Origin of the sequence: Nocardia sp. CA-128927, from assembly GCF_050955855.1 — a bacterium.
Taxonomy (GTDB): domain Bacteria; phylum Actinomycetota; class Actinomycetes; order Mycobacteriales; family Mycobacteriaceae; genus Nocardia.
Genome location: NZ_CP192087.1, coordinates 5,325,046 through 5,551,905, shown reverse-complemented (window position 1 = coordinate 5,551,905; position 226,860 = coordinate 5,325,046). Strand labels below are relative to the sequence as shown.

Below are 226,860 nucleotides of genomic sequence, written 5' to 3'. Positions count from 1 at the left end.
GTCCGCCGTGCCCGCTGTGTGGCGAGCCGCTGTCGTCCAAGGGGCACATGTGCGTGCGCACCAACGGGTACAAGCGCGGCGATATCTTCGGCGCGGCCGAGCTAGAGGAGTGATCGGTGACGCGGGCCGGGGACCGGTTCCACAGCGGCGAGCTGACGGTGATCGGGCGGATCAGCACTGCAAGTAACGTGACCCTGGTCTGCGACATCCTCGATGAGGTCGAAGCGCCACTGCGGGTGGTCTACAAGCCGGTGCGCGGTGAGCGGCCGCTGTGGGACTTTCCGGATGGCACGCTCGCGGGGCGGGAGGTGGCGTCGTATCAGATCTCGGCCGCGGTGGGCTGGGGGGTGATTCCGGAGACGATTCTGCGCGAGGGGCCGTACGGGGTCGGGATGGTGCAGCGTTGGGTCGAGGGGGTGGACAACCACACCGAGCAGGGGGACCGGCTCGATCTGGTTGATCTGTGTCCGCCCGGGGCGGTGCCCAGTGGTTTTCATGAGGTGTTGCGGGCGCAGGATCCGGCGGGCAATGAGGTGTCGTTGATTCACGCCGACGATCCCAGGCTGCAACGGATGGCGGTGCTTGATGTCTTGTTGAACAACGCTGACCGTAAGGGCGGTCATGCGTTGGAGGGGGTGGACGGTCAGGTTTACGGGGTAGATCACGGCATTTGTTTGCACACTGAGCACAAACTGCGCACTGTGCTGTGGGGGTGGGCGGGGCAGCCGCTCAGTGATGCACTCGTGGCCGATATCACCGCGTTCGCCAAGGAACTGCCTGGTGCTGTTGCCGACGGCCTTTCTGAGCACATCACGGAGGCCGAAATCGAGGCACTGGTCGACCGGACGCAAGAGTTGGTCGACGATCCGGTGATGCCGACACCCCGTACGTCGCGGCCGATTCCGTGGCCCGCCTTCTGAATCTGGTTGCCGCTGAGAATGATTCCGTCACCTGAATGGCAGTGAATGCGGAGTTGCAGACCGTGCCGAATAAGGTGCGATTCTTCGCAATTCGCTGCTGACATGTTCTGCTGACTCGGATCGGCCAGCGGGCGCACCATGATTCATGGCTCGCAGCGGCAGGCGGCACCGATTGGGTGAGGCGATACCGCCGCTGCCTGCCGAACGTACTAGCGCCCGTTGGCATTTGTGCCAGGCTGGGTCAGCTCGTGAAGCAGTACGGACCGAAGCGCCCCCAGGCGATGAAGACCGCTAGAGCGAGATACACGAGATTCACCGCCACGAACTTGATTTCACCCTGCCGATAATGGGTGATCATGGCGCCGACCATCAGCACGACCCAGCAGACAGCTGTCACCGGCACCAGAACCGGCGCGATATCGAGCACAGCGGGCAGAGTCAGCCCGACCGCGGCCAAGAGTTCGAGGACTCCGAGCGTCCTGACGAACCCGACACCACCGATTTCGGTCCATTTCCCACCAGGCGCCGCGGCGAGTTTATCCATCGGCACGAACGTCTTGCTGATGCCGCCGCCCAAGGCGACAGCGGCCAGCAGTCCGGTGGCGATCCACAACGTGAGGTTCATCAGTTTCTCCTTGCGAGGGCGTCTGGCGCCGGTGGTAACTCGTCGGCATAAGACGCCGACGACCCGAGCCGCGTGACGCCTCTCGTGCGTGACGTGCGCCATAGACGGGCGGACATGCCCAGCGCCGCAGTTTCGTGCGAGGTCTATTCGGGCACCGTCAGCGCTCGAAGAGCACCGTCACCGGCGGCGTGGCCGGGTCGAGCGGAATCGCCCCCGTGTACCGATGAGTTGTGAGCTGTCGGCGTCGACAAATGTCATTGCAGTACAAGCTCATTGGCGCGCGCGGCGTCGTTTCGAAGCGAATCGGCATCGAGTGCGGGGCTGCGTGCTGTGCCGATCGCGGGTGCTGGCACCATCGATCGGCCTGGGATTTCCCGTTGCCCTTGCGCGGCCGGGACGCTACCGTCGGCGGTTGATTCGGTGGCGCGCGGTGCCGCGGCGTGTTCGCGGGCGGGGATCGGCCGACAGCTGATTCTGCGAGAGCGAAAATCTTGACATCCCATGATTTGCTGAAAAACGCAGGTCGGGAGAGGCAGGTCAGGGGCGTAAGGCGGGCGCAGGACCGGGGCGGGGGGCGATGACCTCGACCACACCTTTACCCTCGAATCATGCAGTCCTGGTCCGATACCGCCCTACCCACCATCCCCGGAGCAGGGCCACCGTTGCGGTTGTACGACACCGCCGACCGTCAGGTACGGCCGGTGACACCCGGTGCCACCGCCACCATGTACGTCTGCGGGATCACCCCTTATGACGCCACCCACCTCGGTCACGCCGCCACCTACCTGACCTTCGATCTGGTCAACCGAGTGTTGCGCGACGCGGGCCACGAGGTGCACTACGTGCAAAACGTGACCGACGTGGACGACCCGCTGTTCGAGCGGGCCGAGCGCGACGGCTTGGATTGGCGCGAGCTGGGCACCCGTGAGATCAATCTGTTCCGCGAGGACATGTCGGCGCTGCGCATCGTGCCGCCGCGGGAGTACGTCGGCGCCATCGAATCCGTCGATGAGGTCGTCGAATTCGTGCAGAAGCTGCTGGCCTCGGGCGCGGCCTACATCGTCGATGACGCCGAGTTCCCCGACGTGTACTTCCGTGCCGATGCCACCGAGCAGTTCGGCTACGAATCCGGCTACGACCGCGCCACCATGGAACGCCTGTTCGCCGAACGCGGCGGCGACCCCGACCGCCCCGGCAAGCGCGACACCATCGACGCGCTGCTGTGGCGTGCCGAGCGTCCGGACGAGCCGTCCTGGCCGGCCCCGTTCGGCGCGGGCCGCCCCGGCTGGCACATCGAGTGTTCGGCGATCGCGCTCAACCGCATCGGCCCCGAGTTCGACATCCAGGGTGGCGGCAGCGACCTGATCTACCCGCACCACGAGTACTCCGCCGCGCACGCCGAGTCGCTCATCGCGGGCCGCCGCTTCGCCCGCCACTACGTGCACGCCGGTCTGATCGGCCTCGACGGCGAGAAGATGTCGAAGTCCAAGGGCAACCTCGTGCTGGTCTCCACCCTGCGCCGCAGCGGCGTCGACCCGGCCGCCATCCGCCTCGGCCTCCTGTCCGGCCACTACCGCCAGGACCGCATGTGGACCGACGCGGTACTCGTGGAAGCCAAGACCCGTCTCGACCTGTGGCGCCGCGCGACCGCCCTCGCCACCGGCCCTGACGCCACCGATACCATCGCCCGCCTCCGCCAGCACCTGGCCGACGACCTCGACACCCCGAAAGCCCTGGACGCCCTGGACAATTGGGCCCGTCAGGCACTCGACTACGGCGGCTCCGACCCCGAGGCCCCCGCCTCGATCGCCGCCGCCATCGACGGCCTCCTCGGCATCAGCCTGTAGTTCGCCCTCGCACATCCGATCGTTGCCCCGCGCAACCCGCAGCACGCTGAGGGGTATGCGATGCGACGGACAGATGTGCGAGGAAAGATGCGCTACACCCGTGCGGCCGGTCGCGCGTCGACGAGCGTTCCTCTGCGAGTTGACGCCCCTCGTCGCGGCTGGTGTAGGACAGCGTGTCGGCGATAGGCGTGTGAAGGTTCGGATCGGCGAGATCGCCGAGTGATCATGTAGCGAGCGAAACGACCGCGCAATTGGGCGGCCGCGTAGAGCGTTGCCGGTCGTCGGCCAGATGAGCGCTCACAAGCGGGGTGTCGGCCAGCCCGTCGTGGCCGAGGACCAACGATCTCAGCCTGCCTTGTCGTAGGGGACCGGCTGATCGGCCTCGGCGTCACCCGACGGCGCATTTGGTCGGCCTGATGTGATCGACACCGAGGTGCAGGCGACACCCACGGGATCAGCTGAAATGGTTGCCGGGGGTGGCGTTCCGTGATGTGGTACTGCGGTGTGCAACATTCCTGGGCGGGGTTTGATCGGGCGGCGGACGATGTTGGGCGGTGCGCTCGGGGCCGGGGTTTTGCTGGCTGCGGGGCGGTTGACGGCGTCGGCTGATCCGGCTGCGCCGCAGACTGTGGCCGCTCGGCAGCGGTTCTTCGGGGTGGACACCGTCGATGCGGCAACCGGTGCGGTGCGGGCAGACCGGGTAGTGCTGGCGTGGGTGGGATGCACGACGTATGCGATGGCCATCGGCGGGTCGGTGTTCCTGCTGGACGCGTGGGTGCCTCGGCTCACCAGCACCGGATATGTGCCCGCCACACCGCAGGATCTGGCGGACCTCGCGCCCGAGGCGATCTTCATCGGGCACGGGCATTTCGATCATGCCGGTGATGCTGGGCGGATCGCGCAGGTGTCCGGCGCGGTGATTTACGGGACCGCCGACCACGGCGTGAGTATCCGTGCGCAGGTGAATGATCCGGCGTTCCGGACCGTCGCCCTCGGGGACGCGAATTCGATACCGGGGGAGCGACACGACTTCACCGTCGGCGCGGTCGAGGTGACCGCGATCCGGCATATACATTCCGCACCCACCGCCCCGGAGCGACCCGGCGGCTCGTCTCCGTTCTTCCCGATGCCGGAACTCTGTGCCCTGGTACAACATCCACCGACCCTGGCGGGCGTCTTGCAGAGCGTCCCGCGGCTGAACGACCCCGAGGGCGGATCGCTGCTCTACCAATTCCGCGTCCCCGGTTTCTCCTTGGTCTGGCACGATTCCACCGGCCCACTCACCGAGAAGGCCCCGAACGTCTTCGACGTCTTCGCCGCGCTACCCCCGACCGACCTCCAAATCGGCGCCGTCCAAGGCTTCAACCAGATCACCAACGGCCTCCGCGACCCTCGCCGCTACATCGAAGCCATCACCCCCACCCTCTTCGTCCCCACCCACCACGACAACTGGCTCCCCGGCATCACCGCAGGCGCCGCCACCTACGACCCACCCCTCCGCGACGAACTGACCCGAATCCCCACCCCGACCCGCCCCGAACTCCGCTCCCTCCACGACCCCACCGGCTACATCCGCCCAGACCGCCTCACCTTCCCCCTATAGCCGCCCCACGAACGGCCGACCGGCACATGGTGCGGTCGATCACGTGGGCTGCCGCCGGTGAGTGGCACATGGCTTTTGGTGGGGGCTGCTATTGGCAACAGCCGCACCTTTTCTCGGGATCTGCACTGCCTTAGTACTGCAACGGCACCTATGTGAGTGAGTGCTGGTAGATCTGGTGTGTGGTGTTGGATCGTGTTGTGGCCGAGTTGGATTCGTTGATGTCACGGATTGCGGGCAGGTTCGCCCGGTCCGAGCCGCGGGAGCGGGCGCGGGAGTATGTGTCGGGGCTGTTGGCGGGTTTGGAACGCAAGAACGGGTGGACGCTCGCTGAACGTGCTGGTGAGGGCAGTCCGGACGGGATGCAGCGGCTGCTGCGCAAGGCTGATTGGGACGTCGATGCGGTGCGTGATGATGTGCGTGACTATGTGGTCGAACATCTGGGTGATCCCGAGGCTGTGCTGGTCGGTGACGAGACCGGATTCCTGAAGAAGGGCGTGAAATCTGCTGGGGTGCAACGCCAGTACTCCGGCACTGCCGGTCGCACGGAGAATTGCCAGATCGGGGTGTTCCTGGCCTACGCCTCGCGCCACGGGCATGCCTTGATCGATCGTGAACTCTATGTTCCCGAGTCGTGGACCTCGGATCGAGACCGCTGCCGCGACGCCGGGATCCCCGACGAGGTCGAGTTCGCGACCAAAGCGCGGCAGATGATCGCCATGCTGCAACGGGCGCTGGCCGCGGCAGTGCCGTTCGCGTGGTTCACCGCCGACGAGGTCTACGGACAGGCGCCCTACCTGCGGGACTGGCTCGAGGACCAGGACGTGTCCTATGTGCTGGCCACCCGCTGTGACCACCAGCTGAGCACCCGCGCCGAGCGCACCGCACGCGCCGACGAACTGATCGCCGACCTCGCCGCAAGCAAGTGGCAGCGGCTCTCGGTCGGAGCCGGCGCGCACGGACCCCGCGAATACGACTGGGCACGCCGCCCGATCGAGGGGACCTGGGCCCGCGGGCGCGGGCACTGGCTGCTGGCACGACGCGCGTTGAGTCCCAACAGCAACGGCGTCTACGAGATCGCCTACTACATCTGCTACGGCCCGCACCGATCCCGCCTGGTCGACCTGGCCTGGGTCGCCGGGTCACGCTGGCATGTGGAGGAGGCGTTTCAGCAAGCCAAGGGCGAAGCCGGGCTCGATCACTACCAGGTCCGCAGCTGGCGGGCCTGGTACGCCCACATCACCCTCTCGATGCTCGCACTCGCCTGGCTGGCAGCGTCGAAAACCCTTGCCGCAAAAGGGGAACCAGCGAACTCGAGCAAGACATGATCGCGCTCACGCTACCGGAAATCCGCCGCCTGCTCATCGCGTTCGTGCTCACCCCACACCATGTCGCCGATCACATCTGGGCCTGGTCGAGCTGGCGGCGACGCCGCCAGCACCAAGCCCGGTTATCGCACTACCGGCGGCGCGGCCACCCACTCACCTGAGTGCCGTTGCAGTATTAGGGCCCTATTGCGAGTGCGGATCCCGAGTCAGGGTGCGGATTTCGACGCGGATCCCACGGAATACCTAGGCGGTCAAGGCCGTGCGCCGAACGGGACAGCGGCGGAACGTGAGCCGCCTGCGCGATGTCTCGCTGAGCGGCCAGGTGCGGTGTCGCGGTTGCATGCGACGCATACTCGCGTTGCACGCATCGGCGCCTGCGTGGGATATGTTGCGCCAGAACGTGAGTGGGCGCTCCGTTCGGCTAGCCGATGGTTGTTGTTTCGGCGGGGACGGTGGGTTCGTGGACTCCGGGGGCTAGCTCGGGGGAGTACAGGCGGTCGATGTCGGGGGCGTATTTGTTGGCGATGGGTTTGCGGCGGAGTTTCATGGTGAGGGTGATTTCGTCGCCGCCGGGTTCCCAGAAGGCGGGGAGGACGGTGAAGCGTTTGATCTGTTCTACCCGGGACAGTTTGGTATTGCCTGTCGCGACGCCGCGGGCGATTTCGGCGATGACGGCGGGGTCGCCGGCGAGGGCGGAGGCGGAGGCGTCGGGTAGACCGTGCTGGGCGGCATAGGGTGCGGCGGTTTCGGCGTCGATGACGATGAGTGCGGTGTTGAAGGGGCGGCGGTCACCGATGGTGGCGATGGAGCCGATCAGCGGGGTCGCGGCTTTGATGGCGTTCTCGATGTTGGCCGGGGACATGTTCTTTCCGGCGGAGTTGATGATGAGTTCTTTCTTGCGGTCGACGACGCGGAGGTACCCGTCGGCGTCCTGGGTGAGGATGTCGCCGGTGTGTAGCCAACCGTCGGCGTCGAGGGCTTCGGCGGTCTTGGCCGGTTCCTGGCGGTAGGCGCGCATGATCGAGGGGCCGCGGATGAGGAATTCGCCGTCGTCGGCGATGGTGGCTTCGAGGCCGGGCAGCAGCCTGCCGACCGTGCCGAGCCGGGCTTCCTGAGGTGGACTGACGGTGGCGATGCAGGTCACCTCGGACATGCCCCACACTTCCGAGATGGGAATGCCGAGGCCGAAGAAGAAGCCCAGCGTCTCCGCCGGGATGGGCGCGGCACCCGACATCGCCCACTTCACTTGATCCAGGCCGAGTTTCGCGCGCAGCTTGGACAGCACGGCGGCATCGGCCTTCGCCCACTCGGCCGCGAGCGCGTCGTCCATGGGTTCGCCAGCGAGTTCCGCGGCGGCCTTGCGTGCGGCGACACTCAGCCCCCACTGCAGGCCGGCGCGGGTGGCGTCGTCGGGTTCGTTGGCGGCCGCGAATTCGAGTGCGGCCTTGAACTTTTCCCACACACGCGGGACGGCGCCCCAGATGGTGGGCCTGGCATCCAGTAGTGCGGCGAGCACTTGGCTGCGATCGGGCACCACGGTGATCTGAATGCCGAACACCTCCTGTAGGTACAGGTTGGTGAATCGGTCGGCCATGTGCGCGGTCGGCAGGTACGAGGTTTGCCGGTCACCGAATTCGACTGGTAGCGCCGTGACGAAGGCGTGCGCGTCGAACAGCAGGTTGGCGTGGGTGAGCTCGACGCCCTTCGGGTTGCCGGTAGTTCCGGAGGTGTAGCACAGCGTCACCACGTCGTCCGGTTGCACCGCGCGCCAGCTTGCCTCGAAGTCGAAATCGCTGCGCCCCAACGACTTCAGCTCCGCGACGCTGATCGTGCCGTCCGGCGCACCGTCGAGGCAGACGATGGTCTCGATCGGCACTCCGCACGACCGGATCCGGTCCACGTACTGCGCCTCGCAGATCACCACCCGGTTGCCCGCGTTGCCGAACACGTAGTTCAGTTGCTCGGGGACCAGCGTGTTGTACACGGAAAACGAAGTGGCTCCGGCGTGCTGCGCGCCCACCTCGAGCGGATAGAACTCGACTCGGTTGGCCATCATCAACGCGACCGTGTCGCCGCGGCCGATCCCGAGCGCGTTCAACCCCGCCGCGATCTCCCGGACCTGCGCGGCGTAGTCCCGCCAGGTCAAACTTTGCTCGCCGCCGATCGACCGGACCGCAACCGCGTCGGGATCTATGGACGCAACCCGCTGAAACGCGGCACAGGAGGTAGTTGGTTCGGACATCGCAACCCCGTTCAGAACAGCTGTCTATCTCTCTGAGACGGTAAATGCCGCGAACCGACACGGGGGACGTTTCGGTCGATTTCCGCGCGGTGGGGTGCTGTTGGCGTGCTAGCCGGTCGAATGCCTCGGCCGGGTGCGGAGGTGCGGGATACATTGCGGGACAAGTGGAGTGGTGCACGCGTGGACGAGTCCGCCAAGGATTCGTCTGTCTTGCTTTGCGGGCTACGGAGTGAGCGCCATGCGTAGGGCCGAAGCCCAGCGCCACGCGTCGGGCTGAAGTCCAGCGCCATCTGTAGCGCCGAAGCCCAGTGCTATGCACCGGGCCGAAGTTCGCTAGCGGGCTTCGGTCAGGGCCGCGGGGGCGTCCAGACGTACGGTGTCGTGGTGGTGACGGCGTGGAAGCCGAGGCGGCGGAGGATCGGAGCGCTGTCGTCGGAGGCGTCTACCTGCAGGTATCGGATGTCGCGGGCGATCGCGAGTTCGGTGCGGGCGGCGACCAAAGCTCGGTAGATTCCCTTGCCTCGCCAGGCGGGCAGGGTGGAGCCGCCCCAGAGACCCGCGAATTCCGTGCCTGGGCTGACGACCATCCAAGCCGCCGAGACCACTTCGCCGTCCGCTTCGGCAACGAGGACGGTGGTGTTGTCGGGGGCGGCGGCGACACGGCCGATGAGGTCATCGCCGAGCCAGCTCATGTCCTGACCCCAGACGGTCGATTCCATGGCGGCGATGCGGTGCAGATCCGGTGCTGCGGCAACCTCTCGAATGCGGACACCGTCAGGAATGACCGCTTCGGCGGGCAACTCCGAAGCCGTGGCGATGAGGATGGTCTCCTGATCCTCGGGGGTGAATCCCGCGGCCAGCAGATGATCGGGCAGGTCCTCGGGCAGATCGTGCCCGCGAGTCGTCCACTCCACAGCCTCGCCGCGGGCCGCGAAGTAGTCACGCTGCCGCTCGATCAGCCGATCCAGTTCTGCGCCAAGGACTCCCACATCCGGCGGAGCGCTGACGTACCCGCGGAACCTCCCGACGACGCGGACCACCGGACCATCCTGCTCCCAGGTCACGCCCGCGGGCAGGTTCTGCGGTGCCCCGCGCATCTGCTCGTCGTAGGTCGCGAGCAAGCTGGTGATGTCTGCCACGGGCTAAACAGTACGAGCCCGTGACAACTGGTTTTCGCGCTTCGGCGTCGGCGATTCATATTAGACACCTACCCCGTAGGGGTATATGGTCGAGCTGGCCGACGGCACGCCTCGACTCGATCAATCGAGCCGAGCTTTCCGAACGAGGAGTGAAGACGTGAACCACGACCCGCAGGACCGCAACCCGGCACACCGCACCGCCGTCCTCGACGTGCGCGGCGTCCGCTGGGCCAGCCAAGGCAACGTCGTCACCGCCGTACTCCGCCGCAGGCCGGGCGTCCTCGACGTAGCAGCCAACCCGACCGCCCAAACCGCCACGGTCGCCTACGACCCCACCCGCACCTCGGTCGCCGAACTCGCAGGCTGGGTCCGCGACTGCGGATACCACTGCGCCGGGCGCTCAGTCCCGAGTCACATCTGCGATCCACTGGTCGAGCCGCACGCCGACGGTCACGCGGCAGACTCTGACAACATCGCGTCCGCGGGGACAGCCGCCGCCCATGATGGATCCGGCACGCATGGCGATCACGCCGCGCACGCGGTACGTGCCGCGCACGTCGATCAAACGAAGCCAGACGCACATGCCGGGCACGCAGTACTTGATGGGCACGTCGTTCGCGACGCACGCATAGACGTCGCCGATCGCGATGTGACCGGAAGGCATGTCGCACATGCGGATCACGGCGATCACATGAGCCCAGACGCACATGCCGGGCACGACTTGATCAATGAGCACAACGGTCACGCCGATGACGGCGCGCACGGTGGAGCTGCTGGCCACGACGGCCACGGTGACCACGGCGGATCCGGTGGGCATGCGGGGCATGCCGGGATGTCTATGGCGGACATGGCTGCTGATATGCGGAATCGGTTTGTGGTGGCGGCTGTGTTCGCGGTGATGGTGATGCTGTGGTCGCCGATGGCTACCGACATGTTCGGGGTGCACCTGCCGGTGCCGTTCGGGATGCGGCAGGACATTTGGGCGTTGATCTCGAGTTTGCCGGTGATCTTCTATTCGTCGGCGATCTTCTTCACCGGCGCGGTGGCGGCGTTGCGGGCGCGCACGTTGGACATGATGGTGCTGGTCGCGGTGGGAATCGGGGCAGGTTGGTTGTATTCGCTGGCGATCACGCTGACCGGCGGCGGGGAGGTGTTCTACGAGGCCTCGACGATGCTGGCAACCTTTGTGCTGCTTGGTCATTGGTTCGAGATGCGGGCTCGGGGCGGGGCGAACGACGCCATTCGCGCGCTGCTGGATCTGGCGCCGCCCAAGGCGGAGGTGATTCGCGACGGCGAGCCGGTCGAGGTGCCCACCGCGGAGGTGGTGGTCGGTGACCTGTTGCTGGTGCGGCCGGGCGCGAAGATCGCCGTCGACGGTGTCGTCGAGGAGGGCGACAGCGAGGTCGACGAGTCGATGGTGACCGGCGAGAGCATGCCGGTGCACAAGGAAGCGGGCGCGACGGTCATCGGCGCGTCGTTGAACACCAACGGCACCCTGCGGGTGTGCGCGACCAAGGTCGGTGCGGACACCGCGCTGGCGCAGATCGTGGAACTTGTTCAGCAGGCACAGAATTCGAAGGCACCCGGCCAGAAGCTGGCTGACCGCGCCGCATTCTGGTTGGTGCTGGTCGCGCTGATCGGCGGCGCGCTGACGTTCGCGGTGTGGCTGCTGGTTGGTGCCTCGTTCGCCAAGGCGATGCTGTTCGCGATCACCGTCGTGGTGATCACCTGCCCCGACGCCCTCGGTCTCGCCACCCCGACCGCGATCATGGTCGGCACCGGCCTCGGCGCGAAACGCGGTGTGCTGTTCAAGAATGCGCTCGCCTTGGAATCCGCGGCACGCATCCAAACGGTAGTGATGGACAAGACCGGCACCCTGACCAAGGGCGAACCGGAAGTCACCGATGTGGTGACCGCCGAAGGGTATTCGGCCGACGAGGTGCTCCGCCTGGTCGCCGCCGTCGAACGCGAATCCGAACACCCCCTCGCCGCCGCCATCGTCCGGCACGTCGAAACTCTCGGCGCCGCAACCCGAGTCGGTAGCGCATCCGGCCACGCAGGCGCCTCCGGTCATGCGAGGTTGTCCGCCGACAAGTTCGAGAATGTGCCCGGTCACGGCGCTATTGCTGAGGTCGACGGACATCGCGTCGCCGTCGGCAACCGACGATTGCTGGAGCGTGAGGGCATCGACCTCGGATCGCTTGCCGCGCAACGTGATCGGCTGGCCGACTCCGGCCACACTGCCGTTCTCGCCGCGATCGACGGGACTGCCGTCGCGGTGATCGCACTCGCCGACGCACCGCGCGACACTTCTGCCGCCGCGGTCGCCGAGCTGCATGACCTGGGCATCGAAGTGGTGATGTTGACCGGCGACAATCGCGCCACCGCCGAGCGCATCGCCGCCGATCTCGGAATCGATACCGTGATCGCGGAGGTTCTCCCCGGCGACAAGGCCGCGAAAATCGCTGAGCTGCAACGTGATGGCCGCAAGGTCGCCATGGTGGGCGACGGTGTGAACGACGCCCCGGCGTTGGCGGGTGCCGATCTGGGCATCGCCATCGGTGCGGGCACCGACGTCGCCATCGAAACCGCCGACCTCGTCCTGATGCGCTCCGATCCACTCGACGTCCCCACCGCCCTGCGCATCGGCCGCGGCACCCTGCGCAAGATGCACCAGAACCTGGCTTGGGCGGTCGGCTACAACACGATCGCGCTGCCGATAGCCGCGGGCGTCTTCGTCCCGGCCTTCGGTTTCACCCTGCGTCCTGAGATCGCCGCCATGTCGATGTCGGGTTCCAGCATCATCGTCGCGCTGAACGCGTTGGCCCTCAAACGCCTCCGCCTGCCCGGTCAGTCCTCGACCGCCGACTAGTGTGAGGATGGTGAGCCAGCCCGTCAAACGCCCCAGACAGCCGCGAATGCAGCTGGAGGTCCGGCGCGAGCAGGTACTCGACGCCGCACTGCGGCTGGTCACCCGGCACGGCTACGCGGCGATCACCATGGAGGCCGTCTCGCGCGAGGCCGAGTTGGCCAAACCGCGTGTCTACGCGGCCTATCCGGGCGTGGAACCGCTGCTGCTCGCACTCTTCGACCGTGAAGGGCAGCGAGCGCTGGCGACACTGGCGGAAGCGATGCCCGTCTTCACCGACGACGCGGACTTCGACGACATCCTCGTCGCCGCGATGATGAACCTGCTCACCGCGGTCCTCGCGAACCCGGATTCGTGGCGTCTGCTGCTCCTGCCCGCCGTCGACGCCCCGAGCCAGGTCCGGGAACGATCCGAGGCAGCCATGCAGTTCGCGCTGGATCAGCTGCGCGCGCTGCTCGAATGGGGGCGCGATCGACGCTCCGGCCTCGCCGACATGGACCTCGAACTGCTGGCCATGTCCCTGCTCGCGGCGGGCGAGCGCGCCGGGCACCAGGTCCTCACCGACCCTGAGCAGTTCAACATTGCCCGCTACGAACGGTTCGCCCGCAGCATGCTGGCCGCCCTCGCGCCCGAGTGATCGGCTAGTCGGCAGTTAGTGCTGTACATGTCTGAGACACTGACCTAGATTCGGTGGGCATGAAGACGATTGAGCTCACCGCGCCCGATGGACGGCTCGAAGCGGTACTGGCGCGCCCGTCCGGGGACGGGCCGTGGCCGGGCGTTGTGGTGATCCACGACGGGGTGGGATTCAGCGCTGATTTGCGGCGGACCGTCGATATGCTGGCCGACTACGGCTACCTGACGATCGCGCCGAACCTCTTCTCCCGAGGGCGAGTGCGCTGCATTCGGACGATAATGCGGTCGCTGATGTTCACCGGTGACGGGCCGCCGGTGCGTGATGTGCTCGCGGCGCGTGACCGGCTGGTCGCCGAACCCGATTGCACCGGCCGCACCGCAGTGGTCGGTTTCTGCATGGGCGGTGGATTCGCGTTGCTGGTCGCGCCGAAGGGTTTCGACGCGTCCGCACCGTTCTATCCGTCGCTCTACGGCGACTACCGAGCCATGCTCGACGGTGCCTGCCCGGTGGTCGCCAGCTACGCCCAACGCGACCCGATCCTGATCGGCGCGCCACGCAAACTGGACGAAGCGTTGACCGAGCTCGGCGTCGAGCACGACATCAAGGTCTATCCGAAGGTCACCCACGCCTTCGCCAACGTCACGCCCGTCGACCCGCTGCTGCGCGTCACCGGCCTCGGCTACAACGAGGACGCCTCCCGCGACGCCTGGCAGCGCATCTTCAGCTTCTTCGACACCCACCTCACCGGACCGCGTTCATGATCAGCGGGAACTGGTGCTGCTGGCCTCTGGCGATACCAGCACCAATTCCCCCTGATCATGAAAACCGGCGGAGTTACTCGCCGCGCCACTGCAGGGGGCGCTTTTCGGCGAAGGCGCGGGGGCCTTCGAGGGCGTCCTTGCTGATGAACACGGGGCCCGCTTCCTCCAGGCTCATCTGCCAGATCGGGGTATCCCAGTCGGAGCCGAAGTCGTTGACGCGGTGCATGATTCGCTTGGAGGCGCGAACCGCCATCGGTGCGTTCGCGGCGATGGTCTCGGCCAATTCGAGTGCGGTGGCCAGCACCTGATCGGCGGGCACCACCCGGTTGACCAACCCCCACTGCGCGGCACGCGCCGCATCGATCGGGGCACCGGTCAACGCCATCTCGAGCGCGATCTTCGGCGGCACCGCACGCGGCATCCGCAGCAATCCGCCTGCCGCAGCGACCAATCCGCGCGTCACCTCGGGCAACCCGAGGGAGGCCTCCTCGCACATCACCGCGAGATCGCTGGCCAGCACGATCTCGGTGCCGCCACCGAGCGCGAACCCGTTGACCGCCGCGATGAGTGGCTTGTCCACGAAATGCTGTACCAGCCCGGCGAATCCGTACTCCGGATGCGCCGGATCGTGAATCACGTTGCCGCGCGCCAACTCTTTGAGATCGGCCCCGGCGCAGAACGCGCGCCCGGCCCCGGTGATCACCCCGACCCGCAACTCCGGATCGGCGGCGAGTTCGTCCAGCGCGGCACCCACCGCACTCGACAATGCGGCATTGACCGCATTCATCGCCTCGGGGCGATTCAGAGTGATGACGGCGATGTGCCCCTTGCGTTCCAGCACGGCTGCGGCGGTCAAAGTGTGCCCTCCTTCAGAAGATCATTCGAACCTACCGGGACAAAGCCGGGCGGCACGGCGACATCCCGGTCAGCGGACGGCGTCTGCCCGGCGATCCGACCCGCGCCGCGCGGCGCGCAATGACCTGCTCGGGCCTCGGCCTCGTGCAAGACTTGGCGCGTGAGTGGGCCGAGCGAAGACATTCAGCACAACACCAGCAAGCCTGGCGAGCAGCCGGACAAGAGCGGCGGCAGTCACGCGGTGCCTGATCGCGGCGACGTGATCGGGTCCGGCATCATCTGGCTCGCGAAATGGGCGCTGTGCATAGTCACGATCGCGGCGGGCGCGTGGGTGCTGATGTATCTGCTCGCGAAGCTGTGGGTGGTCGTCTTGCCGGTGGCGCTCGCGATCGTCGTCGCGACCGTGTTGTGGCCGCCCACTCGTTGGCTCACCCGGCACGGCTTGCGTCCCGCGTTGGCGGCGAGCATCACGATGGTCGTGTTCATCGGAGCGCTGGCCGGAGTGATCGCGCTGATCGTGCCGTCGGTGGTGGACCAGGCGCCGGACCTCGCCGACAAGTCCACCGCCGGTGTCAATCAGGTGCGCGACTGGATGCAGGGGCCGCCGTTGCGGATTCGCGACGAGCAGCTCAACTCCGCGGTCGACGCGATCGTGTCCCGGTTGCAGTCGAGTGCCGCGCAGATCGCGGGTGGCGTGTTCAGCGGGGTGTCGACGGCGACGTCGGTGTTGATCACCCTGTTCCTGGTGCTCGTACTGAGCTTCTTCTTCGTCAAGGACGGGCCGCGGCTGCTGCCCTGGCTGCACGCCGTGCTCGGCAGCCGCAGCGGCCGTCATGTCGAGGAGGTGCTGGATCGGATCTGGGGCACCCTCGGCGGTTTCATCCGGACGCAGGCGCTGGTCAGTTTGATCGACGCGGTGTTCATCGGTGCGGGGCTGGTGATCCTCGGGGTTCCGTTGGCGTTGGTGCTCGCGGTGATCACGTTCATCGGTGGCTTCGTGCCGATGGTCGGTGCGTTCGTGGCCGGTGCGCTGGCCGTGCTGGTCGCGCTGGTCGGCAACGGGTTCACCACCGCGTTGATCGTGCTCGCCATCATCGTCGCGGTGCAGCAGTTGGAAGGCAATGTGCTGCAACCGGTTTTGCAGAGTCGCAGCATGAAGCTGCACGCGGTGCTGGTGTTGCTCGCGGTCACCGCGGGTGGGTCGCTGTACGGCATCGTCGGTGCGTTCCTCGCCGTCCCGGTCGTGGCGGTGGTCGCGGTGATCGTCCGCTACGTCGGTGAGCAGATCGATGTGGTCACCGCCGCGCCCGCGGAGTCGGACGACGAGGTCCAGCCCGCACCGGAGTAGATCAGTCGGTCTGGCGGGCCGCCTTAAGGGCAGTGAGTGCGCTGGCGAACATCGTGTTCTTGATGGCGCCGAGGGTGCCCGAGTCCTTGCCGCCGAGCGGAGCCAGCAGAGCGAGGGCGGTGTCGGTGATCGCGCCCTCGGCGGCGGTGGCGTCGACGATATCGACTGCCAGCGCGTCGGTTCCGCCGAAACGACGGCCGGTGGTCATCGAGGCGACCGCGGCTTTCGGGGTGAGCTTGGCCTGGATGAGCGCGGCCATGCCCTCGGTGAACGGGATGCGGATGTCGACCTCGGGGAAGCAGAAGTAGCCGCGATCGGCGCGCATGACGCGGTAGTCGTGGGCGATCGCCAGCATGGCGCCGGCGCCGAAGGCGTGACCGGGCAGGGCCGCGGCGGTGGGGACGGGCAGGGCGAGTACCCGCGCGAACAGGGCCTGGACCTCGCCGACGTACCACTGGGTGCGGTCGCTGTTGCCGCCGAGCCAGTCCAGGTCGAGACCGTTGGAGTAGAACTTTTCGCTGGCGGTGGTGATCAGGCCCTGTGCGCCGTCGGCGAGCACGGTGTCGAGGTGGGCGTTCACCGCATCGAGAAAGGTTGGCGTGAAGCGGTTTTCGTCGTCGCCCAGGTTGAGGACGGCGATCTTGTCGTGGTAGCTCAGGATCGGCATGAGATTCCTTAGGTGATGGGTTTCGTGAACGTTGTTACTGTCTCGGTGGTGGACCCAGCGCGAGGACAGCTCGCACTGCCGCGCTGAGTTGTTCGCGGGCAAGGGGATTGGTGAACCGTTTGCGGCGCAACAGGATCGCGGTGGGCAGGTCGACCAGGCACAGGTTGAGTACGTCGACCGCGCGACCGTCGCCACGATCCCACAGGTGGCGCGACAGCCGGATCATCAACTCCACCAACACCTTGTCGGTATCCGCGAGCTCGGTCGCGATGTCATCGGGCACCTCGCCGAGTAGTTCATCGCGCTCGATGGTGAGCAGCAATCGGGACGAGGTCGGGAACTTCTCGGCGAACACCACGGGTGCCTCGGCTGCCGCGACCACCGCATCGACACCATCCTGCCGATCCGGTCCGTCCAACGCGCCGTCGACCAACGCGGACTGCAACGCCAGGAACCGATGCGCGGCCCGCAACCAGGTGCGCCCGAGTAACTCCGACCGTGAACCGAACGTGTGATAGATCGCGCCGTTGGACACTCCGGTCGCCGCCGCGACGGCGCGGGTGGTCACCGCCGCCGGTCCCGATTGCACGGCCAGCGACTCTGCGGCATCGAGCACGATGTCGGGATCGTGGGTGCGGGGGCGAGGCATGCGACCACAATAACAGAGCGAGCGCTCTGCTATTTGACCGAGGGCTTTCGATCTTCGCGCGCGATCGGCCTGTGGTGTACGGCGTGCGTGCTGCTGGTCGGCCTCGCGTGCACACAGTTGGCTGCCGGTAGCTGGGCGTGCCTGCGATTCGTTTCCGGGAATTCGTGCGTGAGCCGTCGCTTGCCTCCGGTGTCGGCCTGTCTCAGGTAGTCACGCGTATCTCGGGCCGCTCGGCCTGCTTCGGCAGACGTGTATGTCTTCGGTCGAGTCGGCGATTCTTGTGCGCTATCAGTTAGCTTCGAACGGTCAGGCGCTTGCGGCAGCTTCTCGACCTTCGAGTGCGCTTTCAGCGGTCTCTCGATTTGCGCACGCGCACTACGTATTTCACCAGGTAACAGGTACTTGGGGTCGCCGGAACGGGGGGCGGTGGCTTGGCTATCCTCGTACGAGCCGACGAGACAATGGGGTACTGTTCGGTCCTCGCACCCCTGCCCGAACGAACAGAACGGCGCCCGGCATGTCACGTGTGGTCACCAAGGAGCAGTACTTCGACACGGCTCTGGAGGTGCTCGCCGAACTCGGGTTCAAGGGGCTCAACATCGGCGTGCTGTGCCGTCGGCTCGGGGTCACCAGCGGCTCGTTCTATCACCACTTCGGCAGCTGGCAGGGGTTCGTCGACGTGTTACTCGAGCACTGGGAGAACCGGCAGGTGCTGATCCTGCGCACGCTGAAGTTCAACCAGGGCAACCCGGACGACGACATTCGCGCCATGTCCGACCTCGCCGCCGGCCTGCACCACCGCGCCGAAGCCGCGATCCGTGCCTGGGCCGCGAACGACGAATCGGTGAACCTGGCACTCAAGCGGGTCGACGAATCCCGCAGGCGCACAGTGCAGAAGGCGATCAAGGGTGTGGTCGGCGACGACGACACCGCCACCGTGGTGACCTCGCTCGGCATGGCGATGTTGATCGGTTACCAGCAGATCGCCGCGGGTGGCGACGAGGTCTCCCTGGACAAGCTGCTCAACGAATACGCGCGCCTGATCTACTCGCACGCCCGCCGCTGATCGTCGCGTACTGCTCAGCCCAGCAACTCGTCCACATAGCACCAGCGCCACGCCTCGCCGGGCTCCACGCTGCGCATGACCGGGTGCCCGGTGCTGCCGTAGTGCTTGGTCGCGTGGTTGCCGACCGAGGAATCGCAGCAGGCAATATGCTTGCAGGACAGGCACATTCGCAGATGTACCCAGCTCAGTCCCTCGGCGAGGCATTCTTCACAGACATCCGGGCCGCTCGGCTCCATGACCAGCGGGGCGGCCTCCAGGTGCGCGCAGGTATCGCCCGCGTTGGGCGCGGAGAGCGGTTCGAGGGGCTCTTCCTCGGTCTCGTCGTATCGGTCGATCATCGACTCCTCGAGATCGAGCCGGGACAGCACGTATTGCAGGATTTCGTAGTCGGCCCCACCGGAATCGCGTACGCGCAGAACCGTTTCCCGTTCCGCGCGCAGCATCTCCAAGCGCAGCCGCCGGTACTCCGCGGTCGGTGTGGCCAGCTCGGATTCGGCGCGGCCGAGGCGTTCCCAGGCGGCATTGGTCTTCCAGGTGACCCGGTCGCGCAACGAATCGACCACCGACGCGGGCGTTTCCGGGGTGATCCACTTGTCGAGCTCGATCAGGCCCGCCGTTGTCGCCTGCTGGAGCAGGTTCGCCTTCTGTAGCGCGTTCTCGGCGCGACTCGGCCCGCGCAGGTGCAGCAGTCGCACCAGCCAGGGCAGCGAAGTGCCTTGCAGCAGTAGCGTTCCCGCGACGACAACCAGCGCGAGCAGCTTCAGCACCGGCAGCTGCGGGGTGTCCTCGGGCAGCAGCAGTACCGCGGCCAGGGTGACGACGCCACGCATGCCCGCCCAGGACACCACCGTCGAATGCCCGATCGGCACACCTCCGGAATGGTGTCCGAGTCGGTGAATCAGCAACGACCACGGGAAGATCCACAACGGTCGCGCCAACATCGTCGCCAGCAGCACCCCGATCGCGGCCACCACCACGGTCCCATGATCGAGCCCGCTACTCCACGCACCCTCGAGGATCGCGCGCACCTGCAACCCGATGATCACGAACACCGAGCTCTCCAGAATGAACTGGATGGTGCGCCAATTGGTGCGTTCCGCGATCCGCGACGCCGCGCTCTGCCACACCGGCGCGCCGTGCCCGAGGATCATGCCGCAGGTGACCACCGCGATCACCCCGGACGCGTGGATCCCTTCAGCAGGCAGGTACGCAGCGAACGGCGCGAGGAACGACAGCGTCGTATCCAGCACCGGGTCGGTGATCCGACGACGAAGCAGCGCAAGCAGATACGCCACGACCACGCCGACCGCGGCGCCACCGCCCGCCGCGAGCAGGAAGTCGCCGCCCGCCTGCCACACCGACACCGTCCCGGCCGACGCGGCGATCGCGGTGCGCAACGCCACCAGCGCGGTCGCGTCGTTGAACAGCGACTCGTCCTCGAGGATTGTGACGATCTGCCGCGGCATCCCGATCCGCCTGGCCACCGCCGTCGCCGCCACCGCGTCCGGCGGCGCCACCACCGCGCCGAGCGCGACCGCGACCGCGAACGGCACCGGCAGCAACCACCACACCACGGTCGCGACAGCGAACGTGCTGAACAGCACCAACCCCACCGAAAGCGACGCGATGGTGCGGACGTTGGCGCGGAAATCCACCAGCGAGGTCCGGATCGCCGCCGTGTACAGCAGCGGCGGCAACAACCCGAGCAGGATGATCTCCGGATCGGGATGGATCTCCGGCACGAACGGCAGGTACGACGCCACCACCCCGGCCAGGGTCAGGACGAGGGGTTCGGACACTCCGAATCGGCGGGCCAGCGCCGCGAGCGCTGCCGCTGAAGCAACAAGAACCACTAGGCCGATCGCGACATGCACTGTCGCATTCTCGCAGAGCGCATCGACGGCAACTCTGCCCGCAGTAGATGACACGTCCGGTGTCGACGGATTTCCTGTGCAAGAGGGGTTCAGGGTCCATGCTTGTCGGCGACAAGGAGGTAGGCATGGAGGAGTTTGCGTCCTGGCGGGCGAACGGCAGGCGGTTCACCCACCGCGGTCACCAGATCTTCTATCGCGACGACGGCGGTGGTGCCGACGGCACGCTGGTCTGCATCCACGGGTTCCCGACCGCGTCCTGGGACTGGCATCGCATCTGGCCGGGGCTGTGCTCGCGGTTCGCTAGGGTGCTCGCGCCGGACATGATCGGCTTCGGCTGGTCCGCCAAGCCGCGGAATTACCTGTACTCGATCGCCGATCAGGCCGATATTCACGAGAATCTGTTGCGGGAGCGGGGGATCGACCGGTTCCACATCCTCGCCCACGATTACGGCGACACCGTCGCTCAGGAATTGCTGGCCCGCGATAGTGAGCGCCGCGCCGCGGGTGACGAGTCGCTGGTGATCGAATCGGTGTGTCTGCTCAACGGTGGGTTGTTCCCGGAGACGCATCGGGCCCGGTTGGTGCAGCGGCTGCTGGCGAGTCCGCTCGGGCCGTTGGCCAGTTTCTTGGCGACCGAGCGCGCGTACACGGCGAGCCTGTCTTCGGTGTTCGGGAAAGACACCAAACCGACCCGGGAAGAACTCGATCAGTTCTGGACGCTGTGGTGCAGTAAACGCGGTAAGCGCAACGGGTACAAGCTGATCCGCTATATGGGTGAGCGTCGCAAGTACCGTGAACGGTGGGTCGGTGCCCTGCGTGACACGCCAGTTCCGCTGCGCCTCATCGATGGTTTGCTCGACCCGGTTTCCGATGCCCACATGGTGATCCGGTTCCGCGAACTGATTCCGAACCCCGATGTGATCGAACTGTCGAAAGTCGGCCACTACCCGCAGGTGGAAGCGCCCGACGAGACTCTCTCGGCGTTCCTTGATTTCCATGCCACCCGGGTGCCGCACCGGACAGCCTGACAACGAGCTGGCAGGGTGGGCCCGGCGCTCGGGTCTGCCCAGCCACCGGCGTTCTCCCTGGTTGTGGGGCGACGGTGGCCAGTTGAGGGACGGCGGAGACCGGCCAGATCCAGACAGCGGTGTAGGTGCCGTGTCATGTTTATGGCATATCCCATAACATGGCGGTATGGCAGGGACACGCCGAGCGCGTAGTGAGGGTGCTGTACGCCCGCGTCCGGGTGACGCGCGGCGGCGGATGATCGAGGGGGCGGTCGAATCGTTGCGGGTGCATGGCGCCAGCGCGACGAGTGTGGATCGGGTGCTCAGTACTACCGGGGCGCCGCGTGGGTCGGTGTATCACCACTTTCCAGGTGGACGCACGGAGCTGATCAACGACGCGGTCGTGGTTGCGGGGACCATCATGTCCGAGTTCATCGAGCAGCTGACCCGCGAGAACGATCCGGTGACCGCGCTCGATCAGTTCGCGACGCTGTGGCGGCAGACGTTGGTCGACAGCGAGTTCCGGGCAGGGTGCCCGGTGTTCGCCGTCGCGGTCGAAACCAACGACGACGCACCGGAATTCGCCCGCGCGGCCGCCGATGTGTTCGCCCGCTGGGAACGTGCCCTCGCCGAAATGCTTGTCCGGGATGGGATTTCCGAGACCCGCGCCCGCAGCCTCGCCACCCTCACTGTCGCCGCATTCGAGGGTGCGATCGCGCTGTGTCGGGCACAGCGTGACATCACGCCGCTGGACAACGTCATCGGCGAACTCCGTGAACTGATCCCGGCCGTCACCCGCGTCGAATAGCCCTGGCCGTGGTCTTCGGAGTGGGTGGTACCTCTTGACACACCTATTATGGTGGACACCATAATAGGAAACGGTTTCGGGTTCGAGTGAATCGGGTTTGCGCCGAAGCATTCTCGTGAACCCGCCGTTGCCATGCGCATCGAAGGAGCCGCCGATGTCCGCCGCCGATCTCCAGCTGGAGACCATCAAGTTGGTCCAGGACGGTCGGGTGCTGACGGCACGGGTCGTCGCGCCACCGCTCAACTTCGCCACTCCCGAGTTCGTCCGCGATCTGGATGTGCTGACCGCCGCGGTCGACGCCGACGACACGGTGGGCGCGGTCGTGCTCACGGGCGGGCTGCCCGGCCGGTTCCTCACCCACGCGGACCCGCGTGCGCTGATCGGCATGATCGAGCTGCCGCATCCGTTCGTCCCCGCCCGGGCCGCGGCACCGTTCCTGCGGGTCGGCGATCTGGCCATGCGGTTGCCGGGTGCGACGCGACTGGCGGAAAGGTTCGGTGGCGGGCTCGGCGCCGGACTGGTGTGGGGACACCGTTGGAAGAAGACCACGCTCCGGATGAACCGGTCCGGTGTGGTGTATCTGGCCGCGATCAACGGTCCCGCGCTCGGCGGCGGCCACGAGATCGCGCTGTCCTGCGACCTGCGGTATGCCGCCGATGCCGATCACGTCAAACTCGGTCAGATCGAGACCCTGGCCAACCTGATCCCCGGCGGCGGCGGAACTCAACGCCTGTCCCGACTCTTGGGTGCCGCCAAGGCGATTGAGATCACCCTCGAAGGCGCACCGCTGTCCGTGCAAGAAGGCTTCCGGCTCGGACTGGTGCATCGATTGGTCCCAGAGGATCAGCTGCTGGCCGAAACTCAAGCGACCGCAGCGAGATTGGCCACCCGCAACCCGGTCGCCGTCGCAGAAGCCAAGCGCGCCATCTACTTCGGCACCGACAAGTCACTGTCCCGCGGCCTCGATCGTGAGCAGGCCGGGTTCATCTCCGCAGGCACCACCGCCGCAGCCGCCCGCACCACTTCGGCTTTCCTCGATGACCTCGAGCGCCTCGGCGACACCCCGTTCCTCGCTGAGCTCGAGCCCTGGCTCGACGGCACCCGCGTCGACCAGGTCAGCAAATGACCGCCTCCGGTGGCAACACCGTGTCTCGCGACGCAGCCGCCCAGGGGGAGTGGCACAAGACCGCCTGCATCCTCTGCGGAAACAACTGCGGTCTGCTGATCCAACTCGACGACCGGCGCTTCGCCAAGATCCGCGGCGACAAGGAGCACGTCGCCTCCGCCGGTTACACCTGCAACAAGGCGCTGCGTCTCGACCACTATCAGAACGGCGGCGCCCGCCTCACCTCGCCGTTGCGCCGTGAAGCCGACGGCAGTTTCACCGAAATCGACTGGGATACCGCAATTTCCGAAGTCGCCATGCGCCTCATCGAGGTCAAGAACCGCTACGGCGGCGACAAGATCTTCTACTACGGCGGCGGGGGACAGGGCAATCATCTGGGCGGCGCATACAGCGGCGCCCTGCGTCGCGCGGTTGGTGCCCGCTACCGATCCAGCGCCTTGGCGCAGGAGAAGACCGGCGAAGGCTGGGTCGACGGACACCTCACCGGCGGCCACACCACCGGCGACTTCGAGCACGCGGAAGTGTCGGTGTTCCTCGGCAAGAACCCCTGGCAGTCGCACGGCGTCCCGCGCGCCCGCACGGTGCTGCAGCAGATCGCCAAGGATCCCGCCCGCAGCATGATCGTGCTCGATCCGGTGCGCACCGAAACGGCCGACCTCGCCGACATCCACCTGCAAGTCCGGCCGGGCACCGACGCCTGGTGCCTGTCCGCGATGCTCGCCGTCCTGGTCCAGGACGATCTCGTCGACCACACCTTCCTCGTCGAGCACACCACCGACTCGGCGGACGTGCTGCGGGACCTGTCGGGTATCGACGTCGCCGCCTACGCCGAAATCTGTGGCATTCCCGAACATCTCGTGCGCACCGCCGCGCATCGCATCGGTACCGCGACCAGCGTCGCCACCTATGAAGACCTCGGCGTGCAGCAGAGCCCGAACAGCACCCTCATCTCGTATCTGAACAAACTGCTCTGGCTGCTCACCGGCAACTTCGCGAAACGCGGTGCCATGAATCCGCATTCGTGGATGGCGCCGCTGGCCGGGTACAGCCGCGACATCAAACGCACCCCGGTCACCGGCGCGCCCATTCTCGGCGGCATGGTGCCGTGCAACTCCATCGCCGAGGAAATCCTCACCGACCATCCGGACCGGTTCCGCGCGATGATCGTCGAATCCGCCAATCCCGCACACTCGCTTGCCGATTCGGCGAAGTTCCGGCAGGCGCTCGACGCACTCGATCTGGTCGTGGTGCTCGACGTCGCGCTCACCGAAACCGCGCGCCATGCCGACTACGTGCTGCCCGCGGCAAGCCAATTCGAGAAGTGGGAAGCCACCTTCTTCAATCTCGAGTTCCCGCACAACACCTTTCACCTGCGCGCGCCGGTGCTCGATCCGTTGCCGGGTACTTTGGCCGAGCCGGAGATCTACGCCCGGCTGCTGCGTGAGCTCGGTACGGTCGGTCGTGGCAAACTCGCCGTGCTGCGGACGGCCGCGAAACTCGGTCGCCGCCCGTACAAATGGGCGTTCGCCGCGCTGCTCGTGCTCGACAAGTCTCTCGCGGGTGTCGCGCCCTACGTGCTGTACGAGACGCTCGGCCCGACCCTGCCCGGCAACGCCCGTGCCGCCGCGGTGCTGTGGGCATTGGCGCAACGCATCGCCAAGGTCTATCCCACCGGGATGCGTCGCGCCGGACATCGCAGTGCCGATTCCCTCTTCGACGCCATCCTCGCGGGCCGCTCCGGTGTCACCTTCACCGTCGACGACTACGCAGACGCTTGGGACTATCTGTCGTACCCCGACAAGCGAATTCCCTTGGCAATACCGGAGTTACTGCAAGCCGTGCGCGACCTCGCGACCACTCCGGCCACCCACACCAGTGCCGAGTTCCCCTTCGTCCTCGCCGCGGGGGAGCGCCGCTCGTTCACCGCCAACACGATCTTCCGCGACAACACCTGGCGCCGCCGCGACACCGACGGTTCGCTGCGCCTCAACCCTGACGATGCCGCCGCCCTCGGCCTGATCACCGGCGACCACGCCCGCATCACGACCCGTCGTGGCACCGCCATCTCGACCGTGGAAATCAACGACCGTATGCAACCCGGCCACGTCTCCCTGCCCAACGGCCTCGGCCTCGATCTCCCGGACGGTGCCGGCACCGAGCGCACCGGCGTCGCCGCCAACGAACTCACCGACGTCACCTGGCGCGACGCCATCGCGGGAACCCCATGGCACAAACACGTTCCGGCCCGCATCGAGCGCCTCCAGGACGCCTGAGGCCCGGACGCGTGAACGCCCCGGCCGCGAACGTGTCTCCGTTGACACGTTCGCGGCCGGGGCGTTCACCTGAAATGCCGTTCGCGAGCCCCTCATCGACTCGCGAAGTGCATCGGACTAGGGCGTGTTGCCCTGGATGTCGATGCCGCGGGTGGCGAGCCAGGGGAGCGGGTCGATCGGCTCGCCGCTGGGCAGGTGGATTTCGTAGTGCAGGTGCGGGCCGGTGGAGAAGCCGCGGTTGCCGACGGTGGCGATGATGTCGCCCGCGCGGATCTGCTGGCCGACGGTGGTGAGGATGTCGTTGACGTGGCCGTAGATGCCGATGGTGCCGTCGTCCTGCTGAACGCGGACCCACATGCCGAAGCCGCTGGCCGGTCCGGCGTCGATCACGACGCCATCGGTGACCGCGGCGATCGGCGTGCCGATCGGGTCGGCCAGGTCCAGGCCCGCGTGCAGTGCGCCCCAGCGCACGCCGAAGGTGGAGGTCAGGATGCCCGCGATGGGGCGAACGGTCTTGGGCCGGGCAGCTTCGACGGCGAGACGGTTCTGCGCCCACACGACGTTGTCCGGCACGGTCTGCGGCATCTGCGCTTCGCGTGGGGTGAAGGCGGTGAACATGGCCTGCGTTGCCACATCGGCGTCGGCGGCGGCGTGTTTTCCGGCGGTGAGGTGGCCGGAGGTGTTGGTCGACTGCTGGTCGGCGGCGGCTAGCACACCGAGCGAGGCGCTGACGACCGCGGACACGGCCACCGCGCGGGTGGCGGCACGGTGGCGTCGGGTCCGGGTCGCGCCCCGACGGGAAGATAACGGAACGGTCACGGGCATGGAACGAACGTACGGGAGGCAAATGCTGGTTCCGCAATCGTGTGGTTACCGTCACAGCGGTGCGAAAGCCCAGTTCGCGTATTACAACTATGTAACGCAAACGTCCGCCTCGCGTGTTCACCTGGGGGAATTCCGTATTGCGCAGAGTTGACCAAATGGTCGCTCGTTGATCACACTATTTCAGTGGCGACTAATGGAGTTCGCGCCCTCATGGCGCTGTCCGACCCGACCCGCCGCGCCATCTTCGAGGCGCTCCCGCAGGCCCCGCGCGCGGTCGGCGAACTAGCAGAACTCACTGGCGTAACCAGCTCCGGCGTCTCCCAACACCTGCGCGTCCTGCGCGAGGCCCGCCTGGTGATGATGCGCCCAGACGGCAACCGCCGCCTCTACTCCCTCGACCCCCGCGGCCTCGGCGACGCCCGCGACTACCTGGACCAGTTCTGGCCCAGTGCCCTGGCTGCTTACTCCGCCGCGTTGCAGACCGCCCGCACCGACAGCAGCCTTTAGTGGGTCGAACGCGCGCTGTCGCGTCCGAGCCTTCCGCTAAATCGTTGGCGCGCATGAGGTCTCGGTCCCTGACGAGTCTCGGCAGGTAGCTGCTCGCCGCCGCGAGGAACACCGCGCGACGCGGTTGCCCGGGAGGCTACGTCGCACACGTCCATAGCGCATCGCACGCAACAGGCGTCCGCTGGACGTGGGGAGAACCGACCTCGTCTGCGAAGTCGACGAGGAGGTTGCCGGTGATGTGGTTGTGCGAGTCGGCTGCGGTGGGTGGGTCCGTCAGCCGACTCGGCGATAGGGGGTGCGGCGGGGTTGGGTGCCGGTGCCTGGCCAGTTGCGCTTGTTGAGTTGTTTGTCCACGGCGTTGATGACCTCGGTGACGCCGATGCGCAGCAGGCCGGGATCGGGAGTGTCGGCGTCCGGGTCGCCGAGCTGGCCGGCCCAGAGCACGGCGTGCCGGTTCAGCAGGTGCGGGGGCGGTCCACCCCAGCGCGGGGGCGTCGGGCCGAAGATGAGGACGGTGCGGGTGCCGAATGCGGTGGCGAGGTGGGCGACGCCGGTGTCGCCACTGATGACGAGTCCAGCCTCGGCGATCGTGGCGGCGAGTTCGATCAGGTTCTGCTCTCCGGCAAGCACCCGCCCGATCGGCAGACCTGCCCGCGCCGCGATGTTCAGCGCGATCTCCCGCTCGTATTCATCCCCGGTGAGCACGACTTCGCGACCGAGCACCAGCAGATGCCGGACCACGGCCGCGAACCGGTCGGGCGGCCAGCGGCGGGCGGGTGCGCCCGCGCCGACGTGCACGACGACGCAATCGCGATGGCTCGTGGTCGACACCGGCGGCACCAGGCCGAGATTGCGCCGGTCCGCGACGATCCCGTCGGATTCGAGTAGGTGGCACCAGCGGTCCACGTCGTGCATGTCCGTCTGCCACTCGGGGCCATCCAGCTCGGGGAACGCCGGATTGCGGTAGCTGAGGATCCGGCCCGGGTCCGTTTTCTCCAGCTGCACAATGCTTTCGGTGCTCGGTCCATGCAGGTTGACGGCGAGTTGCGGGCCGGGCGCGTCCCAGCGGAGTCCGCCGATCTCGGCGGTCGGCACCATGGCGTCCACCGAGGCGATCAGGTCGACGATCGGCTTCAGCCGGTGCGGCGCGGCGAGCACGATGCGGTCGTGTGGCTTGGCGCGGCGTAGCGCGCGGAGGGCAGGGACCCCGGTAAGTAGATCACCAAGGCCCCGCGCCTGCAGCACGAGTACAACCGCCACCCTCTTCTCCTAGCCACCCGAGACTCACGATTCCGACCCACCCGCTGCACCCCATGGGCGTACACGACGAGAGTCACTTAGGTATGACTACCCGAGCCAAACCGGCGATAAACCCCGCTAGCGATCGCCCCGTGTGCTTTGGCGCACTAACCTCGTGGCATGACCTCCCGGCTCAACCCGTACCTCAGTTTCGGCGACACGGCCCGCGCAGCTCTGGAGTTCTACCGCGACGTGTTCGGCGGCACCCTGACCATCAGCACTTTCAGCGAATTCAGCGATCAGGACGCACCCGGCGCGGACCTGGTCATGCACGGCATCCTGGAGACCCCGAGCGGCTTCACGTTGATGGCCGCGGACACCCCGCCCGGCATGGAATACAAACCGGGAAGCAGCATTTCGATCAGCCTCAGCGGCGAGGACGCCGGCGAGCTGCATGGTTACTGGGAGCGGTTGTCGGAGGCGGGCACGGTGTCGGTGCCGCTGGAGAAGCAGATGTGGGGCGACGAGTTCGGGCTGTGCCAGGACCGGTACGGCATCACCTGGATGGTCAATATCGCGGCGCCCGCGGCGGCGAATTCAGGCGTGTCGACCGCCGATGAATCGGTCGTTTAGCCGGACACGGCTGCCGCACAGGCGGATAATTCGATGGGTAAGCCCACTGGACTTGCGAGTTGCGTGGGCAAATGTCCAGGAAACTCTACTGGCAAGGGCATAGCATCGAATTATGACGACAAACAGCGTGCTCGAGGGTCCTTTGCAGTCTCTTGCCCGCAGTGCGTGGCAAACCGTTCTGGTCACCGGCTTACTCTCGGTGATCCTCGGCGTGATCATTCTCGCCTGGCCCGGCGTGACGCTACTGGCGGCGGGCGTCCTGTTCGGTATCTATCTGGTGGTCAGCGGCTTTCTGCAGCTGATGGCCGCGTTCGGCGCACCGGCCAGCACCGGAATGCGGGTGCTGGCCTTCATCAGTGGCGTGCTTTCCATCGCGATCGGCGTCTTCTGCTTCCGTGACGAGCTGACTTCGATTCTGCTGCTTGCGATTTGGATCGGCATCGGCTGGTTGTTCCGTGGCGTGTCCGCGGTCGTGATCGCGGTGTCCGAGCCTGCCGTGCCCGGTCGCTGGCTGGCCGTGTTCTTCGGTGTGATCACCGTGATCGCGGGCATCGTGTTGATCGCCTGGCCGTTGACGTCGGTGGCGACGCTGGCGGTCGTGGTCGGCGTGTGGCTGATCGTGCTCGGGATCATGGAGGTCATCCTGGCGTTCGGGATTCGCAAGGACGCCAAGGCGATCCACGGCGCGACCGGTATCTGACGGATTCACTCGGCCCGCGGCCGCCGCGTCTACTCGGCGCGGCGGCCGCCGCGTGTTTGCGGGATCTTCCCGTCCGACATCATGATTCGAACAGCGACTGCCCGAGGTACCCGCCCGGCGCGGGCACACCCGGCGGGATGACGAACACCGCCGAGCCCACCGGAGTCGTCCACACATTGAGTGCGTCGAACTCCGCCAGGCGCCTGTTGGACCGGCAAGAATTGGGCGTCCACGTCGCGCTGGTAGGCGGCGAAGAGCAGGCCCGAATTCGAGTTCCGGCCCGGTGCGGGCGCATCGTCGTAGTTGTAGCCGCGGCGCAGGAACCGCTCGCCGTCGTGCGTGTGGTGCGCGCGGGCGATGTGCGAGGACTGGCGAATGACCGGGATGCCGTTCGCGTCGACGGCGGCGAAATTCGGTTCGTCGAACTCGTCGGTGCCGGTCAGCGGCGCGCCGGTGGCGACGGTGCGGCCGACGGTGAGTTCCCTTCCCTCCTGGTCGATTTCGTCCCAGGTGTCCAGGGTCATCGCGATTCGGCGCAGTACGCAGGACGTACCGCCCGCGAGCCTGGGTTGCGCGGCGCCGTCGTCCCAGACGAGCCGATCGAAATCGGTGCCCGGGGCGATGTTGACGGTGCCGTCCACCTGGCCCATCAGATTGCGTGGGGTTCGGCCGGGTTCGGCGTTGCGGAATCCGCGCTGCACCCAGCGCACCGTGACCAGTGAGGACACACTTCGGCACAGCACGCGCACCGCGTGCGACACCGTGGTCGCCTCGTCCGCGCAGACCTGGACCAGCAGATCGCCGTCGCTCCAGGCTGATTCGAGGCGGTCGATGTCGAACGATGGCAGCGGGCGGAGCCAGGGCGGGCGTCTGCGCTCGAGGCCCGCGGCGGTGAATACCGCGGGACCGAGGCCGACGGTGATGGTGAGCCGCGCCGGGCGTTGCGCCAGTTCCGGTTCCGTGTCCGCCAAGGCGGCGCGGCCCTGGGTGAGTCGCGCCGCGTCGCCGGTCCAGATCTTCAGGATGCCGATGATGTCGTCCCTGGTGACGCCCGGCTTCAGATCGAACCCAACGAAAGCCGCCTGCGACTGCGGGTCGGTCGCGATCCCGGATTGATGTGTGCCGTAGAACGGTTCGGTCGCCGAGGTCCGCGGTGCGTCGTCGCGGCCGGTCAGTGCGACCGCACCCCAGCCGATACCCGCGGCACCCGCAGCGGCGGCGCCACCACCGAGCAGGCGCCGCCGGTTGAGACGTCCCGGGCGCGAGCCGGTCTCAGCCACCGTGCGCCGGTGCCTGCGCACCGCTCGCGTGATCGGGCGCGTAGTTCTCCTGGTTGCCCGAGAAGTCGCGCACCTGCGCGGTGAACGTGGTCGTCGACCCGTCGTCGAAGGTGAGCGTGACGGGCGTTTCGGTGCCGGTGCGCAGCGGACCGGTGAGCCCCATGAACATGATGTGGTCCCCACCCGGCCGCAACTCGACCTTCCCGTGCGCCGGAATCACGAACCCGCCCGCCTTGGGACGCATCGTCTTGGTCCCGCCCGCATCCGCAACCACCTCGTGCAGCTCGACTTTGCTCGACGCGGGACTCGTCGCCGACACCACCGTGCGCGCCTTGTCACCCGCATTGCTCAGCTCACCGAACGCCGCCGACATGCCACCGTCCGCCGCCTTCACCCACTGGTCCTTGATGGTCACGGAGTCGGCAGCCTTGGCCTCCGCCTTGTCGTTGGACGAACAGGCGACGAGGAGAAGTGGAATCGCGAAAGCCGCTGCGGCGCCGCGCAGTACACGGCGGACGTTGGGTGTCGAGTTGCTGGTGAGGGTAAGCATGGAATCTCCGATAATGGGGAATGTGTTGTCTCGCCGCGAGTTGCCGCATCGACGTTGTCGGCGGGCAGCAATCAGCACCGGACGGCCTGGAATTATGTCGACCACCGATAGGTCGGCAAACGCTCGTGGCTCGCTCCCGTCGGGTGCGAGATGCGGCGGAGCGCCCAAAGTGACGGTGGCACGGCGCAATAGACGCGCGCGGGGGTTATGCCGCTGCTCGCCTCGAACTTTCGGTGTTGCTCGACCAGGTATCGGTCGTCTCGACAGCACCGAACCGGGCGTTCGCCTCGGATGCGACGCGTTATCGCGCGGGAATGAGTTGTGCAACAGCAGAACTGGTCGATGGCGCGCAGCCGGAAGAAGATGGGCTCAGCGGTGTGCTGGCGGCCCGCGCAGGCCGTATCCAGAGCTGAACAGCAATCGGCGCGGTGCGGTTAGCGGGCCGACGGGGACGGCGTTATGGAATACAAAGACATCCCAGGAGCTTGAATGTCAAGCAGCGGACTGCTGAGCTGGGTCGGGCCAGGCTGTGGTCTCGTTGTAGAGGGTTCCGGTTTTGAGGCAGCCGTGCAGGATCCCGACGAGTCGGTTGGCGAGCTGGCGTAGCGCGGCGTAGTGACCGACACCGCGGGCTCGCTGACGGTCGTAGTAGTCGCGGGCGCCCCGGGACCACATCAGCGCGGATTGCGCCTGGGTGGTGAGGGCGTCGATGAGCCGGTCGTTGTGTACGAACCGGGCCAGGGCGACCTTCTTCTTGCCCGACGCGCGGGTGATCGGGGAGGTGCCCGCGTAGTTCTTGCGGGCTTTGGCGCTGCGGTAGCGGTCGGGGTCGTCACCGAACTCTGCGAGCACCCGGGCACCGAGGACCTGTCCCAAACCGGGCTGGGACGCGATGATCTCAGCGGCCGGGTGCTGCCCAAAATGCGCCTCGACCTGCCCCTGCAACGTCTTGATCTGGGTGTTGAGGACAGTCAGGACCGCCAGCAGCGCCTGGACCGAGGCTGCGTAGGCCTGCGCCACGACCTCGGGCTGGCCGAGCTGCTCGCTGCGCAGTGCGGCCGCAATAGCGGTGGCTTTGTCGGCGACGTTGCGGCGGCGCGCCCGCTTCAACGCGGCACTGATCTGGGGGATCGTGAGCCGGGCCGCCGCAGCTGGGGTGGGTGCTTTGGCGAGCAGTTCCAGGGTGTCGGCGGCGTCGAGGTCGTCGAACGCGGCCAGCGCGGCGGGGAAGTAGTCACGCAGAGCGTGACGCAACCGCTGGGTGTGGCGAGTTCGGTCCCAGATCATCGTCTTGTGAGCACGGGCCACCACCTTCACGGCCTCGGCTCGCGCGGAATCCCCAGCGACAGGTCGCAATTCGTGGGAATGGGTGCGGACCATATCCGCCAGCACGTGAGCGTCACCAGCGTCGCTTTTGGCACCCGAGACTCCCAGCCGGTCCCGAAACCTGGCCGCCTGCAATGGATTCACCGCCAGTACCGTGTATCCGGCGGCGACCAGCGCCCCGACCCAGGGACCGCGGTCGGTCTCGATCCCGACCAGGACCTCGACCTCGTCGGCGTCGTCGACCAGGCCGCCGAGGATCGCGTGCAGTCTCGCCATTCCGGCGACGCCCTCGGGCACGCGCGCTTTGGCCAGGCGGCGCCCGGCGGTGTCCATCACCTCCACGTCGTGGTGGTCTTCAGCCCAGTCATCTCCTACGAACAGTCGCAACAATCCTCCAATTGCTAATGCCGATCACCGTCGAGCAGCCAGCAGGAGAACCATCAGCGACCTAATCAAGCAGTGCTCACGCCCATTCGGGCGGGCACGACATCCCAGCAGCGATCAACTCTCCCGGCCTACCGGCAGGGGCACGGTCTTTCTCCAGGACTCGAAGTCCAGGGTGCGAAAGTGCTCACCTACCGGCCGGCTACTACCAGGAGTGTGCCGGATAGCTCACTCCCAGAACTGATTAGGGTGCGGCGGGGCGGGTGGCGAGCACTCGGACGGCGCGGTCGGCGGCGGATATGGCTCGTACGAGGGCGATTTCGGCGCCTCGGATGAGTACAGCTCCGATTGGGATGGCTGCGAGGTGTGCCGCGACCATCACCGAAGTCATCCCGGTGCTGTGGTGGTGGCCGGGCGACATGGTCAGCGCGACGTGACCGGCGGCCTGTCCGATCGCGAGCAACACCATCACTTCGGAGACTCCGAAACGAGCGCGCCGCGTGCCGACGACCACCCCGACAATCGTGCAGGCAGCAATCAGCAAGCCGGTCGAAGATTGACCGGGGGAGACGGTGCCACCACCGAGGGCATGCGCCGCGATACTCACCGCACCGGAAGCGGAACCAACGAACGCACCACGCAGTCGCGCCGTTGCCTCCGCCGATGTTCGCACCGAGCCATACTACTTCCGGTCGTAGTGCCCGATTGCACCGGTTTGACCGGCCACTCAGGTCACGCGCCGACCGTTGCGACGTGCCTGCTGCGCCGAGCGGGACATAGCGGCGCGAAACGTCGGGTAAGCCCGCCACTAGTCCCGCTCGCGGCCAATGCGGGTCACGCCGCGTTGGCAGCTGATTAGGGCAGTACGTCCGTGCGTTCAGGTCCCGATCCACGCCAGCGAACGCACGGACGGCGCGGGCGTTTTACAGCACACTCCTCGACGGCAGCGAATCTGCGCGGGCGCTGTGGATTACGCCAGCACCGGCAAGAGCTCTGGGCGTTTGGGTTCCCGATCGGTCCCGGAGGACGCACCGCGCAGGCGGCGGCCGATCCAAGGCGCCAGGTAGTGGATGGCCCAGCCGAACTCTGTTGCCACCGTCCCGGTGAAGGATCGATCGACCGGGGGCAATGGTTCGCGCCAGCTGTCGTCGGCGCCCGGGACCGTGAGCGCGGCGGCGAGGGCGCGGGCGACGATGTCGTGGCCGATGGGGCTCAGGTGTAGTCGGTCTTCGTCCCATGCGGCGGGGTGGGTGGCGGCGGCGACCGGTTCGAAGTCGACGAGGGTGACGCCGTTGCGGGCGGCGAGGGTGCGGAGGTCGGCGTTGAGGGTGCGTACGCGCGCGGAGAGCGGGCGGGCGAAGGGGGCGACGGCGCCGATGTCGGGGAAGGTGAACGTCACCACCTTGGTGCCGATCCCGGTGAGTGCGGTGAACATTGCCTCGATGTCGGCGAGCAGCGCGGCGCGGTCGAAGCGCGGGCGGAGGATGTCGTTCATGCCGGCGACCACGGTGGCGAGGTCCGGTTTCAGGGCGAGGGCGGGTTCGAGTTGTTCGGCGCGGATCTCGGCGGCGCGACGGCCACGGACGGCGAGGTTGGCGTAGTGCAGGGCCGGGTCGGTGGCGGCGAGCAGGGTGGCGAATCGGTCCGCCCAGCCGCGGTATCCGCCGTTGCCGTCGGGATCGCCGATGCCTTCGGTCTGGCTGTCGCCGAGGGCGACGAAACGGGCGAACGATTGACCTTGGGTCGGCTCCACGTCGAGCTCCTGTGGTGTGCGTCGGACGGGGAATGCCCCACCGGCGCCCCGCTTTTCGGCTCATCGTCGCACGCGCTCAGAGCGGCCGGAATCCCGACCCGACGCCGCCGCCTCGATCGATGTCGTCGAGCACCATGCCGATCTGGGTCGCCACGGCCGGATCGTGCAGCGGCGCGACCGGCGGGTGGCACACCATGTCGAACACGGTGACGCCGACGAACCGCACGCCGATGTGCCCGACGTTCATGCCGACCAGCCGATCGCCGATGGTGACCGGTCCACCGGAATCACCCGGCTGGGAGCAGGACTGGTTCTGGAACCACCACTGATGCGTATCCCACACGACGCCGCAGTTGTACCCGGAGGTCCGCCCGTTCTTGCACACCACATCACCCTGCTGCGGGGGCGTGCCGATGCCGCCGATCATCGTCGCGGCGACCTGCCGGACCGGCATGACCTTGGCTCGATCGAATTCGAGCACCGCGTAGTCGTCGTAGTGATCGACCGCCGCGACGGTGCCGACGACACCCGCGTCCGGCGACCGCTCCGATCGCACCGACATGCCGATTTCTGTGCAGTGTCCGGCGGTCAGCCCGACCAGCCGGTCGGCGCGGTCGTATCCGATGGTGGTCAACGTGCACACCCCGCGCCCGAGCAGAATTCCCGAACCGCCGCCGAGTGACGCCATCGGCACGGCCGTCGCGACACCCTGCATACCGACGGCGGCGAAGGTCATCACCGCAACGCCGAGAGCCAATCGAATCCCGAACCGTCTCAGAGCGACCACGTCGCACCCTTCATCCCGGGGATGTATCAGGTCACGATCATTCAAGCGGTGGAGACGGTCTGATCCTTTCAGACCGACCGGTCTCTACGGCCTTCGGCAACCGTTCCGTGACCAGATCTTGGGTCAAGTGCAACCAGGGCGGTCGCCTAGTTCTGCAGAGGGATGCGGCTTAGCTCCGTGGCGGGATGTAGGTAGGCGTGATGCGTGGCTAGATTCCTCTGAACCCGAGGGAGAGAACATGCGCTACACAGTGGTGACGGTGGCACTCGCGCTGGTTGTCGCGTCAGCCGGATGCCAGTCGGCGCCGGCGGAGAACGTCTTGCGGCGAGATGTCGACGCGATCGTGGCCATCGGTGTGACCGGTGTGCAGGCACGAGTGGTGGACGGTGGCGGCGACCGGGTGGCAGTGGCGGGCAAGTCGGATATCGCAGCGGCGGAACAGGTTTCGCCTAACGGTTTCTTCCGGATCGGCAGCGTGACCAAGTCGCTGGTGGCGACGGTAGTCCTCATGCTGGTCGGCGAGGGCCGACTCGGACTGGATGACACCGTGCAACGTTGGCTGCCGGACATGGTGCGCGGCAACGGGAACGACGGCGACCTGATCACCGTCAGGCAGCTTCTCCAGCACGCCAGCGGTATTCACGACGTCATGCCCGACTTCTCCACCCCCGAAAGCTATTACCGCCTTCGTTACGAGGTGCGAACGCCGGAACAGACGGTGGCGGCGGCGATCGGGCACGCACCCGATTTCGCGCCGGGCACCGGCTGGTCTTACGCCAATTCCGGCTACGTGTTGCTCGGCATGATCATCGAGCAGGTGCGCAAACGTCCCTGGTACGACGAGGTTCGGTCACGGATCATCGAACCGCTCGGGCTACGGGACACTCGCTGGCCGGGCGATTCACCTACGCTGCCCGCTCCGCACGCGAAGGCCTACCAGCAGTACGAAGTCGACGGGCCGCTGACGGATGTCACCGAGGTCTTGGATGCCGATGCCTCCGACGGCTACCTCTCCACCACTGCGGATATCGGCACCTTCTATCGAAGCCTGTTGAGCGGAAAGCTATTACGTCCCGAGCGGCTGGCCCAGATGCAAGCGACGGTGCCGGTCGACGGTGTGATCGGGCAGGTCTGGCCCGGCATCCGGGACGGTCTCGGCCTGTTCTCGGTGCCCTTGTCGTGCGGTGGCACCTACTGGATGCACAACGGCGGGCTGGAGGGATACATCACCGAGACCGGCGTGACCGCGGACGGAAGCCGCAGTGCTGTCGTATCCATGTCCACCGCCCTCGCAGCGGGCGAAGACATTACGCGCAGCAAAGGATTCGAGCAGCAGCGCGCGGCCACCGCGCTGGTCGATCGCGCACTCTGTGCCGAATAGCGGCGTATCTCAAAGGAAGTCGGCCAGGTGCGCCAGCAGGGCTTCGGGCCGCTCCTCGGCGATGAAGTGCCCGCAATCGGGGATGGCGGCGCCGCGCACGTCTTCGGCGTATCCGCGCCAAATGTCCAGCGCCGGAATGTCTTCGAGGAAGCTGGCTGCGCCCCAGAGGGCGAGCACCGGCATGGTGAGGAGATGGCCCGCGGTCGTGTTGTCGTGCTCGGTGTCGAGGTCGGCGGCGCGGTAGTCGTCGAACGCCGCGCGCAGTGCGCCGGGTGTGCTGAAGGCGCGGATGTACTCGTCGATGGCCTCGCCGGGCAGGCCGTGTCGGTTGACGGTCCAGGTTTCGAAGAAGTAGCGCAGATAGCCGGGAATGTCATGGCCGACAAGGCGTTCCGGTAGATCCGGTTGCAGGTGGAACAGCCAGTGGAAGTAGCGGCGGCCGAGTGTGGCGTCCATTCGGCGCCAGGTTTCCCTGGTGGGAATGATGTCGAGCACGGCGAGCTTGCGGACCTGGTCCGGGCGGTCCAGGGCCCAGCGGTGCGCGACCCGTGCGCCGCGGTCGTGTCCGACGACGGCGGCCGAAGTGAAACCTAGGGTTTCGATCAGGGTGGCCACGTCGGCGGCCATGCTGCGTTTGTCGTAGCCGGTGGTCGGCTTGTCGGTGTATCCGTAACCGCGCAGGTCGGGGGCGATCACGGTGTGGCGCTCGGCCAACGCGGGCAGCACCTTGCGCCAGCAGTAACCGGTCTGTGGCCAGCCGTGCAGCAACACCAGCGCCGGGCCCGAACCGGCACGGCGGTAGTGCATATGGATGCCGTTCACGGTGGTGACGCCGCGGCTGATCTCGACCATAGGAGCATTGTCGGTTGGGTCGGACATCGGCGGCAGTGGAATTGCGTCAACTGCCTGCCCTGGCCGCGAATGTTGGGGTGGGCGAGGGATTCCGGGGTGTGCGCCGGTCGCCCGCGCCGACGTCACAACGCGAGCGTCGCCCGCACCAGGTTGTGATCGGACAGACCGCCCGAGTCCTCGACCACCACCTCACGCACCGGCACACCGCGCACAGCCACATGATCGATGAACTGCGACTTGGCGCCCGAGGTCCGCGGACGCGTCGCAAGTGAACCCGGCGGCACATCGGCGACGGTGAACCCCTCGCCGAGGCTGGATGCGACCGTCTCCCGGTCGGTGTTGAAGTCGCCGAGCAGCACAGCCGGGTATTCTGGTGTGGCGGAAGCGAGTTCGGCCAACCGGGCGAGCTGTTTCGCGCGCCGCCGATCCCCGGTCACGTGCGTGGCGACGAACACGACACCGCCCGCGCTGACCGCGATCGCGCCCTTGCCTGGATCGTCGGCGAACGACTCGGCGGTGATCTCCCGGCTCGGCCCCTCGACGATGAGCGCCAGGTGCTCGCTCGGATCGCGCAGCACGCTGGCATGTCTGCGGGCGGTCGGCACGCGCAGATACTGCATGGAGTGGATGGTCCGGCTGGGCAACGCGGCCCGCAGGCTGAACAGTTGATCGCCGCTGACCTCCTGGAGCGCGATGACCCGCTCGGTCCGCGCCGCCACGCACGCGGTGACTGCGTCGATGCGCGCCGCCTCGTCCGGCCACCGGCTGGAGACGTCCTCGTACCAATTCTCGGCGTGGATGCGGTGCAGAACGTTCCACGTGGCAACGGTGATCACAGGTCGCGATGCTAGGGGACCGCGTTCGGACGCCGTCTGGCGGAGCGCCGTCCGCTCAACTGATGTCGTGTGTATACAGGGAGCGTGGGTGCTCGGCTCGCCGCCGATCAAGTCGAAGCCGTTGTACCGTCGTCGGTTTCGTCGACGGCCCGATCGAGGCGCGGATACAGCGGTCCTTGATCAACAGCAGCACGGCCGCGGCGACCGGAATGGCGAGCGGCGCGCCGATGATGCCGAGCAGCGCGCCACCGAGCGGGACCGCCACGACCGTAGGCAAAACAGTATCTATGCATACATGGCGATCTATGCATATGATGTTCGCATGAGCACAGAGGAGCGAGGCGAGCACGGGCATGGGGCGGCACTGCTGGGGGAGCGGTCGGAGCTGATCTTCGCGATCGCCTCCGGTGTCACCTATGCCGGAGGCATGACGGCGAAGTACCTGGTGTCCGCGCCGGAGTGGGTGGCGATCGTGTTGTTCGCGGCGACCTACTTCTTCGGCGGCTACTTCACCATCCGCACCGCGATCGCCACCGTGCGGCGCGGCCGGTTCGAGGTCGATTTCCTGATGCTGGTCGCGGCGGTGGGCGCGGCCATGGTCGGCAAGTGGGCCGAAGGGTCGGTGCTGTTGTTCCTGTTCAGCCTCGGGCACGCGCTCGAGGAGTACGCGATGGGCCGCGCGCAGCGGTCGATCGAGGCGCTCGCGGAGCTTGCTCCCGACACCGCGCTGGTGCGCGGTCCCGACGGACTGGTGCGCGAGGTCCGGGTGGACGAGCTCGCGATCGGGGACGTGGTTGTCGTGCTGCCGAATTCGCGGCTCGCCGCCGATGGTGTGGTGGTCGATGGGGCGAGTAGCGTCGACGAGTCGTCGGTGACCGGTGAGAGCATTCCGGTGGAGAAGGCGCCGATCGCCGATGCCGCCGCCGCGTTGGCGAGTGGTACTCCCGTGCCGGAATCGCATCGGGTGTTCGCGGGCACGATGAACGGCTCCGGCGCGATGGATGTGCTGGTGACCAGTCGCGCCGCGGACAGCATGCTGGCCAGGGTCATCACGATGGTGCGTGAGGCCGATACGCAGAAGTCGCCCACCCAGCGGTTCATCGACCGGTTCCAGCTGTTCTATGTGCCCGTTGTGCTCGCGGGAGTGCTCGGTGTGCTGGCGTTCGGTGTGTTCGCGGCATCGGAACCGTTCGCCGACAGCTTCTATCGCGCCATGGTCGTGCTCGTCGCCGCAAGTCCGTGTGCACTGGCGATCGCCACGCCGAGTGCGGTGCTGGCGGGGATCGCCCGCGCCGCGCAGGCGGGTGTCCTCGCGAAGGGCGGCGGGCCGCTCGAAACTCTCGGCCGCGTGCGGTCGATGGCGTTCGACAAGACCGGCACGCTCACCTGGGGACAGCCGAAAGTCACCGATATCGTCGCGGCCCGTCCGGAACTGCGCGACGAACTGATCGCCACCCTGTTCGCGGTCGAGTCCTACAGTGACCATCCGCTGGCCGGTGCGATCACCCGCGACCTCGCGCTGCTCGTGCCCGCGGGCACCGAACGCACTGCGACGTCGGTGAACTCGGTGACCGGTCGCGGCGTCACCGCTCTCGTCGACGGTCGCGCCACCGAGGTCGGCAACCGCACCATGTTCTTCGAACTCGATCCCGAGGGCGTGCCCAGCGAGATCGTCCGGATCGTCGACGAACTGCACGAGCGCGGTCGCACCACGATGATCGTCCGGCACGCGGGCGTGTACCTCGGTGTTGTCGGCGTGATGGACATCCCGCGCGCCGAGGCAGCACCGGTCGTCGCCCGACTGCGTGAACTCGGCATCGACGACATCGTGCTCATCTCCGGCGACAACCAGCGCGTCGCCGACGCCGTCGCCGCGGATATGGGCCTGAACGCCGCGCACGGTGGCCTGCTGCCCGAGGACAAGGTCACCATGATCGGCAAGCTCGGTGGCCGCAACGGCACCGCCATGGTGGGTGACGGTGTGAACGACGCCCCCGCCATGGTCAACGCCTCGGTCGGCATCGCCATGGGCGCAAGCGGTTCGGCCGTCGCACTGGAAACCGCCGACATCGCCCTGATGGTCGACGACATCGGCCGCCTACCCTTCGCGGTCGCCCTGAGCCGTCGCACCGCCCGCATCATCCGGCAGAACCTGACCTTCTCCCTACTGATAGTCGCAGCCCTCGTTCCCGCCACCCTGATCGGCCTCCCCATCGGCCCGGCAGTCTTCATCCATGAAGGCTCCACCCTCCTGGTGGTCGCCAACGCGCTGCGGCTGCTGCGATTCCGTCGGGGTGCCGAGCACGAGGGGATCGACCACGAGCCCCGCCCCACCAGCTGACCGCATCGCCTATCGGACCGGGATTCGACTGGCACACAGTGCGAGAAAGCATTCGATGCCGAATGTTCGAACAGCCCAGATGCGCCGAACGCCAAGGTCATCGGCTCTGAACCCGGCTCCGCAACCTGGTGGGCCGCACGCCAGTTGGGCATGACTCGCACGCCGTGCCGGAATGCGCTCGATGCCATTTCGGGCTCAACGGTCGTTGCGCGGGATAGATGTCACATTTGATTAGTAGTTAGTAACTAGTAACTTATCGAGCATGGCTGAACGGATGAGCGGCACAGCACGACGCACCCAGGTGCTGGGCATCGCGGCGAAGGAGTTCGCCGAGCACGGGTTGCACGGAGCGTCGACCGAGGCGATCGCCAGAGACGCGGGGATCACGCAGGCGTACATCTTCCGGATGTTCGGGACGAAGAAGGCGCTGTTCCTCGAGCTCGTTCGGGCGGCGTTCGAGCGGCTCAGCGACGGGATGCGGGAGGCGGGCGCGGAGAAGACGGGACTGGATGCGCTCTCGGCGATGGGTGCTCAGTACTTCGACCTGCTGGCCGATCGGACCGGATTGTTGTTGCAGTTGCAGGGCTTTGCCGCGTGTGGCGACCCGGAGGTGCGGGACGCGGTGCGGGAGTGTTTCGCCCGGATGTGGGGCACGGCCGAGGACGGCACCGGACTCGAACCGGTCACCGTGAAGACGTTTCTCGCCTTCGGGATGCTGCTGAATGCCGGTGCCGCGATGGACGTCGAACAGGTCGACGCCACCTGGGCCGACGGTGTCCGCACCCGGATCCAGTCGGGACTGTTCACGCACATCACGACCGAGGCAAACCGATGAGCGCCCGCGTGGACGTCAGCAGTGACGCCGACCGGCGTCTGAGTGTCGCGCTCGTAAGTACAGCGCTGGCGGGCGCGGTAATCGGCAGTGCCGGCGCGCCACTCATCACCGCGGTGGCCACGGGCATGCACGTGTCCCTCGGCGCCGCGCAATGGACGTTGACGGTGACACTGTTCGTCGGTGCGATTGCGGGTCCGGTGCTCGGCAGACTCGGCAGCGGCCCCTACCGGCGCGCGACGATCCTGGCCACGCTGGCACTGGTGACACTCGGCGGGCTGCTGACGGTGCTGCCACTTCCGTTCGCGGCGTTGCTGATCGGCCGCGGATTGCAGGGGCTCGCGGTCGCGGTCAGCGCGCTGTTGATGAGTGTCGCCCGCACGCACCTGCCAGCGGAACGCTCGACGTCGACGATTGCCGCGTTGTCGGTCGCATCGACGGTAGGTATCGGGGTCGGCTATCCGGTGATCAGCCTGCTCGACCAACTCGCGGGCCTGCGCGCCGCATACGGATTCGGGTTCCTGCTGTCCGGCGTCGCGCTGGCCATCGCCTGGCGGACACTGCCCGCCGAAGTGCCCGGGGAGCGGCCGCGGATCGATGTCACCGGTGCGCTGCTGCTTGCCCTCGGAACTCTCGGACTGCTCCTGGTCATCGCCGAACCCGCGCTGTGGGCAGCGCCCGGGGTGGCCGGCGGCATCCTCGCGGGATCCGGCGCGATTCTCGCGATCTGGGCATTCATCGAATTGCGCACGAAGACGCCGCTGGTGAACCTGCGACTACTCGGGCAAGAGCACATCCTGCGTGCGAACCTGGCGATCCTCGTCGCCGGAACCGGGTTGTACCTGCTGTTCAGCCTGTTCACCCGCTACGTGCAGACCCCCGCGGACGCGGACTACGGGTTCATGCTCCCCGGTGTCGCGGCCGGTGCGGCACTGATCCCGTTCTCGCTGCTCGGGTTCGTAGCCGGAAAGTCGGTGCCGCAGCTGATCGCGCGAATCGCCGAAAGGTGGACGTACACGCTCTCGGCCGCGATCGCCATCGCCAGCGCACTGCTGTTCGCCGCGTGCAACCAGTCGCTCCTGGCCGTCCTCGCCGCGATCGCCCGGCTCGGCTTCGCCGTCGGCGGTGTCTTCGCGGTCAGTCCCAAGCTCGTCCTCGTCGGTGTGCCGCACGACGAAACGGCCAGCGTGCTCTCGATCAACCAGATCGCCCGCAGCATCGGAATGAGCATCGGCAGCGCAGTCGCCGGTTTCCTGCTCGCCACCGCCACGCCGGACGGTGCCGTGCTGCCCACCCGGAACGGCTACATCACCGCGGCACTGTGGGCACTGCCCGCACTTGCCGTCAGCGCATTCATCATTGCCACACAACGATCCGCGCGACAGCCTGTTCGGGCGTCGTCTTGACCCGCGACAACCTGTGGCGATCCGCCCGCTTGCTAGAGCGTCGACAGCGTCCCGACCCGCGACAACCAGTGCATCGCAGCGCGGTGATGTCCCGTTCGCCAGGTGTACTTGCGAACCGACTGGTCCAATCGGCAGTTCAGTCGCTCGATCGGAGGATCAGTTCGTACTCGTGCGCCACCGTTGAACGAGATCAGCGACGGCTTCGGCGCGGCTCAGGTACGGCGAGTGGCTGGTTTCCCAGGTCTCCGACGTCTCGCAGCGGGCGGCGAAGCGGCTGATCAGCTGACCGGGAATGGTGTGGTCATCGCGCCCGGCGATGTAGATGGTGGGCGTGTCGTGCCAGCTCACGCGGGTCGGTGTGGTGCCGAAGATCGACGGCGGTTCCGGACGCAGCAGCTCGATGGCGCGCGCGGCCGCGGATTCCTCGACGTCGCCGTAGAGGTTCTTCCGTGCATCGGCGGGATCGAGGTGCAGCTTGCCGTCGCTGTCGGGTACAACCACAAGTCCCGCACCGGTTTCCGGCCCGACTTCTTCGAGCAGCTGCGCGGGCGACTCGCCGACATCGAGAAGCCAACTGGTCAAGAAGATCAATCCGGCTGCGCCACGGACCGTTCCGGCGGTTACCCCGCCGAAGGAGTGCCCCAGCACCAGCGGCGGCCGCGTGGACCCGGCGACGATGTCCTCGACCAGGGCGGTGCTGTCCTCGAGCGACAACTCGTAGAGATCAGGCACCTCGACACTCGAGTCTCTGGAACGCAACAGCGCGGCAAGGTCGTCGTAGTGAGCGGGTTGATGCCAGGCACCGTGCAGGATGATCACGTCGGTCACGGCGGCAGTACACACCATGCCGCCACGGCAGAGTCAAGCCGTACCCCCGCCCCGAAACCTGCCGGCATTCGCACCTCGGCTGATCGGTGTGCATGATCCGGTGTTCGAGCGAGATCGGGCCCGTCAACACGGAATCTCCACATTTGGTGCCGGACCTCTCCACAGGGGGTGGCTAGGGTTCCGGGCATGGAACAGAGCGGAGCGGCTGGGGGACAGCTGACGCGGCGGATTCTGGTGGTCGATGACGAAGTGACCATCGCGGAGTCTGTCGCGGCGCGGCTGCGGGCCGAGGGGTTCACCGTTGACCTGGCGCACGACGGGCCGGGCGCGGTGGCCGCCGCGTCGGCGCTCACTCCTGATCTGGTCGTGCTCGATGTGATGCTGCCGGGGTTCGACGGACTCGAGGTGTGCCGGCGGATCCAAGCGGAACGCTCGGTGCCGGTCCTGATGCTGACCGCGCGCACCGACGAGACCGACCAGCTCATCGGACTCGGTGTCGGCGCCGACGACTACCTCACCAAACCGTTCTCCCTGCGCGTCCTCACCGCCCGCGTGCACGCACTGCTACGCCGCATGGACCGCGCCGCCGACCGCGACGGCGACACCATCATCGTCGGCGACCTGCGCATCGATGTCGACCAGCGCCGCGTCTGGCGCGCCGACGTCGAAGCCCAGCTCACCCCACTCGAATTCGAACTACTCGCCCGCCTGGCCCGCCGCCCCCGCGTGGTCCTGGCCCGCGAACGCCTACTCGAAGAGGTCTGGGACTGGGCCGACGCCGCAGGCACCCGAGCCGTCGACAGTCACGTGAAAGCGTTGCGCCGCAAACTCGGCGCCGACCTGATCCGCACGGTGCACGGAGTGGGCTACGCGCTGGAGGCGCGATGAGTGCGGACCCAGGGATGCCGGATGAGAGGGGCGCACGGAACGACGGTGCTGTCGTCTCGGTGCCAGCGTCGGGCTCCGATGATCGCCGTGCGGCGGATGACAAGCGGTCGGCGGCCGATGGCAGGGTCGGTCAGGCTCGGGACAAGGGGCCCACCGGGATCCACGCGGTCATCGAACGATTGCGGGTGCTGTCGGACAAGGTGGCCGAGATATTGCCACGCCCGTTGGATCCGGTGCGGTCGATCAAGCTGAAGCTGGCGATTCTGATGTTGTGTGCCGGTGGGATCGCGTTCGGGTTCTTCCGGATCAAGATCGGCTGGTTGCCGCCGAAGACCACCCTGGCCGCGGTCGGGATCGCGCTGGTGACCTCGCAGTTCCTCGCACACGGGATCACCAGGCCGCTGCGTGAGATGACGGCGGCGGCCAAACGTATGGCGCACGGGGACTACACGCGACGGGTGCGGGCGACTTCCCGCGACGAGGTCGGGCAGCTGGCCGAGGCGTTCAACCAGATGGCCGCGGATCTGGCGGCCGCCGACCAGCAGCGCCGTGATCTCATCGCGAACGTCTCGCACGAACTGCGCACGCCGATCACCGCACTGAGTGCGGTGCTGGAGAACCTCGTCGACGGTGTGTCCGAACCGGACCCGAAGACGTTGCGCACCGCGCTCGCCCAAACCGAGCGGCTGAGCCTGCTCGTCTCCGAACTGCTCGACCTGTCCAGCATCGAGGCGGGCGCCTTCCCCCTCGACCGCGAAAGCCTCGACCTCGCACCGCTGTTGGCCGAGGTCGTCGCCGAGGCCGACGTCGCCGCTGCGGCCCTGGGACGCGGCGTCCGCTTCACGACCGACGTACGGCCCAGCACCGTAACCGTTTTCGCAGACCGTGCACGTCTGCATCAAGTGCTGCTCAACCTGCTCGACAACGCCGCCCGGCACGGCCCGGCAGGCGGCGAGGTCCGGGTCACCGCGCGCCGGCAATCCGGCAAGCTCGTGATCGAGGTGTCCGACGACGGCCCCGGCATCCCATCGGCCGAACGCGCCCGCGTCTTCGACCGCTTCACCCGCGGCGGCCGCACCGCAGGCGGCGGCACCGGACTCGGCCTCGCCATCTCCCGCTGGATCGTCGACCTGCACGGCGGCACCATCGCCGTCGCCGACCCCGGCTCCCGCATCCGCGTGGTCCTACCCGGCCACTGACCCAAGCCACACCCACCAGCCCCGACCGTACGAGGTCCCGGGGCGATCCCGCACACCCTCAGGAGGGGAATTCATGCCCGAAACACCCGAAACACCAAGACCTCCGGCACCTGACGAACCCGCATCGGCGCTCGGCGAATCCGCATCGGGGCACGCGGCACCCATCTCAGGAGGGACGCTGTTGTCGGCCGAACCAAGGACGGACCATCCGGCGGACGCGACATTGCCCGGTTGGGCGACATCAGCACCGAGGCCGCCGAAGGGCTCTCTGAACGAGCCGATGCGTCCGGTGCCGTCGCAGCTGCCGAGGTGGCGCCGCGTTGCCTGCCCGCCGGGGGTACTACCCGCAGCCTGCCTCGCTGGATTCACCGGCGCGGCGTTGATCCCGTTGGACCGCCCCGGAATCGGCTGGTTGCTCGCCGGTTCGGTCGCCGTCGGCGCGGTCTACCTGGTGGATCGCAACGCTCGTAAATCGGCGCAGAACGTGACCGTCATGCCGAGCACGGATGAAAACGTCGGAGCCGAAGTCGATTCGGGTCCGGTGCTCAGCCAGCCATCGGCTGCTGTTGCCACACCATCCACGGCGACGTCGAATCCCGGAGGGGAGGATTCGACGTTCGCCGTGCACGCGGACCAGATCCATGACACCAACGTCGGTGAAGCGGACCCTGCCGTCGCGAATCCGCAACCCGGTCGGCTTGGGAAAACCCCGGATTCAACTACGGCGAGCTCACTTGATGAGGGCGCCGCGAAACCAGATGCGCCGGTACCGAATACCAGTGCCGAGCATGCAACCCTGGCCGATGCCGCCGATGCCGCCGATGCCGCCGATGCCGCCGATGCCGCCGATGCCGCCGATGCCGCCGATGTGCGGTCGGCTGAGCCGGATCCGCAGACAAGTGGGCTCGGCGAATCCGCAGACAGCTCGGCCGCTGTCGGCGAGTTGAAGGCCGGAGCGGTGGTGCCGAATTCCGTAGTAGCGGGTCCGACGACCGAGGGCGAGACAGTCCGACGCGGACTCGACGGGATGTCCGCGCGGATCTGGTGGACGGCACTGCTGCTGGCGCTGCTCGCGGTCGGCACCTTCCGTGCGGCGGGCTGGCTGTTCACGCTGTGCGTGTTGGCAGCGTGTGTGGCGGCGTCACTGGCAGTTGTGGGGCGGCGGTCGGTGAACGGGGTGGTTTACGACGTGATCGCCGTGCCGCTTGCGGCCTTTGCCGGTCTGCCGTGGGTGTATGCGGGGGTTGAACGGATGCGCGGGAGTAAGTCGCAGCGGGAGTGGCGAATCGGATTGTCGGTGACGGTGACCATCGCCTTGCTCGCAGTGTTCGTTCCGCTGCTCGGCGGTGCCGACGCGACGTTCGCGAAGCTGTTGGAGTCCGTGACCCCGGAGCTCGACGGCGCACAGACCTTCCAATGGATCGTGCTGTTCGCAGTCGTCGGCCTCGGTGCGCTCGGCGCAATGTATGTGCTGGCCGGTCCGTTGTTGCCCGCATCGGAATCCATCGAGGGAGAGCCGGTTCGGTCGCTGCGCCGCCTGGAGTGGGCACTGCCGGTCGGCGCGCTCACCGCCCTGTTCGCTGTGTTCGTCGGCGCCCAGTTCGTGGCACTGTTCGGTGGCGACGACTACGTGCAGCGCACCGCCGGGCTCACCTATGCCGAATACGCGCGCAGCGGATTCTGGCAACTGTCGGCGGTCACCATCCTGACCCTCGCGGTGATCCTGGTCGTCCTGCGCTGGGCGGCAACGGACTCGGCGGCGGACCGCCTGTGGCTGCGTGTGCTGCTGTGCGCGGTGAGCGTGCTCTCGCTGATCATCGTCGCCTCCGCACTCGGCCGCATGTGGACCTACCAGCAGGCCTACGGCTTCACGGTGCTCCGGCTACTGGTCGAGGTCTGCGAACTCTGGCTCGGCCTGGTCTATCTGCTGGTGCTCGCGGCGGTGCTGAGCCTGCGCCGGGCGTGGCTGTCCCGCGCGACGATCGGCACCGCCATGGTCACCCTGCTCGCGCTGGCAATCCTGAATCCCGAACGCCTCATCGCGGACAAGAACATCGACCGCTGGCAACAGGGCAAGCATTTCGACTCCGAATACCTGTCGCAACTCTCGGCCGACATCCTTCCCGCCGTCGACCGGCTGCCCGAACCGAAGCGCACCGAGATACGCGACAGCGTCCGCGACCACCTCGACCCCGACACCTGGCACAGCTGGAACCTGTCCCGCGCGAATACCAGGTGATCAGCGTGCTCGAACTGGCCGGGTGCAACCGGACTGGCGCTCAACCGAACTCGCCATTGGACGGATCTTCAGCTCGATGGGCCGTTCGGCCGGGCCAGGGCGGCCATACCGGCGCCGACCCGCTGTGCCAGTTCATCGCGCTCTGCCTGTGGGATGACGAGGTAGTCGGGTGTGTCGACTGCGGCGAACTGCTGTTCGCGGAAGGGCGTTCCGGGTGGGAGCGGTGCCACGTGCCAGTGCACGTGGGCGACGCCTTGCATGCTGCCGAAGCTGAACACGTAGAGGCGTTCGGTGGGCGTGATCTGAGCGAGAACCCGGCCGAGGCGATGGATACGTAGCTGGAGTGCGAGGTAGTCGTCCTCGGTGAAGTCCGCGACGACGTTTGTCGCGTGGCGTCGGGGTGCGAGCAGACAGTAGGCGTAGAGGCGAGGAAAGGGTGGAATGAACACGATGCAGTGTTCGTCGCGGTAGGCGACGGTTTCGCGGGTGCGAGTTGTCTGCTCGTCGGCCAGTTCACAGATGAAACACTGACCGGCGGCGTTCTCGGCTTGGACTCTGGCTACGTAGGCGTTGGTATCGATCGTCCCTGTCTGCCTGCCGTCGACCGTGCTGGAACTGCGTGTTCCAGGGTGTTGTGCCGATGCGTTCGGTGGCTCCATGACTGCGATGCTCCCATTCGTGGTGTGACTGGGAACCTACACTCGCGGCCATTGCGGTGCGAAGGTCGAAAAGGTGCGTGCGACAACGGAATCGGTACACATCGGATAATGCCACGGCCGATACGAAGCCGTCCGTGGCCACCGAATACGTCAGGCAGACAAAGGAACCGCCGAGTCAGTCCAGGCAGAACTCATTGCCCTCGGGGTCCTGCATGACGATGTGCCCGGCACCCATCGGCGGCTCGGGGTCGTACCGCTTGACCCGCGTCGCCCCCAGCGCGACGAGCCGAAAACACTCGGCCTCCAACGCCGCCATCCGATCCGCTCCCTGAAGTCCGGGAGCCGCACGCACATCCAGATGGAGGCGGTTCTTGGCGACCTTGTCCTCCGGCACCTGCTGGAAGAACAGTCGCGGGCCGTCCCCGTCCGGGTCCTCGATGGCCGATCGCGTGTTCCACTGGTCCTGCGGCACACCGATACGTGCGAGGAACTCGTCCCACGCGCCCAGCGGATCGGCATCGGCGGGCAGCTCGACGCCGGGCGGCCCGGGGTGGACGTAGCCGAGCACGTCGCGCCAGAAGGTCGACAGCGCCTTCGGGTCGTGGGCGTCGAAGGTGACCTGGAACTGGCGGCTCATCGGTTTACTCCATTCGTAGCGGATTGCGTGTGCAGGTAGAGGTCACGCAGCAGGCAGACCTCGGACAGATGGTGGATCAGTTCACGGTGGATGTGTAGCACCAGGTCGGCCATGGCCAATTCGGGATAGGGCTCCTTGTCACCGACCTTGACCCGGAGCCCGGCATCGCCGAGGCTGCGCACCCCGGCCAGCCAGGTGTCGAGCTGTGTTTCGAGCTGATCGAGTGCCATCGCCGCGCTGTCGGCATACTGCCAAGTTTCGTATGACGCGTCGGGAGCACCGAAGTGTGCCGCGTTGCGCGCGGCGAGCACACCGACGATGACGTGACCGAGTCGCCAGGCGATCGTGCTGAACGGTGCGGGATCCGGTTGGGGGAAAGCGAATTCGATCGTGAAGTCGCCGGCACCGGCCTGGATAGGTGCGGTCGAGCTGCCGCGCGGGCGCACGCTCCACGCGTCGGGCACCGGCGACCAGAAGTACTCGTCGTCGGTGAGGCCATCGAGCCGGGCTCGCAGCTGATGATTCCAGTGGAACTCCCACTGCTCACGCAGCGACTGGTTCCAGTCGAGTTCGTCCATATGGCTACTCTGACATCCCTAACGGACAGATCCGGTCCGCTATTTCTGGCAGCCTTGTGAGGTGGACATGGCAGGCGGTGACGAGCGGGGTACCACCGAGCGAGTGCTCACCCTGCTCGGGCTGTTGCAGCAGCGCCAGGTCTGGACGGGTCCCGAGCTCGCCGATCGTCTCGGGGTCACGCCGCGCACGATCCGGCGCGATGTCGAGCGGCTGCGCACTCTCGGGTATCCGGTGCAGGCCAGCCAGGGCGTCGGCGGTGGATACCAGCTCGGCGCGGGACAGGACCTGCCACCGCTGCTGCTCGACGACGAAGAAGCGATCGTCACCGCGGTCGCCCTGCTGGTCGGCGCGGGTGGCGCGGTCGTGGGCGCCGGTGCCGCCGCACTGCGGGCCCTGACCAAACTCGACCGGGTGCTGCCGACCCGGTTGCGACACGAGGTGCGCGCGCTCGCTGGCTCGGTGCAGTCCTTCAGCGGCGGCCGCTCACCGGTCGACGCCGACGTGCTCATGACCCTGGCCCGAGCCTGCCGCGACGAGGTCGAGGCCGACTTCGACTACCCGTCCGGAAACGAGGTACGACGACGCCGCGTCGAGCCCTACCGCCTCGTCGCCTCCGATCGCCGCTGGTACCTGTTCGCCTACGACCTCGACCGCGACGACTGGCGCAGCTTCCGCGGCGACCGGATGACCGAGGTCGCCGCCCGAACCTGGCGCTTCCGCCCCCGCCCCGGCCCCGACGCCGCGACCTACGTGCAGGAAGGCGTAGCGAGCCGGGTCTACCCGCACCGAGCCCGCTTCCTCGTGCACGCATCAGCCGACACCGTGCGCGCACAGCTCCCTGCGTCGGCGGCCGTCGTACGCCCGCATGGCCCCGAACACTGCGAGGTGCTCAGCGGCGCCGACAACAGTCTCGACGCCGTTCTCATGTACGTGCTGCTGCTGGGGCACGACTTCGAGGTACTCGACCCGCCAGAGCTCGCGGCCCGCTGTCACGTACTGGCGCAGCGATTGCGGACGGCGGGCGCGACGATCTCACCGCCGCCGGATGCAGCGGGGTCGTGAGCGGCGCACGAGATTCCCGCGGGCCGATGCGGTCATGAGAACCGGTCTACTTGGTGAGCAGCTGGTCGAGCTGTGCGGCGAATTCGTCGGCGGCGGTGACGTATCCGATGTGGTCGCGAGGGAACTCGATGACCTCGAGTCCGAGTTCCTCGGCGAGGACGGTGTTGGGGCGGGCGGGGAAGGTGTCCTTCGAGTCGTGTCCGACGCCGAGTACGAGCTTGTCGGCGGAGGGTCGCAGGGCGGCGAGATCCGGTGTGTAGCGGACGTATTGGCGCAGTTCGTGCTCCATCCAGAACTCGAGGTTCTGCTGGATCCGGGCGATCATCGGCGCGCTCGCGGGCGGCAGCTCGACGTTCGGCGGGCCCGGTCGCCGCAGTCCCATCGCCTCGGCGAAGGCACCCATGGCCGCCATGTTGCCCTCGGTTCGGCTGGTGCGGTAGATGCCGTCGAAGAACTCCAACCACGTTGCGGAGTCGGGCAGCAGCGTGGCGATCGGCGGTTCGTGCGCGACGACCGTGCGCACCAGTTCGGGGCGCTTGCTGAGCAATTCGAGTGCCACGATCGCACCGGAGCTGCTGCCGAGCACGTAGGCGGGCTGGTCGCCGAGGTGGGTGAGCAGCGCCGCGGCGTCGGCACCGTCGTTGACGATCCGGTCCTCCGGCGGTCCCGCGAGCGGGCTGCGCGCGAAACCGCGCCGGTCGTAGGCGACGACGGTGTACCGATCGGCGAGACGCTCGGCGAGCGCGTCGTACACACCCGCGTCACCATTACCGCCGGTGATCAGCAGCAGCACTGGCCCGCCGCCGCGGATCTCGTAGTAGAGGGTGGCGCCGGGGACGGCGAGGGTGTGCTGGGTCGGGACATCCATGGGAAACACTCCTGGGAGAAAGGACAGCTGCCGCAACGCCTCTCGGATCACCGGCAGCATGGGAATCGGCGGGTCGGCATCCACCCACCGATCGATGGCGACTTGCAATGCCGACGCGACGGCGCCGGCCATGATGCGCGGAAACATGTCGGCGTCGAGGTCGTGACCGGTGCGTCCGGCGATGGCCTCGGCGAGCGCCGCCTCCATCACCGCCTGCGCTTTGCGATGTTCACCCTGTAGCGCGGGCGCACTGGCGATCAGCCGCACCCCCGCTGTCCAGGCCGGATCGGGTGCTTCGGCGTCACGGAACTCATCGAGCGCGGCATGAATGACCGCGGGCCACAGTGCTTCCGTGCCCGGACGCTCCCGCAGATTGTCCGCGATCCGGCGCGCCCGATCGACCGCCACCGAGCAGACCGCTTCGTACTTGCTGGCGAAGTAGTTGTTGAACGTCCGCGGCGAAACCCCAGCCGCCGCAGCAATGTCCTCGACCAGCACCTCGTCCACCCCGCGCTCGACCGCCAACCGCAACGCCGCAAACCCGAGCGCCTCCCGCGTCGCCAGCTTCTTGCGCTCGCGCAGTCCGAGTACGAATGCCACGAGCTCCACCGTAGCGAAACTTGCGTGCCACGCAAGATTGCGTGATCGGAAAGTTCTGGCGGATAACGCGATCGAAGGAGCCCGCAATCGAACCTCTTCGAGATGGCAGCTGGCTGTTCGCCCGATTGCTCGCCCGACATCGCGGTATCGATCTGGACCGTGACCTGGCACCCGAGTCGTTGTTCCATGCCTGCGTGCTGCACGACCTCGGATTGACGACGCGAGGCGATGGCCACCAGCGTTTCGAGGTAGACGGCGCCGACTACGCGGCCGAGTTCCTCACCGGTCAGGGCATGGCGGCCAAGGATGTGGACGCGGTCTGGGAGGCCATCGCGCTGCACACTTCCGCGGGCATCGCCGAACGCATGGGCGGACTCACCGAACTCACCCACGTCGGCATCGGCACCGACTTCGGCTTCCGCAGCGACTTCATCACCGACACGCAAGGAGCCGAAATCCACCGCGCCTACCCCCGCCACGCGATGGCGACGTCGCTGACCGACGAAATCATCGCGCAGGTCCGTCGCCGCCCGGCGAAGGCACCGCCGTACACCATGGCCGCCGAGCAACTCCGGGAACGCGACACCCCGCCCCACCTCACCGCGTTGGAAGCCGCCGCCAACGCGAGCCGCTGGGGCAACTGACTACGCGATGCTAGATCGCGTCCCCGAGTGCGCTGGCGACCGCGTCGGCAGGGTCGGTCGCGGGAACGGCTGCCGGGGAGTGATTACTCGACCGTTGCCACCACTGTGTCCCACCCGGCAGCGTATTGATGCGACGGCACGAAGCACGCGGGTGGCGAAGGCCCTCAGGTCCCACAGATCTCACCTGCGCGCGGTAGCTGGCCGCGCCCGCTTCCCACCCGGTGCCGCGAACCGAACGGAGTCACGAAAACCGGCAGTCCGGTCTGTGGCTCATTCGGCCAGCATGCGTGGCGCAGGTGTGCAATGTTGTTACTGCGCAACGGCATTGAGGGGTCGCCTGCGGCGCTGAGTAGGCACCGGTAAAGGGGGTGCGGCGGAACTATGTCGTCGTCCAACGTTTCCGGGGGGAGTGCCGCCGCACACCGCGGGCGGCACAAGGCGGTCGTTCCGTTGTGGCCGGGCATGATCCCGCCGCGACAGCAGCGCTGGCATGTGCAACGCAGGAGTCGACCCTGGCTGGTCGGCTCGGCCGCGGTGGTCGGTTCGATGGCCGCGGTGGCGGTGGTCATGGTGTACACGGCGTCGGCGAGCGCCCCGCGCCAGTCGGCCACTTACACGGATCCGGTACTCGGCGGCGGACCCGGCTGCCAGCCGACCAGGAACGAACAGCTGGTGCGCGGCAACGGAACCGGTTCGACCACCTCGGGACCGGACGTCATCCTGGCCTTCCAGTACGCCTACTACGTGGCCCGCTCGGGAGCCGACGCCCGCGCGGTGACCACGACCGACGCGTCCGTGCCATCGGCCGAGGTGATCGGCGCGGGTATCAAGTCCGTCCCGGCGGGCACCCAGCACTGCGTGATGATCACCCCGATGGCCGACGGCCGCTTCGATGTGGTCATCACCGAGGTCCGCCCCGACGCCGCCGTACGCACCTACCGCCAGTTCGTGACCGTCACCGCAGGCCCGGGCGCCGTCTCCATCGCCAAGATCGCACCACCGGCGTGATCGGGGAGGCCCGATTACGTCGTGACGATCGCCAACTGCCGCGACTGCGCCACCAAAGTCCCTGTGCTGTCCCAGATCTCGAACTCCTCCTCATGGAATCCATCGATCAGATAGCTGGTGGACACCCGGCAGGCCAGCCAGCCCGGCGCGGGCCGATTGCGGATGTGCACGGTGAGCTCGATCGTGGCGGACCCGGCGATACCGAGATCGAACACGATCGGAGCCGCCGAGTCGACGAGAAACGCCAGCGCGATCGGGTCCGCGTCGCGACCATCGGCCAGCCGTAGCCAGAACTCGGTCGAGGTGGCCCCGCCGGGCTCGCCACGCCAGAACCCGGGAACTTCCGCCATCCGCGCCTCGGTCCGCTGGGAGATCGGCGGCCGTTGGTTCTCGTAGGCGGCGAACGCGTCGACGCACTGCTCCGGCGGCGGCAACGCTGGCGGTTTGCCGCTGACCAACGTCGGCCCATCCGCGGCGGACAGATCAGTGAAAGTAGCCAGCACGCGCAGTATTTCACGATCATCGCGCCGCAGCGTCGCCTGCCCGGTCGCGGTACGCCGCCCGATCCGGGCCACATCGGTGGTGATCCGCGCGGGCCCGGGACTACCCGGCCGCAGGAAATGCGCGGACGCGGACAGCAAATCAGGTTGCGGCAACTCGTGGCGCAGCGCCTGTAAACAGCTGGCCAGCAGATACCCTCCATTCGAAGTGCCGATGAAGGTGGTCCACCGGTCCGTCAGCGTCAGCCCGAACTCGTGCTCTCCGACCCGTTCGCTGGCCGTATCGCTGTCGAACACGAAACCCGCCGTAGTAGTCATCCCACGATCCTGCCTGTCGAAGGGGACATGAGCGAGCGCGTAATCGACGTCCGCGGCGAGAATGTCCGGTTCGGCAAGAACTAACCAGTCCGTTGCTGGCTGCGTTGCGAAGTACTGGTGAGGCTATTGGACGTGCGCTCGACGAGCGCCCCGGCGAAAGGAACAGACAGATGCAGACGGCTGCCACGTATGCCGATATCGCTGATTGCCGGATAGATCCGGGCCCGATGACCGAAGCACGGGCACATCGGGCGATGCAGATCCACCTGGATTGCTCGGTGGACACCTGCCGGGTTCGCCGGCGCGCCCGCGGCACCCTCGTGCAGGCCGGGTCGATGGTCCTCGACCCACGCGCGGACCGTTAACGCACTCTCAGAAACTGCCAGGAGATTCGACCCATCCGGGCAGGCACCCCAGGCGAATTCCGTTCCGTCCAATCCCCAGCACGGCTTCGAGCCGTATCGACGGAAGCGAAAGACAACGATGACTGTAATGCGACGTTCGGTCGTGGCGGCGATGATGCTGACCGCGGTGGTGGGTGCCTCGGCCTGTTCGAGCGACAACAAGTCCGACGACACCGCGGCCCCGTCCACCACCGCGGCGATGACTACCTCGACGCCCGCGTCCGGCGATCTGGTCGGCGCGGGCTGCAAGGCCTACGCCCAGCAGGTGCCGACCGGCGCCGGTTCGGTCAGCGGCATGGCACAGGACCCGGTTGCCACGGCGGCCTCCCACAACCCGATGCTGACGACGCTGGTCGCCGCGGTATCCGGTCAGCTCAACCCACAGGTGAATCTGGTCGACACGCTCAACGGCGCCCAGTTCACCGTGTTCGCGCCGGTCGATTCGGCGTTCGCGAAGATCGATCCGGCCACGGTGGAGTCGCTGAAGACGGACTCGGCCACGCTCACCAAGATCCTCACTTATCACGTGGTGCCGGGCCAGATCGCGCCGGACAAGATCGCGGGCACGCACAAGACCGTCGAGGGCCAGGACATGACGGTCACCCGGAGCGGTGACGACATCAAAGTCGGTAACACTTCGGTGATTTGCGGCGGCGTGAAGACGGCAAATGCGACGGTATACATGATCGACAGCGTGCTGATGCCGCCTGCGGCGTAACCTCGCCACACCCGAAGTTCGGAATGGTCCTTACATCAGGAGTCGTGCTCGACGTGTTGCTGCCGCAGATCCATTCCCGGTCCGTCCTCGCCAGTGAACGACGCGGAGGTGAGCATGCAGAATGAATCCAAGCTCGCCGCGATCCGCCTGCGCCGCAACACCGGCGGGGGCGGACCGCCGGTGACCCCGTCCTGCTCGACCGGTATCGATCCGGAGGAGCTGGCGCGGACGCGGCGACTGCTCGAGCTGCTCGACTCGATCGCGACCGGCGATCGCGATGCCTTCACCGAGTTCTACCGCGCGACCAGCCACCGGGTCTTCGGCTTGGCGTTGCGCATCCTGCGCAGTCACGCGGCGGCCGAGGAGATCACCCAGGAGGTGTATCTGCAGGCCTGGTCGCTCGCGGCGGGGTATGACCGGAAGCTGTCCAGTCCGATGGGTTGGCTGATGATGCTGACCCATCGGCGGGCGGTGGACCGGGTCCGCCGCGAGCAGTCCGCCGCCAGCCGCGATATCGCCTATGGCCAAGCGAATCTGGGCCGGGACCACGATGTCGTCGCCGAGGAGGTCGGGCAGCTGCTCGACGAGCAGTCGGTGCTCGACTGCCTGGACACGTTGACCGCGATCCAGCGCCAAGCCGTCGCGCTGGCCTACTACAGCGGCCGGACCTACAGCGAGGTTGCCGAACACCTCGAGGTCCCGCTGCCCACCATCAAGAGCCGCATCCGCGACGGTTTGAAGCGGCTCGAGAACTGTCTGACAGGAAGTGATACCCCATGAGTGAGAACGGGCGGCCCGCTACGGACCTGCTCGAACTGGCCTACCCGTACGCCATGGACGCGGTCGCCGAGCTCGAGCGCCGCACCATCGAACACCGGCTCCGCGACGCCGACCAGGCCACCGCGGATGCCTTCGCCACCATCGTTTCCGGGGTGCGCGAAACACTGGCCGCGCTGACCGTGCTGGATGCGACCTCGCCGCCGCCCGATCTGGAGACGACATTGTTGCGGGCGCTCGACGAAGCGACCGGGGTGTCGGGGAAGTCCCGTCACCGGTTCGAGCGGATGCGCTGGCTGGCGGCCGCGGTCGCGGTGGTCGTCGCCATCGCGGCGGGCGTGGGTGTGCTCGTGCAGCGCAACACCGATCCGGGCCGACCGGAGCTCACCGCGCAGATGGTGCTCGAACAGCCCGACGTGCTGGTGAAGTCGGTGCCGGTCGCGGGCGGAGGCACCCTCACCGTGCGCACCTCTGCTCGAATCGCCGCCGCGACAGTGTCTTTCGAGTCCGTCTCGGTGCCGCCGCCGAACCACTCCTATCAGGTGTGGCTGATTCCGCTCGGTGGGACGGCCCGCTCCGCCAAGGTGATGACCGAGCTGCCTGCCACCGGTCCCGCCATGGTGACTCGCTTCGACGCGATCGACACGTTGGCCGTCACAGTCGAACCGACCGCCGGTTCACCGCAGCCGACGACCGACGCGATCGCCAGCGTGAATCTCACCTGACCCGAGCTGCCCCCGCGAACGCGGGTGTCGCAGCCTCTCCATCCCGACGATCGACAAGGGAAGCTGCGATGAAACAGCGTGTGGCACAAGTACGCCCGAAACAGGGGTTCAATCGAGCCGCGGCGGCTCTTACCGGGGTCTTGGCCGCGCTGACCGTACTGGCAGTCGGCCACCTGGTCGCCGCGCTGATCGATCCCGCCGCCTCACCGTTCTACGCGATGGGCGCCTCGGTGGTCGACCACACGCCACATGCGTTGAAGGACGCCGCGATTCGTCGTTTCGGCAGTAACGACAAGCTCGCACTGTTCGCATCGATGGCCGCGGTGATGATCGTCTTCGCCGCGATCCTCGGCATACTCGAGCGCCGCCGCCCACTGGGCAGTGCACTGCTGGTCCTGCTCGGGGGAGTGGTGCTCGGCGCCGCACTGCAACGCCCAACGGCCACACCATGGTTCGCGCTCCCGACACTCGTCGGCGTGGTGGCCGGGGTCGTGGTCATGCGCTTGCTCATCAGCCGAGTCGCGGATGGTGGTCTCCGGCTCAGCGCGGAGTCCGCGGCCAGTGTCGAACCGACATCGGGCGGTGATCCGGAACTCGGACAGACACTCGCGGGCTCGCGGACGGTCGGAACTCCGTCGGCGCCGAGCGAATCCGAGGCGAATCGCGGATCGGCGGCGGGCGGCGACGTGAGCCAGTCCCCGAATCGGATGGCGGAACTGGGTCGGGAAGCTGGCGAGTCAGCGCCGGGCTCGGCCGCGTCGAAAGGTGGTGCGTCGCGACGGCGCTTTCTCACGCTGGCCGCGGGGGTGGGCGCTGTGGCTGTGGGAGCGGCCGTTGCCGGGCAGTGGATCGGTGCCCGGCTACGCGATGTGGTGGCTGACCGGGCTGGGTTCGTTGTTCCGCGTCCGGTTGGGCCGGCGCCGCTTGCCGAACCCGGTGTGCGGCCGTCGGTTCCGGGGCTGACGGAGTTCGTTACGCCCAATGATCGGTTCTACCGTGTCGACACCGCACTGCAACTCCCGGCGTTGACGAGCAGCGCGTGGCGGTTGCGGATTCACGGAATGGTTGATCGCCCAATGGAATTGGATTTCGACGATCTGCGTCGACGGGTGGCGGTCGAGCGATTGATCACCATGACCTGTGTATCCAACGAGGTGGGCGGCGATTTGGCGGGCACTGCCGTCTGGACGGGGTACCCGCTGGCCGACTTACTCGCCGAGGCGGGTGTGCGACCCGAAGCCGACATGCTGCTGTCCCGTAGCATTGACGGATTCACCGCGGGCACCCCGGTTTCCGCGGTGACTGACGGTCGTGACGCGCTGCTGGCGGTGGGCATGAACGGCGAACCACTGCCGATCGCGCATGGCTATCCCGCACGCCTGATCGTGCCCGGCCTCTATGGCTACGTGTCCGCCACCAAATGGGTTATCGATCTCGAACTCACCCGCTTCGACCGCGTCGAGGCGTACTGGACCCAACGTGGTTGGGCCGCAAAGGCACTCATCAAAACCGCGTCCCGCATCGATGTCCCCGCCGCCTTCGCCACCGTCCCTGCGGGCGACCTCACCGTCGCCGGAGTCGCCTGGGCCCAGCACCGCGGCATCGACGCCGTCGAAGTCCAAGTCGACAACCAACCATGGCAACCAGCCACCCTCGCCGACGAGTACTCCACCGACACCTGGCGCCAATGGACCTGGCGCTGGACCGCCACCCCCGGCCCCCACACCCTCCGCGTCCGCGCCACCGACCGCGCAGGCACCCCCCAAACCGACAACCGCACCCCACCGTTCCCCGACGGCTCCACCGGCTGGCACAGCCGCGTAATCACCGTGCGTTGAGCATCGGTTCCGGTGGCCGATTACCTCTGAGGTAATCGTCGTGGCGTCGGGCTGTTCGTAGGATCGGGGAGTGAGTACCCAAACGGCTGGTGATTTGCTGCGGCATTGGCGGCTCGAGCGCAGGCTCAGTCAGCTGGAATTGGCGGGGCGCGCGGAGACGTCGGCGCGGCATCTGAGTTTCATCGAGACCGGTCGTGCGACGCCGAGCCGGAACATGCTGGTGCACCTGAGCGAGCACCTGGAAATCCCACTGCGCGAACGCAATCGGCTGCTACTGGCCGCGGGATACGCACCCGCCTACGCGGAACCGGCCCTCGATACTCCCGCGATGGACGCGGTCCGCAGCGCGATGCGGCAGATCCTCGTCGGCCACCAGCCCTATCCCGCGCTGGCCATCGATCAGAGCTGGACCATGATCGACGCCAACTCCGGCGTCGCACTGCTGCTCACCGACATCGACCCCGCACTGCTGACCCCACCGATCAACGCCCTGCGCCTGAGCCTGCACCCCGACGGCATGGCAGGCCAGATCGTCAACCTCGCGGAATGGCGCGGCCACGTGTTCACCCGCCTGACTCGCCAGATCGAGGTCACCGGCTCACCCGACCTGGCCGAGCTACGCGACGAACTGCTCGCCTATCCCGGTGGCGAAATCGACCCGGCCCTACCCGAACCCGACCAATCCGTCGTCCCGCTGCGCCTACTCCGCGACGGTCACGAACTGTCCTTCCTCAGCGTCACCAGCGTCTTCGGCACCCCCATGAACGTCACCGTCGCCGAACTCGCCATCGAATCGTTCTTCCCCGCCGACGAGGACACCATGAAGCGACTCACCGCCCAAACCCCATGAGCCTCACCGACCATCTCGCCGAACTCCTCGACGTCCCCGTCCGCGCCATCACCGACCTCGGGTCCAGCCATGCATGGACGCTGCACCGCGCCACCCTGACCGACGGCACCGATGTCTTCGTAAAGGCCTCCGCCGAGCCGACGACAGTCTTCGCCGCCGAAGCCGCAGGACTCCGCTGGCTTGCCGCCGGGACTGTTCCCGGAGCGCCCGGCGAACGACGCGGCATGCGTGCGGGCCAGGCCGACCACAATCATCGAGCCCCGCGCACGAGCCAGGCCGGTCACGATCGTCCAGGCAAGGCTGATCACGGTCGGCGATCCGATCCGGAATCGGTAGGTCGATTGCCTGCCGACGGAGCGCTGTCGATTCAACGTGGGCGAGCTGACGAGCAACAACAGGTAGCCGAGGACCGCCCAGTCCGCGCGTCGAAACTTCTCGCCGAAGTGTTGGCGGCCGACGATCGAATGATCGTGCTGCCGTGGCTGAATGACGTCGGGGCGACACCCGCCACAGCCGAGCAGTTCGGTCGGGAACTAGCCGCGTTGCACGCGAACTCCGCCGAGATGTTCGGCGCACCATGGCAAGGTTGGATCGCCGAACTGCCCCTCGACAACACGCCATCTGCCGGTCCATGGGGACAGTGGTACGCCGAACGCCGACTCGCGCCTTACCTCCCGCGCGCCGCTCCTCACCTCGGCGACGACGGAATCCACTTGCTGGAGCAGGTAATCGACCGCATCGACACCCTGGCAGGCCCACCAGAACCACCCACCCCTATCCACGGCGACCTATGGTCCGGCAACATCCTCTGGACCCCCGACCGTGCCACCCTCATCGACCCCGCCGCCCACGCAGGTTACCGCGAGACCGACCTCGCCATGCTCACCCTCTTCGGCGCACCCCACCTGGACCGAATCCGCGCCTCGTACAACGAAACCCATCCCCTAGCCGAAGGTTGGCGCACCCGAATCCCCCTGCACCAACTCCACCACCTGCTCGTCCACGTAGTCCTCTTCGGCCCGAGCTACCGCTCCCAAACCCTTACAGCCGCCAGCGCAGCCCTAGCGAGCTAGGTCATGTCACCCAATCGAGTTCGCTCGAGCCGGGCGCGGGATCGGTAGTTCATCCCGGCTCCACTCGTCGGTATCGAGCAACTGCTCGCGTTCGGTAGCGCGCAGTTCGCGGCCGACAACGCTGTGGAACGATGTTGCAAAGCGCCGGAACTGACCGTCTGCTTCAGGTGAAACACGAAGGCGCCGTTAGGGTACTGATGGATTCAAAACGAACCCGCCGCAAGGTCGTTGACCCCGATCGCTCCTCCCATCAGTGGCTGCTGGCGCGTATCCAGACCCCGGCCGTCCGCGAACGCGCAACGACGCCGCGGACAGCAATAGCGACACTGGCGCTCATGCTGGTAGCGGCGGTCGCGCTAGCCGGGTCGATAGCAGCTGCTTACTTCGCTCTCCCGCTGCTCTCCGAATTCAGCGATGGGTGCCGGAAGCTGTCGGATAGGGACGTCATCCGTGTGTTGGACGAAGGAACGACGATTGACGCGTCCGATTACGAGCCCGCGTCTTCCGCCGCTCCGGCCCGGGCCATGAACGTGCTGGAGGAAGGGGACACCTGCGCTCGGTATGTCAGCGGATGGAAGGACGGCGACCGCGTGGGCAGCGGCTCGGTGTTCGCGAGGACGCACACCAGGAGCGATGCGTCAGCTGTATTCCGACGTGAGCGGGAAGAGGCCCGCACCCGCGATCCTCAGGACACGGGAACGCTGAGAACCTTCTTCCTGAACGACGCCCGGCTCGGCGACGAAGCGTTCTGCGCTGTCACGAAGGACGCCTACTACCCCGCGCACGGCGTGCTGGTCCGTTTCGACGACAAGGTCGTATACGTCGGTGTCCCGACCGTCAGCACCCTGACCGATCGCCAGAACTGCGATCGAGCCCGACGACTCGCCACCGAACTCCGTTGATCATTGCAAGGCTCAACCTCCGACGCGGGCGATGACCTTCTCGGCGAAGCGGGAGAGGTTGGCGATCTTGGTGTCGAGGGGTTCGGTGTCCTGTTCGAGGGTGTAGGGGAGTCGGAAGCCGACGATGACGTCGGTGACGCCCTTGTCTTCGAGGCGTTTGATGCCGTCGACGGTGAATCCGTCGAGCGAGATCACGTGTACCTCGAAGTCCTTGCGCGTCCCGTATTCGGCGCGCAGCGCATCCAATTCGACGAGTAGCTTGTCGAGTTCGGCCCCGTCGCCGCCCGCGTGCATCCACCCGTCGCCGCGCTGGGCGGCCCGCCGCAGCGCGGGCTTGCTGTGCCCGCCGATGAGGATCGGCACGGGCTCGGTCGGCACCGGACTGATCTTGATCGGCGGAATGTCGTAGAACTCGCCGTGGAATTCGAAGTACCCGCCCGCCATCAGCCCGCGCACGATGTCGATGCACTCGTCCATCCGCGCCCCGCGCTTCTCGAACGACACGTCCATGATCTCGAAGTCGTCGGGCCACGGACTGATCCCGACGCCGAGCCCGAACCGGTTGCCGCTCAACGCGGCCACCGACGCGGTCTGCTTGGCGACCAGCACCGGCGGCCGGATCGGCAGCTTCAGCACGAACGGCGTGAACCGCAGTGTCGTGGTGGCCGCCGCCATCGCCGCGCTGAGCACGAACGCCTCGACGAACGGCTTGTCCTCGAGGAACTCCCGGTTCCCGTCGGGGGTGTACGGGTACTTGGCGTCGGAGTCCCGCGGATAGGCGATGCTGTCCGCGACCGCCATGGACGTGTACCCGGCCTCCTCGGCCGCGCGGGCCAACGGCACGTAGTACGCCGGGTCCGTCATCGTCTCGGCATAGGTGAAGCGCATATCAATCGCCTTCCTGGCGCCGCAGCGCCGCGTGCGCCCCGGCGCTGCGCCCGAAGAACGAGCCCTCACCGAGACAGGTTCCACTCGAATAACCGCCGGTGTCCTGCGCGATGTTCGATGCGCAGGCTCCGGCGGCGTACAGCCCCTCGATCGTCGAACCGTCGGCCCGCAGCACCTCGCCGTCGACGCTGGTGCTGAGTCCGCCGAGGGTGAAGCCGACGTAGGTGGCGGTGCCGGGCGTCAAATCGAAAGCGCCCCACGGTCCTTGGGTCAACGGGGTGACCCAGTCCGGATGCTTGCCGAGCTCGGGGTCGTGCTCGTCGGCGGCGGCCACGTTGTAGTTGGCGAGGGTCTCCTGCAGCGCGCCGACCGGCATGTCCAGCGCGGCCTCCATCAGCGCGACCGTCTCCCAGCCGTCGATGAACTTCACCATCGGCAGCTCGGGCCACGCCATGTGCTCGCTGTCGACGATCAGGTACGCCGTCGAATCCGGTTGCGCGACAACCTCTCCCGCTGTGCGCCCGTGGTAGGAGTCCTCGGCGACGAATCGTCGGCCCGCCTTGTTGACGATGATGCCGTGCAGCAGGACGGCGGGCGGATAGAACGAGGCGGTCAGGAACGCGCCCGCCATGTGTGCGGTCGCCGCGCCCGCCGACTGGCCGAGTCGGATGCCGAGCCCGTCATCGGACGGCACGCCCAGCGGCACGAAATGCGATGCGAGCCGTGAGGTGTAGGCGGCGAGCATGTCCGGGTTCATCACGTAGCCGCCCGCAGCCAGCACGACCGCACCCGATGCCGTACCGCCGGGCCAGCTCACCCCGACGACCCGATCGCCGTCGGCCACAAGATGATCGACCTTCGTCTCGTAGCGCACCCGAATCCCGAGCTCACGCACCCGCGCCGCGAGCACCCGCATCACTTCGTTGCCGCCACGCTCCGCGGGCACATTCACCTTGTGCCCGCGCGGCGCCGGTCGCGCCTGTTCGAGATAGGGGGAGACCTTCTCGTTCCCGGTCCACATCAACCCCTCGGTGCCCGGCTGCACTACTGCCTTGCCGGGATAGAACGACCGCTCGAAGGTCAGCCCTTGTGCCTCCAGCCACGTGAAGTGCGCGACGCTGCCCGCGCAGTAGGCATCGATCTTCACGTGATCGGGCTCGGGCGAGACGGCAGTCAAGTAGTCGCGCATCGCGTCCACGCTGTCCGCATGTCCAGTGGCCTGCTGCACCGGCGTCCCACCACCGAGATAGAAGTGCCCGGCCGACAACGCCGAAGCCCCGCCCGCCGCGCCGGTGCGCTCCAGGATCAGCACCTCCGCACCTGCTTCGGCCGCACTGATCGCCGCACAGGCACCGGCGATTCCGAAACCCACGACGAGCACGTCCGCGGCGTCGTCCCACCACCGCGGACTCGACACCAACTGCGGGACTTCGGTTCCTACTGCCATGGATTCGCGAATCCTTCCGGAATCAGCGCATCGAACATCGCCTTCATCTCATCCGACAACCGCATGAGTTCGAAGCACGGCCCGATCGGCCCACCATCGAGATACGCGAACTCCATTCCGACCCCCGCGAACTTCCCCCGCGCCAGCACCTCGATCCCTGCCGCCCGCGCTTCCGCGAGCGCACCGTCATAGTCCGCAGGCACCCACGCCGCATGATGCAGTCCCGGCCCGACCCGATCGAGATGCTCGCTGTACAAACTGATCCCACCTCGCGGCTCGATCAGCTCCAACTGCTGCCCACCTGCATATCCCAGCCCAACCGTAATCGTGTAATCGGCTGGCACACCCCGCAATTCACACAGCTCCGGCCCGAAATGCACGTCCGGAATCGTGAACCACTTCACCACCCCGTACCGCTCACCGAACTGCCGCTGCGCCGCCGCCATATCCCGAACAACCCAGCACAGCTGAAAGATCGGACCGTCCGCGATCATCGGACCGGCGCGTTCGGATGGCTTCCCACTTCTTCAACTAAACACGCATGCTTAACCCAGTCAAGGCTAGGGTTTAGTACAGTCCAACTATGCTCATCGCCGATTCGCGTGCGTCCCTGCTCGACGCGGGGGAGCGACTCATCGCCGAACGCGGGGTCGAAGTACCGCTGCGCGAGATCGCCGCAGCCGCGGGCCACCGCAACAACTCAGCGGTGCACTACTACTTCGACTCCCGCCACGGACTGATCGAAGCCATCGTCGACCGCCGGATGAACTGGCTCGAAGAACGCCGCATGCACCTGCTCGCCACCCACGAGGCCGACGGCACCGCCCACCAGATCGACACCCTGGTCACCATGCTCGCCGCGCCGATCCTCGAACTCATCGCCCAGGACGACGTCACCCACTACGGCCGCTTCCTCGAAGTGGTCCGCGCCCATCCGGTCGTCGCCGACCCGCGCCGCCTCGCGGGCACCGACCGCGCCGCCGTGCGCATCCTCGCCACCCGCCTCGCCGCCGCCCTACCCCAACTCACCCCGCGCCGACGCCGCCAGCGCCTGGAAACCATGGCCACCGTCATGTTCGCCCTCATCGCCGACTACGAACGCACCCTCGAAGCAGGCCTGCGCAAACCCCACCCCGACGACACCGCCGAAATCACCGACATGATCGTCGCCATGCTCACCGTCCCCACCCGCGACACCAAACCCGCCAACCGCCGCCGCTGAACGCTGCCGCACTGGTCCTCGCTCACCCACGGAGATACGCGAGCTGACCGAGTGCGTGGCACCGTGCATCATTACCACCGTCACCTCGGTACCGACGCACACCTGGTGGGGTTGTCCAGAACCACCCTCCCGCTGGGATACGGTCGCGTAGTGGAACTCCTAGGCATTCATCACGTGGCGATCATCGCGTCCGACTATGTCCGGTCCAAGCGGTTCTACGCCGAAACCCTCGGCCTCGCGGTAATCGCCGAGCAGTACCGCGCCGCCCGCCGCTCCTACAAGCTCGACCTGGCCATCCCGGGCGGCAGCAGAATCGAACTGTTCTCCTTCCCCGAACCCCCCGACCGCGCGAGCTGGCCGGAGGCGGCCGGGCTGCGGCACCTGGCGTTCGCGGTCCGCGACGTCGCCGCGACCCTCGACGAACTGTCCGCCAAGGGCGTCCGCACCGAAGAGCTGCGGGTCGACGAGGTCACCGGAAAACGCATGGCGTTCTTCTTCGACCCCGACGGCCTGCCGCTCGAACTCTACGAAGTCTGATTCATCCCGCGCGCCCGCCGCGCCAATTCGACTGTCGCCGCCCGCAACTCATCGATCGCGTCGATCGGCGCCGCATAACCCACCCGGGTCCGCGCCACCCCACGCGGCGTCACCACCCGCAGGTCCAGCCCGTACCGGTCGGCACGCTCACAACTCGCCTCGGTCGCATCCGGATACCCACCCAGCGCCTGCGCCATTGCCAGCAACGCAGGGGCATGATCTTCGTTGAGGTGCACGATCGCAGGCGCCGCGCCCGGCACGATCGGATCCGGCGTCACCTCCGAGTACTGCTCAGCGGTCGCCGAATCCATCCGCCCGTACCCGCCGACCCACCGAACGCGCCGCACCCGCAGTATCCACACCGAGAAATCGCTGTAGTCGATGTAGAACTTCGCCGCGGGCACCGCCGCCAGATGCGCCTCCCGGGCGGCATCGGCCTCGGCACCCACCGGCCGCTCCACCACACCGGCCAGGGTGATCCTGGTCCCTGCCAGCGGATCCGCGGGCGCGTCCGGCGCCACGATCGCGACGCTGGCCCGCTGATCGCCGATCAGGTTGCGACCGTGCTCGGCCATCCGGGATACGCACAGCACCGGCTGTCCGTCCAGCAGTCCGTACGTGACCAGCGACGCCCACGGCGTCCCGTCCTCGCTCAAACTCGCCAACGTCGCGGTATTCGTCGCGGCGGCAACCGTTCTCGCCTCCTCGGCGGCGGACGGGCGGGCCGGATTCGCCACCGGTCCGGTCGGCTGCGGGATCGAAGGAGCGTCGCCGGGGTCACCGTGGTCGAGAGTCATGTCGTCCATCCTCTCCTGCCCGTCCGACAAAGATGCCAACGGGTGCGGGCCTGTATCCAGCGTGCCACGTCCAATCGGCATGCGTAGTACGGCCAATGGATCGGATTGACCGCGCGGATCGCGCCCGGATAGACCAGACTTGCCGAGTGACCCGATACGCATTCGACGCCGACCACAACGTGCTCGTCGCCATCTGGGCGACCGGACGCGGTGACCTCGCCCAAACGGTTGCCTCACTGCCCCGGACGGTAACCCGAGATCAGGCAACAAATCTGGCGTCGAACCTGACCACGCTGTCGCGGTTCCATTGGCGCACCTACACCCACCCGGCCAGCGCGGCCGGCGACCCCGACATCCCCAACAGCGAGGCCTGGCGCCGCGCCGAAGAACGCCGCAACTTCAAAGAGGTCGAGGCAGGCATCCGCACCCCCAACCTGCCCTCCGAAGAAGGACTCGTCGTCTCCTACAGCGGCGTCGTCGAATCCGCGCACCGCGTCGGCCGCACCCTCTACGACATCGACGACCTCACCCTGCGCGACGCCATCGCCGCCGAAGTCAGCGACGAACAAGCCGCCATCGAATCCGCCGAACGCGGCGACCTATCCGGCCGCTCCCGCCAAGCCGTCGAACTGTCCCGCCCCGACGTGTCCCCGGCCCAGGTGCAGGCCGCCGACGACCTCTTACGCGCCGACCCGCTCGGCTCCATCGAACTGTTCACCGAACTCGACCCCGCCTCCGCCTCCGTCGCCGCCGCACACTGGCTGCTCGCCGCAGCCGAGGTCGCCGGGGAAATGGCCGGCGTGCCATGCACCGACGTCGTCGTGGAAGCCGACGACATCGAGGCCCTCCAAGTCGAGACCCCCACCCTGGTCCTGGAACGGCTCGACGCGGGGGAGAGCCCCACTGAAGTCGTCGTCGACCTGATCGCCGAAGCCATGGCCGTCCACGAAGGCCGCGTGCCCGCCCCGTGGGCCGTCGTCGGCCGCGTCGCCGAAATCGAAGAGCAGGCCCGCAAACTCGAGGTCGACGCCGACACCCGCGAGGCCATGCTCGCCGGCTTCCGCATCAGCCGCCTCGACCCCTCCCGCCCCGCCCTCGACCTCCTCGAAGACCTCCTGGACGGCATCCGCGGCTGCCTCCTCCTCTACGCAGCCCACACCGACGACCCCGACGTGGAAACCCTCTTCACCGCCGACGTCCGCCTAGAAGCTGACGCCGACCCCGAACACCTCCTCTGAACCCAGCGGCACTGACAAGCAGGCCGGGCCTCGGATAGAAACCGAGACCCGGCCTGCTGCCTACGTCACCCGAATCCACTGGCACCAGCCCGCGGCGTCACAATGCCCGCGCGACGCCCTTTGGCGAGCCTCGTGGTCGAGGGCGCACAATCGCGGCATCGGCTGCAATGATGCGCCGCGCGCCACTCATGTATCGGCTGAGCGGCACCGCATCTCCATGGCGCCTACTCGTTCGACAATCCGACCCTGGACGACCCTTCCGCCGAACGGGACATGGTGACGCCGAAACGCGGGTCACCACTCCGTCATGTCCCGCTCGGCGTCCTACAGCGGATGGCCGGCGCGCGTTGAGTGGCACATGGCTGCGGCGAAACGCGAGAAGACCTCACGATGGTGTGCCACCCACGGGGCGGGTGGGCTACTTGGCCACCTGGTCGGCGGCGGTTTCGGGGTCGGTGCTGAGCCAGTGGAGGAGGCCCTCGTAGACGGCGTGGTGGTTGAGGAGGGTGAAGTGGTTGGCGGCGGGGATGTGTAGGCCGTTGGAGTCGTCGAAACCTATGCGGCGGGCGCGGTTTCGGCCCGCGGCGCTGGGGGTGAGGACCAGGCCGTCGCCGATGATGCGGCCGAGGGGGTGGCGGGGGCTGCGGGTGATGCAGGCGGTGACGAAGTAGTGGTCGGCACCCGCGAGAAGGGGGACTTCGCGAATTGCCCGGCGGGTCAACGCGTCCGTGTCGGCGCCGCGCCAGTCCTCGTCGACCAGGGAGCCCTGGCGCAGATCGCGGATCCCCGCGCTACGACGACGCAGTAGGTGACCGAACGGGCGGGTCTCGGGCACGCGAACCAGCGCGGCAGACGCGTAGTGCACGAGCTGCTCCAGCGGCGCACCCAGATGCGGGGAACCGAGACAAACCAGATGGCGAACCTTGCCCGCCCACGCCAGCCCGGACTCACTCGCATCGAAGCACGCGCCACGGGCGATCAATCCACCCATCGAGTGCCCGACCAACGACAGCTGCTCGATCTCGACCGGCCAGTGCGCGACAAGCCGTTCCACCAACTCACTCAACTGACGAGCATTCTCGGAGATGTGCAGACCGCTGTTGTACCGGATCTGCAAGGTGCTGTACCCGAGATCCTGCTCGATCCCTTCGGCGTAGCTCGTCCGCCCGCCCAGCCGCCACGCGTGCTCGGTCTCCACCAGCCCGTGCAGGAAGACCACCACCCGCCGACTCGGCTGCGCGACATAGTTCCCGATCTGCTCGGGCGCCACCGGATCGCCGTCCACCCGCAGCGTCATCGGCCCGGCGAGGATGGGCCGCGCGTCCTCGAGGTTGTCGCCGATCAGTCCTTGCAGAGCACCGAGGAAGCCTGCCCCGAACACTGTCCGCGAAGGCGCCTCGGCGCCAGGCAGATCCACGGTCCGCTCGGCCAACCGCCCGGCAGCGACCGCAGTCCCGCTCACGATCCGATACACACCGTCGGTGATCGCGTCGTGCACCACCTCCACCGGCGCCACGGCCGGCCCGACCCCGATCCGCACCGCCGCGAAGACCCGCCCGGCGATCGCCTTGTGCACGGCCGCGATCCCGTCCACCGCGCCGCCGAGCTCGTCGCCCGCCAACCGCGCGAGGGCCCGGACCTCGGCCTGTCGCTGGTGCGTCTGCTCAGTCATCATTTCAGTGTACAAGCGTGCACTGAAATCGTCCTGTCGATGGAGCCCGTTGTTGGATAGCTACGGCACCCGGGTAACGCCCACCGCAGATTCGGTGAGACTGCCCAGATACAACGCCCCGTCTTGCTCCACCACGCCGGTGACCATCGCGAGGTTCGTGCCCTCGGTCTGTAAGTCGTGCACCACGTTGCCGTCGAAGTCGACCGCCATCACCCAGATGGTCTTCGCCGGTTTCGGCTGCACCCAGTCGGGCAGCATCCACACGACCTGCCGCAAAATCCCCGGCAGCGGAAGTAACCGGTCCAGCAACGGGTTTCGTGCGGTGGGCAAAGCGATCCAGACGAGTCCGTCGCTGCCGAGGCTCATGTTGTCCGGGAACCCGGGCAGGTTCTCGATGAGACGTTCGCGCGTGCCCGCCTTCGGCCCCGTGAGCCAGTAGCGGGAAACCCGATAGCCGCCGGTCTCCGCCACGAGCACGCACGAACGGTCCGGGGCCAGCACCACCCCGTTGGCGAAGTCCAGGTTGTCGAGCAGCGTCTCGACCTGCCCGGACGGGTCCCGCCGGAACAGCCGACCGGTGCCGGAATGCTCGAGAATGTCGCCCATGTACTCGGCCAAGGAATAGCGGCTCGTCGAGGACGAGAAGTAGATGGTGCCGTCGTCTTCCCGAACGACGTTGCTTGCGAAGGGAAGTGGCTCGCCATCGATCTCGTCGACGAGCACCTCCAGCGCACCGTCCGGACTCAACTGCAGCAGCCCGCGTTCGAAATCGCAGATCAAGACGGTGCCGTCGGGATCGGCGTGCAACCCCAGCGGCCGCCCACCGGTGTTCACGAGCCGCCGCACGTCACCATTGGACGGATCAATGCTCAGGATCGAGCCGTCGGCGATTCCGGCGATCAGCCGCCCATCGGGCCCGAGTACGACATCTTCGGGTCCGGCCCCCGGCAGCTCGAGCCGCGTGAGGTCGGGAAGTGGTGGCGTACTGCGGGATTGGCGGGCCCGCGGGGGAGCGGGCGGCGGTGTCCAGCGTTGCGGGTTCATCGTCGATGTGGGCACGCCTCAGATTAACGCCGAGTTCCTGAACTCCCCGGCGTAACGGCGGGGTAGGGGAGGGTCGTGCTGGCGGGAGGTCGAACAATCGGTAGGTACCGACGGCCGTCCAGGGGAGCTCTCACCGGAACAGTCGGGCTCAATAGAACAGCCGCACCTCCGTCAGGGTCCAAGCAAGAAATAACATGTTGATACGTAGATATGCGCATCTACCTATATGATGCCGATCAGACCGAAACTCACCACATTCAGTGGTTCCGACCAAAGACTGCACAGAGGCAAGGGCGCTGCCCGAGGGCTAGGGGAGCGCGGTTCGTCGCGCCCCGGGCCCGCCACGATTGGGATCAACGGCGGCGGACCCGAGCGTGTGGCCGCGGGGAACCTACGGCTGATGGGTGATCGAGTACCACAGCACCGCGAGCGTCCCGAGCACGAACAGCGGTGAGAGGATCCAGGTTTCGAGCTTGTTCCCGGTCCGATCGATGATCGGCACCCGGGTGCGGAGCTTGAACGGCCAGAACAGCCGGCAGCCGCGGTCGGTGAGGCAGTCGCCGACCAGGTGCACCAGTGCGCCGAGGCCGACGGAGAACGGCAGCCAGACGGGCTTGTCCGAGATCCAATGGTCCATCGCGAAGGTTCCCGCGACCGCGAGCACGATGATGGTGCCCCAGGCCTCGATCCCGTCACCTGGTGGGCACAGGTGCAGTGCCCGCACGGCGAGCGCAAGCAGGAAGAAGACGAGCCCGAGCGTGAACCAGCGCCCGATCCAATGCTCACCCGCCCACGTGCCGTACGAAACGGCGGCGACGAAGGCGAAGGAGTGGGTGGCGTGCCGATGCCCGCCGGAGATCCACGAGATCAACTTGCACAGATAGTAGGAGAGCGGACCGAGCACATGCGCGATCGTTCCTTCCGGGTGATCGGCGTCTGGCAACAGCGCCGCACCCCGGAATTTGTCAAGTCAAGTGAGACAGTGCTGATCAGTTGATTTGGGGTTGGGGTGTGGGTTCGTTGATGTAGAAGATGGCCGGTATTTTCGGTGGGGTGGGTCGGCGGCCGAAGCGGGCGGGGTTGGCGTGGTAGGCGGCGGTCAGGGTGATCTGGCGGGCCTCGTCGATCGCGTCGGCGGTGCCGAAGTGCACTGATGCGGGGGTGTGCCAGCCGATACCGGAGTGGCGGTGGATGTGGTTGTACTCGTTGAAGAATCCTTCCAGGAACAACCGCGCATCCGCCAGGGAGGCAAAGGACTTCGGGAAATCATGAAGATATTTGAGGGTCTTGAACTGCGCCTCACTGAAGGGGTTGTCATTGGATACCCGTGGCCTGGAATGGGATCGGGTGACACCGAGGTTGGTGAGCAGCTCCGAGACCAGCCCCGATGTCATCGACGGGCCGCGGTCGGCGTGGACGGTGTGCGGGATGGCGCCGTTGCGTGCGATGGCCTCGTCGATGAATTCTTGTGCCAGTTCAGCGCTTTCGTGGTGGGAAACGATCCAGGACGGGTTGTAGCGGGAGTAGATGTCGATGAGCACATACAGGTGGAACCAGACACCCTTGGCAGGGCCGCGTAGTTTGGTGATATCCCAGGTCCACACTTGTGACGGGCCGTCGGCGAGGAGTTCGGGTTTCACCTTCGCCGCATGGGTGGCCTGTCGTCGCCGTTCCCGGTTCTGACCGGCGCCCGCGGCGATGCGATACATGCTCGACATCGAGCACCAATAGTTACCCTCGTCGAGTTCCCGCGCCCAGATCTGGCATATCGCCAGGTCGGCGTAGGGCGCTGAGTTGATCACCGTGAGCACATGGGCGCGTTCGGTGGCGGTGAGCCCTTGACCGTTACCCGGGACCGCCCGCGCGGGTTTGGGCCCCTGGATCGGTGGGCGCTGATGGCGGTAGTGGGTGGCTCGTGCCCGCCCGATCAGCGTGCAGGCCCGGCGGATAGGGACCTCGACGGCCCGTAGGTCGCCGTAGGCGTCGGTCATGGCTTGGTCGGTCGCGGCGCTGTGCCCGTGCTCTCGGAGATGGATTCCAAAAGCACATGCAGTTTTCCCATGATCTCGAGCGCGGCCTCCGTCTGCTTCAATTGCTTTGCCAGACGGGCATTCTCACGCGTCAAACGTTGGTTCTCCCGACACCCGGCCGTGTCCACGGCCTGGGATGCGACCGCTTCACTGGATCGCCGGGCAGCGTGCTGGGCGGCGCCGGAAAGCTTCGCGGCGCGGGCCTGGGTCCACTCGGCGATCTGGGATTGGTAGAGACCCTCACGGCGCAGGACCGCGGACTTCTGCCCGTGCGGGGCGTCACGGTACTCCTCGATGATCTTGTCGCGGTACTGGGCGGTGAAGGTCCGCCGCGTCGGCTTCGGCGCCGGATCAACCGGCCCACCACCTCGGGCCGCGGGGTTCGGGCTACTCATGGGGATTGCTGCTCCAGTCATGCCCTCAAACAGTGAACTCAGGGAAGTCCGAGTGTCTCACCACAGCCTGACAGAGAGGGCCCGCCGTCAGAAATGTTCCGAGGAGCAGATCGACGGGGCCGAGATGTCCTGATACACCTTGGATTGTCGGATAGGTCAAGATCGCGACGGGCAGCGCCGCTGCTGCCCCCGACCAGGCCAAAGCGCCACTGGTCGCATGTGAATGTCCTAGCACCGGTTGAAGATTAGTTCACCTCAGCATCGTTCAGCGAATGCCGGTTCAGTGATCTTGTGCGGCGGTTGAATTGGGGGATGGGCAACCCGTGGCGATCGGGATCGGCTGTGCCGCAGGCGCGATGGACGCTGTACTGGTGAGACAGGGGAGTGGCCTCAGTGGATTCCGTAGGGCGCGTGTATATCTGGAGTGCGACGCCCGGACACTAGGTTCGAGCTACCAGTTGGCACGCTATGCGTCCGGTACCGTTGCCTCTACCGATACTGAAGTAGTAAATAAGCATTGCGGTACGAAGATGTGCGTATATATGCATATAAATGGTATCGCTCACTCACTATCGACTGAACGTTCCAGTACAACTACCGCAAAGACGGCGAGGGGCAGTCATCGACGAGCTCCTGCTCGGGCAACTGAATCCGGAACGGCTGCAAGGACTGTCCCGTCACGGCCGAGCGTGCGGATTGACGATCCGATCGAGCGCGTGCAGATCGGATTCGAGCGTGTAGAAGACGCGCAACGTGCCGAGGAAGAGGAACAACCCGCACACACAGAGCGCAACGATCGACGCGATGACCGTCTGCTGCTGGGTGGGGTCGAGGAACGCAACACCGGCGGCGACGCCGAACAACGGGACCGAGGCGGCGATGCCGAGATAGATCCGGCTGCGCCGAGCCAGCCGCCGCAGCTGCGCCGACTCATCGGGAGCGCTGAGCCCGGCGGCCACCAAGCCCGGGTAGTACCAACGAAGTACGAAGAACGTCACCGGGAAGTAGGTGTACACGACGGCTACAGCGGCCGCGACCAAGTGCGAGGAGATCAGGTTGAACAGCAGCCCCGCGGACAGGTCCGCGATGGCGTGCAACTTGAACAGGAACGCCACCAGCGCAAGCAGCCACCCCGTGAACGCCACCGCCGCGATGCGGTCGCTACAGGCAAGGGTGTCCGCCCGTGCCTTGGCCAGGGTCTGCTCATCGTAGTGCTTTCCTTGCCGCAGGCCGTGCGGAACCAGGAACACCAGCCGACACCAGTACAGCAGGATCGCGATCCCCACCGGATAGCCGATGGCGGCCGCGATCAACGCGAGCCTGGTGATTTGCGCCTGCCCGTCGGCGCCGAGTTCGAGGTTCAGCAGTTTCGTGTTGTGCCCCGCGAGATACAGCCCGCCCAGCAGCTGCCCGAGCGCGCTGGACAACGTCACCACCGGCATCGGCCGCATACGCAACCGGCCGCGGAGACTGCGCGACGGCGGGTCGACGAGGTCGCGGGCGGTCCGGTCCAGGGTCAGCTCGAGGTGCTGGGCGAGGTCGGCGCCGGTGGTGTAGCGGTCGTCGGAGTTGGGGGATAGGCAGGTGAGGATCGCGTGCCGCAGGATCTGTGGGCAGTCCGCTGGTGCGGTGGCCTGTAATCGGTCGTCGATCGGCTGGCGGCGCAGTTCGATCATCCTGGTGAGTGAGGTGTCGGATTCGCCGATGCCGAGTTCGTCGGTGAAGGGGAGCCGCCCGGTGAGGAGCTCCCACAGCACGACCGCGAGGGCGTAGAGGTCGCTGCGGGTGTCGAGGTCGGCGGCCGTGGTGGCCATGTTCGGGTGGCAGGCTGCGAGCTGTTCCGGGGACATGTATGCCAGCGACCCGCCGAAGTAGGCGACCGGGCTCGCACCCGGAATATGGGTGCTGAAGCTGATATTGAAGTCGGCGAGCTTGGGTTGACCGTCGGCGGTGAGCAGCACGTTGGCCGGCTTGATGTCGCGGTGCAGAACTCCGGCGCGGTTGGCGTAGTCCAGCGCGGTGGCGAGTCGGCTGCCCAGCCAGGCGACGGCTTCGGACCAGCTCAGGCGCGCGAGCTCGGCCCGGGTGGCCGAGGGTTGCGGGGTCAGCACACCACCGGAGGTGACTGAGGCGTCGACGGCGTCCAGCAGCAGTTGACCGGTGCGTTTCGCAACCGGCGTGCTGCGGACCAGGCGGAGCACGCCGAGCAGGGTGCCACCGGGCACGTACTGCATGTACATCAGCTTGAGGTGTTGTTCCTCGATCTGTCGTTGATCGAAGACACGCACGATGTGCTCGTGGTCGAGTTGCGCGAGGGTCTGCGGCTCACTGCCTCGATCGCGCGAAATCTTCACCGCCACAAGCCGTTGCATCGAGCGCTGCCGCGCGAGGAACACCCGCGCGAACGCGCCCTGACCGAGCGCGATCAGCAGATCGAAGTCGTCGATGGTGGCGCCGGGGGCGATGGTGTCGAGCGCGTTGACCGCCGTGGGGTCCGAGAGCAGTGTGGTGCGGAAGTTCTCGGCGGCCAGGATGTCGGTGTCGAGCTGGGTGGCCAGCTGCGCCATCTGTGCGGCGAAGTCCTGCTCGTATTCGCTGAGGTCGAGCGCGGGGTCGCCGCGGCTGCGCGCGGTGATCTCCCCGTAGATCAGGTCCGGTGGCAGCGGGGCCGCGTCGAGTTCCGGGAACTGGGCCCGGTATTCCGCGAGGCGTTTCCCGTTGCGGGTCTCCTGCCAGCGATGCTGCAGGTCCACTTTGATCAACTCGATCAGCGCCGAGCGTCGCAGCCCGCCTTCGGCAGGCAAGTGCGCCGCCAGGTCCGGTGGAGCTTCTGCGTCCTCCCAAGCACTGTCGAATCCAACAACCAGCCGCGTCAACGCAGTCTGCGTCGCCGCCACCCGGTCCATCTCCATGTGGCCCACCCGATCAAAACAATGGCTTCCCGAGCCCCCCACCGAGAATAAACGATCATCACGACGGTGACCGCCGAATTACCTGCTACCGCAGGTTCCGCGGACGTCGTCCGTGCTAGCTGCAACCCGAGCAATGCGCAACAAAGTGTTGCGCGTCCGGTCTTCGTCGTCTAACGTCATGCGCAACAAAACGTTGCGAGTTAGAGGAGTTGATATGGAACACGGGCGAATTGAGCGGACGATGTACGTCGAAGCCACCCCGGAGGTGGTCTACGAGGTCATCAGCAGTCCCACTCACCTGAAGGAGTGGTGGCCCGACGACGCCGACCTGGCGCCCGTCCCCGGCGCGGTCGGCACCATCTCCTGGGGCGAAGGAGACGAACAGCAGATCGTCCCGATCACCGTGATCGATGCCCAGCCACACCGGTTGTTCTCCTTTCGCTGGACTCATCCGGTCGACGAAGCGGCGGCCGTCGGCAACTCACTGTTCGTCACCTTCGAACTCGCCCCATCCGGCGACGGCACCACGGTTCGGATGACCGAGACCGGATTCCGCGAAATGGGCTGGGAGATCGCCGTTCTGGAGCAACAGTACAACGAGCACATCCACGGCTGGGACACCCATCTGCCGCGGCTGGCCGAGTACGTCGCACGACTGGTCGCGAGCCGATGAACAGCACCGTCGACGACGACCTCTGGTCCGCGATCGGCGACCCGACCCGGCGCCGAATGCTCGACCTGCTCCTGGCCGACGGGGAGGGGACCGCGACCAGCCTCAGCGAACGACTACCCGTCACCCGCCAGGCCGTCGCCAGACATCTCGGCGTCCTCGACCGCGTCGGCCTCGTACACGGCAGCCCCGAGGGCCGCGAGCGGCGTTACCGGGTCGACGACGCACAACTCGCCCGCGCCGTAGCGCAACTCAACGCCGTCGGCTCCACCTGGGACGCCAGGCTCCAGCGCATCAAGCGCATCGCCGAAGCCATTCAACGCAGCAAGCAGCAGTAAGAATCGAGAGGAAATCGAAATGGTGGACATTCTGCACAGGGTCGGGGTCGTATCGCCGTCCGTCGACGACGTGTACGCGGCGTTGACCTCGGTCGACACCCTTGCCGGTTGGTGGGCTAGCGACACTCGGGGCGACGCGGACACCGGGGGAGTAATCCAGTTCCGTTTCACGGCAGGCGGATTCGACATGAAGGTGATCGACCTCCAACCCGGGAAACGAGTCCTGTGGGAGGTCGTCGACGGGCCCGAGGAATGGATCGGGACCGAGGTCGTCTGGGATCTCAAACGGGAGGATGGCTACACGATCATCCTGTTCAAGCACCAAGGCTGGAAGGAGCCCGGCGAGTTCATGCACCACTGCAGCACCAAATGGGCGATCTACCTGATGAGCTTGAAGCAGCTGGTCGAAACCGGAGCGGGCGCACCCGATCCCCACGACGTCCAGATCAGCAACTGGCACTGACGCGGGAGCTCCCGAATATCGTTGGATAACGGCTGATACAGCTGTATATGGTGCGAACCATGGAGATTCGGGAGGTCATCGAGTCCGACTGGCCGCAGGTGTGGGCGATCATCCACGACGTGGTGCGGCGGCAGGAGACGTTCACCTACGACCCGGTGATGGGCGAGGGGGAGGCGCGGGGGATTTGGATCGAGCGGCCGCCGGGGGTCACGGTTGTGGCTGTTGAGGGTGACCGGGTGCTCGGGACGGCCAAGATGGGTCCCAATCGTGCGGGACCCGGGGCACATGTATCGACCGCGAGCTTCATGGTGTATGGCGAGGCGCGGGGACGCGGGGTCGGTACGAAACTGTGTGAGCAGGCGTTGGGGTGGGCGCAGGGGAGTGGGTACGCGGGGATGCAGTTCAATGCGGTGGTCGAGAGCAATCGGACAGCCGTAGATCTGTACCGTCGCCTCGGGTTCGCCGTAATCGGTACGGTGCCAGGCGCATTCGAGCATCCAACGCTGGGCCGAGTAGGTCTGCACGTGATGTATCAACAGTTCTGACACGCTTACTGTCCGTCGAGTGTGTGCAGGCCACACCCCTGCACACCCTCGAGCACGGTCAGCTAGCGCAGCGACCGGAATCCCGCGCGAACCTCGTCCACGAAGAGCTGCGGCTGCTCCCAGGCCGCGAAGTGCCCGCCCTTGTCGAGCCGGTTGTAGTGAATGAGCTTGGGATACGCCTCCTGCGCCCAACTCTGCGGAGCCTGGTAAAGCTCATCGGGAAAGACACTCACCGCAACCGGGATGGAGACACCCTTGACGGTCAGGAACGGCAGCTTGTTCTCCGCATACAGACGCGACGAGGAAAGCGCCGTGTTCGTCAGCCAGTAGAGCGTGATGTTGTCGAGGAGATCATCTCGGGTCAGCCCCTCGGGGTGTCCGTCGAAGACGCGAGAGATCAGCGCCAGACTGGCCACATCGTGGTCGATCATGAACGCCGCCAAGCCAATAGGCGAGTCGACCAATCCGGTCAGCGTCTGTGGGCGTGACGCCATCATCTGCGCGTAGGCGGTGTGCTTATAGAAGAAGGCCAGCTGCTCGCAGGCGCGCCTCTCGTCATCGGGGAGACCGGACGGAATCGGTTTGCCCAACTGCAGCGCCTGGTCGATCTCCGGCGGAACCGCAGCGGGCATGTTGGTGTGGATGCCGATCAACTCCGGTGGTGCCTCGACCGCGATCAAATCCGTGATGATCGCGCCCCAGTCACCGCCTTGCGCCACGAACTGCGAGTACCCGAGGCGCTTCATCAACTCCACCCAGGCCCGGCCGATCCGCTCGGGACCCCAACCGGTCGCCGTCGGCTTACCCGAGAACCCGTAACCAGGAATCGACGGAATCACCAAATGGAAGGCGTCCACCGCGGCGCCGCCGTGCGCGGTGGGATCGGTGAGCGGCCCGATGATCTTCAACTGCTCGATGATCGAACCGGGCCACCCATGGGTGACGATGAGCGGCAACGCATCCTCATGCTTCGACCGAACATGCAGGAAGTGAATGTCCAACCCATCGATCTCGGTGATGAACTGCGGCAGTGCGTTGAGGCTGGCCTCGCACTTGCGCCAGTCGTGCTCTGCCGCCCAGTACCGCGCAAGCTCCCGAACAGTGGCGAGCGGGGTGCCTTGCGACTGATCGGAGACAGTCTCCTTCTCCGGCCAACGGGTGGCCGTGATCCGCCCGCGTAGCACCTGGAGTTCCATCTCGGGGGTCTCGAAGGTGAACGGCCGAATCGCTGCGGATGTGACAGACATGAGGGTTCCCTTGCTGTGCTGATCGATAGCCGAGCAGGGCTCAAACCCATCCACCGCGAAAGACGGCACCCATTGGCATCTCTCATGAGGGGCAATCTCGTGACGAAGCCCGCTCAGACTCTGCTGGTAGGCACCAGGCGTGCCGCCGGTGGCCGGAGACGCCTACAGGAATGAGGTTCCGCCGAGCCGGGGTGCACGTCAACCCTCCAGGGAACATTCCGGAAATCTGTACATAATCTCGCCGAAAAGCACGCCAACGGTACAGCTTGGCTGCGAAGTGCGTTGGCTGGCAAGCGAACCAGGGTGGTCGACCGCGGCTGGTCGGCGAACAGGGGGAGTAGGACCGAACGGTACGAACGACCATCGGTTACTCGCTCGTCGACTCACCGGTCGGGCTGCTGGCCTGGATCCTCGACAAGTTCGCCGAGTGGACGGATACCGAAGACAGCCCGTTCGAGACGATTTCGATCGACCGCGTGCTCGACGACGTCACCCTGTATTGGCTGACGCGGACCGGTGCATCGGCGGCCCGCATCTACTACGAAAGCCACAACTCGCTGGACCCCGAACTTCGGGTCGACGTCCCGTCGGCAATCACTGTGTATCCTCGCGACATCGAGAAGTATCCGCGTCCGTGGGCACAGGAGCGGTTCCGGCAGATCGTCCGATGGGGGTCGCCCGAAAGTGGCGGGCATTTCCCGTCGCTGGAGGTTCCCGAGTACTTCGTCAAGGATCTGCAGGAAGGCCTCGGGGCAGTGCTGGCCGCTAGTCGGTGAACCCGTCGAGATGAGCTTTACTTGACATAATGTTGATTATCGGCGTAGAAACGGGCGTGGATAATCAGGGCTGCGCCGTTCGATCATGTTGGTATGTGCGGTGTTTCGTGCGCACCATCGCCCTGGGCCCCGGACGCTCTGCGCCTACCCTCGCGGATGTCAGTGTTGCGCGGGCGGGATCGGTGTTGATCTCCCCTTGGCTGGATTTGCCGCTGATGTAAATCTTCCTGTTTGTGCCTGATTGGCCGGAAAGTATTGAGACGGTTCCGGATTGGGATTTCAGGGCTTCTCCCCTGAGTCCACTGACCCTACCTTCAAAACGTCACAGTGACGTTTTGAAGGTAGGGTCAGTGGACTCATGAATTCCGTTGCGGGTCAGCCGTTCTGGCTAGATACCACCGTTGCCGCCGTAGTAACCACCGAGGAGCCGACGGCGGCGCTTGCGAACCTTCTCCGCGTCCACGGCAGTCGACTCGGCGGGTTGCTCATCGGGCTCGTTGGTGGCTTTGCGGAAGATGCCCATGATGATCCTTACCTCGTTGTCCGGCGACTTATGTTGTCTGCCAGTCTGTTCGGGCGCGCTCGGGATCGCATCGGCCGAAGGTATGGTGTCCTGGGTACGCTGCCGTAGGTAGTTACCCCTGCGACTATCTGAGGGTTCGGTCCACCCGTGGGTCCGGTTGTAAGGCCAGCTGTTGTTGACTGGCTCTGTTTTCAGATGCCAGTAGTCGGTCATGCTGGGCGGGTGTTGATGCGTCGGCTGGTTGCGCTGTATGTCGGGTTGTGGTTGTACGGGTTCTCGATGGCCGTGATGGTGCGGGCCGGGCTCGGGTTGGATCCGTGGGATGTGTTCCATCAGGGTGTGGCGCGGCACGTGCCGATCAGCTTCGGCGCGGTGACGGCGCTTACCGGGATCGCGGTGCTGCTGGCGTGGATTCCGTTGCGGCAGCGGCCCGGCCTGGGGACGGTGAGCAATGTGGTGGTCATCGCGGTGTCGGTGGATGTCGGGTTGTGGCTGTTGCCTGCGTGGGAGATGATCCCGGCGCGGGTGGGTGCGATGGGTGCGGCGGTGGTGCTCAATGCGATCGCTACGGTGCTGTACATCGGTGCTGGGATGGGACCTGGTCCGCGTGATGGACTGATGACTGGACTGGTTCGCCGGACCGGGGTGTCGGTGTGGGTGGTGCGGACGGCGATCGAGGTGACGGTGTTGTCGATCGGTTGGGTGCTCGGTGGCAGCGTGGGTATCGGGACGCTTGTCTATGCGTTCGGTATCGGTCCGCTGATTCAGCTCTTGATCCCCGCGGTGAATCGTCACCTGCCGGGCTTCCAGGACAAGCCGGCGGATGAGCCCGCCGTTGTCCCGGCGTGAGTGCTTCATGATCAACGGTGGGCGTGGCTCGGGAAATGCCTCCGCTTGCGCCCATGCACCCCTCTATGGCGATGGTCGACTCCCCCGCCGTTCGGACTATAGGCAGGAAAACCCCACCTTGAAACGTCACTGTGACGTTAAGTGGGTGAGGGACAGTCGCCTAGAGTTCCGTAGATTCCGCAAGTCGTGCCGGTTCGGTGGCTTGTGCGGGTCGCCACCACGCCCACGCGCGCACCATGATCACCAGGACGATCACGAGCGCGGTGTGCAGCGCCCACAGCGCGAACCACGGCCTCGCGAACCCCACCTCGGTGTACTGGCCGCGGTCACCGACGCAGTACATCGAGTAGTTGGTGCTCTGCCCCTCGGAGTCGTGGAAGGTATCGGAAACGACGATCGGCTCGGTATAGGGCACCGCGCAGAACAACGGTGCGGTCAGTTTCGCCTCGCCGGGCCAGATGGCGATCGGCAGTACGCAGCCGAGGATCGCGGTCCCGGCGAGGATTACCGCCAATGTCGCCAGGATTCTCGGGGACCGTCGCGGGACCCGATCCGACAGCTGCTCGTCCGTGTGGTCGGACCGGTACTCCTCGCTCATGCCTGACTCTTCCGCAGAAATGTTCCGGCACGGTCGAATTGGGTGACGACGGTGGTGCGCGGTGAGCTGACGTTGACGGTTATCACCGTGTCGGGTCCGATGCGGTTGACCATGGCCGACGATACGTAGCCGTTCTCCACGGCGGCCTGGGTGAGCGCGGTGTCGAGGATTTCCTCGAGCCGCAGCAGGCCGGAAACGTCTCGCACATCGAACATCTCGTCGTCCGGGTCGTCGGAGGCCGACACGTGTACCGGTGTGGGTCCGTGCAGGGTTCCGTTGGTGAAGGTGTAGTCGTCTTGCTGGTCCGGGCGGCTGGGTACTCGGATGCGCAGGTGGGCTGCGGTGTCCTGGTTGGTGAGGTTGCGGTTCTCGTTGGAGAAGCGAGTGACTTGCGGCGGCTGATCGAGCATGGTCAGGCGGAAGTTCTGGGATCCGGGTGCGGCGAGCAGGATGACGCTGGCGTGGATGTCGGTGGCGCCGAGGCGTTGTCGGAGGGTGTCGATGGCGGCGGTCGGCAGGGTGGAGACGAGTCCGCCGCCACGGGCCTGGATGACCTTTTCGAAGTCGGCGCGGTCGACGGCGCCGATGCAGCCGGTGGTGGTGACCGCGATGAGGAGCGCTCCGCATAGGGCCACGAGGCGGGAGCGGCGGTGTGGCATGGGCTGCATCGTATAACCATTGGGTGACTTGGAGATTGCTGTGTGCGGGTGGATGTTAGGTTCACCGATGTTGGGCGTCCGGCCAGCTGGGTCGGGTCGGTGGAGGCAGTGGTGCGGAAGACGTCGCGAGCTGTGATCGCTTGTGCGGCATTGGGTGTGGTGTTGCCGCTGGGTGGCGCTCCGATGGCGTCGGCGGCGCCCGGGTTCGGTGAGTATGTGGCGCTGGGCGATTCGTGGGCGGCCGACGCGTCGTTGGTTCAGGCGACCGACGATTTCGTGCCGTTGGGTTGTGCGCAGAGTCAGGGCAGTTATGCCAAGCAGGTGGCGGCCGCGTTGGCGGTCCCGGTTTTCCGGGATGCAACCTGTGGTTGGTGGGGCGATGACGAAGAACCCCCGCCAACGCCCATTGTCGAAATGAAAAACCATGCATGACATCAGCATTACCCCGGTCCCGGCGACCGGGATCGATCGACTCCCCGGAATCCTGGCCGAGCGCGCGAAAGGCGCACTGCTGCGGAAGCTCGAAACCTATCCGGCACATCCAGCCGACCCGTATCGCGACCAGATGGCACTCACGCGCGAATCGGTGGAACGACTGCCGGATGGCGACTTGGCGCACGCGGTGAGCCACCCCTTGTTCAAGAAATGGTCGGTGTCCGACAGCAATGCCACCGATATTCAACCCCTCGACCTGAACCGAATACTGCTGGCTACCTTGATCGAACGAGAAGCGGTACCGGACCGCGGGATGATGGTCCCGTTAGCCGAGGGCGATCTGCGCGGCCCCGGGCTTCGCCCCAGACGCGTCGCCGCCACCCCGGACGAACCGTTCACCTTCATCCGCATCAACGGGGACGAGGCGCTGCTCGACGCCGGGCCGAACCACCACGGCGTCATCTCCCGCGAATTGCTGCACCACGGACTGCGCCCACTCCCGGACGCCGATCTCGTTCTCGACGCGGGTGATCCGGTGTTCCGCCGATTTCTCGCGCGCATGAACGCGGTTCCCGGAGTAGGTACGGATGCGCATCGAGATCTGAAACCGGTCATACAACCGAACTCGGCGCTGATCGACGCCTACCGCACTGTTCTCACGCAGCTCACGGAATGCTGGCCGGAGGCGGCAGCCGAGCTGTTGCGTTACGTGCGCGTCATCGTCCCGTTCGACAGCGAGCTGCTCCTCGGCTGGGCGACCCCCCTGTTCCAAGGCGCGGTATTCGTGCGCTCCGCGCCCGACGATCTACTCTTCACCTTCGAGCGCTTGGTACACGAGGCCGCACATCTGCGACTCTTCGCAATCCAGCACACCGGCAAACTGCACAACGACCCGCCGGACACGCGACTGGTTTCCGTGGCCCGACCCGATCCCCGGCCCGTCATCGGTGTCTATCACGCATCCTTCGTGTACGCCCGCCTGTGCGAGGCATTCGCGAAGGCAATCGACCACGGCGCGGACGAGCGGTGGTCGGCCCGGCTCGACACATTGCTCCTGCGATTCCGATCCCTGTCGCGAGCATTGCACGAGGGAGCGACACTCACGCCGCTGGGTGAGAGCATCCTCGCCGAACTCGACGCGCGCATCAATGCCATCTTCACCCGCTGAAAACGTGAAATTACACGGGATGGATAGCTACCAATCGGTTCCTGCTTCGCGCAACACCCCAATATTGCTGATAACCGACCCGTCCGATGTATCAATCCACACAGGCAACTCATCGATCAATTGCGCGGTCAGCAGATTCCAACCCCTACTGGGCCAATGCACAACTTCTAGGCCACCGATGAGTTCAGCCTGAGCCACACCAGCCGCCCATACGGCTGCCACCGCACATGATGCATCCATCGATATGCCTTCACGCTTGACCCAGTAATCGCTCCCACCGGGGCGCAGCCATCCCAGCCCAACGGTGTAGCTACGGTCGATCGAGAGTTCCCACACCAAATCACCGCTGTCGAATCGGCCCCCGTACTGCAGGCATCGAATGTCCCGCGAAACGGCATGCAACGCCTCCACCCAAGCTCCCGGCGGGCTAATACCGTCAGCGTCAAGTACCGGCACAGCACCGGATTGCATCGGTATATGCCACACCAGCATGTCCGAGTCAGAAAAGTTTCCAAAATCCGGCCACCCCATCAGGCCATTGTCGCATCAGAGTGCGAGGAGCCTGCTCGCCATGATCGAAGAATTCGCCCGCGACATCCTCCGCGAACAAATCGATACGGCAAACGCGGCCGGTAGGTGACGGCGGCTAGGCGGGGCGCGATTCCAAACCGTCACGCAGTAGGTCGAAGGCGTGGTTGGTGGCTTGGACGGCGTGTGGGTAGCGGGTTGCGGCGGACTCGCCTTTGACCAGGGATTCGTGGTTCATGAGGGTGAGTTCGCGGTGGATCACGATTACCTGGGCGGCGAGGAGGCGGGCGGTCAGGGGGTCGAAGCCGTTGTCGCGCAATGCCTCTGCCAAGGTCGCGACTCCGCGGGAGGAGTAGCGCATCAGCCTTGCGGCGAGGGCTTCTGTGCCGGAGACCAATTGGAGGAAGGACATTATTTCGGGGGTGTCGTTGAGGCCGGTGTTGGGGTCGCGCCGGCGCAGCGCCTCGAGGTGCGCTTCGCGCAGTGCGTCCAGGGGTGGTTGATCGGGGCGGCGCGCGCGGACGGTTCGGGCCGCTTCGTCTTCGTGGTCGGCGAACCGTTGCAGGACAAGGTCTTCCTTCGTGGCGAAGTACGCGAACAGGGTGCGGCGGGAGACGTCGGCCGCCCGAGCGATGTCGGTGATCGAGACCTGGTCGAAGCCTGATTCGAGGAACATACGGATCGCCGTGGCCGCGATCTGTTCGCGGATGCGGATCTTCTTGCGTTCACGCAGTCCCGTCGGTTCGGTCATGTCTGCACTCTAGCGCATTGGTAGATCGAGTATATTGTTGCATCGAGTCTACTTTTGGAAGATGGCGTGGAAACCGAAGTGATCGTGATCGGGGCAGGTCCGACCGGGCTGATGCTGGCCAATGAGCTGACCCTGGCCGGAGTACCGGTAGTGGTGCTGGAGAAGCGGCTCACACCTAGTGCGCAGTCCCGGGCCAGTGGGCTGCAACCGCGCACCGCGGAGGTGCTCGACCTGCGTGGCATGCTCGATCCGTTGCTCGATCGTTCGCTGCCGCGGGGCGAGTTCGGCGGGCATTTCGCCGGGTTACCGGTCGAGTTGGATTGCCGGCCGTGGCAAACTCGCCATCCGTATCCGGTGGCCATCCCGCAGACTCGATTGGAGGCATTCCTCGAACAGCGCCTCCTCGACCAGGGCGTGCCGGTGCTGCGCGGAGTCGAAGTGACTGCCATCGAACAGGATTCGGCCGGAGTCACCGCCGGGGATATTCGTGGCAGCTATCTCGTGGCGTGCGATGGCGGGCACAGCACGGTTCGCAAGCTGCTCGGCGTGCCGTTCCCCGGCACCGCGGGCACGATGTCGTCGGTGGTCGCCGATCTCACGCTGGCGTCCCGATCCGACACCGTGCCAACCACTTCCGAACATTTCAGCCGCCACCTCGAGACGGCCAACGGGTTCTTTACCACCCTGCATCCCCTCGAGGATGATCTGTACCGGTTCATCTTCGGCAAGCTCGCCGAGGTGCGACCGGATCGTGAAACGCCCATCACCACAATGGAAGTCAACGAGGCACTGCAGGCGGTGTATGGATCGGAGACGCAGTTGGGCGAGTTGCGCGAGGCCTCGCGATTCAGTAATGCCACCCGGCAGGTCGAGCACTATCGCGAAGGCAGAGTCATTTTCGCCGGCGACGCGGCGCATATTCACCTGCCGATCGGCGGCCAAGGCGTGAACCTCGGCATTCAGGACGCCGTCAATCTCGGTTGGAAACTCGCTGCGACAGTGCGGGGTTGGGCGCCCGAGGGACTGCTCGACAGCTATCACGACGAGCGCCATCCGGTCGCCGCGCGAGTACTGCGCACCACCCGCGCGCAGGGCGTGATCATGAACTCCGCCCAGAACGCGAACCTCGCCGCCGTCCGCGACATGTTCACCGACCTGCTCCGGCTACCGGACGCCAATTACTTTGTCTCCGGGATGATGTCGGGCCTCGACACCCAGTACGCCGGTGTCGGCCCACGCATGATCGATCTCGATCTGACCACGACTGACGGTCCGACCCGCGTGAGCCGGCTGATGCATTCCGGTCGCGGCCTGCTGCTCTCACTCGATGACACGCCCCGGTCGATCGACCGGTGGTCCGACCGCGTCGACCATGTCGCCGCCAAGGCCGACGACTCCCCCACCGTCCTTATCCGGCCCGACGGGTATATCGCTTGGTCCGCCACCGACGAACAACCACTCGAAACGGCCCTCACTCGCTGGTTCGGCTGAACGCCGCATTCGATGTCAGACCCACTGGTCACCAATTACATACGCTCACAAACTTGCGCAGCAAGCCCCGACGCTGGTCAATGTGGTTATCTGACTGTTTGCTGACGAGTGCGCGTGCGGTGCGGCAGCATTGCTACAGCTGGGCGGATGCCCACGACGCGCCGCGTCGAGCCGCTCGGCCCCGAGGAGGAACGCCATGCCGGACCTATCGGAATCGGCGATCAACGAGCTCAACGCGGCCATCCAACGCCAGGTCGGGTCCATCATGTCGACACCGACCATGCAGCAACTGGCCTCAGTTCTCCAGGAGAAGGCGGCCGAAGCGGGGCTGTCGAAAGCGACCGTGTCGGAACTGACTGCGAAGTTGCAGTCGATGGGTGATCTCGCGTCCAAGGGCAGTGGCGGCAAGGGGGCGATGGATCTCAGCACGTTGCTCGGTACGTTCGGGCTGCTCAACAACGACGCTTTCAAGAACGCATCGTCCGCGTCGAAGCGTGCTGACGATGCGTCGGCGCAGCAGGATCAAGTCCCGTCGTAGGGGCTCGGCGTGAACGGGGTGCGGCAAGGCTGTCGGCGTGCCTACGCGGACATGACGCGCGGTGAGTCGGCGGAGAGACGAGGCGGGGATCCGCAGGTCGTTTCCTTCCGCACCCCAACGAGCTCCATAACGAGCCACTCCGCAAGGGGTGAGACGGGTGGCAAGGTCGTCGGCCGGTGTCGATCGCACGGCCCGCACGCGCGTCACGGCGCGGGCAACCCTTCGGAATTCGGTTTTCAGCCGAGCGCGTCGATATCCGCGGTGAGGTGTCGGGTGTCGCCGAGCCGGACGACTTGGCGGTTGTGGAAGTAGTCGTCCTCGCCGAGTTCGGTGATGCTGCCGGACGGGCCGTTGAATCGGGCGTAGGCGAGTGCCTCGATCGGCAACCTGGTCCACGACGCGACGGCGAAGGTGATCGCGCCGCCGTGTGTCACGACGATCTGATGCGCACAGTCGCTCGACTGGATCGCATCCATCGCCGCATACACGCGTTCACCGAATGCGCCCATCGTCTCCGACCCCGAGATGCCGTCATGATGTCCCATCCGTTCCCCGACAGCCGGCGGCGTGACGAACCGTTGCCTCAGCCAGTCCTGAGGCTTACCTTCGGCTTCGCCACAGGACTTCTCGCGCAGTCTTTGATCGAGGACCGGGGGAACGTGCAGCAGCTCGCCGATGACCTCGGCGGCCTGGGCGGCGCGTTGCAGATCCGACGAGTACAACTCCACCTCGGCATGCGCGGGGATCGCCGCGCGCAGCGATTCGGCGATCGCGGCCGCGGCGCGTAACCCCGCCGGAGTCAGCGGTGAGTCGTACCACCCGCCCACCAATCCGTCGATGTGATGGGTCGATTCCGGATGCGCGATGACGTACATGGTTCGCACTTCGTCTGTCCCTCTTCCTTCTCGTCATGAGACGGACGAATCATCCACGAGCGGTGCGGTTTACACCAAGCGAGCAGGTCTACCCCGTCACGACGGTCACCCGGTAGCCGAGCCGGATCTCGCGGCCGATGTGTGCGGCGCCGCTGAGATAGAGCCAACGGTCGGTGCCGCCGCGCGGGTCGGGGAGGTACGCGGCTTGGACATGTTCGACGCCGAACGGGAAGTTGCCGGAGATCGATGTCGCGATGCCCGTCATCAGGTGCGCTTCGGCCAGCAGTTGTGGTTCCGGGGTGGCCGCGGGCAGTGGTGTCGCGGTCGGGATGAAGAAGCCGAACTGTTCGGGTAGTGCACCGGAACCTTGGACAAGCATGCCGGTGACGAACAGTCGCGCGATTCCGGTGTGGACCAAGCATTCCGGCGTCATCTGCAACGGTGGAGTCGGCCGCAGCTCGAGTTGGAACGCCATGCGCGGAACTTTACGGTCACCGGTCACCGCTGTCCTCGCGACAATCGTCGGCCGGTTCGAGGCCTGCATTGCCGCACCGGTCGGCTCCCGCACCGGAGAAACGCGCCGTCGCAGCCGCATTCAGCCCGCCCGTTGCGGTCGATGCAGACATGCACCCACTGCATGAAGCCGACGCGAACGACGTTGACGCACTTCGTATTTCACCGTCTGCACCAGCGGTTCCACGTGAATCAGCCCGACCGCTCCGCTGCGCGCCTGAAGTGAACTGGGCGCAGCGTTCCATCGGCCCCGAGTAGCGCTCGACTCACTTTCTGAGCAGCACCGCCGACCTCAGCCGTCCTTGCCCTGCGACTCCTGGTAGCTGGTCTCGATCTTCTCGCGCAGGTGCCTTTCGGTGTGCCTGATCGCCGGTCCGATGAACGCCTGAATCACCCGGTCCAGAGCCCGCCCGGCCAAGCCGCCAGGCACCCGGTAGTCCGCAGTGGCGCTGACCTTCGTGACTTCCGCGCCGAGGGATGCGAAGTCCCACCGGATCGTGCCTTCGATGCCTTTGATCGCGCGCATCGTCACCCGGGAACCGTCGATCCATTCGGTCGTATCCGCACGCAGATGCAGCGTCGTCGGCCCGAGATGCAGGGCCGTGTCGAACACCGCACCCACCCCGAAGGTCTGCTCCCCCACCGGCGTGAAGTGCCGTATCCCGAACATCCATTTCGGCACGTTCCGATAATCCGCGACATAGGTGAACGCGAAGTCCACCGGCGCCGCACACGTCGCACTGTGCTCGACATGCCCCATGACTACCCCTCCGCCTGCTGCGATCCTCCTCCCGACCCTAGGCCACCCCCGCGATCTTCGCCCACGATGAAGTCCGTTGACAGCCAATCACTTACACCGCAAACTCCGCCCCCGCAGCCCAGAACCATCCGCGATCAACAGGACATGAGAGGCGGAGGGGCCCGCTGCTCGGGGCGACTCGGCCGATAGGGTCGGGTGGTGACTTGGACGGTGGGCTTCGACCTGGATATGACGCTGATCGACTCGCGACCGGGCGTCAGCCGGGCCATCGACATCCTCGCGGCCGAGTTCGATGTGCCGGTGCGCGGCGCCGATTTCGCCGCTCGGCTCGGCCCGCCGCTGGCCACGATGCTTGCCGAGGCCGGTGCACCCGAGGAGCTGGTTCCGTCGATGGTCACGCGGTATCGCGAGCTCTATCCGACGATCGTGTCGAGCATTCCCGCGATGCCGGGCGCGGAGGCGGCGCTGGCCGCGATCGAGGCACGCGGCGGGCGGGTACTCGTCGTCACCGGTAAGCACGGCCCGCTCGCGCAGTTGCACATCGACGAACTCGGTTGGCGGATAGACCATCTCGCCGGTGACCTGTGGTCCGCGGCCAAAGCCACCGTGTTGCAGGAGGAGCGGGCAAGCATCTTCGTCGGCGATCACGTCGGCGACATGCGTGGCGCGCAGGCGGCGGGTGTTCTCGCGGTAGGTGTCACCACCGGGCCGTGCGACGCCGACGAACTGCGCGCCGCCGGTGCGGACGTCATCCTCACCGACCTCACCGAGTTCCCGCAGTGGCTCACCGACGAACTCGGCCCGGTCGCCGACGCGAGTTAGCAATTCCGGTGCGTCTCACGAATCCGCTCCTGGTCGAACTACTTTCAGCACCGAATCCCGGAAACTTGCCGCGCGAGTTTCCCGATCGCTAGCCTGCAAACGAGTCGCCGCGCCCGCAGCGCGTTCTGAGAGGAGAACGAATCCATGGACCGTTTCACCGACAAGGTCGCCGTGGTCACGGGTGCGGCACAGGGCATCGGCGCGGCCACCGCGCTGCGGCTCGCGGTCGAGGGAGCCAGCGTCGCCGTGCTCGACCGCAACACCCCCGACGCCACCCTCGAACAGATCACCCGAGCTGGCGGCAAGGCGCGTGGCTACGTCTGCGACGTCACCGACCGCAACTCCGTGCAGTCGGTATTCGACCAGATCGCCACCGAACTCGGCGACCCGCACATCCTGGTGAACAACGCGGGCATCACCCGAGACGACCTGTTCTTCCGGCTCTCCGAAGACGACTGGAACGCCGTGCTCTCGGTCAACCTGACCGGCGTCTTCCACTGCTCCCAGGCCGCGCAGAAATACATGGTCGCCCAGCGCTACGGAAAGATCGTCTCCCTGTCGAGCCGCTCGGCCCTCGGCAACCGCGGCCAAGCCAACTACGCCGCCGCCAAAGCAGGCATCCAAGGCTTCACCGCCACCCTCGCCATCGAACTCGGCCAGTACAACATCAACGTCAACGCAGTCGCCCCCGGCTACATCGCCACCGCCATGACCGACGCCACCGCCGAACGCGTAGGCATGTCCCCCGAAGACCTCCAACACTCGGTCGCCGAACGCACCCCCCTCGGCCGCGTCGGCCAGCCCGACGAAGTCGCCGCCGTCATCGCCTTCCTCGCCAGCGACGAAGCCTCCTACGTCAGCGGCCAAACCCTCTACGTCAACGGCGGCGCCCGCTGACCCCAGCCACGGACATGGCCTAGCCACTCTCGACTGGCAGACTGGTTCCCATGCGCGCGAGCAGGCTGGTCTCGGCTCTGTTGCTGCTCCAGACCAAAGGGCGCATGACCGCTCAGCAACTCGCGACGGAACTCGACATCTCGGTCCGGACCGTCTACCGGGACATGGAATCGCTACTGCACTTGCCGATTCCTACTGGTTGATGATGACCGTGCGGGTCATCGCGGCGCTGGCCGCCGCGGCGTTCACCCCGGCGTGCTCGGCGACGGCCGCCGCCATCGCTCCCGAGGGACAGCGTGGTCGGGCGCTGGCCACGGTCGCCGCGGGCATCAGTCTGGCCACCGCGTTCGGTGTGCCGCTCGGCGCGTTGGTCGGCGGTTGGTTCGGCTGGCGGGTCACCTTCATCGGCGTCGCCGTGCTCGGCGGCATCGTGACCATCGGACTGGCCAAGCTGCTCCCCACCGTCCACACGCCGCCTCCCGCCAGCCTCGGCGCTCGCGTTGCGGTCGCCAAGGTCCGTGGCGTGCCTGCCTCGCTCGGCGTGACCGTGTTGTGGATCGCCGGGCGCGTTCACCGTGCTGACCTACATCAGTCCGATGCTGGAAGACCTCGGCGGGGTGCGTGGTTCCGCGCTGAGTATCTGGCTGCTGATCTTCGGCCTCGCTGCGGTCGCCGGGAACAGCGTGGGTGGCCGCCTGGCCGACCGGTTCGACACCACCGGACTGGCCGTGTTCAGCACCCTCGGCCTGACCGTCGCGCTGGCATCCTTCGGCGTGCTCGGATCGCTGGGCGTACATGGTCTGGCGGGTGCGATCGCCTGCGGTGTGGTGCTCGCGGTCTGGGGCGTGTTCGGCTGGTCGTTCATGCCGATCCAGCAGCACCGGATGGTCCAGCTCGCGCCCAACGAAGCCGGAATTGTCTTGTCGCTCAACGCGAGTGCCACCTACCTCGGCATCTCCCTGGGCGGGTTCGCCGGATCGGTCGCGCTCGCCGGGTCCGGTGTGGTCGCCGTCGGCTGGACCGCGGGCGGCATCGAACTGTGCGCCGTGCTCGCCGCGTCGGGCATCGCCGTGACGCACCGCCGCCAGGTGCGCGGGCATCGGAGCGTGCCGATGCCCGTCGGCTGATCCTGACCCCGTTCAGCTCACCACGGAACTGCGCCTTGGCGGTCGAAGTAGCCGCCGGTGGGGCCGTCGGCCTCGATGGTGGCGAAGCGGACGATCGCGTCGGTGCCTTCGGTGAGGGTTTGGGGGCCGGCGTGGGCGTTGAAATCGGTTGCGGTGTAGCCGGGGTCGACGGCGTTGATTTGGATTCCGGGTAGGGCTCGGGCGTATTGCGAGGTGATCATGTTCAGGGCTGACTTGGACGACGTGTAGGGCAGGTTCAGCAGTGTTGATTCGAGGCGGTTCGGGTCCGAGGTGATGGTCAGTGAGCCCATGCCGCTCGATACCATCACGATGCGCGGCTGGTCTGCGGCTTGCAGCAGTGGCAGGAACGCGTGGGTCATCTGGACCGGTGCGAAGACGTTGGTCTCGAACACTGCGCGGAAGTCCGCGGCCTGCGTGTCTTGCGGTGGCATGAACCCGCCGGAGATTCCGGCGTTGTTGATGAGCACGTCCAAGCGGGTGGCCTGGTCGCGGATCGTGTCGACCGCGGCGGTGATCGATGCGGTGGACGTGACATCCAGGTGGACGAATTCGACGTTCAATCCTTGCTCGGCGAATTCAGCGGCGGCCTGTTTGCCGCGGTCGGCGTCGCGGGCACCGAGGAAGACCTGCCAGCCGAGCTCGGCCAGCCTGCGTACGGTTTCGTGGCCGAGCCCCTTGTTCGCTCCGGTCACCAGAGCGATTGTCGTTGAGTTCATGCACTCAGCCTCGACGGGTTTGCCGACCCTGGGCAGGACTGACTCGTCCTGGGATCGGTGGTACCACCCCGCGCGGGTCCGGCTGCGGGATGATCGAGGGATGGACCGATCGGAACTCGCGGCGCTGTTGCGTCAGGCGCGCACTCGGGTACAGCCGCGCGATGTCGGCCTGCCCGCGGGCTCGCGCCGTCAAGTGCACGGACTGCGTCGCGAAGAGGTCGCCCAGCTGGCCGGAGTCAGCGTCGATTACGTCGTGCGGCTCGAGCAAGGTCGGGGGCCGCGTCCCTCGACTTCCGTGCTCGCCGCACTGTCGCGGGCGCTGCGGTTGAACGATGACGACCGCGACCTGCTGTTCCAACTCGCCGGATCGGCACCACCACAGGCCGGGCGGATCGCACAGGTGGTGCGCCCCAGCGTGTTACGGCTGCTGGACCGGATGGTGGACCTGCCGACACTGGTGATGTCCGCGAAAGGTGACGTACTGGCCTGGAACCCGATGGCCGCCGCACTGCTCGGTGATTTCTCGGCCTTGCCGCCTGCCCGGCGCAACATCATCCGCGAGTGTTTCCTCGGCGCGGAACCGGCCCGCGTGCGCTTCACCCTCGAGGAATTCCGGATGGTCGCCGCCTACGGTGTCGGCACCCTGCGCAGCGCCAAGGCCCGCTACCCCACTGATCCCGACCTGGACCGCCTCATCGCCGAACTACGTTCCCGCAGCGACGATTTCGAACAACTCTGGCGTGAACGCCCCTCCGCGCAATGGCGCAGCGCCACCAAAACCATCGCCCACCCCGAACTCGGCACACTGGTGCTCGAATGCGACACCCTGCTGGTCCCCGATGCCGACCAAACCGTCGTCGTCTACTCCGCGGCGCCGAACACCCCAGCGGCCTCCGCTTTGGACCTGCTCCGTGTCACCGGCACCCAGCAGTTCACCGACCACGCTTGATCGATTCCCGCTGACGCACTGGTCAGACGCAGCAGGCTCGATCCAACGGACCGAGCCTGCCGCGCGCGATGGTGACTACTTCTTGTCCGCCACCAACCCGTACTCTTCGAGCATCACGCCGATCTCGGTCGAATCCAGCTTCTGCATCAACTTCTTCCGCACCAGGTCCGGTCCGGGAATGTGCAACTCGTCCCCGTCACGTAGTCGACTTGTCGCGGCCAGCAGTTTGCGCACGTCGTAGGTCGAGTTGTAGACCTCCGGTACCCCACGTTCGATGCCGAGCAGCTGATAGGTCGCCTCCATCGCCGTGCGCACCGAGTACTCGGTGGTGAAGATGCAGTCACGCGTGCTCTCCGCGAACTGACCGATGAACGCGAAGTTCACCGACCCCTCCGGCACCACATCCGGACGGTCCCCCGCCTGACGCGGCATGAAGAACGCGGTCACGTACGGCATCATCACCGGCACACACTTCGCCGAATTCGCGGCCAGATCAGCGATTTCGTCCTCCGGCACACCCATGTGATACAGCCATTCCTGAGTGATCTCCTCGCCGGTGCATTCACTCATCGGCTTCTGCACATAGTCACCGGGCACATCCACGAACAGCGAATACACCCAGACCACGATCTGATCCTCGGGCTGTTGCTTGAAATGCGGCTGCCGATTCACCGTCCAGCTCATCAGCCAACTCGAATCCCGCACCGTGACAATGCCGCCGGTAACGACCTTCCCGCTGAACGGATCCCGCTTACAGATCTTCTGGATATAGCCGGGAATGCGGTCGTCGAGCGTGGTGACCGTCGCCGACTCCCACTTGGTCTGCTCGATGTGCCCACCGAACACGTCCGGATGCCCGAACGACGGATCCTTTGCCGCGATCCGCCGCCACAGATCCCACGCGGGCGCCGGGCCGTCGAGCAACTTCGCCGGAGTGTGGTGATCGCCGTCGTCGGAATTCTCGGTCAGCGAACCGATCGTGGTGAAGACCAGATCATGCTCACCCAGATCGACACTGCCCTCAGCCCCATCGGACACCCAGTGCAGCTTCGTGGCCTGCTTACGTTCCTTGGTGAGGTGGAAGTCGATATCGGTGATCTCGGTATCGAACCGGAAACTCACCCCCTGATCGAGCAACCACCGATACAACGGCAACACCAGCGACTCGTACTGGTTGTACTTGGTGAACTTCAGCGCCGAGAAGTCCGGCAGCCCGCCGATGTGGTGAATGAAGCGGTGCAGGTACAACTTCATCTCCAGCGCGCTGTGCCATTCCTCGAACGCGAACATGGTGCGCCAGTACATCCAGAAGTTGCTCTGCAAGAAGTCGGCACCGAAGACCTCATCGATGCGCTTGTTCTCCATCTCCTCCGGCGTCGCGAGGAAGACCTTGATCATGTCCTTCTGCGCCTTGTTGCTCAGCGTGAACAAGCCGTCGGTGTGCGCGTCCTGGCCGCGTTTCTCGGTGGCGCGCTGCAACGAGGAGTTGGGGTCGTCCTTGTTCAGCCAGTAGAACTCGTCCAGCACACTCGCCCCGTCGATCTCCATCGAAGGCACCGACCGGAACAGATCCCACAGGCACTCGAAATGGTTCTCCATCTCGCGGCCGCCGCGGATCACGAAGCCCTTCTTCGGTTCCTTGATGCCATCGAGCGCGCCGCCGGGCAGCTTCAACCGCTCGAACACGGTGATCTTGTCACCCGACATTTGACCGTCGCGGATCAGGAACGCCGCACCCGAGAGCGAGGCCAGACCCGCGCCGACGAACCACGCCGTCTTCTCCTCGACACCGTCGGGCTTGCGCGGACGGGCGAAGGCCTCGTAGTTGCCGCTGCTGTAGTACATGTGACTCCTCTCCTGATACTGGCTCGGAATGACTTGCCGCGCATGCGGTTACGAGTACTTGTAGAAACCCTCACCACTGGACACGCCGAGCTTGCCCTGGTCGATGTAGTTGTCCTTGAGCCACGCGGCGAGCTTCTTGCCGTTCTCGTCGCTGTTGACCAGGATGTTGTAGGGGGTGTTCAGGCCGATGACGTCGATCATCTGGAACGGGCCGAACGGGGCACCGGTCGCGATGCGCCAGGTCTTGTCGACCGACTCCGGATCGGCGTAACCGCCCGCGCTGAGCGCCATCGCCGAATTCAACAGCGGCACCAGTAGCGAGTTGACCACGTAACCGGCCTTCTCCTTGAGCAGCTCGATCGGCACCATGCCGATCGCGTCGGCGAACTCGGCCACCGCGCGGAACACCTCGGGGTCGGTGTCCTTGGTGCCCATTACCTCGGCGGTGTTGTAGCGCCACACGTCGTTCGCGAAATGCAGGGCCAGGAACCGGTCGGGACGGCCGGTGGCATCCTTGAGGTCGCTGGGCAGCAGGGTGGAGGAGTTGGTGGCGAAGATCGTCCGGTGCGGCGCCAGTTCGCTGAGCTTCTGATAGGTCTCCTGCTTGATCTTCAACACCTCGGGCACCGCCTCGATCACCAGGTCGGCGTCCTTGACCGCCTCGGCGAGATCAGTGGTCAAAGCGATAGTGCCGGAGGTCTTTTCGACTTTGCCGTCACCGGCTCCCTCGACCTCGTCGCGGTAGATCGACACCAGTTTGGTGAACCGATCGCGCGCGGCCTGGAGCGCGTCGTCGTTGATGTCATAGGCCGTGACCTCGAACCCGTGGAACGCGGTCTGGAATGCGATCTGCGAACCGAGGACCCCGGTTCCGAGGACAGTCACCTTGCGGATGGTCATGATGTCTTCCTTCCTGCCGGAGGCGAGGTTCGCCCCTCGGCGGTCCACTCACTCGATCGAGGCGAAGAAACCCGCCACGATCTGGGCAATCTGGTCGCGCAGATCGCCGGTCGCGTCGCGGCCGGGATGCGCGCCGGTCGAAGGCCGGGCCAGGATGAGATGCAGCACAGCGAATACGCTGCGGCCCGCTAGCAATGCACGGGCGAACAGGTCCTTCTCGTCGCCAGACATTCCCGCGGTGAGCCGCTCGGCGATCATCGTCTCCAGCCGGGTGACCAACGCGAGCCCTTCGGCGCGGTACTGCTCGGTGGGTGCACCGAACAGCAACTCACGCTGGTAGGCCACCGTGTTCTCGACCCGGCGATCGGCGGCATCAAGAATCGGGCGCACCATCGCCAGGACCGCCTGCGCGGCATCGCGCTTGTTTCGCGACTCCTGTTCGCCCAGTTCGAGAGCCGCCCGGAACTCCTCGTTGTAGACCATCAGCAGCAGCTCGCCCTTGGACGACGCGTACCGGAACAACGTCCCGGCCGCCACATCCGCGCGATCGGAGATCTGCTGAGTGGTCACGCTGTCGAACCCACGCTCGGCGAACAGCGCGGCCGCGGCCTCGAAAATGCGGGCCTGCTTGTCCCGCATAGTGCGCAACCGGCGGCCGTCCTGCGCCGCCTCGGGCGTGGTCATCATCCTGGAACCTCCCAATAATGAGTGGACTCATTTCTGAGCGTACTCCTAGTTATGCATGAGGCAACCCCTGGACTCCTGCCGAAGTACCCACCGCCCGCGTGATCACCGCCGAACCCGCAGCCGGGATTCCGCTGTTCGGATCGGCGGACCACCGCCTCCCGCCACGCACCGGAGGGTCGCGCAGTCGCTCGGCATCGACGATGCCGATAAGTCCGACTCCGGTGCCATCGCCGAACGACCCTCCCGCCGACGAAGAGCCCCGACGCGGCGGTGCGGCCCGGGCGACATCCGTTCAACGCCGAACAGGCAAACCAACTCCATTGGGGCAGTGCGAGATTGGTTGTCCTAGCGCCGCGCCACGCACCTGCCGGACCGCGCCAGAGTGTAAGCTGCGCGAACACGTCGCCACCACGCACCCACGGTGCCATCGCTCGAGTGCCGCGGCTGAGCCCACGCTCGGCCGGCCAGCAGGTGGACGATGAACGCCAATTCAGTGGCACACCACGGCGGGACCCTCTCGACGTTTGCCGCCACCATGTGCCACTCGATCACCCGGATCGGCGCTGCCGGGCCGGGTGTCGAACCGATCAGCGCGGCGACGGGAGGCCGTGCACCGCGACCGTAGTGGTACCGCGGCCGTAGCGCGCCCGTACGGTCGCCGACCTGAGCCCGCGCTCCAGGTCTGCGAACATCGCGGCAAACCCTGCCGTTTTCAGGTCGGCCGTACTGACGAAGCGCACCGCGTATTCGAAAGTGCCGTAGCCGATCACGGTCATCGCCATCCCTGGCTTGCCGTCCGCGGTTCCGGGGACGAACCAGCGCGTCAGGGTGGGGGCCGCCGCTCGGATCAACTCGTCGGTTCGCCGCAGATCCACCTCGCGGGCGGGATCGAAGGCGAAGTACTCGTCTACCGAGGCGGCGGCCACCCGGAACATTGCGCTACGCCGCCTTGTACTTACGTAGGTACTGACCGGTCAACGAGATCGGGTCATCGAGCAGCGCCGCAGGAGTTCCGGTGAAGACGATCTCGCCGCCTGCCTTGCCGCCGTCGGGACCCAGGTCGATCACCCAGTCGGAGTGGGCGACGACGTCGAGGTTGTGTTCGATGACGATCACCGTGTTGCCGCGTTCGACCAACCCGTCCAACAAAGCGAGCAGGGTATCCACGTCGGACATGTGCAACCCGGTCGTCGGCTCGTCGAGCACATAGACCGAACCGGTATTGCCCAGCTGGGTGGCGAGTTTGATCCGCTGACGCTCACCACCGGACAACGTGCTCATCGCCTGCCCCAGGCTCAGGTAGTCCAATCCGACCTCATTCATGGTGCGCAACTTGGCATTCAATGCCTTCTCCGGGAAGAACACCAGCGCCTCCTCCGCAGTCATCTCCAGCACATCGGCGATCGACTTCTCCCGCAAGGTCAATGCGAGCACGTCATCGGAGAAGCGGCGACCGTCGCAGGCATCGCAGTGGGTGGTCACCGGATCCATGTAGGCGATCTCGGTGATGATCACCCCGCGACCCTCGCACTGCTTGCACGCACCGGCGGAGTTGAAACTGAACAGCCCCGGCGACTCCCCGGTGGCCTTGGCGAACAGTTTGCGGATCGGATCCATCAACCCCAGATACGTTGCCGGCGTCGAACGCGAGGACGCGGCAATGGCCGACTGGTCGACGAAGATCGCCTCGGGATGCTCGACCACGAACACATCCCGGATCAGACTGCTCTTACCCGAACCCGCCACCCCGGTGATCGAAGTCAGCACACCGGTAGGAATCCCGACGCTCACATCCTTGAGGTTGTGCACGCTCGCATGCTCGATCAGCAACTCACCCGTGCCCGCCCGGAAGGTGTCCTTCACCGTGAACGGACGGCGCAGCCCGGCCCCGGTCGGAGTGTCGGCGGCACGCAACTCCGCGAAGCTGCCCTCGAACACCACCTGCCCGCCGTGCAGTCCCGCGCGCGGCCCGACATCGACGATATGGTCGGCGATCTGGATGACATCGGGATCGTGCTCGACCACCAGTACCGTATTGCCCTTGTCCCGCAACGCCTTCAGCAGATCGTTCAACCGCCCCACATCCCGCGGATGCAGCCCGACGCTGGGTTCGTCGAAGATGTAGGTCATCCCGATCAACGTGCTCGACAGATGTTTGATCATCTTCAACCGCTGCCCCTCACCACCGGACAGCGTCGAGGTCGGCCGATCCAGGCTCAGGTACCCCAGCCCGATATCGGCCACCCGCTGCAGCGAGGTCCGGATCGCGGCCGCCAGCCCCGCCGCGGCCGGATCGGTGATCTCCTCGAGCACCACCATCAGATCGGTGATCTGCAACCCGGCCCAGCCGGCGATATTGCGGTCGTTGATCTTCGTGGCCAGCGCCGCCGCGTTGAGCCGCGCACCATGACAGGTCGGACAGATCCCTTCGGTCAGGAACTGGCGCATCTGCTCGCGCGTCTTCTCACTCAACGTGGAGGTGTCGCGCTGCAGCCGGGTGCGGGTGAACTTGGTCGCGATGCCCTCGTAGTTGGCCTTCCACGTGCCCTTGGCGAAGGTCAACTCGACCTTGCCGCCGGTGCCGTACAACAGATCCTGGAACTCCTCGGCCGTGTACTCGGTGAGTTTCTTGTCCGGATCGAATCGTCCCGAGTTGCCGTACAACTGCCACTCGCCGCCGACGCCGTACCCGGGCAACAGGATCGCGCCCTCGTTGAGCGACTTGGTCCGATCGAGCAGCCGATCCGGATCCGCGCGCACCGTGATACCCAGTCCGTCACAATCCGGGCACATGCCCTGGGGCACGTTGAACGAGTAGTTGTAGACGAAACCGGCCGAGGGCGAACCGAATCGGGCGAACATCGCCCGCACCATCGAGAAGATGTCGGTCATCGTCCCGACCGTCGAACGCGGCCCGCCGCCGACCGGCTGCTGATCGATGATCACCGGCGCGGTCAGATTCTCCATCGCCTCGGCATGCGGGCGTTCATAGCGCGGCAGGAAGTTCAGGATGAACGCCGGAAACGTCGCGTAGAGCTGACGTTGCGACTCCACCGCGATCGTGTCGAACACGATCGAGGACTTGCCGGAACCGGACACACCGGTGAACACCGTGATCTTGTTCTTGGGGATCTCCAGCGACACATTGCGCAGGTTGTGCTCGCCGGCTCCGAGGACTCGGATGACATCGGCAGAAACGGTGGATTCGGCGAGAGGCATACCGAACACCATGCCATCGGGTACCGACAAAACGCGCAGCGTAATGTGACGCAAGTCACACATATTGGCTCATCTTTCGATCCGGGATCTGCTCCTGCCCGTACTGCACGGGGCGTGTGCAATCCCGCCGGGAACCTGCTCTGGCGCAAACCCGCCTAGCGCACCCCTCGCTGGCGAAACTCAGCCGCGATACAGTCTTTGTATGGCGTCTCGGGAGCAGAAAACACGGAAAGTCACCGTCACGCTGCCCGACGAACTCCTCGCGACCCTGGAAGCCTGGCGGGCGGGCGGACGCATCGAATCGGTCTCGGCCTTCGTCTCCGAGGCCGTCCAATCGCGGATCAACCGCGCGCAGTCGCTGGCCAAGCTCGAACAAGTCCTCGGCGGCCGCCCGCCGCTGGACCTGATCAACCGCGCCCGCGCCGCGCAGGGCCTACCCCCGTTATCCGAGGAAGAGGCAGGCGGCCCACACGCCGGCGCCGCGTGATCACCGCGGCACTGGGCGGTGTCGTATTCGACACCGCCGCCGTCGTCGGGTTCGCCAACCAAGCCAACTACGCCCAAGCCGTGGTCTGGGCCACCGTCAACGCGGGCAACACCATCGTCGTCCCCGCCACCGTCCTCGGCGTCGCGCGCGCCCACATCGCCGCCGACCGCCTCGACATCCTCGCCGCACTGCTCGAACTACCGCACACCATCGTCCCGGTCTTCGACCGCGCCGCCGCCGAACGCCTCGGCACCGCCCTCGCAGGCAGCGCGAATGCCGAGGCACTACTACCCGCCGGCCACGCCACCCACGAAGCCATCGCCCGCGACTGGCCCTGCCTCACCGCCCGCCCGAAGAAGCTGCGCCAACTCGACCCCCGCGTCATCATCGACCCGCTGCCCTGACAACCTGACGCGGCCCGCAGCCGCCACCGCACGGCTGTCGATCTCTCGCCCACGAAATCGTCGACGATTCGGCCCGCGCGAAATCAGAAGGTGCGCGCCATGACTCGGCAGCACGACCTCGGAGCGGTAGCGCGATCACCAGGGCGCGCTGCTCGAGCACGGTGATGTAGCTCATCCACTTAGGATCTGTCAAATCGGGGCGGTAGGTTTCTCGCCGGAACCTTCCGGTGGCGGACTGCAGCGGTGACAAGAGCGGGGTGCACTCGGATGCTCCCTGAAGTAGAGAGCGATGAAATGGCTCAACCGAAGACGTCGACTTTGGTCGGTCTGACGGTGGTGGCGCTGTGCGCCATCATCATCGGCCTGGTAGCGGGAATCGTCGCCGGGCTATCCGGTACCGAAGTCCCGAACGCAATCCTGGTGGGCGGCGGCGCCGCCATGACTGCGTCGGGGGTGGGCATCGCGGCTCTCAAGGTCCTACTACCCTGAGTCACCAGAACCTTTGTGTCGCACCGGTCTCCGAGTCGGCGAGGGCGACAGGCCCGATCTCAGCGCAGCAACTCGATCACTGGCGCGAACTGCTCCATGCTGTGCTCGAGCACGGTGATATAGCTGAAGCCGTAGCGATCGCGGTGCGCGCGGACGCGGTCGGCGATCTCTTCGGGGGTGCCGATCAGCAGGGTCGGCAGGTCTTCGGGATTGTCGGCGACGTCGTCGGGTAGGGCGGGGCCGAACAGTTCGAGTACGGCGGTGCGTTCTTCCGGTGGCACCACGCGCTGGATCAGGATGTTGAACTCGACGCTGTCGGCGCGGCTGCCGAGCAGACCGCGCACGTAGTCGACCTTCTCGCCGACTTCACCGACTCCGGCCAGATGCAACGGCCCGCCGTTCTCGGTGGCCGACGCACCAGGGAAGGCGATGATGTCGGCGTGTTCGGCGGCCAGGCGCAGCAACCGGTTACCCCAGCCCGCGATCAGCAGCGGCGGCCCGGACGGTTGCGCGGGACGCGGCTGATACTCCGGATCGGAGAACAAGGTGCGCAGAGTGGTGACGGTGTGTTCCAGATGTGCGACGCGCTTGCCGCCGCTCTCGAAAGGGATACCGGCGGCCTCGAATTCGGCCTGCACATAGCCCGCGCCGAGACCGATCTCGACCCGGCCGTCGGTGAGCTGATCGGCACCCGCGATATCGCGCGCCAGCAGCACCGCATTGTAGAACGGCGCATTGAGCACGAAGGTGTTCAACCGCACCCGCTCGGTCGCCTCCGCGGCCACCACCATCGACGGGAACGGCGCCGGGCAGCCCAGATGATCGGCCACCCCGATCACGTCGAAACCCAATTCCTCAGCCCTGCGGCATTTCTCGATCCAGTTAGCCCTGGAGTCCGGGGTCACCATGTTGACACCGAAACGGAATGCACGCTGCGCAGTCACCGTTCCTGTCTACCAGCAGGCGGCGCGCGGCAACAGCACAGTCATCCCGGCACCGGTTCCCCTTCTGCCCTAGAGTGGACGCCAGAGATTTGCTGAACGACTGCTGATGCTCCGCCACCTGATCCGAGAGAGGTAACCAGATGACTGAGCTAGATCCCGTGGTGCAGGAATTCGTCGACGCGCTCAACGCCAACGACCAGGACCGGCTCTTCGCCGCACTCACCGACGACGCGACCATGTCCGACGACGGCGTGGAACGCAATGTCGGCCAGTGGACCGACTCGGAGGTCTTCGGCAGCAACGGCCACATGAACGTCGAGTCCATCGGCGACGGCGGCACCGAACTCGTTGCCGACTACACCAATTCCCGCTGGGGTTCGATGCGCACGAGCTGGCGGTTCACCGTGCGCGACGGCAAGGTCGCCCGCTTCGAAACCGGCCAGGCCTGAACCGGCGCGACGAAAGCCCGGCCGAGGTTATGAGCTTGCCTGCGCCGCACCGATCTTGAGAGTCTGAGCCTCGTGTTCAACGCGCCCCGTTACGGTACGGGTTCCCTGGCCGATCTGTTCCCTTCGCTGCTCGCCGGATTCGGCGTGCCCGGCGAGACCGATCGGCTCGGACTCGGCATCACCGCCGACCGGGTCTGTGTGCTGCTCATCGACGGGCTCGGCGCGAGCGCATTGGCGGCGAACTCCGGTGCGGCGCCGTTCTTGTCGGACCTGACCTCGGCCACGCTCACCGCCGGATTCCCCAGCACAACCGCCACCAGCCTCAGCTCCCTCGGCGTCGGTGTGCCACCCGGCGAGCACGGCATCGTCGGCTACCTGCTGCGCGTGCCCGGCCAGGACCGCCTCATCAACACGCTGCGCTGGCGCCCGCACGGCGAAGGCCCCCGCGTCGACCTGCTCGATGAGCTGGTTCCCGAGCAATTCCAGCCCACCGCAACGGTATTCGAACGCGCCGCCGCACACGGCATCACCGTCACCCAGGTGGCCCCGAGCTATCAGAACGGTTCCGGACTCACCCGTGCGTCGCTGCGCGGCTGCGAATTCCGCGACAGCTTCTCCGTCGGCGACCTCATCGACGGCATCGGCATCGCGCTCCGCACCGGCAGCCGCTCGCTGGTCTACGCCTACCACGCCGACCTCGACACCACCGGACACGCCCGCGGACCCGCATCGGACGCCTGGCTCTTGGAACTGGCCCACGTCGACCGCATCGCCGCCGAGATCGCCGAACGCCTGCCACCCGGCGCCGCGCTGCTCGTCACCGCCGACCACGGCATGGTCGAACTCGACGACCGCATCGACTTCGACCACCACCCTCAACTGCGCGACGCGGTACGCCAACTCGGCGGGGAACCCCGTGCGCGCCATGTCTATACCGAACCCGGCGCCACCACCGACGTCACCGCCGCCTGGCGCGAGATCCTCGGCGCCGACTTCGCCGTCCTCCCACGCGCCGAGGTGATCGAGCGCGGCTGGTTCGGCCCCACCGTCGCCCCGCACATCGCCGACCGCATCGGCGACATCGTGGTCGCCGCCCAAGGCACGGCCGGCATCATCCGCAGCGGCGCCGAACCCATCCAATCGATGATGATCGGCCACCACGGCTCCCTCACCCCCGCCGAAGTAGACATCCCCCTCTGCACCTTCCGTTCCTGAACACTGGACGCATGATCACGAGGAACTGGGTGTCGGCATCGCGCGAGAAGCCAACAGCACCAGTTCCCCCTGATCATGAACGCGCCGCCCGGCCTCGAGGATCCGCACCCTAATCTCGGGATCTGCACTCGCTTTAGGGCCCTTGAGGCAGTGCAGATCCCGAGATTAGGGTGCGGCTGTTGCCAACCGCGACCCGCCGGAGGCCGGGCGGGCGCAACGGGTGCGCGGGGGGCTCTAGGCTGAACAGCGATCGCCGCGGATAGCCGCGCGACGAAGCATTCAGGAGGAGCACATGAACGCCACGCTGTCACGGACCGGACGAACCGGCCTCGCGATCGCGGCGGTCGCCCTGATGCTCGCCGGGTGCACCGACGTCCAGCGCGCACTCAATCGCGGCGGCGACACCCCGTGTAGCGAGTACGTCAAGCAGAACCAGGACGACAAGCGCATGACGATCACCAAGTTCGTCAAACAGCAGACCAACGACGACCACGAGCCCGCGGGCACCGTCGTCGACGCCACCATGGTCTCGGTCGACGTCCTGTGCGGCGGCCAGCGCAACGCCGAAACCCCCATCAAAAACGCCGACGTCGCAGGCATTTTCATCAACAAGTGAGCTGCGGTGCAGTCGATGCACCATCACATCGACTGCACACTTCACTTGGCCGGATGCGCGGCCGACCAGTCGGTCGCCCGCTTACGTGACGCCCGAGCCAGCCAAGCGTCCTGCACCACCTCGGACAACTCACCGAGGCTGAGCTCACCGATCCGGCTGCCGCGCACCAACACCGACGGATGACCGTCGAAATGCGCGGTAGTGAAGAACGGCAGCCCTGGATCCTGCACCAGCGCCTGCTTATCCGACTCCGACGGCACCCAGAACACGATCACATCGGCATAGCGCTCACCGGTATCCACATCGAACGCATCCGGTCGCGGAGTACGAAAGAACACGAACGACTTACCGCCGACCTGATACACCGGATTGCCCGCGGGCCCGTCGACCCGCGTCACATGTGGCATGCCGGTGGCCAGTTCGTGCACGTCGGCGACCTTGGCCCGCCGCGAAACGGTAGCCATACCAGCAGCATAACGGCGCAACTGCGGAGACGAGCCGAGGGCGCGGTGTACACCACGTGGGCGAAACCGCAGCCTTTCATCATGGTGGCCGCGCACATCGCGCACGCCGGACCTGGTCGGCGCACCGGCCTAGCGCGGCCACACCGCTCCCAACGGCAACGCACCCTCACTCCGCCGGGCGCCGAACAACCAGCCCGCCGCCGAATCCCCACTAAGTGGAGCCGATTCGAAGGCAACACACCTACTGTGCCGCCCTGGACGCTTGATCATGGGAACTGGTGTCGGCATCGCGCCCGAGAAGCCAACAGCGCCAGTTCCCCCTCGCCACTCGGGCGGCCGACGACCACGAAGCCGAAAGCGCTCGAGGCCCGCGGCAGCAGCGGGTCGCGACGTCGGTCGAAACAGACCGCGCGACCCCGCAGCCCGCCACGCCGATACAACCCCAACCCCTGACATGGGGACCGTTCGGTTTGCCCCCAAACCCTCCCGCTCCTGTCGTGCGTACGCCAGAATGAGAGAGCGAATGTGAGCTCACACGACGATGGGGTTCCCCGAAGTGGCACAGTTCCGCACCCTGACCCAGCAGCGGGCCGAACTGGAGAAGGAGTGGGAGCGCTGGGCGACGGCTCCGAATATCGCGACACCTCCGGCCCGAACGACGTTGCTGCGCACCGACGTCGCACAATCCTGGCAACGTTCGCTGCACACTGTCGACCCGGCGGTCACCGTCGCGCCCGGCCTGGACGACATCGGCGACACCTGGTCGCGGTCACCGCTGCGCACCCCGATCACCGAGCTGTCCGCCGACCTGCGCGGCATCACCGAGGACGCGGGCTACCTGGCCGTGGTCACCGATGACGCGGGCACCATCATGTGGTCCTGCGGCGACCGCACCCTGCGCAGGCAGGCCGAGGACGTGAACTTCGCTCCCGGCGGCTGCTGGGACGAAACCCACATGGGCACCAACGGCCTGTCCCTCGCCCTGCACGACGACCGCCCCTGCTCGGTGTTCTCCGCCGAACATCTCGTCGCCGCCCTGCACGGCTGGGTCTGCTACTCCGCGCCGATCCACGCCCCCGACGGCCGACAGGTCGGCGTGCTCGACCTGTCCAGCTCCTGGGACCGCTCGCACCCCGCGGTGATGACCTCGGTGCGCGCCCTGGTGACCGCCGTCGAAACCATGCTGCGCGCCGCCCAACCCGCGCCCACCCCAGGTGTGCGACTCGAATGTCTGGGCACCGCACGGCTGTTGCGCGACGGCCGCCCCGTCCCGCTGCCGCCACGCCAGCTCGAGATCCTGGCCCTGCTCGCCCTCGAACCCGACGGCTTCACCCCCGAGCAACTACACGCCGCCGTCTACGGCGATCGCGCCGTCTCCACCAGCACCCTCAAAGCCGATGTCTCACACCTGCGCCGGGCCACCGGCGGCGAGATCACCAACCGCCGCTACCTGCTTACCGGCCCGGTCGCCTGCGATGCCGTCGACTTGCTGGCCGCAGTCGCCGCTGGGGACACGACCTCCGCGGTGTGGCTCTACCGCGGCCCGCTGCTGCCCGGCTCCGATACTCCCGGCGTGGTGCAGTGGCGCGCGTATCTCGATGTGGGCGTGCGCAATGCGGTGCTGGCCAGCGACAGAGCCGAACACGCGGTGGCCTTCGGTGAACGCGCGCCCGGCGATATCGAGGTGCACGAACACGCCCTGCGCCTGCTGCCCCTCGACGACGTCCGCCGCGCCGTGGTCGCCGCCCGTTTGCACACCGCGCTGCGCACCTGAACCCCGCAGGTCCGAAGGTTGAAGATCACGGCTGCGCCTCGCTAGCGCTCGGCTCCGTCGTGCCCTAGGCGCTGTGTCTTCGGTTCGCTCGCTGACGCTCGCTCACACCACCAACCTCGCACCAACCTTCACCGTCCATAGTTGCCCTCTCAGAGTAAATCTGTGAGGAGCGAAGCCATGATCTACGCCAGACCGGGGTCCGACTCCGGCATAGTCAGCTACGCCACCCGGTACGACAACTTCATCGACGGCGACTGGGCCGCACCCATCGAGGGACGCTATTTCGACAATGCCTCGCCGGTCGACGGCGAAACCTTCTGCACGGTAGCCCGTTCCAGCGCCGCCGACATCGACCTGGCCCTGGAGGCCGCACACGCCGCCGCGGGCCGCTGGGCCGCCACCTCGCCCGCCCAGCGCGCCGCCATCCTGCACCAGATCGCCGACCGCATCGAGGCCGCCGTCGAACCCCTGGCCGTCGCCGAAACCTGGGACAACGGCAAACCGGTCCGCGAAACCCTGGCCGCCGACCTGCCCTTGGCGGTCGATCACTTCCGCTACTTCGCCGCCGCCATCCGCGCGCAGGAGGGCAGCGTCGCCGAAATCGACGGCGACACCGTCGCTTACCACTTCCACGAACCCCTCGGCGTGGTCGGGCAGATCATTCCGTGGAACTTCCCGATCCTGATGGCGGCGTGGAAGATCGCGCCCGCGCTGGCCGCGGGCAACTGCATCGTGCTCAAACCCGCTGAGCAGACACCGGTCTCGATCCTGCTGGTCATCGAGTTGATCGCGGACCTGCTGCCGCCCGGAGTGCTCAACGTGGTCAACGGATTCGGCGTCGAAGCCGGAAAGCCCTTGGCGTGCAGCGCACGGGTGGCCAAGCTCGCATTCACCGGTGAGACCACCACCGGGCGCCTGATCATGCAGTATGCCAGCGAGAACATCGTCCCGATCAGCCTGGAGCTGGGTGGCAAGAGCCCCAACATCTTCCTGCCCGACGTGCTCGCCGACGACGACGCCTACCTCGACAAGGCGATCGAGGGTTTCCTGATGTTCGCGTTCAACCAGGGCGAGGTGTACGCGTGCCCGTCGCGCGCGCTGATCCACTCCTCGATCTACGACGAGTTCCTGGCGCGCTGCGTGGCCCGCACCGAGGCGATCATCGGCGGCGACCCGCTCGACGACACCACCATGATCGGCGCCCAAGCCAGCAACGACCAATACGAGAAGATCCTGTCCTACTTCGACATCGGCAGACAGGAGGGTGCCCGCGTCCGCACCGGCGGCGAAGCACGCAAGGTCGAGGGACTACCCGGCGGCTACTACATCCAGCCCACCATCTTCGAGGGCAGCAACACCATGCGCGTGTTCCAGGAGGAGATCTGCGGACCGGTAGTCGCGGTGACCCGGTTCGACACCGTCGAGGAAGCGGTGCGCATCGCCAACGACACCCTCTACGGCCTCGGCGCGGGCGTGTGGACCAGGGACGGCAACACCGCCTACCGGATGGGCCGCGCCATCAAAGCCGGCCGGGTGTGGACCAACTGCTATCACGCCTTCCCCGCGCACGCCGCGTTCGGCGGCTACAAGAAATCCGGCATCGGCCGGGAAAGCCACAAGATGATGCTGGATCACTATCAGCAGACCAAGAACCTGCTGGTCAGTTATTCACCGACGAAGCTGGGGTTGTTCTGATGCAGCAATCTCGAACCCACCGCGTCGCCATCACCGAGAAGGCCCGGACCGTGTTGCGGCAGTTGATCGAATGCCACGGCGCGGTGCTGTTCCATCATTCCGGCGGCTGGTGCGACGGCAGCTCACCGATGTGTTTACCGGTGCGCGAGTTCCGCGTCGGCAGCGCGGACGTGCTGCTGGGCTATCTGCCCTGGCACACCGAATTCTGGATGAGCGCCGAGCAATACGAGGTGTGGAAGCACACCCACATCACCGTGGACGTGGTCAGCGGGCGCGGCAGCCACTTCTCCCTGGAGGCGCCCGAGAACGTGCGTTTCCTCATCCGATCGCGGCTGCTCACCGACGAGGAGGTGGCCACCCTGCCGCCGCCGCGCACCGGTGCCGATCGGATGACCTAGAACCCTCGGATCTCCGAGCCCGCACGGTCGAACCGGACGACCAGACGGCACGGGCGTCGCTCCGCAATCGCCGCGGCCATGTGCGGATCGGAGGACAACGGCTCCCGTCGGGGAAACCGGCGGCGGCGTCCGCCGGGTGGCGCACGACCACCCGGCGGACGCCGGTATCACCGACCGGGCAGGAACCGCAGGCTGCGGGTGACCGTCATCAGGAACCGCTGCCACTTGTCCTGCGAAATCATCGGCGGCGCATCCAGATTCATGAACCGGGTGACCACGACGGTCTGCGGCTCGGTGAACTTCAGCAACCCGTCCGGGCCGTGCCTGCGACCGACACCGGAGATGCCCATGCCGCCCATCGGCGCGGCCGTGCTGCCCCACGCGGGGGCGTAACCCTCATCGACACACACCGTGCCCGCGTGCAGCTGCGCGGCGATGCGCTCGCCCTCGGACTTGCTCGCCGCCCACACGCTGGCGTTGAGCCCGTACTCGGTGTCGTTGGCCAACCGGATCGCCTCGTCGACGGTGTCGACCGGGTAGATCGAGACCAGCGGGCCGAAGGTTTCGTTGCGCCCGCACTCCATCTCCTCGGTCACCTCGGAGAGCACCGTCGGCTCGAAGAACAGCGGACCCAGATCCGGGCGGGCCTTGCCACCGGCGAGCACCTTCGCGCCCTTGGAGGTGGCGTCGGCGACGTGCTTGGTCACCGTCTCGAGCTGCGCCTCGGAGATCAGCGAACCGATATCGGCCGAATAGTCATAGCTCGCACCGAGTTTCGCGGCATTGACCGCGGCGACGAACTTCTCGGTGAACTCCGCGGCGATCGAACGCTCGACATAGAGCCGCTCGATCGAGATGCACAGCTGCCCGGCGTTGGAGAAGCACGCGCGCACCGCGGCCTTGGCGACCTTGTCCAGGTTCGCGCCCTTGGCCACGATCATCGGGTTCTTGCCACCGAGCTCGGCCGAGAAACCGATCAGCCTGCGTCCGCACTGTTCGGCGAGGGTGCGCCCGGTCGCGGAGGAGCCGGTGAACATCAGGTAGTCGCACTTGTCGACGATGGCGGTGCCGACCACGGTGCCCGGCCCCGGCACGACGGCCAGGAGATCGCGCGGCAGCCCTGCGCGGTACAGCAATTCGGCGTTGGCCAGCGAGGAGAACGGTGTCTGACTGTCCGGCTTGACGACCACCGCGTTGCCCGCGATCAGCGCGGGAATCGAGTCACCGATCGAGAGCAGCATCGGGTAGTTCCACGGCGCGACCACGCCGACGACACCCTTGGGCTGGGTACGCACCGAGGTGCGGTTGAGGACCGGGAACGCGCCCGGAACACTGTGTGGGGCAAGCAGATTCGCCGCGTGCTTGGCGAAGTAGCGGGCCGCGAAGATCAGGCCCATGATCTCTTCCTGCGCCGCCCAGCGCGCCTTGCCGGTTTCTGCCTGCACCACATCCATCAGGAACTCGCGGTTCTCCACGATCAGCGCCCGATACCGCTCCAGCACCGCGGCGCGATCGGCGGCCGACCGCGCGGCCCAGCGCGTCTGCGCGGCCTTCGCCTTCTCGAACGCGGCGGCCACATCCTCGACGGTGCCCACGGGCACGCTGCCCAGCGTCGTGCCGGTGAACGTCTCGGCGATCGTCTTGCGCGGGCGATCCTCGGGCCGGTCGATCGCGGCCAGCGCGCTCAGACGGTCGAAGACTGCGGCTTCCGGCGCGGGCATCGTTGCCTCCTACGTGTGTGTCGATGCGATCTCATGTAACCGCGAGGTACACACAATCTACGCCGGACATGCCCTTCTCAGAAGCCACCGCCCGGCACGTCGGCGGCAATTCGCGCCCTTTTGGCGGAATATGCCGACTCCGGCGGGCCTCAGCGCGGTCGTGGCGGCAAAGTCAATTCCAGTCCCACTCACCGGGACACAACGGCCGTGCGGTCCGTTTTGTGGTTTAGGTTGTGCCGATGTTCAGAGCGAGGCTCGGGGTTCGTACGCGGATTCTGGCAATCGCGCTCATTCCGAGCTTGACTCTGCTTGTAGTCGGCGTGGGCGCAGCGGGGTATCTGGTAGCCGAGGGGACCAAGGCCAAGGAATGGGCGGTTCAGAATCAGAACGCCATCCCGCACACCAGGGAGTTGATGGAGGCGGTCCAGCAGGAACGCCGCCTGACCCTGGCCCAGCTCGCCGGTGACGACACCGCGCCCCCGGCGCTGGCCGCGGCGCGGATCCGCCTCGACGGTGCCATGCGCGGGCTGATCGAGGCGTCGACAGGTCTGCGCGAGGTCGACGATTCCAAGATCGGCGACGACGTCGCGGGGTTCAACACCCTGCTCAGCCAGATGACCCAGGTGCGGATGGCCACCGACGCGGGCCAGCTGCAACCCTCCGACGCGTACATGTTCTACAACCGCATCCTCGACGTCATCTCCGTCGGCACCGAAATCGCCGAACAGTCCGCCCCCGACACCGAGATCGGCGTCGCCATCGCCGACGGCATGCGCTTCCTCAACGTCGCCGAGTCGATGGCGCGCAGCAACGCCCTGGGCGTCATGCTCGCCACCACCAACGGGCCCACCCCGATCCCGATCGAGGAGTTCCTGCGCCAGGTCGGCTTCTACCACAACGAAATCGGGAACCTGTCCACCGAATTCCCCTCCGGGCCCATGCATCACCGACTACAGCAACTCACCGGAAGCAACGCCTGGCAGCAGCTCTCGCAGATGGAAACCGCGCTCGCCCAACGCTATTTCGCCGCACAGGCGAACGCGGCGAACAGCGCCAACAGCTCCAGTGGATCGAACTCCTCCAGCAGTAGCTCCGCCGGCACCGCCAAGCAGTCGTTGCAGACGCTGCCGCTGTCGACGACGGACTGGCAGAACGCCGCCGCCGAGGTGAACCGCTCCCTGATCGATGTCTGGATCTCCCAGAACCGGCGCTCCCAGGAACTGGCCGAGGACAAAGCCAATACCTCCGCCGCCAACTCCCTCTACGCCGGTGGCGGCGTCCTGGTCGTCTCCATCGCCGCGTTTCTGATCGCACTTGTCCTGGCCAACAGGATCATTCGCCGCCTCAAGCGCCTGCGGAAGCAGACCTTCGCCCTCGCCGACGAGCGACTACCCGAGACCATGCGCAGGCTCAACGAGGGCGAAACCATCGACCCCGCCGCCGAAACTCCGGTCCTGGACTTCGGTCACGACGAAATCGGCCAGGTGGCAAGGGCTTTCCAGCACGCGCACGCCGCGGCCATCGGCGCCGCGGTCGCCGAGGCCCGCACCCGCGAAGGCGTGAAAGCGGTGTTCCTCAACATCGCCCACCGCAGCCAGATCGTGGTGCACCGCCAGCTCGAGATCCTCGACGAAGCCGAACAGCGCCAAGAAGATCCGGCCATGCTCGACACCCTGTTCCGGCTCGACCACCTGGCCACCCGCGAACGCCGCAACGCCGAGAATCTCACCATCCTCGGCGGCGGCCAGCCCGGCCGTCAGTGGCGCAACCCGGTCCCGCTGATGGACCTGGTGCGCAGCTCGGTCGGCGAAACCCTGGACTACGCCCGGGTTCGGGTGTCGCGGCTGCCGGAGGTGCACGTCGTCGGCACCGTCGTCGCCGACCTCATCCACCTGCTCGCCGAACTCGTCGACAACGCCACCGCCTTCTCCCCGCCGCAGTCGCGAGTCGAGGTCAGCGGCAACGTCGTCGGCAAGGGTGTGGTCACCGAGATCAGCGACCAGGGCATGGGCATGTCCGACTCCGAACTCACCCGATTGAACGACATGTTGCGCACCCCACCGGATTTCGGTGTCGCCGCGCTCTCGGCCGACTCCCGGCTCGGACTGTTCGTGGTCGCTCAGCTCGCCGTGCGCCACGGTGTCACGGTGCGGCTGTCGGAGTCCGACTACGGCGGCATCAAGGCGATCGTGCTCATCCCCTCCGCGCTGATCGTCAACGAATCCATCCCCGCGCCAACACCTTCGGAGCTGACCGACCCCGGCCGTCGTCGGCGCCTGACCGCCCCGATGACCGCCGAACCCGTCGAATCCGCCCAGCCGGTCACCGGTTCGGTCTCGACGCTGGCCATCGAATCCCCGGCGCCCTACAGCCCGCGCCCACACCTGCCACCCGCGCCGCACCCCGACAGTGACGGCCGCCCCGCCCTGCCCCGCCGGAGCAGGCAAACCAATCTGGTACCGCAACTGGCCGAGCCCGCACCCGAGCAGCCCGCCCCCGCGGCGCCCGCTCGGTCCGCGGAACAGGCGCGCGATCTGATGTCCGCCATCGAGAACGGGACCAGGCAGGGCCGACGCTCCGCCGGCGTCCCGGACGAACAGGAAGGTTAGGGGTGTCCTCTTCTCCCACAGGTGATCTCAATTGGCTGCTCGACGATCTCGTCGACCGGCTGGCCGGGGTGCGCCACGCGGTGGTGCTGTCCACCGACGGACTCTTACTCGGCCGCTCCAGCGCGATGACCCGTGAAGACGCCGAACACTTCGGCGCGATGTCCTCCGCGCTGTACGGACTCGCACGCAGCGCGGGCAACCGATTCGACGGCGGCGGCGTACGCCAGGCCGTCATCGAACTCGACCGGGCCGTGCTGTTCGTCACCTCCGCGGGTGACAACGCATGCCTTGCGCTGCAAGCGATCGAGTCCGCGAACCTGGGCATGGTGGCCTACGAGATGAACCTCACCGTCCAACGCGTCGGCAACTACCTGTCCACCACGCCACGGCGCGACCTCGTCGGACAGGGTGAGTCGAATCTGCCATGACCCACCCGCGTGAGCCCTGGTTCGACGAAGCGGCAGGCCCGCTGGTCCGCCCCTACGCCGTCACGCGTGGGCGGACCACCGGAGGCGGTCCCGAACTGGACATGCTCACGTCGGTGGTCACCGACGAATCGGCGAGCCCCTCGCGCCGGATGGAACCCGAATACGCCGATATCCTTCGGCTGTGCCGTGTTTCGCAATCGGTGGCCGAAGTGTCGGCACAGTTGCGTTTACCGCTCGCGGTGACGAAGATCCTCGTCGGCGACCTAATCGGCGACGGGCAACTCATATTCCGTGCTCCCGTCCCGACGGAAGCCGGGCCCGAAGACCTCAACATATTGCGAGCGGTACTGGATGGAATCCGAAAACTTTGACCCCAGCGGCACGCCGCACCTGGCCGCCTCGGTCAAGATCCTCGTCGCCGGCGGGTTCGGTGTCGGCAAAACGACGATGGTATCGGCGATCAGCGAGGTCGCGCCCCTACGCACCGAGGAACTGATCACCGAGGTCAGCACCGGCGTCGACGATCTGTCCGGCGTGGAGCAGAAGACAACGACCACGGTCGCACTGGACTTCGGCAGGCTCACCATCGACCGAGACTTGGTGCTCTACCTGTTCGGCACGCCCGGACAGGACCGGTTCTGGTTTCTATGGGACGAGCTGGCTCGCGGCGCGCTAGGCGCGGTCGTGCTCGCCGACACCCGGCGCCTCGGCAATTCCTTTGCCGCCGTTGACTTCTTCGAACGACGGCGGCTGCCGTTCATCGTCGGGGTCAACTGCTTCGACGGGGCGCCGGTCTACACGATCGACGAGGTGCGCGACGCGCTCGATCTCGACCCCAACACCCCGGTGCTGCTGTGTGATGCCCGTGATCGTGGGTCGTGCAAGACGGTGCTGATGACCTTGGTGGAACACCTCATCGAACGCGTGCAGCGTCCGGCCGTCACCACCTGAGCAACCGACAGCCCCGACAGCTCGGGGCTGTCGGGGTTTCACCGTTCGAAGGGAGTCGGGTTATGCGGATCGAGCGAACCGTTGCCGCCGTGGTCGTTTCGGGCGCACTGGTGCTGTCGGCCGCGGCACCCGCCGTCGCCGCACCCGAGGCCGCGCCGGTGGCGCAGGACTCCGGGTCGGCCACCTACGCACGCGAATTCGTCTTCCTCGTCGTGTGCTTGCTGAAGGGGCAGTTCGTCGGCTCGACGTTCCCGCTCTGCTGAACTCACGCCTGGTGTAGCCAGGCGACGAACAACAGCACGCCCCCGGCGCACACCAGCACCGCCGCCGCAACCGGCCAGCGCGGCCCTACGCGCCCGAGAACGGCGCGGGTGAGGTTCACCTGCAGCGTGCCCAATCCGGCGAGCACCAGCAGCCACACGGGCACCAGCGCGGCACCGATCAACAGGTGCACCGACCACGCACCGGCCAAAGTCGGCCCACCCCAGGCATTCGCGTAGCTGTCGGTGAGCAATGGATACAGGGCGCCACGCACCGCGCCGAGCACGGCAAGGAACACGAAGAACCAGGTCACCACCGCGAGCGCGCCACTGACCATCGAGTGCCACACCGCACGCACTGCCGAATACCTACGCGGATTGACGGATTCGCCAAGCAACCGCCGAGGCACCCGTAGCCGGGGCGGGACCGGGCCGACCGCCAGCGGCAGCGCCCACAGGGCGAAGGCCGCCGCGCGCAGCCATGCCGGGACCGAACTCATACCGCCGACGGTAGCGCGTTGTGCCTGTGGCTCAACGCAGTTGGCCCGCATCCGCGAGATCGTCGAACAGCAGTTGATCCACCGGCGGGACCTGAGCGCGATCGGCGTAGCTGAACCACGCCATCTCCTCGATCTCGCTGCTGGCCGCGAGGGTGCCGTGGTAGTCGGCGGTGTAGCAGCTCATCCGCACGACGAGGTTCTGTTCGGGGGCGTGCACGGCCTCGTAGGTGCCGACGTGGGCGACTGTCTCGGGGAGCAGGGCGACGGTGAGTTCTTCTTCGATCTCGCGGACCAGGGTTTGCAGATCGGTTTCGGCGCCCTCGCGTTTGCCGCCGGGGATGTAGAAGACGTCCTTGCCGCGTGGGCGTGCGCACAGGATGCGTCCGTCCTCGATTCGCACCCATGCCACTGTGTCGATCAGCCGCGCGTTCACCCACGCACCCTAACCATCCGTCGTGGTGTGCGGCGAACTCGACACCAATGAGTCGACTGCTGATGGCCAGGGCCTACTGCGAGTCGGGAGTGAGTGCCTGGGCCAACCTCGGGTCGGGACCTAGTGGACGGGCACCGGGAGCAGCGCCGGGGTCTTGGCGCCGGGGCCGAGGACGGCTTGCAGATCGGAACCGGTGACGTGTTCACCGCAGTGCGAGCAGACCGGTTCGATCACCGCGGTGCGCCCGCAGTCCTTGTGCACAACCTCCAGCGGCGGACCGTCCGGAGCGGCCCACTCATCGCCCCACTGCCGCATCGCGTTCACGACCAGCCACAGCGAACGACCCTTCGGGGTGAGGCGGTAGTCGTGGCGAACGGGGTTGTCCTGGTAGGGCTCTCGGGTCAGGATGTCGTGCTCGACCAGGTGCTCGAGGCGTTGGGTGAGCACGTTGCGGGCGATGCCGAGGCGGTCGCGGAAGTCGTCGAAGCGGGTCACTCCGAACAGCGCGTCACGCACGATCAGCAGCGTCCACCACTCGCCGACCACCTCCAGACACTGGGCCAGCGAGCAGTTCATGTCTTCGAAGCTCGTCCTGCGCATACCGCACAGCATAGTCGGTTGCTTCATAGAACTCACTGGCTTATGGTTCGTTGCATGATGCAACTCACTGCGCGGTCGGTCAGCGACGCGTTCGCGATCGTCGAGACCGATTACCGCGTCTGGCAGGCGCACGTGGACAAGTCGTGGCGCGGCTGGACCGGTCCGCACGGCGGGGTGATCGCCGCACTGCTCATCGAGGTGGCCCGGCGTGCGGGCGGCGGTGAGTTGCCGGTGCGCGCGGTGGATCAGCGGTTCCTCGGGCGACCGACCGAGGGCGCGTTCACCTTTCGGGCCACCGTGCATTCGGTGGGGCGCAGCACTGCGGTGGTCGACGTGCAGGCCTTTCAAGGCCCGGGTGTGATCGCTTCGGCGTCGATCACCTTCGGCCGCACCATCCCGACGGGCGTCGCCGAGCACACCGGGGCCGTCGCGCCCGAGGTAGTCGCACCTGAGCAATGTCAGAGCTTTGCGCTGCCGCCCGAAATCGTCCCGGTAGGAGCGCATTTCGACATCCGGCCCGCGGCGGGTCCACTGCCGTTGACCGGCGCGGCCGAATCCGTGATGTGCGCTTGGATCGCGATAGTGCCCGGAATGCCGACCGACGCGGCGACGTTGGCGATCCTGGCCGACGCGTTGCCGCCCGCCTTCTTCCCCACCCTCACCGCGCCCGTCGCGGTGCCCACCGTCGCGTTATCGATGCACCTGCACACCGATCTGCTCGACTCCGCGCCGCAGCCGGTGCTGGTGCGCACCACCAATGTCTCCACCGGTGGCGGCTGGTCCGTCGACGACATCGATATCTGGGATCGGGGCGGCCGAATGCTGGCCTCGGCCAGGCAAACCCGCCGCGTGCTCGGCTGAATCGGAGAGATCGTCATGACCTTCACCCCGAACGCTCGGCCTGCCGCCGATTCCCGGATCGTGTTCGCCATCGTCTCGATCGGCGTCCTGCTGTCGAGCCTGGACCTGTTCATCGTCAATGTCGCACTGCCCGACATGGCCACCGATTTCGGTGGTGCCGATATCGCCGGATTGTCCTGGGTGCTCAACGCGTACGCGATCGTGTTCGCCGCGCTGCTGGTGCCCGCCGGACGTCTCGGTGATCGCGGCAGCAACCGGACCACCTTTCTGATTGGACTCACGGTGTTCGTGATCGGGTCCGCGTTGTGCGCGACCGCATGGGATGTCGGATCGCTGGTCGGATTCCGCGTATTGCAGGCCATCGGTGCCGCCATGCTGATCCCCACCTCGCTGGGTCTGGTGCTGGCCGCGACCGCACCGCAGCGGCGGCCTGTCGCGGTGCGGCTGTGGGTGGCCTTCGGCGGACTCGGTGCCGCGCTCGGCCCGGTGCTCGGTGGGATTCTGGTCGAATTCGGTTGGCGCTGGGTGTTTCTGGTGAACGTCCCGTTGGGCATCATCGCCGTGGTCCTCGGGCTGCGGTTGCTGCCCAACCCACCCGGAGACGGTGGACGCCTGCCGGATCTGTTCGGCGCGCTACTGCTCGTCGGCACCATCGGGGCGTTCATCCTCGCGCTGGTCAAGGGCGAAGACTGGGGATGGTCCTCAGGCGCGGTTCTCCTCGCTTTCGCCGTCGCCGTCCTGCTCACGATCGCCTTCGTCGTCTCCTCGGCCCGGCACCACAGCCCCGTCGTCGACCCGGCGTTGCTGCGCGCGCCCAATTTCGCACTCATGGCCGGGAATTCGATCTTCTTCAACATGGCCTTCGGCGCGATGCTGCTGTCCTCGGTGCTCTGGGCGCAGAACGTCTGGGGCTGGTCGGCCCTGCGCACCGGCCTCGCCATCGCCCCCGGCCCCCTCGTCGTCCCGATCGTGGCGATCCTGGCGGGCAGACTCATCGCCCGCATCGGCGCGGGCCCCGTCATCGCCGCAGGCGGAATCACCTTCGCCGCGGGCATGCTCTGGTGGGCCCAGGCCATCACCCTGCACCCCGACTACCTCGGAGGACTCCTCGGCGGCATGCTCGTCAGCGGACTGGGCGTCGGCCTCAGCCTCCCCACCTCCTTCGCCGCCGGCACCAGCGGCCTCCCACCCCAACGCTTCGCCACCGGCTCAGCGGTCCTGAGCATGGCCCGCCAAATCGGCCTAGCCCTCGGCGTTGCCCTCTTCGTCGCAGTCCTCGGCACCCCCGCCGGCCCTGAGGCGACACTCGACGCCTTCCATCGAGGCTGGTACGTCACCGCCGCCGTCGCGGTGCTCGCTGGTCTCATCGGATTGGCCGCCAAGATGCCGCAACCTGCTGTGCGGCAGCCGGATTCGTTGGCGGCCGGGTCACCCACGGACCCTCGCCAACCACAGGTCTCGACAACTCCCGCACCAAGCTGAAGTCTTCGCCCTGGGCAAAGCGCCACGGCACCCCACCGCAAGATCTGCCCTCTGTCTCGGGATCCGCACCGAAAATAGGGCCCAGAAGCCGGGCAGATCCCGCCGACAGCGGTGCCCACCCCTTCGTTGCCAAGCCGCACACCCTTTGTGTGAGCCACACACCCCCTATACCGGGTGTGCGGCTCACACAAAGGGTGTGCACTCCCCTTTCGACCACTCGCCCGACAGGAAAGTCTCGAAAACAGCACCACAGCCAGGCCCCACGTCGAAAACCACCACCTCACCCAGGCCGCGGAAGAGCAAGTCGGGGACCCCACCTGACGCGCTCAGCACTACTCGGGCATCCCACGAACTGCCGAAAACCTTGGGGCAGTACACCATCGGACTTCTCTGAGCACGCGACCTCGGATCAGTGCACCTAGAGATCCTGGGGAATGTGCACCTACCGGGTAGGTACTTCCAAGGACTCCCAAGCAGAGCAGTCCATAGAAGCTGAAGACCTACCCACGTTTTCCCGCGAGTAGTGCTGAGCGCGTCGTGTGCCGTACCCGGCTTTAGTTACCGGTCAGGTGCGCAGCTTGGAAGTTCCAGCGTGGTCATCTGGCTGTGGTTACGTCACAAGCGCTTCGGACAAGAGCGGATAGTCCGCGGTCTGCCCTCGAGGGAGCGATGAGGTGTCGGCGCGCATGAGTTGTGCAGGTGCGCTCGAAATTGCTAGCAATTTCGTGCGCAGCCTGCGAAAACGAGCGCGGGAGGTGGCTTTCGCAGCGTTGAGAGGTGCTCGGGTACGCCTTATGCGGCGCGGACTGTCAGGGCGTCGCGGCCGAGGACCGCGCCGAGATGATCGACTGCGGCTTTCAGACCCTTCTTCGGCAATGGCGCACCGTCGAACATGGATACGGCGATCGCGTCGTCGGCGAGTTCCCGCGTGCCGACGATGCGGCCGCCCGCGACGACGATCGGGGAGATCCAGCCTGCGGTGCGGCTGACCTTTGCGCGGTGATCACCCGGCAGCAGCACGGTATCGCCGGTGCCGGGGCCCAGGACGTACTGGTCGAAACCGCCGAGCAGGTGGACCGATTTCGTGGGCTTGGTCGCGGCCAGTTCGTCGAGGTGTTCGCTCAGCACGTAACCGTGGCGGCCTTCCACTTCGACCTCGACGAGGGTGTCCCCCAGTTCCGAAAACCAGCGGCGCAGTACGGTTTTGCGCAAGCTGCCACGACTGAGCCAGGCGTCGAACGTTTCCGGAGTCGCAGGACCGTAGGCGCCGAGGTAGGCGGTGATCGCCAGTGAAGCTGCCGCATCGGGTTCAGGCAGGCCGGGCCAGTCCTTGATCAGTTGTGCAGGGTTCGCGAAGGTGATCTTCGTGCCCTGGGCCGGGCCGTGGCAGATCGCGCCTTGCCAGGCAAGAGGTTTCAGCAACGCACCCCAACCGGAGCGCAGTTGCTCACCGAGCCGATGGAAGGCGGGATCGGCCAGCAGGGCGTCGACCAGTTCCTCGCGAGTGAGCACGGAACCGTCGAGGACTCGGCGCAGCTCCTCGGTCAGTGCCGCGACCTCGGCCGGTGAGGCGCCGAAGTTGCGCTCCCACGCCGGTTTCTCCCAGGTGCGCGCCGAGGCGAGCAGAGAAAGGCAGGCGGCGGCGAGATCTGGAGTGAGCGCATGCAGGGTGCCGCGCATCGCCCACGTTTTGATCAAGGTGCCGTCGTTGAGTGCACCGACCAGCGCACCGGCCTCCGGCACCGAACTGCGCAGCGCCACCGCCATTTCCGCGGCCGAGGTGACCTGCGCCTGCACACCACACAACCGCGCGACGATCTCGGACACGCTCGCCGCTCGCGGCTCGACATACTGCCGCCGCAACCGCCACGCGAAAACCTGATCCCAAGTGAGGCGCACGGGATCGTCCTTCGGTACTTCAGCCCAACACAGCGCTGCAGAACGCTACCGTAGCCGCGACGAACGCCAATCCCGTTACCGTCGCCGCGATCACACCGAGCAACGCGGTGCGGGTGGTCGCCCGCCGCATCCGGCTCACCGGATCCACCAGACGCTCGGCCCGCGCCAACACGGCGGTCCCGGCAGCGGCCAGCGCACCCGAGGGCACCGCCCCGGACACCCCGAGGATCACCAGCAACCCACCGAGCAGCGGCTCCGAACCATGCTTGTCGGCCGCCTTGTCATCGGCACACATCTCCAGCAACCGCGCGATCTCCGCGGCACCCGCGGTAACCAGACGCAACCCCGGCAAGGTCGTGGCGATCGCCCGCAACACCGCCGTCAACGGCGCATGCCGCCCCGACAGATGCGCACGCTCATGAGCGAGCACCGCGGCAAGCTGATCCGGCGCCAACGCATCGAGCGCGGCACTGGTGACGACGATCGTGTCGGGCCGCCCCGGCACGCAATAGGCTTGGCGCTCCGGCGAATCCAGCACCAACGCACCCAGCCCGGGCACCCGCCGCCCGACCAACCGCAACGCCTTCGCGTGCGCATGGGTGCGTCTGCGCATCTCCCGCACCACCGACACCGCCCGCGCCACCACCGCCATCGTGCAGGCCGCGACCAACGCGCCGACCGCGAAGGTGACGGCCTGGGTCGCGCCGCTGCCGTCCTCGTGGATCGGGTTCCACATGATCGCGAAGCAGGCGCGCAGCGCGTCGTGCGGATGTCCCCAGTAGGTGGCGAATTCGACGGTGAGCATGGTCGCGGCCGCCGCCCACGCGCCGAGGGTGCCGACGATCGCGACGACCCAGGCGATGATGCCCAGCCGTGGCGCGTTGCCGCGCCGGGTCAGTCGCCGCAGCACCGGCGGGCCGAGCGTGGCCACCGTGGCGCCGTACAACATCAATGCGATGGCCAGCGTCACGTCGCGGCGCCCGGCGGTGCGTCGGGGGTCTTGCGGGCGGTGAGCCTGCGTAGCGCGGCGCGCAATCCGGCCGATTCCTCGGCGCTGATCCGGTCGACGAAGTGGCTCAGCACCAGATCGGAGCGTCCGCCCGCGCCGAGCGCTTCGAGCATCAGCCGGGCACTGTGCTCCTCGCGGGTCAGGGTCGGCCAGTACTTGTAGGCCTTGCCGGAGCGCTCGCGCGCGAGCCAGCCCTTGCGGTGCAGGTTGTCCATGGTGGACATGACGGTGGTGTAGGCGATGTCGCGCTGGGCGGACAGTTCGTCGAAGATCTCGCGCACCGTGGTGTCCTCTGCGTCCCGATCCCAGATGCGGTCCATGATCACCGCCTCCAGGTCTCCAAATCCGCGCACAGTACCGACTCCCTCATCCAAAACGTGCCCTGCTGTCGGGCCAGCGTACCGGTTCGTCCGGATTGCTACGTAGCCAAGCCGTAGATTAGGCGGTTTTGGTCAATGACCAGGGTTCCGCTTGCCGGTGGGTCATGCGAACATATGTTCGTGTCCGACGCACCCGCATCCCGCCCGCGGATCGTCGCGCGGGCCGAGTCCTCGATCCTGCACGCCGACCTGGATTCGTTCTATGCCTCGGTCGAGCAGCGCGACAATCCCGGGCTGCGCGGCAAACCGGTGATCGTCGGCGGCGGGGTCGTGCTGGCGGCCAGCTATGAGGCGAAGGCGTTCGGGGTGCGCACGCCGATGAACGGCGGGCAGGCGCGGCGGCTGTGCCCGCACGCGATCGTGGTGCCGCCGCGGATGTCGGCCTACGCGGAGGCGAGCAAGGCGGTGTTCGAGGTCTTCCACGACACCACGCCGCTGGTCGAGGGTGTCTCGATCGACGAGGCGTTCCTCGACGTCGGCGGCCTGCGGCGGATCGCGGGCGAACCGATCGGCATCGCCGAACGCTTACGCGCCCGGGTGCGCGACCAGGTCGGGCTGCCCATCTCGGTGGGCATCGCCCGCACCAAGTTCCTGGCCAAGGTCGCCAGCGCGGTCGCCAAACCCGACGGCCTGCGCTTCGTCCCGCCCGATGGCGAACTCGACTTCCTGCATCCGCTGCCCATCGAAAGACTTTGGGGCGTAGGCGAAGTCACCGCTCGCACCCTGCACGAACACGGCATCACTCGCGTCGGCCAACTTGCAGACCTCGGCGAAAGTCCCTTGCGCGACATCCTTGGCCCGGGCGCCGCCCGCCACCTCTATGCCCTGTCCTGGGCTCGCGATCCCCGTCGCGTTGAAACCGGCGTGCGCCGACGTTCCATCGGTGCTCAACGCGCCCTGGGCCGCCAACACCACCCACCCGATGAAATCGAGGCCTACCTGCACGGTCTCACCGACCGCCTGGGCCGCCGGCTGCGAGCCGCGGACCGCATCTGCCGAACTCTGGTGCTGCGCATGCGCTTCGACGACTTCACCCGAGCCACCCGCTCGCACACCCTGCCCGAGGCCACCGACCACACTGAAACCCTGCTCTGCGCAGCCCGCTCGCTACTGGCCGCCGCCATGCCCACGATTCAAGAACGCGGCCTGACCTTGATCGGACTAGCACTCACCAACCTGGCCGACGCCGACCCCTTCCAGCTGTCGCTCCCCTTCGAAGCGCGTGCCACCAACACCCTCGACGCGACACTCGACGACCTACGCCACCGCTTCGGCTCCGCCGCCGTCACCCGCGCCGCGCTGTTGGGCCGCGGCGAAGGCTTGTCGGTTCCGCTGCTACCGGACTGAGCGTCAGGACGCCGACTGTGCCTGCGCGGCCGCCAAGGCTTCTTCCTGGATCCGCGGGAACTGGGCGCCCATGGCCTCGGACAGCGCCTGCGCCGCGGACAGCGGGCGGACCATGACGGTGAGGCTGTCGATCTTGCCGTCGTCGTCGTAATGCAGGAAGTCGCAGCCGTTGACGGACTTCCCGTCGACCGAGGCCTCGAACACCAGCGCGTGGTCGCGCCCGTTCGGGTCGGCGATCTCGCGCACGTAGCGGAAGTCGTCGCCGAACACCCGCAGCACACCGCGCAGAATCGCGGCGGTGATCGCCTTGCCGGGATACGGCTTGAAGGCAACGGGGCTGGTGAACACGACGTTGTCGGCGAGCGTCGCCTCGAGCGCGGCGCCGTCCCTGGCTTCGACGGCCTCACGGAACGTACTCATCACTGCACCTCGCATATGCAACTCGTTGAATAGGGTCCGTTCGAGAGTAACGCAGAACCGGGACGATCAGCGAGAGCGCTTCGGTCGCTTGTCCATCAGGCGCAGGATCAGCGGCGTGAAGATCAGTTGCATGGCCAGTTCCATCTTCCCGCCGGGCACCACGATGCAGTTGGGCCGGGACATGAACGAGTCGTGCAGCATCGACAGCAGATAGGGGAAGTCGATCACCTTCGGATCGGCGAACCGGATGACGACGAAGCTCTCATCCGCGGTGGGGATGCTGCGAGCGATGAACGGATTCGAGGTGTCCACGGTCGGCACACGCTGAAAGTTGACGTAGGTGTGCGAGAACTGCGGGCAGATGTACTTCACGTAGTCGGGCATCCGGCGCAGGATCGTATCGATGACCGCCTCGCTGGAATACCCACGCTCGGTCTTGTCCCGGATAACCTTCTGAATCCACTCGAGGTTCACGATCGGCACCACACCGACCAACAGGTCCGCGTATTGCGCGACATTCACACTGTCGGTGACCGCGGCACCGTGTAATCCCTCGTAGAACAGCAGATCGCTGCCGGGCGTCAGATCCGCCCACGGCGTGAACGTGCCGGCGGGCTGCCCGTGCGGCTTGGCTTCGAACTCGTCGTGCAGATACTTGCGCACCGAACCGACCCCGGTCTCGCCGTAATCGCGAAACAACGTCTCCAGCTCTTTGAGCAGATTCGCCTCCTCCCCGAAATGCGAGAAGGTCAGATTGCGGTGCTGTTCGGCCTCCGCCATCGCCAGCTTCATCTCGTTGCGGTCGTAGCGATGGAACGAATCCCCTTCCACGACAACCGCATTGATGCCTTCACGACGGAAGATCTCCTGGAATGTCCGTGTGACGCTGGTCGTTCCCGCACCGGATGACCCGGTGATCGCGACGACGGGATGCTTGACCGACATGACACCTCCTCGATTGCCGGACAACAGATTTCAGTGCGGCGCCGGGCGAAACAGCGACCGCGACCCGAACAACGAGCTGTCGAAGACATGCCCCTCGTCGGGTTCGCTGTGATAGCGCTCGATCCGCTCGACCTCACTGCGCGACCCGAAGATCAACGGCACCTGGTGGTGCACATGCTCCGGCGGCACTTCCAGCACCCGCTCGCCACCGGTGGTCGCCCACCCACCGGCCTGCTCGACGATGAACGCGATCGGATTGGCCCCGTAGAGCAGCGCCACCCGTCCCGGGCGCACCGGCGGGCGATTGTCGTGCGGATACAGATAGACCCCGCCCCTGGTCAGAATGTGGAAGGTGTCCGCGACCAGCGACGCCACCCAGCGCATATTGAAATCACGCCCGCGTGGGCCCTCCACGCCGTCGAGGCACTCGTGCACATAGCGGCGCACCGGCCGCTCCCAGAACCGCTCGTTGGCGGCATTGATCGCGAACCCGGAGGTGTCCTCGGGGATGCGCATCCGTGGATGAGTCAGCACGAACGCACCGATCTCCCGGTCGAGGGTGAAACCGTCGACACCGCTGCCGGTAGTGATCACCAGCATCGTCGCCGGACCGTAGAGGGTGAATCCGGCACAGACCTGACGCACACCCGGCTGCAGGAAATCATCGGCGATAGGCGAGCCATTCTCCCGCTCCGGAGCCCGCAGCACACTGAAAATCGTTCCAACAGGCAGATTTACGTCGATATTGGACGATCCGTCCAGCGGATCGAACGCCAGCAGATACTTACCGCGCCGATGCGCGTCGGGCACCGGATGAATGGCCGGCATCTGCTCCGACAGCAGCGCGGCCAGATGCCCGGTCCACTGAGTCTCGGCCACCATGACGTCGTTGGCGATGGCATCGAGCTTGCGATGCACGGTCGGTGGCAGATTGTCCGGCTCGGCGGCGCCCAGCGAACCGACGATGGCACCCCTGGTCACCTGGTTGGCGATGATCTTCGTGGCGGTCGCGACGACATTCACCAGGGCGGAGAACTCACCGGACGAGCCGGGGTGCCGATGCTCCTCCTCGATCGTGTACCGGGTGAGCGTCTTCAGTCCTTCTGGCATGGGCGCCTCGATCTCGTCACGCTGGGGCCCGCGCGCTCGGCCCGTCCTGCGGTTCGGTGCTGTCGCTGAATACGCTGCTGCCGTAGACATCCCGGTCGGTCAGCGTGATCAGATCGGTCTTGGTCAACGGCCGATGCAACTCCACCAGCCGCTTGGCCTGCCGCAACCGGCACCGGTCCAAGGCGTTGCGCACACTGCGCGCGTTGGAGAACCGGGGCCGGGTCATCCGCAGTTCCAGGTATTCGGCGAAGGCGGCCCGCGCGGGCTCGTCGAAGTGGAAGTTCTCCCGCGCCACCATGAGTTCGGCGATGCCCATCAGCTCGGCGTGGGTGTAATCGTCGAACTCCAGATGATGGGCGACCCGTGAGGACAGGCCGGGATTGGCGGAGAAGAACCGCTCCATCCGATCCGGGTAGCCCGCGAAGATCACCACCAGGCTGGCGCGCTCGCTTTCCATCTCCTGCAACAGGATCTCGATCACCTCCTGCCCGTAGTCCCGCTCGTTCTCCGGGCGGAACAGGTAGTAGGCCTCGTCGATGAACAGCACCCCGCCGGCCGCCTTGGCGAGTGCCTCCTTGGTCTTCGGGGCGGTGTGGCCGATGAACTGACCGACCAGGTCGTCGCGGGTGACGGTGTGTACCTTGGGTTTTCGAATGTAACCCAGCGCGTGCAGCATCTCGGCCATGCGCAATGCGACGGTCGTTTTGCCGGTGCCCGGGCCGCCGGTGAAGCTCATGTGCATGGTGGGCCGCGACGAGCTCAGGCCGAAACGTTGCCGGGCGCGGTCGATCAGCAGCAGTGCCGCGATCTCGCGCACCCGGCGTTTGACGTTCGCCAGCCCGACGAGTTCGGCATCGAGCCGGTGCAAGGTGTCCTCGACGTCGTTGCCCGCGATGTCGGTCGAAAGATCCAGCACCGCATCGTCATCCAGGATCTCGGGCTCGGCAGGCGGGTCGGCGGGCTCGGCGCGCACCGGCCTGCCGTCCCCGGTGCCGGGACGGTGTAATCGGAAACCGTTGGCCTCAGCCGCCATACCGCTGTCCCTGGCGGTCATCGGTGGCGTAGGAGTGCAAGCCGTACTTCTGCTGACGGTCCGGTCCTTCCGAACGGGTCAGCAGGAAGCCCGGTTCGTCGGCCGGGCGCTGCACGAGGAAGCTCAGCGCGGTGGTCTGCCTGCCGAAGCGGGCGTCGTAGGCGAGCACCCGCACGTAGTGGCGCGGGAAAGTCGCACGGCAGGCATTGATCTCGGCGAGTACGCCGTCGGGCTCGTCCAGATCGAACAGCGGCAGGCCCCACATCTCCCAGTACGCGTTGCGCGGGTGGGGGTCGTCGGTGTACTCGATCGACACCGGCCAGCTGTTGAGCAGCGCGTACCGCACCTGGGCGGAGATCTCCGCGTCGGTGAATTCCGGCAGATACGAGAATGTTCCGTGACGCAGGTACATGTTGTGTGCTCCAAGGGATTTCAGCGAGTGGCCGTCGGCACCGCATCCGGTGCGTCGGTGGAGGTGTAGTCGAAGGTGACATCGCCCCAAGTCGCCAGCGCGACCTCGAGCGGACGGCAGATCTCGGCCGCCTTGCGCAACACATCCGGGCCTTCCTTGAGCAGATCGCGACCCTCGTTGCGGGCCTTGACGACTGCCTCCAGCGCCACCCGGTTCGCCTCGGCACCGGCCGCGATACCCAGCGGGTGCCCGATGGTGCCACCACCGAACTGCAAGATCACGTCATCGCCGAAGAGGTCGAGCAGCTGATGCATCTGCCCGGCGTGGATACCACCGGAGGCCACCGGCATCACGCCGGGCAGACTCGTCCAATCCTGATCGAAGAAGATCCCGTTGCCCGGATTCGCGGGAATGTGGTTGTCCCGCAACGTGTCATAGAAGCCCCGGGTCGTCGCCGGATCACCCTCGAGCTTGCCGACCACGGTGCCCGCGTGCACATGGTCGACCCCGATCAGCCTGCACCACTTGGCCAGCACCCGGAAGCTCACGCCGTGCGTCTTCTGCCGGGTGAAGGTGGAATGCCCGGCCCGGTGCAGGTGCAGCAGCAGTCCGTTGCGCCGCGCCCAGTGCGACATCGACTGCATCGCCGTATATCCGACGGTCAGATCGATCATGACAACGACACTGCCCAGTTCCTTGGCGAACTCGGCCCGCTCGTACATGTCCTCCATCGACGCCGCGGTGACGTTCAAGTAGTGGCCCTTGATCTCACCGGTCTCGGCCATGGCGCGGTTGACGCCCTCCATGGCGAACAGGTACCGATCGCGCCACCGCATGAACGGCTGGGAGTTGATGTTCTCGTCGTCCTTGGTGAAATCCAGCCCGCCCTTGCAGGCCTCATAGATCACCCGGCCGTAATTACGGGCCGACAGACCGAGTTTCGGCTTCACCGTCGCCCCCAGCAGCGGGCGACCGTACTTGTTCAGGTACTCACGTTCCATCACCGTGCCGTGCGGCGGGCCCTGGAAGGTCTTCACATACGCCACCGGAATCCGCATGTCCTCCAGGCGCAGCGCCAGCAACGGCTTGAAACCGAACACATTACCGATCACCGAGGAGGTCAGGTTGGTGATCGAGCCCTCCTCGAACAGGTCGAGATCGTAAGCGACATAAGCGAAGTACTCCCCCGGCCGCCCCGGCACCTCGTCGACCCGATAGCACTTGGCCTGATACTTCGAGTGCGCGGTCAGCCGGTCGGTCCACACCACCGTCCATGTCGCCGTAGACGATTCACCCGCGACCGCGGCCGACGCCTCGATCGGATCCACCCCCGGCTGCGGAGTCACCCGGAATACGGCCAGCACATCCGTGTCCGACGGCTGATAGTCCGGCGCGTAATATCCCATCGACGCATACGATTGAACACCCGGATCCCACCGGTCCCGCTCGGTTTCTTCGGCCATCATTCCTCCTGGCAGTCGTTACTGCGGGACACCCGCTAGCGGGGTCAGGTTGTGCGCCTTACGAATTCCAGGATGACGGCAGCGTTGACAACAAACAATTTGATTGTTCCTGCGAAAGCCCAACGGAATAGTCAGGTTTCGCGCGACCACGATCAGGGTATGGAGAGCCGCGGGCGACGGAAAACTTCCGGAACCCGCAGCGAATACCCCGGGACGCGCACCGTCCCGGGGTATTCGCGCGCAGCGCGGAAGGGGAGTCACGCGCCGCCGTCGGGTTGACCTCGACACCATCGATGTTTCCACAGATCACCACCCCTGTGGGGCCGTCAATTCCGGTGGCACCGGAGTCACGGTCGATGGTTTGCTACCGTCGGCAGATGGGAGCGGTCAGTGCGGCCAGGATGGAAACATTCCTGGTGGTCGCCCGCCTCAGCAGCATCCGCCGCGCCGCCACCCAGTTGCACATCACCGAGGCCGCCGTCTCCGCCGCCGTCGCGCACATCGAAAAACAGCTGGGCGCCAAGCTGATCGCCAAGTCCGGGCGCGGGATCGTACTCACCGAGGCCGGGCGGATCTACGCCGAATACTGCCGCAGCATCCTCGGGTTGATGAAGGAAGCCCACGCCGCGGTCCAGCAGGCCGAGACCGGGCGACTACGCATCGGTGTCGTCGCCACCGCGGGTGAGTACGTGCTGCTGCGGCCCCTCGCCTCGTTCCGCAATCGCTACCCGGACATCGAACTGAGCCTGTCCGTGCATCCGCGTGACGTGCTGTTCCTCGAATTGCAGCATCACGAAACAGATCTCGTCATCGCAGGCCGCCCGCCACGCAACACCGGACTCGTCGTCCGGGCCCGCAGACCCAGCAACCTCATCGTCGTCGGCGCCGCCGATCACTGCCCCGATCCCCTGCGCACCACCTGGTTGCTACGCGGGCGTGGCTCCGGCACCCGTGATGCCACCCTGGCCCTGCTCGACCAGCTCGAGATCACCCCGCCCACCCTCACCCTCGGCAGCCACGGAGCGGTGCTGGCCGCCGCCCGAGAAGGTCTGGGCGTCACCCTAATTCACAGTGATGCCGTCTCTCAAGATCTGGAATCCGGTGCCCTGCATATACTTCCGGTCACCGGCACCCCGCTCGATCGGCCCTGGCATGCCATCACCACGCGCACGCCTACTCCCACGACGCGGTTGTTCCTCACCCACATCCTGGACCCCGACGAGGTCGGCGCCGACGCCTTCCATTCCGCTTGATACACGCGGAATGCTCTCCAGCACAACACTTCTGAGTCGCTCGCTGTGCAAGATTGCACTGTGACGCTGGCCACAATGGCGACCGGTCGGTGTTGTGCCAAACTGGCCGGATGACTGGCGGGCAAGCACCGATCTCCAATGTGTCGGACACCGCGCGGTGGGTCGCCGCCTACCGAGCGCGCGAAACGGCACGCCCCGACGCGCTATTCCAGGAGCCCTGGCCGACCGGCTAGCCGGACCGCAGGGATACGCGATCGCCGACGCCGCACCGCGCATCATGCGCAACGGCTGGCCATTGATCGCCCGCACCAAACTCATCGATGACCTCATCGCCACATCCATCGCCGAGGGCTGCGACCGAATCCTCAACCTGGCCGCCGGACTGGACACCCGCCCCTACCGCCTGGACCTCCCCGCCGACTTCGTCTGGATCGAAGCCGACCTCCCCGAGATACTCGCGGAAAAGGAACACGCCCTCGTAGGCGAAACCCCACGCTGCACCCTGATCCGCCGCGCGGTAGACCTCTCCGACCACGAAGCCCGAGAGAAGTTCCTCGACGAAGCCCTCGGCGCCATCGACCACATAACCACCCCGCCACCAAAGCCCTCATCCTCACCGAGGGCCTGCTCCTCTACCTCGACGTCGACACCGCCGCCGAACTCATCTCCGCCCTCACCCGCCCCGAAGTCGCCTGGTGGATGACCGACACCAACCTCAGCGCCATGCCCATCCGCGCCAACCCCCTACTCGATAACGCCCCCATGAAATTCGACCCACCCGGCGGCCTCGCCTTCTTCGAAAACCTCGGCTGGCACCCCCTCGAAATCGAAGAACTCCTCCTCAACGCCCGCAAATTCCACCGAGCCCCCTGGTTCCTCCGCCCAGCCACCTACCTCCCCCAACCCGACCTCTACAAACCCATCCGCCGCCCCTGGCAAGGTGTCCTGCGCTTCCGCCAGAAGTAGTCACAAACGCCATCGGTTCACGCGCCTTCCCCGAGAAACGGAAACGCGTACGAACGCGCATAGGTGTACTGCGGAAACACGGTAATCACGTCACACACCCGCACCACCCGCTCCGGCACCTTCCCGCCAAAATGCTCCGCACTAGGCACAACGACAGCTTCAGCCGCAACAGCGCGAACCACATTCAACAAGCGGTCCACGGGCTCATCGGTATCCGACCCGAACATCACCGTCTTCGCCAACTCATACCCCAATCGCTGTGCCAGACTGCGAATCTGAGTCTCGTGCCACGGCTGGGAGACCCCCGAAACATCGCGACGCAAATACCCGATCGCCCGTGGCCGCTGCCTCATCGCGTCACCCCGTCCGCGCAATCGGACAGAAACTCGCGATAGATCGGCGCAGCCAACAACGCACGCCCGCGGCCCGTGATCCGCCACCTCCGAGCGCCGTTCGCGAACCCGTCATACGAGTGCACACTAAGCGCCGTCCGCACAGTCAAAGCCGCGAAACCAGTTCTGTCACATAACTGCCGCACCGTCAGCGCCTCGGTAGGCCGCAAACCCACCAATGCGGCAAGAACCTTCACTTGCGTTTGAGTAAGTGGCACAGCGACCCCCTGCTGTCGACGTTGGGAAGGCGACTCGCGATCAGATCGAGTCCACGATCCTGAGCGCCAAAACCGACACTATGAAGCGGACTGCGGACCGTCCATCGACTTGCGGAAACTTGCGCAGCAGTTGCCAACTCCTGGCGAATGATTCGCATGTCAGAGACTATTGAAGCCAGAACACAAGTATCCGCAAGCACTTAGATGGGAGCTAAGATCATGCGTTTACGATTCCTCGGCAAAGGCGGTTCGGACAAGACGAACTGTAAACATTCAGCGCCGTTGCTGACCTGCGGTTTTCGGGTGTGAGGGTGTGCCCGGCCGGTGTGCGGTCGGGTTGCTGTCTGGGAGTGGTTAGCCTCGATCTTTCGCCGGGTTGATGTGCTGGCCTGATCGGGTTCGGATTGGGTGTTTCGGTCGTAGTTTTCCGGTTGCGGGCAGGGCAGCTGGCCCGCGCAGCGGGCTGGCTGCCGGGTTCCACTGGCCCGGGTGGTTGGTTTCCTTGGTTGCAGGGACGGTTTCTGGCTGGTCAGCCGGGTTGCAGGCGTGCTGCGGCGGTGGTGAGCAGTTCGGTGTAGGGGGCGTGCCGCGCCAGGTGCAGTGTGGTTTTGCGGGCATGGCGGGCGATGCGTCCGGCGGCTGAAAACAGCCGCAGCCGTAGCGTTTTCGGTTCCCAGCGACGTGCGGGGTGGTCGTGCAGGGCGAGTGTCTGCATCCAGGCGGTCAGGTCGAGTGCGAGCGCGACGACGGCGAGCCAGATGCGGTTGGCGTCGAAGCTGTGGAACGGAAGATTGCGCAGGCCAGTGTCTTTCGCGTTTCTGATCCGGTCTTCGCAGCGGGCCCGCTGGCGGTGACGCAACTCGAGGTCGGGCAGCTGGCCGCGGGTGGTGTTGGTGACGAACGCGGTCAACCGCATCCCGTCGCGGTCGGTGAACCGCAGCTGAGCACCGGGGTGTGGTCTCTCTTCCTGACGATGAGCCGCATGCCGGGCGGCCATCCGGTCAACTCGGTGATGCCGGTGACTTCCACGACCCAGGCGCCGTCGCGGACCTCGCCGTCTGCGTCGTAGGCCGGTGTCCAATCCTGCGGATTCAGGTGGGTGCCCATGGCGGTGACGATCTCGTCGGTGAGAGTGAACCCGACCGAGTACTGCAGCCGGCGGCGGTGGCAGTAGTCGAGGAACTCGTGGGTGCCGCCACCGGAATCGGTGCGCACCAGCACTTTCCGGCCGACCCGCCATCCCGGCTGCCACGGCAGCTGAGCGAGGGCATCGCGGAGAACCTGCTTGTGGTCGGCAGCGGTATTACTACCGGCGTTGCCCGGCCGCAGCATGGGCGCGGCGGGCTCGCCGGTGCCGGTGCGACCGTGGTCGATGAACGACCACAGCGAGTGGAAGCCGAAGCCCCGCTTGAACGTCGGTGTGGCGTTCTGTTTTTCCGAGTGCGCGTCGGTCAGGGTGGCGTCGAGATCGATGATTAACGGATCATCGATGTTGATCCCGTGACCGGGGGCGTTCGGCCCAGCCACGGCCCACGCCTGCGCCCGCGCGTCCGCGCGTGCAGAAGCGATGGCGGCCAACGCTTTCGGTGCCTGGGCAGCCAGCGCGGTGATCGTCCGCGACACCGTCGGATCCGAGGCCACCAGACCGAACACGCCCGGCTCGGCCCGTAACAACGCCACATCCGCGGCGCAGTCACCACCGACCGCGAGTGTCACCGCCAAATCCAGCACGATCTTGCCCGGGTCGTGGACAGCCATCGGTTTGCGCCACGGCCCCAACTGTTCCGACAAACCCCAGGTCAAACCAGTTATCTCGGCAGTACGCAGCAGCAGTGCCGCACCTGCGTGTGACACCACGCCCGCACCGTCACCGTCGATGGTCAGCCGCGGATACGGCGATATAGACTTGCCCACCAGAAAGGTGCTCCAAAACCTCGATCAATTCAGCCTTCGCAAGTCGAATTATCGCAGGTCGGAGCACCTTTCGCCATTCCCGCCGCAGGTTAGGCGCCATTACCATGATTGGCCGAGGTTAGACGGGGACAGGATCGGGTGGGATCCAGGGACGTCCGGTCAGGGCGTCGCGTAGGACGTCGAGGGCTGCGTGACCGTGTTTAATGGCGGTGGAGACGTATCCGCGGATGCGCCACCGGTCTTCGGTGCGGTCTTCGCTGGTGAGGCGCCCGGAGATGTTCTGCTGAATTTTCGCGGGCCGCAGGTCGCGTTCGGCTTGGTTGGAGGTGGGTGGGACGCGCAAGTCGGTCGTGAAGCGCAGTACGTCGGCTTCGCGGTCGCGCAGGCATTGCAGCAGCAGGCGGGCTTTGCGTTCCCCGGGCCGGTCACCGTGGCGGACGGTTTCGGACAACCCGACTTTCACCCCGTCCCGCAGCCGGGTGATCAACTCCTGGGCCGCGCCCTTCTCGATCGCCGAAAGGTTCTCCGCGCGTGCCAGATTGGCGTGATGGATCAGCCCGCGCAGGGAGTCCGCGACCTGGGTGGGCCATTCGGCGTCGGGATAAACCTCGGCCGCGCCGGTGAGATCTCGGAGAAGATGGGCGCAGCACAACTGGTGGATGAGCGCTCCGAGGTGGTCGGAGTCGTAGTTGACGTAGCGGTCGTGCACCACGATCGCGCCGGCGGCGGCGAGGTCTTTGAGCACGAACGCTTTGAACGTCTCGAGGTCACGGCCACCGAGCAGGTAATGGGTATAGAGATCGGTGGCAGCGACCAGCAGATACTTGTCGGCTTTCTTCTTCCCCGCCTTCGGGGCGGCCGGGCCGACCCGGATCGGTGTTTCATCGCAGCACACCACGTGCGACACCACGATCAACGCCCGGATGCGTGCCTGCACCGCACCCAATGTGGCCGCGGTGCGGGCCAGCATGGCGTGCACGAACCCCGCACTCGGTGCGGCACCGGTCAACGCTGCCAGCAACGCCACACATCGTTGGACCGGAAGATGATGTACGACAAGGAGATAGACGGCCAGAGCTTGCAGATTCGGGCCGTAACCCACCGGGCCCGACCGGGCTCCGTCCGGGCGCGACGCGGCGTGGGTGCGCCCGCACCCGCAGGCGACCTCGTGGCAGTCGAACTGGGTGACGCGCACGGTCACCTCCGGGATGTCGTGGCGCTGATACCGGTCCACTATTCCCAGATCCTGGCCACCGGCCAGGTCCGCACCACAATCGCATGTGCCTTGCGGGAACAGGTTTTCCGTCGCGTTCGGGTCTTGGGTCCACGCCAGATTCGTGCCAGGGGACCCCGGCTGCTTGCCCCGTTTACGCTGCTGGACAGCAGGGTTCGGCTTCTTCTGTTTCTCCGCCGGGGGTTTGTGGCCCGGATCGTCGTCCCGCGACGGCGGCATCGAGGAGTTACCCGAGTTCCGAGTCAGTAAATGCTCGAGCCGCGCTACCCGAGCGACCAGTTCCGCATTCGTCTCCGACAACGCCGTCACTGCCGCGGTCAGCGCCGCGATCTGCTCATCACGTCGGTCAACCTGCCGATCACGCTGCGCCAGAAGCTCTCTGAGCTCCTCGACTCCCAGCTCAACCGGCACCCCCACATCGTGCACCACCAGCACCGATACCACCAACTGCGACACCGCACGCCCCCGACAACCATCCAGCTACCGAACCGGCTGAATGTTTACGACGAACTGTCCCTCGCTGTATGCAACCGATCAGTCGAGTCTGCTGGTGCAGGGTTGGAAGACCGACATGCCGGAGGTAGTGGAGATACCGCACCTGCTGCTCGGGTTCGCCGAGCCGGATACGTTCGTCGGGGCAACGATGACCGACACCGGCCGGGGTACGTTCACTCTGACAGGTCGAGCGGTGACCGAGCCTGAAACACTGGCTCAACTCGAGCTGGCCGACAACGAAACGGCGATCGAGGTACCGAAGGCTGAAAGGACTTTCTACGGTGGAATTTCGCCACAATGATTCCTGGATGGACCTCATCCTGAGTGCTCGAGTGTCTGCGTTCCACATGGAGGTGCGGGATACCTATGCGGAGCCGGAGGAGTCGGAACCATTGCGGCGGTTCATCAATGGTGAGCCCGAACCATCTGATGGCTACGACAAAGACGATTGGATCGACCTGGTCGAGAAGATGACCGGGCGCGGAGTGACGATGAGCCGGGTTCGGGTTGTTACCGTGCCGCACAGCGATTACCAGCGATGGCTGCTCTCGGTAGCAGGGAGCAGTGTCGCTGCGGGCGAAGACATTCGTTACCTTCCGCGCCACCTTGTCGGTCCCGAAGATGTACCGTCCGATGACTGGTGGCTACTCGATGGCCAGCAGGTTGCGTTCAATCTGGTTGACAGAGACGGGCGGCCTGCCGGCGCCGCAGTAACCACGGACCCGGAGATCATCGGGTACTGCGAACGCGTGAAAGATCGCCTCTGGCAATTGGCTACGCGGTATCGCGAGTACGCCAGCGGGTCGACGGCCGAAAACCGGTAGTGACGGATTCAGCGCAGGAGGCACGCGAAGCTCTCGGTCAACGACTCCGAGAAATGAGGCGCGACGCCGGAATAACCGGCCGAGAGCTTTCCGCTCGCCAAGGCTGGCACGAGTCCAAGATCTCCCGGATCGAGCACGGGAAGGCCAGACCATCGAGCGACGACATCCGCGCATACTGCGACCAATGCGGGACAAGCGATCAACTTGCCGATCTGCTGGCCACGCTGCACAACATCGACGCCGCGTACATGGAGTACCGGCGGCTACTCAGTGGCGGTGTCAAACGCGGGCAGCAGCTGACGATGAAGCTCGAGGCCGCTGCGACATTTATCCGGAACTACGAGCCGCAGATCGTTCCCGGCCTACTACAGACCGCGGACTACGCCGAAGCGAAGCTGAGAAGCGTTATCGACTTCTATCGACTGCCCGACGACCTTGAAGTCGGTGTCTCCCAACGGATGAAGCGCCAACGCATCCTCTACCAACGGGAACGGCGGTTCCATTTCATCATCAGTGAACGGTCGCTCTACTCGACAGTCGGCGACGCTCGAGTGATGACAGGACAGCTCGACAGGCTGCACTCGATCATCGGCATGCCGCGCGTGCTGATAGGCATCGTCCCGCTGACCGCCGAGGCGAAGGTAGTGGTGGAAAACTTCCTGATGTTCGACAATCGGATGGTCAAAGTCGAGGGGCACACAGCCGAACTGACCATCACCCAACCTCGGGAGATAGCGCTCTACGGGCGTGCGTTCGACATGCTTGCCGGACAGGCACTTACCGGAGAATCCGCCCGCGCCCTGGTCGGAAAAGCACTCGACCAGCGCTGCCAGGAAGTCCGCCGCGATGCACGAACTGATGGGTGATCGGCTGGATGAGTTGTTCCGCTCGCCGTGGCGGCGGGCATTCGATCTCGAATTGCAGGACACCTACACCACCTCAGGTGAGTTCGAACCCTGCTGGCCGTAAGAGGAAAATCTGACGTCATTGCCGTCAGGTGAACGCGAGCCGGTGATGGGTGTCCTGTGTCAGTTGAATCGGCATCAGGGTTGCCCACAGTGCAACAATCCCTTACCAAACAAGGCGTGGCTGTGTGCCGCAACAGCGTTTACGTTCAGGACATGATCACAACCAGCAACGAAGTTCTAGCGGTTGCCTGTCAACATGCCTGCGCCATCGTGTTTCTCGACCTCGAAACCGGCGATCGGATCGACACGTTGAGCCTCGACTACGAACCGCACGAACTCGCGTTCGACCCGACGAGGAGGCTGATCTACGCCACGCACACTTACCATTCCGGGTGGTACTTCGGCAACGCCGGTCGAGTTCCGAAGATCAGCGTGATCGATGCCGACACCCACAAGCTCGTCGACGTCATCGACATCAGCCCGTTCCACGGCCCCCACGACGTGTTCTGCGATCCGCACAACGATCTCGTGTTCACCACAGTCGAAGGCAGCGACGGGGGCGCGGGCGGCGTCCTCGTGCTCGATGCCGCCACGCACACGATCAGCGACCACATTTCTGTGGAAGCCATTGGTCCACACTGGTTTTCGGCCAACTCGGATGTGTCGAAGATCTTCGTTGCCGCCAAGGAGTCGAGTTTCGCCGCAGTCGTGGACGTGAAGAACCGGACCATGACCGGGCGCGTCGAGCTCCCCGGCACCGAGGGCATCGCGGTGCTTCCCGGCGATGACCGGATCGTCGTGGCCGCACCCGTGATGGTGCCGGCGTACATGCCTGCCCCCTCCGAGCCCTATGGGCTGCGCGTGATCGATGCAGCAACCCTGGAGGTGACCGACGTGCTCGCCTCGGAGGTCCAGCCGATGGCTGTGCACGTCACTACCGGTGGTGCGCTGCTGGTCAGTGAAACCCCCATGCGCCACAAGCCTGGCGCCGATCCCTATGCGCTGCCGGAGTTCCCCGACGGCCACCTGCGCGTGTACGAACCCGGGACCCTGGAACTGCGTGGCAGGGTTCCCATCGGACCGAGTGTGCTGACCGTGCGTTCATCACCGGACGGCAAGCACGCCTTCGCTTCCAGCTTGGTGTCGGCCAACGTCACCGTGGTCGATATCGACTCCCTCGACGTCATCCACACGATCCCCGTCGAGAAGGGCGCTCACGGAATGACAATCATTCCGGCCGCGTAACTCACGACTGATCCTGGATGAGTACGTAGCAGCGGGCAAGCACTGCGCCGGTGAATACGTTGCCAGGCAGAAGGGTTCGGTCTTGGTGCCGGGCGCAGGGACTAGCCAGTGTTTTGAAAGTGGGTGAGGGCGGGCAGGTGCCCGCCCTCACCCGTGTCGGAGCCATTGGTCGATGGCTGTGATGTGGACGGTGGCCTGGTAGCGGACGGCGAGTTTGTCGTATCTGGTTGCCATGGCACGGTTTTCCTTCAACTGGCCGATACCGCATTCCACGGCATGGCGTTGCTTGTAGTCCTCGGCGTCGAACGCTGGTGGTCGCCCACCGGCGGAGCCTTTCTTCTTGCGGTTGTCGGTTTGGTCGGTCTTGATCGGGATGGTGGCTTTGATCCCGCGTCCGCGCAGGTGTGCGCGGTTGGCGCGGGAACTGTAGGCCTTGTCGGCGCGTACCCGCTCGGGCCGGGTGCGCGGGCGTCCCTTCCCGAGGCGGGGCACCGCGATACCGGCGAGCACGGCGGTGAACTGTGGGCTGTCGCCGCGCTGACCGGCGGTGATCAGGAAGGACAGCACCTTGCGGCCCTGCTCGGACGCCAGGTGGGTTTTGGTGGTCCATCCACCACGGGAACGCCCGAGCCCGTGATCGGCGGGCTCGATGTCGACCCCGCCAGGCGGCTCGGACTGGGCGTGGCCGTCGCGGCGGGCCCCGGCGGCATGCCGATGCGCTCGGGCGATGGTGGAATCCACACTCACCTGCCACCCGATGCGACCGGCGGCATCGGCGAACGCTTGCAGCATCTTCCAGATCAGCGTCCACACCCCCGCACGCTGCCAGCGACGGAACAGCCCGTATACCGTCTGCCAGTGCCCGTAATACTCGGGCACGTCCCGCCACGGTGTCCCGCATCGGGTGCGCCATCGAATCCCGTCGATGAGCTGTCGTTTCGTCCACTTCGGCGGGCGGCCCGCCTTTTGCCACGAGGCAACAGCGGTTCCAGCCGCGCCCACTGGGCATCGGTCAGATCCGCGCGCCTCGCCACCGATACGCTGGTCACGAGGTCTCCGGTATTCAGGTTCTTCTTCGTCGCTGAACCATCTACCGGAGACCTCCCTTCATCTGGTCACCGACACGCCAACGCAGGCAACACCTTCTGCATTCCACGGGTTGAGGGGCGCCGCTACACGGCGCCCCTCAACCCGAAACACTTTCAAAACACTGGCTAGTGTCCTGCGCCTGAAATTCGTTCAATTTATTCCGGGATGTGTTGGTGGGGGCGTAGGTTCGGCGTCTGGTGATGGGGCGACCGAAGGCCGAATTGGTACTCAGTGATGAGGAGCGGGCGGCGTTGACCCGTGGTGCGCGGGCGGCGAGTTCGTCGCAGGCGTATGCGCTACGATGCCGAATCGTGCTCGCCTGCGCCGAGCCCGCTCCCAACACCGAAGTTGCTGTGCGGCTTGGGGTTTCGGCACCGACGGTGGGTAAGTGGCGGTCACGGTTCGTGGCCTCGCGGTTGGCTGGTTTGGCCGATGAGCAGCGGCCGGGTCGGCCGCCGTCGATCCTGCTCGACCAGGTCGAAGAGGTCCTCACCGACACGTTGGCGTCGAGACCGGTGAACGCGACGCACTGGTCGCGGGCCTCGATGGCAGCCCACAGCGGATTGTCGAAATCGACGATCGGGCGGATCTGGCGCAGGTTCGACCTCAAACCGCATAGCCAGGACGGATTCAAGCTCTCGACAGATCCGCTGTTCGTGGAGAAAGTCGTCGATGTTGTTGGCCTGTACCACAATCCGCCCGAGCGGGCCGTGGTGCTGTGCGTGGACGAGAAGAGCCAGATCCAGGCACTGGACCGTTCCCAGCCAGTATCGCCGACGATGCCAGGCATGCCCGAAAGACGCACCCATGACTACCAACGCCACGGCACCACAACACTTTTCGCGGCATTCAACGTCGCCGACGGCACCGTGATCGGCGAGCTGCGCCGACGTCACCGCGCAGCCGAGTACAAGAAGTTTCTGGTCGCTATCGACAAGGCGGTGCCGGCCGAGTTGGACGTGCACATCGTGTGCGACAACCTCGCCACCCACAAAACCCCGGCCGTCTACCAGTGGCTGGCACGGCACCCGCGCTTCCACGTGCACTTCACCCCGACCGGCTCATCCTGGCTCAACCAGGTCGAACGCTGGTTCGCCTACCTCACCGACCAACTCCTGCGTCGCGGCGTGCACACCAGCGTCCAGTCACTCGAACGCCAGGTAAACGCATGGATCACCACATGGAACGACAACCCGAAACCGTTCGTATGGAAGAAGACCGCCGAGGAAATCCTCAACTCCCTGGCGAAATATCTTCAACGAATTTCAGGCGCAGGACACTAGCGGCCTTGGAGGGACTTGACGTTGTTGCCGAAGGTCCAGTTGCGGGAGCCGTCCCAGTTGATGGACCAGGTCATCAGGCCCTTCAAGGTGTTGGCGGAGCCGGTGCCGTAGTGGTTCCAGGCCTGGGCGACCAGGCTCGGGGTCATGTAGCCGCCGCCCGCGCCGGGCTGGGCGGGGAGGCCGGGGGCTTGTTTGTCGTAGGGGACGGTGATGGTGGTGCCCTGGATGTTCAGTCCTTTGGCGAGGCAATCGGTTTGGGCGATGAAGCCTTGGACGGTGCCGGCCTGGTAGGAGTCGCCGGCGCAGCCGTACATGCTGCCGTTGTAGTACTGCATGTTGAGCCACCAGAGGCGGCCGTTGTCGGCGTACTTCTTGATGATCGGGAGGTAGGCGCCCCAGATCGAGCCGTAGGTGACGCTGCCGCCGGTGACGTAGGCGGTTTCGGGGGCCATGGTCAGGCCGAAGCCCGCGGGCATCTGGGCGAGGACGCCGTCGATGATGCGGATCAGGTTGGCCTGGGAGGTCGACAGGGTCTTGATGTTGCCGCTGCCGACGAGGCCGGTCTCCAGGTCGATGTCGATGCCGTCGAAGTTGTACCGCTTCAGGATCGGCACGATGGTCGCGATGAAACGGTCGGCGACCGCGCTGGAGTTCAGGTCGATGCCTGCCGCCGCGCCGCCGATGGACATCAGGATGGTGGCACCGGCCGCCTTGGCCTGGCACATCTCCGTGGGAGTCGCGACCTTCACGGTCGCATCCATGCCGTCCTCCCAGCGTGCGGTGCCGTTCGACTCGATGACCGGGAACGCCGCATTGATGACGTTGTGGCCGTGCGCGGCGATGCGGGCGTCGGTGATCGGAATCCAGCCCATGCCGGGGTGCACACCGTTGGACGCGCCGTCCCAGTTCTCCCAATAGCCTTGCAGCACTTTGCCCGTCGGCTTCGGCTTGGTGGGGCAGGTGGTGTCGAGCGGCGCCGCCGAGACACCCGGGGCGACTGCGACAACCATCGTGCCGATCACCGCCAGTAAAGCCATCACGAATCGGAGCAGAACCAAGCGATGGCCGACTCCACGAGAGCCACATGTGGAATTCATAGCTAAGTAGAACCACACACAGAATGATCAACTCCAATGGCGACAACTGGGGACACCGCGGTGTCGATCACGAAAACGGGTGCGAATTCAACTCGCAGCGATCGTGTTCATGATGCAGCTATTTCCCGAGTCGGCATGCACGGCACGTAAATTGGGATCGTGGCGATATACACGGAGTTCCCGACAAGTCTTGTGACCGAGCGACTCCGGTTGCGATGCTGGCTGCCATCCGACGCGGAGGAACACCGTGCACTGTGGATCGAGCGAGATCCGCGGTCCATCCGCAGGATCGACGCGGCCGGACGCCCGACGGTCGGAGATATGCGCGGCTGGGCGGTGACCTACCCCCGCGGCGCCGAACCCGGGCTCGGGTTGCTTCCCATCGAGCGACGGGACAACGGCGAGTTCATCGGCTACTGCGGACTGGTCGTCGGCCAGGGCACCTACGACGAACCCGAGATCGCCTACGAGCTCGCTCGGCGGGCCCACGGTTATGGGTACGCCACCGAGGCGGCCCGGTCCGTTGTCGAGGCAGCGAAACGCACTGGGCGACAGCGGTTGTGGGCGACGGTTCGGGAATGGAATGCCGCCTCGTTCCGTGTGCTGGAGGAGCTCGGTTTCTACGACAGCGGACGTGTCACCCCGGATCCCCACCGTGGCGATTCGATCTGGATGACGCGCGAGCTCGATCAACCGTTGACGTAGCGTGAGCAGCGGTCCCCGCTAGGGAGCACGTCCGTCTCAGCGACTCGAATCATTCTGTGGAGTAAGGAATCTCGTGAGCGCCACCACTCTTCGTCACGGCGTCTATCTGCCTCCATTCGGCCCGTTCGGCGATCCGACCACCATCGTCGATCTGGCCGTACGGGCCGAGGCGGCGGGCTGGGACGGAGTATTCCTCTGGGATCACGTGGTGAGCGAGGCCATGCCGATCGTCGACCCCTGGACCACCCTCGGTGCGGTCGCCCAAGCCACCGACCGGATACTGCTCGGCACAACCGTCACGCCACTCGCCCGGCGACGCCCCTGGATCGTCGCCCGCCAGGCGGCAACGTTGAGCAAGCTGTCCAACGGACGCTTCATCTTCGGCACCGGCCTGGGCTCGGACGAGTCCGGCGACTTCACTCGCTTCGGCGAACCTGCCGACCTGCGCACCCGATCCGCCAGGTACGACGAAGGACTCGACATAGTCCGGGCCATCTGGTCCGGGCAGGCGTATCGACATTCCGGTTCGCACTACCAGGTCTACATAGAAGAAGCGGTTCCGGAACCACATCACATACCGATCTGGGTAGCCAGCTCGACCAACCACCCCAACGTCATCCGCCGCGCCGCCAGCTGTGACGGAATCTTCCCGCACCTGGGGGACCACACGCCGACCCCGGACGAGTTGGCCGACATCGTCGCCGCAGTGCACAGCCTGCGACTCCCCACTACCGACCGATCATTCGAAGTTGTCGTGACCGGCAACGCGAGCCACGCCTGGAACGAGCCGACCACAGTTGACGTCAAGGGACTCACCGAGGCGGGCATGACCTGGTGGATGGAGTCACTCATCCATTTCGACCCACTGGAACTATCCCTCGAGATCGTCGACGCCGGGCCGCCCCGAGCCCAGTAGCTGTAGACCTACCCAGGTTTCCCCGTGAGTAGTGGTCGCGTTGTTCGATCAGGCGATCTCGGCGAAATTCGGTGCCGCCGAACGCAAGATGCAGCAGCAACTGGCCGAACGCGGCAAGACGGGAGAGGACCGCCAGGCGCTGCTGGACGATCTCCTGGCGATCGTCACCGACCCGGGTGTGGCCGGATGAGGCGATCGGCGCGCTGATCCGCGGCGAGAAGATCGGGTGGGAGCGGCCGTTGGATCGATGACGAGGTGCTCGCCCACATCAGCCCCGCGCACAGCGAGAACATCAACTTCTTCGGCGTGATCGAGATCGACATCGACGCCGAACTCGCCGCACTCGGACCCGCCGGGTATCGGCCGCTGCGGGTCCGAGATACCCTCCTCTGATCGAGTGTCAATGTCGGTCAATCCGTTTGACGACGAGAACGGACGCTTCTACATACGACTCATGAACGACTCACCCGCCTGGCTGGCCCGCGACCGCAGGCCATCCGGGCTCAGTTCTCGAGCTCAGGGGTGGCGCGCGTCGCGGAAACACCGGAACACCTCGTGTCCGCTGGACAGCAGGACGACGGCGCCTGTCAGGGTGTAGAAGGCGTCCGGGGTGTGCAGCGAGCCGTTGAAGTCGTCTAGGACGATCGGGTCGAACAGCATGTGCCGGTAGAGGATCCAGGCCAGCGGCAGGGCGAACAGCGCGTGCCCGAGCGCGTACCAACCCGCCTGCAGGGGCGTCCAGTCGCCGGCCGCGACTCGGATCAGGTCGAGAGCCACGAGCATGCCCAGGCCGATCACCACTGGCCAGATCCACCCGTTCCACAGCGAGGGCTCGAGCACCTGCATGTGCCGGACGCTCCCGTCCGCGCCGTGAAGCCGGTAGGGCATGGCGATGTGCTGCCAGACGATCACGCCGAGCAGCAGCGCTGACCACATCGCCGAGCCGAACGCGAAGTAGCCGCGCCGATCCGCCTGCTGCGGGTCGGGCGCTTCGTCCGGCAGGTCCTCGGGCGTCCAGGTGTCACCGCCGACGACCGTCCCATTGCGGTACCGGGTGCGCTGGGCCACCGCGAACGCCACCGTGGGCCAGGCGATCATCTGGGCGGCTGCGGACACCGCCACCGTGGCCGCGGTGAGCACCAGCTGGCGGAGACTTTTGCCGTCCACCACGTCCAGGGCGACGAACAGCGCCACCACCAGCGGCAGGACCGTCGCGAGCAGGAGCTTCATCAACCGCATGTAGCGCGGGTAGAGTTCGGGGCCGATCAGTACGAGCGGCCGGTCCGCGAAACGCGCGGCGAGCGGGCCCGGGTCGCCCATCTCGACGAGCACCTCGCGCTCGGCGGCGCTCGGGCCGGACGCGCCGCGTGCCTCGACCATGTCGGCGATGGTGACACGCAGCTCCTCGGCGATGTCGCCGCGTTGCTCGGCCGGAAGCCGACGGATGACCTCATGCACGTAACGCTCTGTCAGCGAGCTTTTGCTCATCAATTCCCCCTAGATCAGTCGCGAGATCGAGGCGACGAGGGCCTGCCATTCCGACGTCAGCCCCTCACGTACCCGCGTGCCCTCGGAGTTCACCCGGTAGAACTTCCGAGGCCGCGAATCATCGACGTTCCACTCGCTGGTCAGTAGGCCCTGTTTGTCCAAGCGGCGCAGCAAGGGATACAGAGTGTTGCCCTCGACCGGAATGCCCGCCTCATTGAGCGTTTCCAGCAGCGCGTAGCCGTACCGCGGCTCCTCGAGCAGCACCAAGCAGGCCAGCACGACCGTGCCACGGCGCAACTCCTGGGTCTGGTTGAGGATCAGCTCTTCCGGGCTCACATCGAACACAATACTGTGTGCCACACAGTATCGTCGAGCGGTAGTTCCCGGAAGATGCCCCGGATAACGGGCTGTTATCCGGCGTAGCATCGGAGGCGGCCTGCGGCGACCCCGGATGAAGTCCAAGGGTGCCAGACCCCGCACCCGGCGCTGCGGCGCAGCCCATCACGAGCACGTCCTGGAAACCGTGTACTGGGACGCGGGCACCGCCCGGCCGCTATCGAGCCCTTCCGCATCGTTGAGACCGGATCCGCATTCTTACTCGGGATCCGCACTCGCAATTGGGCCCTAGTGCAGATCCCGAGAGATGGTGCAGATCTTGCCTTGTAGTCGGGTGTTAGAGCTGACCGTGTTGGGAGTCGAAGGTGACGACTCGGCCGCCGAGTTGGACCTGGGCGCCGGGGGTCAGTTTCACCGGGTGGCCGGGGATGGCGCGGGTCCAATCCTGGTGGCCTGGTTGGCGGACGTGGGTGCCGTTGGTGGAGCCGCCGTCTACGACGGTGACGTCCCAGTCGATGAGGCGAATCTCGGCGTGGGCGCGCGACATTCCGCCGGAGAGGTCTTCCAGGCGGACCGGGCGGGCACCGTGGGCGACGGCCTCCGCGTGTTCGGGTTCACGGCCGAGTACGCAGTCGTTGTCGAGGACGAACGAGGTGCCGTCGTCGAGTAGCAGCAGGCCGAGCGGTGGGCGGACGCCGTCGGTGAGCACGCAGGTCAGCTGGTCCATTCGGATGCCGCAGACCGCGCAGAACGACACCCGCGGATCGTTGAGATGGTCACGCGCGCATTTGAATCCCTTGACCACGACACCGGGATCGATCGACTCCAGCGCGGCATGGTCGAGGATGCGCGACACCATCGTCTCGGCAGGCACCATGGTCTCTTCGAACTCGATGTTGCGGACGGGATCCTGAACCTGGTCGTGCGCCCCGGAGTCGTGTTGCGCGACGCCCGGCTGCTCGCCGCTGTACGCCTGCGCAACCTTCTCCGACTCCCCCGTGCCTGCGGGCTTCTGCAGATTCGGCATCGCGACATGCGGTGTCGCCGGACTCACGGACGGCGATTCTTCGCTCGGCCACTCGGCATTCGCGCCGTAGGAGTCCGGCGCCCCGCTCACCGGCGACGAGTCGTCGGACCACTCGGCATCAGCGGCGGGGTACGACTGCTGTGGACGCGGCGGAGTAACCGGCACACGCGGCGACGGTCCGCTCATGGATGACGAGCCTTCGATCGGCCCGGTGCCCCCAGGCACATCCCGCGACCAACTCGACGGCTCCCCCGCGAGCGGTGCCGAGCTTTCGCCGACCGAACCGGCGCTCCCCGACACGGGATCGCCAGGGAACCGTGGCGAACTCGGGGGCTCTCCCGCAAGCGGTGACGAATCGTCATAGGACGACTCGGTACTCGCCGGACCAGGGAAGCGCCGCCCGCTCGACGCCCCACCTACGCGGGGCGACGAGTCCTCGCCTAGTGGCCCAGGTATCGCCTCGCCGGGGTAGTGCGCCGCGCTCGAGGACTCCACCGCAGCGTGCGCTGACGCGCCATAGCGCCGCGGCTCGCCACCGGTCGACGCCGCAGGGGCCTCTCGCGAAATCGGCGACGTGCTGTAGTTCTCCGTCAAAGCATCCAGAGATTCGTCTCGCTTCCGCAGATCCGGCAGCCGCTCCGGCTCGGGCATGTGGTGCGGCTCCGACCCACCTTGCGGCGCGGGGCCATCGTGGTGCTCGGATACGCGCTGCGGCTCGAACACATCTCGGTGCTCGGACACTGGCTGCGGGTCGTATACACGCTGCGGCTCAGACACAGGGTAGGGCTCGGCCACCCGCCGCACATCTTGCTGCTCCGCGCCATGCCGAGGTTCGAACCAGCTATGCGGAACTTCCGCGGCAGCATCATCGCCAGCCGCGGACAACCACAGCACCGCACCCGCCCCCGGCGCCGTACCCTCTCCCAACGCGAAAACCCCACGCGCAGGCAACATCTCACCCTCGCGCCCCACCTCGTCCACGAACAACCCGGCCCCGATCCCCGGCGCAGGCGTCACCACCCGGTCGATAGTGAACCCCGCCTCCCGCCCCCGCAAGATCTCCGACCGCTCCGCCCCGGCCAACACCGCCGTCACCCCACCATGCAGGAACACCGCGATCCCACCGTCCCCCGGCGTGATCACCCCGAACTCGACCTCGTCCTCATCCCCGTTCTCCAACCCCATCAACCAATTCGTGGCCATCCGCGCCACCGTCCGCCCGCGCCGCCGCGGCTCCTGCGAACTCGCTTGCCGCACGATCCCGAGCAGCTCCGTCATTGCCCGCGCCGCTACCGAATCCGCGGTCACCGCGCCCTGGACGCGATGCGCGACCACGACGACAACACCTCCGGCGCCGGCCACCAGGTGACCGCCGGGAAGAACTTCGATCTGTGTACTCACAAGAACCTGCCACCCTGAAACCGCCACCGATGAAACACAACCCGCATGGGCCCATTGACGATGAGCCAGAACACAATCCAGGTGACGATGAACTGAATCAAGAACGCGGTCAGCGACGGATGCAGCGACTCAGGCAACACGACGGTCGTGTACCGCACGAGCACCCACATGAGCGCCCCCTCGTTGACCATGGTCAGAAAGCCGAACAAGGTCGGCCAATCCTTTTCCCAGCGGAACTGCTGTAAGAAATGGTAGAGCAACTCCCACAGCACCCCGACCAGAACGGTGGCGAGCAGGATCGGCAACGTGACGCGGTAGGCCTGCCCGAGACTCAGCGATCCCGTCGGCAGCAACGGCGTGATGATCAGCGCGACGAAGAACCCGATCACGCTCAGCGCAAGGACACGGGTCTGAATTCGCCCGTTCAAAGTTGGAAGCATCAGCTCAGATCTTCTTGTTCATGACCCATGACCACCACTGGCTCGTCGAGCGCAGTGGACCCATCCGACGGCAGAACCCCAGCGCCGCAAGATCGTCCGCGATCTCCTGCGCGGCGATCTGCAGACCGAGGAAGGTGTCGACCCCGACGAACGGCCCGCCGAGTGTCGCGCTACCGGATGCATAGATGCGTCCTGTGCCACTTCGGGTGCCGATCAACTCGAAGGTGGTGTCCACGTCGAGCCGTCCCACCGGATTACGCCCGGCCCCTGCGTGATCGAGCAGATCGGCCAGCAACCGATGCTCCCGGATATCGGCCTCGAGCCCGGTGCAGTCAATGATGTAATCCACTGTCGTATCGAACGGCTGCGTAGGCGGTGGGGTCGGCAACTCTGCGGTGGGGTCGGGAATGATGGTGGCGACCACGCCTTGTCGTCCCTCGGCGGGCCGCGGCGCCCGCATGGTCCCGGCCATCACCTGATACCAGCCCTGCTTGCGTCCGCGCTTCAACTGCTCCTGCCACGAGTAGCGGATCGGCGTATTGGTCCCCGAGATCTCCTTGTACGCCTCGGCCCGCTGCTCACCTTGCAGCGAACGCATCTTCTGCTTGAGCTGTCCGCCCCACACCGACTTCGGATAGTTGAACCCTTGATACGCCCAGCCGTCGGCGCCCTTGCGCCGGTTGAACATGTTCTTGCCGTGCGCCTTGGCGATATAGGTGCGGAACAGATGCAGGATCTGCGTGTTCAGCTGCAACCTGTCCCGATCGTCGATGAGCCGCTGCAACACCCGGCTCGCCACGATCCCGCTACCCCGGATCAGCACCGTCCCCGGCCTGCGCTGCAACGCCTGATAGACGTGCTCGTGCGGCTCGTAGGCGTTCACCACCCGCGTCGGATCGCGATGCGTCTCTCGATACTCCTGTAGATCCGGCAGCAGCTTCAGCCCTGGATACCCCACGGCCACATGCACATACGTGCTGCGAAACGCCACCCGCTTGGTCGGCGTCGACCCCGCGGCCGGGGTGAGAATCGTGAAGTAGCCGCCACCGTGACGCTTGCGCGCCATGCGCACTTGCCCACGATGCAACGATTTCGCGTAGTCGATGCGCCGGAACTCGCGTTCCATCCCGACGAACGCCTGCCCCGCCCGCGGCGTGTAGTAGTTCGCGAAGATCGGCTCCACGAAGACATTCCACAGCGGCTTGATTGACTTGTCCGCGATCGCCTCGCGCACCGCATACGACGGGAAGCCCCACATGTTGTCCGGCTCCGAAGCCGAGTCGCTGCGCAACCGCTCACCGCGCGGAATCTGCGACACCCGCGTCAGGTACTCATAGGATGACCACGGGTACTCCTGTGGCCCGAGCACGGCCATCGCCTGCGCGGGCACCCCGAAGATCCGCAACGTGTCGTAGGTGACGAACGACCCGATCCCACTGCCGATCGTCACGAACGGCACATCGATCACCGGAATCCCGGTGCTGTCCAGCATTTCATCGGTCCACACGTCGGTATCGACGAGGGCCTGGGTTAGATCGCCCCGCATTGCGGGGACTCTACCGGCCGATTCTTACGGATAACTTGCGATGTTCCTTCAGCGGCAAGCATTCCCGGTGACGCGCGGCGACCATCGCCGCGACGCGCGGGAACCTACCTGCCCGGCGCGACGCGCGGAGGCCGATCTACCCCAACATGCCACGGACGAGACCGTCGCGGACGTAGCATGCGCTGGTGGCCGACTCGACTCGTTCCACCCCTCTGCGGGTACTCGTTTACAGCAACGACGCCGACACCCGGCGCCAGGTGATCCTGGCACTGGGCAAACACCCGCACCCCGAACTACCTACCCTCGACTACCTCGAAGTGGCCACCGGCCCCGTGGTGATCGAGCGGATGGACGCGGGCGGCATCGACCTGCTCATCCTCGACGGTGAGTCGGCGCCGATCGGCGGGCTGGGCATCGCCAAGCAACTCAAGGACGAAATCGAGCACTGCCCACCGGTGCTCGTGCTCACCGGACGCCCGGACGACGCCTGGCTGGCCAACTGGTCGCGCGCGGAGGCGGCGGTGTCGCATCCGATCGATCCGATCCGGTTGACCGAGGCTGTGGTCGGCTTGCTGCGCAACCGTTCGGCAGCCTGAACCGTCCCCGTTTGCCACACTCAATTATGCAGAGTGTGCATCAATAGTTCGTTCTTCACCTGCAGGCGCTGCACTTTCGTCGATTCGGACAAACCCGCCCAAACCTCCCGGGCTCGAGTCGTGAGTCAACCGCTCCGACATGACGACTCGAGCCCATCGGTGACCGGGATGGCAGACCGGAAGAAGCCCCGAAAACCTCAGCAACACGGCCGTTTTCGCAGCACAGACTGACCGGTCAGCCAACGTCACGTGACAACACCCCGGATTACCCCCGTTTCAGTCATGAATCGACGTCGTGAATTCGATTAAACGCAGCAGCCGAACGTGCAGCACTAAGAGCGATCAGTTGTAGGCTGTGCCCTAGCTCACACCAGCGCGGGTACCAGCCCCACCCGCGTCGAGCAGGCCATGGGGCGTGTCTGGCCGAGGCGGACAACGACGTCAGCCCGCCTCGGAAGCTGCCGTCCGGCAACGGACGACCCACCCGCAGGCTCCAGCTCGCAAGGAGGGGCTTGCGCAGATTAGAGGGAGAGCGCAGTCGTGAATATCGAGATGCCCACTCTGGTTTTAGGCGCGATCGCCGCGGCGTTCGCGGTGTTCTCCATCATCATGGCGGCCCTCGTCGGCCCCAAGCGGTACAACCGAGCCAAGCTCGAGGCGTACGAATGCGGCATCGAACCGACCCCGCACGCCATCGCCGGCGGCCCGGGAAACGTGACGGGCCAACGCTTTCCGGTGAAGTACTACCTCACCGCCATGCTGTTCATCATCTTCGACATCGAGATCGTGTTCCTCTACCCGTGGGCAGTCCACTTCGATGCGCTCGGTCTCTTCGGTCTTGCCGCGATGGCGTTGTTCATCTTCAACGTCTCCGTGGCCTACGCCTACGAATGGCGACGCGGCGGGCTCAGCTGGGAGTGATTGCCGCGCAACGTGTTCGGGCGACGAGTGGAAGTGAAGGTTAGTCGGATATGGGGTTAGAGGAAAAACTGCCCAGCGGATTCCTGCTGAGCACTGTCGAGGACTTTGCCGGGTTCATGCGTAAGGGCTCGTTGTGGCCCGCCACCTTCGGCCTCGCCTGCTGCGCCATCGAGATGATGGCAACGGGCGGTGGCCGTTTCGATATTGCCCGCTTCGGCATGGAGGCGTTCCGCGCCTCGCCGCGGCAGGCCGATCTGATGATCGTCGCCGGGCGGGTCAGCCAGAAGATGGCCCCGGTGCTGCGTCAGGTCTACGACCAGATGACCGAACCGAAATGGGTGCTCGCCATGGGCGTGTGCGCGTCCTCGGGCGGCATGTTCAACAACTACGCCATCGTGCAGGGCGTCGACCACGTCGTTCCGGTCGACATCTACCTGCCCGGCTGCCCGCCGCGGCCGGAGATGCTGTTGAACGCGATCCTGGCCCTGCACGCCAAGATTCAGGAGACGCCACTGGGCGTCAATCGCGAAGAGGCCATCAAGGCCGCCGAGGCGGCGGCGCTGGCCTCGACCCCGACCATCCGGATGGAGGGTCTGCTGCGATGACGTTCGATTCGTCCGACAACACCACCACCGCGCACGACGAAACCGACGCGGGCGCCACGGCGGGCCCGGAAGGCACGCTGCCCACCGAGGACGACCAGCAGGCGTCCGGCGCCGAGGTGATCGGCGTGCGGCACGGCATGTTCGGCGTTACCGGCTCCGGCGACACCTCCGGCTACGGTGGCCTGGTCCGGCCGGTCAGCCTGACCGGCAGCACGCCGACGCCGTACGGCGGCTACTTCGACGAGGTCGTCGACGCCCTGCGCACCGCGCTCGGCGCGGCAGGCACCCGGCTGGAGACCGCGCTGGAGAAGATCGTCGTGTTCGGCGGCGAACTCACCCTGCACGTGCACCGCGAGCACCTGGTGGCGGTCGCCCAGGTGTTGCGTGACCATCCCGCACTGCGTTTCGAGCTGAGCCTCGGCGTCAGCGGCGTGCACTACCCCGACGACGCGGGCCGCGAACTGCACGCGGTGTATCCGCTCATGTCGATCACGCACAACCGGCGGCTGCGCGTCGAGGTGTCCACTCCCGACACCGACCCGCACATTCCGTCGCTGTTCGGGGTGTACCCGACCACCGACTGGCACGAGCGGGAAACCTACGACTTCTTCGGCATCATCTTCGACGGGCACCCCTCGCTCACTCGAATCCTGATGCCCGACGACTGGCGCGGTCACCCCCAGCGCAAGGACTACCCGCTGGGCGGGATCCCGGTCGAGTACAAGGGCGCGCGGATACCGCCGCCCGACGAGCGGAGGGCGTACAACTAATGAACGAAACCGACACCCGGCCCGACGTCGCAGGCGACGCTGGGCCGGAACCGACTGTTGTCACCGTCGCCGGTCAGGACTGGGAAGAAGTCTCCGACTCGCTGCGCGGCGCCGGTGAAGAACGCATCGTCGTCAACATGGGCCCGCAGCACCCGTCCACGCACGGCGTGCTGCGGCTCATCCTCGAGATCGAGGGCGAGACGGTCACCGAGGCCCGCTGCGGCATCGGCTACCTGCACACCGGCATCGAGAAGAACCTGGAATTCCGCAACTGGACCCAGGGCGTCACCTTCGTCACCCGGATGGACTACCTGTCGCCGTTCTTCAACGAGACGGCGTACTGCCTCGGCGTGGAGAAGCTGCTCGACATCACCGACGCAATCCCGGAGCGCGTCAGCATCATTCGGGTCATGCTGATGGAGCTGAACCGGATCTCCTCGCACCTGGTGGCGCTGGCCACCGGCGGCATGGAGCTCGGCGCGCTCACCCCGATGTTGTTCGGCTTCCGCGAACGCGAGCTGATCCTCGACGTGTTCGAGACCATCACCGGCTTGCGGATGAACCACGCCTACATCCGGCCGGGCGGCCTGGCCCAGGATCTGCCCGACGACGGCGTCGCGAAAGTCCGTGAGCTGCTTGCCCTGATGCCGAAGCGGCTCAAGGACATGGAGCAGCTGCTCACCTCGAACCCGATCTGGAAGGCTCGCACGCAGAACATCGGCTACCTGAACCTGCAGGGCTGCATGGCCCTCGGGATCACCGGCCCGGTGCTGCGTGCGACGGGGCTGCCGCACGATCTGCGCAAGGCGCAGCCGTACTGCGGTTACGAGAACTACGAATTCGACATCCCCACCACCACGGGCTGTGACTGCTACGGCCGCTACGTGATCCGGGTGGACGAGATGAAGGAATCGCTCAAGATCGTCGAGCAGTGCCTGGACAAGCTGCGTCCCGGCCCGGTGATGGTCGACGACAAGAAGATCGCCTGGCCCGCCGACCTGGAGATCGGCCCGGACGGACTCGGCAACTCCCCCAAGCACATCGGCAAGATCATGGGCACGTCCATGGAGGGCCTCATCCACCACTTCAAGCTGGTCACCGAGGGCATCCGGGTGCCGGCCGGTCAGGTGTACACCGCCGTCGAGTCGCCGCGCGGCGAACTGGGTGTGCACATGGTCAGCGACGGCGGCACCCGGCCCTACCGGGTGCACTACCGCGACCCCTCGTTCACCAATCTGCAAGCGGTGGCGGCTACTTGCGAGGGCGGCATGGTCGCCGACGTCATCGCCGCGGTCGCCAGCATCGACCCGGTAATGGGCGGAGTGGACCGATGACCGAAATCATGTTGAAGCTGAGCACCCGTCCGGAGCCGTTCCAGCCGTTCGTGCGGCAACGGCTCGAGCTGGACGCCAAGGAGATCATCGGCCGCTACCCGGAGCCGCGGTCGGCGCTGCTGCCGCTGCTGCACCTGGTGCAGGCCGAAGAGGGTTGCGTCACCGGCACCGGCATCGACTTCTGTGCCGACCAGCTGGGCTTGACCGGCGCCGAGGTCACCGCGGTGGCCACCTTCTACTCGATGTACCGGCGCACCCCGACCGGCGACTACCACGTCGGCGTGTGCACCAACACGCTGTGCGCGGTGATGGGTGGCGACGCCATCCTCGCCCAGCTGGAACGCCATCTCGGCATCGGCCACGGCGACACCACCGCGGACGGGAAGATCACCCTCGAGCACGTCGAGTGCAACGCGGCCTGCGATTTCGCGCCGGTGATCATGGTCAACTGGGAGTTCTTCGACAACCAGACCCCGGAATCGGCTCAGGCCCTGGTGGATTCGCTGCGCGCGGGTCAGCAGGTGACGCCCACTCGTGGCGCGCCGCTGTGCACGTTCAAGGAGACCGCGCGCATCCTGGCCGGTTTCCCGGACGAGCGCCCCGGCGTCCTCGATCACGCGGCCGGGGCAGCCACGCTGGCCGGTCTCGAGGTCGCGCGCGAGCAGAACATGAGCGCTCCTGGGCCGCAACAGAATTCGGAGGGCGCTAAATGACGCTGACCCCCGTACTCAGCAAATACTGGGATGACCCGCAGTCGTGGACGATGGACACCTACCGCCGCCACGACGGCTACCGGGCGCTGCGCAAGGCGCTGGCCATGGAGCCGGACCAGGTCATCCAGACCGTCAAGGACGCCGGACTGCGCGGCCGCGGCGGTGCGGGCTTCCCGACGGGCATGAAGTGGAGCTTCATCCCGCAGGGCGCCGGACCCGACGGCGTGAGCAAGCCGCACTACATGGTGGTCAACGCCGACGAGTCCGAACCCGGTACGTGCAAAGACATTCCGCTGATGCTGTCGAGCCCGCACACGCTCATCGAGGGCATCATCATCGGCTCCTACGCCATCCGCGCCGCGCACGCGTTCATCTACGTGCGCGGTGAAGTGGTGCCGGTGCTGCGCCGACTGCAAGCCGCCGTCGCGCAGGCCTACGAGGCCGGTTTCCTGGGGCGCAACATCCTCGGTTCCGGTTACGACCTCGAACTCATCGTGCACGCCGGAGCCGGTGCCTACATCTGTGGCGAGGAAACCGCGCTGCTGGATTCCCTGGAAGGCCGACGCGGTCAGCCGCGACTGCGTCCGCCGTTCCCTGCCATCGCGGGTCTCTACGCCTGCCCGACCGTGGTGAACAACGTGGAATCCATTGCCAGCGTGCCGCCGATCATCCTCAACGGCACCGCCTGGTTCCGTTCGATGGGCAGCGAGAAGTCCCCCGGGTTCACGCTGTACTCGCTGTCGGGTCACGTGAACCGGCCCGGCCAGTACGAGGCACCGCTCGGTGTCACGCTGCGCGAACTGCTGGGCTATGCCGGTGGCGTGCGTGAGGGGCACACGGTGAAGTTCTGGACGCCGGGTGGTTCGTCCACGCCGCTGTTCACCGATGCGCATCTGGATGTGCCGCTCGACTACGAGGGTGTCGCGACGGCCGGATCCATGTTGGGCACCAAGGCATTACAGATCTTCGACGACACCACCTGTGTGGTGCGCGCGGTGCTGCGCTGGACCGAGTTCTACATGCACGAGTCCTGCGGCAAGTGCACCCCGTGCCGGGAAGGCACTTACTGGCTCGTCCAGCTGCTGCAGCGGATCGAGTCGGGCCGGGGCACCGAGTCCGATCTGGACAAGCTGCTCGATATCAGCGACACCATCAACGGCAAGTCGTTCTGCGCCCTCGGCGACGGCGCGGCGAGCCCGATCATCTCGTCGCTGAAGTACTTCCGCGACGAGTACATCGAACACGTCACCAGCGGCGGCTGCCCGTTCGATCCGGCTCGGTCCACCGCGTGGTCGAACGGCGTTGGGGCCGTGCCGCATTCGCGCGATCAGGCCGCAGCACACACGGAAGGAGTGCGATGACTGCCACTGTGAATGCCAATACCAGCGGGGTCGTCCCCGCGGATCTGGTGACCGTCACCATCGATGACACCACCGTAAGCGTGCCCGCGGGCACGCTGGTGATCCGGGCCGCCGAGCTGATCGGCATCCAGATCCCGCGCTTCTGCGATCACCCACTGCTCGACCCGGTCGGCGCCTGCCGCCAGTGCATCGTCGAGGTCGAGGGCCAGCGCAAGCCGGTTGCCTCGTGCACCATGACCGTCACCGACGGCATGGTGGTGCGCACCCAGCTCACCTCCCCGGTGGCCGACAAGGCGCAAGAGGGTGTGATGGAGCTGCTGCTCATCAACCACCCGCTCGACTGCCCGGTGTGCGACAAGGGCGGTGAATGCCCGCTGCAGAACCAGGCGATGTCCACCGGTCGCGCCGAAACCCGGTTCGAGGGCGAGAAGCGCACCTATCCCAAGCCTATTCCGCTGTCCACCGCGGTGCTGCTGGACCGGGAACGCTGCGTGCTGTGCGCGCGCTGCACCCGCTTCTCCCAGCAGGTCGCCGGTGACCCGTTCATCGAACTGCTGGAACGTGGTGCGCTGCAACAGGTCGGCACCGCACAGGCCGAACCGCTGGATTCCTACTTCTCCGGCAACACCGTGCAGGTCTGCCCGGTCGGCGCGCTGACCGGCACCAGCTACCGGTTCCGCGCCCGCCCGTTCGACCTGGTGTCGAGCCCGAATGTGTGCGAGCACTGCGCATCCGGTTGCGCGCAGCGCACCGACCACCGCCGCGGCAAGGTGCTGCGCCGATTGGCCGGAGACGACCCGCAGGTCAACGAGGAATGGAACTGCGACAAGGGCCGCTGGGCATTCGCCTACGCGACCGAACGTGACCGGCTCACCACGCCGCTGGTTCGCGGCTGGGACGGCAACCTCGCACCCGCCTCCTGGTCCGAGGCGCTCGCCGCGGCCGCGGAGGGTTTGGCTGCCGCGTTCGGTAGCGCGGGTGTGCTGGTGGGTGGTCGCGTCACCGAAGAGGACGCTTACACCTACGCCAAGTTCGCGCGAATCGCCTTGGGCACCAACGATGTCGACTTCCGCGCCAGGGCGCACTCGGCCGAGGAGGCCGACTTCCTCGCCGCGCGCGTCGCGGGCCAGGGCATGGCGGTCAGCTACGACAACCTGGAGACCGCGCCGATCGTCCTGCTCGTCGGATTCGAGCCGGAGGAAGAGTCGCCGATCGTCTACCTGCGACTGCGCAAGGCCGCACGCAAGCGTCGGCTGCCGATCTACTCGATGGCCCCATACTCCTCGCGCGGCCTGGATCGGATGTCGGGCAAGCTGATGCAGGCGATGCCCGGCGCCGAACCACATCTGCTCGAAGCGGTCCGCTCGGGCGAAACCGCAACGCCGGGAGCCGATCCCACGCAGATCGCCGACGTGACGCGACTGCTGCGCGAACCCGGCGCGGTGATCATGGTCGGCGAGCGGATGGCCGGAATCCCCGGTGCGCTGTCCGCCGCCGTCCGGCTTGCCGACGAGACCGGTGCCGCGCTCGCATGGGTGCCGCGTCGCGCGGGTGAACGCGGTGCGGTCGAGGCCGGTGCACTGCCGGGCCTGCTGCCCGGCGGTCGTCCGGTAGCGGATCCGCAAGCCCGCCAACAGGTTCGGTCCGTATGGAATGTGCCGGACCTGCCGGTTACCGCCGGTCGCGACACCGCCGCCATCCTGGAAGCCGCGCCCGGTCTCGGTGCACTGGTGGTCGGTGGCGTCGACGTCACCGACCTGCCGGACCCGAGCGGTGCGCTGGCCGCCATCGATGCCGCACGATTCGTCGTCAGCCTGGAACAGCGCCACAGCGCGGTCACCGATCGCGCCGACGTCGTGTTCCCGGTCGCCACCGCCATGGAGAAGTCCGGCACCTTCCGCAACTGGGAGGGCAGGCCGCGTCCGTTCGCCGCCGCACTGGGCGACGACATGGTGCGCCGCCAGTCCGCCCCGCTGTCGGATCAGCGTGTGCTGCAAGCGATTGCCGACGAGATGAAGGTGCGCCTCGGCCTGCCCGACACCGACGCGGCCCGCGCCGAACTCACCGAACTCGGCGCCTGGGACGGCGCGCCGGTCGCGCCACCCGCGCACCGGCCGCATCCACTGACCCAGCCCGGACCCGGCACCGCAGTGCTGGCCAGCTGGCGGATGCTGCTCGACCTGGGCCGCCTGCAGGAGGGCGAACCCAACCTGGCGGGCATCGCCCGCACCCCGGTGGCCCGGCTGTCCCCCGCGACCGCCGCCGAAATCGGCGCCGCGACAGACGATCTGGTCACCGTCGCCAGCGAACACGGCACCGTCACACTGCCGCTGGTGATCACCGACCTGCCCGACCGGGTGGTCTGGCTGCCGCAGCACTCACCGGGCAGCTCGATCGCCGAACAGTTGGCCACCCAGCCCGGCGGCATCGTGCAGTTGCGGCGGGCCGACGAGCGGATGAAGGAGCACAGGCATGAGTGAGCGCAGCGAACGAATCATGACACAGCGTGCGTCGCTCGTGCCGCCGCCGAGCGCTAGCGAGGTGCAGGCATGAGTGACCTCAGTTTGTTCGGCCACGACCCCCTGTGGCTGGTGATCGGGAAATCCGTCGCCATCTTCCTCTTCCTGCTGCTCATCCCGATGATCGCGGTGGTCGCGGAACGAAAGATCGTGGCGCGCATGCAGATGCGCATCGGCCCGAACCGGATCGGCCCGTTCGGCATGCTGCAGAGCATCGCCGACGGCGTCAAGATGGCGCTCAAGGAAGACATCATCCCGGCCATCGTGGACAAGCCGATCTTCATCATGGCGCCGATCATCTCGCTGATCCCGGCGGTGATGGCGTTCGCGGTGATCCCGTTCGGCCCCGAGGTGTCCGTCTTCGGCCATCACACCGCGCTGCAACTCACCGACATGCCGGTGGCGGTGCTCTACATCCTCGCGATCACCTCGATCGGCGTGTACGGCATCGTGCTGGCCGGCTGGTCGTCGGGTTCCACCTACCCGCTGCTGGGCGGACTGCGCTCGACCGCGCAGGTGATCTCCTACGAGATCGCGATGGCGCTGTGCTTCGCCACCGTGTTCCTGCTGACCGGCACCATGTCCACCTCGGGCATCGTGGCCGCGCAGAACGACACCTGGTACGTCTTCCTGCTGCTGCCCTCGTTCCTCATCTACTGCGTCTCCATGGTCGGTGAGACCAACCGGGCGCCGTTCGACCTCCCCGAGGCAGAGGGCGAGCTGGTCGGCGGCTTCCACACCGAGTACTCCTCGCTCAAGTTCGCCATGTTCATGATGGCCGAATACATCAACATGGCAACGGTTTCCGCGCTCGCCACCACCCTGTTCCTCGGTGGCTGGCACGCACCGTGGCCGTTGAGCCTGTGGGCGGGCGCCAACCAGAACTGGTGGCCGGTGCTGTGGTTCACCGCCAAGGTGTGCCTGTTCCTGTTCGTGTTCATCTGGTTGCGCGGCACGCTGCCCCGCCTGCGCTACGACCAGTTCATGAATCTCGGTTGGAAGCTGCTGATCCCGACCTCGCTGCTGTGGGTCATGCTGGTCGGCGGCGCTCGGGTCTTGCAGACCGAGGGCTACCACGTGCAGACCCCGGCGCTGGTCATCGGCGGCCTGGTGATCTCCGCGCTGATGGTGGGGTCGTTCCTGCGGGCCGGACGTCGGGGTGGCGCCGAGCCACCGGCCGAGCCGGAACTCGCGGCACCGACCGCGGATTCGGCGGTCTTCCTCGGCTTCCCGACACCGCCGCTGCCCGAACATCCTCGCCCGGTAGCGAAGTCGGGTCTGTTCGATCCGCTGGCCGGGTTCCTGGTCACCGCGGCGACCATGTTCAAGAAGCCGAACACCGAGTTCTATCCGGAACAGAAGGTGCCGACCGCGCCGCGCTACCACGGGCGTCATCAGCTCAACCGGCACCCGGACGGGCTGGAGAAGTGCATCGGCTGCGAGCTGTGCGCCTGGGCCTGCCCCGCCGACGCGATCTTCGTCGAAGGCGCGGACAACACCGAGACGGAACGCTTCTCGCCGGGTGAACGGTACGGGCAGGTCTATCAGATCAACTACCTGCGCTGCATCGGCTGCGGACTCTGCATCGAGGCGTGCCCGACCCGGGCACTGACCATGACCAACGATTACGAGATGACCGACGACAACCGCGCGGGCCTGATCTACGAGAAGGACCGGCTGCTGGTTCCGCTGCAGCCGGGCATGACCGCGCCCCCACACGCCATGCAGCCCGGCACCGACGAGGGCGACTACTACCTCGGCAACGTGCTCGGTGACATCCAGCAAACCAACGGCAGCAACGGAAACGCCGCGCCGGACAGTCCGAAGCAACCCGCCGTCGCGGGCGTGGAAGGAGGGTCGCGGTGAACGAATTCATCCTCGCCGCCGAGCCGCTCACCCGGACCTCCACCGGTGAGGCGGTGAACTTCTGGGTGCTCGCGCCGCTGGCCACCATCGGCGCGCTCGGCATGGTGTTCGCCCGCAAGGCAGTGCATTCCGCGATCTGCCTGGCCGCCACCATGATCATCCTCGCGGTGTTCTACATGGCCGAGGACGCGCTGTTCCTCGGTGTCGTGCAGATCGTCGTCTACACCGGCGCGGTCATGATGCTGTTCCTGTTCGTGCTCATGCTGGTCGGTGTCGACTCCGCCGAATCGCTGAAGGAGAACCTGCGCGGGCAGCAGCTCGCGGCGGCGGCGGTCGGTCTCGGCTTCGGGCTGCTGCTGATCAGCGGTATCGCCCGCGGCATCCGGGAATCCGAGATCAGTTTCCCGGCAACCGGATTCGCGGGTCGCGACGTGATCGGCGGACTCGCCGAGCTGATCTTCGTTCGCTATGTGTGGGCGTTCGAGCTCACCGGCGCGCTGCTCATCACCGCCACCATCGGCGCGATGGTGCTCGCGCACCGCGAGCAGTTCGGTCCGAAGATCGGCCAGCGGGAGATGTCGGTGCGCCGGTTCCGCGAGGCGGGCCACCGGGCCACCCCGCTGCCGACACCGGGCGTCTACGCCAGGCACAACGCGGTCGACATTCCGGCCAGGCTGCCCGACGGGTCCTTCGAGGAACTGTCGGTCAGCACCATCCTGCGGCACCGCCGCACCCGGGCGCTCACCGAAGCGGCCGTCATCTCGGTAGCGGCGCAGGATCCGGCGCCTGTCGGCGCGATCGCGACCGAGAACCAGAGCGACGAGGAAGGCAAGCGGTGAATCCCCAGAACTACCTGTTCTTGTCCGCCCTGCTGTTCACCATCGGCGCGGCCGGAGTGCTGCTGCGGCGCAACGCCATCGTGGTGTTCATGTGCATCGAGCTGATGCTGAACGCGGTGAACCTGGCGTTCGTCACCTTCGCCAGGCTGCACTCGAACCTGGACGGCCAGGTGTTCGCGTTCTTCACCATGGTGGTCGCCGCGGCCGAAGTCGTTGTCGGCCTTGCCATCATCATGACCATCTTCCGCGCCCGCCGTTCGACCTCGGTCGACGACGCCAACCTGCTGAAGTTCTGACATGGCGGCGACTATGCAAGATATGGCTACGCTCTGGCTGCTGCCCGCCCTGCCCCTCGCAGGCGCCGTAATCCTCCTGCTCACCGGTCGTTTCAGCGACAAGTGGGGTCATCTGCTCGGCACCCTGATGGCTTTGGCCGCGTTCGTGGTGGCCGGCATCGGGTTCTTCGACATGGTCGGGCGTGACAACGCGCAACGCGGCATCCACACCGACCTGTTCAGCTGGGTTCCGGTGGCCGGGCTGCAAGCCGACTTCAGCCTCCAACTGGACCAGCTGTCCATGTGTTTCGCGCTGCTGATCACCGGCGTCGGCTCGCTGATCCACATCTACTCCATCGGCTACATGAGCCACGACCCGGGACGGCGGCGATTCTTCGCCTACCTCAACCTGTTCCTCGCGGCCATGCTGCTGCTGGTGCTGGCGAACAACTACCTGGTGCTCTACCTCGGCTGGGAAGGCGTCGGCCTGGCGTCCTACCTGCTGATCGGGTTCTGGTACCACAAGCCCACGGCGGCAACGGCGGCCAAGAAGGCGTTCGTGGTCAACCGAGTCGGTGACATGGGGCTGGCGATCGCCATGTTCGTCATGTTCTCGACCTTCGGGTCGATCAACTTCTCCGACGTGTTCGCGGGTGCCCCGCAGGCCGGGGAAGGGACACTCACCGCGATCGGATTGCTGCTGTTGCTGGCCGCGTGCGGTAAGTCCGCGCAGGTGCCGCTGCAGTCCTGGCTCGGGGACGCGATGGAAGGCCCGACCCCGGTGTCGGCGCTCATCCACGCGGCCACCATGGTCACCGCCGGTGTGTACCTGATCGCGCGGTCCGGTCCGATCTTCGATCTGGCACCCGATGCGCGACTGGGCGTTGTCCTGGTCGGTGCGGTGACCCTGCTTTTCGGTGCCATCGTCGGTTGCGCGAAGGACGACATCAAGAAGGCACTCGCGGCTTCGACCATGAGCCAGATCGGTTACATGGTGCTGGCCGCGGGCCTCGGCCCGGCCGGATACGCCTTCGCCATCATGCATCTGCTCACCCACGGGTTCTTCAAGGCCGGGCTGTTCCTCGGCGCCGGTTCGGTGATGCACGCGATGGACGACGAGACCGACATGCGCCGCTACGGCGGACTGCGCAAGCTGCTGCCGATCACCTACGTCACCTTCGGGCTCGGCTACCTCGCGATCATCGGAGTGCCGCCGTTCGCCGGGTTCTTCTCCAAGGACAAGATCATCGAGGTGGCGTTCAACCAGGGCGGCGCAAGCGGTTTGGCGTTGGGCACGGTGACGCTGCTCGGCGCGGGCATCACCGCGTTCTACATGACCCGCGTGATGATCATGACGTTCTTCGGTGAGCGGCGCTGGAAGCCCGACACTCATCCGCACGAGTCCCCGGCGACGATGACCGGGCCGATGATCCTGCTGGCCATCGGATCGGTCGCGGCGGGTGCGTTGTTCGCGTTCGGTTCGTCGCTGCAGAACTGGCTCGAGCCGGTGGTCGGTGCGCATCACGGTGCGGAAACCGTGCCTGCGGGTGTCGTCACGGCGCTCGCGCTGATGGTGGTCGCCATCGGAGTCGGGTTCGCCTACTACCAGTACGCGCAGCGCAGCATCCCCGATACCGCACCGGAAGCCGTGTCCGCGTTGACGATCGCGGCCCGCAAGGATCTCTACGCTGACGCGTTCAACGAGGCGGCCCTCATGCGGCCGGGCAGCTACCTGACCCGAGCGCTGGTGTTCCTCGACAGCCGCGGCATCGACGGGATCGTCAACGGGACGGCCGCGCTGATCGGCGGGCTGTCCGGTCGGATCCGGCGAGTGCAGACCGGCTTCGTGCGGTCTTATGCCCTGTCCATGTTCACCGGCGCGGCCCTGGTGGCTGCCGCCCTGCTGGCGGTGAGGTTGTGGTGAAGGACTTTCCCTGGTTGACCACGTTGTGGTTGGCGCCTGCGATCGGCGCGGTCATCGTGTTGCTGCTGCCCGCCTCGCAACGCATGCTCGCGCGGTGCCTGGCGTTGGCGGTGTCGGTAGCGGTGCTCGTGTTCGCTGTTGTGCTGGCGGTGCGCTTCGAACCCGGTGGCGCGCAGTACCAGTTCGTCGAGGACCACGAGTGGATTCCGGCCTTCGGCGCCGGATACACCGTCGGGGTCGACGGGATCGCGCTGGTGCTGGTGCTGCTCACCACCGTGCTGGTGCCGTTGCTGATCCTGGCGGGCTGGCACGACGAGCGTGAGGTCGGCAGCGGGCGGCGAGTGTCGCACACCTACGTCGCGCTGACCTTGCTGGTCGAGGCGATGGTGCTGATCTCCTTTGTCTCGCTCGACATTCTGCTGTTCTACGTGTTCTTCGAAGCCATGTTGATTCCGATGTACTTCCTCATCGGTGGCTTCGGACCGCGGTCGGCGAATCTCGAATTGCGGCAGCAGCGGTCCCGGGCGGCGGTGAAGTTCCTGCTGTACAACCTGTTCGGCGGGCTGATCATGCTGGCCGCGGTGATCGGGTTGTACGTGGTCACCGCGCGGGACGGACTCGGCGCGGATGCCGCGGGCACGTTCGACTTCCGCACGGTGGTCGCCGCGGCCAACTCCGGACACCTCACCGCGGCACCCGCGGTGCTCAACGCGCTGTTCCTCGGGTTCATGTTCGCGTTCGCGGTGAAGGCGCCGCTGTGGCCGCTGCACACCTGGCTGCCCGACGCCGCCGTCGCCGCGACACCGTCTAGTGCGGTGCTGATGATGGCGGTGGTCGACAAGGTCGGCACGTTCGGCATGCTGCGGTACTGCCTGATGCTGTTCCCGGACGCGTCGAGTACCTATGCGCCGCTGGTCATCACCCTGGCCGTGATCGGCATCATCTACGGTGCGCTGCTGGCCATCGGGCAGACCGATGTGATGCGGTTGATCGCCTACACCTCGATCTCGCACTTCGGGTTCATCATTCTGGGCATCTTCGCGATGACCAGTCAGGGCCAGACCGGTGCGACGTTGTACATGGTCAACCACGGCATCTCCACCGCCGCGCTGTTCCTGATCGCGGGATTCCTGGTGTCGCGTCGCGGAACTCGGGTCATCGCCGATTTCGGCGGGGTGCAGAAGGTGGCGCCGATACTGGCGGGCACCTTCTTCATCTCGGGTTTGGCGACGCTCTCGTTGCCCGGGCTCGCGCCGTTCATCAGTGAATTCCTGGTGCTGGTCGGCACATTCGCCCGCTACCAGGTCGCCGCGGTCATCGCGACCGGTGCGCTGGTGCTCGCGGCGCTGTATGTGCTGTGGATGTACCAGCGGATGATGACCGGGCCGGTCAAGGAGGGCAACGAGCGCATCTACGACCTGGTGCCCCGCGAGCTCGCGGTGGTGGTGCCGTTGATCGCGGCGCTGCTGTTCCTCGGTGTCTATCCGAAACCGATCCTGGACTTCATCAATCCCGCGGTGAGCCAGACGTTGACGACCATCGGCAAGCACGACCCCGCACCGGCGGTGCCCGCGCTGCCCGAGGCGGGTAAGGCCGATCATCCCGGAGGTGTCCACAAATGAGTCGCACCAGTGTTCGCGTCGTTATCGCTCTCATCGTCGCGGGTCTGCTCGCCGCGGTGATCTCCTTCTCGAGGACGGCCTAAGTGACTTCCTTGGACTACGGAACAACCCTCGCAGCAACGATTCCGGCGCCGAGCATCGAATACGGGCATCTTTCGCCGATGCTCATCGTGTTCGGTGTCGCGGTGATCAGTGTCTTGGTCGAGGCGTTCATGGGGCGGCGGTTCCGGTTCGGTGCACAGCTGCTGCTGAGCCTCGTCGGGTTGGTCGTCGCACTGGTCGCGGTGGTGCTGTTGGCGGGCACGTCGGCCACCGCGGTGGGTGGGGCGGTTGCCGTCGACGGGGTGACGCTGTTCCTGCAGGGCACCATTCTGGTGGTGTCGATTCTCGGGGTGCTGTTCATGGGCGAGCGCGGTGCCGAGCCGCGGGTCGAGGCGCGTAGCGGGCCCGGGACCTGGAGTGTGGCCGCGGCGACGCTCGGGCGCGGGGTGGATGCGTTTACGCCGCAGGCGTCTTCGGTGCCGGGGAGTGCGATGGAGCGGACCGCGCTGCGGGCCGGGATCGCGACGACCGAGGTGTTTCCGTTGACGCTGCTCGCGGTCGGCGGGTTGCTGCTGTTCCCGTCGTCGAATGATCTGCTGACCATGTTCGTCGCGCTCGAGGTGTTGTCGCTGCCGCTGTATCTGCTGTGCGGGCTGGCCCGGCGTAAGCGGTTGCTGTCGCAGGAAGCGGCGCTGAAGTACTTCCTGCTCGGCGCGTTTTCGTCGGCGTTCTTCCTCTACGGGGTTGCGCTGCTGTACGGGCAGGCGGGGACGGTCCGGCTGACCGGGATCGCCGATGCCATTGCGCTGCATCCGGATAACGCGATGCTCGCGTTGCTCGGTGTGGCGCTGCTGGCGGTGGGGCTGCTGTTCAAGATCGGTACCGTGCCGTTCCAGTCTTGGGTGCCCGATGTGTATCAGGGTGCGCCTACGCCGGTTACGGCGTTCATGGCCGCGGCGACCAAGATTGCGGCAGTCGGTGCGTTGTTGCGCGTGCTGCAGGTCGCGGTGCCCGGGTTGCGTGATGATTGGCGGCCGGTGCTCGCCGCTATCGCCATCGCCACCATGGCTGTCGGTGCGGTTATGGCCATCACGCAGACCGATGTGAAGCGGATGCTCGCGTATTCGTCTGTCGCGCATGCCGGTTTCATTCTGACCGGTTTGATCGCGGCCAACGACAAGGGTGTCTCGGCGATCCTGTTCTACCTCGCCGCCTACGGTTTGGGGACCGTCGGTGCGTTCGCCGTCGTCAGCCTCGTTCGCGACGCCAACGGTGAAGAAGCCAGTGCGTTGTACCAATGGGCCGGCCTCGGTCGGCGCTCCCCCTGGCTCGCCAGCGTCTTCGCCCTGTTCCTGCTCTCCTTCGCTGGTCTCCCCCTGACCAGCGGATTCGTCAGCAAGTTCGCCGTTTTCGAAGCCGCCGCCGCAGGCGATGCCACCTTCCTGGTGATCGTCGGCGTCATCTGCAGCGCCATCGCGGCCTTCTTCTACATCCGCGTCATCGTCCTCATGTTCTTCACCGACCCACCCACCGACGCACCAATCGTGGTCTCCCCCTTCCTGACCACCACGGTCGTCGCCTTCGGCGCCGGAGCCACCATCGCCCTCGGCATCTTCCCCCAGATCCTCCTCGACCTGGCCGACCGAGCCGCCACCTTCGCCCGCTGAAGTAGTTCTTTACTGCCTACGTCTGCCGCACACCCCGTTTCGGGTGTGCGGCAGACCCATTGGTGCGCGTCTACGGCTCGCCCGCCACTCGCCGCTACCTCGGCGTGCGGGCACAACTGGATTCGGCGAAACGCCCCTGCCGAGCCCCGGAATGCGAGGAACGTTGACTCTGCTTTCGCGTTGTCACGTCGCTACTTCTGCCACAGATCGGACTTCACAATGCGTTATCGCCTTTCCGTCATCGCGCTGCTCACCTGCGGATCGGCCATGGTGGGGCTGCCAGCCGCTGCCTCGCCCGCCACGCACATGACAAACGATTTCCGCATGGGTCTGCAGACAGTCACGGTCAAGGGCCGACTGTTCTGCAACGGTCAGCCGTCGAACTCCCAGCAGTCTTATGTTCAACTTGTCAACAAGCGGGTCGGCTTCGACGACCGCACAACGCGGACCTCGGACAGTGACGGCACCTTCATCCTGGCTCTGACAGTCGACCGAAACTTCACCATCACCCCGGAACTCGTCGTCTACACCGGCTGCGTCGCACCCCCGCACTGCAATAGACAGCTCATGTTTCCGGTGCCCGACAAGTACATCAACAGCCAAACGCCCTACGACAAGGGCACTATCAACCTCGAGACACGACAAACCAACGAGGACACCGTCTGCTGAATCACTCCGACGCACTGCGAGTGCCACCTTGCAACGATGACGGCTGCGGGTACCGAGGTACCCGCAGCCATCGATCCAGGGGTTGTCAGTGGAGGTAGGAGGCGCCGTTTACGTTCAGGACGGAGCCGGAGGTCCAGGTGGCTTCCGGTGAGGCGAGATAGCGGACGGCGGAGGCGATTTCGTTGGGGGCGGCGACTCGGCCGAAGGGGCTTTGGGCGCGGACCTCGTCGGTGACGCGGTGGGCCACTCGGTCGGTGGCGACGAAGCCGGGGGCGACGGAGGCGACGGCGATGCCGTGGGGTGCCAGTTCCACCGCGAGTGATTGGCCGAGGGCGTGGACGGCGGCTTTGCTTGCGCCGTAGCCCGCGTATTCGGGTTCGCCGCGGAAGGCGCCGCGGGAGCCGATGTTCACGATTCGGCCGGCGATGCCCTTGTCGATCATGTGGCGGGCGACGCAGTAGGACATGTTGGCGGTGCCGAAGACGTTGACGTCCATGGTTTGTCGCCAGGCCTGCTGCCAGTCGGCGTAGTCGGTGTCGGTCACCGGGTGGGCGATGTTTACCGCGGCGTTGTTGACCAGGACGTCGATCGTGCCGAGTCCTTCGATTGCCGCGTCGACGATTCCGGCGACGGCGTCCGGGGAGCCGATGTTTCCGTTGACAAGCAGGTGGCCGTCGCCCGGCAGGCCGCGCAATGTCTCTTCGCCATCGTCGCGACTCGATGAGTAGTGGACCGCCACTCGATCGCCGATCTCCGCGAACGCCAAGGCGATTGCTCGCCCGATTCCCCGCGAGGCTCCGGTTACCAATACGCCTCGGCTCATTCTGTGATCACCATGCGACAAGCTTGCCATCACGGTTCGGCACTAGTCGCTCGATATACGCGGTCGGTGATTCAGCACGCCAGCCTTCCCGTAGGGCGGGAGCCTGGTAGCCAACTCGCTTGCTCGAGTGGAGGTCGGCTCGCATTGCGCCAATCGATGCGTTGCCAGGATGCGGCGGCTTCGCGGGAATGGGGGACGTCGCCGGTCCTCTCGAGAAGCGGAGTTCGCGTGATGGCGCCAAGCCGGGCAACCGTGCGGGGCATCCCGATCCGGCCCGGTCCACCCTCGTCTGCGCGCGGGTCGTCGCTTCGAATCTCCCTGGAGCCCTGGGCTATTCGGTTACGGTGGCACCTGTGTGGAGCGCGAGCCCGGACTGCGCGGCGACGTCGGCGCGGAGCAGACCGGCGTTGTCGATCTGGTAGGTCGGGCCCGTGCAGGTGCCCGCCTGCACCGTGCCGTGCATGACATCGCAGTAGCGGCCCGCCGGAAGCGAGGTGTGGTAGACGCCTGCGGTTTCCGGGAAGTCCTCGCCATTGAGCACGAGGTATCCCTCGGCGCCACGGCCGAATGCGATCCGGTTGCCGCCGTTGTCGGACCAATCGACCACCGGCTGACCTTGCACCTGCTGATGGAAAGCGACCATGGGGCCGATGCCCGGCCAGGCGTGTTCGCACAACCAGTGGCCGTCGCCGCAGTTGGCGTCCATGGCGCGGCCGTGCGGATCGGAGGGTGGCGGCTCGTCGTAGGAGGTGAATGCGTAGCCGCTGAGCACTTTCGGGCGACCGTAGGGCCAGGCGAGCATGAACGCGTTGGCCAGGGTGTATCGGTCGCCATCGGCATAGGTGAGCGTGGAACCGAGGTGTTCGGTGTCGTGGTTGGCCACGAAGACCACCGTCTTGTCGGACGGCAGGGCCGAGCTGAAGGTGCGGAGCCAGGCGAGTCGACCTTGCCGGAAGATCTGGCTCAGGGTTCCGGCGTAGCGGAGGTCCATCACGGCGCCGGTGGCGGTGTACTCCTCGGGTTGCACGGCTTCCTGCCAGCCGTAGATGACCTCTTGGTAGACGTAGGCCGGTCGGGTGAGGCGCTGCTCGATGGCCGCGATGTCTTCCGGCGGAACATATTTGGCCGAGTCGATGCGGAATCCGTCGACGCCGAGGGAGAGCAGATCGTTGAGGTATCCGGCGATCCGGTCCCGGACAGAGTCGTCGCCGGTCGCCAGGTCCGCGCCGTTGAACGACTGGCAGTTGAACACCTGGGCGCGGTCCGCGAGGTTCTCGACGGTATTGCCCGGTGTTCCGCAATGATGAAAGTCGCGGTCGGTGTAGGGCACGGCGGGATACAACTCGTGGCAATACGGTGTGAGCGCACTACCGATTCCGCACCCCGCCAGCGCGGACATATTGTTGATCACCGCGTCGATGTACACCTGCACACCTGATTCGTGGCAGCTGCGGACCATGGACGCCAGCTCGTCACGCGTCCCGAAACGACTGTCCAGCTTGTAGGACACCGCCGAGTAGCTCTGCCACCACGGAAACCCCTGCTCCGGCCACAGCGAATGCTCCTCCGGCGGCGAGGTCTGCACGGCGCTGTAACCCAGCCTGCCGAGCGTCGCCTGACATTCGCGCCCGATGGATCGCCAGTTCCACCCGAACATCTGCGCGATCACATCCCGCCCCACAGGCTCCTCCGCCGCCTGTGCCGGGACCGCAACCCACGTCGTCGTCACCGCAGTAACCAGCGCGAACACCCATACGCGGACCATGGGGCGACTGTATCCGAGGGGGCGTTTCGAGCGACTTTCCTCCTGCCCGGCGCGCCGGAGCTGGCCGTGCAGCCGGGCCGTCGACGACCAACGGCAATCGGGCCATCGGCGACGAACGGCCAACCGAGCCACCGGCGCAGGCACACCTCCAGACGTTCGCGGTAATCAAGCCCTGGGACGCACCGCACGAGATATCCGACGGTGGCCTGCACATACGTGCCACGCAGTCGATGGCGATCGCTGGCCCTGATGCATCTGGGCGACCGAGGCACCGACGGTCGAACTCGGCCGCGGGCGGAACCGGCGAGGGAGCGACCTGGGGAGACCTGGGTTGGGCTCGCGGAACATCCGGGCGTGGTCGGCGACGCGTTGACAACTTCGAGTAATGACACTTCCAGACAGCTCGCTGGTCGGCCGAATCTTGTTGGCAATGCCGCTGCCTCGACCGTCTGGGCCGGGGGCATACTCACCGGAGCCGAGCGGAGCTGATCTTGGCGAACTGCATGAACCGCATGGCTATCTGCTGGCATATCTCCCAGTGACGTGGCTCCCATTGCATGGCAACGTCACTGACCGTGAGAATTGCGGCGCGGCGTCTCGGACGGTCGGAACAACAGGGGTGGCGGCGCGTGCAGCGCCGAAATGGTTGGGCGGCAACGGTGGTGATGACGGTGGTTGCCGCCGGTCTGGTCCCGCCGGGGTTGGCGGCGGCGGCCGATGCACCGCCCACGTCGGTGGCGACGGATCGACAGGAGCAGCCGGTCGCGACGCGCGACGGAATCGCGGTGTCCTATGTCAGCTTCCGGCTGCCACTTCCGGCGAATGCGCCCGCGCATCCGGAGGCCTGCGATCGCACCGGCTACCTGCGTTATCGGCCGGTCGGCGGCCCGGAGAACTCGCGCGATGCCGACGCGGTTGTCGTGCAGCAGCAGGGATTGGCCGGTGGCGCAGTCAATTCCGAGGGCGTCGCGGGCAACACCGTGCGCTCGGCGAAAACCCTCGGCCGCAATATCGAGTTCTGGTCGCTGGCGCGGCGCGGAGCCTGCTTGGATGAGACAGCGGGCTTCGACTACGCCTTGCAGACCGGGAACTACCTGGACGCGGTCGACTACTACTTCAATGGCAAGCCGATCGACGGGCGCGTCTTCCCCGGTTTCAGGAACTCGCAGGACCTGCCGATTCTCGATTCGATCGGCGTGGAGCGGGTGATCAGGGACCAGTACGAGATCATGCTGCACGAGATCCCGGAGCAGGCCGAGCGGCAACGCAAGTATGTCTGCACCGGCATTTCGATGGGCGGGATGGTCACCGGGTTCTTCTCGGACTGGGACTTCGACGGCAACCCGGCCACCCAGGCCGACGCGGGCTACAACCAGTGCGCCGCGTTCGCCGCGCAGGACTCGATGGTCTCCTCGGACCCGGCTGCCATCCAGAACACGCCGTTCTTCCACGACATCACCGATGCCCTGATGGGCCCGACGAACAACGTGCTGAAGGCCGGATTCGACAGCGGCGTGCTGCCGATGCGCACGCTCGGCCCGGTTCCGGTGATCGGCACCAAGGCGATGGTGCTCTACCGCCTCGCCGGACTCGCCGCGCATCTCGCGCCGGACGAGGAGAGTCAGCTGCTCGCGCACCTGCACGATCCGGACATCGACGCGACGCTGACCACCATGTTCGGCCAGAGCTGGGCGGCGGTGGCGACCGGTGGCGGGGATGGCGAGGGCACCATTCGCGACTACCGGTTCACCAATGCGGCGCTGCTCGGCACGTTCATCGACAACAACTCCGGCAACTTCGCGCTGCTGCAACAGGGTGTCGGCGCGCTGTCGGGCGGCCCGGTGCAGGAGAAGACGTTCCCGAACGGCGGTGGGGCGACCCAGATTCCGGTGTTGGGTAACTACCTGCGCATCAGCGCGGGCCCGCAGCAGCGCGTCGCGCCGACCGACCGGAACGCGCTTTACACGTGGCGCAACTACAACGACGTGGTCGGTGTGCCGTGGACCGCGCCGAGCCGGGAGACCGCCGACATCCACCAGGTGGCCCGCCAACTGGGCACCGGTGCGCCAACTGCTTACTGGGAGACCTACTTTCCGCTGCGCATGATCATCGATCTCGGCGCCGGGATGACGGGTGCGCGCAGTGGCGATATGGTCAATCTGCGCTACCACAACATGAGTCGCACCAAGCCGAACTTCATCGCCTACGCGGGCGACAGCGTCGTGCAGTACGGCGTCGGCACGTGGGTTCCGACCGGAGCCACCGCGCAGGTGGAAACCCTGCCGGGCTACACCCATATCGACACGATCGGCGCGGCCGCGGTGCAGAACAACGGTAAGCCTGATTACAGCGGGCAGTATCTGGCCGAATTCATCAGGGGTCTCACCTAATAGAACGTCAGTGCCCGCAAGGGCGGTGACGCCGGGCGGCCTCGACCCTCATCAGGGCCGCCCGGTGTACGTCCTTGACGGCGGCGAGGGCAGCGCCGCCGTCAAGGACGTGTTCACCGACGATCAGCCGAGCACTTCGCGCAGCCGGGTGACGAAAGTGGCTGGGTCCTCAACAAATCCGACGTGGCCGCCCGGGAACAGGGTGGGTTCGATACCGAGCTGTGCGGCCAGGGCGCGCGTCGTGTGGTCGCAGAACTGGTCCGCCGAGGCGGCGCCGATTCCGGCCACCAGGCGGACCGGCGTCGCGCGCAGTGCCTCGAGATCCGGCTGCCACCAACCGGTTCCGTCGATCTCGTGCAGGTACCAGAAGCGTTCGCTGGCCACGTCTACCGGGTCGCGGTCGCCGCCGAACATCTGCTGCAGGGCCGGCTCCGGCATCTCGATGTTGGCATTGGCGAAGAACTTCCGCCATGCGCCGAGGGTATCGCCGCCGGCGTAGGTGGTGACGAGATCCGCTGTGCGGATGCGCAATTCGTCGTGGTTGTCGAGCACGTAGTTCAGCGGGGGCTCGTGGGCGATCACGGTGGTAACGAGTTCCGGGTGGGCTTGCACGAGTGCGAGGGTGGTGACGGCGCCGCCGCTGGAACCGAGGACCACGGCCGGGCCCGCGTCGAGGTGGGTCAGGATTCGGGCCAGGTCGTCGGCGCGCAGTTCCGGGGTGGAGTCCTGTTCGGGGTCGTCGAGCACGCTGCTCTTGTGGCCGCGCGGGTCCATGGTGAGCACGGTGTGGTCGGTGGCGAGCAGCTCGGCCGCCGGGGCGAAGGCGGCGGCGTCCATCGGGGCGCCGACCATGGCGATCAACGGGCCGCTGCCGCGCAGCTCGTAGTACAGGTGGGCGCCGGGGACGTCGAGGGTGTGCGAGGTGACGGACGAGGTCTGGGTCATGAGTTCTCCTCTGCTGGTGCTGGGTGCTCACGACTGTCGACGGTGTGCGCGTTCGAAATTCATCGCTGGCAGCAGAATTGTTCTGAGCGGAGTGAGGCGGCTGTCCGTTCACAACGGAGGAGAAAGAAGTAAAGACAAGGAGGTTACGCACTCCTTGTCCCCCTTCAACATATACCGCACCGGGGGCCTTGCGGCAAGACCCCGGTCGTGCCGCACAATGGTCCGCCGAAGCCGGTACCTGCGGAAATCCAGGATTCGCGAAGTGTGGTTGTGCTGGCGATGTGGGTTGCCGACATTCGGCGCGGAGTTATGGGTGTCAGCGGACTGCGAGCAGCAGCGGGCCGAAATGCAACATTGTTGAAGGGGTTTTCATGATCGACGTGATCATTGCCGGTGCGGGTCCGACCGGCTTGATGCTGGCCAACGAGTTGCGGCTGCGCGGTGTGCAGGCGCTCGTGCTGGAGCAGGACGCGGAGCCGACGAAGGTCGTCCGGGCGCTCGGTCTGCATGCGCGCAGCATCGAGATAATGGACCAGCGCGGGCTTTTGGACCGGTTCCTTGCGCTCGGCAAGCAGTACCCGCTCGATGGTTTCTTCGCGGGCATCCGTAAACCGTCGCCTGCGCGGCTGGACACCTCGCATCCGTACGTGCTCAGCATTCCGCAGACCACCACCGTGCGGCTGCTGACCGAGCATGCCCTCGAACTCGGCGTCGAGATCCGGCGCGGTTGCGCACTGGTCGGGCTGAGCCAGGACGACGGCGGGGTGACCGTCGAGCTGGCCGACGGGACGCGGCTGCGCTCGCGCTACCTCGTCGGCTGCGACGGTGGGCGTAGCACGGTGCGCAAGTTGCTCGGTGTCGACTTCCCCGGCGAACCGACCAGGGTGGACACACTGCTGGGCGAGGTGTGAGGTTCCCCCCAAATGGTGGACGGGGGGTTATGCGGCCGAAGTGGCCGCGAGGAGTGACCGCTCATAATTGTCGGGGCTGAGCATCCCGATCGTGGAGTGGCGTCTTCTACTGTTGTAGAAATTCATCCATTTGTCAACTGCTGCAACGAGTTCCGCTTTGGTGGCGAAGGTGTGTCGATAGTAGTATTCGTGTTTGAATGTCGACCACAGGCTTTCCGCGCCGGCATTGTCCCAGCATATTCCGGTCGATCCCATGGATCGGCGCAGACCGTGCCGATCGCAGGCGGCAGCCATGTCGTTGGCGGTGTACTGGCTACCTCGGTCCGAATGCAGAACCGTGCCCGCACACGACCCGCCACGCGCCGCTACCGCCCGGTCCACGGCGTCGGTGACCATCTCGGTCCGCATGTGATCGGCCACGGTCCAGCCGAGCACCTTCTTGGAATGCTCGTCCTTGATCGCGCACAGGTACATATCGCCTTCACCGCAAGTCAGATAGGTGATGTCGGAAACCCAGACTGCGTCTACACGGCCCTGGTCGAAAAGACGTTGCACCAGGTCGTCCGGGAACGACGCGGTCGGGTCCACGATCGTGGTCCGCACCTTGAAGGTGCGCGGGCTGATCCCGGCCAGCCCGATCTCGGCCATGATCGCCGCGACCGTCTTCTCCGACACCCGATCACCGCGATCGCGCAGCTCGGCGGTGATCCGCGGAGCCCCGTAGGTCCCATCGGAGTCTTTATGGACGGCAAGGATCTTCACCGTCAAGTCGGCGCGCCGCTGCTGCCGATCGGTCAACACAGGGGCCGTCTTCCGCTTCAGGTACGCGTAGAACCCTGAGGTCGATACACTCAACAACCGCGCCATGCGCGTGATATCGGCTGTGCTGCCGTTGATTTCGGTGGCGGCGCACTGCGCTGCCATCAGCTCGAACCGGGCCGGTTCTGCTGCATCGCCGCGAAGTACGCGCTCGCTTTTTTTAGGAAACTGACGTCTTTCTCCAGCTCGCTGACCTGCTTGCGTAACCGGAGCAACTCTGCCCGCTCGGCCGGGCTCAACGGCTGCTCGCCGTGTACCTCGGCCGCCGCTATCCGGCGGCGTTCGTCTTGGACCCATTTAGCGAGAAGGCTTTCATGCAAACCCAACTCGCCAGCCACCGCGGCGATCGTGCGACCGGAATCGATCACCCGATGCGCGGCCTCGACCCGGTACTCGGCCGTGAACGACCGGCGCTTCCGAGACGATGACATACTGGACATCCTTCCAGCAGGACCGCGATCCCGCTAAATCGGTGTCCACTGCTTGGGGGGAGCCTCAGTGGAGCTGACCGCGTCGCTGGAGACGATCAACGCCGTGAACGCCGAAGTCCGCAAGACCCAGTTGCGGTTCGGCGCAATGCCACTCGGGGACGGGGCGTATCGCGTCGTCGCGCCCGCCGCCGGTGTAGCCGAAGATCGCACGGTCCCGCCGATCCTGGACGAGCTGAAACAGCAGCTGCTGGCGACCGCGGGCACCGACTTCGGTGCGCACTCACCGCGCTGGCTGTCCCGCTTCGGCGACGCCACCCGGCAGGCCGAGCGGTATCGGGTCGAGCGGGTGTTCCTGGCCGGGGACGCGGCGCACATCCATCCGCCGATGGGCGGGCAGGGGCTCAACCTCGGCATCCAGGACGCGTTCAACCTCGCCTGGAAACTTGCCGCGGCGATCGATGGCTGGGCGCCGGAAGGATTGCTGGACAGCTATGAGTCCGAGCGTCATCCGGTGGCGGCCGACGTACTGGACAACACCCGGGCGCAGATGGAACTGATGCTGCTCGAGCCGGGTCCGCAAGCGGCGCGGCGGTTGGTGTCGAAGCTGATGGACTTCGAGGAAGTGACCCGGTACCTGATCGAGATGCTCATTGCGATCGGGGTTCGCTACGACTTCGGTGCGGGGCATGAACTGCTCGGCCGGCGGCTGCGGGATGTGGGGCTGAAGCGGGGGCGGCTCTATGAGCTGATGCACGACGGTCGCGGGATGCTGCTCGACCAGACCGGTCAGCTTTCGGTGGCGGGGTGGGCGGATCGGGTCGATCATGTCGTCGATGTCAGCGAGGAGCTCGATGCGCCTGCGATGTTGCTGCGGCCGGACGGGCATGTGGCGTGGGTCGGTGAGGATCAGCAGGGGCTGATCGGTCAGCTGGAGAAGTGGTTCGGCACCGCCGCTAGCTAAGCCGGGACTGGCTTGCTAAACCTAGTGTCCCTAGTTTATAAACTAGGGACACTAGGTTCATGGAGGTGCACACATGATGGCACGAGCCGGGTTGACTGCCGAGCGGATCACCCGTGCGGCGGCCGATCTCGCCGACGAGATCGGCTTCGACAACGTGACGATGTCGGCGTTGGCGAAGAAGTTCGGCGTCAAGGACGCCAGTCTCTACTCGCACGTCAAGAACCTTCAGGAACTGCGGGCGCGGGTCACCATGCTCGCCGCGGTCGAGAAGACCGACCTGATCGCGAGCGCCGTCGCCGGGCGAGCGGGCCGCGACGCACTCGCCGCGTTCGCCAACGCCTGGCGCGACTATGCGCTGCAGTATCCGGGCCGCTACACCGCGACCCAAACACCGGTGCCGCCCGGCGTGATCGAGGCCGACCCCGGCGCGGTGCGCGGCATCGAACTCACCTACGGCATGCTGCGCGCCTACGGCCTCGCCGAACCCGACCTCACCGACGCGGTCCGGTTGCTGCGCAGCACCTTTCACGGATACGCCGCCCTCGAGGCAACCGGCGGCTTCGCCCACTCCCGCGACACCGCCGCCTCCTGGGAACGCATCATCGACGCACTGCACGTCACGCTCGAGCAGTGGCCGTCCGACAACAAGGAACAGCAATGAGATCCGCCACCTTGAAGGTCCCCGGCGCCACCCTCTACTACGAGGTGCGCGGAAGCGGACCCGTGCTACTGCTCCTACCCGGCAGCGGCGGCGACGCGGCCGTCTTCGACCCGATCGCCGACACCCTGGCCGAACACTTCACCGTCGTCACCCTCGACCCGCGCGGCTACTCACGCAGCGTGCTCGACTCCCCCGAACCGGTCGATCAACAAGTCGCCGTGCAGCGCGACGACGCTCACCGCCTACTCGAAACCCTCACCCCCGCAGGCGAAGACGCCTACATCTTCGGCGGCAGCGGCGGCGCGGTCGTCGCCCTCGATCTACTCGCCCACCACCCCGAACGCCTCCGCCTGGTCATCGCCCACGAACCCCCTTGCTTCGCCGTACTACCCGACGCCGCCGAGCAAAAGGCATTCATCGACGAGGTGTACACGCTCTTCCGCACCGAGGGAGTAGCAGCCGCAGGCACCCGCTTCCTCGAAGGCATTGGCGGAACTATGAAAGCCATGCCCAACCCCGCCGAATTACCGCCCCGCACAGCCGAAATGATCCACCGCCTCCACGCCAACGCCCCTCTCATGATGGCCCACGAACTACGCCCCATCACCTCCTACATCCCCAACGAAACTGCCCTCGCGCCCCTCGCCCATCGCCTGATCCTCGCCGCAGGCAAGGAAACCCGCGCCCACCTCCCCCACCGCCCCGCCGTCACCCTGGCCGACCACCTACACATCCCCTTGACCGAATTCCCCGGCGGCCACAGCGGTTTCACCGAAACCCCACCGAATTCGCCACCCAACTACTCGACCTCCTACTGGCCGCGCGCGTGCGTTAGCGGCACAGTCCCCAAGTGCGGCACCCGGGGCGGGCGTTACCTGTCGCGACCACCGTCAGGACGTCGTGACCGACAGCAACGAGCAGGCCCCACTGGGTGCTGGTTCGCTGATGTCAGCGATGATCAGCGGCGCGTCACCCCCAGTACTCGCCGCGCTTCTTGCGTTCTTCCACCTCGGCCAGGTACTCGGCTTCCTTCGGAGTGCCGAGCCTGTCCTCGTCTCCGTACTTGTCGGGTAGGTGTTTGAGCTGGTCAGGCGGGATGGCGTCCCGAATACGGTTGAATTCGGCAGCCCGTGCGAGGATCTGGGCTTTCCGTTCTTCGCTTGGCGGGTCGTCTACTTCCTCGGGGTCTCGGAATATTCTTCCGTCGATTTCTTTTGGCATTGCTGGCTCCTATAGTGGTTTTTCACCCATGATGATGACGGTGTGCCCGTCGACGGTTTTGTTCGAGATGACATCGAATCGTGTGGGGGCCCTGAACAGCACTTCGAGTTCTTCGGGGCTTCCCCCGTTGTGGCCGATGTATTTGCCGTCAATGGAGTCGATTTGAAACTCGACGTTGCGGTCGGCTTTTGCCGCGTCAGGGAGTGCGGACGCGGAAGTGAATGGAGGGTCGGTGATATCGCCGCCCTCTTTGTATCGGGCGATCTCCTCGGGGCTCATTTCCACGCGACGGGTGACCATGCCCTCATGGGGCGGCATCTTGTCGAGTGCGGAATTGACGTTGTCGAGCCACGCCTTCTCGTCGGCGGTGAGTTCTCGTCCTTCCCTGATCGCCTTGTTCAGTACCGATCCGTCGCTGACGTAGCGGTTGAGTGCAGCCTGCTCGGTGGGCGACAGGTCGACTCTCGCCGTGCCGGGAGGATGCCGGGTCGGCGGTATCTCGATCGGGTCCTTCTTCAGCGGTGCTGGTGGGTCGGGTTTGGGTTTCAACTGCTGGATGCGATCCAGCTCGCGGGAGTGGCGCGCGAGGTCCTGGTCGAACTTCACTCCGGCGCGGATGTTCCGGGCGGTCTGCCACTGCTCGATGATGGTGCGCATGGGTCGGGCGTAGCGGGCGCAGATCGCCACGGCACCGGCGACACCGGCCGCAGCACCGATACCGAACGTGATCCACGACGACGCGACCGCGATGGCAGCGTTGATCGCCAGCTCTTGAATGAGCGCGTCGCGCACCATTTCCAGCTGCTTTTTCAAGCTGTCGCGCAGCTCATCGAGGGCCGCACGGTGATCGCGGCACGACTGCGCCAGATCACCCATGGCCGCGAGCACACCCTCAGCCGCAGCCTTCAGCGCGCGTAGATCCTCATCGATGAACGCGGCCTCCGGCGCGATGATGTCTTGGAACGCGACGGCGCCCGCCTCGAGGACGGCGGGGAACGCGGCCGCACCCTCGGCGTTGCGCGCAGCGTCCCAGGTCAGTGCGGCGTTGCTGATCGTGGTCGCGTTGCCGTCGGGCACCGTGATACCGATCTTCTCCACCAAGCCGAGCCCGCCATCGATCAAACCGTTGCCGGGCCCGCCGGCGGATGGCAACGGCACCCGGCACGCGAGTACCGGGGGTATAGGGGCAGCGGGTTTGGCCGGGGCGGGTCCTGCGTCGATAGTCGCGCCGTGCTCGGCCAGGGCCCGCTCGTAGCCCATGCTGTTGAGCACGATTGCATAGGCGTGGGTCGCGTCGGCCACCTGCGCGACCATCTTCAAGATGTCGGTGGCGCGCGTGTCGTAGCTCTTGGCCCATTCCTTGGCGTCGGAGTAGGAACCGGCCATGTTCTTGGCCTGTTCCAGGTTCGGCCACAAGGCGTCCACCGCCGACCACCAGGCCGCCGCGCCTGCGGCTACCTTGTTGGCGGTGTCGTAATAGACCGTGGTGTCGACATCGAGAACAGTGCCGGTCACGACGCGCCGCGTCCGAGCATCGCGAGGTTGGCGGCTGTCCCGCTCTCATAGGACGAGTGCGCTGCAGCTGCGGCGGCGCGCATCTTCTCGAGACCTTCGGTCATCAGTGCGGCTGCGGCGACCCATTCGGCGTGTGCGGTGGCGTGGGCTTCGGCCGCGGCGCCGGTCCAAGTCGATTGCACGGTGGCGATGCGCTGGTCCAGCTCGGTCAGGGAGTCGGCCACGAACGCGTTGAGGGCAGCTACCTTGGCCGTGACGGTATCCAAGTGCGCAAGGTCGACGCGGTACTGGTCAGTCATGTTGTGCTGTCCCCCAACGGGTCTCGGTTCGGAGCGAGGATCGTGACAAAGGGGTCAGGGCAGGTCCAAGGAGCTGACTGCGGTGGCGGTGCTGGAGTCGGTGGCGGCGGTACGGTCGACAACTACGCCCAACAGGTCGGCCATGTCGGCAAGAGCTTCGAAGACCCCCAGGGCGCCGCGGTGCACCTCGTCCCAGGCGGTGGCGTACGCGGACGCTGCGGTGCCACGCCAGGTCGACTCGAGCGCGTTGACGTCGGCCGATGCCGAACGCAATCCGTTGATGAGATCTTGCGCGGTGGTCTGCACGTAGCGTCCGGCCTCGCTGACGTGCTCGGGAACCAGGTTGAATGTGGTGGGTGCCGCTGTGGCGGCGTTGTCGGTCACGCGATGCTCCTCGGGTCGGATGCAATCTTGCAATGTTGGACGCGCCCAGGTCGCCCACGGTTCCATCTGAATCTATCGAGGCCCACCGTGCACTGGACCACCCCATCTGTCCCGATCGGTCCACGAGCCCGATGACATCGCCGAGCACGTGTTGCGCAAACGCAAGCCCGACCTTTGTTGCGCGGCACAGCTCATGATCGCGGGGGTGAAAATCGTTTGTGGGTGCATCGGGGATCGGTGATGATCACCAGGGCGGGAGTCGCGGGATTCGTCGGGGAGGGCGGAGTTGTGAGTCGATCGGTTGCCGGGGAGAGTGCCCCGGGGTATCTGGATCTGTTTCGGCCGCACGGTATTCCGTTGTTGTTCGCGGGGGCGTTCGTCGGTCGAATGTCGGTCGGGATGATTCCGGTTGCTGTGGTGCTGTTTATCCAGCAGGTCACGGGGTCGTTCTCGGTCGCGGGGCTGACGATGGCGGGGTATGCGGTCGGCACGGTGGTGGCGGGGCCGATGCGCTCGTGGATTTCTGTTCGTGTCGGGCACAGTGCGGCGTTGCTGATGCTGTCGGTGGTCAGCGGATCCGCGTTAGTGGTCCTCGTGTTGGTCGCGCACAGCGATACGCCCTGGCTGTTGGCCGCGCTGGTGACGGTAGCGGGTTGCAGCGGACCGCCATTCGGCGCGTTGATGCGTGTCGGCTGGTCACGGAAGTTGCCGCAAGAGTGGGTATCTCGTGCGTTCGGGTTGGACTCGGTCGTCGAGGAATCGACGCTCGTCGTCGGTCCCCTGGTGGCAACCGGCGCGATAGTCCTTGCCGGGCCCGGTGTCGCCGTGTTGGTCAGTGGTTCGGTTTGCATTCTCGGCGGATTGCTGATGGCTTCGTCCGCCGAGAAGGGGCGTCTGGAATCGGCCGCGGACAAGGCCACCGGTAGCGGCAAGATCTCGGCGGTGGCCAGACGAATTCGGTGGCTGCTCGTGGTGTTCGCGGGAATCGGATTCACCATCGGCGCAACGGAAGTGGGCGTTCCTGCCTTCGCAACGAAAACCGGTCATGCTTCGCTCGCGGGTGGACTGCTCGCCACCTTGGCATTGGGCAGCGCAATCGCCGCACTGCTCTACGGCCGCCGGAACTGGAGTGCGAGCGCCACGGTGCGGCTCATGCTGCTGGCGATACTGCTCGGGTTCGCCGCAGCTCTCCTGGCCACCGCGAACGGACTCGGCCTCGCCATCCCACTACTGGTCCTGGTGGGTGTCGCGATCGGCCCCGCGGTCATGACGGTATATCTGCTGGCCGACACACTCGCCGAAGGAGCCGCTGCCAAGACGCACAGCTCCATCCTGGTCAACGTGGCGTGCAACGGCGGGGCCGGGCTGGGTGCGGCCGGGCCGGCCTGGTCATCGCCGATCTCGGTGTCAGCCAGGCATTCCTGGTGTCCGGCATCGTAACCGCGGTGGCCACAGGAATGGGTTTCGCTCTCCTTCTTCGCGGCCGGAAACCGGAGCGATCCACCGCGGCCTCGTGGTAGATCGGCCCTGCGGTGGGTCTGCAATCCGTCGATCGCCAATTACACTGTCCGACAACGGCCCCCACAACCCTGACCCTTTGTGGGTCCATACGGCCGCAGGCTGCAATGATCCGCGCGGTTAGCGGGCGGATCATTGGAACCTGCGGAACCATCTCTGACAGAGATTCACGGGTTCGGCCGTCGTAATCGAGTCTGACCTGGGGAACCGGATACTCGGCGTGGTCTCAGGCTAGAGCGGTGGACTCATAATCCATTGGTCGCGGGTTCGAGCCACCCGCTCGGCAAAACGCTGCCGGACACGGCATTACCGCGTGCGGGTTGATCGATGATTCCGTCACCTACCTGAGCGCGAAGCTCACTGAAATCGTGCGATGAATCGGCGACGGTCTTCGACTCGTCAATCCACCTGCGCTGGAACGGGTTCCGTACGCCGCTTCCATGCCGGGATCGACAGGTAGGTCGCTGCTCGCAGTGCCCATTCCACCGGTCCGTATCGGTGATTGCGCAACCACCAGGTGCTCAGTGCCAGTTGAGCGGCGTAGGTGAGCAGGGCGATGGCGATGACACCGGCCGGTGGGATCGTGTCGACCAGTGCGAATCCGTAACCGGTGTAGATCACCATGAGCACGATGGACTGACCGATGTAGTTGGATGCGGCCATCCGTCCGGCGGGGGCCAGTCGGCCGATCAGTTGGGCAGTGCGCGGTGATTGAGTGAGGCAGATGATGCCTGCCACGTAGGCGAAGGTCATCAGCGGATTGATGAGTTGTTGCACTCCGGCCCAGATGGCGGGCGGGGCAATCCATTCCATCGAGCCCGCGAAGGTCACCGCCGACACCGGCAGCCCTATCGTCAGACCGCCGACCAGCACGCGAGGTGCCCAGCGCCGCAACGTCTCTCGATCGCTGAACAGCTCACGTTTGCCTGCCGCCATGCCGATCAGGAACATGCCGAAGGCGGTCATGCCCTGGGTGAACCAGATCAGGGCGATGAAGATGGGCGCGAGCCACATCTGGTTGGCGAAGGTGTCGCCGAAGGTGCCGTTGTATCCGTCGTGGATCCGTTGCACGTCGAAGAGGCTGGCCAGGGCCGACATTCCGTCGCCCTGGTCGCTCGGCAGGAACGCCCAGCCGCACCACACCACGTACAGCACCACACCGGTGATCACGGCGGCCCGCGGCTTCAGTTTCTTCAGCGGGATCAGGATCAAGCACAGGAATGCGTAGAGGGTGAGGATGTCGCCGATCCACAGCAGGAAAACGTGCGCGAGGCCGATCACCAGTAGTGCCAGGCAGCGCCGGAGCAGGCGCGCGTTGGCCGAGGCGCCCGCTCGCTGCGCCGCCGCGATCTGGAGGGTGAACGAGTAGCCGAACAGGAACGCGAACAGCAGGTAGAACCGGCCCTCGAACAAAGCGCTGACCACAGCGTTCACCAGGTGGTCGAGTGGACCGTCGAAGTGCAGTCGCGGATCGTCGCTCGTGCCGTCGTACGACCACAGCGTGGTCGCGACCATGACGTTGGTGATGAGAATGCCGAAGAGCGCGAATCCGCGCAGGATATCGACCTCGGCGATCCGTCGACCCGAATTGCTGACGGGGAGAACCGATTCGGTCATGGTGTTGAAAGTAGCCGCCGGTATCGGGGCTGCGCGTCCGTCGACGGGCTGACAGCACACTGATCTATGGTGTGCCGCGATTGCGACCTGCGGCGTATTGACATCCGCCGGTCGGCGGTCACGCGAGGTCGGCGACCTCTAGATAGACCTGACGCTCGACCACGATCTCGGCCAGGAATCCTTGTGCGCCACCGGCGGTAGTCGGGAACGCCGCGACCGCCAGCTCACCCGCGCGCAAACGGGTACCGGTGAACTCGCGCTGTCCGAGGATGATCGGCTGCGCCCGCGCGAAACCCGCCGCGGTGATCCCGTCCGGTAGTGGCTCGCCGAGCATGTCGGTCACGGTTCCCGGGATGATGCGCGTCGCGACGATCTGATCGAAACTGGGTTGCCGGGTGATGTGGTGTGCCAGATACAACCGGTCGGGTCGCCCGAAGCACAGGTGGGTGAGCAGACCGCGGCCGAATTCGCGAGCCGAGCCGAGTTCGGCGAAGTGGACGACGCTGCGCACCGTGGCACGCACGTTGGTGGCGATCGCGATGCCGCCGCGTTCGCGCCTGCCTCGGATCAGGGTGCCGTGGAACGACCGGCGCGGGCGCGCACGCCCCGGGTCCAGTTCCGCGGCAGGGAAATCCTCGGGATCGAAGGTGTGGATGTCGGTGTAGCCGATCCGCCGATCGGCGCCGAGGGCCCGGCGGCCGCGCTCGTCGAACTCGACGGCGAGCAGTACCTGGAAGTTGTACGGTGCCTGGAACGTCGGACGATACGAGAGATAGCAATCGACACCGGTGCCGAAAACCACCATGCCGTGCAACCCCGCACCCCCTGCCAAACCAGGCTGGTGATGATGTCCCGGTGCCCGAATATGGATCGCGCTCATTGTGAGCTCCTTTCCCGCCACCATCACAGTGCCAAGAACTGACCCCTGTGCCACGAGTGCTCGGCTACTCGAATACCCCGTCAGCGGCTACTCGACGCAGGTAGTGGGCTTCGCGCGAGCCCGCCCAAACGCCGGTTCGGCCGATCCGTGAGTGGCACATGGCTGCGGCGAAACGCGAGAAGACCTCTCCATGGTGTGCCACTCACGGACGGGACTCGCGAGGGCACGGAACCAACGACGCTCAGTGCCAGCGCGCTGTCGATGTCCGAGGGTGCGGTATCGAGGACGGGCTTGATCCAGCCGAGACTCGGCCGCGGGCTGAACAGCACCACCTCGATCGGACCGAGCCGTTCGCGCAGTGCACCGAGGGCAACGGTTAGTGCGTTCTCGTCGGTGACGTCCGCGGATTCGGTTGCTGCCGTGATGCCTTCAGCAATCAAGTCGGCCGCGATCTTGTCCAGGTTCCCGGCGCTGCGTGCGATCAACCCGACCGGATGCCCCTCGTGCCCGAACCTTCGGGCGGCCGCGGAGCCAAGGCCGGGTCCGGCGCCAACCACTACGAACGTGCCGCTCACCTCCCCTCCAGATCCACACTCACCGGCGAACCTTCAAGCGGCGGCAGCGCCCAGGCCGGGTCCGACGTCCGCGCCACTGACCCTTCTTCCAGATCCACACTCGCGGTGAGTGCCTCGTTCGCATCGATCTCGCCGCGCAACCGTTTCAAGCGGGCGCGCGTTCCGGCGAGCGCGTCGGAGCCGAGCAGCAGCCGTAGGGGTGGTACTTCGGCGTCCACCGCGACGGCGATTGCCGCGGCGGCACGAGCCGGATCGCCGGGCTGGCGGCCGGAGACGGCCAACGTTGCCGCACGGTGCGGCCCGGAGTGCTGCAACTCCTCGAGCGGTGGGCCGACCTGCCCGCGTTCATCGTCGACCCTCGCCGTGACGTCCTGGCCGGGACGACACTCGCGGCCCGGGTCAATCCCGCCTGGAGCCCAGGGCACAACCTGATCGAGTTCACCTTCCTCGGTCCGCGGGCACACACCGTGTATCCCGAATGGGATGAGATCTCCCTGCAGGCTGTCGCCGGTTTGCGCGCCACCGCCGCCGCGCGCCGCGGCGACCTCGACGGGTTCGTGGCGGACATGCGTGAGCGCAGCGAAACGTTTCGGGCGCTGTGGGATTCGCACGACGTGTACGAGCGCACGATGGGCGGGAAACAACTGCACGTCGACGGCATCGGTGTCCTCCGACTCGAGTTCGAGACGTTCGCGCTCACCGGGCCTGAGGGCCACGTCCTGTACGTGTACTTCCCCCAGCGCGGCAGCGCAGCGGACGAAGCACTGCGCAACCTCAGTGCGGCGCGGCCATTGCCTTGAGGTCGGGGAGGTTGCCGATCCGTTGACTTGCGGGTCGGCCCGGCGCGCTGGTCTGCGGCGAGCCGGTGGCGCGCAAACGGGCGCGGACTTCGGCGGGTGTTCGGCGTTGACCGGCCGCGGTGCTGATGCCTTGATAGCTGGCGACGGTGCCGGTCACGATCGGTGAGGCGCTGGATGTTCCGCTGAATACATCTGTGTACCAGAGGTCTTCGTCGGGTCCGCCTTGCAGATCGCCGTAGCCGGTGGTGGTGACTTCCCTGCCCCACGCCTGGGTGTCGATGCGAGAACCGAAGTTGGAGAAGTCCAGTCGCGAGCGGCCTGGTCCGTGGTTGCTCCCGTGGAACCCGGTTGGTGGCGCGCCTGCGCCGACGATGATCGCACCGGAGTCGGCGGTGCCACCACGAAACGGGTTGCGCCACGACGCAGGGAAGTTCGCGGGTCGGGTGTCGTACAGGGCGGCATCCAGGTCTTCGGCACCGTTCCCGCCCGCCTCCACCACGATGACACCGCGGCCGACGGCGTAGCGGACTGCGGCAAGGTCGTCGGGCCACCATTCGATGGCAATGTAGCCCGTCTGGTCCGGACGGGCCTCGTAGTTGAATCGCGGTCCGGGACGGTGCAGTTCGAGCAAGATGACATCGCCTGCACCGAGCGCGTCGGCGGCGGTGCGGATCGCGGCCGCCGAGCCCGGTCCGAAGATCGATACGGCGCGCAGCAGGGCGTCGGGCGCGATGCCGGTGATGCCGAACCTGTTCACGTCGCCGCTGATTTCACCGGCGACCGCGGTGCCGTGGTCACGCCAGCCCAGATCCGGTGAAGGGTCGCCGCCGATCACGCCGCCCTGGTTGACCAGCAGGTCCTCGTGGGTGAACCGCCACGCGCCTTCGATATCGATCACCCGCACGCCCTGGCCGCGTCCGCCGGGCACGGTCCAAGCCCAGCGCGCGTCGACGCCTTGCGGCGCCGGGTCCAGATAGCCCTGGCGCCCTTCGAAATTCGGGGTGACAGGTGGCGCGTCGGCGGCCTCGATATAGACGGTGCTGCCGGGGGCGATCGGGGGTTCGGCGGGCGGTTTGACGTAGGCGCCGTCGACCGCGTCGTCTTCGCGCAACCGTGCGGCGATCTCGTCGAGCCCCTCGGTGAGGCCGCGGACGGAGAAGTACTTCAGATACTCCGCGGCAACGGGTTCGTGCGGCGTTCCCGCGACGCGGGTGTACAGGCGATTGGCCGGGCCGAAGATGCGAACGAGCCGGCCGGCCGCGGGCAGCAACGCGGCCAACCGCTCCTCGGTGCTGCGACTATCGCTGAGCACGCTCGGCGTGAGCGCGGTGTCGGTGCCGTGGGTGACCACGATCAGCTCCGCCGGCGAGCGGAGCGCGGATTGCGGGGATGCCATGCAGTCCAGTCAACCGCGTGCGCGGACCGGCCACTACGGGAACGCGTTACGCAGCGGCTGCATATCGACACCGCGTGCAGGTACCCGACGATCAGGGGCCGGGCCGAGCCGGGCGCATCCGCGAAACACCGGGCAGATCAACCACACCGTGGCGCACCGCGGCGACGCTGAGCACCTCCATGGTCCCGATCACGATGAGGAACAGGCCGACCACCAGGCCGAGCACGTCCACCGAGTCGAACGGCAGCACACCGACCAGGATGCCGAGCACCATGGTGGCCAGGCCGAACACCTCCTGTTTGCCGCCGCCGGCCAGGTTGTCCGTCCAGGCCGCGACCGTCGCGTGACAGATCCCGCGAATCAACCAGGCCAGTCCGATCCAGAACGACAGCAACAGCGCGGAATTGCCGCCACTGAAACACAGCACGGCGAGCAACATCGACACCAGGCCACTGGCGAAAACGAGCGCGCGCAGGGCGGGCGCGAACTTCGCGCCGAACGCGATGATCATCTGCAATGCGCCGTTGAGCAGCAGGTAGAGGCCGAACAGCAACTCCGCGGTCGGCAGCGACTTGTGTGGCCACACCGCTACGACCACACCCACGATCATCGAGCAGGCACCGGCCACCAGTATTGCCTGCCGGGTACCCCCGGCCAGTGGTTCCGTACGCCCTTCGAGCTCGTTTTCGGGCATAGCTACATGATATGGCTGGACGTCTTCGTTAGCCGCGTGTTTGCTTCACTCGGTGCGCCGATTGTGACGCCGGCCGACACCAATCTCAGCACGCGTCGCCATGAGGCTCAGAATTGAGACAACTATCCCGTTGTATGTGGCGGGAATTCGTGGCTTGCGCTAGTGGAGTTTGCCCGCTGACAACGCTGTGACCTGGTGCGAGTCATTTTCGATGGCAGAACGAGTGCGTGGCTTCGCCTGTGCGGGTGGCCGTTCGACTTTCCCGTTGTGCAAAGTGGCATTTTATGTCTTCTCCGGCGGGCCGTTAGCTTCGGATTCATGGAATGGAGCTTTCTTGCGGCCGAAGACCTTTCGACCGCTATGCGTGCAGGTGAAGTGACCTCGGTGGAACTGACCGAGGAGGCGATCGCGCGGATCGAGCGCGACGATAAAGCGATCAACGCGATCTGCGTGCCGGACTTCGACCAGGCACGGGTCGCGGCGCGCGAGGCCGACGAGGCCCGGGCCCGGGGCGAGGACCGGCCGCTGCTCGGTATTCCGGTGACGGTCAAGGAGTCCTACAACATGGCCGGGCTGCCCACGACCTGGGGCATGCCACAGGTCGAGAAGTACGTGCCTGCCGAGGACGCGCTGCAGGTGTCGCGGATCAAGGCCGCGGGCGCGGTGATACTCGGTAAGACCAATGTGCCGTTCATGCTGCAAGACTGGCAGAGCTACAACGAGATGTACGGCACCACCAACAACCCATGGGATCACGATCGCTCGCCGGGCGGATCCTCCGGCGGATCGTCGGCGGCTCTGGCCGCCGGGTTCGGTGCGCTGTCCCTCGGCTCGGACATCGGCGGTTCGCTGCGCGCACCCGCGCATTTCTGTGGCGTCTACGCACACAAGCCGACACTCGGGCTGGCGCCGATCCGCGGTATGGTCCCGCCGCACACGCAGGCCTTGCCGACCGAGCACGACCTCGCCGTCGTCGGTCCGATGGCGCGCACCGCGCGCGACCTCACGCTGCTGCTCGACGTCATGGCCGGACCGGACCCGCTGGCGCTCGGCGTGGCGTACGACTTGGCGCTACGGCCCGCGCGCCACGAACGGCTCGCCGACTTCCGTGTCCTGGTTCTCGAGGACCATCCGCTGATTCCGACCGGGTCCGCGGTACGGGCGGGCGTACACCGGGTGGCCGCCGCGCTTGCCGACAGTGGCGCCCGCGTCGAATGGCACAGTCCGTTGCTGCCTGATCTGCGCGAAGCCGCGACGCTCTACACGCAACTGCTGACTTCGAACGTCGCCGGGGGTTATCCCGGCGAGCGGTACGAGGAGGCTCGGACGCACGCCGCCGGGCTCAGCGCGGACGACCAGAGTCTGCATGCGGAGTGGGTGCGCGGCATCGTGATGAGCCATCGCGACTGGATCCGGGCGAACAACCGTCGCGAGCTGCACCACCAGGGCTGGCGGCGGCTCTTCGCCGAGTTCGACGCCGTGGTGTGTCCGATCACGCCGACTCCCGCGTTCCCGCACGACCACGAGCATGGTTTGACGGAACGGCAGATCGATATCGACGGCGTCGCGTACCCGTTCTTCAACCAGTTCGGCTGGGTCGGTCTGGCGACCATGCCCGGCCTGCCCGCCACCGCCATACCGGCGGGCCGGTCACCCGAGGGGCTGCCGGTGGGAGTGCAGCTCATCGGTCCGAGGTTCGAGGACCGCACCCCGCTGCGGCTGGCCGAGCTGCTCGAGCAGAAGATCGGCGGTTTTCAGGTGCCGAAGTAGGTCCGTCGTCAATGCATGTCCGCGCCGAGGAGTGGATGCACTTCCAGCGCACATGCGTTGATGGTGGCCGCGACGGATTGTGGCGCGGGTGTGTTCGGTGGCGTGACGCCTAGGCGGGTGTAGGTCGGGCAGGGGTTGCCGTTGGCGTCGACGGCAACTCCCTCGACGATGGCCGATGCGGGACCGGCCGCGAGTGCGTTGCTGTCGGTCACGATGACGACCGGCGGTGCGTCGCGGTCGGGCCGGAGTCCACCCAGGTAGCCGCGGGGCGTGTGGTCGGCGCGGATGACTGGACCGCCCTCGTCGGCTTCGATCTCGGGGTAGCCCGAGAGTTCGCATGCGGGAGTGCCGTTGACCAGACCGATGGTGATCTGCACGCCGCGGTGGGTCGCGCCGGGCGATACCTCGGTGGCGCTGAGTACGAGTTGTCCAGGGGCGCACGGCGACATCTGCTTGCTGCCGATGCTCGGCGGGGCGTCGGTGGCGTCCGGGGTGCTGCCGCATCCGGCGGCTCCGAGGCATGCGACGCAGACGAGGATCCGGGCGTATCGCGTGGTCCGTCTCGACATAGGAATTACATCCTTTCGTCGTCGGAGCAGGCCATCCCCCATTGCTGCACGATCCGTGCGCCGTTCACTCCGACAAGGATATGGTCGCAGGCGCAGGGGCGTGTGTCTCGCCGAACAGGTTGCCGTGTCGGTGAACAGGCTTGCGGCCGTACGGCTTTCGTGTGTCTGCTAACTCTCCGCGTGGCCGTGGAAGGTCAAGAACACGCCGCGTGCCGAGGAACCGTCCGGCAGGTGCCATGGTGCGGTGACATGACCGGTACCGGCACCTTCGGACGGTTCGTCGCCGGGGCGCAGAATCCGGTTGATGCGGACGATCGCCGTGCTGCCCGGAACTCGGGCGCCGACCATGATGTCGGTGCGCGAGGATCCGTCTTCCGCCGATACCGGCTCCGATCCGAGTGTGGGAACCGCGATCTCGGGGTTGGTCACGGCGACCGACTCGTCCACCGTGGCACTGTCGTGCTGTGCCTGGGGCTGCGCCGTTCCGTCGAGTAGCGCCAGGATCTGTGCCACCACCACCGGATCGCGGGTTCCGTCGTAAAGCCATCGCTGCCCGAGTACGCCGTGCATCGATGTGCCGATGAGTGCGTCCTCGGCGTCCTCGAGCGGTGACCCGCGATAGGCGAACGGCACCTGGTAGGTGACCGGCTCCGCACCGGAACTATCGGTCACCGCTACGAACTCGATTCCGACCTCGCCGTCCGGATCGTCGAGTCGAAAACCACCGACCCGCTGCAGTTCCGGACGAGCATCGCCGCGATACCACGGGCGAGTCGGCAACCAAGAGGCCAACAACTCGACTTTGGTGGGAACCATTGTGGTCTCGTGGATTACGGCCATGCTCCGAGTCCTCCTGCTCCGCGCCGCGGCGACGCTGTGCGTCGAGTTTATGGGACTGGGATACCTCCTTCGGCCATACCTATTCCGTTGCCTCGGGACTGATTTCAGTGCTGCGCGTGTCGCTCATTCTTGCGCGATCCCCGCCCGGGGCAGTACACGTCCACCTCGGCCGATGACTGGAGTGCTCATGAGTGGAATCGTGTGGTCTCGCTGAGTTCAGCGCGTGGCACTGTGACGGCATTGGCCGCGGCGGACTGGTCGGCGTAGCCGAAGGAGATGCCGAGCAGGATCTTTCGGTCCTGAATGCCCAGTTCGGCGCGGATGGTGTCGGCGTAGAAGCTCAGTAGTCCTTGCGGGCAGGTGGCTATGCCGTATGCGGTCATGGCCAGCATGAGTGTTTGCGCGTAGATGCCCACGTCGGCGGCCATCCGTACCTCCGCGTTGGGGGCGGTGAACAGTAGCGCGACGTGCGGGGCGCCGTAGAAGCGCAGGCTCTGGGCGTTGTAGGCGTCGCGTGCGGCGTGGTCGTCACGCGCGATCCCGACGGCCGAGTACAGCTGCTCGCCTGCGTGCTGGCGTCGTTGCTGGTAGGTGCCGCGGTAGAGATCGTCGCTGTAGGGGAAGTCGAGGGAGAGTTTGTTGCGGGTGTGCGCGGCGACCAGTGCCTCGGCGAGGCGATCGCGGGCCGCGCCGCTGACCACCTCGACATGCCACGGCTGAGTGTTGGAGTTGGAAGGGGCCGCGCCGGCCAGGGAAAAGACGGACCGCAGCGTGTCCTGGGGTACGGGGTCGGGACGAAACGCGCGGGTGGCGCGTCGTCCGCGGATCAGGTGCTCGGCGTATTGGGGTTGAAGGTCTGTGGTCATCGCCTCATGTCCATGGAGTCGCACTTCTTAAGTAAACGGATTTGTTTACCTAGCGATGAACCCTAGCGGAGATTCGAGCATAGGTAAACGGTGTCGTATACTTAGGGGGTGGCCAAAGAGCATGAGATTGTCCGACGTCGCGGGCGCGGCGGACGAGAGCGAATCCTGGCCGCGGCCACGACGTTGTTCGAGACGCAGGGAATCACCGCGACGGGCATGGAACAGGTCGCGTCGAGCGCCCCGGTCTCCAAACGCACCCTCTACCTCCACTTCCCCACCAAAGACCAGCTGGTGGTGGAGTACCTGAACCACCTCATCGAGACCGGACGCACCATCGACGGCGTACTGGATCGACAAGACCTGACCCCCAAACAGCGCTTGCTCGAGCTGTTCACCGTGCCGGACCCCGGCGAAGGACCAATCCGCGGTTGCCCATTCATCGATGCCGCCGTCGAGTTCCCAGATCCGGACAGCCCGGTCCACGCCTTCACCCGCCAACAGAAACAACGCTTCACCCAACGAGTCATCGACCTGGTGCGAGAACTAGGCGCACCACACCCCGACATCCTCGGCGAACAACTCGCAATCCTCGCCGACGGAGTCGCCAGCAGGTCAATGGTGTTCAACGACCCCACCTGCGGCCACCACGCCCGAGCCGCCGCAGAAGCATTGCTCGCCGCCAGCTGAGCCGTTCAGGCCAGACAGTCTTCACCGACCACGCCCGGGCTGACCAATGCCCGAGCGCGGACGGGTTACGCCATTGTGCGACTGTCCCGTTCGGTGACCGTTGCTGGTTTGCGGCGGGTTTCGGCGAGTAGTTCGTCGAGTTGGGCCTCGGCGCGTTCGGCGCGGGCGAGGGTTTGGGTGCGGGCTTGGTCTAGGGCCTCGATGCGGTGGGCGGCTTCGGTGCGAGCCTTGTCGATGGTGGCGGCGGCTTCGGCGCGGGCGGCGGCGATGTCGGTGGCGGCGGTGCGGCGGATTTCGGCGAGTTCGGTGCGGGTGGTGTCGAGTTCGGCGCGGACTCGGCGCCATTCTTCGCGGGCCTCGTTGGCGGCTTCGATTCGTTCCATGGCGGCTTGCTCGGCGCGTTCGGTGGCGCGTTCAGCGTCGGCGGCGCGTTGGACGGCGAGGTCGCGTTCGGAGTGGGCGGCGGCGACCTGGGCGGCGGATTCTCGTTGCGCGTGGGCGATTTCGGTGGCGACGCGGCGGTCGGTGCGTTCCACCTGTTCGGCGGCCTCCTTGCGGATCCGCTCGATTTCCTCGGCGGCTTCGCGGCGGGCGGTGCGGACGTCGGCCTCGGCTTCGCTGCGAGCGGCGAAGACGTCGTCGGCAGCCTGGCGGGTGGCGCGTTCGACCTCGCGTAAGGCGTCGTCGCGGGTGCTGTTGGCGTCGGCGACGGAGGCTTCCGCGCGTTCGGCCGCACCGGCCGCGTCGTCGGCGGCGGCTTCGGCGAGTGCGCGTGCTTCTTCGGCCTCGCGTCGGGCCTGTTCGGCGGCGACGGTGGCCATTTCGGCTTCGGCGATGCGCCGGGCGGCGTCGGCTTGGACGGCCTGGACCTGCGCTTCGGCGACCGAGGGGTCGCCCAGGGTGGACAGTTCGGCGACGGCGGCGTTGAGGGTGTTGCCCAGTTGGTCTGCGAGTCCACGGAATTGGGTGAGCAGCTCATCAGCCCGGAGGCGGGCGACAGTGACCGGGCCCTGCGGCGTCACAGTGACAGAAGCGAGGGGTACCTCTGACTCCTGTTGTTGCCGTTGACGTTCCCGCCACGCGCGCCATCTCGTGTGATCGGGGTGTTCACAGTATTCGGAGGGACGGCCAGGTCCCCCGCCGCGCGTGATCGGTCGGGAGCAGCCCGGGTAGTTGCAGACGTTGGACACCGGTGAATCGTAGCGTTGGTTTCGTCACTATTGACGTATTCATACGAAACGAAATGTGGCGTGTCGCAAGGAAGCTCATACACCGGCGGCGATTTCTGACCGCCGATAAGTGAACATTATCGGCGGTCAGACTTCAGCCGCATTTCGAAGACTCCCCCAAATCGACTGGTTCTATTACGTTTACGTTTGGTCACATCCAACGAAACGAAACCACTACGATACTGGTCGAAAACTGTGCACCCCTGCACGACCGTCCCATTTCCGTCAGGCCCCACTGAATGTGGCGGATTCCCACTGGATCTGCGGCGCATTGACGGTGCGGTAGCTGTAGAAGCGGATAGCGCCCTCGGCGGACGCCTGGTCACAACCGCTCGACACCGCCACTTCGAATGACAAGTCGCGACGCGAGAGTCAGGGTTCGGACAACGAGCGACCGCTACGCAGGTTTCCTGTGGCAGGGCGGTACCCCACCGTCGACTACCCGGGCTCTCCGAGCATCGTGATCCCGCTGAAGTTCCCGCCGGACTCGTGCCGCAGCATCAGGTCACCGTGCGCACCAAGGGTTCAGATGGGTCGTGCAGCGCCAGCCGCCCTTGTCGGGATGGAACGCGAGTACATCCGCGACATAACGCTATTCGCTGTTCGACATCAACGTCACGCGCGGTCCGCAGGGTTTCCGGCGGCGTCGATCTCGGCCATGTGCTCCTCCGCCCATGCCCGCAGTGCGGCCAGCGGATTCTCCAGGGAGAGTCCGAGATCGGTCAGGCGATAGTGCACCCGCGGCGGGACGGTGGGTTCGACGCGCCGGGCGACAAGTCCGTCGCGGGTCAGGTTCTGCAGAGTCACCGACAGCATCTTCTGCGATACGCCGGGCATCCGGCGCTGCAGTTCGGCGAAGCGCACCTCGTCGGGCGCGGCCTCGGCGAGGAGTTTCACCACCATGGACACCCATTTGGTGCCGAGCCGATCGAGCAGCCGACGGGTCGGGCAGCCTGGAGCGAACAGATCCCCGCGCTGGCCTGTGCTGGGTCGGGTAGTCACCTGGAGCTCACCACCTGTATCGAAAGTGCCGTCTTGGCAGGCTACCCACGGTTACCTACGTTCAGCTAGTAACTGATGGTGACTGCATAGCGGAGGATCGAATGTCTCACGAACTGCCAGATCTCACAGTGCGGATGGTGGCAACCAACGGCATCCAACTGAACGTGGCGATCGCCGGCACCGGGCCCGCGGTCCTGCTGCTGCACGGCTTTCCACACACCTGGCAGCTGTGGCGCGAGGTGATGGGCCCACTCGCGCAACGACATCGGGTGATCGCGCCGGACCTGCGCGGACTCGTCGCCAGCACGCGAGCAGCGGACGGCTACGACGCGGGCACGCTCGCCGCCGACGCCGAGGGGCTGCTCGACGCCCTGGACGAAACCACCGCCTCGGTCGTCGCGATCGATGCCGGTACTCCCCCGGCGTTCCTACTGGCGATGCGGCGGCCCGAACGAATCCACCGGCTGGTGCTCATGGAATCACTGCTGGGCACGCTGCCCGGCGCGGAAACCTTTCTGGCCGGCGGCGCGCCGTGGTGGTTCGGCTTTCACGCGGTACCGGGCCTCGCCGAAAAAGTCCTTGCCGGAAACGAATCCGATTACCTCGACTGGTTCCTGGCGACCGGCACCCAGGGCCGAGGCATACCCGCCGAAACCCGCGATGCTTTCGTCGCCGCCTACACCGGCACCGATTCCTTGCGGTGCGCGTTCTCCTACTACCGGGCAATGCCGACCAGCGCCGATCAGATCCGGCAGGCTGTCGACACCGCCCGCCTCACCGTGCCGACCATGGCCATCGGATCCCACCCGGTCGGAACCGCCCTCGAAAACCAACTCCGCCCCATCGCCGACACCCTGACCGGGCACTTGATCGAGGACTGCGGCCACATCATCCCCCTCGACCGCCCGGCAACGCTGGTGCCGTTGCTCGCCGACTTTCTCGATTCCTGAGCGCCAGAACCTGATCTGGTCGTCGGACCGACGGAAAAGGGGCACACACGCTGTCGTCACAGTGACGACACCAAGGCGTTGACCTCATAGTCCGAGACAACGCCATACCGCGCCTTCGGCAGCCGGTCATCGTGGATCACGAAGTTCGTCCAGACCGCATTGGCGAGCTGACGGAATTCTGTTGAGCAGTAAATAGATTCAGAGCTAAGGTGCAGACTTTCGGATCGCGGGAAAGTGAGTACCTCCGAGTGCATATCGAACCTGAAATCCGTACGGCTGCCGGAGCTGTGCGCGGCAGGCGGGAGAATGATGTCGTGGTGTTCCGGGGCATCCGCTACGCCGAACCGCCCGTCGGCGCACGACGATTCGCGGCCCCGGTTCCGGTGCGCCGGTGGGATGGGGTGCGCGATGCGATGGATTTCGGTCCACCGGTTCCCCAAGCGAGCAACACCGGTGCCGTGATGTCCGGCGGCACCGGTGATGGTTCTGAAGACTGTCTGTCTCTCAACGTTTGGTCACCCGACCTCGGTGCCGCGAGACTGCCGGTGCTGGTGTGGATCCAGGGCGGCACCTACCTGGAGAACAACTCCGCCAACCCACACTGCGACGGTGCACTGATCGCCCGGTCCGGCGCTGTGGTGGTCAGCATGAACTATCGCGTCGGGGTGGACGGCTTCGCCCGCATCACCGGCGTCCCGGACAACCGCGGCATCCTCGACCAGATTGCCGCGCTGCACTGGGTCCAGAACAATATCGCCGCATTCGGTGGCGATCCGGCCAACGTCACCGTCTTCGGCGAGTCCGCCGGTGGAGCGTGCATCGCCGCCCTGCTCGTTATGCCGTTGGCAGCCGGGCTGTTTCGACGGGCGATCTGCCAGAGCATGCCGGGAACCTACTTCTCCGAGCGGCTCGCCACCGAGATCTCCGCAACGATTGCCATTGAACTCGGCACCGAAGCTACCGTCGGCGACCTGGCCCGTTTCCCGCCACGTGCACTGACCGACGCGACGGACGCGGTGATCCGGAAGATTCCGGATTTCGTTGATAGCTGGGGCCCGATGGCGCTCACACCGACACCGTTCTCCCCCATCGTCGACGGCGAGATCCTGCCACGTGCACCGTGGCGTGCGCTCGCAGACGGCGCCGCGCGCGACATCGACCTGCTCATCGGCCACACCCGTGACGAATACCGGCTCTACACATCCCGCCCCGGCGGCAACCCGACCGATGCGCGCATAACCGCGGCATTCACCCACCTCACAACCAGCAGCGAGCTCTATCGCATCGCCTACCCGGACGCCACACCCGCGCAACGATTCGAAGTTCTCAACTCCGACTGGCTGTTTCGGATGCCAAGCCTGCACCTCGCCGACGCCGCGCACGCAGGCGGCGGACCCGTCTGGCTTTACGAACTGGCCTGGAGCTTCAACTCCGAAGAGGGCGCCTCGCACGCTCTCGACGTCCTGCTCCTCTTCGGCACCCTCAGCCCCGACGAGGTACGCGCCCACCCCTCCGCCCACCCGAACGCCGCGACCGAGATCACGCACGTCGGGCAGGACATGCGCACCGACTGGGTGTCCTTCGCGACCACCGGCGAACCGGGTTGGGCGCCTTACGATCCGGTCACCCGATCCACCCGCGTCTACACCGCCGCGCCGACCACCCAGCCCTACCCGGAGGAACGCTCGCGCCGCATCTGGTCCACGCACCGATTCGACACCCTGGACCTACTGCACACCGATTGACCGACAACCGAAAGCGGCAGCCCATCTATACGCGCGGAGGCAAGGGTTGTGGTGCGCGCGGACCGACGTATCGGGCCGACGGCCGGATGACCTTCGCGGTGTCCGCTTGCTCGAGAATGTTGGCGGTCCACCCGACAACGCGGCTAGTGGCGAAGGTTGGGGTGAACATCGAACGCGGAATTCCGCAGAGCTCCATCACAACTCCGGCGTAGAACTCCACGTTTGTATAGAGATCCCGGCCGGGCTTGAGTTCGGCGAGCACCTCGGTGACTCGCCGCTCCACGGTCGTCGCGAACTCGACCAGTTCCCCACCGAGCTCGATGCCAATGGCGCGCAACAGAACCGAGCGCGGATCCGCAGTGCGATACACCGCATGACCGAATCCCATGACACGGTCACCCTTGGCGACCTTCTCCGATACCCAGCCGTCGATCCGGTCCGCACTACCGATCTCATCCAACCCGTCCAGCGCCCGGTCCGGCGCGCCACCGTGCAACGGTCCGGAGAATGCGCCGATCGCCGCGATGACTCCCGACGCAACGTCGGCACCGGTCGAGGCCACGACCCGCGCGGTAAAGGTAGACGGATTGAACCCGTGATCGATCGTCGCAATCAGATACTGCTCGATCGCCCGAGTGGCCTGCGGTCGCGGCGACTCGCCGGTCAGCATGTACAGCCAGTTCCCAGCCGTCGACAGATCCGCGCGCGGGGCCACCGGTTCCAATCCGCGATGTAGCCGGTGCAAAGCGGCGAGGATGGTCGGCGCCACCGCGCAGATCAGTAGCGCGTCGGCCCTGCGTGTGGCGGGTTCGCTGTCCCACACCGGTTGCAGATCGCGAGCCGCGGCCAACATCGACAGTGCTGTCCGCAGACCGACCATCGGACGCCCACTCACCGCGATCGCGGGCAGCACCGGAAGCAATTCCGTTGGCAGCGAACGCGATCGCGCTACCTCGTCGGTGAACTCGGCCAACTCTGCCCGATCGGGCAAACGTCCCTCGAACAGCAGAAACCACACCTCTTCGAAGCTGCACGCGGACGCCAGCTCGATCGCCGAGTACTGGCGATAGTGGTAGAACCCCTCCTGCCCGCGCACATCGCCGATTCGAGTCTCGGCCGCCACCACACTCCGCAGTCCCGCGGGCGCGTCGATCAGCTCATCGAGTGCAACACCGTTGATCGTCATTGTTCAGACCTCCTCTTGACTGAACTGTGCGATCACGTTCAACTAGAGTCAATATTGATCAAGTCAATGTAAGTGCGGAGAGGCAGGTCATGGACAGGAAAGGTGACGCACGCCACCTCACGACCGCCGAGGTCGCGAGCCGTCTCGATATCAAGCCCGAGACCGTCTACGCCTACGTCAGCCGAGGACTGCTGACCAAGATCCCGGCCTCGGGCCGTCGCGGCAGCCTGTTCCGCGAGGACGAGGTCGCCCGGCTGGCGCAAGGCCGACGGCACGGCGTCGATCGCCGCGCAACGATCGAGGACATCCCCACCACGATCTCGCGCATCGAGGACGACCAGCTGTACTACCGAGGTCAGAACGTTGCGGGGCTGATTGCAACGCACCCGGTCGAGGCAGTAGCAAGCCTGTTGTGGTCCGGCGAATTGACCTCGCCAGTAGAGCAATTCACCGCTCCAGCCGAGATTCTCCGCACCACCCGGGCCGCAGTCGGCGCTCTCGCCGACAGTGTCCGGCTGACCGATCGGATGCGCGTCGCGGTAACCGTCGCCAGCGCAAGCGATCAGCTCCGCTTCGACCTGTCGCCGCAGGGAGTGCTGCGAACAGCCCGCATCCTGCTCGCGGTCGAGGTCGACTGCCTCGCCGCCACACCACCCGATTCCGGAACGCTCGCGCAACGGCTAGGCCCCAGCCTGACCGACCACCCCGTGCCCACCGACCTGCTCGACTCGACCTTGACGCTGCTCGCCGATCACGGACTGGCGATCTCCACGATGGCCGCCCGCGTCGCAGCCAGCGCGCGGGTCCATCCGTACGGTGTCGTCTCCGCCGGTCTCGGCGCCTTGGACAGCCAATACCACGGCGCCGCAAGCACTGTCGCGTACCGCTTCCTCACCGACGCGATCGCTGACCCGCTCGGCGCGGCCTCCGAGCGGCTACGACTCGGCGGCGGACTCCCGGGTTTCGGGCACCTCGTCTACCGCACCGCCGACCCGCGCGCCGAGCTGCTGCTGACCATGCTCCGCCCCATCCCCGCCGCCGCACCAGCGCTGACCGCCATCGACACCATCACCGACCAACTCGGCGCACCACACACCGCCGTGCCGAACATCGACCTCGCACTGGCCGTACTCATGCACGCCTACCGCATGCGCCCCGACGCCGGCGAAGCGATCTTCGCGCTCGCCCGCACCATCGGCTGGATCGCGCACACCCTGGAGGAGTACGCCGAACCACCGATGCGCTTCCGCCCCAACCGGCGCCCGGAGAACCCTCCCGCCGAATGACAGTGTGACAGCAGTCACAATCATCAATCCGCTTCCGGATGTCGAGAATGTAGCGCTGGTTCCGTCCCAGGGGCATAGCGGCCACAAGGGCCGCCCGTCGAAAGAAGAGAACCATGGAACCGAACCAGATCGCCGAGATCCTGAACCGCCCGCTCAGCCAGGAACTGCTGGCCCGCGATTTCACCCGCCTGGCCTACGTCGCCAAAGACGGCACACCCCGCAACATCCCGATCGGGTTCACCTGGAACGGCTCGGAGGTCGTGGTGTGCACCTCGACGAACGCTCCGAAGCTCCACGCCCTGCGCAACAATCCGATGGTCGCCCTGACCATCGACACCGAGGTGCACCCGCCCAAGATGCTGCTCATTCGCGGTCGGGTGGAGCTGGACACCGTCGAGGGCATCCCGGCGGAGTACCTCCAGATGAACGGCTCCTACGAGATGACACCCGAACAGCGGGTGCACTGGGAGGCGGAGGTGCATTCGCTGTACGAGAGCATGGTCCGGATCGTCGTGACGCCGACATGGGTGAAGCTGATCGACTTCGAGACGAACCTGCCCAGCCCGGTCGAGGAGCTGATTCAGCAGCGGGCGGAGCGTGCGCGCGCTTGAGTATCGCCTGCGCCCACCCGAGCCGCTGTGGTGGGATGTCGAGAAACCGTGTGCGGCTTCGTCCCAGCAATGAGCACCGCCACGATGGGCGGTACATAGTAAGGAGATCATCGTGAAGTACCTGCTGCTCAAGCACTATCGCGGCGCGCCCGCACCGGTCAACGACGTGCCGATGGATCAGTGGACGCCAGAAGAGGTTTCGGCCCACGTGCAGTACATGCAAGACTTCGCCACGAAGATCCAGGACACCGGCGAATTCGTCGATGAACAAGCGCTGTCCATGGGTGGCACGTTCGTCCGCTACGACGGCGAGGGAAAGCCACCGGTCACCGACGGCCCGTTCGCGGAGACCAAGGACCTGATCGCCGGATGGATGGTGATCGACGTCGAGAGCTATGAGCGAGCGCTCGAGCTGGCCGGTGAGTTGTCCGCGGCGCCGGGGGCGGGTGGAAAGCCGATCCACGAGTGGCTCGAGGTGCGCCCGTTCTTCACCGAGACCGCGTGCATCACGGAGTGACAGGGTGGATGAGGGTCGGCTGCTCAGCTCGGTGATCGGGATCGTCGGCTATCGCGCAGCAGAGTTCGCGACGGTTGCAGACGCGGCGCGCGTGGGACCGGGCCGGTCAGGGCGGATCGGGTGATGGACGAACTGCTCTTACGGGAGCTGACTCCCGCGGTGATCGGCGTCCTCGTGCATCGCGGAGTCGACTTCGCGACAGCCGCAGACGCTGTCCAGGAAGCACTCATCCAGGCCACCGTCAGCTGGCCGGAACAGCAGCCCGCCGACCCGAAGGGCTGGCTGGTCACGGTCGCCTGGCGCAAGTTCCTCGACGCCCACCGCTCCGAGACCGCGCGCCGCGACCGGGAGGAGCGGATCGAGGCCGAGCCGACACCCGGTCCGGCCGAGGCGGTGGACGACACGCTCCAGCTCTACTTCCTGTGCGCGCACCCATCCCTGACACCGGCTTCGGCGGTCGCGCTCACGCTGCGTGCGGTCGGCGGCTTGACCACTCGCCAGATCGCGCAGGCCTACCTCGTGCCCGAAGCGACCATGGCTCAGCGGATCAGCCGTGCCAAGAAAACCGTGTCGGACGTCCGGTTCAACCAGCACGGTGACGTCGCCACCGTGCTGCGCGTGCTCTACCTCGTCTTCAACGAGGGCTACTCCGGCGACGTCGATCTCGCCGCCGAGGCGATCCGGCTCACTCGCCAGCTCGCGGTCAGAACCAAACACGAAGAGGTGGCGGGCCTGCTCGCACTCATGCTGCTGCATCACGCCCGGCGCCCCGCCCGAACCACCCCCGACGGCAGCCTCGTGCCGCTCGCCGAACAGGACCGCAGCCTCTGGAACACCCGCCTCATCGCCGAGGGCGTCGACATCCTCCAGGCAGCCCTCGCCCGCGACCGCCTCGGCCAGTTCCAAGCCCAAGCCGCCATCGCCGCCCTGCACGCCGACGCCCGCACCGCCGAGGAGACCGACTGGGTCCAGATCGTCGAGTGGTACGACGAACTCCTGCGCCTCGCCGACACCCCCGTAGCCCGCCTCAACCGCGCCGTCGCAGTCGGCGAGGCCGACGGCCCACGAGCCGGCCTCGCCGCACTAGCCGAACTCGACCCAACCCTGCCCCGCCACACCGCCGTCGCCGCCTACCTCCACGAACGCGACGGCGACCCGGCCACCGCGGCCCGCCTCTACACCGAAGCCGCCCAATCCGCCCCCAGCCTCCCCGAAAGCAACCACCTCACGCGTCAGGCCGCACGCCTCAACGCACAGCTGCGCGGTTGACGTTCGCGAGTCCTTCAGTGACACAGGCGGTTCGGGGCCGTCAATCGTCAGCACGCCGGGCCTTCGATCACTTCCCGAATGACACCCGTAGGTCAGTTCTCCCAGGATGAAGCGCCGTGCTGCAGCCGGTTTCGTGAGCCCGAAGTCTCCGCTGCTCCTACGGGGTCAGTGCGCGAATCCGGCTTGCATCAGACTCGGCGATGCCGCAAAGCCATGCCGGTTGTAGGCGCTGATCGCCTTAGGGCTGGCGTGAACGGTCAGCGGTTTCAATCCGAGTTCATCGGCGAGGCTGACGACGGCATCGATGAGTTGACCGCCGAGCCCGTTCTTTCGGCGGTCCGGCACCACGTAGACGCTTTGCACGTCGCCCGAAAGGCGTTGCAGCGTGCGCGGGCTCGGTGCGCGTTGGAAGATCGCCAGCCATGCCATCCCGATGACGACGTCGTTTTCGAGCAAGACCAGACAGCGGTGCGAGGATCTGTTGGCCTGCGCCCAGGATATGAACACCTCGGTGAACTCCGCTTGCGTAGTCGACGGAATCCCTTGGTTTTCTGCAAACCATTGCCAACGAAGTTGGGCGACGGCAACCAGTTCATCGTCTTGCACCGGACGTACCATGGTTGTGCTCATTCACGAATTCTGGCACAGCACAATGGATTACGAATGACATAGTCGCAGCAGGCAAGCTGGCTTCTGGCCCGGGATCGGATGGCCCCGCCGATCTGGTGCGGTGCGGCGGTAGAACTGGTTGGTATGAGTGACCGCGTCAGAGTGTGGTGTTTGCGGCATGCGGAATCGGAGAACGTCGCCGGAGGTATCGCGGGAGTTGTACCGGCGGCGCCGCTCACTGCTCGCGGCCGTCGTGAAGCTATGGCAGCTGCACGCGTTTTGGGCTGCGAGCCCGTCGCTCGGATCTACTGCAGCACCGCATTGCGTACGCAGCAGACTGCTGCGGCACTTGCCTCCAATGCATCTCTCGACGTCGTGGCGCTGGCCGAGCTGACCGAGGTCGGCATTGGAAAGCACGAGGGCGTGAGTGATCCGGCGGTTCGGCGACAGACGGCTGATGTGCTGCGGGCGTGGATCGTTGAGCGTGATCTGGATCAGCGAGTGGCGGATGGCGAGTCGGGGCGGGAGGTACTGGCTCGGGTGGACGCCGCCTTTCGGCAGATCGCGGCTACCCACTCTGGCGAGATCGTCGTTGTCGTCGGGCACGTTGCCAGCCTCACCCTGGCCGTCGCGTGGCTGTGCAGGCTCGGATCTCATGTCTGGGGAAGGCCGTTGCCGCATGCCGAGCCGTTTCTTGTGGAATGGGATGGAAGCGCATGGCACTGCGCCGCGTGGCCGAACAGGTCGTAGCGCGGGTCAGCGCAGCCGCAGGCACTCTCACGGACTTCGGAACAGCTCGACTGACTGCGGCCACAGGAGCGCGGGGCGTGCGCTTGGCAATCCACCCACTGGACGCATGATCACGAGGAACTGGTGGCGACATTGTTCGAGAAGCCAACAGCACCAGTTCCCCTGATCATGAACGCGCCGCCCCGTTCAAGGGCCGTCGGTAATCGTGGGCGGCCAGTCGGTGGGCGACGCGCGCAATGACGCTCGATGCCGCGAATTGGGCTGGGGCAGCAGCACAATGGGATCGGTCTAGGAATAGGGAGCTGATCGATGGAAGAGCGGGCCGCTGTCGTCGCGATGCCGGAGTCGGTGCGGACCGAGTTGCGTCGTGGGGTGCGCAGCGTGCTCGTGGACGCGGCGGCGTTGCGGCTCGTGCGGGAGCGGTTCGATGACAATCAGGCGGGCTCGCTGCGGCGTTATCTCGAAGCGTCGCAATCGGCGAATACATTGCGCGCCTATCGGACTGATTGGATCGCGTGGTCGGCGTGGTGTCTGGCCGAGGGTCGGCAGGCGATGCCCGCGGATCCGCTCGATGTCGCCGTGTATCTGGCCGCTGCTGCCGACGCGCGTCGCGACACCGGCGAGTGGGCGTTCAGTGCGGCAACTTTGGAACGTAAATCGGCCGCGATTGCCGCGGTGCACGCCGCGAACGGACTGCCGTCGCCCACCCGCTCCGACGTTGTCCGGCTCACCCTGCGTGGTATCCGGCGCACTCGGCGTACGCAGCCGAAACGCAAACGCCCCGTGCTGCTGCACACCCTCGACCAGCTGCTTGCCGGGCTGCCGGAGCCCGGCTGGCCGACCGAACCCGCGCGGCGGCGCGATGCGCTCGTGTTGTTGATCGGGTTCGCGGGCGCCCTGCGACGCAGTGAACTCGCTGGTCTGCGCATCGCTGATGTGGATGTGCAGCTCGATCACGCCACCGGCGAACCGGTGCTGCTGGTGCGGTTGCCGTCGACGAAGACCGACCCCACCGGTGTCGCCGAACAGCGCGTCGCGTTGCCACGCGGTCAACGCCCACGCACCTGCCCGGTCTGCGCCTTCGCCGACTGGGTTCGCCTGCTCGAAATACACACCGCCGCAGGCACATCGGGCCTACGCGCCCACCTGACCGAGGAAACCACAGATCCGGACATCCACCGCTGCCACGGCTTCACCGGAACCGCTCTCGCCGAGCAACCCGATCTACCCTTGTGCCCCACCATCAATCGTCACGGTACGGTCGGCACCACCCCCATGTCCGGCCGCGCCGTCGCTGAGCTCGTCAAACGCTACGCCGCCCGCGCGGGCCTCGACCCCGACCTCTTCTCCGGCCACTCCCTGCGCGCGGGTTTCGCCACCCAAGCGGCCCTCGGCGGTGCCAGCGACCGCGAAATCATGCGCCAAGGTCGCTGGTCCAATCCGCGCACCGTGCACGGCTACATCCGCACCGCAAACCCCTTGGAAGACAACGCCGTCACCAAACTCGGCCTCTGAACCTTGCGCTACCGGGTCTTCACGATTCGACTGACGCCATTGTCGAACTCCACCACGATCCGCCCGATATCGCCGGGACGTTCCGGATCGAACCACACGACAACTTCGTCATCGACATCGATCGGCTTGCCCGGCACCTGATACGCCGTCGGCGTCAACCACCGGCGAGTGCCTGCGTTATCGGTGAATTCCACCGTCAGCCGCGCCACCTTCGGATTCGGCGTCGCCGCAAAGTCCTCCAGCCCAGACGAAGTCACCACACCAAGCGTGCGAACCGACCCCACCCGCAGTTTCGCCGCAGCCCCGCGCTTCCTGTGCCGGTACAGGTGGCCAAGCGCCACCAATACCAGCAGAAGCACCGCGAGCACCAGCAATCCACTGCCGACGAGCCGCGCCGTCCGCACGTCGCCGGACACGTACAGCACGCCACCAGCCACCGCGGACACCACCGCCAGATACTCCACCGGACCGACCCCGGTCCGCTCGACCCCCGCAACCATCGACTTGGTCCGCCACGCTGAAACGACAATCAGCCCGATCCCCAGAACCCATATGGACGGAAGCAAACCGAGCAACCACACCGGCCGACTCCCCACCCGCAGAACCGACACAGGCAGCAGCACACCCGCAATCACCCCACACACAAGAAAGATCGCCTGCTTCACGCCCGACGGACCACCCCGCCCACCACGCCTCGCAACGCGAGACCGCGGCGGCACTGTACTCATCCGCCGAGACTAGCCGACCGTCAGTCGTCGAATTCCGCACGGACGCATCGCGGAAGCGGCCGAGATCTCCATCGGATCGCTGTATCAGTACTACCCCAGAATCCTCATCGAGCAGGCGCCTCGCTCGAGCCACTTGATGGACAAAGCGACCGAACTACAGCGCACGGCAGTGGCCGACATGCGCGAGCTCCTCACCGAACACCCTGACGTGAACGTCGACGACAGGCACGCCGCGGCCCGACTCGTCGTCACCACGATCGAGTTGCTGGCACACCATCTACTGGCCGCCCCCAAGCCCCTCGAGGTCACTGTCTTCGAGAACGAATTGGTAGCCATGCTGACGCGCTATCTCACCGCAGCACCGAAAACCACGTAGCCGAAGTTCCGCCATACCCAATTACCGAACCTCCCGACAACCGGATAAATCGATAGCTGAAGATATGCTGCTCTTGTGCAATCGGTGCCTTTGCCAATGCTGGCCGTCTCCGGGAGGCCACCGGCAGACACCGGCCTATGGGCGATAGAGATGAAATGGGACGGCATTCGCGCCATCGGACGTTCGGTGGGCGGGGAATGCCGGTTCTACAGTCGGAACAACCGCGACCTGAGTGGCTCGTTTCCCGATCTGACCACTATCTTCGCTGAACTTCTCGACGGCAGGGATGTCATCCTCGACGGCGAGATCGTGGCTCCCGAGCCGGGCACCGGCGTACCCTCGTTCCGTCGTCTGCAGCACCGGATGCACGTTGTGAATCCGAACGCCGAACTCCTGCGCGAAATACGAGTCCAGTACCTCATTTTCGATTTGCTGGCGGTCAACGGCGAGTCCATCATGTCGCTCCCCTACTTCGAAAGACGCGCCCGACTAGATGAATTGGCGATCGATCTGCCGCTCGCCAGCACCCCGCCCTACTATTCCAACGTCGACGCCAACACCATGCTCGACGTCGCCCGCGACCACGGACTAGAGGGCATCATCTCCAAGCGCCTCGACTCCACCTACCAGGCCGGCCGCCGCTCCCCAGCCTGGATCAAAACCCCGCTACGTAGAACCACCGAGGTCGTCGTCGCGGGCTGGCTCCCCGGCAACGGCCGCTACTCCGGCATCTTCGGCTCCCTCGTGATGGGCGCCTACGACGACGCAGGCCGCCTGGTCCACATCGGCAATGTCGGAACCGGCTGGACCATGCGCGACCGCAAGGCCCTACAGTTGCGCCTCAACGAAATCGCCCGCCCCGACAGCCCTTTCGACATTCCACCCCCACGACCCTTGGCTGCCATGGCCCACTGGGTCGAACCCGAACTCGTCGCCGACATCGAATTCCGCGAAGCCAGCCCCGACGGATTACGCCACCCGAGCTGGCGCGGCCTGCGCCCCGACAAGTCTCTGCGCGAAGCCAGGGTGCCGGATCTCGGCTGACAGCCGTTCGGATGCGCGGCGACCCCGGAAACGCTTGGGGCCGGTCTACTCGGCCCGACCGTTGGCGTGCTTGGGCAGGAAGAACATCAAGGCCCACATCACGATCAACGTGCCGCCGACCCACCACAGCACGCCGGTGAACGCGTCGCGGTTGAGCGCCTCGTCGGGTGAGCCGCCGGTGGCGGCGAAGAACACGAGGCCGTTCAGGGCGATACCGAGGGCATAGCCCAGCTGGAGGGCGGTGTTGAACAGGCCGGCGGCCGAACCGGCGCTTTCGTGTGGAACCTTCACCAGTGTCAGGTCGGCGATCGGTCCGCTGATCATCCCGAGGCCGAACCCGAGCAACAGGACCGGGACGGTCATCGGGAGCAAGGTCAGATCCTCGTGCCCGCTGCTGATCTGGAGCCCGTAGGCCGTCATCGAGGCGAGGGTGATCAGGGCTCCGGTCTGCGGCAGTCGACGCGCGAAGCGTCCGGCGGTCTTCGTCGCAAGCATCGCACCAGCCAACTCGCCGACGGCGAGCAGCACGAAGGCCAGTCCCGCCATCAGCGGGCTCATGCCCAGGCCACGCTGCAGGTACAGCGTCCAGGTCATGAAGAACAGCCCGACCAACAGACCCATCGTCAGCTGCGCGGACAGTCCACCGGAGAACTGCTTGACTTTGAACAGCGACAACTCCACCAACGGGGCGTCACCGGCGCGGCGCTGCTGGTGGCGCAAGAAGACACCGAGCACGAGCAGACCACCGGCGAGCATGGCGAAACACCAGAGCGGCCAGCCGTGGGCGTTGCCCTCGGTGAGCGGGAAAACGATCAGCACCATCGCGATCGCGGACAGCCCCACGCCGGCGAGGTCGAGCCGGTCGGCCTTCGCCGCGGTCGACTCGGTGATGAACTTGCGCCCGAGGATGATCACTGCGAGCCCGACCGGCACGTTGATCAAGAAGATCGGCCGCCAGGACAATCCGAACAGGTCGGCCTCGGTGAGCACGCCGCCCAGCACCGGGCCCACGACGCTGCCCATCGCCAGAACCGCTCCGAAGAGGCCGAAGGCCCTGCTGCGGTTCTCGCCGGCGAAAGTGACATGGAGGGTCGCCAGGACCTGCGGCATCATCACCGCGGCGGCACCGCCTTGCAGCACCCGGGCGGCGATCAGCATGCCGGGACCGGCCGCGAACCCGCACAGCAGCGAGGCCAGGGTGAACCCGATGGTGCCTAGCAGGAACACCTTGCGTCGGCCGTGGATGTCGCCGAGCCTGCCGCCGGTGATCAACGCGAGAGCGAACGCCAGTGCGTAGCCCGCGGTCACCCATTGCACGGCGGCCGGTCCGGCGCCGAGGGACTGCTGCAGGGTGGGGATGGCGGTGAGAACGACCGAATCGTCGACGATGTTCATGAGTTCGCCGGTCAGCAGGACCGCGAGGGCGATCCTGGCGGCCGTCGTCATCGTCGACGACGCACCGGACGAGGTGCGGGCGGGGGGATGAGGGGTGTGCTCGGGCTCGTTGTCGAGCGTGGGGGAATTCACGGTCGGACTCCTGTTCAGGAATCGGGGAGCTCAGCGTCAACCACACCGGGGCCGGACAACACAGAACCCGGGGCAGTCGGCAGAGCTGCACCCGGGAATGACAGAAAACTGCGGGGATGGGTGACGCAACTCAGACCGGTGCGACGTCCGCCCCCAGGCACGTTCGATGAATCAGAACGTGGAGGAATACGGACGACTAACGGGTCTGGGAGATACGCCACCACCTCGAATCCACTACAGAAGGAACAGGAGTCTCGAACTGCCGCCGAAGGAAATCTCCGGGGGCACGGACCGTCCTACGATACGACACACTCCGGATCGAGCGCACGCGAGATATGCGGACGTTCCAGCTCTCTGTTCAGCGAGGAGCAGAACCGTCCTGGTGTTCGGCTTCCAGGAGTGCGAGCAGTCCGGGAAACCTGCTCTCGACGTCCGTGCGTCGTAGGCGGATGCCCTTGCGGTTGCCGTAGTCGGTTTCGTCGATGAGACCTGCTTCGCGCAGCACCCGGAAGTGGTGGGTCTGGGTCTGCTTCGAGATCGGGAGATCGAACGAGTTACAGCCTCGCTCGCTGTCGGTGCGGTCGGCGGCCAACGCCGTGATCACCGAACGACGGTGCTCGTCAGCGAGAGCGCGAAGCACCACGCCCAGCTCGAGCGCATCGACCCCTGGACCGACCAGGTTCGTTCCGGCCACGGACACCTCCTTCAGGTACGTCTTGCATCGTACCTTGGTGGCGTGTTCTACTCGAGTACGAAATTGATCGTACCTAGACGGCCAGGAATGTGGTCGTCGGCGCTCCGAGAGGCCTTGTCATGAAGAAGCCCGAGGTGCTGATAGTCGGTGCCGGAATCGCCGGGCCCGCGCTCGCGTACTGGCTCGCCCGGAATGGCTACCGGCCGACCGTCGTCGAGCAGGCCCGGCAGCTGCGCTCCGGTGGCAGCGCGATCGTCGTGAAGGGGCCCGCGATACCGGTCGCCGAGCGGATGGGCATCCTGCCGCAGCTGCGCGAGCTCGCCACCCGCAATCGGTCGCTGTCCCTGCTCGACCCGGCCGGCAAACCAGTACTGCGACTTCCCTCCTCGGGTGGGTCGTCGACGGTCGAGGTGACCCGGGCCGACCTGTCCGAGGTACTCCACCGGTCGGCGCGGGGCGATGCCGAGTTCGTGTTCGACGACACGGTCACCGCACTCGATCAGGACGAAGGCGGGGTCGACGTCACCTTTCGACGGTCCGCGCCACGGCGTTTCGACTTGGTGGTCGGTAGCGATGGGATGCACTCCACCACACGGCGTCCGGTGTTCGGGCCCGAGCGGCAGTTCGTGCGCGACCTGGGTCTATACGGCGCGACCGTCCCGCTGGAACCCGACGCCATCGACGACCCGAGCGAGCTGACCATGCTGACCGTGCCGAACCGGATGCTGGTCGTCCACCCCTCGCGCACCACGCCGCTCGCGATCTTCACCTTCCGGGCCGCACAGCCGGCGCCCCACGACCGCAAAAACATCGCCCTCCACAAGCAAACCGTGGCCGACGCGTACGCCGACGTGCGGTGGCGGGCACCGGAACTCGTGGCGGCGTACCTCGACCACCCGGCCCCGTTCTTCGACCCCCTGACGACCGTCCGGATGCCCTCGTGGTCCCGTGGACGGGTCGTACTGCTCGGGGACGCGGCGGCGGCCACAGCCCTGCTGGGCGACGGGTCCAGCATGGCGATGGCCGGAGCGTATGCCCTCGCGGAAGAACTCGCCGCCCACCACGGCGATCACGCCCGCGCCTTCGCCACCTACGAGTCGCGGATCCGCCGCGAAGTGCGACCGCGGCAGCGACGCGTCGGCCTGCTCGCCGGACTCATGGTGCCCAGCACCCGGGCAGGGCTCGCGGTACGCAACACGATGGGCCGCGCGGTCGGTCAACTCCACCCCCGCCAGCCAACACCAGTCCCCATCAAACCTGCGTGAACCAAAGCGAATTACGAGACATCAGACGACCTTGGCGTCGATCAGCATGTTCCAGATCTCACCCTGGTCGACGACCTCGACACCGAGCTTCTCCGCCTTCGTCAGCTTGCTCTCGCCCACTCCCGCACCGGTGATGAGCATGTCGGTGCTCGCCGAAACCGAGGACGCCGCCGTCGCCCCCGCCTGCTCGCACAAGCGTTGGAACGTGGGGCGCGCGACCTTCTCACCAGAGCGCGGGTCACTGATTGCGCCGGTGATCACCACCGTCTTGCCTGCCAAGGGTGCACCGGCCGCAATGACCGGCGGTAGATCTTCTTCACGCACGTCCAGTGAGACACCGGCCGCGCGCAACCTCTCCAATTCCGGACGCAAGCGCGTGAGGTGCGCGACCAGGGAGGCAGCCACCTTCGTTCCGATGTCCTCCACCGCCACGAGCCGTTCCTCACCCGCGTCGGCAACCTCCTCCAGCGAGCCGAATCCCGACCGCGCCAGGCGAGCGGCAGTTCCGTCGGAGGCCATCGGGATCGACAGTCCGATCAGCGCGCGGCGCAGGCCGACCTGACGGCTGGCATCGATCGAGTCGATCATGCGCGTGGCCGAGACCTCGCCGACGCGATCGAACTCGAGCAGACGCTCCTTTGTCAGCGTGTAGAAGTCCGACGGGTTCTCCAGAATGCCTGCCTCAGCCAGTCGTTCGATCCACACCTGCCCGATGGCGTCGATGTCCGCGGCCGCTCGCGACGCCCAGTGGATCAGCCTGCGCACGGTCTGCGCGGGGCAGGAGGCGTTGGTGCAGAACAACTCTCGGCTATTGCCCTGCTCGGTCACCGGCTGCCCACAGGAGGGGCATGCGTTGGGCGCCAGGATCTCGCGCTCCTCGCCCGTGCGTTTGGCGGCATCGAGCACGCCCGCGACGAACGGGATCACATCGCCCGCGCGGCGCACCAGCACGGTGTCGCCGACCTTGATGTCGCGGGCCTTGATCACCTCTTGGTTGGCCAGCGTCGCCTTTGTCACCGTCGTGCCGCCCACGAACACCGGCTCCAGCCACGCGACCGGGACGATCTTGCCGGTCTTGCCGACATCCCAGACCACCTCGCGCAACAGCGTGGTCTTCTCCTCGGCGGCGAACTTGAACGCCAGCGCGCCACGCGGTGAGTTCGATCGAGTCCCGGCCGCCGCGTAGGCATCTCGGTCGGCCAGGCGCAGCACCGCGCCGTCGAGGTCGTAGTCGAGCTCGTTGCGACCTTGCTCGATCGCGGTGATCGCCGCCTGCGCCTGCTCGGCGTCGGCGCAGTGCCGCATCTGCGCACCCGCGATCCCGAGCGCTCGCAGCCCCTCTTCCAGGTCGACAGCCGCAGCACCGTCAGCGGTGTCCAAGTCGAAGCCGAAGAACTGCAACCGACGCTCGGCGACCGTGGCCGGGTCCTTGGCTCGAAGCGTGCCCGCCGCGGCGTTGCGTGGATTGATCAGCGGCTTGTCCGGATGCGCCGTGTTGTAGGCGAGGAAGGTGGAACGCAGCATCACCGCCTCGCCACGCACCTCCACCCGCCCCGAGCCGTCGATCCGGTCGGGGACGCCGTCGACCAGCGCGCGGACCAACATGGTCACGTCGTCACCGGTGGTGCCATCACCTCGGGTGATGGCACGCACCAGCCGCCCGTCCTCGAAGACCAAGGCCAGGGACAAGCCGTCGAGCTTCGGCATCACCACTACCGATTGGCCGGGGAAGCGGTTGAAGAACGCCGCGACCTGCTCGGGCTTGGTCGCCTTCTCGAGTGAGAGCATCGGCCGCGAGTGCCGGATCGGGGCGTGCAGCACCGCGGGCGCGCCGACCTGATCCAGCGGATTCGGGTCGGGCGTGAGGTCGGGATGCGCCGCGATCAGGGCGCGTAGCTCGTCCTCGATCGCGTCGTACTCGGCGTCGGCGACCAGCGGCGAGCCCTGATAGTAGGCATCGCGCAGCGCCACAATGCGATCCGCGAGCTCTCGGATATGTTCCCCGGTTTCCACAGCACGAGACGTTACCGATACCCACCGACACCCGTGCGCAACGACAACGCGTCAGTTGATGGCACCGCCGGATGGATATGGTCTCGGCATGCTCGAAACCCGCCTTGATCTTGACCGGATCCGCGCGGCTTGCCGCGTGATCGACCCCCAATTCCTGCATACCCCGATGTACCAGTGCGAGGCATTGGGACGTCGACTCGGCTGCACAGTGAGTATCAAACTCGAGACGGCGAACCCGGTCCGCAGCTTCAAAGCCCGTGGTACCGAGCTCGTGACGAGTCTGCTGACCGAGCAGGGCCGGACCGCCGCGGTGTGTGCCAGTGCAGGCAATCTCGGCCAGGCGCTCGGTTGGTCGGGTCGCCGCCGCGGCCTCGACGTGACGGTCGTGGCGTCGAGGCGAGCACCGCTCGCCAAACTCGATCGGATCCGCACGCTGGGTGCGGAACTAGAACTGGTGGACGGCGACATCGAAACCGCCCGCGAAAGAGCCGCGAGTATCGCGCAACAGCGCGGCATTCGACTGGTCGAGGACAGTCTGGACGTGGAGACCTGCGAGGGCGCCGCGACGATCGGTCTCGAACTCGCAAGTGCGAGAACGTCCTTCGACGCTGTCCTGATCGCCCTGGGTGGCGGCGCGATGGCCACCGGTGTCGGATACGTCCTCAAGTCCCTGCTTCCCGCCGTCGAGGTGATCTGTGTACAGCCGATGGGTGCACCGGCACTGACCCGCTCGTGGCACGAACGCCGGGTCATCACCACCGAATCGACCGACACCATCGCCGACGGCGTCGCCGGTCGATACCCCATCCCCGAGGTCTTGGACGATCTCCTCGCGGTCGCCGACGATGCCGTACTCGTTCAGGAGTCATCGATCGTCGCGGGCATTCGGATGCTCATGGAGCACACGGGTTTGGTCGTCGAGCCCTCAGCCGCCCTCGGCGTCGCAGCCGTCCTGGAAAACCGTGACCGTTTCGCCGACCGTCACATCGTCACCATCATCTGCGGCAGCAACGTCGACATGAATGCCTATCACCACTGGGTCTATCAGTGATCTGCGACAACAGATTCCGCATAGGTGGCTCCCCACCGACCCAACCACGCCACCGCCGGTTCGAGCGTCGCTCCCAATTCGGTGAGCGAATACTCCACTCGCGGCGGCACCTCCGGATAGATGGTCCGGTTGACGAGCCCGTCGGCTTCGAGCTCACGCAACTGCCGAGTCAGCACGCGCGGGTTGACCGGCCCCACCAATCGACCGAGCTCACCGAATCTGCGGCGCCCGCCGAGCAGGTTCTTGATGATCGTCAACTTCCACGCACCACCGAGGACCGAGACCGCAACTTCGACCGGACACACCGCCAACGCAGTCTCAACCTGCTTACGCATAACGCTCCTACCTCAATGCTTACCTTTCAGTCACTATGTGCCATGAATGTCAGTACTTGGCACATCGAGGACTAGGTACGAAAGTAGCCCTGTGACTACTTCCGGATCAATCCTGTGGATTTTCGCCCATCCAGATCCCGACTCACTCAGCCACTCGCTGTATCGACACGGCGTAGAACACCTGCGCCGCACGGGAAATCGGGTCACCGATGTCGACCTGCACGCGGAACACTGGAACCCGGTCCTGACCGATGCCGACACCACTGCCGCGCCCGGCGACACGCTCTCCGATCGGCAACACCATGCAACATTGCACCGCACGCTGCCCGCCGATGTCGCCCGCCAACAGCAACTCGTCATCGAATCGCACACCGTCATCGTGCAATTCCCGCTCTGGTGGTACGGCATGCCAGCGATCCTCAAGGGCTGGTTCGACCGCGTTTTCACCAACGGATTCGCCTTCGGCATCCGCGACCGGGACGGCAAAGTCTGCAAGTACGGCGACGGCGGCCTCGCCGGTCGACGCCTGCTGCCCATCGTCACCGCCGGTGACCGCGCCGACGCACTCGGCCCGCGAGGCATCAGTGGAGACATCGACGACATCCTCTGGCCCCTACTACACGGCACCGCGCACTACACCGGCATGCTGCCCCTGCGCCCGCACCTCATCAGCAGCGCCAACCGCGTCGACGACGCCACCCATCGCCACCTGGTCGACGCATTGACCACGCGCATGGACACCCTCGGCAGGGAACCACCCATCCGCTACCGACCGCTGCGCGGCGGCGATTACACCGCCACCCACGAACTGCAACCACACGTCAAACCCGGAGAACGCGGCTTCACCATCCACCGCCTGGACAACCCCGAGATGGCAGTGACTAGCTGTTCATGATTCCCGCCCACCCAGGTGTCGAGCGAGGAACCGCTCGATCGTGTGGAACAGCTCGATCTGGTTGTCCGGGTTCACAAACCCGTGTCCTTCGTCGTCCTTGATCAGATATTCGACCTCACCCCCACGCTTGCGGAGTGCGTCGACGAGATTGTCGGATTCGGCGCGCACCACCCGAACATCGTTGGCGCCCTGGACAACCAGCAGCGGGGTGCCAATGCGGTCCACGTGGGTGATCGGTGAGCGTGCGAGCATGTCGGCTTCCTGTTCCGGGTCGTCGGGGTCGCGACGAAGAGAGTCCAGTTGTTGGCGGTGTGCGGCTTGGAGAACGCAGGGATCGTGCGCAGGAAGTTGGCCAGGTTGGAGATGCCGACGTAGTCGATGGCCGCGGCGAAGACATCGGGGGTGAAGGCGACGCCGACGAGAGCGGAGTAGCCACCGTAGGACCCACCGAAGATCGCGACCCGTTCCCGATCGGCATAGCCCTGTTCGACGGCCCATTCCACGGCGTCGATCAGGTCGTCGTGCATCTTGCCCGCGAACTCTTTGATCGAGGCTTTGACGAACGATTTGCCGTACCCGATCGACCCGCGAAAGTGAAAAAGGAAAGGAGCTCACTGCTTCCTTTCCGTATTCAATATATAACTCACATGGGGACTTGCGGCAAGACCCCCTCCGTACCGCATACTCGCTGGCCGAGGCCAGAACCTGCGGAAATGGGAGTCACGAGGTTGCGTGTGTTGTTGTCGACCGATGGGTCGGGCGGGGATCTCGAGCCGACGGTGGGGCTCGCGGGCGGCGTGCCGAACAACGCGACATCGTCGAGCCAGCGGAAAGGTAAGGGGCACATGCCAACTCAGGGGCATGAAGAGGAACTAGGGTCCGAGCGCAGCTACGTGGCCGAGCTCTACACGCGCCTGGACGCCGAGCGCGCGCGGGTGAAAGGGCAGTACAGCGCGGCGTTGCGTGGCAGAGACGGGTCGGCGATGGAGCGCGAGGACCAGGTGCGCGCGCTGGGCAAATCGGTGCAGCGGCTGGATGTGGCCGACAACGGTCTGTCCTTCGGCCGGCTGGACACCCTGTCGGGCGAGCACTCCTACATCGGCCGGATCGGTCTCTACGACGAGGCGAACGAGTTCGAACCGCTGCTGCTCGATTGGCGGGCACCCGCGGCGCGCGCGTTCTACGTCGCCACCGCCGCGACACCGGAGAACATGCGTCGACGCCGCCAATTCCACACTCGCGGAAGACAAATCGTCGATTTCACCGACGAGGTCCTCGGCCGTCCCGATGACGGCGAGCGAGGCGACGCAGCACTGCTCGCGGCGGTCTACGCACCGCGCGGCGAGGGTATGCGCGACATCGTCGCGACGATCCAAGCCGAGCAGGACGAGATCATCCGCCTCGATCATCCGGGCGTGCTAATAATCGAAGGCGGACCGGGCACCGGCAAGACCGTGGTGGCGCTACACCGCGTCGCGTACCTGCTCTACACGCAGCGGGAGCGGATGGAACGCCAGGGTGTGCTCGTGGTCGGGCCCAATCCGGCGTTCCTGAACCACATCGCCCATGTGTTGCCGTCGCTGGGCGAGACCAACGTGGTGTTCACGACCGCGGGCGAGCTCGTCCCCGGACTGCGCGTCACCGCCGACGACACCCCGAAAGCCGCGAAGCTCAAGGGCTCACTGAAGATCCTGGAGGTGCTCGCCGCGGCGGTCGCCGATCGTCAACGCCTGCCGAAGGATCCGGTGACGATCGAATTGGCCGACGTCACGGTGCAGATCAACGCCGAGACCGCGGAGTGGGCCAGGGAGGAGGCGCGCGGGAGCGGGCGACCGCACAACGAGGCCCGCGAGGTGTTCCGCGAGATCATCACCTACGTGCTCACCGAACGAGCGATAGCCCGGATCGGCAAAGACTGGCTGACCCGCGACGACCGCGAAGCATGGGAGCAGCTGCGCGAAGACCTACTCGAAGAGCTCGCGGCGCACGACGCATTCACCGCCGTACTCGATGAACTCTGGCCGATCTTGACGCCGAAAGCATTACTGGCACAGCTGTATTCGTCGCACGATCGACTGCGTGCGGCGGGCGCCGACGAGGCACTGTGGCGTGCCGAAGGCGATGCCTGGACGGTGCCGGATGTGCCACTGCTCGACGAACTGGTCGACCTGCTCGGACCCGACAAACCGGCCGATCAGACCGCCGAGCGGGAACGAAAGGCCGAGGCCGAGTACGCCGCAGGCGTGCTGGACGTCATGGTCAGCCGCGAGGACATGATGGACGACGAGGACCACCTCTTCGCCCAGGACCTCCTCTACGCCGAAGACCTGGCCGACCGCTTCCTCGAACGCGACACCAGAGAACTCGCCGAACGCGCTGCGGCAGACCGGGATTGGACCTACCGCCACGTCGTGGTCGACGAGGCTCAAGAACTGTCCGCAATGAACTGGCGCGTCCTGATGCGCCGCTGCCCCGGTAAATCCTTCACGATCGTCGGCGATCTCGCCCAGCGCCGGTCGGTGGCCGGCGCGACCTCGTGGGACACCATGCTGGCGCCGTATGTCCCTGGCCGCTGGGCCTACCGCGCACTGTCGGTGAACTACCGCACCCCGGCCGAGATCATGAGCGTCGCCGCCGCACTACTCGCCGAGTTCGCCCCCGGGGTCCAGCCGCCGGAATCGGTCCGCGCGTGCGGGGTCCAGCCGTGGTCCAAGCAGGTCACCGATGACGAATTACCAGCTGCCATCGAGGAATTCGTCCGGGACGAAGCCGGTCGCGAAGGCACCAGTGTCGTGATCGGACCACCGGGCGTACCGGGCACCGTGACGGCATCGGAAACCAAGGGCCTGGAGTACGACGCTGTCCTGGTCGTGGACCCGGAACGAATCCTCGCCGACGGTCCACGCGGCGCGGCCGAGCTGTACGTAGCCCTCACCCGAGCCACTCAGCGCCTCGGCGTCCTCCATCAGGGCCCATTGCCCGAGGCCCTGACCGGACTCACCGAGATCGGCACGCCCGTCCGGGCCGGAAATCAACGGTAGGCGTAGCGATTTCATGTGCAGACAGGCTCTGCGCGCGAAGTCGACGCCCCTCAACCTGTCCGCGCGGCGTTCCGGCGGACAGGTTGGGCCCACCCATGACCACGGCTAGCGCGCCAATGCTGCGGGAGCCCAAGCGACGCAGCCACTGAGCAGCCCGTCGAAGTGACCTCCGAACTCTGTGTTCGTTACGCGGTCAACTGGTATCGAGCCGGATTCCTGCCTCGGATGTTCTGGGAGTTCCCGCGCCCGACCCACTGACAGCGGCGCGTGGCGCACACCGAATTCACCTGCCCCACAGCAGATTACGACCGCGTCGATCCATGGCAAGCGTCGGAGATACCGTCGAGCCAGTCGCGGATCGCGGCTTGTTGCGCGGGAGTGAATGAGGCTTCCAGTTCAGCCTCACGGCGGCCGACGGCGACGCGAGCCTCGGCCAGGCGGATTCGGCCGGATTCAGTGACGCTGATCTGGTGGGTGCGGCCGTCGGAGGGGTGGGGGCGGCGTTCGATCAGGCCCTCTTGTTCGAGCCCGCCGAGCATTTCGTTGGCGGCTTGGCGGGAACTCGCGACCTCGCGGGCGATGTCGGCGACCGACATTCCGGGGTGCGCGGCCGTCATCATCAAGGTGGCGTACTGCGATGTGGACAGGCCGAAGGCCTTGAGCTCCTCCCCGATTGCCGCCCGCATGTTCAGCCAGACCTTGCGGACCATGAAGGTGAGCGACCCGACCTCGTCCCGGTAGGAACCCAACGAAAAGACCTCCTCGGCATTGACAGGTTCCTGACGATTATGCCAAGTTAATCGTCAGGTTCTTGCCAATCTTAGCGAAGGTTTCCATGATCATGTCTCCGACGTTGCCGAAGCCAAGGCAGCGGTTGATCCTCGCCGTACTCGTGTTGTCCTCGTTCCTGATCTGGATGGACAACACCATCCTCAGCCTGACCTTCCAGACCCTCGCCGACCCGGTCCGCGGCATCGGCGCAACACCCGCCCAGCTGCAATGGGCGACCGGTTCCTACACGCTGGTCTTCGCCGCCCTGATGTTCACCGCGGGCGCACTGGGCGACCGGTTCGGACACCGCACCGTGCTCGCCACCGGCATGGCGACCTTCGCCGCCGCATCGATATGGGCGGCCTACGCCGGTGACGCAAGCCAGCTGATCGCCGCGCGAGCCGCGATGGGCGTGGGCAGCGCGCTGATCATGCCCGCCACCATGGCGATCCTCACCTGGACCTTCACCGGACCCGCCCGGGCAGCCGCGATCGGCGTTTCCTCGGCCTCGGCCGGTGTCGGAATCGCGGCAGGGCCTCTGCTCGCGGGTGTGTTGCTCGACCATTTCTGGTGGGGCTCAGTGTTTCTCATCAACGTCCCGGCGGTGCTGGTCGGGTTGGTGGGGATCGCCACGCTGATCCCCGAATTCCGCAGCCCGACCCCGCGGTCGCTGGACCTGACCGGTCTGCTGCTATCGATCACCGGGCTCGCCGCGTTGGCTTACGGGCTGATTCGCGCGGGGCAGGTGGCCGCGTGGAGCCGGGCGGATGTCTGGGCGCCGATCACCGCGGGCCTGATCCTGTTGGGCTCCTTCGTGTTCGTCGAACTGCGCAGCCGCCAGCCGAGCTTCGATCCTCGACTACTCGCGGAGCGGACGTTCGGCGGTGGCAATGCCGCGCTCGGGCTGTTGCTCTTCGCCATGACCGCCGCCGGTTTCTACGGAGCGTTCTATCTGCAAGGCGCACGGGGCTTCTCGCCGCTGCAGGCCGGGTTCGCCACTTCGCCGGCCGCGCTGGGTGCGATCGTGGGCGGGCCGCTCGGCATCCGATTGGTGCGCCGCTGGTCGCTCCGCCCGGTCACCGCGACCGCGTTGGCCGTGGCGGCGCTGGCGATGGGCAGCTTCGCGTTCTTCGGCCTACATACCCCGCTCGTCTGGAACGAGATCGTGTTGCTGGTCCAGGGTCTGTCGATCGGCATCGTGATGGGCAGCGTGACCGCGGCTTTGATGAACACCCTGCCGTTGACGCAGGCCGGTGCCGGATCCGCGGTCACCAACACCGTGCGCCAGACCGGCAGCGTGCTCGGCATCGCGGTCGGCGGCACGATCATGTCCATCGCGTACCGCCGTGGGATCGAGTCCGCACTGCACGACCTGCCCGCCGAGGTACAGGAGCGGGCACAGGTCTCCGCCGAACAGACCAGACACGTCGCGACAGTGATCCAGAGCCCCGATCTGGTGCGAGCCGCCGATGCCGCGTTCATCCACGCGATGCACGTCGGCGCGGTCTGGACGATGGTCATCGCACTCACCGGCGCAGCCGTGTTGGTGATTGCCTTGCGCCCGAAGCGAAATCCGGTCGATGTGGCGCCGGAACAGGCCGACGTCCCCGAGCCGGTCGCGGTGACCGGGGGCTGAGCTCTCAGCATCGATTCCGTAGATCAGCACCTCACTCCTTGCGTGTGAGGTGCTGATCGCATCACGGACGACTGGCCTCCGCGCCGAGGATGAGTTCGGCGATGTGCTCGGCGAAGGTCGGCCACAGGTCGCGGGGCAGGTGGTGGCCCATCCCGTCGAAGACAACCAGTTTCGCGCCGGGGATGGCTTCGGCAGTGGCGCGGCCGCCGCTGACGTCGCACATCAGATCGTCGGCACCGTGCAGCACCAAGGTCGGCAGATGTAGCGCCTTCAGTTGTGCGGTTCGGTCGCCGGAGGCCACGACCGCGACGAAGTGGCGCATCATCGCCTCGTGGTCACGTCCTCGGTCGTAGACGCGTCCGGCTGTTTCGGCGACGGCGTCCTCGTCGAAGGCGAATCCGGGCGACCAGATCGCCCGCGAGGCTCGGATCTGCCAGTCGATGTAGCTCTGCCGGTCGTGCGGTTGCGGACCCAACGGACCGATCGCGGCGAAATCGGCATCGCCGACACCGGGAGCTCCGGTGCGCGAACTGATCGACGTCAGCGATCGGACGCGGCCGGGGTGTTCGATCGCCATGGTTTGCGCGATCATTCCGCCCATGGACAGGCCGACCAGGTGCGCACTCTCGAAACCGAGTGCGTCGAGCAGGCCGACGGTATCGGCGGCCATGTCCGACAGGTTGTACGACGCGGTGGCGAGATCACCGGCCATCGCCGCAGGCATATCGACGATCGGCGCGTCGGACATGTGCGACGAATGGCCCGTGTCCCGGCTGTCGAAGCGGACGACGTGCAGACCGCGGTCGACGAGCTCGGCGCAGAACCCGTCCGGCCAGTTGATCATCTGCGCACCGCCACCCATGATCAGCAGCACCGGCGGCAAGGAGGGGTCGCCGAAACGTTCATAGGCGATCTCGATCCCCGAAGGACCGACCCGCAGCGCCTTCTCCTCAACCATTGTTCCTCCGCTCCGCACCACCGAACAGCAGCACACGCATACCGCCCAGCCCGCCCCGAAAATCGCGCCGGACGACCGCTACTCAGCGGCCGCACCCGACTCAGGTCTGCGAGTATGCGGCACCGACGGGCCCTTGCCGCAAGCCCACCTGTGCGATATAAGTTGAAATGGAAGAGTTCCGGGATGCAAAACCGCCTCCGTTCGGCACACACTGCTTACTTGCATCGCCCGCAAACCCAACGCCGCACAGTCATTCAACCGGCGATTCCATTCAGAAACTCCGTCGTAGAAGCCTGACGCACACAGCGGCCACCTCGAATCAGCATCGAATGCTGAGACGCACTCAATGCAACGACGTGCATTGCGCCACAACAAAAGTCGACTACATCGCCGACCCGGCCAGCATCCGCACATCCCCGAGAGTGTCGGCAAGCGCGACAAGCGCACCCGAACATCCGGCATCAACAATCAGCGACGCCAACTCATCCCCTCGCGTATTCCCCCGATTGACGATCACCACCGGCCGCCCGCGCTTGGCCGCATGCCGCACGAACCGCAACCCCGACATCACCGTCAACGACGACCCCGCCACCAGCAACGCATCCGCATCATCGACCAACTCGAACGCCGCCGCCACCCGCTCCTTCGGAACATTCTCACCGAAATACACGATGTCGGGCTTCAACATTCCCCCACACCCCGCGCAATCGACCATCCGGAAACTGTCGGTATCGGCGACAACCGCGTCGGCATCGGGCGCGACCTCCACACCATTCGTCGTCGCCCCCTCGGCGAAGCCCGGATTCGCCGCCTCCAGCCGATCCGCCAACGCCATCCGAGATATCAACGCCTCACAACCCAAGCACCGCACCCGCGCATAGGTACCGTGCAGATCGATCACCCGACGATGCCCCGCCTTCGTATGCAGCAGATCGACATTCTGGGTGATCAAACCGCTCACCACACCCATCCGCTCGAGCCGCGCCAGCGCGCGATGCCCCGGATTCGGCCGCGACGCATCCATCCGCCGCCAGCCGATGTGATTGCGCGCCCAATACCGCTGCCGGAACACCGCGTCACCGACGAACTGCTGATAGGTCATCGGATTGCGCGGCGGCGAGGCCGGACCGCGATAGTCGGGGATACCGCTGTCGGTCGACACCCCGGCACCGGTCAGCACGACCACCCGCCGACCGGCCAGCAACTCGACCAGCCGCGCGAAGTCCGGTTCCGAGATGTCCGACATCAGTTCAGGGTACGACGACCCGCGATGTGCGGATCAGACGCGGCGCATCACCGACACCACTTTCCCCAGCACGGCGGCCTTATCACCGTCGATGACCTGGTAGGCGGGGTTGCGCGGCTCGAGATACACGTGGCCGTTGCGCTGCCGATACACCTTCACCGTCGCCTCCCCGTCGATCATCGCGGCAACGATCTCCCCCGAATGCGCCTCGTTCTGCTGACGCACCACCACGATGTCACCGTCACAGATCGCCGCATCGATCATCGAGTCCCCGCGCACCCGCAGACCGAACACGGTGCCGCGCCCGACGAGCTGCCGTGACATCGTCACCATGTCGTCGGTGTGCTCCTCGGCCAGGATCGGCGTGCCCGCCGCGATGTCACCGACCACGGGCACCGCCACCGAATCCTCGTTCGATTCCCGCGGCGCCGAACCCTGCAGGAACATCCGCACATCGATCGGCCGCGACATCGTCTCGCTGCGCCGCAGGAACCCCTTCTCCTCCAGGCTGTTCAGATGCTTGGACACCGACGAGGAAGACCGCAACCCGACCGCGTCGCCGATCTGCCGGGAGTTCGGCGCGTAGCCCTGCCGGACCACCCAGTCCCGAATCGTGGCAAGGATCCGCTGCTGCCGTTCCGGCAGCCGGGAGGTGTCGAGATGCTCGAGGTCGTCGTAGGTCACCGGGGAATCGTAGAGGTCATCGCCGATCACACCGCCGCACAGGTCATTACGGAGTGTCGCGTGGGGTTCGGTCAGTCGTCGCGTTCGGATTTGCTTCGCTCGACACAGAATTCGTTGCCTTCGGGGTCGAGCAGGGTGACCCAGCCGCGACCGTCGGCGGTGCGGTGATCCTCATACAGTGCCGCGCCCAGGGTGATCAGGTGCTCGACTTCTTCGTCGCGGGTGCGCTCGGTGGGCATCCAATCGAAGTGGATCCGGTTCTTCACCGTTTTGCTCTCCGGAACCCGGATGAACAGGAATCCCGGAACCGGCGCGGGCGCGGTCAGCAGGGCCTCGTCGTCGTCCACTTCGTCGTCATCCGACATCGGCCAGCCGGTGACGGCGCTCCAGAACGACGCGAGTTTGTAGGGATCGGCGCAGTCGATCGTGATGTGGCGAAGAATCATGCGGGCGAGCCTATCGGTGACCCGAGTGCCGATGCAGCGCATTAAACTGCCTCACGGTACGGGTTCGCTCGTCGCGGAGCAGGATTGGCCCGTGCACACCTTCGTCCTCGATCGAGTCGGCGTGATCGCCGGTTCGACACCACTGCTCGTCGACATCGACGTCACCCTGCGCGGGGGTCGATGCACCGCGGTGGTCGGGCCGAGCGGGACGGGCAAGACCACGCTGTTGCGGCTGCTCAACCGGCTCGCCGAACCGAGCAGCGGACGGATCCTGCTCGATGACGCCCCGATCACCGGCCTCGATGTACTGGAGTTGCGGCGCCGGGTCGGGCTGGTGCCGCAGCGATCGGTCTTGCTGAGCGATGTCGTAGTCGACGAGGTGCGGGTCGGTCGCGCCGATCTACCGATCCCGCAGGTGCACGCCTTGTTGGCCCGGGTTGGGTTGCCGGAGTCGTTCGCCGATCGTCGCTGCGCGGAGTTGTCCGGCGGTGAGGCGCAACGGGTCTGCCTGGCCCGCGCGCTCGCGGTCGAACCCGACGTCCTGCTGCTGGACGAACCGACCTCGGCGTTGGACGCGGCCGCCGTCACGATCATCGCCGACCTTGTTCGCGGGCACGTCGATGCGGGCGGCTCCGTGGTGCTCGTCAGCCACGATCACAGCTTCGTGCGCACCGTCGCCGACGACGTCCTACTGCTCGACGACAAACGCCTCATACCCGATGACCAAGCCGATCGGAAATCCTGATGGTACAGGGACTTTCAGTGCCCGACTGGACGGGCGTCTCGGCCTCGCTGCTGCTGGTCGCCCTGGCGGCTTTCATCGCCTACCGCCAGCACCTGGACCTCACCCGCGAACTGGTGATCGCCGCGATCCGCGCAGGCGTTCAGCTGGTCGCGGTCGGCGCGATCCTGCTGATCGTGTTCCGCCACACCGCACTACCCGGCGCGTTCGCCTGGGTGATCCTGATGGTGATCATCGCCGGCCAGGTCGCGGGCCGCCGCGGCGCAGGACTTCCGCAGGCGCGCCGCACCGCGACGATCGGCGTGGCCGCGGGCACCACGATCACTCTCGGCGCGCTCGTGCTGCTGGGCGTGATCTCCACCGAACCCCGCGTCGTCGTCCCGGTCGGCGGCATGATCGTCTCCGGCGCGATGCAGGCCACCG

Annotated in this window: 220 protein-coding genes and 13 pseudogenes (2 of these 233 cut by a window edge); 126 read left to right on the top strand and 107 right to left on the bottom strand. The window is 66.3% G+C overall.

From position 1 onward, the window contains the following. Nucleotides 1-113, top strand: the 3' portion of a protein-coding gene (locus ACQPW1_RS26145; protein WP_433654163.1) for a DUF3090 domain-containing protein. Its footprint begins 472 nt before the window's first position; only the last 113 of its 585 coding nucleotides appear in the window; its start codon lies beyond the left edge, outside the window; it ends in the stop codon at nt 111-113. Between the two features lie 3 nt (nt 114-116). Further along, entirely contained in the window at nt 117-920 is an 804-nt protein-coding gene (locus tag ACQPW1_RS26140) for an SCO1664 family protein (protein ID WP_433654162.1), read from the top strand. Nucleotides 921-1,161: 241 nt separating this feature from the next. Here the strand turns inward: ACQPW1_RS26140 and ACQPW1_RS26135 are convergent, their stop codons facing one another. Beyond that, a complete protein-coding gene (locus ACQPW1_RS26135) occupies nt 1,162-1,545 on the bottom strand; it encodes a DoxX family protein (RefSeq protein ID WP_433654161.1) in 384 nt (127 codons plus the stop codon). A 608-nt stretch (nt 1,546-2,153) separates the two neighbouring features. Between ACQPW1_RS26135 and mshC the strand changes: the two genes are divergently transcribed. The 4 genes and pseudogenes from mshC (at nt 2,154) to ACQPW1_RS26115 (ending at nt 6,481) form a co-directional block, all read left to right on the top strand. After that, nucleotides 2,154-3,392, top strand: coding sequence for a cysteine--1-D-myo-inosityl 2-amino-2-deoxy-alpha-D-glucopyranoside ligase (mshC, locus tag ACQPW1_RS26130; protein WP_433654160.1), 1,239 nt, complete (start codon nt 2,154-2,156; stop codon nt 3,390-3,392). A gap of 544 nt (nt 3,393-3,936) precedes the next feature. After that, nucleotides 3,937-4,995: an MBL fold metallo-hydrolase gene (locus ACQPW1_RS26125; RefSeq protein ID WP_433654159.1), complete on the top strand. Its 1,059-nt coding sequence runs from the start codon at nt 3,937-3,939 to the stop codon at nt 4,993-4,995. 179 nt (nt 4,996-5,174) lie between these two features. Further along, a pseudogene (locus ACQPW1_RS26120) lies at nt 5,175-6,296 on the top strand (IS701 family transposase); the annotation flags it as partial. 20 nt (nt 6,297-6,316) lie between these two features. Continuing rightward, nucleotides 6,317-6,481, top strand: a complete 165-nt coding sequence (locus ACQPW1_RS26115) for a hypothetical protein (protein ID WP_433653860.1) — start codon at nt 6,317-6,319, stop codon at nt 6,479-6,481. Between the two features lie 260 nt (nt 6,482-6,741). Here ACQPW1_RS26115 and fadD11 read toward each other — a convergent pair whose 3' ends face one another. Both fadD11 and ACQPW1_RS26105 read right to left on the bottom strand, forming a co-directional pair. Next, nucleotides 6,742-8,562: a fatty acid--CoA ligase FadD11 gene (gene fadD11, locus ACQPW1_RS26110; RefSeq protein WP_433654158.1), complete on the bottom strand. Its 1,821-nt coding sequence runs from the start codon at nt 8,560-8,562 to the stop codon at nt 6,742-6,744. A gap of 347 nt (nt 8,563-8,909) precedes the next feature. Further along, nucleotides 8,910-9,701, bottom strand: a complete 792-nt coding sequence (locus ACQPW1_RS26105) for a GNAT family N-acetyltransferase (protein ID WP_433654157.1) — start codon at nt 9,699-9,701, stop codon at nt 8,910-8,912. A gap of 85 nt (nt 9,702-9,786) precedes the next feature. Between ACQPW1_RS26105 and ACQPW1_RS26100 the strand changes: the two genes are divergently transcribed. The 3 genes from ACQPW1_RS26100 to ACQPW1_RS26090 are packed head-to-tail and all read left to right on the top strand — an operon-like array spanning nt 9,787 to nt 13,968. Next, nucleotides 9,787-12,573, top strand: coding sequence for a heavy metal translocating P-type ATPase (locus ACQPW1_RS26100; RefSeq protein WP_433654156.1), 2,787 nt, complete (start codon nt 9,787-9,789; stop codon nt 12,571-12,573). Between the two features lie 46 nt (nt 12,574-12,619). Next, the gene (locus ACQPW1_RS26095) at nt 12,620-13,207 is read left to right on the top strand and encodes a TetR/AcrR family transcriptional regulator (RefSeq protein ID WP_433654154.1); all 588 of its coding nucleotides are present in this window, start codon (nt 12,620-12,622) and stop codon (nt 13,205-13,207) included. 59 nt (nt 13,208-13,266) lie between these two features. Continuing rightward, nucleotides 13,267-13,968: a dienelactone hydrolase family protein gene (locus ACQPW1_RS26090; protein ID WP_433654153.1), complete on the top strand. Its 702-nt coding sequence runs from the start codon at nt 13,267-13,269 to the stop codon at nt 13,966-13,968. A gap of 73 nt (nt 13,969-14,041) precedes the next feature. Here the strand turns inward: ACQPW1_RS26090 and ACQPW1_RS26085 are convergent, their stop codons facing one another. Beyond that, nucleotides 14,042-14,824, bottom strand: a complete 783-nt coding sequence (locus ACQPW1_RS26085) for a crotonase/enoyl-CoA hydratase family protein (RefSeq protein ID WP_433654152.1) — start codon at nt 14,822-14,824, stop codon at nt 14,042-14,044. A 159-nt stretch (nt 14,825-14,983) separates the two neighbouring features. Here ACQPW1_RS26085 and ACQPW1_RS26080 point away from each other — a divergent pair, with 159 nt between their 5' ends. Then, on the top strand, nt 14,984-16,171 hold the full coding sequence (locus ACQPW1_RS26080) for an AI-2E family transporter (RefSeq protein WP_433654150.1): 1,188 nt from the start codon (nt 14,984-14,986) through the stop codon (nt 16,169-16,171). Nucleotide 16,172: 1 nt separating this feature from the next. On the opposite strand, the gene ACQPW1_RS26075 is transcribed toward ACQPW1_RS26080, so the two are convergent. After that, a complete protein-coding gene (locus ACQPW1_RS26075) occupies nt 16,173-16,838 on the bottom strand; it encodes an enoyl-CoA hydratase-related protein (RefSeq protein ID WP_433654149.1) in 666 nt (221 codons plus the stop codon). 34 nt (nt 16,839-16,872) lie between these two features. Beyond that, entirely contained in the window at nt 16,873-17,487 is a 615-nt protein-coding gene (locus ACQPW1_RS26070) for a TetR family transcriptional regulator (RefSeq protein ID WP_433654148.1), read from the bottom strand. Between the two features lie 517 nt (nt 17,488-18,004). On the opposite strand from ACQPW1_RS26070, the gene ACQPW1_RS26065 reads away from it, so the two are divergent. Beyond that, a complete protein-coding gene (locus ACQPW1_RS26065; RefSeq protein ID WP_433654147.1) occupies nt 18,005-18,553 on the top strand; it encodes a TetR/AcrR family transcriptional regulator in 549 nt (182 codons plus the stop codon). 14 nt (nt 18,554-18,567) lie between these two features. Here the strand turns inward: ACQPW1_RS26065 and ACQPW1_RS26060 are convergent, their stop codons facing one another. Beyond that, nucleotides 18,568-20,427: a Na+/H+ antiporter gene (locus ACQPW1_RS26060; RefSeq protein ID WP_433654146.1), complete on the bottom strand. Its 1,860-nt coding sequence runs from the start codon at nt 20,425-20,427 to the stop codon at nt 18,568-18,570. A 125-nt stretch (nt 20,428-20,552) separates the two neighbouring features. Here ACQPW1_RS26060 and ACQPW1_RS26055 point away from each other — a divergent pair, with 125 nt between their 5' ends. The 4 genes from ACQPW1_RS26055 (at nt 20,553) to ACQPW1_RS26040 (ending at nt 25,641) form a co-directional block, all read left to right on the top strand. After that, a complete protein-coding gene (locus tag ACQPW1_RS26055; RefSeq protein ID WP_433654145.1) occupies nt 20,553-21,455 on the top strand; it encodes an alpha/beta fold hydrolase in 903 nt (300 codons plus the stop codon). Between the two features lie 166 nt (nt 21,456-21,621). Further along, complete coding sequence (locus tag ACQPW1_RS26050; RefSeq protein ID WP_433654144.1) at nt 21,622-22,242, top strand: TetR/AcrR family transcriptional regulator; 621 nt, start codon at nt 21,622-21,624, stop codon at nt 22,240-22,242. Nucleotides 22,243-22,396: 154 nt separating this feature from the next. Further along, complete coding sequence (locus ACQPW1_RS26045; protein ID WP_433654143.1) at nt 22,397-23,368, top strand: enoyl-CoA hydratase/isomerase family protein; 972 nt, start codon at nt 22,397-22,399, stop codon at nt 23,366-23,368. Continuing rightward, nucleotides 23,365-25,641 (top strand): molybdopterin-dependent oxidoreductase, encoded by a 2,277-nt coding sequence (locus tag ACQPW1_RS26040; RefSeq protein ID WP_433654142.1) that lies wholly within the window; start codon nt 23,365-23,367, stop codon nt 25,639-25,641. Before ACQPW1_RS26045 ends, ACQPW1_RS26040 begins: the two co-directional genes overlap by 4 nt. Before the next feature lie 117 nt (nt 25,642-25,758). Here ACQPW1_RS26040 and ACQPW1_RS26035 read toward each other — a convergent pair whose 3' ends face one another. Beyond that, on the bottom strand, nt 25,759-26,466 hold the full coding sequence (locus tag ACQPW1_RS26035; RefSeq protein WP_433654141.1) for a M23 family metallopeptidase: 708 nt from the start codon (nt 26,464-26,466) through the stop codon (nt 25,759-25,761). Nucleotides 26,467-26,676: 210 nt separating this feature from the next. On the opposite strand from ACQPW1_RS26035, the gene ACQPW1_RS26030 reads away from it, so the two are divergent. After that, nucleotides 26,677-26,973 carry an ArsR/SmtB family transcription factor gene (locus tag ACQPW1_RS26030; RefSeq protein ID WP_433665338.1) on the top strand — a complete coding sequence of 99 codons (297 nt, stop codon included), beginning with the start codon at nt 26,677-26,679 and terminating at the stop codon, nt 26,971-26,973. Between the two features lie 273 nt (nt 26,974-27,246). Here ACQPW1_RS26030 and ACQPW1_RS26025 read toward each other — a convergent pair whose 3' ends face one another. Beyond that, complete coding sequence (locus ACQPW1_RS26025) at nt 27,247-28,233, bottom strand: glycosyltransferase family 9 protein (RefSeq protein ID WP_433654140.1); 987 nt, start codon at nt 28,231-28,233, stop codon at nt 27,247-27,249. Between the two features lie 159 nt (nt 28,234-28,392). Between ACQPW1_RS26025 and ACQPW1_RS26020 the strand changes: the two genes are divergently transcribed. Both ACQPW1_RS26020 and ACQPW1_RS26015 read left to right on the top strand, forming a co-directional pair. Then, on the top strand, nt 28,393-28,845 hold the full coding sequence (locus ACQPW1_RS26020; protein ID WP_433654139.1) for a VOC family protein: 453 nt from the start codon (nt 28,393-28,395) through the stop codon (nt 28,843-28,845). A gap of 112 nt (nt 28,846-28,957) precedes the next feature. Further along, nucleotides 28,958-29,545 carry an HdeD family acid-resistance protein gene (locus ACQPW1_RS26015; protein ID WP_433654138.1) on the top strand — a complete coding sequence of 196 codons (588 nt, stop codon included), beginning with the start codon at nt 28,958-28,960 and terminating at the stop codon, nt 29,543-29,545. A gap of 79 nt (nt 29,546-29,624) precedes the next feature. Here ACQPW1_RS26015 and ACQPW1_RS26010 read toward each other — a convergent pair. Then, nucleotides 29,625-30,825, bottom strand: a pseudogene (locus ACQPW1_RS26010) (Dyp-type peroxidase). Beyond that, a complete protein-coding gene (locus tag ACQPW1_RS26005) occupies nt 30,818-31,375 on the bottom strand; it encodes a copper chaperone PCu(A)C (RefSeq protein WP_433654137.1) in 558 nt (185 codons plus the stop codon). Before ACQPW1_RS26005 ends, ACQPW1_RS26010 begins: the two are co-directional and overlap by 8 nt. Nucleotides 31,376-31,611: 236 nt before the next feature. Here ACQPW1_RS26005 and ACQPW1_RS26000 point away from each other — a divergent pair, with 236 nt between their 5' ends. After that, nucleotides 31,612-31,788: a hypothetical protein gene (locus ACQPW1_RS26000; RefSeq protein WP_433654136.1), complete on the top strand. Its 177-nt coding sequence runs from the start codon at nt 31,612-31,614 to the stop codon at nt 31,786-31,788. A gap of 79 nt (nt 31,789-31,867) precedes the next feature. Here the strand turns inward: ACQPW1_RS26000 and ACQPW1_RS25995 are convergent, their stop codons facing one another. The 4 genes from ACQPW1_RS25995 to ACQPW1_RS25980 all read right to left on the bottom strand — a co-directional run bounded on the left by ACQPW1_RS25995 (nt 31,868) and on the right by ACQPW1_RS25980 (nt 35,625). Beyond that, nucleotides 31,868-33,091, bottom strand: a complete 1,224-nt coding sequence (locus ACQPW1_RS25995; RefSeq protein ID WP_433653875.1) for an IS110 family transposase — start codon at nt 33,089-33,091, stop codon at nt 31,868-31,870. A gap of 238 nt (nt 33,092-33,329) precedes the next feature. Further along, nucleotides 33,330-33,758 (bottom strand): hypothetical protein, encoded by a 429-nt coding sequence (locus ACQPW1_RS25990; RefSeq protein ID WP_433654135.1) that lies wholly within the window; start codon nt 33,756-33,758, stop codon nt 33,330-33,332. Nucleotides 33,759-34,055: 297 nt separating this feature from the next. Beyond that, a complete protein-coding gene (locus ACQPW1_RS25985) occupies nt 34,056-34,838 on the bottom strand; it encodes an SGNH/GDSL hydrolase family protein (RefSeq protein WP_433654134.1) in 783 nt (260 codons plus the stop codon). Nucleotides 34,839-34,914: 76 nt separating this feature from the next. Beyond that, nucleotides 34,915-35,625 (bottom strand): hypothetical protein, encoded by a 711-nt coding sequence (locus tag ACQPW1_RS25980; protein WP_433654133.1) that lies wholly within the window; start codon nt 35,623-35,625, stop codon nt 34,915-34,917. Between the two features lie 238 nt (nt 35,626-35,863). Here ACQPW1_RS25980 and ACQPW1_RS25975 point away from each other — a divergent pair, with 238 nt between their 5' ends. After that, nucleotides 35,864-37,006: a serine hydrolase domain-containing protein gene (locus tag ACQPW1_RS25975; RefSeq protein ID WP_433654132.1), complete on the top strand. Its 1,143-nt coding sequence runs from the start codon at nt 35,864-35,866 to the stop codon at nt 37,004-37,006. A gap of 9 nt (nt 37,007-37,015) precedes the next feature. Here the strand turns inward: ACQPW1_RS25975 and ACQPW1_RS25970 are convergent, their stop codons facing one another. The 3 genes from ACQPW1_RS25970 to ACQPW1_RS25960 form a co-directional block, all read right to left on the bottom strand. Further along, the gene (locus ACQPW1_RS25970; RefSeq protein WP_433654130.1) at nt 37,016-37,858 is read right to left on the bottom strand and encodes an alpha/beta fold hydrolase; all 843 of its coding nucleotides are present in this window, start codon (nt 37,856-37,858) and stop codon (nt 37,016-37,018) included. Nucleotides 37,859-37,980: 122 nt separating this feature from the next. Further along, nucleotides 37,981-38,694 (bottom strand): endonuclease/exonuclease/phosphatase family protein, encoded by a 714-nt coding sequence (locus ACQPW1_RS25965; protein WP_433654129.1) that lies wholly within the window; start codon nt 38,692-38,694, stop codon nt 37,981-37,983. 55 nt (nt 38,695-38,749) lie between these two features. Continuing rightward, nucleotides 38,750-38,959, bottom strand: coding sequence for a hypothetical protein (locus ACQPW1_RS25960; RefSeq protein ID WP_433654128.1), 210 nt, complete (start codon nt 38,957-38,959; stop codon nt 38,750-38,752). A 57-nt stretch (nt 38,960-39,016) separates the two neighbouring features. On the opposite strand from ACQPW1_RS25960, the gene ACQPW1_RS25955 reads away from it, so the two are divergent. The 3 genes from ACQPW1_RS25955 to ACQPW1_RS25945 all read left to right on the top strand — a co-directional run bounded on the left by ACQPW1_RS25955 (nt 39,017) and on the right by ACQPW1_RS25945 (nt 43,273). Then, complete coding sequence (locus tag ACQPW1_RS25955; protein WP_433654127.1) at nt 39,017-41,035, top strand: heavy metal translocating P-type ATPase; 2,019 nt, start codon at nt 39,017-39,019, stop codon at nt 41,033-41,035. 262 nt (nt 41,036-41,297) lie between these two features. Then, nucleotides 41,298-41,870: a TetR/AcrR family transcriptional regulator gene (locus ACQPW1_RS25950; RefSeq protein WP_433654126.1), complete on the top strand. Its 573-nt coding sequence runs from the start codon at nt 41,298-41,300 to the stop codon at nt 41,868-41,870. Then, on the top strand, nt 41,867-43,273 hold the full coding sequence (locus ACQPW1_RS25945; protein ID WP_433654124.1) for an MFS transporter: 1,407 nt from the start codon (nt 41,867-41,869) through the stop codon (nt 43,271-43,273). The genes ACQPW1_RS25950 and ACQPW1_RS25945 overlap by 4 nt, the downstream gene beginning before the upstream one ends. A 156-nt stretch (nt 43,274-43,429) precedes the next feature. Here the strand turns inward: ACQPW1_RS25945 and ACQPW1_RS25940 are convergent, their stop codons facing one another. Next, entirely contained in the window at nt 43,430-44,101 is a 672-nt protein-coding gene (locus ACQPW1_RS25940; RefSeq protein ID WP_433654122.1) for an alpha/beta fold hydrolase, read from the bottom strand. A 186-nt stretch (nt 44,102-44,287) separates the two neighbouring features. Here ACQPW1_RS25940 and ACQPW1_RS25935 point away from each other — a divergent pair, with 186 nt between their 5' ends. The 3 genes from ACQPW1_RS25935 (at nt 44,288) to ACQPW1_RS25925 (ending at nt 48,427) form a co-directional block, all read left to right on the top strand. Further along, nucleotides 44,288-44,989, top strand: coding sequence for a response regulator (locus ACQPW1_RS25935; protein WP_433654121.1), 702 nt, complete (start codon nt 44,288-44,290; stop codon nt 44,987-44,989). A gap of 14 nt (nt 44,990-45,003) precedes the next feature. After that, nucleotides 45,004-46,188 carry an ATP-binding protein gene (locus ACQPW1_RS25930; RefSeq protein WP_433654120.1) on the top strand — a complete coding sequence of 395 codons (1,185 nt, stop codon included), beginning with the start codon at nt 45,004-45,006 and terminating at the stop codon, nt 46,186-46,188. 289 nt (nt 46,189-46,477) lie between these two features. Then, nucleotides 46,478-48,427, top strand: a complete 1,950-nt coding sequence (locus ACQPW1_RS25925; protein WP_433654119.1) for a DUF4153 domain-containing protein — start codon at nt 46,478-46,480, stop codon at nt 48,425-48,427. A gap of 68 nt (nt 48,428-48,495) precedes the next feature. Here the strand turns inward: ACQPW1_RS25925 and ACQPW1_RS25920 are convergent, their stop codons facing one another. From ACQPW1_RS25920 to ACQPW1_RS25910, 3 genes are all read right to left on the bottom strand, one after another. Continuing rightward, nucleotides 48,496-49,086 (bottom strand): HIT family protein, encoded by a 591-nt coding sequence (locus tag ACQPW1_RS25920; RefSeq protein ID WP_433654118.1) that lies wholly within the window; start codon nt 49,084-49,086, stop codon nt 48,496-48,498. A 175-nt stretch (nt 49,087-49,261) separates the two neighbouring features. Continuing rightward, entirely contained in the window at nt 49,262-49,723 is a 462-nt protein-coding gene (locus ACQPW1_RS25915; RefSeq protein WP_433654117.1) for a VOC family protein, read from the bottom strand. After that, a complete protein-coding gene (locus tag ACQPW1_RS25910) occupies nt 49,720-50,301 on the bottom strand; it encodes a DinB family protein (RefSeq protein WP_433654116.1) in 582 nt (193 codons plus the stop codon). The genes ACQPW1_RS25915 and ACQPW1_RS25910 overlap by 4 nt, the downstream gene beginning before the upstream one ends. A gap of 67 nt (nt 50,302-50,368) precedes the next feature. On the opposite strand from ACQPW1_RS25910, the gene ACQPW1_RS25905 reads away from it, so the two are divergent. Further along, complete coding sequence (locus tag ACQPW1_RS25905; protein ID WP_433654115.1) at nt 50,369-51,364, top strand: helix-turn-helix transcriptional regulator; 996 nt, start codon at nt 50,369-50,371, stop codon at nt 51,362-51,364. A gap of 46 nt (nt 51,365-51,410) precedes the next feature. Here ACQPW1_RS25905 and ACQPW1_RS25900 read toward each other — a convergent pair whose 3' ends face one another. After that, nucleotides 51,411-52,832, bottom strand: coding sequence for an alpha/beta fold hydrolase (locus tag ACQPW1_RS25900; RefSeq protein WP_433654114.1), 1,422 nt, complete (start codon nt 52,830-52,832; stop codon nt 51,411-51,413). A gap of 41 nt (nt 52,833-52,873) precedes the next feature. Here ACQPW1_RS25900 and ACQPW1_RS25895 point away from each other — a divergent pair, with 41 nt between their 5' ends. Both ACQPW1_RS25895 and ACQPW1_RS25890 read left to right on the top strand, forming a co-directional pair. Continuing rightward, complete coding sequence (locus ACQPW1_RS25895) at nt 52,874-53,476, top strand: HD domain-containing protein (protein ID WP_433654113.1); 603 nt, start codon at nt 52,874-52,876, stop codon at nt 53,474-53,476. A gap of 381 nt (nt 53,477-53,857) precedes the next feature. Beyond that, entirely contained in the window at nt 53,858-54,484 is a 627-nt protein-coding gene (locus tag ACQPW1_RS25890; RefSeq protein WP_433654111.1) for a hypothetical protein, read from the top strand. Nucleotides 54,485-54,498: 14 nt separating this feature from the next. Here ACQPW1_RS25890 and ACQPW1_RS25885 read toward each other — a convergent pair whose 3' ends face one another. Then, entirely contained in the window at nt 54,499-55,302 is an 804-nt protein-coding gene (locus ACQPW1_RS25885; protein ID WP_433654110.1) for a thioesterase family protein, read from the bottom strand. 170 nt (nt 55,303-55,472) lie between these two features. Between ACQPW1_RS25885 and ACQPW1_RS25880 the strand changes: the two genes are divergently transcribed. The 8 genes from ACQPW1_RS25880 to ACQPW1_RS25845 all read left to right on the top strand — a co-directional run bounded on the left by ACQPW1_RS25880 (nt 55,473) and on the right by ACQPW1_RS25845 (nt 62,589). Further along, nucleotides 55,473-55,667, top strand: coding sequence for a hypothetical protein (locus tag ACQPW1_RS25880; protein ID WP_433654109.1), 195 nt, complete (start codon nt 55,473-55,475; stop codon nt 55,665-55,667). Between the two features lie 127 nt (nt 55,668-55,794). Beyond that, complete coding sequence (locus ACQPW1_RS25875) at nt 55,795-56,424, top strand: fasciclin domain-containing protein (protein WP_433654108.1); 630 nt, start codon at nt 55,795-55,797, stop codon at nt 56,422-56,424. 114 nt (nt 56,425-56,538) lie between these two features. Then, complete coding sequence (gene sigK, locus ACQPW1_RS25870; protein WP_433654107.1) at nt 56,539-57,204, top strand: ECF RNA polymerase sigma factor SigK; 666 nt, start codon at nt 56,539-56,541, stop codon at nt 57,202-57,204. Further along, nucleotides 57,201-57,926, top strand: a complete 726-nt coding sequence (locus ACQPW1_RS25865; protein ID WP_433654105.1) for an RskA family anti-sigma factor — start codon at nt 57,201-57,203, stop codon at nt 57,924-57,926. Before sigK ends, ACQPW1_RS25865 begins: the two co-directional genes overlap by 4 nt. A 68-nt stretch (nt 57,927-57,994) precedes the next feature. Further along, complete coding sequence (locus ACQPW1_RS25860) at nt 57,995-59,764, top strand: molybdopterin-dependent oxidoreductase (protein WP_433654103.1); 1,770 nt, start codon at nt 57,995-57,997, stop codon at nt 59,762-59,764. 70 nt (nt 59,765-59,834) lie between these two features. Then, nucleotides 59,835-60,614 carry a helix-turn-helix domain-containing protein gene (locus ACQPW1_RS25855; RefSeq protein ID WP_433654102.1) on the top strand — a complete coding sequence of 260 codons (780 nt, stop codon included), beginning with the start codon at nt 59,835-59,837 and terminating at the stop codon, nt 60,612-60,614. Beyond that, nucleotides 60,611-61,687 (top strand): fructosamine kinase family protein, encoded by a 1,077-nt coding sequence (locus ACQPW1_RS25850; protein WP_433654100.1) that lies wholly within the window; start codon nt 60,611-60,613, stop codon nt 61,685-61,687. The genes ACQPW1_RS25855 and ACQPW1_RS25850 overlap by 4 nt, the downstream gene beginning before the upstream one ends. Before the next feature lie 131 nt (nt 61,688-61,818). Next, nucleotides 61,819-62,589 carry a hypothetical protein gene (locus ACQPW1_RS25845; RefSeq protein WP_433654099.1) on the top strand — a complete coding sequence of 257 codons (771 nt, stop codon included), beginning with the start codon at nt 61,819-61,821 and terminating at the stop codon, nt 62,587-62,589. A gap of 12 nt (nt 62,590-62,601) precedes the next feature. On the opposite strand, the gene ACQPW1_RS25840 is transcribed toward ACQPW1_RS25845, so the two are convergent. From ACQPW1_RS25840 to ACQPW1_RS25830, 3 genes are read right to left on the bottom strand one after another with little or no spacing between them, the layout of a single operon-like run. Next, complete coding sequence (locus tag ACQPW1_RS25840; protein ID WP_433654098.1) at nt 62,602-63,477, bottom strand: TIGR03619 family F420-dependent LLM class oxidoreductase; 876 nt, start codon at nt 63,475-63,477, stop codon at nt 62,602-62,604. Between the two features lies 1 nt (nt 63,478). Beyond that, nucleotides 63,479-64,924, bottom strand: coding sequence for an FAD-binding protein (locus ACQPW1_RS25835; RefSeq protein ID WP_433654096.1), 1,446 nt, complete (start codon nt 64,922-64,924; stop codon nt 63,479-63,481). Next, entirely contained in the window at nt 64,915-65,418 is a 504-nt protein-coding gene (locus ACQPW1_RS25830) for a VOC family protein (RefSeq protein WP_433654095.1), read from the bottom strand. Before ACQPW1_RS25830 ends, ACQPW1_RS25835 begins: the two co-directional genes overlap by 10 nt. Before the next feature lie 89 nt (nt 65,419-65,507). Between ACQPW1_RS25830 and ACQPW1_RS25825 the strand changes: the two genes are divergently transcribed. Then, a complete protein-coding gene (locus tag ACQPW1_RS25825; RefSeq protein ID WP_433654093.1) occupies nt 65,508-66,146 on the top strand; it encodes a TetR/AcrR family transcriptional regulator in 639 nt (212 codons plus the stop codon). Between the two features lie 150 nt (nt 66,147-66,296). After that, the gene (gloA2, locus tag ACQPW1_RS25820) at nt 66,297-66,683 is read left to right on the top strand and encodes an SMU1112c/YaeR family gloxylase I-like metalloprotein (protein WP_433654092.1); all 387 of its coding nucleotides are present in this window, start codon (nt 66,297-66,299) and stop codon (nt 66,681-66,683) included. On the opposite strand, the gene ACQPW1_RS25815 is transcribed toward gloA2, so the two are convergent. Continuing rightward, entirely contained in the window at nt 66,671-67,480 is an 810-nt protein-coding gene (locus tag ACQPW1_RS25815; RefSeq protein WP_433654091.1) for a HugZ family protein, read from the bottom strand. The genes gloA2 and ACQPW1_RS25815 overlap by 13 nt on opposite strands. 146 nt (nt 67,481-67,626) lie before the next feature. Between ACQPW1_RS25815 and ACQPW1_RS25810 the strand changes: the two genes are divergently transcribed. Further along, nucleotides 67,627-68,718: a hypothetical protein gene (locus tag ACQPW1_RS25810; RefSeq protein ID WP_433654090.1), complete on the top strand. Its 1,092-nt coding sequence runs from the start codon at nt 67,627-67,629 to the stop codon at nt 68,716-68,718. A 418-nt stretch (nt 68,719-69,136) separates the two neighbouring features. On the opposite strand, the gene ACQPW1_RS25805 is transcribed toward ACQPW1_RS25810, so the two are convergent. The 6 genes from ACQPW1_RS25805 to ACQPW1_RS25780 form a co-directional block, all read right to left on the bottom strand. After that, nucleotides 69,137-70,390 (bottom strand): lipase family alpha/beta hydrolase, encoded by a 1,254-nt coding sequence (locus tag ACQPW1_RS25805; protein ID WP_433654088.1) that lies wholly within the window; start codon nt 70,388-70,390, stop codon nt 69,137-69,139. A gap of 60 nt (nt 70,391-70,450) precedes the next feature. After that, a complete protein-coding gene (locus ACQPW1_RS25800) occupies nt 70,451-71,449 on the bottom strand; it encodes an SMP-30/gluconolactonase/LRE family protein (RefSeq protein ID WP_433654086.1) in 999 nt (332 codons plus the stop codon). 376 nt (nt 71,450-71,825) lie between these two features. After that, the gene (locus ACQPW1_RS25795) at nt 71,826-72,377 is read right to left on the bottom strand and encodes a metal-dependent hydrolase (RefSeq protein ID WP_433654084.1); all 552 of its coding nucleotides are present in this window, start codon (nt 72,375-72,377) and stop codon (nt 71,826-71,828) included. Nucleotides 72,378-72,423: 46 nt separating this feature from the next. Beyond that, complete coding sequence (locus ACQPW1_RS25790) at nt 72,424-73,425, bottom strand: transposase (protein ID WP_433654083.1); 1,002 nt, start codon at nt 73,423-73,425, stop codon at nt 72,424-72,426. Continuing rightward, complete coding sequence (locus tag ACQPW1_RS25785) at nt 73,422-73,859, bottom strand: hypothetical protein (RefSeq protein WP_433654082.1); 438 nt, start codon at nt 73,857-73,859, stop codon at nt 73,422-73,424. Before ACQPW1_RS25785 ends, ACQPW1_RS25790 begins: the two co-directional genes overlap by 4 nt. A 677-nt stretch (nt 73,860-74,536) precedes the next feature. Further along, nucleotides 74,537-76,771, bottom strand: coding sequence for a serine/threonine-protein kinase (locus ACQPW1_RS25780; protein ID WP_433654081.1), 2,235 nt, complete (start codon nt 76,769-76,771; stop codon nt 74,537-74,539). Nucleotides 76,772-76,985: 214 nt separating this feature from the next. Here ACQPW1_RS25780 and ACQPW1_RS25775 point away from each other — a divergent pair, with 214 nt between their 5' ends. Genes ACQPW1_RS25775 through ACQPW1_RS25760 form a run of 4 tightly spaced genes read left to right on the top strand, consistent with a single transcriptional unit; the run spans nt 76,986 to nt 78,787 of the window. Beyond that, nucleotides 76,986-77,444 carry an SRPBCC domain-containing protein gene (locus ACQPW1_RS25775; protein WP_433654080.1) on the top strand — a complete coding sequence of 153 codons (459 nt, stop codon included), beginning with the start codon at nt 76,986-76,988 and terminating at the stop codon, nt 77,442-77,444. Then, the gene (locus ACQPW1_RS25770; protein ID WP_433654079.1) at nt 77,441-77,779 is read left to right on the top strand and encodes an ArsR/SmtB family transcription factor; all 339 of its coding nucleotides are present in this window, start codon (nt 77,441-77,443) and stop codon (nt 77,777-77,779) included. Before ACQPW1_RS25775 ends, ACQPW1_RS25770 begins: the two co-directional genes overlap by 4 nt. Before the next feature lie 19 nt (nt 77,780-77,798). Then, the gene (locus tag ACQPW1_RS25765; RefSeq protein WP_433654078.1) at nt 77,799-78,242 is read left to right on the top strand and encodes an SRPBCC family protein; all 444 of its coding nucleotides are present in this window, start codon (nt 77,799-77,801) and stop codon (nt 78,240-78,242) included. A gap of 59 nt (nt 78,243-78,301) precedes the next feature. Then, nucleotides 78,302-78,787, top strand: a complete 486-nt coding sequence (locus ACQPW1_RS25760; protein WP_433654077.1) for an N-acetyltransferase family protein — start codon at nt 78,302-78,304, stop codon at nt 78,785-78,787. 62 nt (nt 78,788-78,849) lie between these two features. On the opposite strand, the gene ACQPW1_RS25755 is transcribed toward ACQPW1_RS25760, so the two are convergent. Then, complete coding sequence (locus ACQPW1_RS25755; protein ID WP_433654076.1) at nt 78,850-80,034, bottom strand: epoxide hydrolase family protein; 1,185 nt, start codon at nt 80,032-80,034, stop codon at nt 78,850-78,852. A 359-nt stretch (nt 80,035-80,393) separates the two neighbouring features. On the opposite strand from ACQPW1_RS25755, the pseudogene ACQPW1_RS25750 reads away from it, so the two are divergent. Next, nucleotides 80,394-80,810 (top strand): annotated as a pseudogene (locus ACQPW1_RS25750) (epoxide hydrolase); the annotation flags it as partial. A gap of 388 nt (nt 80,811-81,198) precedes the next feature. Here the strand turns inward: ACQPW1_RS25750 and ACQPW1_RS25745 are convergent. Further along, a complete protein-coding gene (locus ACQPW1_RS25745) occupies nt 81,199-81,333 on the bottom strand; it encodes a hypothetical protein (RefSeq protein WP_433654074.1) in 135 nt (44 codons plus the stop codon). Between the two features lie 228 nt (nt 81,334-81,561). Here ACQPW1_RS25745 and ACQPW1_RS25740 point away from each other — a divergent pair, with 228 nt between their 5' ends. Next, a complete protein-coding gene (locus tag ACQPW1_RS25740; protein ID WP_433665337.1) occupies nt 81,562-82,182 on the top strand; it encodes a YczE/YyaS/YitT family protein in 621 nt (206 codons plus the stop codon). 160 nt (nt 82,183-82,342) lie between these two features. On the opposite strand, the gene ACQPW1_RS25735 is transcribed toward ACQPW1_RS25740, so the two are convergent. Beyond that, nucleotides 82,343-82,780: a hypothetical protein gene (locus ACQPW1_RS25735; RefSeq protein WP_433654073.1), complete on the bottom strand. Its 438-nt coding sequence runs from the start codon at nt 82,778-82,780 to the stop codon at nt 82,343-82,345. Beyond that, nucleotides 82,777-83,439 (bottom strand): hypothetical protein, encoded by a 663-nt coding sequence (locus ACQPW1_RS25730; protein WP_433654072.1) that lies wholly within the window; start codon nt 83,437-83,439, stop codon nt 82,777-82,779. Before ACQPW1_RS25730 ends, ACQPW1_RS25735 begins: the two co-directional genes overlap by 4 nt. Before the next feature lie 108 nt (nt 83,440-83,547). Here ACQPW1_RS25730 and ACQPW1_RS25725 point away from each other — a divergent pair, with 108 nt between their 5' ends. Further along, on the top strand, nt 83,548-83,871 hold the full coding sequence (locus tag ACQPW1_RS25725) for a hypothetical protein (protein ID WP_433654071.1): 324 nt from the start codon (nt 83,548-83,550) through the stop codon (nt 83,869-83,871). Next, a complete protein-coding gene (locus tag ACQPW1_RS25720; protein ID WP_433654069.1) occupies nt 83,864-85,042 on the top strand; it encodes an aKG-HExxH-type peptide beta-hydroxylase in 1,179 nt (392 codons plus the stop codon). The genes ACQPW1_RS25725 and ACQPW1_RS25720 overlap by 8 nt, the downstream gene beginning before the upstream one ends. 27 nt (nt 85,043-85,069) lie before the next feature. On the opposite strand, the gene ACQPW1_RS25715 is transcribed toward ACQPW1_RS25720, so the two are convergent. Both ACQPW1_RS25715 and ACQPW1_RS25710 read right to left on the bottom strand, forming a co-directional pair. After that, entirely contained in the window at nt 85,070-85,573 is a 504-nt protein-coding gene (locus ACQPW1_RS25715; RefSeq protein ID WP_433654067.1) for a hypothetical protein, read from the bottom strand. A 115-nt stretch (nt 85,574-85,688) separates the two neighbouring features. Next, a complete protein-coding gene (locus ACQPW1_RS25710) occupies nt 85,689-86,321 on the bottom strand; it encodes a TetR family transcriptional regulator (protein ID WP_433654066.1) in 633 nt (210 codons plus the stop codon). Nucleotides 86,322-86,387: 66 nt separating this feature from the next. Between ACQPW1_RS25710 and ACQPW1_RS25705 the strand changes: the two genes are divergently transcribed. Together ACQPW1_RS25705 and ACQPW1_RS25700 are read left to right on the top strand one after the other, a co-directional pair. Next, a complete protein-coding gene (locus ACQPW1_RS25705; RefSeq protein ID WP_433654065.1) occupies nt 86,388-87,812 on the top strand; it encodes an FAD-dependent monooxygenase in 1,425 nt (474 codons plus the stop codon). 196 nt (nt 87,813-88,008) lie between these two features. Beyond that, nucleotides 88,009-88,350 carry a hypothetical protein gene (locus ACQPW1_RS25700; protein WP_433654064.1) on the top strand — a complete coding sequence of 114 codons (342 nt, stop codon included), beginning with the start codon at nt 88,009-88,011 and terminating at the stop codon, nt 88,348-88,350. 236 nt (nt 88,351-88,586) lie between these two features. On the opposite strand, the gene ACQPW1_RS25695 is transcribed toward ACQPW1_RS25700, so the two are convergent. From ACQPW1_RS25695 to ACQPW1_RS25685, 3 genes are all read right to left on the bottom strand, one after another. Further along, the gene (locus ACQPW1_RS25695; protein WP_433665336.1) at nt 88,587-89,225 is read right to left on the bottom strand and encodes a histidine phosphatase family protein; all 639 of its coding nucleotides are present in this window, start codon (nt 89,223-89,225) and stop codon (nt 88,587-88,589) included. Between the two features lie 88 nt (nt 89,226-89,313). Beyond that, nucleotides 89,314-89,700, bottom strand: coding sequence for a hypothetical protein (locus tag ACQPW1_RS25690; protein ID WP_433654063.1), 387 nt, complete (start codon nt 89,698-89,700; stop codon nt 89,314-89,316). Between the two features lie 330 nt (nt 89,701-90,030). Next, nucleotides 90,031-90,498 (bottom strand): SRPBCC family protein, encoded by a 468-nt coding sequence (locus tag ACQPW1_RS25685; RefSeq protein ID WP_433654062.1) that lies wholly within the window; start codon nt 90,496-90,498, stop codon nt 90,031-90,033. A gap of 198 nt (nt 90,499-90,696) precedes the next feature. Here ACQPW1_RS25685 and ACQPW1_RS25680 point away from each other — a divergent pair, with 198 nt between their 5' ends. From ACQPW1_RS25680 to ACQPW1_RS25660, 5 genes and pseudogenes are all read left to right on the top strand, one after another. Beyond that, nucleotides 90,697-91,320 (top strand): HAD family hydrolase, encoded by a 624-nt coding sequence (locus tag ACQPW1_RS25680; protein ID WP_433654061.1) that lies wholly within the window; start codon nt 90,697-90,699, stop codon nt 91,318-91,320. A 144-nt stretch (nt 91,321-91,464) separates the two neighbouring features. After that, nucleotides 91,465-92,217 carry a 3-oxoacyl-ACP reductase FabG gene (gene fabG / locus ACQPW1_RS25675; protein ID WP_433654060.1) on the top strand — a complete coding sequence of 251 codons (753 nt, stop codon included), beginning with the start codon at nt 91,465-91,467 and terminating at the stop codon, nt 92,215-92,217. A gap of 50 nt (nt 92,218-92,267) precedes the next feature. Then, complete coding sequence (locus ACQPW1_RS25670; RefSeq protein WP_433654058.1) at nt 92,268-92,420, top strand: HTH domain-containing protein; 153 nt, start codon at nt 92,268-92,270, stop codon at nt 92,418-92,420. Next, nucleotides 92,420-92,668 (top strand): annotated as a pseudogene (locus ACQPW1_RS25665) (MFS transporter); the annotation flags it as partial. The gene ACQPW1_RS25670 and the pseudogene ACQPW1_RS25665, both read left to right, overlap by 1 nt. Nucleotides 92,669-92,786: 118 nt before the next feature. Further along, nucleotides 92,787-93,344, top strand: a pseudogene (locus ACQPW1_RS25660) (hypothetical protein); the annotation flags it as partial. A gap of 17 nt (nt 93,345-93,361) precedes the next feature. On the opposite strand, the gene ACQPW1_RS25655 reads toward ACQPW1_RS25660, so the two are convergent. Then, nucleotides 93,362-94,081: an SDR family oxidoreductase gene (locus tag ACQPW1_RS25655; protein WP_433654057.1), complete on the bottom strand. Its 720-nt coding sequence runs from the start codon at nt 94,079-94,081 to the stop codon at nt 93,362-93,364. Between the two features lie 100 nt (nt 94,082-94,181). Here ACQPW1_RS25655 and ACQPW1_RS25650 point away from each other — a divergent pair, with 100 nt between their 5' ends. Then, on the top strand, nt 94,182-95,030 hold the full coding sequence (locus ACQPW1_RS25650; RefSeq protein ID WP_433654056.1) for a helix-turn-helix transcriptional regulator: 849 nt from the start codon (nt 94,182-94,184) through the stop codon (nt 95,028-95,030). Nucleotides 95,031-95,105: 75 nt separating this feature from the next. Here ACQPW1_RS25650 and ACQPW1_RS25645 read toward each other — a convergent pair whose 3' ends face one another. The 5 genes from ACQPW1_RS25645 to ACQPW1_RS25625 form a co-directional block, all read right to left on the bottom strand. Further along, nucleotides 95,106-96,875, bottom strand: coding sequence for an oleate hydratase (locus ACQPW1_RS25645; protein WP_433654054.1), 1,770 nt, complete (start codon nt 96,873-96,875; stop codon nt 95,106-95,108). Nucleotides 96,876-96,923: 48 nt separating this feature from the next. Next, a complete protein-coding gene (locus ACQPW1_RS25640; RefSeq protein ID WP_433654053.1) occupies nt 96,924-97,775 on the bottom strand; it encodes a 3-hydroxyacyl-CoA dehydrogenase in 852 nt (283 codons plus the stop codon). A 48-nt stretch (nt 97,776-97,823) separates the two neighbouring features. Then, nucleotides 97,824-98,459 (bottom strand): TetR/AcrR family transcriptional regulator, encoded by a 636-nt coding sequence (locus ACQPW1_RS25635; RefSeq protein ID WP_433654052.1) that lies wholly within the window; start codon nt 98,457-98,459, stop codon nt 97,824-97,826. Between the two features lie 590 nt (nt 98,460-99,049). Continuing rightward, nucleotides 99,050-99,397 carry a hypothetical protein gene (locus tag ACQPW1_RS25630; RefSeq protein ID WP_433654051.1) on the bottom strand — a complete coding sequence of 116 codons (348 nt, stop codon included), beginning with the start codon at nt 99,395-99,397 and terminating at the stop codon, nt 99,050-99,052. Between the two features lie 4 nt (nt 99,398-99,401). Further along, a complete protein-coding gene (locus tag ACQPW1_RS25625; protein WP_433654050.1) occupies nt 99,402-101,711 on the bottom strand; it encodes an ATP-binding cassette domain-containing protein in 2,310 nt (769 codons plus the stop codon). A gap of 172 nt (nt 101,712-101,883) precedes the next feature. Between ACQPW1_RS25625 and ACQPW1_RS25620 the strand changes: the two genes are divergently transcribed. The 3 genes from ACQPW1_RS25620 to ACQPW1_RS25610 all read left to right on the top strand — a co-directional run bounded on the left by ACQPW1_RS25620 (nt 101,884) and on the right by ACQPW1_RS25610 (nt 103,061). Next, entirely contained in the window at nt 101,884-102,168 is a 285-nt protein-coding gene (locus tag ACQPW1_RS25620; RefSeq protein WP_433654048.1) for a ribbon-helix-helix domain-containing protein, read from the top strand. Next, nucleotides 102,165-102,572: a hypothetical protein gene (locus ACQPW1_RS25615; protein WP_433654047.1), complete on the top strand. Its 408-nt coding sequence runs from the start codon at nt 102,165-102,167 to the stop codon at nt 102,570-102,572. The genes ACQPW1_RS25620 and ACQPW1_RS25615 overlap by 4 nt, the downstream gene beginning before the upstream one ends. Before the next feature lie 294 nt (nt 102,573-102,866). Continuing rightward, on the top strand, nt 102,867-103,061 hold the full coding sequence (locus ACQPW1_RS25610) for a hypothetical protein (protein ID WP_433654046.1): 195 nt from the start codon (nt 102,867-102,869) through the stop codon (nt 103,059-103,061). Between the two features lie 59 nt (nt 103,062-103,120). Here the strand turns inward: ACQPW1_RS25610 and ACQPW1_RS25605 are convergent, their stop codons facing one another. Then, a complete protein-coding gene (locus ACQPW1_RS25605; RefSeq protein WP_433654044.1) occupies nt 103,121-104,005 on the bottom strand; it encodes an LLM class F420-dependent oxidoreductase in 885 nt (294 codons plus the stop codon). A 140-nt stretch (nt 104,006-104,145) separates the two neighbouring features. Between ACQPW1_RS25605 and ACQPW1_RS25600 the strand changes: the two genes are divergently transcribed. The 3 genes from ACQPW1_RS25600 (at nt 104,146) to ACQPW1_RS25590 (ending at nt 106,285) form a co-directional block, all read left to right on the top strand. Beyond that, nucleotides 104,146-104,454 (top strand): nuclear transport factor 2 family protein, encoded by a 309-nt coding sequence (locus ACQPW1_RS25600; protein ID WP_433654043.1) that lies wholly within the window; start codon nt 104,146-104,148, stop codon nt 104,452-104,454. 72 nt (nt 104,455-104,526) lie between these two features. Continuing rightward, complete coding sequence (locus ACQPW1_RS25595; protein ID WP_433654041.1) at nt 104,527-105,669, top strand: alkaline phosphatase family protein; 1,143 nt, start codon at nt 104,527-104,529, stop codon at nt 105,667-105,669. A 292-nt stretch (nt 105,670-105,961) separates the two neighbouring features. After that, nucleotides 105,962-106,285 carry a hypothetical protein gene (locus tag ACQPW1_RS25590; RefSeq protein WP_357388822.1) on the top strand — a complete coding sequence of 108 codons (324 nt, stop codon included), beginning with the start codon at nt 105,962-105,964 and terminating at the stop codon, nt 106,283-106,285. 41 nt (nt 106,286-106,326) lie between these two features. Here ACQPW1_RS25590 and ACQPW1_RS25585 read toward each other — a convergent pair whose 3' ends face one another. Continuing rightward, the gene (locus tag ACQPW1_RS25585) at nt 106,327-106,749 is read right to left on the bottom strand and encodes an MmcQ/YjbR family DNA-binding protein (RefSeq protein ID WP_433654039.1); all 423 of its coding nucleotides are present in this window, start codon (nt 106,747-106,749) and stop codon (nt 106,327-106,329) included. Between the two features lie 556 nt (nt 106,750-107,305). On the opposite strand from ACQPW1_RS25585, the gene ACQPW1_RS25580 reads away from it, so the two are divergent. The 3 genes from ACQPW1_RS25580 (at nt 107,306) to ACQPW1_RS25570 (ending at nt 110,616) form a co-directional block, all read left to right on the top strand. Beyond that, nucleotides 107,306-108,523, top strand: a complete 1,218-nt coding sequence (locus ACQPW1_RS25580; protein ID WP_433654038.1) for a transcriptional regulator — start codon at nt 107,306-107,308, stop codon at nt 108,521-108,523. 177 nt (nt 108,524-108,700) lie between these two features. Continuing rightward, nucleotides 108,701-110,218 (top strand): acetaldehyde dehydrogenase ExaC, encoded by a 1,518-nt coding sequence (exaC, locus tag ACQPW1_RS25575; protein ID WP_433654036.1) that lies wholly within the window; start codon nt 108,701-108,703, stop codon nt 110,216-110,218. Beyond that, on the top strand, nt 110,218-110,616 hold the full coding sequence (locus ACQPW1_RS25570; protein ID WP_433654035.1) for a DUF779 domain-containing protein: 399 nt from the start codon (nt 110,218-110,220) through the stop codon (nt 110,614-110,616). Before exaC ends, ACQPW1_RS25570 begins: the two co-directional genes overlap by 1 nt. Before the next feature lie 167 nt (nt 110,617-110,783). Here ACQPW1_RS25570 and ACQPW1_RS25565 read toward each other — a convergent pair whose 3' ends face one another. Further along, nucleotides 110,784-112,337, bottom strand: coding sequence for a succinic semialdehyde dehydrogenase (locus ACQPW1_RS25565; protein ID WP_433654034.1), 1,554 nt, complete (start codon nt 112,335-112,337; stop codon nt 110,784-110,786). Between the two features lie 239 nt (nt 112,338-112,576). Here ACQPW1_RS25565 and ACQPW1_RS25560 point away from each other — a divergent pair, with 239 nt between their 5' ends. From ACQPW1_RS25560 to ACQPW1_RS25540, 5 genes are all read left to right on the top strand, one after another. Continuing rightward, the gene (locus tag ACQPW1_RS25560; RefSeq protein ID WP_433654033.1) at nt 112,577-114,946 is read left to right on the top strand and encodes a sensor histidine kinase; all 2,370 of its coding nucleotides are present in this window, start codon (nt 112,577-112,579) and stop codon (nt 114,944-114,946) included. 2 nt (nt 114,947-114,948) lie between these two features. Beyond that, entirely contained in the window at nt 114,949-115,374 is a 426-nt protein-coding gene (locus ACQPW1_RS25555; RefSeq protein ID WP_379291384.1) for a roadblock/LC7 domain-containing protein, read from the top strand. Beyond that, complete coding sequence (locus tag ACQPW1_RS25550; RefSeq protein ID WP_433654031.1) at nt 115,371-115,745, top strand: DUF742 domain-containing protein; 375 nt, start codon at nt 115,371-115,373, stop codon at nt 115,743-115,745. The genes ACQPW1_RS25555 and ACQPW1_RS25550 overlap by 4 nt, the downstream gene beginning before the upstream one ends. Then, nucleotides 115,726-116,325: a GTP-binding protein gene (locus tag ACQPW1_RS25545; protein WP_433654030.1), complete on the top strand. Its 600-nt coding sequence runs from the start codon at nt 115,726-115,728 to the stop codon at nt 116,323-116,325. The genes ACQPW1_RS25550 and ACQPW1_RS25545 overlap by 20 nt, the downstream gene beginning before the upstream one ends. 62 nt (nt 116,326-116,387) lie before the next feature. Next, nucleotides 116,388-116,588: a hypothetical protein gene (locus tag ACQPW1_RS25540; protein ID WP_433654029.1), complete on the top strand. Its 201-nt coding sequence runs from the start codon at nt 116,388-116,390 to the stop codon at nt 116,586-116,588. A 2-nt stretch (nt 116,589-116,590) separates the two neighbouring features. On the opposite strand, the gene ACQPW1_RS25535 is transcribed toward ACQPW1_RS25540, so the two are convergent. The 3 genes from ACQPW1_RS25535 to ACQPW1_RS25525 form a co-directional block, all read right to left on the bottom strand. After that, nucleotides 116,591-117,085 (bottom strand): hypothetical protein, encoded by a 495-nt coding sequence (locus tag ACQPW1_RS25535; RefSeq protein WP_433654028.1) that lies wholly within the window; start codon nt 117,083-117,085, stop codon nt 116,591-116,593. A 31-nt stretch (nt 117,086-117,116) separates the two neighbouring features. Then, on the bottom strand, nt 117,117-117,518 hold the full coding sequence (locus tag ACQPW1_RS25530; protein WP_433654027.1) for an NUDIX hydrolase: 402 nt from the start codon (nt 117,516-117,518) through the stop codon (nt 117,117-117,119). Nucleotides 117,519-117,638: 120 nt separating this feature from the next. Continuing rightward, a complete protein-coding gene (locus ACQPW1_RS25525) occupies nt 117,639-118,118 on the bottom strand; it encodes a winged helix-turn-helix transcriptional regulator (RefSeq protein ID WP_433654026.1) in 480 nt (159 codons plus the stop codon). A gap of 54 nt (nt 118,119-118,172) precedes the next feature. Between ACQPW1_RS25525 and ACQPW1_RS25520 the strand changes: the two genes are divergently transcribed. Beyond that, nucleotides 118,173-118,979, top strand: a complete 807-nt coding sequence (locus tag ACQPW1_RS25520; protein ID WP_433654024.1) for an acyl-CoA thioesterase — start codon at nt 118,173-118,175, stop codon at nt 118,977-118,979. Nucleotides 118,980-118,994: 15 nt separating this feature from the next. Then, a complete protein-coding gene (locus ACQPW1_RS25515; RefSeq protein ID WP_433654023.1) occupies nt 118,995-120,461 on the top strand; it encodes an MFS transporter in 1,467 nt (488 codons plus the stop codon). A 792-nt stretch (nt 120,462-121,253) separates the two neighbouring features. On the opposite strand, the gene ACQPW1_RS25510 is transcribed toward ACQPW1_RS25515, so the two are convergent. The 3 genes from ACQPW1_RS25510 to ACQPW1_RS25500 are packed head-to-tail and all read right to left on the bottom strand — an operon-like array spanning nt 121,254 to nt 123,722. Beyond that, nucleotides 121,254-122,360 (bottom strand): winged helix DNA-binding domain-containing protein, encoded by a 1,107-nt coding sequence (locus tag ACQPW1_RS25510; protein ID WP_433654022.1) that lies wholly within the window; start codon nt 122,358-122,360, stop codon nt 121,254-121,256. A 19-nt stretch (nt 122,361-122,379) separates the two neighbouring features. After that, on the bottom strand, nt 122,380-123,330 hold the full coding sequence (locus tag ACQPW1_RS25505; protein ID WP_433654021.1) for a M56 family metallopeptidase: 951 nt from the start codon (nt 123,328-123,330) through the stop codon (nt 122,380-122,382). Beyond that, nucleotides 123,327-123,722, bottom strand: a complete 396-nt coding sequence (locus tag ACQPW1_RS25500; RefSeq protein WP_433654020.1) for a BlaI/MecI/CopY family transcriptional regulator — start codon at nt 123,720-123,722, stop codon at nt 123,327-123,329. Before ACQPW1_RS25500 ends, ACQPW1_RS25505 begins: the two co-directional genes overlap by 4 nt. Nucleotides 123,723-123,863: 141 nt before the next feature. Between ACQPW1_RS25500 and dinB the strand changes: the two genes are divergently transcribed. Beyond that, nucleotides 123,864-125,096 (top strand): DNA polymerase IV, encoded by a 1,233-nt coding sequence (gene dinB / locus ACQPW1_RS25495; RefSeq protein ID WP_433665335.1) that lies wholly within the window; start codon nt 123,864-123,866, stop codon nt 125,094-125,096. 3 nt (nt 125,097-125,099) lie between these two features. Here dinB and ACQPW1_RS25490 read toward each other — a convergent pair whose 3' ends face one another. From ACQPW1_RS25490 to ACQPW1_RS25465, 6 genes are all read right to left on the bottom strand, one after another. After that, complete coding sequence (locus tag ACQPW1_RS25490; protein WP_433654019.1) at nt 125,100-125,516, bottom strand: nuclear transport factor 2 family protein; 417 nt, start codon at nt 125,514-125,516, stop codon at nt 125,100-125,102. Nucleotides 125,517-125,582: 66 nt separating this feature from the next. Next, entirely contained in the window at nt 125,583-126,461 is an 879-nt protein-coding gene (locus tag ACQPW1_RS25485; protein WP_433654017.1) for a phosphoribulokinase, read from the bottom strand. 30 nt (nt 126,462-126,491) lie between these two features. Continuing rightward, complete coding sequence (locus tag ACQPW1_RS25480; protein ID WP_433654016.1) at nt 126,492-127,571, bottom strand: class 1 fructose-bisphosphatase; 1,080 nt, start codon at nt 127,569-127,571, stop codon at nt 126,492-126,494. Nucleotides 127,572-127,587: 16 nt separating this feature from the next. Next, on the bottom strand, nt 127,588-128,604 hold the full coding sequence (locus tag ACQPW1_RS25475; protein ID WP_433654015.1) for an AAA family ATPase: 1,017 nt from the start codon (nt 128,602-128,604) through the stop codon (nt 127,588-127,590). Then, on the bottom strand, nt 128,594-129,016 hold the full coding sequence (locus ACQPW1_RS25470; RefSeq protein ID WP_433654013.1) for a ribulose bisphosphate carboxylase small subunit: 423 nt from the start codon (nt 129,014-129,016) through the stop codon (nt 128,594-128,596). The genes ACQPW1_RS25475 and ACQPW1_RS25470 overlap by 11 nt, the downstream gene beginning before the upstream one ends. Nucleotides 129,017-129,036: 20 nt before the next feature. Next, nucleotides 129,037-130,479, bottom strand: coding sequence for a form I ribulose bisphosphate carboxylase large subunit (locus ACQPW1_RS25465; protein ID WP_433654012.1), 1,443 nt, complete (start codon nt 130,477-130,479; stop codon nt 129,037-129,039). Nucleotides 130,480-130,856: 377 nt separating this feature from the next. Here ACQPW1_RS25465 and ACQPW1_RS25460 point away from each other — a divergent pair, with 377 nt between their 5' ends. Further along, the gene (locus tag ACQPW1_RS25460; protein WP_433654010.1) at nt 130,857-131,732 is read left to right on the top strand and encodes a LysR family transcriptional regulator; all 876 of its coding nucleotides are present in this window, start codon (nt 130,857-130,859) and stop codon (nt 131,730-131,732) included. Between the two features lie 110 nt (nt 131,733-131,842). Further along, a pseudogene (locus tag ACQPW1_RS25455) lies at nt 131,843-132,698 on the top strand (class I SAM-dependent methyltransferase). A 17-nt stretch (nt 132,699-132,715) separates the two neighbouring features. On the opposite strand, the gene ACQPW1_RS25450 reads toward ACQPW1_RS25455, so the two are convergent. From ACQPW1_RS25450 to tnpC, 3 genes and pseudogenes are all read right to left on the bottom strand, one after another. After that, nucleotides 132,716-132,940, bottom strand: a complete 225-nt coding sequence (locus ACQPW1_RS25450; protein WP_433654009.1) for a hypothetical protein — start codon at nt 132,938-132,940, stop codon at nt 132,716-132,718. 897 nt (nt 132,941-133,837) lie between these two features. Further along, nucleotides 133,838-135,222: pseudogene (locus ACQPW1_RS25445) on the bottom strand (IS1380 family transposase). A 118-nt stretch (nt 135,223-135,340) separates the two neighbouring features. Continuing rightward, a complete protein-coding gene (gene tnpC, locus ACQPW1_RS25440; protein ID WP_433654008.1) occupies nt 135,341-136,912 on the bottom strand; it encodes an IS66 family transposase in 1,572 nt (523 codons plus the stop codon). Nucleotides 136,913-137,027: 115 nt separating this feature from the next. Between tnpC and ACQPW1_RS25435 the strand changes: the two genes are divergently transcribed. The 5 genes and pseudogenes from ACQPW1_RS25435 (at nt 137,028) to ACQPW1_RS25415 (ending at nt 139,928) form a co-directional block, all read left to right on the top strand. Further along, a complete protein-coding gene (locus tag ACQPW1_RS25435) occupies nt 137,028-137,252 on the top strand; it encodes a hypothetical protein (RefSeq protein ID WP_433654007.1) in 225 nt (74 codons plus the stop codon). Nucleotides 137,253-137,259: 7 nt separating this feature from the next. Beyond that, nucleotides 137,260-137,775: a DUF6879 family protein gene (locus tag ACQPW1_RS25430; RefSeq protein WP_433654006.1), complete on the top strand. Its 516-nt coding sequence runs from the start codon at nt 137,260-137,262 to the stop codon at nt 137,773-137,775. After that, nucleotides 137,775-137,981: pseudogene (locus ACQPW1_RS25425) on the top strand (helix-turn-helix domain-containing protein); the annotation flags it as partial. The gene ACQPW1_RS25430 and the pseudogene ACQPW1_RS25425, both read left to right, overlap by 1 nt. Before the next feature lie 96 nt (nt 137,982-138,077). Beyond that, a complete protein-coding gene (locus ACQPW1_RS25420; protein ID WP_433665334.1) occupies nt 138,078-138,641 on the top strand; it encodes a DUF5753 domain-containing protein in 564 nt (187 codons plus the stop codon). A gap of 255 nt (nt 138,642-138,896) precedes the next feature. Further along, a complete protein-coding gene (locus ACQPW1_RS25415) occupies nt 138,897-139,928 on the top strand; it encodes a YncE family protein (RefSeq protein WP_433654005.1) in 1,032 nt (343 codons plus the stop codon). A gap of 147 nt (nt 139,929-140,075) precedes the next feature. Here ACQPW1_RS25415 and ACQPW1_RS25410 read toward each other — a convergent pair. Then, nucleotides 140,076-140,962, bottom strand: a protein-coding gene (locus tag ACQPW1_RS25410; RefSeq protein WP_433665234.1) for an IS5 family transposase whose coding sequence is annotated in 2 segments (ribosomal slippage) — nt 140,076-140,864 and nt 140,867-140,962 — 885 coding nt in all. Because the reading frame shifts where the segments join, the coding sequence is not laid out codon by codon here. 255 nt (nt 140,963-141,217) lie between these two features. Between ACQPW1_RS25410 and ACQPW1_RS25405 the strand changes: the two genes are divergently transcribed. Then, nucleotides 141,218-142,300 (top strand): IS630 family transposase, encoded by a 1,083-nt coding sequence (locus ACQPW1_RS25405; protein WP_433654003.1) that lies wholly within the window; start codon nt 141,218-141,220, stop codon nt 142,298-142,300. Here the strand turns inward: ACQPW1_RS25405 and ACQPW1_RS25400 are convergent. After that, nucleotides 142,297-143,337 (bottom strand): chitinase, encoded by a 1,041-nt coding sequence (locus ACQPW1_RS25400; RefSeq protein WP_433665333.1) that lies wholly within the window; start codon nt 143,335-143,337, stop codon nt 142,297-142,299. The two genes, ACQPW1_RS25405 and ACQPW1_RS25400, sit on opposite strands and share 4 nt — an antisense overlap. A gap of 219 nt (nt 143,338-143,556) precedes the next feature. Between ACQPW1_RS25400 and ACQPW1_RS25395 the strand changes: the two genes are divergently transcribed. The 4 genes and pseudogenes from ACQPW1_RS25395 to ACQPW1_RS25380 all read left to right on the top strand — a co-directional run bounded on the left by ACQPW1_RS25395 (nt 143,557) and on the right by ACQPW1_RS25380 (nt 145,411). Then, nucleotides 143,557-144,102: a GNAT family N-acetyltransferase gene (locus tag ACQPW1_RS25395; protein WP_433654001.1), complete on the top strand. Its 546-nt coding sequence runs from the start codon at nt 143,557-143,559 to the stop codon at nt 144,100-144,102. A gap of 73 nt (nt 144,103-144,175) precedes the next feature. Beyond that, nucleotides 144,176-145,018: an LLM class flavin-dependent oxidoreductase gene (locus ACQPW1_RS25390; RefSeq protein ID WP_433654000.1), complete on the top strand. Its 843-nt coding sequence runs from the start codon at nt 144,176-144,178 to the stop codon at nt 145,016-145,018. A 31-nt stretch (nt 145,019-145,049) separates the two neighbouring features. After that, nucleotides 145,050-145,254, top strand: a pseudogene (locus ACQPW1_RS25385) (hypothetical protein); the annotation flags it as partial. A 19-nt stretch (nt 145,255-145,273) separates the two neighbouring features. Further along, a complete protein-coding gene (locus tag ACQPW1_RS25380; RefSeq protein WP_433653999.1) occupies nt 145,274-145,411 on the top strand; it encodes a hypothetical protein in 138 nt (45 codons plus the stop codon). 123 nt (nt 145,412-145,534) lie between these two features. Here ACQPW1_RS25380 and ACQPW1_RS25375 read toward each other — a convergent pair whose 3' ends face one another. From ACQPW1_RS25375 to ACQPW1_RS25355, 5 genes are all read right to left on the bottom strand, one after another. Beyond that, nucleotides 145,535-146,506: an HAAS signaling domain-containing protein gene (locus ACQPW1_RS25375; RefSeq protein ID WP_433653998.1), complete on the bottom strand. Its 972-nt coding sequence runs from the start codon at nt 146,504-146,506 to the stop codon at nt 145,535-145,537. A 9-nt stretch (nt 146,507-146,515) separates the two neighbouring features. Beyond that, nucleotides 146,516-146,866 (bottom strand): PadR family transcriptional regulator, encoded by a 351-nt coding sequence (locus ACQPW1_RS25370; protein WP_433653997.1) that lies wholly within the window; start codon nt 146,864-146,866, stop codon nt 146,516-146,518. A 313-nt stretch (nt 146,867-147,179) separates the two neighbouring features. Beyond that, nucleotides 147,180-149,270: an FHA domain-containing protein gene (locus ACQPW1_RS25365; RefSeq protein WP_433653996.1), complete on the bottom strand. Its 2,091-nt coding sequence runs from the start codon at nt 149,268-149,270 to the stop codon at nt 147,180-147,182. Further along, nucleotides 149,267-149,710 carry a hypothetical protein gene (locus ACQPW1_RS25360; protein ID WP_433653994.1) on the bottom strand — a complete coding sequence of 148 codons (444 nt, stop codon included), beginning with the start codon at nt 149,708-149,710 and terminating at the stop codon, nt 149,267-149,269. Before ACQPW1_RS25360 ends, ACQPW1_RS25365 begins: the two co-directional genes overlap by 4 nt. Before the next feature lie 4 nt (nt 149,711-149,714). After that, on the bottom strand, nt 149,715-151,256 hold the full coding sequence (locus tag ACQPW1_RS25355; protein ID WP_433653993.1) for a hypothetical protein: 1,542 nt from the start codon (nt 151,254-151,256) through the stop codon (nt 149,715-149,717). Nucleotides 151,257-151,441: 185 nt separating this feature from the next. Here ACQPW1_RS25355 and ACQPW1_RS25350 point away from each other — a divergent pair, with 185 nt between their 5' ends. From ACQPW1_RS25350 to ACQPW1_RS25280, 15 genes are all read left to right on the top strand, one after another. Then, on the top strand, nt 151,442-151,852 hold the full coding sequence (locus ACQPW1_RS25350) for an Rv3143 family two-component system response regulator (protein ID WP_433653991.1): 411 nt from the start codon (nt 151,442-151,444) through the stop codon (nt 151,850-151,852). 552 nt (nt 151,853-152,404) lie between these two features. Next, on the top strand, nt 152,405-152,773 hold the full coding sequence (locus ACQPW1_RS25345; protein ID WP_433665332.1) for an NADH-quinone oxidoreductase subunit A: 369 nt from the start codon (nt 152,405-152,407) through the stop codon (nt 152,771-152,773). A gap of 50 nt (nt 152,774-152,823) precedes the next feature. Continuing rightward, the gene (locus ACQPW1_RS25340; protein WP_396970174.1) at nt 152,824-153,378 is read left to right on the top strand and encodes a NuoB/complex I 20 kDa subunit family protein; all 555 of its coding nucleotides are present in this window, start codon (nt 152,824-152,826) and stop codon (nt 153,376-153,378) included. Further along, nucleotides 153,375-154,148 carry an NADH-quinone oxidoreductase subunit C gene (locus ACQPW1_RS25335; RefSeq protein ID WP_433653990.1) on the top strand — a complete coding sequence of 258 codons (774 nt, stop codon included), beginning with the start codon at nt 153,375-153,377 and terminating at the stop codon, nt 154,146-154,148. Before ACQPW1_RS25340 ends, ACQPW1_RS25335 begins: the two co-directional genes overlap by 4 nt. Next, entirely contained in the window at nt 154,148-155,482 is a 1,335-nt protein-coding gene (gene nuoD, locus ACQPW1_RS25330) for an NADH dehydrogenase (quinone) subunit D (RefSeq protein ID WP_433653989.1), read from the top strand. The genes ACQPW1_RS25335 and nuoD overlap by 1 nt, the downstream gene beginning before the upstream one ends. Continuing rightward, the gene (gene nuoE, locus ACQPW1_RS25325) at nt 155,479-156,195 is read left to right on the top strand and encodes an NADH-quinone oxidoreductase subunit NuoE (protein ID WP_433653987.1); all 717 of its coding nucleotides are present in this window, start codon (nt 155,479-155,481) and stop codon (nt 156,193-156,195) included. The genes nuoD and nuoE overlap by 4 nt, the downstream gene beginning before the upstream one ends. Next, nucleotides 156,192-157,556 carry an NADH-quinone oxidoreductase subunit NuoF gene (gene nuoF / locus ACQPW1_RS25320; RefSeq protein ID WP_433653986.1) on the top strand — a complete coding sequence of 455 codons (1,365 nt, stop codon included), beginning with the start codon at nt 156,192-156,194 and terminating at the stop codon, nt 157,554-157,556. Before nuoE ends, nuoF begins: the two co-directional genes overlap by 4 nt. Further along, complete coding sequence (locus ACQPW1_RS25315) at nt 157,553-160,036, top strand: NADH-quinone oxidoreductase subunit G (protein ID WP_433653985.1); 2,484 nt, start codon at nt 157,553-157,555, stop codon at nt 160,034-160,036. Before nuoF ends, ACQPW1_RS25315 begins: the two co-directional genes overlap by 4 nt. Before the next feature lie 69 nt (nt 160,037-160,105). Then, a complete protein-coding gene (nuoH, locus tag ACQPW1_RS25310; protein ID WP_433653984.1) occupies nt 160,106-161,941 on the top strand; it encodes an NADH-quinone oxidoreductase subunit NuoH in 1,836 nt (611 codons plus the stop codon). After that, a complete protein-coding gene (locus ACQPW1_RS25305) occupies nt 161,938-162,780 on the top strand; it encodes an NADH-quinone oxidoreductase subunit J (protein ID WP_433653983.1) in 843 nt (280 codons plus the stop codon). The genes nuoH and ACQPW1_RS25305 overlap by 4 nt, the downstream gene beginning before the upstream one ends. Then, complete coding sequence (gene nuoK / locus ACQPW1_RS25300) at nt 162,777-163,076, top strand: NADH-quinone oxidoreductase subunit NuoK (protein ID WP_040735043.1); 300 nt, start codon at nt 162,777-162,779, stop codon at nt 163,074-163,076. Before ACQPW1_RS25305 ends, nuoK begins: the two co-directional genes overlap by 4 nt. A gap of 13 nt (nt 163,077-163,089) precedes the next feature. After that, on the top strand, nt 163,090-164,979 hold the full coding sequence (gene nuoL / locus ACQPW1_RS25295) for an NADH-quinone oxidoreductase subunit L (RefSeq protein ID WP_433653982.1): 1,890 nt from the start codon (nt 163,090-163,092) through the stop codon (nt 164,977-164,979). Continuing rightward, nucleotides 164,976-166,601 (top strand): NADH-quinone oxidoreductase subunit M, encoded by a 1,626-nt coding sequence (locus ACQPW1_RS25290; protein WP_433653980.1) that lies wholly within the window; start codon nt 164,976-164,978, stop codon nt 166,599-166,601. Before nuoL ends, ACQPW1_RS25290 begins: the two co-directional genes overlap by 4 nt. 83 nt (nt 166,602-166,684) lie before the next feature. Continuing rightward, a complete protein-coding gene (nuoN, locus tag ACQPW1_RS25285) occupies nt 166,685-168,310 on the top strand; it encodes an NADH-quinone oxidoreductase subunit NuoN (RefSeq protein WP_433653979.1) in 1,626 nt (541 codons plus the stop codon). A gap of 324 nt (nt 168,311-168,634) precedes the next feature. Continuing rightward, nucleotides 168,635-168,979 (top strand): hypothetical protein, encoded by a 345-nt coding sequence (locus tag ACQPW1_RS25280; protein ID WP_433653978.1) that lies wholly within the window; start codon nt 168,635-168,637, stop codon nt 168,977-168,979. An 85-nt stretch (nt 168,980-169,064) separates the two neighbouring features. Here the strand turns inward: ACQPW1_RS25280 and ACQPW1_RS25275 are convergent, their stop codons facing one another. Together ACQPW1_RS25275 and ACQPW1_RS25270 are read right to left on the bottom strand one after the other, a co-directional pair. Beyond that, nucleotides 169,065-169,802: an SDR family NAD(P)-dependent oxidoreductase gene (locus tag ACQPW1_RS25275; RefSeq protein ID WP_433653977.1), complete on the bottom strand. Its 738-nt coding sequence runs from the start codon at nt 169,800-169,802 to the stop codon at nt 169,065-169,067. Nucleotides 169,803-170,133: 331 nt separating this feature from the next. After that, nucleotides 170,134-171,567: an alpha-amylase gene (locus ACQPW1_RS25270; RefSeq protein WP_433653976.1), complete on the bottom strand. Its 1,434-nt coding sequence runs from the start codon at nt 171,565-171,567 to the stop codon at nt 170,134-170,136. A gap of 629 nt (nt 171,568-172,196) precedes the next feature. Here ACQPW1_RS25270 and ACQPW1_RS25265 point away from each other — a divergent pair. After that, a complete protein-coding gene (locus tag ACQPW1_RS25265) occupies nt 172,197-173,957 on the top strand; it encodes a hypothetical protein (RefSeq protein WP_433653975.1) in 1,761 nt (586 codons plus the stop codon). A gap of 123 nt (nt 173,958-174,080) precedes the next feature. Here the strand turns inward: ACQPW1_RS25265 and ACQPW1_RS25260 are convergent, their stop codons facing one another. Further along, nucleotides 174,081-174,902 (bottom strand): alpha/beta fold hydrolase, encoded by an 822-nt coding sequence (locus tag ACQPW1_RS25260; protein ID WP_433653974.1) that lies wholly within the window; start codon nt 174,900-174,902, stop codon nt 174,081-174,083. Nucleotides 174,903-175,273: 371 nt separating this feature from the next. Between ACQPW1_RS25260 and ACQPW1_RS25255 the strand changes: the two are divergent. Then, nucleotides 175,274-175,810: pseudogene (locus ACQPW1_RS25255) on the top strand (FAD-dependent monooxygenase); the annotation flags it as partial. Between the two features lie 30 nt (nt 175,811-175,840). Here ACQPW1_RS25255 and ACQPW1_RS25250 read toward each other — a convergent pair. Then, nucleotides 175,841-176,929, bottom strand: a complete 1,089-nt coding sequence (locus tag ACQPW1_RS25250; RefSeq protein WP_433653973.1) for an IS3 family transposase — start codon at nt 176,927-176,929, stop codon at nt 175,841-175,843. Further along, nucleotides 176,821-177,063: pseudogene (locus ACQPW1_RS25245) on the bottom strand (transposase); the annotation flags it as partial. The gene ACQPW1_RS25250 and the pseudogene ACQPW1_RS25245, both read right to left, overlap by 109 nt. Nucleotides 177,064-177,130: 67 nt before the next feature. Between ACQPW1_RS25245 and ACQPW1_RS25240 the strand changes: the two are divergent. The 3 genes and pseudogenes from ACQPW1_RS25240 to ACQPW1_RS25230 all read left to right on the top strand — a co-directional run. Beyond that, nucleotides 177,131-178,024 (top strand): annotated as a pseudogene (locus ACQPW1_RS25240) (FAD-dependent monooxygenase); the annotation flags it as partial. Between the two features lie 73 nt (nt 178,025-178,097). Then, the gene (locus ACQPW1_RS25235; protein ID WP_433653971.1) at nt 178,098-178,685 is read left to right on the top strand and encodes a TetR/AcrR family transcriptional regulator; all 588 of its coding nucleotides are present in this window, start codon (nt 178,098-178,100) and stop codon (nt 178,683-178,685) included. Continuing rightward, nucleotides 178,682-179,767 (top strand): alpha/beta fold hydrolase, encoded by a 1,086-nt coding sequence (locus tag ACQPW1_RS25230; protein ID WP_433653970.1) that lies wholly within the window; start codon nt 178,682-178,684, stop codon nt 179,765-179,767. Before ACQPW1_RS25235 ends, ACQPW1_RS25230 begins: the two co-directional genes overlap by 4 nt. 148 nt (nt 179,768-179,915) lie before the next feature. Here ACQPW1_RS25230 and ACQPW1_RS25225 read toward each other — a convergent pair whose 3' ends face one another. Genes ACQPW1_RS25225 through ACQPW1_RS25215 form a run of 3 tightly spaced genes read right to left on the bottom strand, consistent with a single transcriptional unit; the run spans nt 179,916 to nt 182,104 of the window. After that, nucleotides 179,916-181,421 (bottom strand): ADP-ribosyltransferase, encoded by a 1,506-nt coding sequence (locus ACQPW1_RS25225; protein ID WP_433653969.1) that lies wholly within the window; start codon nt 181,419-181,421, stop codon nt 179,916-179,918. Then, a complete protein-coding gene (locus tag ACQPW1_RS25220; RefSeq protein WP_433653968.1) occupies nt 181,418-181,720 on the bottom strand; it encodes a WXG100 family type VII secretion target in 303 nt (100 codons plus the stop codon). Before ACQPW1_RS25220 ends, ACQPW1_RS25225 begins: the two co-directional genes overlap by 4 nt. A 54-nt stretch (nt 181,721-181,774) precedes the next feature. Then, nucleotides 181,775-182,104 carry a WXG100 family type VII secretion target gene (locus ACQPW1_RS25215; RefSeq protein ID WP_433653967.1) on the bottom strand — a complete coding sequence of 110 codons (330 nt, stop codon included), beginning with the start codon at nt 182,102-182,104 and terminating at the stop codon, nt 181,775-181,777. 288 nt (nt 182,105-182,392) lie between these two features. Here ACQPW1_RS25215 and ACQPW1_RS25210 point away from each other — a divergent pair, with 288 nt between their 5' ends. Next, complete coding sequence (locus tag ACQPW1_RS25210; RefSeq protein WP_433653966.1) at nt 182,393-183,544, top strand: MFS transporter; 1,152 nt, start codon at nt 182,393-182,395, stop codon at nt 183,542-183,544. Nucleotides 183,545-184,021: 477 nt separating this feature from the next. Here ACQPW1_RS25210 and ACQPW1_RS25205 read toward each other — a convergent pair whose 3' ends face one another. From ACQPW1_RS25205 to ACQPW1_RS25190, 4 genes are all read right to left on the bottom strand, one after another. After that, nucleotides 184,022-185,239 (bottom strand): DUF418 domain-containing protein, encoded by a 1,218-nt coding sequence (locus tag ACQPW1_RS25205; RefSeq protein ID WP_433653965.1) that lies wholly within the window; start codon nt 185,237-185,239, stop codon nt 184,022-184,024. Nucleotides 185,240-185,357: 118 nt separating this feature from the next. Further along, entirely contained in the window at nt 185,358-186,119 is a 762-nt protein-coding gene (locus ACQPW1_RS25200; protein ID WP_433653963.1) for a hypothetical protein, read from the bottom strand. Between the two features lie 80 nt (nt 186,120-186,199). Further along, nucleotides 186,200-186,694 carry an SDR family NAD(P)-dependent oxidoreductase gene (locus tag ACQPW1_RS25195; RefSeq protein WP_433653962.1) on the bottom strand — a complete coding sequence of 165 codons (495 nt, stop codon included), beginning with the start codon at nt 186,692-186,694 and terminating at the stop codon, nt 186,200-186,202. After that, a complete protein-coding gene (locus ACQPW1_RS25190; protein WP_433653961.1) occupies nt 186,691-187,008 on the bottom strand; it encodes a hypothetical protein in 318 nt (105 codons plus the stop codon). The genes ACQPW1_RS25195 and ACQPW1_RS25190 overlap by 4 nt, the downstream gene beginning before the upstream one ends. Between ACQPW1_RS25190 and ACQPW1_RS25185 the strand changes: the two genes are divergently transcribed. Beyond that, a complete protein-coding gene (locus ACQPW1_RS25185) occupies nt 187,000-187,494 on the top strand; it encodes a hypothetical protein (RefSeq protein WP_433653960.1) in 495 nt (164 codons plus the stop codon). The two genes, ACQPW1_RS25190 and ACQPW1_RS25185, sit on opposite strands and share 9 nt — an antisense overlap. On the opposite strand, the gene ACQPW1_RS25180 is transcribed toward ACQPW1_RS25185, so the two are convergent. Together ACQPW1_RS25180 and ACQPW1_RS25175 are read right to left on the bottom strand one after the other, a co-directional pair. After that, nucleotides 187,469-188,890, bottom strand: a complete 1,422-nt coding sequence (locus ACQPW1_RS25180) for a S8 family serine peptidase (protein WP_433653958.1) — start codon at nt 188,888-188,890, stop codon at nt 187,469-187,471. The two genes, ACQPW1_RS25185 and ACQPW1_RS25180, sit on opposite strands and share 26 nt — an antisense overlap. A 91-nt stretch (nt 188,891-188,981) precedes the next feature. Further along, nucleotides 188,982-189,584: a DUF308 domain-containing protein gene (locus ACQPW1_RS25175; protein ID WP_433653957.1), complete on the bottom strand. Its 603-nt coding sequence runs from the start codon at nt 189,582-189,584 to the stop codon at nt 188,982-188,984. Nucleotides 189,585-189,902: 318 nt separating this feature from the next. On the opposite strand from ACQPW1_RS25175, the gene ACQPW1_RS25170 reads away from it, so the two are divergent. Then, on the top strand, nt 189,903-191,354 hold the full coding sequence (locus ACQPW1_RS25170; RefSeq protein ID WP_433653955.1) for an amidase: 1,452 nt from the start codon (nt 189,903-189,905) through the stop codon (nt 191,352-191,354). Between the two features lie 8 nt (nt 191,355-191,362). Here the strand turns inward: ACQPW1_RS25170 and ACQPW1_RS25165 are convergent, their stop codons facing one another. The 3 genes from ACQPW1_RS25165 to ACQPW1_RS25155 all read right to left on the bottom strand — a co-directional run bounded on the left by ACQPW1_RS25165 (nt 191,363) and on the right by ACQPW1_RS25155 (nt 193,629). Next, on the bottom strand, nt 191,363-191,923 hold the full coding sequence (locus tag ACQPW1_RS25165) for a hypothetical protein (protein ID WP_433653953.1): 561 nt from the start codon (nt 191,921-191,923) through the stop codon (nt 191,363-191,365). A 168-nt stretch (nt 191,924-192,091) separates the two neighbouring features. Continuing rightward, nucleotides 192,092-192,763, bottom strand: coding sequence for a maltokinase N-terminal cap-like domain-containing protein (locus ACQPW1_RS25160; protein ID WP_433653951.1), 672 nt, complete (start codon nt 192,761-192,763; stop codon nt 192,092-192,094). 185 nt (nt 192,764-192,948) lie between these two features. Next, nucleotides 192,949-193,629, bottom strand: a complete 681-nt coding sequence (locus ACQPW1_RS25155) for a nitroreductase (RefSeq protein ID WP_433653950.1) — start codon at nt 193,627-193,629, stop codon at nt 192,949-192,951. A gap of 108 nt (nt 193,630-193,737) precedes the next feature. Here ACQPW1_RS25155 and ACQPW1_RS25150 point away from each other — a divergent pair, with 108 nt between their 5' ends. Further along, on the top strand, nt 193,738-194,316 hold the full coding sequence (locus ACQPW1_RS25150) for a TetR/AcrR family transcriptional regulator (protein WP_433653948.1): 579 nt from the start codon (nt 193,738-193,740) through the stop codon (nt 194,314-194,316). A gap of 65 nt (nt 194,317-194,381) precedes the next feature. Here the strand turns inward: ACQPW1_RS25150 and ACQPW1_RS25145 are convergent, their stop codons facing one another. From ACQPW1_RS25145 to ACQPW1_RS25135, 3 genes are all read right to left on the bottom strand, one after another. Continuing rightward, complete coding sequence (locus ACQPW1_RS25145) at nt 194,382-195,338, bottom strand: hypothetical protein (protein ID WP_433653947.1); 957 nt, start codon at nt 195,336-195,338, stop codon at nt 194,382-194,384. A 432-nt stretch (nt 195,339-195,770) separates the two neighbouring features. Beyond that, a complete protein-coding gene (locus tag ACQPW1_RS25140) occupies nt 195,771-195,902 on the bottom strand; it encodes a hypothetical protein (protein ID WP_433653945.1) in 132 nt (43 codons plus the stop codon). A gap of 258 nt (nt 195,903-196,160) precedes the next feature. Next, a complete protein-coding gene (locus ACQPW1_RS25135; protein WP_433653944.1) occupies nt 196,161-196,547 on the bottom strand; it encodes a winged helix-turn-helix transcriptional regulator in 387 nt (128 codons plus the stop codon). 101 nt (nt 196,548-196,648) lie between these two features. Between ACQPW1_RS25135 and ACQPW1_RS25130 the strand changes: the two genes are divergently transcribed. Next, entirely contained in the window at nt 196,649-197,497 is an 849-nt protein-coding gene (locus ACQPW1_RS25130; RefSeq protein ID WP_433653943.1) for an alpha/beta fold hydrolase, read from the top strand. A 209-nt stretch (nt 197,498-197,706) separates the two neighbouring features. Beyond that, the gene (locus ACQPW1_RS25125; protein WP_433653942.1) at nt 197,707-199,242 is read left to right on the top strand and encodes a carboxylesterase/lipase family protein; all 1,536 of its coding nucleotides are present in this window, start codon (nt 197,707-197,709) and stop codon (nt 199,240-199,242) included. Between the two features lie 25 nt (nt 199,243-199,267). Here ACQPW1_RS25125 and ACQPW1_RS25120 read toward each other — a convergent pair whose 3' ends face one another. Next, nucleotides 199,268-200,428 carry a citrate/2-methylcitrate synthase gene (locus tag ACQPW1_RS25120; RefSeq protein WP_433653940.1) on the bottom strand — a complete coding sequence of 387 codons (1,161 nt, stop codon included), beginning with the start codon at nt 200,426-200,428 and terminating at the stop codon, nt 199,268-199,270. Between the two features lie 89 nt (nt 200,429-200,517). Between ACQPW1_RS25120 and ACQPW1_RS25115 the strand changes: the two genes are divergently transcribed. The 4 genes from ACQPW1_RS25115 (at nt 200,518) to ACQPW1_RS25100 (ending at nt 204,111) form a co-directional block, all read left to right on the top strand. After that, entirely contained in the window at nt 200,518-201,714 is a 1,197-nt protein-coding gene (locus tag ACQPW1_RS25115) for a citrate synthase (protein ID WP_433653939.1), read from the top strand. Between the two features lie 113 nt (nt 201,715-201,827). Then, nucleotides 201,828-202,325: a pyridoxamine 5'-phosphate oxidase family protein gene (locus ACQPW1_RS25110; RefSeq protein WP_433653938.1), complete on the top strand. Its 498-nt coding sequence runs from the start codon at nt 201,828-201,830 to the stop codon at nt 202,323-202,325. A gap of 109 nt (nt 202,326-202,434) precedes the next feature. Beyond that, complete coding sequence (locus ACQPW1_RS25105; RefSeq protein ID WP_433665331.1) at nt 202,435-202,842, top strand: YciI family protein; 408 nt, start codon at nt 202,435-202,437, stop codon at nt 202,840-202,842. Between the two features lie 123 nt (nt 202,843-202,965). After that, complete coding sequence (locus ACQPW1_RS25100; RefSeq protein WP_433653937.1) at nt 202,966-204,111, top strand: RNA polymerase sigma factor; 1,146 nt, start codon at nt 202,966-202,968, stop codon at nt 204,109-204,111. A gap of 165 nt (nt 204,112-204,276) precedes the next feature. On the opposite strand, the gene ACQPW1_RS25095 is transcribed toward ACQPW1_RS25100, so the two are convergent. Then, nucleotides 204,277-204,741, bottom strand: coding sequence for a GNAT family N-acetyltransferase (locus ACQPW1_RS25095; RefSeq protein ID WP_433653936.1), 465 nt, complete (start codon nt 204,739-204,741; stop codon nt 204,277-204,279). Between the two features lie 78 nt (nt 204,742-204,819). Here ACQPW1_RS25095 and ACQPW1_RS25090 point away from each other — a divergent pair, with 78 nt between their 5' ends. Together ACQPW1_RS25090 and ACQPW1_RS25085 are read left to right on the top strand one after the other, a co-directional pair. Then, nucleotides 204,820-205,470 carry a histidine phosphatase family protein gene (locus ACQPW1_RS25090; RefSeq protein ID WP_433653935.1) on the top strand — a complete coding sequence of 217 codons (651 nt, stop codon included), beginning with the start codon at nt 204,820-204,822 and terminating at the stop codon, nt 205,468-205,470. Between the two features lie 309 nt (nt 205,471-205,779). Beyond that, nucleotides 205,780-206,985, top strand: coding sequence for a site-specific integrase (locus ACQPW1_RS25085; RefSeq protein ID WP_433653933.1), 1,206 nt, complete (start codon nt 205,780-205,782; stop codon nt 206,983-206,985). An 8-nt stretch (nt 206,986-206,993) separates the two neighbouring features. Here the strand turns inward: ACQPW1_RS25085 and ACQPW1_RS25080 are convergent, their stop codons facing one another. Continuing rightward, the gene (locus ACQPW1_RS25080) at nt 206,994-207,485 is read right to left on the bottom strand and encodes a hypothetical protein (protein ID WP_433653931.1); all 492 of its coding nucleotides are present in this window, start codon (nt 207,483-207,485) and stop codon (nt 206,994-206,996) included. A gap of 259 nt (nt 207,486-207,744) precedes the next feature. Here ACQPW1_RS25080 and ACQPW1_RS25075 point away from each other — a divergent pair, with 259 nt between their 5' ends. Together ACQPW1_RS25075 and ligD are read left to right on the top strand one after the other, a co-directional pair. Further along, entirely contained in the window at nt 207,745-208,089 is a 345-nt protein-coding gene (locus ACQPW1_RS25075) for a hypothetical protein (RefSeq protein ID WP_433665330.1), read from the top strand. A 96-nt stretch (nt 208,090-208,185) separates the two neighbouring features. Continuing rightward, nucleotides 208,186-209,133 carry a non-homologous end-joining DNA ligase gene (gene ligD / locus ACQPW1_RS25070; protein ID WP_433665329.1) on the top strand — a complete coding sequence of 316 codons (948 nt, stop codon included), beginning with the start codon at nt 208,186-208,188 and terminating at the stop codon, nt 209,131-209,133. Between the two features lie 45 nt (nt 209,134-209,178). Here the strand turns inward: ligD and ACQPW1_RS25065 are convergent, their stop codons facing one another. Next, nucleotides 209,179-210,660, bottom strand: a complete 1,482-nt coding sequence (locus ACQPW1_RS25065; RefSeq protein ID WP_433653930.1) for an MFS transporter — start codon at nt 210,658-210,660, stop codon at nt 209,179-209,181. A gap of 358 nt (nt 210,661-211,018) precedes the next feature. Further along, a complete protein-coding gene (locus tag ACQPW1_RS25060; RefSeq protein ID WP_433653929.1) occupies nt 211,019-211,354 on the bottom strand; it encodes an ArsR/SmtB family transcription factor in 336 nt (111 codons plus the stop codon). A gap of 119 nt (nt 211,355-211,473) precedes the next feature. Between ACQPW1_RS25060 and ACQPW1_RS25055 the strand changes: the two genes are divergently transcribed. Next, on the top strand, nt 211,474-212,619 hold the full coding sequence (locus ACQPW1_RS25055) for an FAD-dependent oxidoreductase (protein WP_433653927.1): 1,146 nt from the start codon (nt 211,474-211,476) through the stop codon (nt 212,617-212,619). A gap of 21 nt (nt 212,620-212,640) precedes the next feature. Here ACQPW1_RS25055 and ligA read toward each other — a convergent pair whose 3' ends face one another. Continuing rightward, complete coding sequence (gene ligA / locus ACQPW1_RS25050) at nt 212,641-214,632, bottom strand: NAD-dependent DNA ligase LigA (protein WP_433653926.1); 1,992 nt, start codon at nt 214,630-214,632, stop codon at nt 212,641-212,643. Between the two features lie 88 nt (nt 214,633-214,720). Between ligA and ACQPW1_RS25045 the strand changes: the two genes are divergently transcribed. Continuing rightward, complete coding sequence (locus tag ACQPW1_RS25045; protein ID WP_433653925.1) at nt 214,721-215,683, top strand: threonine ammonia-lyase; 963 nt, start codon at nt 214,721-214,723, stop codon at nt 215,681-215,683. On the opposite strand, the gene ACQPW1_RS25040 is transcribed toward ACQPW1_RS25045, so the two are convergent. Continuing rightward, on the bottom strand, nt 215,677-216,018 hold the full coding sequence (locus ACQPW1_RS25040) for a winged helix-turn-helix transcriptional regulator (RefSeq protein ID WP_433653924.1): 342 nt from the start codon (nt 216,016-216,018) through the stop codon (nt 215,677-215,679). The two genes, ACQPW1_RS25045 and ACQPW1_RS25040, sit on opposite strands and share 7 nt — an antisense overlap. Before the next feature lie 91 nt (nt 216,019-216,109). On the opposite strand from ACQPW1_RS25040, the gene ACQPW1_RS25035 reads away from it, so the two are divergent. Then, the gene (locus ACQPW1_RS25035; RefSeq protein WP_433653922.1) at nt 216,110-216,913 is read left to right on the top strand and encodes an NAD(P)H-dependent oxidoreductase; all 804 of its coding nucleotides are present in this window, start codon (nt 216,110-216,112) and stop codon (nt 216,911-216,913) included. On the opposite strand, the pseudogene ACQPW1_RS25030 reads toward ACQPW1_RS25035, so the two are convergent. Then, nucleotides 216,908-217,509: pseudogene (locus ACQPW1_RS25030) on the bottom strand (alpha/beta hydrolase family protein); the annotation flags it as partial. The gene ACQPW1_RS25035 and the pseudogene ACQPW1_RS25030 overlap by 6 nt on opposite strands. A gap of 249 nt (nt 217,510-217,758) precedes the next feature. On the opposite strand from ACQPW1_RS25030, the gene helR reads away from it, so the two are divergent. Continuing rightward, nucleotides 217,759-219,954, top strand: coding sequence for an RNA polymerase recycling motor ATPase HelR (gene helR / locus ACQPW1_RS25025; RefSeq protein ID WP_433665328.1), 2,196 nt, complete (start codon nt 217,759-217,761; stop codon nt 219,952-219,954). A 302-nt stretch (nt 219,955-220,256) separates the two neighbouring features. Here helR and ACQPW1_RS25020 read toward each other — a convergent pair whose 3' ends face one another. Then, complete coding sequence (locus tag ACQPW1_RS25020; RefSeq protein WP_433653921.1) at nt 220,257-220,703, bottom strand: MarR family winged helix-turn-helix transcriptional regulator; 447 nt, start codon at nt 220,701-220,703, stop codon at nt 220,257-220,259. A gap of 92 nt (nt 220,704-220,795) precedes the next feature. Here ACQPW1_RS25020 and ACQPW1_RS25015 point away from each other — a divergent pair, with 92 nt between their 5' ends. Beyond that, on the top strand, nt 220,796-222,361 hold the full coding sequence (locus ACQPW1_RS25015) for an MFS transporter (RefSeq protein WP_433653920.1): 1,566 nt from the start codon (nt 220,796-220,798) through the stop codon (nt 222,359-222,361). 61 nt (nt 222,362-222,422) lie between these two features. Here ACQPW1_RS25015 and ACQPW1_RS25010 read toward each other — a convergent pair whose 3' ends face one another. The 4 genes from ACQPW1_RS25010 to ACQPW1_RS24995 form a co-directional block, all read right to left on the bottom strand. After that, a complete protein-coding gene (locus ACQPW1_RS25010) occupies nt 222,423-223,319 on the bottom strand; it encodes an alpha/beta fold hydrolase (protein WP_433653919.1) in 897 nt (298 codons plus the stop codon). Between the two features lie 382 nt (nt 223,320-223,701). Beyond that, nucleotides 223,702-224,565: an NAD-dependent protein deacetylase gene (locus ACQPW1_RS25005; RefSeq protein WP_433653918.1), complete on the bottom strand. Its 864-nt coding sequence runs from the start codon at nt 224,563-224,565 to the stop codon at nt 223,702-223,704. 33 nt (nt 224,566-224,598) lie between these two features. After that, a complete protein-coding gene (lexA, locus tag ACQPW1_RS25000; protein WP_433653916.1) occupies nt 224,599-225,249 on the bottom strand; it encodes a transcriptional repressor LexA in 651 nt (216 codons plus the stop codon). Between the two features lie 71 nt (nt 225,250-225,320). Next, nucleotides 225,321-225,695: a VOC family protein gene (locus tag ACQPW1_RS24995; RefSeq protein WP_433653914.1), complete on the bottom strand. Its 375-nt coding sequence runs from the start codon at nt 225,693-225,695 to the stop codon at nt 225,321-225,323. Between the two features lie 91 nt (nt 225,696-225,786). Here ACQPW1_RS24995 and ACQPW1_RS24990 point away from each other — a divergent pair, with 91 nt between their 5' ends. Both ACQPW1_RS24990 and ACQPW1_RS24985 read left to right on the top strand, forming a co-directional pair. Next, a complete protein-coding gene (locus ACQPW1_RS24990) occupies nt 225,787-226,440 on the top strand; it encodes an ABC transporter ATP-binding protein (protein ID WP_433653913.1) in 654 nt (217 codons plus the stop codon). A gap of 17 nt (nt 226,441-226,457) precedes the next feature. Further along, nucleotides 226,458-226,860 carry the 5' portion of an ABC transporter permease gene (locus ACQPW1_RS24985; protein ID WP_433653912.1) on the top strand. Its footprint extends 356 nt past the window's final position, so the window shows 403 of its 759 coding nt (coding positions 1-403); the start codon lies at nt 226,458-226,460; its stop codon lies off the right edge, out of view.

Coding starts and splice junctions, on each gene's coding strand:
- ACQPW1_RS25955 (WP_433654127.1), top strand. CDS start 39,017: ATGAGCACAGAGGAGCGAGGCGAGCACGGGCATGGGGCGGCACTGCTG.
- ACQPW1_RS25885 (WP_433654110.1), bottom strand. CDS start 55,302: ATGACTACTACGGCGGGTTTCGTGTTCGACAGCGATACGGCCAGCGAA.
- ACQPW1_RS26075 (WP_433654149.1), bottom strand. CDS start 16,838: ATGCCGATCCTGAGCTACCACGACAAGATCGCCGTCCTCAACCTGGGC.
- ACQPW1_RS25915 (WP_433654117.1), bottom strand. CDS start 49,723: ATGAGCCGCCAGTTCCAGGTCACCTTCGACGCCCACGACCCGAAGGCG.
- ACQPW1_RS25175 (WP_433653957.1), bottom strand. CDS start 189,584: ATGCCCGAAAACGAGCTCGAAGGGCGTACGGAACCACTGGCCGGGGGT.
- ACQPW1_RS25620 (WP_433654048.1), top strand. CDS start 101,884: ATGGCGTCTCGGGAGCAGAAAACACGGAAAGTCACCGTCACGCTGCCC.
- ACQPW1_RS25780 (WP_433654081.1), bottom strand. CDS start 76,771: ATGGAGATGGACCGGGTGGCGGCGACGCAGACTGCGTTGACGCGGCTG.
- ACQPW1_RS26005 (WP_433654137.1), bottom strand. CDS start 31,375: ATGCTTACCCTCACCAGCAACTCGACACCCAACGTCCGCCGTGTACTG.
- ACQPW1_RS25525 (WP_433654026.1), bottom strand. CDS start 118,118: ATGCGCAGGACGAGCTTCGAAGACATGAACTGCTCGCTGGCCCAGTGT.
- ACQPW1_RS25805 (WP_433654088.1), bottom strand. CDS start 70,390: ATGACTGAGCAGACGCACCAGCGACAGGCCGAGGTCCGGGCCCTCGCG.
- ACQPW1_RS26090 (WP_433654153.1), top strand. CDS start 13,267: ATGAAGACGATTGAGCTCACCGCGCCCGATGGACGGCTCGAAGCGGTA.
- ACQPW1_RS25130 (WP_433653943.1), top strand. CDS start 196,649: ATGTCTCACGAACTGCCAGATCTCACAGTGCGGATGGTGGCAACCAAC.
- ACQPW1_RS25775 (WP_433654080.1), top strand. CDS start 76,986: ATGGAACACGGGCGAATTGAGCGGACGATGTACGTCGAAGCCACCCCG.
- ACQPW1_RS25250 (WP_433653973.1), bottom strand. CDS start 176,929: ATGGGTCCAAGACGAACGCCGCCGGATAGCGGCGGCCGAGGTACACGG.
- mshC (WP_433654160.1), top strand. CDS start 2,154: ATGCAGTCCTGGTCCGATACCGCCCTACCCACCATCCCCGGAGCAGGG.
- ACQPW1_RS25220 (WP_433653968.1), bottom strand. CDS start 181,720: ATGACTGACCAGTACCGCGTCGACCTTGCGCACTTGGATACCGTCACG.
- fabG (WP_433654060.1), top strand. CDS start 91,465: ATGGACCGTTTCACCGACAAGGTCGCCGTGGTCACGGGTGCGGCACAG.
- ACQPW1_RS25100 (WP_433653937.1), top strand. CDS start 202,966: ATGGACGAACTGCTCTTACGGGAGCTGACTCCCGCGGTGATCGGCGTC.
- ACQPW1_RS25230 (WP_433653970.1), top strand. CDS start 178,682: ATGAGATCCGCCACCTTGAAGGTCCCCGGCGCCACCCTCTACTACGAG.
- ACQPW1_RS25610 (WP_433654046.1), top strand. CDS start 102,867: ATGGCTCAACCGAAGACGTCGACTTTGGTCGGTCTGACGGTGGTGGCG.
- ACQPW1_RS26135 (WP_433654161.1), bottom strand. CDS start 1,545: ATGAACCTCACGTTGTGGATCGCCACCGGACTGCTGGCCGCTGTCGCC.
- ACQPW1_RS25545 (WP_433654030.1), top strand. CDS start 115,726: ATGGAATCCGAAAACTTTGACCCCAGCGGCACGCCGCACCTGGCCGCC.
- ACQPW1_RS26125 (WP_433654159.1), top strand. CDS start 3,937: ATGTTGGGCGGTGCGCTCGGGGCCGGGGTTTTGCTGGCTGCGGGGCGG.
- ACQPW1_RS25170 (WP_433653955.1), top strand. CDS start 189,903: ATGGAATGGAGCTTTCTTGCGGCCGAAGACCTTTCGACCGCTATGCGT.
- ACQPW1_RS25540 (WP_433654029.1), top strand. CDS start 116,388: ATGCGGATCGAGCGAACCGTTGCCGCCGTGGTCGTTTCGGGCGCACTG.
- ACQPW1_RS25315 (WP_433653985.1), top strand. CDS start 157,553: ATGACTGCCACTGTGAATGCCAATACCAGCGGGGTCGTCCCCGCGGAT.
- ACQPW1_RS26015 (WP_433654138.1), top strand. CDS start 28,958: ATGACGACAAACAGCGTGCTCGAGGGTCCTTTGCAGTCTCTTGCCCGC.
- ACQPW1_RS25850 (WP_433654100.1), top strand. CDS start 60,611: ATGAGCCTCACCGACCATCTCGCCGAACTCCTCGACGTCCCCGTCCGC.
- ACQPW1_RS25650 (WP_433654056.1), top strand. CDS start 94,182: ATGGACCGATCGGAACTCGCGGCGCTGTTGCGTCAGGCGCGCACTCGG.
- ACQPW1_RS25755 (WP_433654076.1), bottom strand. CDS start 80,034: ATGTCTGTCACATCCGCAGCGATTCGGCCGTTCACCTTCGAGACCCCC.
- ACQPW1_RS25040 (WP_433653924.1), bottom strand. CDS start 216,018: ATGCGTAAGCAGGTTGAGACTGCGTTGGCGGTGTGTCCGGTCGAAGTT.
- ACQPW1_RS25730 (WP_433654072.1), bottom strand. CDS start 83,439: ATGCCACACCGCCGCTCCCGCCTCGTGGCCCTATGCGGAGCGCTCCTC.
- ACQPW1_RS25645 (WP_433654054.1), bottom strand. CDS start 96,875: ATGTACTACAGCAGCGGCAACTACGAGGCCTTCGCCCGTCCGCGCAAG.
- ACQPW1_RS25655 (WP_433654057.1), bottom strand. CDS start 94,081: ATGAACTCAACGACAATCGCTCTGGTGACCGGAGCGAACAAGGGGCTC.
- ACQPW1_RS25280 (WP_433653978.1), top strand. CDS start 168,635: ATGGGTCTGCAGACAGTCACGGTCAAGGGCCGACTGTTCTGCAACGGT.
- ACQPW1_RS25745 (WP_433654074.1), bottom strand. CDS start 81,333: ATGGGCATCTTCCGCAAAGCCACCAACGAGCCCGATGAGCAACCCGCC.
- ACQPW1_RS25770 (WP_433654079.1), top strand. CDS start 77,441: ATGAACAGCACCGTCGACGACGACCTCTGGTCCGCGATCGGCGACCCG.
- ACQPW1_RS25375 (WP_433653998.1), bottom strand. CDS start 146,506: ATGAGCAAAAGCTCGCTGACAGAGCGTTACGTGCATGAGGTCATCCGT.
- ACQPW1_RS25485 (WP_433654017.1), bottom strand. CDS start 126,461: ATGTCGGTCAAGCATCCCGTCGTCGCGATCACCGGGTCATCCGGTGCG.
- ACQPW1_RS25790 (WP_433654083.1), bottom strand. CDS start 73,425: ATGACCGACGCCTACGGCGACCTACGGGCCGTCGAGGTCCCTATCCGC.
- ACQPW1_RS25825 (WP_433654093.1), top strand. CDS start 65,508: ATGCTCATCGCCGATTCGCGTGCGTCCCTGCTCGACGCGGGGGAGCGA.
- ACQPW1_RS25460 (WP_433654010.1), top strand. CDS start 130,857: ATGGGAGCGGTCAGTGCGGCCAGGATGGAAACATTCCTGGTGGTCGCC.
- ACQPW1_RS25465 (WP_433654012.1), bottom strand. CDS start 130,479: ATGGCCGAAGAAACCGAGCGGGACCGGTGGGATCCGGGTGTTCAATCG.
- ACQPW1_RS25945 (WP_433654124.1), top strand. CDS start 41,867: ATGAGCGCCCGCGTGGACGTCAGCAGTGACGCCGACCGGCGTCTGAGT.
- ACQPW1_RS25015 (WP_433653920.1), top strand. CDS start 220,796: ATGTCTCCGACGTTGCCGAAGCCAAGGCAGCGGTTGATCCTCGCCGTA.
- ACQPW1_RS25535 (WP_433654028.1), bottom strand. CDS start 117,085: ATGAGTTCGGTCCCGGCATGGCTGCGCGCGGCGGCCTTCGCCCTGTGG.
- ACQPW1_RS25470 (WP_433654013.1), bottom strand. CDS start 129,016: ATGTACCTGCGTCACGGAACATTCTCGTATCTGCCGGAATTCACCGAC.
- ACQPW1_RS25565 (WP_433654034.1), bottom strand. CDS start 112,337: ATGCCCGCGCCGGAAGCCGCAGTCTTCGACCGTCTGAGCGCGCTGGCC.
- ACQPW1_RS25515 (WP_433654023.1), top strand. CDS start 118,995: ATGACCTTCACCCCGAACGCTCGGCCTGCCGCCGATTCCCGGATCGTG.
- ligD (WP_433665329.1), top strand. CDS start 208,186: ATGCTGGCCGTCTCCGGGAGGCCACCGGCAGACACCGGCCTATGGGCG.
- ACQPW1_RS25095 (WP_433653936.1), bottom strand. CDS start 204,741: ATGAGCACAACCATGGTACGTCCGGTGCAAGACGATGAACTGGTTGCC.
- ACQPW1_RS24995 (WP_433653914.1), bottom strand. CDS start 225,695: ATGATTCTTCGCCACATCACGATCGACTGCGCCGATCCCTACAAACTC.
- ACQPW1_RS25340 (WP_396970174.1), top strand. CDS start 152,824: ATGGGGTTAGAGGAAAAACTGCCCAGCGGATTCCTGCTGAGCACTGTC.
- nuoE (WP_433653987.1), top strand. CDS start 155,479: ATGACCGAAATCATGTTGAAGCTGAGCACCCGTCCGGAGCCGTTCCAG.
- ACQPW1_RS25845 (WP_433654099.1), top strand. CDS start 61,819: ATGTTGCAAAGCGCCGGAACTGACCGTCTGCTTCAGGTGAAACACGAA.
- ACQPW1_RS25920 (WP_433654118.1), bottom strand. CDS start 49,086: ATGGAGCCACCGAACGCATCGGCACAACACCCTGGAACACGCAGTTCC.
- nuoD (WP_433653989.1), top strand. CDS start 154,148: ATGAACGAAACCGACACCCGGCCCGACGTCGCAGGCGACGCTGGGCCG.
- ACQPW1_RS25860 (WP_433654103.1), top strand. CDS start 57,995: ATGAAACAGCGTGTGGCACAAGTACGCCCGAAACAGGGGTTCAATCGA.
- ACQPW1_RS25360 (WP_433653994.1), bottom strand. CDS start 149,710: ATGCTTCCAACTTTGAACGGGCGAATTCAGACCCGTGTCCTTGCGCTG.
- ACQPW1_RS25630 (WP_433654051.1), bottom strand. CDS start 99,397: ATGTTCCGGGTGGCCGCCGCCTCGGTAGACGAGTACTTCGCCTTCGAT.
- ACQPW1_RS25765 (WP_433654078.1), top strand. CDS start 77,799: ATGGTGGACATTCTGCACAGGGTCGGGGTCGTATCGCCGTCCGTCGAC.
- ACQPW1_RS25865 (WP_433654105.1), top strand. CDS start 57,201: ATGAGTGAGAACGGGCGGCCCGCTACGGACCTGCTCGAACTGGCCTAC.
- ACQPW1_RS25760 (WP_433654077.1), top strand. CDS start 78,302: ATGGAGATTCGGGAGGTCATCGAGTCCGACTGGCCGCAGGTGTGGGCG.
- ACQPW1_RS25695 (WP_433665336.1), bottom strand. CDS start 89,225: ATGTACGTCATCGCGCATCCGGAATCGACCCATCACATCGACGGATTG.
- ACQPW1_RS25475 (WP_433654015.1), bottom strand. CDS start 128,604: ATGGCGGCTGAGGCCAACGGTTTCCGATTACACCGTCCCGGCACCGGG.
- ACQPW1_RS25110 (WP_433653938.1), top strand. CDS start 201,828: ATGGAACCGAACCAGATCGCCGAGATCCTGAACCGCCCGCTCAGCCAG.
- ACQPW1_RS25670 (WP_433654058.1), top strand. CDS start 92,268: ATGCGCGCGAGCAGGCTGGTCTCGGCTCTGTTGCTGCTCCAGACCAAA.
- ACQPW1_RS26020 (WP_433654139.1), top strand. CDS start 28,393: ATGACCTCCCGGCTCAACCCGTACCTCAGTTTCGGCGACACGGCCCGC.
- ACQPW1_RS25640 (WP_433654053.1), bottom strand. CDS start 97,775: ATGACCATCCGCAAGGTGACTGTCCTCGGAACCGGGGTCCTCGGTTCG.
- ACQPW1_RS25405 (WP_433654003.1), top strand. CDS start 141,218: ATGGGGCGACCGAAGGCCGAATTGGTACTCAGTGATGAGGAGCGGGCG.
- ACQPW1_RS26050 (WP_433654144.1), top strand. CDS start 21,622: ATGGCAGGGACACGCCGAGCGCGTAGTGAGGGTGCTGTACGCCCGCGT.
- nuoH (WP_433653984.1), top strand. CDS start 160,106: ATGAGTGACCTCAGTTTGTTCGGCCACGACCCCCTGTGGCTGGTGATC.
- sigK (WP_433654107.1), top strand. CDS start 56,539: ATGCAGAATGAATCCAAGCTCGCCGCGATCCGCCTGCGCCGCAACACC.
- ACQPW1_RS25005 (WP_433653918.1), bottom strand. CDS start 224,565: ATGTCGGACATCTCGGAACCGGACTTCGCGCGGCTGGTCGAGTTGCTG.
- ACQPW1_RS25345 (WP_433665332.1), top strand. CDS start 152,405: ATGCCCACTCTGGTTTTAGGCGCGATCGCCGCGGCGTTCGCGGTGTTC.
- ACQPW1_RS25400 (WP_433665333.1), bottom strand. CDS start 143,337: ATGGCTTTACTGGCGGTGATCGGCACGATGGTTGTCGCAGTCGCCCCG.
- ACQPW1_RS25590 (WP_357388822.1), top strand. CDS start 105,962: ATGAACGCCACGCTGTCACGGACCGGACGAACCGGCCTCGCGATCGCG.
- ACQPW1_RS25420 (WP_433665334.1), top strand. CDS start 138,078: ATGAAGCTCGAGGCCGCTGCGACATTTATCCGGAACTACGAGCCGCAG.
- ACQPW1_RS25270 (WP_433653976.1), bottom strand. CDS start 171,567: ATGGTCCGCGTATGGGTGTTCGCGCTGGTTACTGCGGTGACGACGACG.
- dinB (WP_433665335.1), top strand. CDS start 123,864: ATGTTCGTGTCCGACGCACCCGCATCCCGCCCGCGGATCGTCGCGCGG.
- ACQPW1_RS26115 (WP_433653860.1), top strand. CDS start 6,317: ATGATCGCGCTCACGCTACCGGAAATCCGCCGCCTGCTCATCGCGTTC.
- ACQPW1_RS25975 (WP_433654132.1), top strand. CDS start 35,864: ATGCGCTACACAGTGGTGACGGTGGCACTCGCGCTGGTTGTCGCGTCA.
- ACQPW1_RS25690 (WP_433654063.1), bottom strand. CDS start 89,700: ATGGCGTTCCAACTCGAGCTGCGGCCGACTCCACCGTTGCAGATGACG.
- ACQPW1_RS25080 (WP_433653931.1), bottom strand. CDS start 207,485: ATGGTTGCGGGGGTCGAGCGGACCGGGGTCGGTCCGGTGGAGTATCTG.
- ACQPW1_RS25160 (WP_433653951.1), bottom strand. CDS start 192,763: ATGGCCGTAATCCACGAGACCACAATGGTTCCCACCAAAGTCGAGTTG.
- nuoF (WP_433653986.1), top strand. CDS start 156,192: ATGACGCTGACCCCCGTACTCAGCAAATACTGGGATGACCCGCAGTCG.
- ACQPW1_RS25950 (WP_433654126.1), top strand. CDS start 41,298: ATGGCTGAACGGATGAGCGGCACAGCACGACGCACCCAGGTGCTGGGC.
- ACQPW1_RS25585 (WP_433654039.1), bottom strand. CDS start 106,749: ATGGCTACCGTTTCGCGGCGGGCCAAGGTCGCCGACGTGCACGAACTG.
- ACQPW1_RS25235 (WP_433653971.1), top strand. CDS start 178,098: ATGATGGCACGAGCCGGGTTGACTGCCGAGCGGATCACCCGTGCGGCG.
- ACQPW1_RS25090 (WP_433653935.1), top strand. CDS start 204,820: ATGGCCCCGCCGATCTGGTGCGGTGCGGCGGTAGAACTGGTTGGTATG.
- ACQPW1_RS25735 (WP_433654073.1), bottom strand. CDS start 82,780: ATGAGCGAGGAGTACCGGTCCGACCACACGGACGAGCAGCTGTCGGAT.
- ACQPW1_RS25010 (WP_433653919.1), bottom strand. CDS start 223,319: ATGGTTGAGGAGAAGGCGCTGCGGGTCGGTCCTTCGGGGATCGAGATC.
- ACQPW1_RS25335 (WP_433653990.1), top strand. CDS start 153,375: ATGACGTTCGATTCGTCCGACAACACCACCACCGCGCACGACGAAACC.
- ACQPW1_RS25875 (WP_433654108.1), top strand. CDS start 55,795: ATGCGACGTTCGGTCGTGGCGGCGATGATGCTGACCGCGGTGGTGGGT.
- ACQPW1_RS25835 (WP_433654096.1), bottom strand. CDS start 64,924: ATGGCAGTAGGAACCGAAGTCCCGCAGTTGGTGTCGAGTCCGCGGTGG.
- ACQPW1_RS25115 (WP_433653939.1), top strand. CDS start 200,518: ATGGACAGGAAAGGTGACGCACGCCACCTCACGACCGCCGAGGTCGCG.
- ACQPW1_RS25155 (WP_433653950.1), bottom strand. CDS start 193,629: ATGACCACAGACCTTCAACCCCAATACGCCGAGCACCTGATCCGCGGA.
- ACQPW1_RS25200 (WP_433653963.1), bottom strand. CDS start 186,119: ATGAGCGCGATCCATATTCGGGCACCGGGACATCATCACCAGCCTGGT.
- ACQPW1_RS25165 (WP_433653953.1), bottom strand. CDS start 191,923: ATGTCGAGACGGACCACGCGATACGCCCGGATCCTCGTCTGCGTCGCA.
- ACQPW1_RS26030 (WP_433665338.1), top strand. CDS start 26,677: ATGGCGCTGTCCGACCCGACCCGCCGCGCCATCTTCGAGGCGCTCCCG.
- ACQPW1_RS26065 (WP_433654147.1), top strand. CDS start 18,005: ATGTCACGTGTGGTCACCAAGGAGCAGTACTTCGACACGGCTCTGGAG.
- ACQPW1_RS25685 (WP_433654062.1), bottom strand. CDS start 90,498: ATGGGGCATGTCGAGCACAGTGCGACGTGTGCGGCGCCGGTGGACTTC.
- ACQPW1_RS25830 (WP_433654095.1), bottom strand. CDS start 65,418: ATGATCGCGGACGGTCCGATCTTTCAGCTGTGCTGGGTTGTTCGGGAT.
- ACQPW1_RS25970 (WP_433654130.1), bottom strand. CDS start 37,858: ATGGTCGAGATCAGCCGCGGCGTCACCACCGTGAACGGCATCCATATG.
- ACQPW1_RS25840 (WP_433654098.1), bottom strand. CDS start 63,477: ATGCGCTTCACCTATGCCGAGACGATGACGGACCCGGCGTACTACGTG.
- ACQPW1_RS25055 (WP_433653927.1), top strand. CDS start 211,474: ATGAAGAAGCCCGAGGTGCTGATAGTCGGTGCCGGAATCGCCGGGCCC.
- ACQPW1_RS25260 (WP_433653974.1), bottom strand. CDS start 174,902: ATGACCCAGACCTCGTCCGTCACCTCGCACACCCTCGACGTCCCCGGC.
- ACQPW1_RS26100 (WP_433654156.1), top strand. CDS start 9,787: ATGGTCGAGCTGGCCGACGGCACGCCTCGACTCGATCAATCGAGCCGA.
- ACQPW1_RS25045 (WP_433653925.1), top strand. CDS start 214,721: ATGCTCGAAACCCGCCTTGATCTTGACCGGATCCGCGCGGCTTGCCGC.
- ACQPW1_RS25560 (WP_433654033.1), top strand. CDS start 112,577: ATGTTCAGAGCGAGGCTCGGGGTTCGTACGCGGATTCTGGCAATCGCG.
- ACQPW1_RS26055 (WP_433654145.1), top strand. CDS start 20,553: ATGGAGGAGTTTGCGTCCTGGCGGGCGAACGGCAGGCGGTTCACCCAC.
- ACQPW1_RS25905 (WP_433654115.1), top strand. CDS start 50,369: ATGGCAGGCGGTGACGAGCGGGGTACCACCGAGCGAGTGCTCACCCTG.
- nuoL (WP_433653982.1), top strand. CDS start 163,090: ATGCAAGATATGGCTACGCTCTGGCTGCTGCCCGCCCTGCCCCTCGCA.
- ACQPW1_RS25815 (WP_433654091.1), bottom strand. CDS start 67,480: ATGACTCTCGACCACGGTGACCCCGGCGACGCTCCTTCGATCCCGCAG.
- ACQPW1_RS25935 (WP_433654121.1), top strand. CDS start 44,288: ATGGAACAGAGCGGAGCGGCTGGGGGACAGCTGACGCGGCGGATTCTG.
- ACQPW1_RS25085 (WP_433653933.1), top strand. CDS start 205,780: ATGGAAGAGCGGGCCGCTGTCGTCGCGATGCCGGAGTCGGTGCGGACC.
- ACQPW1_RS25715 (WP_433654067.1), bottom strand. CDS start 85,573: ATGGGGTGGCCGGATTTTGGAAACTTTTCTGACTCGGACATGCTGGTG.
- ACQPW1_RS25720 (WP_433654069.1), top strand. CDS start 83,864: ATGCATGACATCAGCATTACCCCGGTCCCGGCGACCGGGATCGATCGA.
- ACQPW1_RS25355 (WP_433653993.1), bottom strand. CDS start 151,256: ATGCGGGGCGATCTAACCCAGGCCCTCGTCGATACCGACGTGTGGACC.
- ACQPW1_RS25275 (WP_433653977.1), bottom strand. CDS start 169,802: ATGAGCCGAGGCGTATTGGTAACCGGAGCCTCGCGGGGAATCGGGCGA.
- ACQPW1_RS25740 (WP_433665337.1), top strand. CDS start 81,562: ATGCGTCGGCTGGTTGCGCTGTATGTCGGGTTGTGGTTGTACGGGTTC.
- ACQPW1_RS25205 (WP_433653965.1), bottom strand. CDS start 185,239: ATGACCGAATCGGTTCTCCCCGTCAGCAATTCGGGTCGACGGATCGCC.
- ACQPW1_RS25600 (WP_433654043.1), top strand. CDS start 104,146: ATGACTGAGCTAGATCCCGTGGTGCAGGAATTCGTCGACGCGCTCAAC.
- ACQPW1_RS26070 (WP_433654148.1), bottom strand. CDS start 17,487: ATGCCTCGCCCCCGCACCCACGATCCCGACATCGTGCTCGATGCCGCA.
- ACQPW1_RS25880 (WP_433654109.1), top strand. CDS start 55,473: ATGCAGACGGCTGCCACGTATGCCGATATCGCTGATTGCCGGATAGAT.
- ACQPW1_RS25480 (WP_433654016.1), bottom strand. CDS start 127,571: ATGCCAGAAGGACTGAAGACGCTCACCCGGTACACGATCGAGGAGGAG.
- ACQPW1_RS25435 (WP_433654007.1), top strand. CDS start 137,028: ATGCCGGAGGTAGTGGAGATACCGCACCTGCTGCTCGGGTTCGCCGAG.
- ACQPW1_RS26035 (WP_433654141.1), bottom strand. CDS start 26,466: ATGCCCGTGACCGTTCCGTTATCTTCCCGTCGGGGCGCGACCCGGACC.
- ACQPW1_RS25550 (WP_433654031.1), top strand. CDS start 115,371: ATGACCCACCCGCGTGAGCCCTGGTTCGACGAAGCGGCAGGCCCGCTG.
- ACQPW1_RS25180 (WP_433653958.1), bottom strand. CDS start 188,890: ATGGCATCCCCGCAATCCGCGCTCCGCTCGCCGGCGGAGCTGATCGTG.
- ACQPW1_RS25635 (WP_433654052.1), bottom strand. CDS start 98,459: ATGACCACGCCCGAGGCGGCGCAGGACGGCCGCCGGTTGCGCACTATG.
- fadD11 (WP_433654158.1), bottom strand. CDS start 8,562: ATGTCCGAACCAACTACCTCCTGTGCCGCGTTTCAGCGGGTTGCGTCC.
- ACQPW1_RS25430 (WP_433654006.1), top strand. CDS start 137,260: ATGGACCTCATCCTGAGTGCTCGAGTGTCTGCGTTCCACATGGAGGTG.
- ACQPW1_RS25490 (WP_433654019.1), bottom strand. CDS start 125,516: ATGAGTACGTTCCGTGAGGCCGTCGAAGCCAGGGACGGCGCCGCGCTC.
- ACQPW1_RS25890 (WP_433654111.1), top strand. CDS start 53,858: ATGTCGTCGTCCAACGTTTCCGGGGGGAGTGCCGCCGCACACCGCGGG.
- ACQPW1_RS25910 (WP_433654116.1), bottom strand. CDS start 50,301: ATGGACGAACTCGACTGGAACCAGTCGCTGCGTGAGCAGTGGGAGTTC.
- ACQPW1_RS26095 (WP_433654154.1), top strand. CDS start 12,620: ATGCAGCTGGAGGTCCGGCGCGAGCAGGTACTCGACGCCGCACTGCGG.
- ACQPW1_RS25930 (WP_433654120.1), top strand. CDS start 45,004: ATGCCGGATGAGAGGGGCGCACGGAACGACGGTGCTGTCGTCTCGGTG.
- ACQPW1_RS25570 (WP_433654035.1), top strand. CDS start 110,218: ATGCAGCAATCTCGAACCCACCGCGTCGCCATCACCGAGAAGGCCCGG.
- ACQPW1_RS25785 (WP_433654082.1), bottom strand. CDS start 73,859: ATGAGTAGCCCGAACCCCGCGGCCCGAGGTGGTGGGCCGGTTGATCCG.
- ACQPW1_RS26045 (WP_433654143.1), top strand. CDS start 22,397: ATGTCCGCCGCCGATCTCCAGCTGGAGACCATCAAGTTGGTCCAGGAC.
- ACQPW1_RS25700 (WP_433654064.1), top strand. CDS start 88,009: ATGCCGGACCTATCGGAATCGGCGATCAACGAGCTCAACGCGGCCATC.
- ACQPW1_RS25520 (WP_433654024.1), top strand. CDS start 118,173: ATGATGCAACTCACTGCGCGGTCGGTCAGCGACGCGTTCGCGATCGTC.
- helR (WP_433665328.1), top strand. CDS start 217,759: ATGCCAACTCAGGGGCATGAAGAGGAACTAGGGTCCGAGCGCAGCTAC.
- ACQPW1_RS25415 (WP_433654005.1), top strand. CDS start 138,897: ATGATCACAACCAGCAACGAAGTTCTAGCGGTTGCCTGTCAACATGCC.
- ACQPW1_RS26040 (WP_433654142.1), top strand. CDS start 23,365: ATGACCGCCTCCGGTGGCAACACCGTGTCTCGCGACGCAGCCGCCCAG.
- ACQPW1_RS25710 (WP_433654066.1), bottom strand. CDS start 86,321: ATGACCGAACCGACGGGACTGCGTGAACGCAAGAAGATCCGCATCCGC.
- exaC (WP_433654036.1), top strand. CDS start 108,701: ATGATCTACGCCAGACCGGGGTCCGACTCCGGCATAGTCAGCTACGCC.
- ACQPW1_RS25120 (WP_433653940.1), bottom strand. CDS start 200,428: ATGACGATCAACGGTGTTGCACTCGATGAGCTGATCGACGCGCCCGCG.